A 230,686-nucleotide genomic window follows, 5' to 3' on the forward strand; every position below is an offset into this window, starting at 1 on the left:
ATCTTTATAAGGTTTCAACACTTCCAAAGGGTTCGCCGGAGCTTTTAATTTCCCCTCTTTTACCATGATATGAGCAGCCTGCTGGCGTGTCATCTCATTCCAAACACCAAACTTGCCATTTTCATAGCCACGTATGATACCTTGATCCGAGAGACTTGTTACTGCCTTGTAATGCGGATTGGTTGCTTTGACATCAGAAAAAGTTGCTGCTGATACAGTAGGCAGTCCGGCGGCAAGTAAAAGTACACAAGTAATACTTGCAATCAACCAATTTCTTAATTTGTTCATATAATATCTCCTTTCTTTAACAGATCAGAAAATGAGAATACAGTTCATAAATGATTATATCGTACTTTTCTACCTTTCCGGTAAGTACTATGCTAAAATCTTTTAGCAGTTTTATAGTTTAATCATTTTGTTCATACTCAAAATTGCCGTATCTCAGCTTTTGAGAATCTATGACAGAAGCAGCTCTTCCCCCAGGAATCTTAAATTCTCTTTGCATATTTTCCTGTTCATTTTGTTCAGCATCCATTCTACTCACTTGCTGATGAATAATTCTATCGAGCATTGCAAGTCCATTCCAACTCTGTTCCTCTTCAATTAAATTTATTGCAATTCGCAACTTCCATTTTGCACTAAGCTCTTTCCAGGAAGACAGTGGCAAAGTATCCAGCATTACAATCATCTGTTTAACAGATTCACAAGTTTGTAATTGCACAGCTTTACTCTCTAATTCTCTCGTCTGTTGCCTTACTTTCTCCATGTCTAAAAAACCTTCATTAACAGCAGAATCAATGACTGCCTCTCTTCCAGCTGTCCCCAAATTAATAAAATCACTGCCGATTTCTTCGATTGCTCGGTCCATAAATAATCCCTCAGAAGTTTTTTCAACTTGTAACGGCAATATATCTATCAGTTCAAGTCGGCGTTGTAATTTGATTTTTAATGGGCAAGTTTGTACATCAGAGATTATTTGTTGCAGCATTTCGACTTCCCCTTTTGTCTGAACATTTTCTATCTCTTCTTCTACTTTGTACAATCGCTCCAACCAGTTAATACGAAGGTATAATTCTTCTTTTTCATTCACAAGTACTTGTAGCTTTCTCGTGTTTTCACGTATTTTAGCAATTGCTAATTTATCTGTTTCAGTACTTTTTTCATATTTAGCAAGAAATATATTCAATTGTTGATAGAGTGCCTCTTCATCTGATTTTTCCGTCGTTGAAAACGTAATGGACTGTACGGAGTCCAAGTCTGAAGGGTTATCGGCATTTGTAGCAGGAAAAGATGTAAAATCTACCACTTTCATTACCTCCTGTTTGCTTATTTGATCTTCAAGGAAAGAGAACTCATAAATTAAAGGAGAGTGTGAAAACAACAAAGATGAAAAAGAAGCTCTGGCAAAACGCCTTCAGAGCTTCAATATTGCATAGCAACATATCACAAAATATTATCCTCTTCATCTTCATTCTTACATGATGGTATGCCTTTCAGTATATCCGCCTTCACATTCAGTTCATAAATCCATGTAATTGGTTTTAGCCTATTTATGTAACTTTCCCACAGAGTTGAATAGCCAAACTTTTCATTTTCTCTATCCATACCCGCCCGACTCATTCTTGAGCACTCCTATTCACAAAATAGTATTAAATAATTCAAATTACCTATGCATTCTCATCATACATGTTTCGCCAGCTTTTTACAAATAGCTCTTTATAATCTAAAAATCCCATTCCTTAATCATCTACTTCTCCTGTCATAACAGCTTAGGACAGGCCATATAATTTTCTGCAAACGTCATTTATATTCAGGAGGCTGCTATGGAGATTAATGAAAAGGAATTAAAAAATGAAAGCACTTGTAATGATTTGTCTACAAAACATGCTCCACCAAAAATGAAATCATTAGGAAACTCCCCGACTTCACGAACACGTCGTTCAAGTTCTTCTTCAAAGAAGAGGTTGAACATGCATATACCAATACTCTTAGCAAGTCTTGCAATCGGCCTTATTTTTGGTGTTCTTCTTGCCAAACTGGGAAGTGGACAAATTTCTATAAATGAAAAACTATACCGCGGTGCGATCTATGCTGCTGCTCAAGATCATAAAAGCGCAGCTGTCCATTTCAATAAACTTACCGAAAAAGAAATCTCAAAACTGAAAGATGATGAGCGTAAAGCAGTCTTCCAATCCCACATGCTGAATAACCGCTACGACCAAGCACTTGAAGCCAATCCTGACGGAGCAGAAGAGCTCATCGTTCATTTGGCTGGAAAAGGGAACATTCAAATGGTAAAAAATATAAACTCCACGCTTGTTCCTATTAAATACGAAAAAGCGTTCTTGCAGAAGAGATACAAAGCTGTGCTTAGTCTAAAGAATGATGTGGAAATGACTGAACGACGACAACAGCAGATTGTTGAAGCACTTATAATGACCGGGGATGTAAAAGGAGCTGTTAAATTCGCAAAAGCATACAAGTTAGGGCATATGCGTTTTGAAATGGAGCGGCATTTCGAAAAATACGTACAAGAAGGCCGGACTACCGAGGCGCAGCAAGCAGATGGATATGCACAAATTAGCAAGATGGAGGAATAGGATTTTAAAACTGCAATACAATTCATCAATATGTGCGAACTCGATTAAAGCTTAGAAAAGTGAAGCTTTTTGGCTAAAAGGTAAATCCCTTCTCTCGTTATCCCGCTTTCCTTTCCATAATGCACCAGCTCTCCTATAATGAAAGAAAAGCGATAACGGAGGAATGGACATGTCCATCAATAAAGGATTGCGGCATACGAAACGGCTGCAGGAGATTCTAAACGCTTTTTTGCGAAATGGTCTGAGCCACTTCCTGCATCGGATCGGATTGACAAACCGGGTAAAAGACGAAGAAGCAGATCCGGAAATAAATATGAACACAAAGGATATCGGCGTTAAATTGAGACGTTCTCTCCAAGAACTCGGGCCTGCTTTCATTAAGCTTGGTCAGATGGCAAGCACACGGAGAGACTTTGTCCCTGAAGAGATTGCACATGAGCTCGAAAAACTGCAGGATGAAGTTGAATCCATCTCTTTTGAAAAGATTCGCTCAATTGTGGAACAGGAACTTGGCAATAGCCTTGAGAATCTATTTAAAAGCTTTAGTGAAATTCCGCTTGCCACAGCATCCATAGGCCAAGTGCATCTTGCAGAACTTCATACAGGTGAACATGTTGCGATTAAAGTCCAGCGTCCGGATATTAAGCCAATTGTCGAGAACGACCTGGAAATTCTTCACGGCATCACTGGTTTAATGGAATCACGCCTTAAATGGGCGAAAAATTATCACCTCCAGAAGCGGCTTGATGAGTTCGCCGACTCTCTCCGTGAAGAGTTGGATTATCGGATAGAAGGTCGTAATTGCGACCGAATCAGCAAACAATTCGAGAAAGATAAAACCGTCCACATTCCGAAGATCTACTGGGAATTCACGACTAAAAACGTCCTCACGATGGAAAGAATTCAGGGAATTAAAGTGACCAATGTTGCGAAACTCGAAGCAGCCGGACTAAACCGAAAATTGATCGCCAAAAGGCTCGCTGACTCCATCTTCCAGCAAGTCCTCATGGCTGGCACCTTCCACGGCGATCCCCATGCGGGCAATATTTTTGTCATGCCGGGAAATGTAATATCCTATATCGACTTTGGGATGGTCGGCAAAATGAGTGAAGACTTGCGCTATCATTTCGTCTCGCTTCTGCTTGACCTGAAAAAAGGGGACTCACGAGGAATCATCAATACGTTTCAGAAGATGGATATCCTTGAAGACGAAGAGAATACATACTCGCTTCAGAAAGACTTGGATATGCTTATTGCGAAGTACTATGACGTTTCCCTGAGTAATATCAGTCTCGGCAATGTGATGGGGGAAATCTTCGTAATTGCTTACCGCAATAAAGTCCAGTTGCCTGAAGGAATTACCCTTCTTGGAAAAGCCATTTTGACGATGGAAGATATTATGGACAAGCTCGATCCTTCCTTCAGCATTATGAAAGCTGTCGAACCGTTCGCTGAGAAGTTAGTGAAAGAACGCTACCGTCCAGACAATATTGCCCGTCATGCATGGGACCGCATGCTCGAAGATACAGAAATTCTCTTCAGCCTGCCAAGAAACCTAAGGGACATCATGGGGCTTGTAAAGAAGGGCAAAATCCGATTAGACATCAATGTGACCGAATTGCAAACCTTGCTGCTAAGAATGGATAAAATCAGCAATAGAGTATCTTTCAGTATTATTCTGCTCGCCTTCAGCATCCTCATGGCAGGACTCATTATTGGGGCTTCCATTTCCGGACAGACGACAATGCTCTGGCGCCTGCCTGTCATTGAAATCGGCTCGATTATAGCAAGCCTCATGTTCCTTTTCATGGTCTTCTCGATATTCAGATCGGGGAGAATGTGAAATAGGTAGAACTTCCAATAACCGCAACCTCCTTAATTAAGAGGCTGCGGTTATATTTTCTGCTGATTAAGCATATATTTTGAAATCAATATGCTGCAGAAGGACAAAATGAGATCAAATCGAGGAAAAGCTATTCTGGCACTTTTATTTGTATTCATTCTATCCCTTTTCAATAATACTACTGAAGCTGAAGCTACAAAGACTAAAACAGGACATGTTGATATCAAGTCCGGTGTTCTTAATGTACGGAGCGGACCAGGTACGAACTATAAAGTAATCGGAACGGTCAACAAAAATGCTAAGCTAACCATTTATTCGGAGACAAAAAACGGATGGGCCGAGACAAGACTGAACAATAAAAAAGGCTATGCCTCAAAAGAATTCTTAAGATTTTATAAGAAAATATCTAATGCAGAGGCCAAGAAAATTACCGATAAAGTGATTAAAACACAAAGAAAAGTGAACATTACCAGCAAAGCTTTGACAAAGAAACAGATCCATAAAACGATGTCACCGAGCTTCACGAAAAATTATATTAACAAGTACATCAAATATGACCAAATCGCTGTAGGGAAAAACAAAAACGGAGAAACCCTTTACCAAGCACCCGGAACCGACAATCCTTACTACTATATTTGGGATTTTTACTGGAAGACGAATGCCCCCTACATCCCTACCCTCCCAACCGTTAAATATTATGAAAAAACAACAAAGAATACATATATGTAAATCAAAAAACATATGGAGATCTGCATAATACGAATCAGAAACTGTATTTAAGCAAAAGCTCTTCTAAAGCAAATTGGAAGGTGTACAACTATACTTGGTAATTCTCCTTTTACTAACCATAAAAAAAGCGGTGCAGGCTTAATGCCTGCACCGCTTTTAATGGATATTAATCTCAGTCATGTTTGCGAGCGCGCGCCTTGCCGCCTTTACGGCCAGCTTCTTCCTTGCTCATCTTGCCATTGCTTGTGTTGTCATCGCTCTGTCTTGCGCGTGACTCTCCGCCTTTTTGACCAATCTCCTGATAGAACTCTTTGTCATGGTTCTTGGCAGTTGTCTCGCCACCCTTTTGACCAATTTCCTCATAAAACTCTTTGTCATGGTTCTTGGATGTTGCTTCGCCGCCTTTTTGGCCGATTTCCTCATAGAATTCTTTATCATGTGTCTTGGCAGTTTTTTCGCCGCCCAAACGTCCTGCTTCTTCAACCGTCATTTTATGATTCTTGTTGTTTTCTTTAGCCATTTCCTATTACCTCCTGTAAGTTTTTTTTCGTTATTTTGTTGTGCTATTTGTTTTCCCGCTTTTCTTTTTCTAAAACAATATTTAATTCATTTTATGTCGAAATACATCAATCCAATTTTATCTAATCCTTATTTCACCACATGTTCCAACAGTGTCTGAAGTTCGTCTCGCATATATAAATAGTCAAATGCAAAGGCTATTTTTGCGGGAGGTGTGCATAGTGGGAAAAGATCGTCAAGAGAAAAAAATGCGTGAAAGCGGACGGGTCAAGCCGGATCGTGATGTCAACATGCGTTACCCAGGCCGTTCAAGCATGTCCAGCCCAGAGGAAGCGCGCAGACTGAACGACGGCCGTAAATAAGAGGAGGAGATTTTATGTCTAATCCAAAAGGACCGAAACAGCAAAAACAGCCGAACTTGCCATTAGGGCCGGATATGCCATACGGTGAACCGACGAGCGGCAATAAAAAAGTAAAAACAGGCAATCACTCGCGACAGAAACAGAAAAGCCACCATGATATGTAATGCCATGCAGGCCCATCTCATAAGAGGTGGCCTGCTTTCTCTTACAGTAGTTCTGAGCCCTTATATACGCTACAATGGCAAAAAGAGCTCATACATAAAGAGGTGGACCTGATGATAAAACGCGCCTTAACCATTGCCGGATCTGCTGCACGTGGCGGAGCAGGAATACAAGCAGATTTGAAAACATTTCAGGAGTTCGATGTATTTGGCACATCTGCCGTAACAGCGATTGTGGCGAAGAACCCGCACACTGGCAAAGGAATTCATCCACAAACATGGGAAGCAATTGAGGCTCAGCTCGTTACCATTGCGGAGGATATCGGAATGGATGCGGTGAAGACCGGCATGCTGTTCACAAAAGAGATTATCGAGAATGTCACTGAATTCATTCAGAAGGAAAAACTCCATAATCTCGTTGTGGATCCGGTTATGATTGGCAAAATGGGCTCCGCCCTGCTTCAGGAAGAAGCTATGGAAGCAATGCGGCACCGGCTTGTACCGCTCGCAACAATCATTACGCCGAACATGCCGGAAGCTTCTTATCTACTTGGCGGGAAAGAAATCCAAACACTTGAGGATTTGAAAGACTCGGCAAGATTGTTGCATAAACTCGGACCAGCTCACGTTCTTGTCAAAGGCGGACGCCTTGAAGGTCCGGCTGTAGATGTTCTATACGACGGTGAACAGTTCTATCTATTCGAAGCTCCTCGTATTCATACAATCCATACAAACGGCGCTGGTTGCAGCTATTCGGCTGCCATCACGGCTTGTCTCGCAAAAGGAATGAGCGTACCTGATGCGGTGTTTGAAGCGAAGAAATTTATCACTGCTGGTATCCGCCACTCCCTTGAATTCAAACAAGGCGTCGGTCCGACATACCATGCCGCATATCGTCAATACGGTGAAACAGGATGTACGATGAGAATAGAAAAGTGAAAATCAACCCTGAATGATAAAAAGAGTGCACCAAGCCGGCGCACTCCTTTTTAGTCCTTTTTCACAGAAATATGATTCATTCCGTTCTCTGCAAATTCTTTCAGGTACTTCTCTTCAACTGCAAACAGCTCATCAATTACCTCATCATTCGGCGCTTGATCGCCCAGTTTTTCAAGCACATCTCGCTTAGCCAGTCGCTCCGCAAGCTCTGTCCAGAATACATCCCCGTCGTATTTGGCAATATGTTTTTGCATCGCATTTTCATATTCCATCGTTTCAATATGAGCATCGAATGATTCATCATATGTAATGATGTCATCACAGTTGAACTCCTTCGCAAAGGAAATAACATGCTGATACAGTTCATCGTATTCGACAATTCGATCTTCTTCATCCTTCGCGGAATTTGCGACCCATTCTCCAAGATAAAGGAGTTCCAACAGCTGTCTATATTGATCTTTTGTGAAATTTATTTTCATCGGATGGCTCCTTTAATAATGATCCTGATTGATTCACGCGTTCAGTATCTAAACGCACACCCTAATAAGAATATGCACCCAAAACTCAAACCTATAGCCTCCAGAAACGGTATCCTTTCGCTTCCAGTTCCTTTTTCGGCAAAATGCTTTTCACATCAATAATGACTCTTTCATCATTTGGAAAATCACCGAACATGCTTTCAATGCGCTCAAGCGGCCAATCCTTGTATTCATCATGTGCCACAGCGAAAACTAAGCAGTCGACATTACTTATCTCCGAAAGCTCGCTCAACTCAATGCCGTATTCCGCACGTGTGGCGATCGGCTCTGCATGTGGATCCACGATAAGCGGCTCAATGCCGTACTCACTAAGCTCACGGACAATGTCCACCACTTTGGAGTTGCGTATATCGGGGCAATTTTCTTTGAATGTCAGGCCGAGAATAGCAATTTTCGCTTTTTTCACGACTTTGTTGGCGTGAATAAGTTTTTTAATAATCGCATCTGTGATGAATTCACCCATTCCGTCATTGATCTTCCGTCCAGAAAGAATAATCTGGCTATGATATCCCAGCTTCTCCGCTTCATAGACGAAATAATATGGATCTACACCGATACAATGACCACCAACAAGACCAGGACGGAAACTGAGCGCGTTCCACTTCGTCGCCATCGCATCAATGACTTCCTTCGTATCAATCTCCATTCGATCAAAAACCATGGCGAGCTCATTCATGAATGCAATGTTGATGTCACGCTGGCTATTTTCCACGACCTTCGCTGCTTCTGCAACCTTGATTGAACCTGCACGGTGAACTCCCGCCTCAATGACAAGCTCGTATACTTGCGCAATCTCTTCCAGGCTTTCTTCATCCATTCCGGAGACAATCTTGATTATTTTCTCCAACACATTCACTTTATCCCCTGGATTAATACGTTCAGGAGAATATCCGACCTTGAAGTCAGTACCGCAGACTAGACCGGATTCCGCTTCCAAAATCGGAATGCATACATCTTCCGTTACCCCAGGATAAACAGTAGATTCATAAACGACAATCGAGCCTTTCGTCAAATTCTGACCAATTGTTCGGCTCGCGCTTTCCACTGGATAAAGATTCGGTGTCTTATCAGTATTAATCGGTGTCGGGACAGCTACGATATGGAATTTTGCATTGCACAGTTCAGACTGGTCGCTCGTAAAATGAACCGTCGTCTCCTTAATCGCCTCATCTCCGACTTCCTCTGTTGGATCCACACCTGATTTGTAGAGTTCGATTTTCTCTTTACTCAAATCAAAGCCGATGACATCCGCTTTTTTCGCAAAAGCAATTGCGAGGGGCATGCCGACATAACCGAGACCGACAACGGCAATCTTTTCTTCTCTATTTAAAATCTTTTCATATAGGCTCATCGTTTCTTTCCTCGCCTTCAATATCAGAGACCTTCAGCAATATCAATCAGTTTATCGGTCAGCTTGGCAAAATCAAAATCATCAGCACCATTGCGTGCGTTTTCTCCCATTTCAATCTTGCGTTCTTCATTGCTGCATGCTTCTATTACCGCCTTCGCAATTTCTTCTGCAGTCTGAACAGGAGCGCTGATGCCACAATCATATTTTTCGCAAATGCTGTAACCAGTCGTATATGTCTGAACGATCGGCTTTCCCGCAGCCATATATTCAAAAAGCTTATTCTGGCTCTGTCCATATTTGTCCAATGATGTACTGGAATTATGCAGTATATTGATATCGGCACGCTTAACAATGCCAGGAATGTATTTTTTATCGACACGGCCCTTGAAAATGACATTATCAATATGTTCATCACAACAGCGTTGTTGCAGCATGTCCAATTCATCACCCGCTCCGTAAATAAGGAAACGGATATCTGAACCGGCTTCATCTTTCTGGACGACCTTCGCTGCATCCAGCAGCAAACCAAGATTATTCACTTTACGAATCGAGCCGGCATAGACAACATTTTGGTAATCAGGGTTATCAAGATCAGCATCCGGTTCACAGAACTCTTCACTGTTCTTGTCAAAAGAATCGATGATGACACCATTGTTAATATGATGAACCTTTTCAATATCGATATCTTCAGCCCAGCCTTGCTCGATAATATAGTCCTTGCCGCCTTCCCATGTCATGACGATGGCGTCGGCTTTTTTGTACATCCACTTTTCACCTTTATAGAGAATCTTCGCAAGCGGATGATTGCGCTCAAGCATGCCATAGGCGACAATGCTCTCAGGCCACAAATCACGCACCTCACAAATACACGGAACTCCGAATTTCTTCGCAAGTTTAATTCCAGCAATTACTGTAAAAGGATGCGCACTTGAGGCAAGAATTACATCCGGCTTGCCATGATATTTAGCATAATCTTTGGCAGCCGGAAGCACATTTTTATAAAAAGCGAGCATGTTTTTAATGCGGCTTGCTCCATTCCCTTCATACTGTGGTGCTTTAACGAAAACAAACGGAATCTCCTCAGTTCGCTCCACTGTATATTTTTTACCGACCGGTATGTCAATCTCATCTGTAGCGTTATGTCGCGTACTCGCACAGAAAACACTCGTCTTATAGCCTTTTTTCAATAATTGCTCAGCGAACCAATACGGTCGACCGCCTTTATTGTAGAAGCAATCTGTTGCATAATGATGCATTATCCAAAAATTTTTCTTCATTTTTTGCTCCCTCTCAATTAGTCATTTGTTCATATATATCAGCCATTACAGCAACATTTCTATCCCATTCATAACAGCTTTGGACAAATTCACGCCCATTTCGTCCAAATTCTTTTCTCTTTCCTTCATCCAGAACAAGTTCCTTAATTCGCTCTGCCATTTCTTCAAGATCGCCTAATTGTGTTATATATCCCGATTCTCCATCACGTACTACTTCAGGCAACCCACCAACATTGCTTACAACAACAGGTACCTCACAGGCAGAAGCCTCTAGAATCGCAACGCCGAAACTCTCACTTCTGCTGAAAGCACAATAAATATCGAGCTGATTTATATACTCAGGAACCTTAACGTTAGGTACTGCACCAACAAACTCAGTCTGCTTCTCAAGCCTCAACTGGACTGCTATTTCTTTTAATTCGCTAATTTGTGGACCCTCTCCGACAATAAGTAACTTAATCTGGCCAGCGATATCATCAAGTCCTTCTTTATGCAATTGATCTATCATTCGTGCTACCGACTTAAGAAGCAAATCAATACCATAGACTTCTTTTAGCCTTTTTACGGTGCCGATAACAATATCTCCAGATTCCTTTTTAATAGGAATTTTTCTAAAAAGCTCTGTGTCAATTCCAAATGGCACGACGTCAATTTGAATATCAGGAGGGGTAAAGAGCGCGGTTTGTCGCTTTAGCGCCAGCCCCGTAGCCGAAACCCGTGTAGCGGCCATGAAATTTTTACGCAATGTTTTCTCATTACGCTTGCTCTCATAGGGAAAAAGATAAACATCACTGCCCCAGGTTGATAACAGGGTTGGAGAAAATTTTGCTAGTCTCGCCAATGTTCCATATCCGCTAGCATAATGTACATGTAGCAACTCGGGGTTAATCTCACGCAGCAGCCGTTTCAGCTGAAATACATTCGCATAGTAACCGATTGGTGCCGGGACCTTCAATTTATGTACAGAAACAGCCGAATCAATTTGATCTAATTTGGCTGGATGCATTGTAATAAGATGGACTTCATAGCCTTTTGCTACCATTGCGTTCACCCAGCGTACTGTGTGGATCGTCGAGGCTCCGGCCAAATAACAGATTCTTTTCATATACTCGCTCCTGTGTAATCTATACTGCCTTCTATTATAACACCAAAATATGTCGAAAAAAGTGCCGTAAAAAACGGGTCTTCTCCTGAAAGTTGGAGAAGACCCGTTTCTATTATTATTTAATAAAATGCTTTTTAAGCAATTCCATTCCGTTTGGCTCTTTGGTTCGCATCTTGCTAGCAACTTTCTCAAAACGATGGCAGGAAGCCGTCCAGTCCGCAGCAAGGGATTGATACTTTTCGAAAAGAAGATCTCCCTGCTCACCAAAAGCATCAATTGGCACGACTGAGTCGCCGCACTCTGCCATTTCCATGAAGTCTTTCACCTTTTCATGATAGGAAACCCCGATGACAGGTGTTTGTGCAACAAGTGATAAAATCAATGAATGAAGCCTTGTACCAACTACAAGGTCCTGTCCACTTGCCAGCTCAAGGATTTCTCTATGGTTCAGACCTTTATCATAGACTTCGGCTCGCTCTTTATATTTCATGAGAGCATGAATATCCTTCGCTGACTCCGTATCATATGGATGTTTCATAGAGAAAAACTGCAATGTTGCGTTTGGAATCTCTTCAAGTAGACAATCGAGATTAGCCGCCATGCCAGTGATATAACGATCGTATCTTTCACTGTCTGCAGAAGGCCAGTACGGTTTTTTGTAATATGGTACTGCTGTCACACCTATCCGAAAACCATCACCCTGACGTTCAGATTTCTTAGGCGCCTCATTAAAAAGGGCCGGGTCACTGATAACGTGGACTTCCCCTCTTACACCAATATCCTCAAGAAGCTGTTTTGATTCCGCATCTCGTACCGCCACCGCTGCTGCATTGTTTGCAATTGAGCTGATGACCGCTCGTCCAAACTTTGTACGAAGGGGTCCGACACCTGGACCATAGAGCATGAGCGGCGTTTTTGCACGGCGAGCCATCAGGCTATACATTCCGTATACAATCGGATTGTTACGATATAAATCCTGTAAAATTCCGCCCCCGCCCATTAGCAGCAGATCAAGCTTACGGATGACCGGAGTATTGTGCAGAAGTGTTGCCAGGAACTTCATTGGATCCGTACGCCGATTTTGAAAAAGCGGTACCGTCTGAACGCCAAATTTCATGTTTGTCTGGAGAGGGTTATTTGTAAAAACGAGAATCTCCTGTCGCTTCAGTTGAAAAGCCTCTTCAACCTGAATCAGAATGCCCTCCAGAATTGCCTCATCCCCTTGATTATCATTTCCATAATTACCAACTATACCGATCTTCATCTATCTATTAAGCCTCCCGAAAACTTCACAATTCATTATGTTGATTGTAGCAAGGCTAGGTGCAGAGGTCTAGATTTAGAAATACCACTTAGCATGCATTTATATATTGATTATTGAAAAAATACATTCCATGAAAAAAATCATTTTTTTACCATAATTTAGTTGCACAAGTTACACCTAGTGCTTTATACTTATTCATTGTCTTATTCAGTAATTTTTCTTATTATTACCCGGGCAATCATTATAGTTACAGGCAGCAAAAATAAACATATAAGGAGAATACATCATGACAGTCGGAAAGAAATTATATACAGGTTTTTTTACAGTTATTATTTTAATTGCCTTATTAGGCTGGTCAGGAATCAGCAAACTTGGACAGCTGAATGACTCAACAGAATTTGTGGCTAATGATAAAATGCCTGCGCTATATACCGTGCAAGAGATAAAATATATTCTATCAGAAAACTTCAGTGTAATCAGTGAGCATATCATTTCACCAAATGATGTAATTATGAAACAAAAGGAAGAGAAGTATCAAAAGAATAAGCAAGAGCTTGACAAGCTCTTACGAGAATATGGGGATTTTATTACTAGCGATAAGGAAAGGAAGATTATCAGCAAACTAAACAATGACATTCAGTCCTATGATAACTTTGTTCATGCTGTATTCAATTTAAGCAGTGCTAACCAGGATGACAAGGCAGTAAAAGTCGTAACAGAATATCAGGATAAAATTACGGCAATGACAGAAGAAATGAACAACCTTGTCAAACTTAACTTGCAGTATGCTGATCAAGCAGAGGAATTGACAGATACCCATTACAAAAGAGGTATTATCCAGTCCATCATTTTCATTATTATCGCTGCGGTAGCCGGAATAGTGATTGCCTTCTTCATCACCCGTTCGATTACCAAACCGCTCACCTCTGCAACAAATGCCTTGGGTCGTGTTTCGGAAGGTGATTTAACAATAGAACCGCTTGAAACTCGCAATAATGATGAAACCGGACTTTTGATCAATTCCCTCAACACCATGGTGCGGGATTTGAATGGTATTATCTCTTCAACAAGCGCTTCGGCCTCACAAGTAGCTGCCTCCGCTGAACAGCTCAACGCAAGTTCCGAACAAAGTACTGAAGCAAATGATAAACTACTGAACCTTGTTAACCAGAATACAAATGGGGCAGAATCACAACTTAATAAAATACAAAATGTGTCTGCTGGTCTAGAAAATATGGTAGGACAAATCCAAAACATTAACTCAAGCAGCAATGAAATGAATCAATCCGTTAAAGTAACGACAGAATATATCCAGAGCGGTATCAGTTCGATTGATAACGTTGTCGACCGGATTGACGAAATTAAAGATTCATTTGAGCATATGAATATGATTATTCAGTCATTGAATCAGCACTCCAAGGAAATCGGGAATATACTTGGTCTGATTACAGATATATCAGATCAGACTAACTTGCTCGCCCTGAACGCAGCAATTGAAGCTTCCAGAGCTGGTGAACATGGTAAAGGTTTCGCCGTCGTTGCCAATGAGGTAAGAAAACTAGCAGAAGAATCCAAGAAGTCAGCCGACCAAATTGCTTTCATGATAGGAGACATTCAATCTGAGACGAAGAAAGCTGTCATCTCCATTGACGAAGGAAATGTTAGAGTGCAGGAAGGCATTTCATCAACAGTCGAAGCAAAGCAATCATTCGGACTTATCGAAACATCCATTTCGGATGTATCTGATAAGGTAAATGATGTGACTGTCTCTATAAAAGACATTGACAATATTGGTAACCAAATTGCAGAAGCAATAGAAAACGTACGAGAAATTGCCGAGAGCAGTGTAACATCAAATAGAGAGAGTTCAGAAGCTGCAGAAGAACAGCTCGCCACAACGGAAGAAATTTCATCATCCGCTCAGTCACTTTCTCGACTTTCAGAAGAGATGCAACATGTCATCGCCCAGTTTAAAGTAAAAAGCGAATAATTGCGAAGAGCTTCACATGGAATTGGACAGCCCTTGTGAAGCTCTTCTATCATTTATATGGAGGTTATTTCGAATGCCTATCCATTATTAAGAAGCAGCACTTCCTCTGTCAGAACTGGAATGATTTGAGTTGTGCTTTTATCAAATTTATCATATTCCGTATTGATTCGAATGAAGTTTTCCTTGAAATCCACAATCCGGTTTGTCTTCAAATCTTCTATATTTTGTTCAGTCAATGAGTTATATATAATGCCATACTGTGAGCCTGGACCGGAATTTTTCCAAACCATGAACTGCATCGCACGGGGGACACTTATAAAAAGATTGTTGCGGAAAGTCGGATTGGAGGCGCCACTGGCTAGTATACCTCGATTATTCGCTTTTCCAGTATTCACATTCTTAATAGTATTATCTTCAATGACCGCATTACTCCAGTTCATCACACGGATTGCATCACTTCGCATCCTGTCAATTGTATTGCCGCGGATTACCACGTTGTCATGCAGCTTGCCTTCAGAATATTTATGGGTTCCAACCGCCCGATCCAGATCTTCGAAGCGATTGCCTTCAATAAGAATATCTCGATTCGGCATCTTGTCTTGCTTGCTCCATACTACATTGAAACCTTGTGTCGACTTGTCCGGTGTATCAATATTGATCGCCTCTTTATTTAAACCGGTTGTAGGTTTGGAACCTATGAAAATATTATTCCGGATGACACTGTTCTTCGTCGCATCAATCTCAATGAAATGCCCACCATTAATATTTTCAAAACGAATTCCTTCAATCTTCAAATTCTGGTTGTGGCCCGCAAGCAACACATTGCCATTCTTCGCGAAATTCATATTAATCGTGGCATTCCCCTTACCGATAAAGGCAATATTTTTCTCACCTGAATAACCACCATAAGCTGACCTTTTATGGCTTCGGGACGGACGGACGAAATGAAACAAAGAAGCGGCGGGACCAAACACTCTAGTTCCCGTTTTCATTGTTTTTAAGATTTTCGCTCCATTCTCCAACTGAATGGTCACATTCGAAGGCACATAGAGTGCATTTGATATCGAGTAAGTTCCTCTCTTTAAAACGAGCGTACCCCCACCCGTCTGTTCAAGTCGCTCCAAATAAGTGCGGAGCAAATAGTAGTGCTTTGTATGTTTGTTGTATGTCGATACGTTCATCAATCTCTTTTTGTATGTAATACTGGCCGGACTGATTTTATACGTCGGCTTCCCCTTTGCCGAAACTGTGCCTCCATTAAGCTCTGGAATGAAACTGATCAGCATACATCCGAGCATAACGAGCACGAACAACTTTCTCATTTTACACTCCCCTTTTCTTAAACAAAAAAAGGACTGACAAACGCAGCCCTTTTATTATTATATACAGAATTGGTTTATATTGGAATATAGATTAATATTATTGCTTAGTATGATTGGTTTGTACAGAGGAAAAACTTTCTTTGCAAGACCCTACCTAACTAGTTTCTTGAGCTTACTTATGTCAACTTCGAATGTCTTCTCATACAAGCGTGCAATCTCTCGCACTCGTTCCTTCTCTCCATAGTAGATAATTTTGAAGTCATCATTTATGTACTGCAGAACATAGACATCATCAAAACGATTAAAAGTATTGCTATTAAATGGTATGAAGCCGTTCTTTTGAGTTGTCGTCTTCACACTAATACACCGACCATTTTCAGCTATGACATCAAACCCATGCTGGTTCGTTTCCTTTGCCAGGCTGCCCTTCGTATTCATGGCACAGTGAAGCTCCCCAATCCTACCGAGCAAATGTCTCAGTTCAGCAGGTGCACATTTTAATACAGCCAGCTCAAAACGGAAAATCCGGATATATTCTTCATACATGCGCTCGAGCTGTTCCTGGCTGACCGGGGTCTCAGAATGATACATGAACTTCACACCATTTCTCCATTCACCGACAACTTCTTCATCTACAGCACCTTTTTTCTTATGAAATATGAATCCTGAATATGGATAGTTTTCACCAAGATACTTATATGTACTTCTCGTTACGTATTCAAATAGATGGTTCTGGAATGCAATGCCACTGTTGAACCGGTTGTAGCAGAAATCGGACAAAATCAAACTTCCCAGGTTCGTTCCGTGACGTTTTTGAAGTGCTTGCCTAACATCAACTGTATGGACAAGCTTTCCCTCTTTTCCTTTAAGCAGCTCCAGTAGCTGATTGTAAATTGTTGGCTTTTCCAAATTACTGTTCATAATTTCATCCCCCCTGCTCCAGAATTAGTATTATTTTACCATTACTGCAACTTCTCTTAAAAAAGACTTCAGATGCAATACTGCAACCGAAGCCTGTTCTTCTATCTTTTAAGCCAATCTCTTGCTTCTTCCATCTCATCCATAGAGAAGTGAGCAACATCCACACCTGGGAATAGCTTGCCTATCATTAAGTCCCCATGTGTAAGCGTTCCGTCTTCAACAACGGCACCTTTTCCGACACTCTTCATTAAAGGCAGCGTCTTCATATCTTCCAGGAATCCTTGGAAAGTAACCCCCTCAATGTTTTTGAAAATAAACAGAATATGAATTGGTTCTTCTTGAAGAATCTTCGCTTTTAGGGCCTCCTTGTACTTCTCTAGATCTTCTTTTGTCGCTGTACCTTCTGTTACGATTTCCAACAACTCTCCCTGATTTTGTCCCTTAACTGTTAGCATTTCTCCAGTCCTCTCTGTGTTGATTTATAATTGCATTCCTCTCAGAAGGAACCTTGAAACAACAACGCCTATTCTATTAGCAATCTGTTTTCCACTGATTCATACAGGGAATTCGAAAGAAAAAGGACGTGAGCAGAAGTGACCTTCGACTACAACCTTGATTACAACAATATCAATATCCGGGAACACCCTGAGATGTACAGAGTCGGCAAAGGTGAGCAGGGTGTGCTGCTTGTGGAGCCGTACAAAAGCGAGATTCTCCCCCACTGGCGATTCAAGACTCCTCCCATTGCTGAGGAATCTGCCAAGAGAATCCATGAAATGTTTGAAGAGTACCGGAGGAATGATGATTTCGTTGGCATGGATATGGCCCGAAAATTCATCCAGATGGGCTATACGCGCGCACGCCGTTACGCCAACCACAAAAGCGGGAGGAAATATGATAAAGATGGCATGGTAAAAGAACAGGAACCAGACTCTGTTAAAGCTGAATCAGCCGCTATATTCAAGAGACATTGGGATGCGATTCGGGCAGATGAGGATTATTTGAAGCGGAAAAAGGCGCACCAGAAGGAGTATGGGTAAGGAATGGATACTCCACATAACTTCTTTATTAGATTTACCTTTTATCCTAACGACCATATAATCATAGTTCCAGGCACTGACGGGGCTAAATATCTCTTTTACGATTATTCGGCTTTTCCTTTGGATGAGATCATTCGCCATCTCTTCTCAGACGAGTAATCTAAATTAAATTGAGGAAAATAAAAGACACCTTTGATTTTTATATCAAAGGCGTCTTTGCTTTATATAAAGTATGAAGGTGACCTGTCTTTTAAATATCTTGGTACCCAATCTCAATCAATCCACAAGCGTCAAAAGCATTTCACGAACAGTTTTACATGCAGCAGCTGTAGATGCGCCTGTTGTATCATATGGCGGTGAAAACTCTACAACATCAGCAGCTACAACTTGATTCAGTTCCTGGAACTGCTGAATCGCTTCAAGCAGCTCTTTATAGGAAATGCCGCCCGGCTCCGGTGTTCCAGTTCCCGGAAATACGGAAGGATCAAGCACATCAAAGTCAATCGTAATGTAAACAGGTACATCCTTCAGTTCAGCAATCTTTTCTTTAAGCGTAGTCAGTGAAAAAGGCTCTAAATACGTATGTTCCTTCGCCCAATCAAACTCATGCTTCGTTCCGGAGCGAATACCGAACTGGAAGATTCTCCCGTCACCGAGGAAGTCATGGCAGCGACGGATTACAGTCGCATGTGACAGCTTCTCACCAATGTACTCATCGCGAAGATCTGTATGCGCATCAAGATGGATTACATGAAGGTTCGGATATTTTTCATATGCAGCCTCAATTGTTGGCAGGCTGACAAGATGCTCCCCGCCAATCATCAAGAATTTCTTGCCGTCTTGGAGAACTTCTTTGCTGTAATGGGACACTACTTCAAGCGCCTTCTCCGGATTGCCGAATGGCATGTCCAAGTCACCGCCATCATAAATGGCTGTGTCCTCAAGATCTTTCTGCAAATATGGTGAGTAAGTTTCCAAGCCATATGAATCTGGACGGATTGCCTGACCGGCAAATCTTGTACCCGGACGGAAACTCGTCGTGCCGTCGAAAGGAACACTGAACAGGACAATGTCCGCCTCGTCATATTCAGCCTCGCAGCCAATAAATGTGCTAACGTTCAATCGTTTATTCATCTGAGAGAAGCGCCTCCTTCACATAAGATGGCAGCGCAAAAGCTCCTTTATGAAGGTCTGTATTGTAATACTTTGTTTCCAGCCCAAACTTCTCCCATTCTGCTGCCTTCAGATCTTTCAGCGGGTCAAAAGCTTTTGAGGCAAATCCGAATAGCCAATGACCTGACGGATATGTCGGCATGTGATACTGGTATACATTTGTAATCGGGAAAATATCACGGATTTTCCGATGGGCTTTTTTCATATTCTCAGCATACTCAGCAAAGTATGGAGACTCGTGCTGGTTAATCAAGATTCCCTTATCGTTCAACACGCGGAAGCATTCTTTATAGAAGGCTGTTGTGAACAAGCCTTCACCAACAGAAATTGGGTCAGTTGAATCTACTAGAATCAAATCAAATGACGCATCTGGTGCATTCTTTACATAGGCAAGGCCGTCCTCGAATCGGAGTTCCATGCGCGGATCCTCTTCCACACCTTTTGCTGTAACAGGCAAATATTCCTGGCAAAGTCGGAATACACGTTCATCAATTTCTGCCATGACGACTTTTTCCACATTCGGGTAGCGGAGCACTTCACGAGCTGTTCCGCCGTCCCCGCCGCCAATGACAAGTACTTTCTTAATATCCGGATTTGTCGCAAATGCTGGGTGCGTGATCATGTCATGGTAAATGAATTCGTCTTTTTCATTAACCATCATCAATCCGTCCAGAGTAAAGAATGTACCGAATTCTTCTCCTTCATAGAAGTCAATCTTTTGGAACGGCGTTTGTTCGCTATGGAGTTCTTTGTTGTAACGGAGCGAGAACTTGCAGTCATCGCTCCACTGTTCTGTATACCAGTTCATCAGTTTACACCTTCCAGTTCCGGTTTGACTTTCACTTCCTGAATCTCGTTTTCTGCGAACTGACGAATCTTCTCAACCATTCCGCGAGGTGCTTCGAATGATTCTGTCTTCTTCGCCTGAAGTTTCTCAGACAAATAATCAGCCGCTTTCCATGGGCTGACCGAATCGCCGCAAGTATATACGTCAACAGAAGCGAAACCATATTCTGGCCATGTATGAATCGTCAAATGCGACTCGGCAATAATGACTGCGCCGGATACGCCATACGGGTTAAAGTGGTGGAAAACAGACTCAACAATCGTTGCTCCTGAGTACTCTGCTGCTTCTTTCATAAACTGTTCGATCAGGGCATTCTGCTCAATGATTTCGCTTGGGCAACCATAATATTCAATCAATACGTGTCTGCCAAGTGTCTTCAGTTCCAATCCCATTATTTACATTCTCCTTTAACGATCGTAATATGGTCCGCTTTCTTCGATTCTGTCAACACCTGGCCGAATGCCTGGCGATAATAATGGTATTGTTTCACCATATCGTCTGTAATCCGTTCACCCGGAATAACAAGCGGAATGCCGGGCGGGTAGATCATCAATGTATCTGCGCTGACTTCGCCAATGGCATCATCAATGAATGTCGTATCGTGTTCTGCATAAAAAGCGTCTCTTGGCGTCATTGCGAGTTCACTTTCCTGGTCTGCCGTCACATATGTGGAGAGGATTGTTGCCTGATCTCCTGCATGGCGCTCAATATCTTGCAGTGCCGCCACCAGTTTCTCAATCGACTGTTCTGTATCAGCTCCTGAAATGACTGCCATGACAACATAGCCTTCTGCAAGCTCCATTTGGATGCCATATTGTTCTTTTAATGCCGTATATACTTCAAAGCCGGTCATGCCAAGGCCGTTAACTCGGATAACGAGCTTCGTCCAGTCATGTTTTTGGCCATATTGTTCTTCCAAATAAGATGATTTCAACACTTCATAGCGGGAACTCGATTCAATAGAAGCAATAGCATCCGCTAAAATCGGCTGCAAAGTTTCATAACGTTCTGTTCCATGAAGTGCCAACTCCCTGCGCGCCACATCCAGCGAGCTCATAAGCAAATAATTGGCGCTCGTCGTCTGAAGCATGCTGAGCATCTTCTGAATCTGTTCAGCCTTTACCCGATCTCCTTGAACGAGGAGAAGCGAGCTCTGTGTTAATGAACCACCCGTTTTATGCATACTTAACGTAACAGCATCCGCCCCTGCGGCGATTGGATCTATGAAGTCTCCTGGCAAATAGCGAAGGTGTGCACCATGAGCGCTATCAACTAGGACAATGACACTTTTTTCATGCGCGATTGCGCATATTTGGTCCAGCTCGCTCATCGAACCGAAGTATGTCGGATACGTAATGAGCAAAGCCTTCGCTTCCGGATGGGCATCAAGTGCCGCTGCCACATTTTCTGCTGTAATGCCGTGAGCAATACCAAAGCGGTAGTCAACTTCCGGCTGAATAAACAATGGGATTGTGCCGCTCATAATAATTCCGTCCATAACGGATTTGTGTGCGTTACGCGGAACGAGCAATGTATCTCCCGGTTTGCAAGCAGCCATAATCATCGCTTGAATACCGACTGTTGTCCCGTTCACAAGAAAATAGGCATGCTCAGCACCGAATGCTTCGGCAGCAAGTTCCTGTGCCTCTTTAATTACGGACTGTGGATGACTTAGCAAATCAAGTTCTTTCATGGAGTTGACATCCATGCGAAGGGCCATCTCGCCCATTGTTTCTTTCAAAGGATTCATCTGTGCACCCATTTTGTGGCCGGGAACGTCAAACGGTGTGACATCTTGCTGTGCATATCTGACGAGTGCATTGAATAATGGCATGCGCTCCTGACGTGTGTTCGGTCTCGCTTGTGCAGCAAATACCTTTGTTGCTTTCATTAGCGGACGGCTCCTGCCAATTCAGAAACAGCCGCTTTCAAATCTTCAGCTTTGTCCGTTCTTTCCCATGGAACATCGAGATCCGTTCTGCCGAAATGCCCGTAAGCCGCTACATTGCGGTAACGCGGCGTGCGCAAATCAAGCATGTTGATGATTCCTGCAGGTGTAAGATCAAAAACTTTGCGAATTGCTTGAAGCAACTCCTCTACCCGTACATTACCAGTTCCGAATGTGTCGACAGAAATACTGATCGGCTCACTGACACCGATTGCGTACGAAAGCTGGATTTCACATTTCTTCGCCAGACCTGCTGCGACGATATTCTTCGCAACATAGCGAGCAGCGTAAGCAGCAGAGCGGTCTACTTTCGTACAGTCTTTTCCTGAGAAAGCACCACCGCCATGACGTGCCGCTCCACCATATGTGTCAACGATGATTTTGCGTCCAGTCAAGCCAGCATCACCATGCGGTCCACCGATAACGAAACGTCCTGTCGGGTTGATAAGAATCCGCTTTGGTGCTGCAATGTTAAAACTTTTAGCTGTTTCATTAATAATTGTCTCCGATACATACACCTCAAATGCTGAGCTGTCAAAGTCCTCATCATGCTGGATTGACATAAGAACCGTATCAATCTGCGGCTGTTCTGGATTTGTATAATCAATTGTTACCTGTGACTTCATATCAGGACGTGCCCATTTAAAATCTCCGCTTTTACGAAGCTGAGATGCTTTTTTCACAAGTGCATGAGCCAACTCAATAGCAAGCGGCATCAAGTTTTCTGTTTCATCTGTCGCAAAGCCAAACATGATGCCCTGGTCCCCTGCGCCAGTCTCTTTAGTATCGCTGGATGCATCTACACCCATTGCGATATCCGGTGACTGCGAATGAAGAAGCACCTGTACATCGCATGTTTGGCCATCAATTCCATAACGATCATCTGTATATCCGATCTCAAGAAGCGTCTTTCTCGCAATCGCTTCAATATCCAGATCAGCTGATGTTGCAATTTCACCGCCAACAATAACGGTATTGGTTGTAGTAAAGACCTCACAGGCCACCCGGGCAAAAGGATCTTGGGCAAGTGCTGCATCGAGCACCGCATCAGAAATCTGATCTGCAATTTTATCCGGATGTCCTTCAGACACCGATTCCGAAGTAAATAAAATCTTTTCAGCCAACAATACTCACTCCAAATTGTAAATTTTTGGTAATTAAGAGCACAAAAAAAGCTCCCCCTACAACCTAAGGAAAGCTTCGATTTATCATCAGCTGCTTCTCCTCTTATTGTTCACAAAGCCGTACAGGCTAAGCGCTCAGGTTGGGCCCCATATCCGTCCTGGTTGGACTGGATTGGTTTGCCACCGCATCGTCGACCCCTCGTCTCCGCGGCTATTAATAAGAAAGACTTTATTTTATGCAAGGACAATAGTAGAGCATTTTATTTTCATTGTCAATTGTTTTTTTATAGGTATATAAGTCCAGTTAAATGTGCTAATTTTTATCAATCAACTGTTGGTTCAGACTATAATTAGCATGCATTTTAGAGTCTATTCCACAAAGAAAATGAACAGAACGCAAAGAAATATTTTTTATATTTTCATATATTCATATTACTGGTTGATTTTAAACCATATCTTTAAATGGATCCTTTTATAAAAATACAAATATTTTAGTATGGGGCAAAAAAAGCTGGCATCAATTCATTATTGAACTGATGTCAGCTTGTTAATCTCTACATCCCCAATTCCTCATGCGGATGCAATGCATCTTCTGTACATCCATCACACACGTCAAGAATGTCATAAGGGTGATCGGCATGCTCATAGTTCTCAATGCGGCCGCAAACCTCACATTTTCTTGCCATCTGAACTAGCCTCCTTATTCTCTGCCGTCATGAGGGGCCTCATTTGCTGATTCATTCAAATGCTTGCCCATTCCTTCAAGGAAACGTATTAGCATTTGAATTGAGGCGTTTACGTTCGGATCCTTCATTGCCTTGTAAAATCCCCAAACGCCACCGGATTCTTTTTTACCCTGCTGCTCAGTTGCCCTCTCCAGGCCACCAGCTAACCCACCGAATATTGGCTGCAGCTGATTCGGCTCAATGGATGCAAGCAATGCGAGGATACTAAGTCCATTTTTAATAAAATGGTGTGCACCCGGCTGATTCACTTGCCCCATTGCAATAGAACCGATTTCATTTCTTTTGGATAGAATCGCCTTCAAGGCATCCAGAATACCCACTTCTTGCAACTCTGTTAAAATTGCCAAGCTTTCCTGAATCGCTTTGCGATTTTCTGCAACTTGTTGAATAAGCATTTCCAGGTCCTGAATCACTTCTTCTTGTTGAACATTTGGGTCTGCTTCAATATTAGTGATCGGCTTTGCCACGAATGATCTCCTCCCTCGCAACAGTATCCGGTACTGGCTCGAAGTCCGGTCGGTTCCACTTCTTGATGACTTCTACGCCGATATGCGGCTGTGGGTTGCCGAACCTGAAGTTATGTTTCGGCATCGGTGATTCACCCGTTCGCTCCAACACTTGCATCTTCACTTGAGCTTCCTTGTAGTTCGGTGTATGCGTATCTTTGTCGTAGTAGCTGCTTGTCAGCCTGTTCACAGCCTCTTCGTCGTCTCTAGTATTCATCGGCAAATACAATTCCTTGCCTTTGACCCTGTCGGTAACAAGTACACGGATTTTTACCTTCCCATATGGAGAAACAAGTCGGACGAGTGCTCCGGTCTCGATACCGCGCTCTTCGGCAAGTTCATGGGAAACTTCAAGCCATGGCCCCGGCAGCATATGGTGAATCCCTGCGGAACGGTCTGTCATATTCCCTTCATGGAATTGCTCGAGTGAACGTCCATTATTTAGATGTAAATCATACTCCGCACCAAAATGATGTGGCTCAGTCCAGTCGACAGGAAATAGTCGTGCCTTGCCATCGGGGAACTTGAACCTCTCCTTGTAAAGGATCGGTGTACCTTCACCATTTTCCTGCACGGGCCAAATCTGACTATTCCAGCCTTCCAACCGCTCGTAGCTAACACCAGCAAATGCAGGTGCAAGACTTGCGACTTCATCCATAATTTCAGATGGATGTTCATACTTCCAATCCGCTCCGAGTTCATTCGCCAAGTCCCGAATGATTTCCCAATCCGATTTCGAGTCTCCCAGCGGTTCGAATACCTTATGGAAACGTTGGATGCGCCGTTCTGTATTTGTAAACGTACCATCCTTCTCAAGACTTGGCGCTGCCGGCAGAACAACATCTGCAAACTGGGCTGTTCTTGAGAAGAAAATATCTTGTACAACGAAGAAATCAAGTTTCTCAAAAGACTCTTGAACGAAATTGATATTGGAATCTACGAGTGCCATTTCCTCGCCAAATAAATACATCCCTTTTACATTTCCGTCTTGAATGGCATCGACAATCTGGTGATTGTTTAAGCCAGGTACTTTCGGCAGATCCGTCTGCCAAGCCTTTTCATATCGGGCACGCACCGCATCATCTTCTACAGGTTCATAGCCCGGAAGCCAGTTCGGCATTGTGCCCATGTCACTTGCACCCTGAACATTGTTATGACCACGGAGCGGATAGGCACCTGCTCCCGTCTTACCGTAATTGCCTGTAACAAGCAGCAAATTACTAATAGCTGTACTCGTATCTGTACCGCCCATATGCTGGGTGACACCCATCGCCCAAAGGATGCATGTCCCTTTTGATTCGTGGATCATTTCAGCAATGCGGATGAGCGTTTCTTTGGAAAGTCCCGTTTTCTCTTCAGCGTATTCAAGCGTAAACTTTTCAAGAGAAGCTTTGTATTTCTCAACAAAATTAACTCGATTCTCTAGGAAGTTTTTGTCCTCCCAGCCTTGGTCGAAGATATACTTCGTCACTGCCGAGAGCCAGACAAGGTCAGAGCCCGGCTTCGGATGCAGATGCAAGTCCGCACGATCAGCGAGATCGTTTTTGCGCAAATCAGCAACGATCAATTTCTGGCCATGAAGCTTATGTGCACGTCTTACTCTCGTTGAAAGCACTGGGTGCGATTCTGCAGGATTGGCACCTACCACGATGACGAGATCCGCACTTGCGATATCCTGAATTGTTCCCGAGTCACCACCGATTCCGACTGTCCGCATCAGGCCGGATGAAGCTGGTGTCTGACAGTAGCGCGAGCAGTTGTCGACGTTGTTCGTCTTGAAGATCGAACGGGCGAGCTTCTGGAACAGATAGTTGTCTTCATTAGAACATTTCGATGATGCGATGAAACCGAGCGCATTCGGTCCATGCTCCTCTTGGATACCTTTGAATTTGCTAGCAATGAGTGACAACGCCTCTTCCCATGTGCTTTCTTGGAAGCTATCCCCTTTGCGAATGAGCGGCTTCGTCAGGCGTTCTTCACTGTTCACAAAATCCCAGCCGAACTTCCCCTTCACACAAGTGGAAATACCATTAACCGGTGCATCCGGATCAGGCTGGACCTTGAGGATTTCTCGGTCCCTCGTCCAAACTTCAAAGCTACAGCCGACACCACAGTATGTGCAAACTGTCTTTGTCTTTTCAATCCGGTCTTTACGCATTGTAGACTCAATATTTGAGATGGCAAAAATCTCTTTATAGCCTGGTTCTACAGCTTTTGTCACATCGATCATCGGCAAGAGAATGTTATCCGGAATTCCAGTCAAGTAGCCGGCACGGCCAAGCATTGATTTCTCCATCAGAGCGTTACATGGACAAACAGATACACAGTGACCACAAGAAACACAAGATGATTCACCGATTGGCACATCATTATCCCAAATAACACGTGGAATTTTACGCTCCCAATCAATGGAGAGAACTTCACTTACTTGGAGATCTTGACATGCCTCCACACAAAGCCCACAAAGGATACATTGATCCGGTTCATAGCGGTAAAAAGGATGCGAGTTGTCCTGATCATATGGCTTCGGTCTGAACTCATATTTTTGATGTTCAACTTGCAAATATTCCGCTGTGTTATGCACTTCGCAGTTGCCATTGTTGTTGTCACAAACCGTACAGTAAAGTTCGTGGTTTTCCAGTATACGCGACATGCCTTCGAGCTGAGCCGCCTTTGCGCTGTCAGAAACAGACCGGACGACCATACCTGGTTTCGCTTTCGTCGAGCAGGAACGCTCCAGCTTGCCATTCACCTCAACATAGCAAGTGTCACAAGTCTGGATGACACCAACCCCTAGATTCGGCTGTGACGAGCAGATGCCGGGAATATACATATCATGTTCAAGCGCAGATTCAAGAATTGACTGGCCGGGTCTAGCTTGGATTTCTTTTTCGTTCAAAGTAAAAGTGAAAGGACTATCCGCCATGAGACATGAGGCCTCCTTGTTTATTCATACTAAGGTTCAGTATGGACAAGTTGGCGGGAGATATTACTTTTGAATACTAGCCAAGATTCAATAGAAGGAAAGTACTTAAAATGAATTATTTTTTAAGGCTAGGCTTCCCATCAAAACTCTAAATAAAATAACGAAGCTTCACAAAATCAATCTTTGCGAAGCTTCGTTAAAACATAATAAATATAACCAACGTTAGTTAGCTATTCCCCTAATATTCGTTGCCCCCATTTTGTCCATCTTGCGGAAGAAGATGGAGATGTGGGAGCGATTCAACAAATCATTTCCTCCAAAGTCTTTATATTTGTCATTATATTTTCCTCTGCCGACCGTAAGCCCAGTTCGATACATCCAATCAATGATCTGTTTGTCACTGCCTTCTACACCTTGACTTGCAGCTAGCGCTTTGGCCAAGGTAATTCTTTTTACTGGCTTTTCAATCACTTTTTTGTTTGTATGACCCGGCAACATGACTTGGTTGTTCTTCAGATACGTATAGAATTTGCCGTACCAATCCTTTTCATCTGGAACGCTATCAATATTACGGTTAAAATACTGACTCATTACAGCAGCCAACTGAGCCTCCGTCAGACTCTTCTCAGGTCTAAATGTTTTATCCGGGTACCCTTTTATCAATCCTCTTCCTACAGCCCATTCTATATCTCCATAAGACCAGAATGTGCTTGGTACATCTATGAATGTTTGTTTCGAGGCGTTTATTTCTACAACCTTCTTTTCTTCTGGTAAAGGCTGAACTTGAACAATCTTTATTGACGATTGCTTTTTTTCACCTATCGCCTGGAGATTTAAGGATTTCTCTTTAGAAATATCGCCCAATTGAATCTTGAAATAACCTTTAGCATCTGTTTTTCCCATAACGCTCATTCCATGCTCAGATGTTACTTTAATCGTTGATTCTCTCCACGCTTCGCCCTCAACGTAATCGTCATCAGCGTGTAATTCTTCAACTCTCACAATATCAATAGGAGTATAGGCATCCAGAGCCGCAGCAGCATCAATCATGTTCCCGCTGGCTATCATTTCTTTATTATAAAGAAGAGGTCTTCCGTTCTTCTCAATTGTATCTATTAAATCTCCTAGATTGCCTTCTGGGTAAGCCCCCATCAGAAGTGCTGCCACCCCTGTTACATGCGGTGTAGCCATCGAAGTACCACTCATATATCCATATTCAGAATTGCCAGTATGAGGTATCGTACTAAGTATTGAGTAACCTGGAGCTGCCACATCAACTGTCTTTCCATAATTAGAGAACGTTGCAATTTTTCCCTGATTGTCAATAGCTGCCACAGAAATCATATTTGGAACGTTGTAACTTGCTGGATAAGCCGGCCATGTGTCGTTATTGGAACTTTCATTCCCAGCTGCGGCGATAAAGAGCATCCCCGAATCACGAATTGCCTGTTCCAATGCATCATCTTCAAAACCACCACGACTGACCCAACTATTATTTACAATTTGGACACCCATTTTCTTCGCATACTGAATTGCTTTAATTGCTCCAAATGTTGTCCCTCCATCAGTGCCTATGAATTTCAGAGGAACAATTTTGACGTTAGGGGCGATTCCTGAGACGCCAATTCCATTGCTAATACCAGCTGCGATTGTTCCCGCTACATGAGTTCCATGACCTATCTCATCATCTACGGTGCTTGCGTTATCAAAGAAATCCCAGCCGTGTACATCATCAACGAAACCATTGGCATCATCATCAATCCCAGGCCTTCCATTAGCTTCTTGCATGTTTGTGTAAATGCTGTTCTTCAAATCCGGATGGTCAATGTCTATTCCACTGTCCAAGACTGCAACTTTCACTTCCTTCAATGACATCTTACTTGTCATATCCCATGCTTTGGAAATATTTATATCTACAGAAGCTGTTCCGCTTTTCCCTGTCATATACTGCCCAATATTACGTAATCCCCATAGCTGATTGAAGTATGGATCATTCGGCAGATTGGCTGGCGTATATCTGTAGTTAGGCTGTACGGATACAACAGCTTTGTCTTGATCGAGCTTTTTTATTGCTGTTTCCAGCTTCTCGTCTTTTCTATCAAAAGAAACAAGCGCCACATCATCCTCGGCTTTTTCTGCTTCCATATCGTATCTCTCGACAGTTTTATCTACTTGATTTCCATCTTTAAATTGGACAATCACTTCTCCTTGTACAGCTTCCTGCCCTATGTCTGTTTGATTAACCGGGGGAACTGTAACTGTCTCTGCGCTCACGCCTGTATACATAAATGGCCATGCGACCATAACAATTAATATTGAAGATGCGAGTTTCTTCATAATATGTTTCCCTTCCTTTCAGAGCTATACTTTTTTTATCGGCCAACAAAGGGATTTTTTAAGATTAATAGAGTTATTTCTTAATAGTATATTAGACATCCACTTTTAAGTTCATCCTCCATAAAACGACAAAAATTATGATATAATTGACTCAAATTGTTTCAAAAAGAGGAGATTCATCTTGCGGCGAAATTCTGTCATTATCCAACTGATCCGGCAACTGCGGCCAAAGCAATGGTCAAAGAACTTCCTTGTATTCGCCGCCTTGCTGTTTTCCTTTCAACTTACGAATATTCAGGCTGTTCTCCTGTCTCTGTTCGGCTTTGTTGCCTTCAGTTTAACGGCAAGCAGCATATACATATTAAACGATTTTAAAGATATTGAGGCAGATCGGAATCACCCGAAAAAACGTTTTCGTCCCATGGCCTCGGGTTTACTAAACCCTACCTTGGCACTAGCTAGCGGGGTTGTTTTACTTGTTTTGGCACTGGGTGCATCTTTTATAGTAAATAAGTTGTTTCTATTAGTTCTTCTTATCTATTTTACAACCAATGTTCTTTACAGTCTTTACTTGAAACATGTTGTAATCATTGACATTATGCTTATAGCTTTTGGTTTTGTACTTAGAGCTATCGGCGGGGCAATCATCATCAACGTACCTTTCACACCTTGGTTCCTGCTCTGCGCGCTGCTTCTCTCGCTATTTCTGGCGATTGGAAAACGTCGCCATGAGCTGACGATACAGCTGGAGGGCAAATCACATCGCAAAGTGTTGGATGAGTATTCCTTGCCATTTTTAGATCAGCTGACGGGCATTGTCACGGCTGCTACGATTGTTTGTTATGCAGTTTTCACCTTTACAGCAGGAAGTACGGTTCACTTGATGTGGACAATTCCATTTGTTATCTATGGCATGTTCCGCTACCTTTACTTGATTCATATTCGAAATGAAGGTGGAGCTCCTGAGAAACTACTATTCTCAGACCGTCATATCTTTGTAACGGTCATTCTCTATGTACTTAGTGTAACGCTGATACTCTACTTCTTATAAATTGGATAGGACGTGAGAATTATGGTCAAACCTGTGAAGAAAAAAATGGCCGGCTGGGGGAAGTACCCTATTGAGAGCTGCTTAGTCTATCGTCCTGAATCCACCCAGGATCTGAAGAAGATTCTAAGTAGCCAGAAGGAAAAGCAGATTGCATATGGCTTGGGACGAAGCTATGGAGATACAGCCCTAAATGAAGATGAGGGAATCTCGTTGTTCAATAAGTTTGATCATATGCTATCTTTTGATGAAGAATCTGGCATTCTTACATGTGAGGCAGGCGTATCTCTTGAGGAAATCATCAATATTTTTCTGCCAAGAGGTTATTTCCTTCCAGTAACTCCTGGAACAAAATATGTTACAGTCGGCGGCGCGATCGCCAATGATGTTCATGGTAAGAACCATCATTTAGATGGCTGCTTCTCAGAGTATGTGCTTGAATTCGATCTGCTGCTCGCATCTGGAGAGACAATTAGTTGCAGCCGTGTAGAGAATACGGATGCCTTCTGGGCTACGATCGGCGGGATTGGCCTTACTGGGTTCATTACACGTGCTGCAATCCAGCTCATCCGTGTAGAAACGTCCTATATTAAAGCTACATATGAAAAAGCTGAGAATCTAGATGTCGCCTTTGAGAAGTTCGTTGAGAATGATGCCAACTTCAAATATTCCGTAGCTTGGATCGATTGCTTGAGTACAGGCAACTCACTCGGCCGCTCCGTCCTCATGCGCGGAGAACATGCTCTGAAAGAAGAGCTTCCTGCAAAAGTTAAGGAACCTTTCAAACCGTCAAAAGGTTCCGTGTTGAAAATGCCAATCAATGCACCGTCGTTTGCATTGAATCCATTCAGCATTTCAGCATTCAACGCGCTCTATTACGCTTCATTTAAGAATGAAACGAAAATCGTCGATTCATCATCTTTCTTCCATCCGCTCGATGCGATTGACGATTGGAATAAACTATACGGTAAAAAAGGCTTTATCCAATACCAGGCCGTTTTCCCAAAATCGAATGATCCAAAATCCGGAATTCGCAAGCTTCTTGAGAGACTTACTGAGGAGAAGTGTTCTTCATTCCTTGCGGTACTTAAAAGTTCCGGCCCTGCCAATGAAGGGTTGCTCTCATTCCCAATGGAAGGCTACACCCTTGCTCTTGATATCCCAATTAAGGATGGCAGCCTATTCCCATTCCTGAGAGAGCTTGATGAAATCGTCCTTTCATATGGCGGTCGCGTTTACTTAGCCAAAGATGCAACAATTGATCCTGAAACATTTAAGAAGATGTATCCGAAATGGGAAGAGTTTAAGAAGGTCAAAAAGGAACTGGATCCAGATGGACTGTTCTCTTCATCCATGTCACGAAGAATCGGCTTAACATAATTTAAAGACAAGAGGTGTTTGTTTTGGGAAAAATATTAATCCTCGGTGCCAGCTCCGATATCGCACAAGAAACAGCGCGTGAGCTTGCTGCCAAGAAAAATAATCTTATTCTGACTGCCCGAAACATAGAAGACCTTCAGATGCTTAAGAGTGACCTGGAGATCCGCTATGGCATCGAGGTGACAACGAAGCAGTTTGATGGACTTGACTTTGATAATCATGAACAGTTCTTCAATGGAATCGTTGCTGAAGCTGGCAACCTTAACGGCATTCTCCTCATGTATGGAGCGATGGACGATCAGAAGGAAGCGGAACAGTCCTTCTCTATTTCGAGGAATATGATCGACGTGAACTACACTTCTGCAGTATCGATTCTGAATATCGCTGCTAACTATTTTGAAAAGAAAAAGAGTGGCTTTATCTGTGCTGTCTCATCAGTAGCAGGAGATCGCGGCAGACAGAGCAACTACATATACGGCTCAACGAAGGCAGGGCTCTCTGTTTATATGGAAGGGTTGCGCAATCGCCTTCACAAGTCAGGTGTTCAGGTGTTGACAATCAAGCCAGGCATGGTTGATACGAAGATGACGTATGGGGTAGTTGACGAAGGTCCTCTTCTCGCAAGCCCATCGACTGTAGCAAAGGATATCGTAAAAGGGATTGTGAAGCGCCGTGACGTCTTGTACACACCTTGGTTCTGGTTTGTCATCATGCTCATCATTAAGTTGATTCCTGAGAAGATTTTCAAACGGACGGATATCTAAATGAATGCAACTCCAAAGAACACGCCTGAACGAATCATACCGAAGCTCGTCATCGGACTCATGCTCGGCATCATCGTCATGGCGTGTTTCCTTCTGTTCACAGACCTTAAACAAATTACACATTCAATTGCAAAGATGCCGAAACTCTGGCTGATCCTTGCCTTCGTTCTTACGTTCGGCAGCTACTGCTTCCGCTTGTGGAAGTGGCATGCATTTTCACGCTGGTCAAATTTCAAAATTGGCTTCAGAGACAATACAGCAATCTTCTTCATCGGACTCATGATGTCCATTACACCGGGAAAAGCCGGCGAGCTGATCAAGTCCTATCTGTTACAGAAGAAAGGTAATGTACCCTACTCTGCTTCATTGCCTATCGTCATCTATGACCGACTGACAGATTTGCTCGCAATGATGGCGCTAGTCGGCATTGGTCTGCTCGTCTACCCATTCGGCCTTACATCATTGATTGGTCTGTTGCTGCTCATTCTTCTGTTCGCAATTGTAATCCAGAAGAAATCATGGATGGCTGCACTGATCGACAAATTGACACACCACCCGAAGCTGCAGCGATTCAATGAACCGCTCCACAGCTTTTACAGCCAGACGCTCTCTTTGATGCGCTTCCGGATTTTAAGCTTTTCATTCATCATCAGTTTCATCGCCTGGTTCCTGGAATGCGGGAGTCTTTATGTACTTATACATGCTTTCGGAGCAGATCTTTCGCTCCCGGCAAGCATCCTGACATTCAGTCTTGGTACAATTGCCGGCGCCCTTTCGATGATACCTGGAGGCCTTGGAGCTGCAGAAGGAAGCATTACCGGCCTGCTCGTCTACTTTGGCCTGAGTGGCAGCCTTGCAGTTACTGTTTCACTCGTAGTCCGCTTCGTAACGCTCTGGTTCGGGGTTATTCTTGGCATAATCGTCTTTCTCATAAAACGGAAAAGCTTCTTCTCCGGCAGCAATTGATTCTTTGTCTAAATTCCTAAAAGCAAGGAGTGACATGCTTTGCCTTATTTTCTGGCACCTTTCATAGCATGGGCAGCGTCCGGCTGTCTTAAATACATAATCAATACAATCAGATTTGGAGAGGATGCTCGCCAGCATATGGGAAATGGCGGCTTTCCGAGCACGCATACGGCAACCGTATCCAGTATCACCTTTCTCATAGGTCTCGGAGAAGGATGGCTCTCACCAATCTTCGGCCTCGCTGTAGCATTCCTTTTCATCGTAATTATCGATGCGACAGGCTTGCGCATTGCAGTCGGCAAACAGGCAGCCGCAGTTAATAGAATGAACGAAGGTGTGGACAGCTATAAGATCCTCCGTGAGAAAATGGGCCATACACGAATTGAGATCCTTGGAGGCTTGTTCGTTGGATTTGTTGTTAGTCTGATTCTTTATTGGCTGTTCTCCCTTTGGGGGTGGTCTTGATGGCAAAACGAATCTTCAGTCCGACCAATCTCCTGCTCGCAATCTTATATGCGATTTTTTGCAGCTTTATCATCTATCTTTCCATTCATGATGAGAATGGATATGTCACATCGGATTCAGCCCATTATTTGCAGCTTGCGCAAAATATTCTTGATGGGCACGGCTTGTCGACAGCCAATTATGTTGATGGCATGAGTACCTATTTCGCAACATGGCCTGTCGGTTATCCAGTACTCATCGCCCTCATCTCAATTATTACAGGTAGCGGGGTCTTCTGGGCGTCCAAGATATGCAACATGCTTTGCCTGCTCTTCTGTTTCATCTTATTAAAGCGCCTGTTTGGAGAGAGAGCAGTATTCGCCTCTTTAATTTTCTCGATAAGCACTCTCGTAAGCATGTTCGTCTATACGTGGTCAGAGGTTCCATTTCTTCTGGGCATGCTTTGGCTCGCCTTCGGAATGACACGTTATATGGAAACAAATAAGAAACGCTATGCAGTACATATGGCGCTCGCTGCCCTTTTCATGTTCCTGATGCGGTATATTGGACTCATTGGCGGAGGAATTATCGGTCTCATTGGCTTCCTTTATCTATTCAGGAAAAAATGGAAACAGATGTGGACATGCTGGATTGCTGGGGGCTCTGTCATTGTAATTGCAGGCCTTTACTTGCTTAATAATCAGCTGCGTAATGGACTAGCGACAGGTATGGAGCGCATCCCTCGTGCTGAGACTGCGAGTGAATTTGCAACAATGCTGAAAGACAGCATCCTTACTGAGATCAACATCTTTTCTAATGATTTGAATAGCAGTTTGATCGGCTTTATTGTCATAACGATCATTGCAATTGCAATATTCATCCGTCCAAAGCAATTACAAGCAATATTTCAGTTGAAAGGTGAACAGTTTAGGCTGCCGGCCATTTTCCTGTTGATTGGTTGCATCTATCTGATCGCCATCATTTACATGCGCTGGACAGCCTACTTTGACGCGTTCAACTTCCGTTTATTAGGCCCTGCGACTTTCATGTTCAGCCTGTTTCTCATCAGTTGGATCGCACAGTTTGAGAGACCAAATTGGAGTCGCTGGCGAAGCACAATAGGACTCGTTTTGATTATTGCATTGCTCATAAATGTCGGATATGAAGTCCTCTCGCTTGGGAAAAGCAACAGTCCGACCTATTCGGAAAATGTTCAGCAAGTTGAGAAAACATATGAACAGATTCCCCCGAAGAGCATTGTCGCATTCGAAAACTTCCATGCTCGCTATTTGCGACCAGATATTCAGTTCATTAAAGTACACTTCCAGCCATACTTTGCTGATGCGGAAACAGTGAATCAATTTAAAGCACGCGTTACTCCAAATAATGCTGCAGGTGTATATTTACAGAAGAAATCACTATCCGGCTATACGTACGGGAACGGTTTTGCAGAATTAATGAAGCAAGCAGATAGTGAGAATAAGGACTTTATAGAGATTAAATGAGATACGGAAAGACGGCACTCCGCAGATGGAGTGCCGTCTTTTTCTAGCTTTTATTTCAAATCACCAATATTCCATAAGACAACATTTGGCTCCCGATACCAACTGCCAGAGTCATAGAATGCGAGCAGTTTGCCCCCATCATGACTGAATGCCAGATTGCTAACATCGATTGCATTTCCAGCGTTCTGCTGAATCATACGCTTGTTGTATGGCGTAATCAATGTTTTATAATGAGCATAGTCCGAAGTTCTGTAAATATTGATAACGCCATCCTTGCCGCTTGTCGCTAAATATTTTCCATTTGGACTATAAACAAGGTCTACAGGTTTTCTATCGCTACTTTCAAGATCAAGTGAATAGTCCACAAGCATCTTATTGAAATCAATTACATCCATTGTCGGTGCACTTCCATAGTTGCCATACAAGACTGTTAATTGGCTGCCATCATGACTCATCGCAAACCTGGAAACTTCCCCGTCAAATGTCAGTTTCTCTTTCAACTTGCCCGTATTCACATCAAAGAAGAAGAGATTCTTTTCATAAGATACCATTAGAGTCTGCTCATCCGGGGACAGCTCAATCTTATCCTTAGTTGAATAGTAATATGCTTTATCGTAGTCATAATGATTCTCAATCGCTTCAGAAGCCAAGTTCACCATGATTAAGCCTTGCCTGTCGTCAAAGAAAATAACCCTTCCATCGCTCGTATATATTGTTTTGCCCTTACCTTCGAGACTAGCATAGGAATCCGGGTTGTAGGTAAAGTACTTCTCTTGTTGCAGGCGGTTGTCATACAGTTCCAGCTTTCCATTATTACCAATAGCCCCAAGACCATCTGTATAGAAGCGGATAAAGCGATCATCGTAAATCTTTATTAGTTTTCCATTGCGAGCATCCCAGACTTCATTGTCCACAGATAACATCTTATCGTTGGAAGACCATGATGCATCTGGAACGTAGCTGTATGGCATACCAATAGACTTAGTCCAGAAGATTTCACCATACTTCACGGTAATCGGGAAATTCTTCTTTTTCAGTCCAGCCTTCAGCGTCAAAGTCGTCTTACCTTCCTTAAGTGCGGTAATCTTGCCATTCTGATCGACTTTTGCAATAGATGTATCTGCAATCGAGTAAGAAATGACAGGTTTCGCAGCACGGATTGGCTCGTATTGAACGACTGCATTTGTAGGATTTGAGTAGTTGATATAAGCAATATTGCCCTTCAACGCAATCTTAAGGTCCGTAACTTTCTGGATCACTTTAACTGAAACAGTAGAGCGGCTCTTACCAGCAGTCGCAGTAATCTTGGCCGTACCTGGGTACTGCGCTTTGATCGTACCCTTTTTGTCAACAGTTGCTACCTTTGTATTGCTTGATTTGTATGTAACTTTATTCTTTCCTGCATTTGCAACCTTCACCTTTTGGGTTGTTCCGTATTCCATCGTACTTTTGGATACCGAGATTTTGAATGCACCTGCTGCGAAACTGGAGACAGGTTGGATGAAAATGAATAGAAAGGTAATTAGACTGACTAGTAATAGTTTTTTCTTCATAGGAAACCTCCTTGTTTCAATATCTTTTATCACAAATACATACAATAGTCCTTACACGAAACGATTATATAGTTAAAATTATTTATGTGTCCAGTCTTTTAAATTAAAAAAGTAGCTGAGCGACATTTAAATTCGGCAGCTTTTTCTAGTACAAAAAGAGACTATATAAACGGTCATATAGGACTAATATCATCGTTATAAACTTCTCACTTCTTGCCACTAATTTATAAAGAAACTTACTAACTTCAGTATGTTTTATAACAAAATATAAATCTATTTAACAGTATAAACATTAGGCAAAATGTTTTGCACAAAAAGACCAATCGACCTAGAAATCCAGTTACCTAAATGATGTTACAGAGGCGAATATATTTAAAGGTAATAATCAATCATTCCGCCCTTCCCAGACAATTACACGGGAGCAAATGGCTACAGTACTCGTCAAAGCCTTTGAATTGAGCGGCGATAATACTAATATCGAATTAACAGACCTCTTGAAGATTGATGCCTCTCACCGCGATAATGTAAAAGTATTGGCTCAGAATAACATTACAATCGGAAAGATAAATAAAGAAGGAAAGCGGTATTTCGATGGAACTGGCAAACTGACTCGTGTCCAGTTTGCAATTTTCCTTGATAAGGCACTTGGTTCATTTGGAGTCGTGGAAATCAATTAAATTCAAATTTATATGGTAAAAGACCAGTCTCGTGAATTAGTAAAATCACGAGACTGTCTTAGTAAAAAATATAAATTGTTTGACAAATCAAAACAATACAACTCCTCTTTAACACTGCTTATTTTGCTCTCTTGCTTAATAAGTAAAAGCTCTGTGTAAGATTCCTCTAACACAGAGCTACTAATGAAAATAATGTTCTAATTGAATTAACTATTAGCCTGCTATTGGAATGTTATCACCAGCTTCTCCATTAGAGTCGGAAGACCCATTACTAATACCATCTGATATTGGTGCATCTTGGATTCTTACTGTCCCAATATTAAGCTCATTACCGTTGGTCCCTTTTAGTTCTAAAATATTTGTAATCTCTGTTGCAGTATTCAATGCAGAACTAGCATCCTCAGCTTTAATTTTAATAGCTACTGTTTTACCATCGTCTAAGAATTTCAAATCAGCAACTGCTGCTTGGGCTTCACCCTTGTCGGTACTAAATACTAGATTGGCTGTCTCGTTTTGCAATTCAACTACGTTGGAGAATGTTAAAGTAAGCTGACCATCCTTAGCATCCACTGCATCAACTGCATCAACTGCCGCCTTGCCACCAGTAAAGTTCACCGCTGCTTCGTCATTAATTGCGTAAGTCAGGTTGTTGCCCTCAATACCCGTTGTCTCCGCTGTAAGTGTGATGACACCATCTACTTCGTTTGCTGTCACGCCAAGATCAGGTTCTGTAGTATTGATTGCCGTGACAAGGTCAGATGCGCTGTTATAGTCTGTTCCGTATACAAACTCTTTTCCTGCAACGGTTACTTTACCTGCCGCCACTGCATCAACTGCCTCTACTGCCGCCTTGCCACCAGTAAAGTTCACCGCTGCTTCGTCATTAATTGCGTAAGTCAGCTTGTTGCCCTCAATACCCGCTGTCTTCGCTGTAAGTGTGATGACACCATCTACTTCGTTTGCTGTCAGGCCAAGATCAGGTTCTGTAGTGCTGATTGCCGTGACAAGGTCAGATGCACTGTTATAGTCTGTTCCGTATACAAATTCTTTCCCTGCAATCGTTACACTACTTCCTTCATTTCCAATATTTGAATATGTTATTGCACCTGTTGCAGCTTCAGCTTCAGATCCTTCTACCGCTTCAACGCCCTCTGTATCAATGTCTGTAAATATTACTTTGCCCGTTGCTGCTTTAGCTGTAGATCCTTCTACCGCTTCAACACCCTCTGTATCAATATCTGTATATGTTATCTTGCCTGTTGCTGCTTTAGCTGTAGATCCTTCTACTGCATCTACACCTTTCACAGCCTTAATACGTTCTGCTTTTGTAAGCGTAATGTCAGTAGCTTCGTTTTTATACTTATCAATTTGACCAAGTTCAATATCACCATTATCTTTCACTATAACAGGAATTGTCGCCGAATTCCCATCCTGGTCTTTCACGGTAATTGTAGTACTGCCTGCCTTAACAGATTTGATAGCAATATTACCGTCCGGATCTATCTCTGCGGTTGCTATGTTCTCATCAGCGCTAGAAACTTCAGTTCCAACGAGCCCAAGTACATCGGTTGTATTGGCTGTTGAATTGTTTGTAGAAGGTGTGAATGTTACCGTTGAACCACCATCTCCGCCTGTGCCTCCGCTACCTGTATCGCCACCACCATTATTTCCGCCTGTGTCTCCGCTGCCTGTATCACCTCCACCGCCGTTATTGTTACCGTCTCCCTCACCCGGTGTAGGTGCATCAGGGTTGGCTGTCCCATCAATCTGAACAATTTGGCCTTTAACAGCATCATAGTTTTTGATGACATCGTTGATTTTTGTACCTTCTGGAAGTGTGATGTTCTCAATTTTTGTATCTTCACCAAGAGTAAGCTTCACATCTTTATCTGTTATATTTACTGTTGGAACGGAAGAATTAGCTGATGCTTTGATTGTAGCATCAGAAGATACGTTAATTTCTTTAACAGATGAATTTCCAGTTAACTCTAGTATTGCGCCGTCTTTATTTATTTCTACTGTCCCCAAGTTAGAATCTTCAAAGACAGCTGCTCTTGGATCAATTGATGCAGCCTTCACATTTGTAGAGCGTGCGACATTGGCCATATCACTAATTATAGTTTTTCCTGTTATATCAAGACCTTTGCCTTGGAAACCTTCACCATTCAGTATGAGATCCCCGGCAACTTTGAGATTTTGAAGAGATACATTATTTCCATGGACTGTTACATTGCCGTCAATTTGACTATTGCCTCCGTTAATTAAAATCGGTTTCTCTGCAGATCCACTCTTAATAATTTTGAGACCCTTTACATTGACAATCTGCCCATCAGCTACAGTGAAGTCGATTTGTGCTCCCTTTAATGCATCATTGTTTGCTGTACTCAAAATGCCCTTTAAAGCATCAGATACCCGATACGTCCTCCCAGCTATCTTAGCACCGCTATCTGTTACAGCCGAAATGTGAGCTGGAGACTTCATCGCCTTCTCAAGGAAAACTGCAAAATGTACCCGTTTTAGCGGAGCCGACGCATCGAAATAGCGCTCACCTTTTTTGTTCAGCTTCCCTATTGAAACTCCGTTTTGTGCAAGGATTTTTACATTATCACGATGGGATGAATCGACTTTATCAAAATCAATTAAGTTAATTGTGCTGTCATTTCCCCGCAGATCGAATGCCTGTACAATAACCGTTGCCATCTGGTCTCGGCTAATTGGCTTAGTCGGCTCGAACTTTCCATTTCTACCTTTAAAAATTCCAGCCTCTGTTACAGCTGCAATCTCTCTTGCATAATCACTATTTGTCTTAACATCCTTATACATGGATAATGTTTTTTTATAGTCTGGGGAAGGTTCTAATTTCAATGCAGAAACAAGCAAACGTGCTACATGCTGACGAGAAATATTTTGGTAGGGTTTGAAAGTCCCATCCTCGTAACCGCTTACAATCCCCTGATCAGCAAGAGCTTCAACAGATAGTACGTTGTACTCTAACCTTAATTTGGTGTTGTTTCCTCCTCTCTACCAATGTTATGATAAAAACGTTTAAGCGTTTTGTTTAATAGATTAAGATTATTTTAATCATCGTAAAACAATATATTGAGAAAAGAGGAAACATACATGAGGCATTTCACAATAAAAAAACGAAAAACCATTACTGCTGTATTTCTTTCAGCTGTTTTGCTAGGTACAGGCTTAGCAACACCGATACAAATAAAGGCAGAATCAAAAGTAAAAACACAGTCAAAGCTTTCCTATGGCGTAGATTATAAAAATATAGACTATACAGCAGGGAGTACTAAAGCCGGTGTTGATGTAATGGAAGTTAATATTTCCGATCCCTACACCGCTGTCCAACTTGGCAGAGCTAACCCACTTGATAAATTGGCAACTGTTCGAGCACGTGCAACCTCATATAACCAGAAGTATAACCAGATCATTGGTGCCATCAATGCCAATTTCTTTCTGGCTACGCAAGGGAAAGTGACCAGACCAGTTCATTTGATTTCTGAAGATAATCGACTCGTATACGCTGGCTATGTGAACACTGACAAAAATCAATACGTAAATGAGCCTATTGCTTTTGGCATCAATCAAGCCGGAAAAGGTCTGATCGACCATTACAATTTGAACTTAACATACACCTTTAACGGCAAGACTCGAAAAATTTCACACACGAATAGAGAGCGTGCGGAAAATAATACAATTCTCTATACAAGTGACTTCTATAAAACAAATACCGATACAAACCAGTATGGAACAGAAGTAGTACTAAAAGGTCCAGAGAACATGGAACTGACTCTCGGAACCACACTGGAGTTGAAAGTAGATTCAATCCGTAAAGAAGGCGACACGAAGACAATTCCGATTAGCGATAATTACTTTGTGCTTTCTGGTCACGGAACTGCTTCCACGAATCTTCAAGGAATGAAAATTGGAGATACTGTTAAAATCAATGTCGGGATGGACCAGCAATGGCAAGGTTCCGAATTCATGATTGCAGGCGGTCCGCAGCTAGTGAAAAACGGAAATGTAGATATATCTATGAATACCACAAGCTGGCTCGCGAACGCCCCAACTTCCCGTACAGCTGTTGGAATTGACAGTACGAATGGGAAAGTTTTCTTCGTTACAGCAGATACAACCTATAATAAAGGACTATCAATCCCTGAACTCGCACAACTTATGAAAGATCTCGGTGCCGATACCGCTCTTAACCTCGATGGCGGCGGTTCGACAACAATGGCAATTCGTCCGAAGAATTCCGACGCCTTAAAAGTAGTAAACAAGCTACAAGACGGATTTGAACGAGGTGTCTCAGGTGTCCTAATGGCTGCTGATACAGAACCTGAACGAATCTTTAGCGATGTCAGCTATCGTGAAGACCTTTATCCAGGTATACAATGGGCAAAGGATAAAGGAGCAATCAAAGGCTACTCAGACAACACATTCCGACCATATCAGGGGCTAAGCCGTAAACACGGCGCTGTTATGTTTGCAAGCGCACTCTCCCTTCAGCCAGCCGACCCAACTACTACGAGCAAATTGTTCACAGACGTTCCGGCAACCCATGACTATGCACCTCAAATTGGTGCTGTTGCTCAGGCGGGTATTTTTAAAGGTTCTAATCACCAATTTAACCCCGAAAAAATACTGACAAGAGAACAAATGGCGACAACGCTTGTAAAAGCATTTGGATTAAATAACGATGGCTTACCGAAAGCAGAGGTCAATTTAAGCAATGTCGATCCATCTCACCGGGCAAATGTACAAATCCTGGCAGACAATGGCATAACTACACAGACCGACGACTTCAGACCGCTTGAGGCTGTAACGCGAGGACAGTTTGCTGTGTTTTTGCAGAAGGTTAGTGAAATTCGATAATTAATAGTTTTATAGGCACATTCAGATAAGATCGTGGTAAATCTATTATCTGAATGTGTTTTAATTTCAGACTTTATGTATTGACCCCAAAATTAAATATTGAGTTGGTAGCGAAATCGTCTGCCCTAAACTATCTACCAAGACCGTTAATAAACTATATTAATGATACAGTAGGAATCTCTGTCTGAAGTTGTTGAAGCATTAGCAATTGGAAACTTACACCTTACCATTATGAGATTTCTTGAATGTAGTCATGCTGTTCAGGGTTTACTACTGCCATGTCAGGAAATGACAAATATCTATTTAACACAACTCCTTGATATCACAGATTTCTCTAATTCTCCATAAAAGACGCAGACACACTTCCCCTCATCCAAGCGTCGAAATCCTTTTTCAGTTCATAAACTTTAGTGTGGAGGTAAATATTTTAAGAAGTCGTTCCAGTTTCTAGCCAACAGTATATGTACCGAAAAAAGTATCTTGGTGGGGAAATGTCAGAAAGCAATTGCATATAGCCTCTTTTTATTCTAAAAATAAAGTTCTGGGTGCCTTTTTCATATCAAAATCTCCTTATTACCCCAACGTATATTTTAGAGACAAATAAAAAGAGAGAGCCAACCAAATAGGTTAGGTCTCTCTTTTTTTATTCAAAAGATTTAACAAGTCATTATTTAGCAGTGATTGCCTGAGTGAATTCTTCAGACTTTTTAGTAACTGCCCCTTTGCTGTACTCTACCTTAAATTTGATAGAACCAGCATTCCCAGCTGTTGGTGCAGTGAAAGATACATCTTTAATCGATGCAGTTGCACCTGATGAAGCAATTGCTGAATCAACTAATGATTTTACAGCATCTTCAGCCGCAGTTTGTGTATCAACCGTATTTTCTAGTGCACTAGAAAATGTAGACTGAGTAACTGCTTGATCAGCAGAATCAACTGCCGTTGTTTCTGTAGCAAACTTAGCAGCATCTACTTCTTTTTCATTAGAAGTTATATTCGCTTTACCGCCTTCAACAAGCTTGTTGCTGTTGCCGTCTTTAACATTGATGTTACCCTCGCTATCTTTAACAACAGTCACTGTAGCAGCCTGGTTAATATTAATAGCTCTATCCAATGTAAGAACCAATTCGTTCTGCTCGTCGCCAGCATTCACTGCTGTAACAGCAATGTCCGTGCTGTTCAGAACAAACTTGAAGTTTTCTTTGACTTTTCCTGTTGCAGTGCCATTAACACTAACATTTTCAGAGAATGTAACTTTAACTTTATCGGATTGAGTTGCATCCTTGCTTGGTACTACATAAATAGCTTTGCCTTCAATTTGAGGAGAAACGTTATCCTTAAGACCGATAAGCTGTTCGTAAGACTTCTGTTCTACTGTGTTGTTCACAACATAGCGACCATCTTTAGTCTTCACAGAGTTGCTAATTGTCAATTTGTAACTAGAATCTTCTTTTACAGTTTCAGCAGGAAGTTTAATCTGAACCTTTGATTTATCCCCAATGAAGTCAACTGTTGCATTAGTTGGCAATGCCTTACCATCAAGCAAGTAGTTGCTCTTATCTGCTGCAGAGGCATCCATATCCTGCTGGTAATCAATAGTAATAGCATTATCAGCGCTTGCAGTAATGCTATCCGTAGTATCATCAGCTAGCTTACTCTTAAATTGTACATATTTAAAGTTATCAGCGTCAGTTGCTTTAACTGTTGCAGTCAACTTATCATTTTTAGCCCCAGCTACTTGGTAATCAACTACATTGCCAAGTTCAGGTGCATATTGAACTTTATCAGCCTTGACTTCAACAGTGAATGGAGCGCTATCTTTAGCATAGTTATTTGTCTTACCATCAAAGGTAATTGCCAAACGACCATTTGCTACAGTAGTAGCCCCAGAAGTATTTGTTCTATCCGCTCTTGAAACAGAATAATCACCTGAAGGAACAATTACACCATCTTTATCACGTACGACCACATCTGTTGATTGGAATGTCGTAGGCGCATTAGTAGCAGTAGACTGGATAGCTCTATCAAAGTCAAGATAAACAGCACCTTTACCTGACGATGCTGCTGCATCTAGTACGGTTGCAGCTACAGCTGGTTTGTCAGTTGACTTTTTCAAAGTAACTGCTCCATTATACGGGCTTCCGATTAGTCCGTCAGAATCTTTGTAATTCTTAACGTTCACGTTAAGTTGAACAGTATCTTCACCTTTAGCGTAAAGTGGATTATTAGAAGCATCGTTATAGTTATCTGTGATAACTACATAGTAACCAGGTTTCTTCTCATATTCGCCTTTTTTATAGTAGGCTTGGGCAGCGTCACTATTAACACTAGTTATCGTAGCGTTCTTCTCTGTAGCAGTAAATGTATGGTTACCTTTTTTCACTTCAAGTGATGCTGAATCAGCTAAAGTAGCAGGCTTGTTGAATTCAACAAAGAACTTGTTTCCATTCAAAGGAGTAACTGCTTTGACTTCAGGAGCAGAAACCGTCTTATCACTTACTGAGTAGTTTGCATTCAATACGCTTGCCACTGCAGGGTTTGTTGTTGATGTTTCAGAAACATCAAACAATGTTACTTCGTGATTACCTTGTTTAGCAACAGTTGCTTTCTCTGAAGCGCTTACTGATACTGTGTATGTGTAATTACCAGCTTCGTCAGTACCGAACTGTTCTAGTGACTTGTCAGTAAGAGACAATCCGTCAACCTTAACAAGTGTAACATCTGTTTTCACTGGTTTGTCGAAAGTAAACTGAAGTGTCTCACCATTGTCCCCTAGAGCTGCTTTTTGAAGCTTTGGTGCAGTAACATCGCCAAACACCATTGTTGGTGTAGAGTAAGCTTTCAGCTTCAAACCGTCAGTAGAACGAACTGCATCTTTAACACCTACTACAAACTTGTCAGAAGGATTAAGTGGTGTAGCAAGACGTAGAAGAGCTGTTTTCCCTGTAACTTTAACATCATCTACAGTTATTGCTGTTGTAGTTCCTGTGTTTTTTTCAACATTATAGTTAGCTGCATCACCCGCAGAGTCCTTATCAACATCAACGTTGTAAGTGACTTCAACTTCACTTGCGTTAATCGCTTTTACAGATTCAACAGTTACTTCAGTAGCACGTACTACTACTTTAGCGTCTACAGTCTTGTCAGTACCTTCTACAGTACCTGTTACTGTGTAAGTACCAACTTTGTTTGTATCGAGATTAGTAGTATCCCACTTAACTTTTACATCGCCAGTTGTATCATTGTCATACTTAGCTTTAACTGTTTCAGGAAGAGAAGCAGTTTTGCCTTGGTCAACAGTGATTTCAGCTGGTGCTTCAAGTTCAACGATCTTAGGAGCTACAGCATCGCGAGTGTTTACTACGAATGTAGTGAAGCTATCACGTCTAACTTGCTCGAACGGACGGTAGTCTTTCAACTGGTTTGTAAGACCAAGGTTAGCCAAGATTTGAACGTTGTCTCTGTGGCTTGGGCTTACGTTTGACAACTTAACGTCAACTTTTTCGCCTTTGTCAAACTGCTTCAATTGGAAGCCTTCTACAAGGACAGTCGCCATTTGCTCACGAGTGATTGGAGCATAAGGGTTGAATTTGCCTTGCTCGTTACCTTTGAAAATGCCAGCCTGTGTTACAGCAGCAATTTCTTTAGCGTATTCGCTTGTTGCATTAATATCTTTGTAATCTTTCAAAGCTGTTGCAAGATCTTCTGGAACTTTAAGATCCAAAGCCTTTGTGAAGATTGCAGCGATTTGTGCACGGCTGATAGAGTTGTAAGGCTTGAATGTACCGTCTGGGTAACCAGAGATTACGCCTTCACTAGTAAGCTTGTTGATATTGCCGTAGTGGTCGTTTGATGTTGATACATCAGAGAATGATTTATCTGCAGCTGATACAGCTGGTGCAACAGCTACTACTGCTGCTGATGCTGCCATTGTAGAAAGGGCAACTTTGCGAAGATTCTTCTTGCTAGACATGAATAAAATATCCTCCCTTAGATAAAGAAAAAGTTTTTATCTAAATTCCCGTAACAATTAGATGCATCTATTTTAATAGATACTCTACGGGAAGATAGTTTCAGTATTTGCCAAGGAATCCTGCCCATTTATAATTCGGATGAAATGTAATAGTTCAGGGAAAATGGAATCAGACAGGAGTACCTTGTGCTTGAAGCTAAGTATATAGACTGCCCTTTTCCCTGTCAACCAGATTGAGGTTGCGTTTCCACCCAATTACATATATTTACATCACTTACCTAATGGACATGTATTTACCTAAGACAATGTTAGCTTAATTATAATATTTTGCCAAAAAGATTACAAGTTTATGCAGAAACTAATTCAAATATTACAGTTTGATTATCGTTTATTTAATAGTAAGAAAAATAAAAAGTTATTAGTGGTAATGTTGGATAATATAGGTTTCATAGACATAAATACTACACGCCTGCTTAAAATGGGTATAAATAATCAGAGTTAGTCTCACTCAAAAATATGTGCCCCATATTTCCCTAAAGACTCAACTAACATGCTATGAAGATCTAATTAATCATATTCATAGCCACATCGTAATATAGTTCTGCTCTGTAGGTAACCTAATCATCTCTTTCATAAGGTCAATACATTACTTAATTCATTTTTGTACTTAAATTCATCTCCCCTTCATCTTTATATATACTTATCCCATACCATTTCCTTCAAAAGAGCATGGGAACAACAAAAAAAAGGACATCTCATCTGAGTGTCCATTTTTCATAATTAGATTATTGTAGAGGTATTTTCTTCTTGAACTTTGTTTCTTCTGTAAACAATATCCATAATATGTTTCTTCAGCTCGATATTATCGTAATTCGCAAAATCAATAATAAATGTTTCGAGTTCTTTTGGATTCACTTCTGTCGTGCGGCCTACGTAGATTTTCTCAAAGACCGCGTCCGGGTGGATTTCTTCTTTATTCAAAAGTTCTTCATACATTTTCTCTCCCGGACGGATGCCGGTGCACTTGATTGGAATCTGCTCTTCGGTATAACCGGAGAGCTCAATCAGATTGCGGGCGAGGTCAATGATTTTGACCGGTTCTCCCATATCTAGGACGAAAATTTCTCCGCCTCTGGCAAGCGTGCCTGCTTGGATGACGAGACGAGAAGCTTCAGGAATTGTCATGAAATAGCGGGTCATCTCCGGGTCTGTCACTGTCACCGGACCGCCTGCCTCAATCTGTTTTTTGAACAATGGAATGACACTACCACGACTTCCGAGCACATTGCCGAAACGGACAGCTGAAAATATCGTTTTGCTGTGGCGGTCCAGATCCTGGATCATCATCTCGGCGACCCGTTTCGTTGCGCCCATCACATTTGTCGGATTGACGGCCTTGTCAGTCGAGACGAGTACAAAGGAGCGGACTCCGAATGCATCTGCAGCTTCTGCGACATTTCTCGTGCCTATAATATTATTCTTCACCGCTTCATGTGGGTTGTATTCCATGAGTGGAACATGCTTATGAGCAGCTGCATGATAAATAACAGCCGGCTTATACTGCTCAACCACTTCAAATATACGGTCGCGGTCTCGTACATCACCTATTACTGCAGTAACCGTTATACCGAGCTGAGCTGCTTGTCCGCGCAACTCCATGTCAATTGTATAAATGCTGAATTCTCCATGCCCAAGCAGAACGAGCTGTTTTGGATTGAAGCGCATAAGCTGGCGACAAAGTTCGGAGCCGATTGAACCGCCTGCTCCTGTCACAAGGATCGTCTCACCAGTAATATGATCTGCAATGCGTTCCATATCGAGAACGACAGGATCACGACCGAGCAAATCCTCTACTTCAACATTACGGAAGCTGTTAACGGAAATTTTCCCCGTCATGAGATCCTCGATTTTCGGCATCATCTGTGTTTTTGCCGACGTCTTGTGACAGAGGGCAGCGAGTTTGTTCAGTTCCTGTTGTCCAAGAGACGGAATTGCGATGACGATATGATCGATATTGTGTTTGCGGACGATGCGTTCAATGTCCTTTGTCCCACCAAGCACCGGAATGTTGTATAGCTGCATCCGCTGCTTTTTTGGATCATCATCAATAAAACCGACAGGCTGGAGTGCTTGGAAATGCTGGTTGCGGAGCTGGCGGACGACGAGTGTTCCTGCCGCACCCGCTCCAATGATAAGCGCTCGCTTGCTACTTGTTACGCGAGAGTCTGCTTTTTCCCGAATAATGCGCCAGATGAAACGTGAGCCGCCGATCATGAGGATGTGGATCATCCATGTAACGAGCAAAGCCCTTTTGTACAGTGTGAAATCATTGACGAGAAACTGGACGATAGCAGTCGCAATGATTGACCATGTGACCGACTTGGCGATTGCCGACATCTCGCCGACACTCGCATACGACCAGACTCGGTTGTACAAATGATAGACAAACGCGAATATATGGTGAAACACGAGCAGCGCCACTGCGCTGATCAGCAGTGTCGACGTGTGAATAATCGGCTCCCATGGATATGCCAGCCACGTCGCGATGAAGATCGCTGTACTGACAATAACGGAATCCAGGATCACCAACCACGCCAGCCGCACCGGATAACTCATAAGCGACCGATCCCTTCTATTCATGAAAAATGCGCAACGGCTGCGAATTTTCTCCTTATCTTGGATTTTTAATTTGTTGTTTTTATTATAGCAATGTTGAATGGTGGCGTAAATGCAAGGTATGAGCGAGATGGCGTTTTGTGTGTTACTGGGATTCAATCGGTTGGAAATAAGATTCAGTTAGTTGTTCACGAATTCTAGTACATTTAAGGGCTATTGGACTCTGTTTATTAGCCGAATCCCGACTTTTATATATCATCTATTCACCCAAAACAAACCCTCCGCACCTTACCAGGGCGGAGGGTTTGTTACCTAGCGTATAAATTTTAATCCTCCACCGACAAATGCAGCGGTAGCAATTCCTCCAAGTACAAGTACGATGAAGCTGCCAACCTGGACTAGAGATAACGCCCAGAGTACAACCGCAGTTACTGCAGTGAATATAACTAATTTGCTGAAGAAACTCCAACTGCACGGGGCTAGCGAGAGTTTTGTTCTGGCAAATAGCAAGAGCAACAAAGTATTTACAATTGTGCTGATAATTGTTCCCCAAGCAATTGCTTCAGCTCCAAGTGAATCAAGGAAAACCTTAATCACAAAGATATTAATGCCGAAAATAGAAATTATACTTAGTATAATCGGCAAAACCGTATTTTCCAAAGCATAGAAAAAACGTGTTATATAAGTGTTCAGAGCAAGAGCAAGGACGGTAAGTGCGAACAGCTGCAACAATGGATATGTCGCATTCGTCGAATCAGAGCTGAAGCTACCATATTGGAAAATAAACGAGATAATCTCTTTTGCAAAGAACATTAAGAACAAGCTAGCAGGGAGCAGAATGAGTGACAACATTTTAAAACCTTTACGATAGGCAGATTCAAGTTTAACCGTATCCCCTTCACCAGCAGCCTTTGCAAGCATTGGATAAACAATTGTCGTTACGCTTGCCATAAGGACGGCTTGCGGGAACTGTGTCATTTTTGATGCATAGTTCAGTGATGCAATTGCCCCGCCATCGAGTCCAGCCGCATAGATTCGTTGAATGATTAAGTAAAACTGGATTGATGCCCCACCGAAAATAAGCGGTATTACCAGCTTTAAAAAACGGCCAGTCTCGGGCATTTTATGAAATGCAGGCCTGAGCGACATCAATTTTTGATGATACGTATAGTGCATAAGAAAAAGCACCATTACAATAGCACCGACTGAGGCACCAAGCGCATATGAATATGTCATAAGCCACGGTGTGAGTCCCGCTCCGATAACTAGATAGACAAGGTTGAATAGGAATGTTGAAAAGGTGCTCAACCGGTAATTTTCAAATACATTATGTAAGCCCGACAGAACGATTGAAAGCGCAAGGAAAAATGTCGCTGGGGCAGTCCATAGAAACATTTTACTCGTCAGGTCAAGAGCTTGGGGATCCATCCCTGAAAAGAACAGATTGACCCAGAATTTTGGAAAAATCATGAATGTGAGAGTAATCAGACCGATGATGAGCGCGAGCCTTGTGAAGAGTGCTTGGACAAAACGTTCCTTCGTCTCTCCTGAAAGCTTCGTGTATATAGAGATGAACGCCGTTGTCACAGCTCCACCGATTACAAGGTAGATAAAATTTGGAATTGTAAATGCTGTGATAATGCTATCGGCTTTATATGTCGTTCCATATTGGTAGCCGATAATGACTTCACGCGCGAAACCGAGCAGACGAGCAAGAATGTTGATGAGTGTTACGGCACCAACAAGTTTTAGAAATCTTGATTTGAACATGTCTTTCTTTACCCTTCCTTCTGTTGCAGCTTGCGGTTGAGTTCCGGCAGTGATTCTTTTAATAGATCAATTCCTGAGCCCTGAGTGGCTGCAATATTGCCGGGAACGTTGGCGAATACTGAGCATGTATTTTGCCAGTCTGACTGTATTCTTGTGAATATTTTGCTGAACGCTTCATCAGTCTTATGCAAGGCTTCGATTGAAATAAGATTTTCACTGCATCCTGCCTGCTCCATGAATGAGCCCACTTTGCGATGGTACCCGATTGCGATGGTAGGCTTTTTGGCGACAGCGGCGAGTATGATAGAATGCAGTCTTGTTCCAATAATGACGTCTTGCTCTGAAATGATTTCCAGAATGCGGCGGTAGTCATGCGGGCCGTTCTCGACTGTGCAGCGCTCCCCGTTACGCATATGCTCTCTCACCCGCTCCGCTACTTCCGCGTCATACGGTTGTTTTGTAGCGAAAAAGTGAACATGCGTCTCCGGGTTTTCGCTTAGCAAGCGGTCCAGATTTCGTGCCATTCCTTCTATGTAATTCGTGTAAAGCTCCTGGTTCTCATCTGGCCAATAGACTCCGTCATGATATGGCAAAACGGTTACGCCGATATGGAGCGGGCGCTCGTTCACCGTTATAGCGGGTGGTTCCAAAGCAAGCGCAGGATCTGGAATAACAGAGACAGGTTTGCCGATATGGAGCGATTCTATTAATTCGGCGGAGTCCTGGTCACGAACAGTGATGAGTGAAGCACCTTTGCCGAGTGTATGAAGGATTCTTTTACCGAAAGTAGTAGCAATTGGACCAGCTCCCGCTCCATAGACAATGTACGGAACGCTGGCTTTACGCGCCATCCACCCATACAGCGCAAACATAACGACGTTCGTTTTGTACAAATCCATAAGAATACCGCCGCCGCCGATGATGACGAAGTCGAGTTTTTTTATACTGTTGTAATTCCTTCGCCAAGCTCCCATGACTCTTCCGAGCAATGATTTTTCAGTGGAAAAGAGCGGGCGTGCCGTGACATTGTGAAGTGCTTCTGTATTTGCAGGATTTTTACTAAAAACGACCACTTCGTCCCGCTTAATGCCGAGTTCCTTATCCAGCTGATGCAATATCCCCGCCAGAATTGCCTCGTCTCCTTCGTTGTGATTGCCATAGTTGCCAACAATTCCGACCGTCAAGGCCCATCTTCCTTTCTACATTAACGTCCTATCCCCACCACATTGCTAGAACGAATAGCGACCAAGCGGAAGCTACGACACTGATTGTCATTGTGATCGGGAATATGACGAGAAATCCATTCTTGTCCAGTTGTCCTCTATTATGGGATGAATAAATGATATAGAGCGTCATAACGTATAGCGCTACGCTCACGATTGTGAAAATAGTCACATAGTAAACCGGTGCTACTACTGTAAGTATATGGTCATGTAAGAGATAGGCTAGGTTCTGATTGAAGAGCGCGAGCGCTGTTGCAGCCAGTACCATAAGTCCGATTAGAATTTTCCTGTTCATAGGCAACTCCCTTTTAATAAGTCCTCTCATTCTATCACGCAACAGCCTTTTCCAGAAACGATTATCCTATGAGTATCAGTTAATATGCTTCCAGAATCGTGATATAATGACAGAAACAAGCTTTTTTGAGGAGATTTGTGCATGAAAAGCATCAAATTTGGCAAAACACCAAAGAATCTGCGGGAATTGAAACCGTTTATAAAAATAGCTGAAAAAGTTAATGAGATTGAACCTCAATTTATGAGTCTATCAGATGAAGAGCTGAGAGCAAAAACAGATGAATTCAAAGAACGCCTTAAAAACGGCGAAACGATCCACGACCTGGCACCTGAAGCCTTTGCGACAGTACGCGAAGCTTCCCGACGAGTGCTTGGCCTGCGTCATTTTGACGTGCAGATCATTGGGGGTCTGGTACTCCTCAAAGGAAACATTGCGGAAATGCGTACAGGTGAAGGGAAAACGCTCGTCGCTACTCTTCCAGCCTACCTCGTTGCACTTGAAGGAAAAGGCTGTCACGTCATTACAGTTAACGACTATCTAGCGACCCGTGACCGTGAACTGATGGCTCCAGTGCATGAGTTCCTCGGGTTAACAGTTGGCTTGAACGTGCCGGAGATGGACACTGCCGCTAAGAAGGCAGCGTACAATTGCGACATTACATATGGTGTTGGTACAGAATTCGGCTTTGACCTATTGCGCGACAATATGGTGAACAGCTTTGAAGAGAAGGTTCAGCGTCCTTTCCACTTTGCGATGCTGGATGAGGCGGACAGTGTACTCATTGATGAAGCGAAAACACCACTCATCATCGCGTCTAAGGATGTCGGCAGCAATCGTCTTTACAAAGTCGCTTCAATGGTCGTGAAGAACCTTAAGAATGAAGTCGATTACACATTTGACCGCGAGATGAAGGTCGTGCATTTCAATGATTCCGGTATTGATAAATGTGAAAAGACATTCGGTGTCGATAATTTGTTTGATCTGGAGCATAGCCAGCTGCTGCACTGCCTATTGCAGGCACTGCGCGCGAAGGTACTCTTCCAGCGCGATATCGACTATATTGTCGATGAAGGTGAGATCAAGCTCGTCGACATTAATACGGGCCGGGTTATGGAAGGCCGTTCTTTGAGCGATGGTCTGCACCAGGCGATCGAGTCAAAAGAAGGCTTGAAAAATACGGACGAAAATAAGACGCACGCTTCGATTACAATCCAGAACTACTACCGACTGTACCCTCACCTTTCCGGTATGACCGGTACAGCGAAAACAGATGAGGAAGAGATACGTAAAGTGTACGGCATGGACGTTATTAACATTCCGACGAACAAGACGAACTTGCGTATAGACCATCCGGATAAAGTGTATATGACGAAGGAAGAGAAGTATGCGGCAATAACCAAAGAAGCACAGGCTCGTCGTGAAAAAGGCCAACCTGTCTTAATTGGTACGTCTTCCATTATCGAGTCTGAAGAAATTGCGAAGCGCATGGAAAATCAAGGCATCCAATTCCAGCTTTTGAATGCAAAAAACACAGAGCTTGAAGCGCGCCTTATTTCTGTCGCTGGTCAACATGGAATGATTACAATTGCGACGAATATGGCTGGCCGCGGTACGGATATTATTCTCGGTGAAGGTGTGGCAGAGCTTGGAGGTCTGCACGTAATCGGTACGGAACGGAATGAATCTAAACGAATTGATGACCAGCTAAAGGGTCGCTCTGCACGTCAAGGAGACCCGGGTTCGACTCAATTCATTATCTCGCTTGAGGACTATCTGTTTGAACGCTTCGCAACAGAGGAACTAGAGCGTTTGTTACCGAAACTGAAACCAGATGCAGATGGTTTGGTTCGCTCAAAGGCCGTATACAAGCTTGTCGATTCTGCTCAGACAATCTGTGAAGGTGTCAACTACCAGATGCGCGAGTACAATTTGAAGCTGGAAGATGTACTGAACAACCAGCGCGACGTTATGTACAAGCTTCGAGATAAAATTCTGCTTGAAGAAGACGTGATCGGATTCATTGGCAAGCAGACGGAGAAACTTCCAGAAGAGATTATCGAGGCATTTTGCCCTGATGAGGCTGATCCTCTTGATTGGGATATCGAGCAGCTGGAAGTTGAGCTGAACAGTGTCTTGCTTCCAGATGTAGAACTCGAAAAGGCAGTTGGAGAGATTCCTGATCGGGATCTGATTCTCCAGTACGTTGAACCAATTGCCGAGAAGCATCGCGAGGAGCTTGCTGGGTTCGCCGAAAATGAAGATTACCAGCATACAGCACGTGGTATTTCACTGTTTGTTATTGATAGTTTCTGGCAGGATCATCTTGATACGATGCAACAGTTGAAGGAAGGCATGGGTCTGCGCCAGTACCAGCAGGAAGATCCAGTCACCCTCTTCTCCAAGGAAGGGTACGAGCTTTTCCAACAGCTTTTCCAGGATATCCAGTATGAAATGGCAATACGCGTCAACAGCTATATGATCCGTACAACGAACGACTATAATGAAATGAATGATGAAGGGGCGGAAGAATAATGGGATTTAAACGACGATTAAAGAAAAATAAAGAGAAACAGCAAGGCAAAACTGTCGACGCGGCGGACGTACTCGCACAACAAGAAGCGGAGGCACGTGAAGCATCGGATGAATTCGAAACTGAAGTCTACATTCCGTCTGGGTGGGATGTGACGGAGGAAGAGCGTTATGTCTACGCATTCCATAATTCACAGGCACCGAAATTGAAGAAAAACCAAATTTCCATCTATAGCATGGAATTGCTTGAGCAAGGTGATGGTGGTGCGGTGATCACAGCGTTGGTGAGAAACTCCGTTTCACAGCCGATCAAGTTTGAAGATCCGACAATTTTATTGCTCGGTCCGGATAAAGAAGTTATTGCACGCAAGAAGTTCGATTTGAGCGTGCTTGGCGATATCTCTGCGTTCAAAGCAGTACCTTGGAAGTTCTCTTTCGATGCTGAAGATTTGGAGCCAGGTGCGAAGTTGCCAAGTGATGACTGGATGCTTGCTTTTGAGCTGAAGGCTGAGCACTCGCTCGATTTGGATAAGACTTGGGAAGAGTCAATCGCTGAGGATACGCGTGAAGCACTTGAGAAAATAGTTGCCGATGCGCCGAAACTGAAGCCAGGTGAACTGAACTTCATGGGGCTTGAAGCGCAAGTAAAGGATAGCGGCGACCTCGTTGTGACGTTCTTGATCCGTAATGGCACAGATAAAAATGTGAACATTGAACAGCTGCCGATGGGATTAAAGGATGCGACAGACGAAGAAGTTGCACGCGGTGTGTTCAAGCTGGAAGATTTCACAGTGAAAGCAAACACAAGCAAACCGTGGTCCTTCATCTTCCCAGAGAGCATGGTATCGAAGAAAGATCCAGATTTAAGCCGTTGGAATTTGTATGCATTGCAGTAATAGTGAGTTTAAGGCTTCTGCACACATATGGTGTGTGCGGAGGCTTTTTTTACTTTTCTACTATTTCATATTCGAATTCTTGAAGATATTCCAGCATAGAAACAAAAAATAACCGCCCTCTTAATAGCGGTTATTTTTTACGCGTATTACGTTGTTTTCGGGAAATACGTGTTTCTCTCATATCAAAGGCATTTTCCAGCTGAGCGCGGACGGCTTCCTCTTGTCCAACTTGAGTCATTTCAATTTTTTCTTTTTCGGTATCTGGTTGTTTACTGATGAATTGGATACCGAATGTAATGATGAGCCACTGGAACATCGCAATAGAAAAATTGTTTTGAGTCATTGTAAGTTCTAGATTTTCATAAACGAGCAAGCCAAGCATGAAGCATGCAGACCAGCGTGCAGCAAAACTCTCAAGATTGCGATTGAGCAATTTCCAAATGCCGAACAAAACTAGCAGCATGATAACGAGCCCAACAATGCCATTTTCCAGCAATACTTGCAAATAGAAGTTGTGCGCTGTAAGACGTTGCTCGGTGAACATGCGCGCATCTGCCCCAACACCATGGCCAAGTAGTGGTTTAGCCATGATTTCACGGAAGATCTGCTCCCAAATTTCTATACGTCCGGAAAATAAGTTTTTGTTAAAGATAGAGCGACTTAAATCGTTTAGAACATTGCCAATTGATGTTGTCTTGAGCCATATGTAAATACCTATAAACGCCATGTTCCCAAGAAGTATTAAGTAGAACAGATAACGAAACTTACTTCTGAACAACTTCAAGAACAAGGCCGCGCAAGCAGTTATAAAGATACCAATCATTACTGAACGAGCACTTGTGGCGTATATAAGAGCAAGATTTCCAAATGCCAGCAGAATGTATAGGATTCTTGCAAATTTTCGACTATAAACCAAGGCAAGTACCGAGAAGAAGAACATGCAGTACAGCAGAACTGCATAATAGTTCTCTAGCGCATAAAATCCTTTATAAGATACAAGATTGAAACCGTCATATGCCCATTTCACCAAAAACAGAACTAACACGACTCCATTTATCAATCCGGCAAATCTGACATGACGAACCCGGAATTTCCAACTTGCCCCTCCAAGAATGAAAAGCCATAGCAAAAGAACTTGAAGCAGGTAAAACCCGCCTTGATACTCATGACCATAGCGAAAATATCCAAAAATCTCTACTACTAACAATAGCACAATCGGTATATAGATTGGTTTCAGCGAGACTGTTTCCGAAGCGTCACTGATTAATGTTTTCACTAAATGGAGAAACATAAGCAAAAGAGTGACGGTGATAAAGCTATTCCCCAAGTCACGCGGCAAATCATTTGGCATACGGAAAAACGTATTCAAAAATAATAAAATTAAAATTATCGAGAAAAATATAAGAGATTTCACCGAAACAGAACGTTGCATTTAATCAGTCCAAACTTTGTTGATTGATTTTTTACACAGTTTAAATATTATCATGAAATTGGTAATTTGGACATGTCGATTGGAGTCCACCTGTCATTCTTCGATCTTATCCGCGCTATTCGCCCTTATGGAAAATGCAGCTAATTGTGAGCTGTTTCTTCACAAATTTTCAATTGGAGACAAAAAACTTCCGCACATCAGCTGTGCGGAAGTTTCACCAAGATCAATGCCCCAAATAAGCTTCCTGAATACTCGGGTCGTTCATAAGTTCCGAAGCCGGACCATGTTTTACAACACGGCCTGTTTCCAGTACATACGCGTAGTCAGCGATTTTCAGTGCTTGGCGTGCGTTCTGTTCAACGAGTAAAACAGTTGTGCCTTCTTCGTTGATTTCCTTAATGATGCGGAAGATGTCCTGGACGATAAGTGGTGCGAGGCCCATGGACGGTTCATCGAGTAAGAGCAGCTTCGGCTTTGACATGAGGGCGCGGGCAATCGCGAGCATTTGCTGCTGGCCACCGGACATAGTGCCGCCGAGTTGGTCCTTGCGCTCACGCAGGATTGGGAAGCGGTCCATGACACGCTCGATGTCTGCTTGGACTTCTTTATCCTTCCGGACGTAAGCGCCCATTTCAAGGTTTTCCTCAACCGTCATGCCGGACAAAATTGCACGGCCCTCTGGTACTAGGGAAAGGCCGCGGCGCAGCATCTGATCCGGCTTTTTGCCAGTGACATCTTCGCCGAGGAATTCGACACGACCGGAACGCGGACGCAACAGGCCGACAATGGATTTCATCGTAGTCGTTTTGCCTGCTCCGTTTGCTCCGAGGATTGTCACAATGCTTCCCTCTGGTACTTCGATGCTCACATCACGAAGAGCCTGTATATTGCCGTAGTAAGTGTTCAATTTATCCGCTTTGAAAATGGTCATTTTTCATCCTCCTCTTCCTTGCCGAGGTAGGCTTCGATAACTTCCGGGTTGGCGCGAATTTCTTCCGGTGTGCCGAGTGCAATCTCGCGTCCGAAGTTAAGGACAGCAAGACGGTCGCAAATACGCATGACGAGCGGCATATCGTGCTCGATCAGGACGACGGTAATCCCTCTCGCCTTGATTTTCTGAATGAGATCAAAAAGGTCATTCGTCTCCTTTTCGTTCATCCCGGCTGCGGGTTCGTCGAGCAGGAGCAGCTTCGGATCACTAGCAAGTGCGCGGGCAATTTCCAGGCGGCGCTGCTGTCCGTAAGACAAATTATCAGCGAATTCGTCTGCTTGCTCAGAAAGCCCCACAAGTTCCAACAAACTGCGTGCACGATCACGAGTAGCGGCTTCCTCCTGCTTCTGTTTCTTCGTACGGAAAAAGCTTGACCAGACACCGGAGCCAGTGCGCGAGTGACTTCCAACTGTGACGTTCTCCAGCACTGTCATATCCGGGAAAAGACGGATGTTCTGGAACGTCCGGCATATCCCCTTTTTCGTAATTTCAAAAGGCTTCAGCCCGTTCAGCTTTTCCCCAAGGAATGTGATTTCCCCAGCTGTCGGCGGGAACATCGATGTAATGATGTTGAACATCGTCGTCTTCCCAGCACCGTTCGGACCGATCAGTCCGAATACTTCACCCTCGGCGACTGAGAAATTAACATCCGTTAATGCTGTGATTCCGCCAAATTGCTTGGCTATATTTTTCACTTCAAGTACTGTCATGTTCAGCTCGCCTCCTTCTTGCTTTTGGCAGCTTTTTTGTCCTGTCGATTGCGCTTAAATCGATAAAGCACGCGATGGTCGATAATTCCCTGTGGACGGAATGCCATCATGACGACGAGCAGGATTCCGTAAATCATGTAACGGTATTCTGCAATGCCTCGCAGGAATTCTGGAACGGCTGTGAGGAATGTTGCACCGAATACTGGCCCCCATACAACTTCACTTCCACCGAATACGGCATAGATAAGAATGTCGATTGCACGATGATAATCAAAGTCAGACGGGCTGATATAACCTGTCACGTGCGCGTATATGGCACCCGCAAAGCCGGCAGCCATCGCCCCCTGTACAAAAGCGAGCACTTTGTAATACGTAATGTTGATCCCCATTGCTTCAGCAGCACGTTCATCCATCTTGATTGCCGCGAATGCACGGCCGACACGTGAATGGTTTTGTCTTCTGAAGAAGATGAAGATGACGATTGCGATAACGAGTAGAAGCAGGAAAACGAGCAAACTGCCGAGTGCGTTTGAGCGCAAGCCGAACTGCGAAGCTTCAATACCCATGTTACGCAATGAATCTGTCAATTCGCGACCCAAATTTGGGATGCCGGAAAGACCGACTGCCCCCATCGTCACACTATCCCAGTTGACGAAAATGACACGCATTACCTCACCGAATCCCAGTGTTGCGATTGCGAGGTAAACCCCTTGCAGACGCAAAGTTGGAATTCCGATAATGAGACCGAAGATCCCTGCAAGCAAAGTACCCGCAATAATACCGACGAGAAGCGGCATTTCATACGTATACGTTAGAATACCGGATGCATAGGCTCCGATTGCCATGAAACCAGCGTGACCGAGTGAGAGCTGGCCTGTTGACAGTGTCACGTACATGCCGAGACCGAGAATAATGTTGATCAGAATGAATGTCAGTACTTGTAAATAATATGGATTAACGAGTTCCTGTAACATTTTTCAATCACCGCCTTGCTTCCGTTGATGAGCCAAAGATGCCTTGCGGGCGGACGAGCAGGATAACGATAATTGCCATAAATGCAATCGCATCACGGTAGCCCGATTCGCCGAACATAACGACGAGTGTTTCTGAAAGGCCGAGAATGAGACCGCCGGCCATAGCGCCGCGGACATTGCCCATACCGCCAAGGATAATGATTGCGAGTCCTTTTAGCCCCATGGAGAGTCCCATCTGCGGTGTAACCGAGTTGAATGCCATACCGACTAGAATACCGGCGATTCCACCCATTACAGAAGCAATGATAACTGTCATTGTAATCATTTTCTTCGTGTTAACTCCAAGCAGGCTGGCAGCATCCAAATCTTCTGCACTGGCACGTAGAGCACGTCCTGCCTTTGTTTTTGAAAGCCAGAAAGAAAGTCCAATCATAAGTAGTACTGCAATTATAAAAATGACGATTTGCACTGCATATATTGTAATGCTCCCAACCTGGAAGCTTACTTCTGAGAAAGATGTGCGGAAAGGCTTATTGCCTGCTCCGAACAATTGATGTGCCAAATTTTCAAGGAAAATGGAAACCCCGATTGTACTGATTAGTGGTGCAAGATGCGATACACCTTTTTTGCCGCGGAGCGGGCGCAATGCGAGCAGTTCGAGCAGGAAACCAAGGGCTCCTGATACAACGACTGCGACAAGAAATGCGACGGGCAGTGGTAGACCGAATGTGCTCGTTGCAACGACACCCATGAAAGCACCGAACATGAAAATGGATCCGTGCGCCATATTAATGATGCCGAGGACCCCGAAGACGAGCGTGTAGCCGAGCGCGACGACAGCGTAAATACTGCCGAGCGTGATGCCGTTGATTAGCTGTTCCCAGACCATGGGTTTCACCTCTATTGTTTTTTCTAATAAAAAAGCCTAGAGAGAGCGGTATCCGCTCCCTCTATCTTCATAAAGTCAATCTTATTTGAATTCCTGGAATTTGCCGTCCTTGATGATGAGGACAGTTGGCTTCATTACGATGTCGCCCTCTTTGTCGAATGACATCGTGCCAAGAATACCTTTGAAGTCTTTTGTTTTGGCCAATTCATCGCGGATTGCGTCCGGATCATCACTGCCTGCGCGCTCAATTGCTGCAGCAAGTACATACAATGCGTCATACGCTTGAGCTGCGAACTGGTCCGGATCTTTGCCGTATTTATCTTTATATTTTTTAACGAAATCTTTTACTTTTTGGTCGTCTTTACCTGCGAACCATGGTGTTGCTACGATCAAGCCGTTAGCCGCATCGCCTGCGATATCGATAACTTGTGGTGAGTTAAAGCCGTTACCGCCTACGAATGGAACGTCAATGCCCATCTTGCGCGCCTGATCCATGATTACTGCACCTTCATTGTATAGCGCAGAGCAAAGGATCATGTCAGGCTTCGTGCTCTTGATTTTTGTAAGCTGTGCTTTGTAATCAGCTTGTCCTTGCTGGAACTTCTCAGTAGTTGTAACTTGAAGACCTTGCTTCTTAGCTTCGTCTTTCATAACATCATAGCCGGACTTTGTGAAAACATCGTCGTTTCCGTAAAGGATTGCGACTTTTTTCGCTTTATATTTTTCTTTTGCTGCTTTAATTGAGGCTGGGATTGCCTGCTCCTCAGGAATTGAGTTACGGAAAACATAATCCCCGATTTGTGGAATTCCTTTTGCAGTTGTAGATGTACCGATAATCGGAATACCACTGCTGTCTGCAGTCGGACCGACAACTTGCATTTCAGTACTTAGTGTTGGACCAATGATTGCTGAAACATTTTCAGAGTTGATTAGCTTTTCAGCAGCAGATTTAGCCTGGTCTTTTTTACCTGCTGAATCTTCTGTAATTAGCTTGATTTTTACGTCGCCTTTATCGTTGATCTCTTTGTTAGCGAGTTTCAAACCATTTGTAATTGCTTCCCCATAGCTGGCGCCTGAGCCGTTCAGCCAAGAAATAACGCCGACCTTTACTTCTTTGCCCTTGCCGCCGGACTTGGAGTCCGAAGAACCGCCGCCACAAGCTGCGGTGAACACAAGAGCTGTAATGGCGATAAGCATAAATAGTGCTTTTGAGAATTTACCCATGTGGCTCCCCCTGTTTCTTTGGTCATACGATTATGACTAAATTTTTAGATGATTTATTCATTTTACCGGACTTCTGTTCTATTGGCAATACTAGTTTACTAATTTGTCAGAATTCTTTATTGCGGAGAGGAATTGTATTTGCGGAGCTTGGGGTGATCGGATTGGACAAGTATTCTACTAATGTCGGCGAGCTTTCTATTGGCTGGAGCGCCGAATAGGCCTCCTTTCTCCTTTACACTAATCTGGCGCCCCCTAGCTCGCCTCACTTCCAAACACCAAAAACCCCAGACGCAGGCAGGCGTCCGGGGTCTCGAAAAACTGCTATTCTATCGCTTCTCTAATCTGCTTCACATAGAAGTATCGCACGAACAAGTAGTATACGACTTGGATTACGAGGAAGCTCGCAAGTACGGCGACGGATTCCTTTACTAGATTGTAGTCGAACATATGCGAGAGTGCAGTGAGTGCGACGGCTCCGTGTATAAGAGCGACAACCATCGGTGCAAAGAAGAGCAAGGCTGTTTGGCGATTGGCGACACGCTTCATTTCGGAAGTGGTCAAGCCAATCTTCGAAATTGCGCTGAACTTCGCTTTGTCTTCGCTCAGATCTGTGAACAGTCGGAAATAAAGGAAGCTTCCTGCTGATACAAAGAAGACAATTCCGATGAACAAGCCGATGAAAAGTGCCGGCCCATAGGCGACTTCAATCATATAGATGATCGCGTCGATTGATTGGAATGATCCAGGCTGGAAGTGCTCGGACAGTTTTTGTCCTGTTTTGCGCACTTGTTCGGGATCGCTCCCTTTTTTCGCCTGCCAGATGAAGAACTTACTTTCATTTACTGGCTTCGGAAGTTTGCTGTAAACCTCATTGCCAGCGATAAAGAAGGAGTCAAAATGCTGCAAAGCTTCTGGTCTGATGCTGTAGGTCGGCTTCAGCACTTTTCCACCTTGAAGTTTTAAACCTTTTTCCATCAGCTCGGAGGTGCGTGTGTCTTTCATCATGTTGGCAGCACTCTGCTTACCGACAATGACTTCATTCTTACCAATCTCAAGCGGTTTCTCACCGATGAGACGGGCAGCTTTGTTGTAGTCCGATGCCTTTACGACGAGTACACCTTCGTCATCCCCTTTTAGAGGATACGTGTTGTCCCGTAACATTGTTCCATCAGCCTCTATACCGTCCTTTTGCATCACCCGGCTCGCATATCGAATATCCTGTTCAAAATCAGACTTCTCATCAAAGTTGAAAAACTGATACGTGAACGGATTCGCCTCACGTACACCCTTAGTCAAATAGGAATAGGTGCCGAACAGCGCGCCAATTGCACTGAAGGCTACAGTCGAAATGATAGCGACCATGAAGAAGGAACGGGCGTTATCTTTCATCCGGAATGACAAATCGGAGAACAGGATCATATTTGTCTTGTTCCAGAAAATACTTTCCTTTCGCTTCATACGACGGATGATGAAAACGCTAAGTTGCGTGAACAGCAAGTACGTGCCGAGTGTAACAAGAATGACGACTGGCAGAAGTGCCATGACGACTTGCACGCCTCGGACATAAAGCGCAATTCCGTATCCTGCAATGAGCAGGATTGCCGCTAAAATAGCGAGAAATGCACTTGCCTTCGGTTCACCTTTTGATTTGCGGTCACTCTTGATTAGGTCAATCAACTTGCGAGTTCGCAAAATGAAAGAAACGAAGAATGAAATGAACAGGAACAGAACAATAAATGAAGCGAATGTGACAATTGCTGCCATCCAAGGCCAGTAGAAGTTGAGCGTGGCGTCAATAATTAGCACATTCTCTGCTATCATGAGAATCAATTTGGCAAAAATAAGTCCGAGTAAAATCCCACTTATCGTCGCCAGAAGACCGATCAGCATATTTTCCATAAATATCATGAGACGGATCTGTCCTGTGCTCGTTCCCTGCATCATGAGTAGGCCGAATTCCTTTTTGCGCGACTGCAGGAAGGCGCTCATGGAGTAGAGTACGAAGAAGAACGAGAATACGTAGATGATGCCGCCGGCAATGCCCAGACCGACCAAAGCATCCTTGTTAAAGTCAGCGCTCTGGAACGACGGATGAAAGGCGAATATAGCAAATGTGAAAAACACCATAACCGTAAACAGACTGCTTAGAAAATAGGCGGCGTAGAGACGTTTGTTACGGAGGACGTTGTTAATCGCGAACTGACGAAAAGTCATTGTCGTTCCCTCCCAACAAGGAAAGCGTATCGATGATCTGCTGGAAGAACGCTTTCTGACTCTCTCCGTTGTAAATCTCGGAATACAGCTTACCGTCACGGATAAATACAACGCGATCCGCATAGCTTGCAGCTTGAGCCTCATGTGTAACGAGTAGCATCGTCGTCTTGTCTTCTCGATTAATCGTCGTCAGCAGTTCCATGACATCCTTTGAAGCTTTGGAGTCAAGGTTCCCTGTTGGCTCATCTGCAAGCAGCAATTTCGGCTCATGGATTATTGCCCGGGCAATCGCTGCTCGCTGTGCCTGACCTCCCGAAATTTCATACGTTCTCTTGTCAAGAATCGCTGTAATACCTAGTTTTTCTGCAATGGCTCGTGACTTTTCCTTCATCTCTCTAACACTTCTGCCATCCAAAGTGAGTGGCAGCACCATGTTTTCCTCAACTGTCAAAGTATGAAGCAGGTTAAAATCCTGGAAAACAAATCCGAGTTCCCTGCGACGGAATTTTGCGAGATCATTTTTCTTCAGGCGATGCGGATCCTGGCCTGCGATTTTGATTTCTCCAGTTGTCGGCTCATCGATTGTTGCAATCATGTTGAGCAATGTCGTCTTCCCGCTCCCGGATGGCCCCATGATGGCGACAAATTCCCCTTCCTCAACTTGCAAATCAATATCCGTCAGCGCGCGGTAGGCAACTTTCCCTTCATATACTTTGCCTGCTTTTCGAACATCAAGCATTTTTAAAACTCCCCTTTCAATCAATCTTTCTGTTTACAGTCTAACGCGCGCTGACCAGTATCTGCCATCGAACTATCTTTCACTTACCTTACATTGGTGTAAGGTTTGCGTCGGACTAAACACGATGCGGAATGACGATCCTTCTCCGACTTCAGAATCCATTTCGACCTTATGCCCGAGTCGCTTGCACACTTCCTTCACAAGATAAAGGCCCATGCCGGTTGACTCACGGTATTTGCGTCCATTTGTACCCGTATGGAATTTGTGAAAGATGCGCCGTCTATCCTCTGCGGGTATCCCGATGCCTTCATCAAGAACTTCCAGAACCGCAGAACTGCCACGTTTATAAATACGGATATCGATATGACTGCTTTTGCCGGCAGAGTATTTAACCGCATTCTGAATAAGCTGCTCCAAGATGAAAAATATCCACTTTTCATCAGATTCAACTGTAATGTCTGCCTGCTTTTCGTCGAGTCTTGGATAGACAGAATTACGAATATAGAAACGTTTATTTTCGGCATTTACTTCCTTCACGACCTTTGCGAGCTCGACTGGTCGAATACGAAAATCATGCTCAATATTGCGCAACCGCGCCATGTAAAGGACTGTGTTGAGGCCGCTCTTGATCCGCTCCGTTTCCTCGCGAATATTGGAAGAATCCGGTTCATCTACATTCTGCGCCGTCAACTCAATGACCGAGAGTGGCGTCTTCATCTGATGCACCCAGCGGTCGATAAATTCCAGATGCTCCTCTTGCCGTTCTTCCGCCTCGCGAATTTTCTTCGCATAGAGCTGATATTGCTGCTTCAGCATAGAGTCGAGATGCATTGCTGCCGGGGAGCGATCCGTCTTTTCCAGAGACTCTTCCAGCTTCGTGATCCCTTCCTCCAGTTTCGCATAATAATGGCGCCGGCCGAGATAATGATATGTAAGATAGGCGATTAGGAAGAAAATTTGCAAGAATATCGCATAGGCAAGGGCTGAAATGTTTCTGAAACCGCCCAACCATAGCACGAGAAAAATTACCCCAGCCTGAATGAACTGGACACAAATAAGCAGAAAATGTTCACGAAGAAACAACTTCATCAAGGAGCCTCCTCCCATGTCACATTAAGCCGGTATCCTGCCCCTCGGACAGTTTCAATCGCTTGCTCAATCCCGAGTTCCTGCATTTTTTTCCGCACGCGGGTGATGTTCACATTAAGTGTGTTTTCATCAACGAACGTTTGCTCATCCCAAAGTTTTTCAAGCAGGTCTTCTCTCCCCGCGATGCGCGGATACCGATCCATAAGCGTTTCGATAATATCAGATTCCTTCTTAGTCAGGCGCACTTGCTCATTTCCGAAACTAAGCTCGTAACGTTCCGGAAATAACTTGAGCCCATGCATCTCCAGAATCCGCTCCTCACGCTTGTTTGCATATTCTCCGTATGCACGGCGCAACTGGCTGCGTACTTTCGCCATGACGATGTCCGGATGAAACGGCTTCGTAATAAAATCATCACCACCATTTTCAAGTGCCATCACTTGATCCATCTCACCAGTTCGCGCCGAGATGAAAAGCACCGGACAAATCGAATTCCGGCGGATCTGTCGGCACCAGTAGTAGCCGTCGAACTTCGGCAAATTGATATCAAGAAGTACAAGATCAGGATTGAACGCACTGAACTCATCCATTACGTGGTCAAAATCTTCGATGATGTTTGCAATGTATCCGTATTTTTCAATGAAAGATTTGAGATGTGCAGCGATTTTCGGGTCATCTTCAATGATTAGGATTTTCTGCATATAGTGATTGCCTCCTTTGGAGTGGGAATTCTACTGCTTTTCTGTTTTATTCAGTCACTTTCGGTTCGAATTCTAACTTTTGATTCTATCAATTCTCCGGAGAATTCCGCATTCAGGCTAAGAAAAAAATCCGAATGCAGCGACATCCGGATCTTTGTTTTGTTGCTTATTATATCAGATTGTAACGTTTCCTTTTATGACGAGGATACGCTCTGAATAAAACGTCAGCTTGTATCCATCGCTATTCCGCTCTGCTTCCATATAGACTTCATCACCAACTAGGACAGGTGCGTGGAAGGTGAAATCGGTTTTAGACAAATCTGCTTCTTGCAGCAAACCAGCCTCTTGCAAAATCGCCAATCCTCTCGAAGCGACAAGCATGCCATGAGCACAAGGACGCTCGAAGCCAGCCTGCTTCGCTGCATCTGAATCAAAATGAATCGGATTCCAATCCCCGGAAAGTTCGGCATATGAATATGTATCTGTCTCACTTATAACAAAATTATATTTCACCGAACCACCCCGCCTGTTACGAGTTTGGCACAACTTCTGAAGCAAAGGTCTCCCGTTTCTACATTATAAATCTCCAAATGCTCCTCTAGAAACGTCTGACCTCGTCGTTCTTTCACATTGACAACTTCTAGTTTCGCCATATAGTCCAGCTCAGAGAAAACCGGCAAGATCCATTCATTCTCAAGCTTCCTCAACACGACTGGTGGCTCATAACGCCAGCTGAGCTTAATTTGTTTATATGAGAGATTTGCCATCATTCCAGGAACAACTTCAGAGCTGTCCAGCAGTCCGACAAGCTGTCTGTAAACGCTAGTTTCCTCTTTTGAAAAACGCACGATTTGCTCCACCCTCATCTTAGCACCTCGAACAGAACCGCCAGCCCGATTCCACCACCACTTCCAATCGCTGCGACGGCATATTTTGATCCGTGCTGATCAGCAGTGTGGAAAAGCCGAGTGACGAGCACCGCCCCTGATGCTCCATAAGGATGTCCGATTGCAAGCGCTCCGCCATACGGATTGATGCGTTCTGACGGGATGCCAAGCGTCCCTGCGATTGCACATATTTTTGATGCGAATGCTTCATTAATTTCAAATCGGCCTATATCAGCCACACTCAGTCCGTTCCGTTGAAGCAACTCCCGGATTGCTGGGATTGGAGCGGCTCCAGGTAAATTAGAGTCAGCACCAATTACGAAACTATCTGTAAAACGAAGCACAGGCTTCAAACCGTATTCACGGGCACTTTGGCCTTCCATGACAACGACAGCAGCGGCTCCATCATTGATCTGACAGCTGTTCGCCGCAGTCACAGTCGCTCCTTGCACATCAACAAGCGGACGAGCTCGAGAAATAATGCGAGCGATGTTGCGCTCTTTTGCCAATGCTTCATCGACCTGCCCATCGACGATTTCACGTGAGAAAGTTCCTTCAGCAAAAGCTGCTCTGCTCCGTTCATGGCTTTCTCGAGCAAATGCGTCCTGTTCCGCTCGCGCAATACCATATTCTTTCGCCACATTCTCTGCTGCCGGAACCATGTCCGGGTCGCCAAACCGGTCTGGTGCAAAGCGGGCTCGTTTCGGAAAAGGCGAAGTGCTTGCACTCTCGACACCACCAGCGATAAAGCAATTCCCAGCACCTGCTTGTACCATGAGAGAAGCGAGCCGGACAGCTTCCAACCCTGCACTGCATTGGCGGTCAAGTGTCAGGCCGGGTACATGGACTGGAAGACCCGCCTCCAGCGCCGCTACCCGCGCAACATTTCCACCCGGTCCGACAACATTGCCGAGCAGCACATCATCAATTTTTTCTTCTATTCCTGAAGCAAGTGGACCGATAACAGAAGCTGCAAGTTCATAAGCTTCCTTCTCACGATGAATGCCGTTCACTTTCCCAATTGCAGTCCGACCTGCTCGGACAATGACCGCCTCTCTCATTCACTTCTCTCCTTTCCAAATCGGTCACGAAGTTCCGCTCGCGCAACTTTCCCACTTGTTGTATAAGGCATTTCTTCTATGAAATAAAATTGGCGCGGCACTTTGTACGCTGCAAGTCCCTGGCTTTTGCACCAGCGTTGCAGTTCCAGCTTCGTCGTCTTGCCTCTAACTACAGCTACAGCAATTTCTCCCCAATAGGCATCCTTGCGACCGATGACTGCTACTTCATCCACATGTGGACAACTCCCCAGCACCCTCTCGATCTCTTCCGGGAATATATTGAGGCCTCCGTAGAGAATCATGTTTTTCTCTCTTCCGGCGACATGAAGATATCCACGGTCATCAAGCCAGCCCATATCATCTACAGTAATAAATCCACGCTCATCACGAATATCCTCTAAATTATGATTTTCACCCAAATAGCCGTCAAATAGTAAGCCGCTTCGAACAAAAATTTTCCCTGTTTCACCAGCTTGCACTTCGGTTCCATCATTATCTCGGATTTCAATTCCCACACCAATGCAAGCCTTGCCTACACATGCAGGATGGCCAGACGTTTCTCCCTCTGCCATTACCGTGACAAAACTAAGTTCACTCGCTCCATATAACTCAAATGGCTGGAATCCCAGTTGAACGAGTTTTGCTTTAACACTTTCCTGCCATTTCGCTCCTGAGGAAATCGCTTTAACAGCGCATGGCAAATCACTTATACCTTCACGGATCAATGCTTCCACCATCGTAGGCACAACATAGACCGTATGGATGGATCCTGATTCCAGCAGTTCTCTTACACTTAAAGCATTGAATTTCTCCAAAAGGATGACCGTTGCACCAGCGTGAAGTGCATGAATCGCTCCATATAGAAAATGGGATGAAATAAGAGATCCTGGAACAAGGATTGTTTCCGTTCCTAATACACCAAAGTCTTTTTCACTACACTGAAAACTATCTACCCACGACCTTTGAGATCGGACAAATGCTTTTGGCAATCCGGTTGTCCCTGACGTAAATCCCATATAAAATGGCCCAGACTGAGAATACAAATGAGCCATACACCCAGTGGGCATATGGCTAATTTTTTCAAGACATTCCGGCAAGGTAATAGGATTCAAACGCTCAGCGAACATTTCGTCGGGTCCAATGACGATCGACGGACGAGCTACTTCTAACCGCACTGCGATCTCCTGTTTTGTCCATTTACTGTCGAGCGGCAAGGCTGTCCAGCCAGCATGTGCCGCTCCTGCGAACAGCTGGAGAAAAGGGATGCCATTCGGTATGAGAAAGGCGATCACTTTTCGCGAAGCCTCTAATGAATGTAACCAGTTCGCCGTTCTTTCAATACGCTCATGCCAATCACCATAGTTCACTGCCTCTTCCCCGCAACGGATTGCCAGCTTGTCCGGCAGCGTATCGGCATGTGTTCGATATGAATCTGTAATCCCCACCATGCAAAATGCCTCCCTTTTTTATGAAGCTTGCGGGATATTTTTCTTTTCTTTCTTGTCCTCTGCAACCATTTTCGCAAAATAGCTGTGATTGCGCAATCGGTAGACGATAATTGAAGCTATAACTGCTTTGACAGCATCACCAGGGATGAATGCAAGACTTGCTACAGCCGCTTCTCCAACACCAATATTCATGATTGCCGCCTGAACAGGAACACCGATCAAATAAATTAGGAAGATACCTACTGTCAAATTAACTGCTAACACATTTGTAATCTTCAAGCTCTTAAACTTAGAGAAGATGTAACCGAGAACAAATGCGGTGATTGGCCATGAAATGAGGAACCCTGCGCTTGGTCCAACGAACACGCTGAACCCGCCTCTTCCTCCTGAAAGCAATGGCAGACCAGCGGCAACGAGTGCCAAAAAGAGCAATAGACTGAGTCCTCCGCGCTTCGCTCCAAGCAATCCCCCAGCAAGCAAAACACCAAGTGTCTGCAATGTAATTGGAACCGGTGTGAATCCGAGTGGTATCGGCGGCATGAGACCAAACGCTGCGACTACAGCCGCAAGCAACGCTATGTATGTCAAATCTTTAACTTTCATTGTACATCCCTCCATTGTTAAACAATATAATAACTGGTTGACGTTATTTATCATAAAATCACAATGACTGATTGTCAACCATTTTATTTATATGTACACAAAAAACTTCCGCCCGCAATTCAGGAGGAAGTTTTTCAGATTAAAAGTTATACAGTTGTGTGTGTATGGCGGTTTCTTCGGTGTCCTGAAGAGACGATAGCGAAGAAGCTGATTGCATAAAGGGCAGCAATACCGACAATTACATAAATGATATTCTCGAGAACAGGCACGCCCCCAAAGATTGCATGTACGAGATTCCAGTTAAATAGTCCGACGAGGAGCCAATTCAAGCCGCCAACGATAACGAGCAACAGTGCGATTCCATTCAAGGCTTTCATTACGATTCCTCCTTTTCTATCGACTTGGTTTTATATACCCGAAGCGTAACCCGCCTAAGCATTTGATTCTCGAAACTTTCAAATATCTGTGGAATAGGGTATAGTGATTTTGTAAAACCTATCAACTGATAAGCGAAAGGGTGAAAGGATGTTTCTTGCCTGGAACGAAATTAAACAGAATAAGCTGCGCTTCGCTCTTGTAATCGGCGTGCTCCTGCTCGTCGCCTATCTCGTATTCTTCCTATCCGGTCTCGCCAACGGCTTAAAAACAATGAACCGTGCCGCCGTTGACAAATGGGATGGTGATGGAATTATTCTGACGAAAGAATCGGATATGAACCTCCAGCAATCCAGCTTCAAGAATGATGAGGTGACCAAGAAAAACGGTGTGAAATATGCCCAGCTCGGTGCATTGAACACAATTGCCACATCTGGAGAAGATTCAAAAGGGGTTGCCCTATTCGGCATTGACCCGGATGAATTCATTATGCCGAAAGTAACCGAGGGGAAAGCTTTTGCGGCTGATGGGGAAGTAATTGCTGCCGACTCCTTGAGAGATGATGGCTTTAAACTCGGTGACACTCTAAAACTGTCATCTACAGATGAAACATTGAAGATTACTGGTTTCACCGACAATGCCAAATTCAATGCTGCTCCAGTCCTATATGGCAGTCTCACCACATATCAAAAAGTGAGATTTTCCGGAGGTTGGAAACAGAACAAGGATCGGATTAACGGGTATGTTGTAAGAACAAAAACACTCGATAAAGTGACTGCTCCGAAACAGCTTGAAGTGATTTCAAATCAGAGTTTCATTCAAAATCTGCCTGGTTACAAAGAGCAGAACCTGACACTTAATTTCATGATTTACTTCCTGTTTGCCATTTCGGCGTTCATCGTCGCTATTTTCCTGTATGTACTGACAATCCAGAAGGTGAGCATCTTCGGCGTACTCAAGGCAGAAGGGCTTTCCAGTAGTTTCCTTGCCCGCTCCGTCGTTGTCCAAACAGCAATTCTTGCACTTACCGGTATATTAATCGGATTCGGGCTCACTGTGCTGACTGGACTATTCCTGCCGCCAGCAGTGCCAGTAGCATTCAACTATCTTGATATGCTCCTATATGGAACTGTGCTGTTCGCTGTCAGTCTACTCGGCGCTGTCTTCTCTGTGCTGACGATTGTCCGAATCAATCCACTCAAGGCGATAGGAGGTTAATTCGTTATGGCTGTACTTGAAATGCATGAAGCAAATAAAGTATTCGGCACTGGCAATACAAAAGTTGAAGCATTGAAAAAAACGGATTTCCAGGCAGAGGCCGGTGACCTGATTGCGGTAATCGGGCCATCCGGTTCTGGAAAAAGTACATTCCTCACTGTTGCCGGCGGACTGCAGGAGCCTACATCAGGGGAAGTACTTATAAACGGAACAAAAATCCGCCAGCTCGGTGAGAAAAAGTTATCCAAAATCCGTCTTCAAGAAATCGGATTTGTCCTGCAGGCGAGCAATCTCGTCCCCTTCCTTACTGTCAAACAACAAATGCAGCTGCTCGACAAGGTAAAGAAGGACAATTTGCAAGGTGAAGAATTAGAGCGGCTTTATGAGGCTCTTGGGATTAACGACTTTCTTCATAAACTTCCGGGTGACTTGTCCGGCGGTCAGCGCCAACGTGTAGCTATTGCAAAAGCGTTTTACGCAAACCCGTCAATCCTGCTCGCAGATGAACCGACTGCCTCACTTGACTCCGACAGAGCCTTCGAAGTTATGGATCTGTTTAAACGCGTAACGAAGGAGAATAACAAAACAACGATTGTCGTTACTCATGACACGAGATTAATCGGCTATTGTGACAAAGTGTACAACATTACAGACGGTGTTTTGAAAGAAGTTGATAAGGAAAGTATACGTGGAGAAGGATAAACTTGAATCTATCATTCTTCATAAAAACAGCCCACGGCATTATGCCATGGGCTGTTTTCTTGATTAAGACGGATTTGTAGACCAAAGTCCGGCTGACTTGATGAAGACACGCGGATGCAACTTGAGCTGATCAACGATGAATTCTGCAAGATCTTCAGGCTGGAGAACTTTTTCTGGGTTGCCGTCTGTAAGGTTTTCCTTGAAAGCAAGGTCTGTTGCAACAGTGCTCGGTGTCAGAGCAGTAACTCGGATGTTATGTTTGCGCACTTCCATGGCGAGTGATTCTGTTAAACCGAGCAAACCAAATTTGGACGCACTATACGCACTCATGACAGGACCGCCTTTTTCCCCAGCTGTGGAGGAAATGTTAATAATGTCCCCGGCTTTCTTCTCAATGAGCTGTGGAAGAACGGCACGTGTCACATTATAAGCCCCGATTAAATTCACTTCGATGATTCGCTTCCACTCTTCTGGATCAAGATCCATAAAGCCGCCGAACTTCGCAATTCCTGCATTGTTGATAAGAATATCTGCTGTTCCTAATTTTTCTGTCAGCTCGGATACGGCTGCTTCCACTTCCTCCAGATTGGAAACATCTGCAGTCGCATAGGCTGCTGTGCCGCCCGCTTCCTCGATTTCACGAACATTTATTTCAAGATCTTCAGCTGTACGCGCAATCAAGCCAACTTTCACACCTTCACGTGCCAGATGGAGCGCAGTCTCGCGTCCGATCCCTTTTCCGGCTCCTGTAACAAAAGCGATTTTACCATTGATGGACTGTGCCAAATCAATCGACTCCTTTTCGTGAATTCCTGTCTATATCCCAAATCATACACTTCCAACAGACAGCAATCCAGGAAAAAGCCCGGAGCTTCTGCGCTCCGGGCTTTTCTAATATTACTTAATATTTTCTGGTACTTTGCGGCTCATTTCTTCGATTTCATCAGCAAGTTCCTTGCACATTGCCTTGTATCGTGAAGAAATGCTTGTCGCAGAAACTTCATACAGTCGAGCAAGTTCAGCCTGAGTCATTCGGCCACCGCGAATTGTCTCAACAAGATAGACAAGTGCAGCTACAGCGACTTCCGGCTTGCGAAGCGTCGGATTTGTACGTTCGCAATACGTTTTCCACAGCTCATTACCAAACTCCTGTGCATAGTCCGGCAAGTCATAGCCAAGTGCATAGGCATGGAATATCTGGGCTACTTTCTCATGATCAGGCGCAAGGCCACTCTCCTGCTGAACTTCTCCCAATTCTGCAAGGTCGCTCTTAACCGTCTCTTCTTCTTTCTTCTGCTCAACTGCTTTGTCAGCCTCATTTGCATTGAGAACCTCATCATTGCTCTCGAACATGAAGCGTTCAATCACATCAAGGAATGAACCGGCCATCCAATCACGTGTATTCTCCGCATTACTGTTGGTGAACAGATTCCGAACCTCATTTTCAATCGTTGCTGTTTCCCCAGAGGCTTCTGGAATATGGAAGAAAGTAGCAAGGAAAACATAACTGTTCCCTGCTGGCAAAATGGTACCGATTGCAATTCCCTTTTCGCGCTGAATCAATCCCTCAGCAGCAGCCTTGACACGTTTCACTTCATTTGTGAACAAGTCTTCAGCAAATACATAGACTCCATCCCAACCAGTAACTCGGAAAACAGATGGAACTGCCTGCTGCCATTTGTTCAAGTGATTCTTAACACGATCAGACAGGGCTTTTTTGCGTGTATCGATATATTTCTGAAGCAGCGTCGTGCCATCTTCGCGTAGAACCGCGTTAATATACCACGTAGCTGCAAAATATTGGTACATCTGTTTCGTCTGGTGATTGAGCGCGAGCCTGTCATAGTACGGCGCAAGATATGCATCGATTTCGCGCTTATGGCCAGACATTGTCCAGCGCATGAGGTCGCGTTGCACCTGTTCCAGTTCTGTCTCGAGAATCAGGTCAATGGATGCAATATTTTTGCCACAGCATTTCTTGTATTTTTTCCCACTGCCGCATGGGCACGGGTCATTCCGTCCAATTCTGGCTTTCTCCATCATTTGTCTCCTTCCGGCTGCCAAACATGCAAAGTGGCAGCTGACCGCTACTGCTCTATAATAGTTCGATAGAAAGAGCGGTTTTCCTAGCATCCAAAACAAACTTCTTCAGACAAAAACTGACATGATTCCGACTCCGGCGTTATAGCCGATAGCAGAACCATGCGCATTTTGTCCAAATTTCCAAAAAGACGGAGAATTACCGCCTCTTCTGCATTTCGTTAACTTATATTATATAACAATTCAAACGTGACGTATAGGGTTTGACAAAAACATCCAGAGGACGCAAACCGCCTATTTCAGTGTCAGCACAATTTAAAATGCGAACTCAACAAAAGAAAATTGGGGCTTAACACTCTAGAGATGCTGGAAGAACAATCGCACAACATCGAGGCCCCCGATGAATGTTCCAAGACTTGAGCCAATATTTGCAAGTACGATTACGAGCAGGACACGGGTCACTTTGTTGTTCCAAAATCCCTTGAACGTAGTGACATCACTCGCTAATGATTCGAAGTCCCCTACAGTCGGTTTCTTAACATATGCTTGGGCAAACCCGGCAAACCACCCAGCGGCAATCATTGGGTTCAGTGAAGTGAACGGGGCGAGCACAAAGGCGGTTAAAATAGCTAACGGATGACCAAAGGCCAGTGCCGCTCCGAGACCTGACAAACCTCCATGCCAAAGCGCCCAGCTCAACGCTTGCTGATATCCAATATCCGGATTGTAGATGAATGTGTAGATAATCATCGCAATGACAGCAATCGGAATCATCCACCCGACAACTTTCGGCCATTTGGACTTCTGTGGCTTCTCAACAAGGGCATCCAGGTCATGATCTTTCTGGATCTCCTGTCGAATGCCTGGTACGTGGGCTGCTCCGAGAACTGCGACGACCTTCTCACCAGGGGCATCTTTAATTTTCTGAGCGAGGTATTGGTCGCGCTCATCGATCAGATGTGTTTTCAATTCTGGAAATGCACCTGATATTTCTTGAAGGACCGAGTCGATCATATCCTGCTGCTTCATTTTCTCCAAGTCTTCTTCACTAATCTTCTCATTGGTGAAAACACCGCCAACAAGTTGTGTCATAAGCGCTGCTTTACCTTTAAGACCCATGCCATGCCAGATTCTCGTGAAAGTTGTCTGGATTTCACGGTCAGCCAGGACTAGCTCAGCACCGACTTCTTTCGCCGATTCAATACCTTGTATCATTTCTTGGCCCGGCTGGATGTTAAATTGATCGGCCATCCGCTTCTGGAATGCCGAGATGGCAAGATTCATCAGCAGCAAAGTCGCCTTTTTCTCCTTGATTACAGAGAAAATATCCATATTGCTCCACTTTTTGCCGTCTGTGATGGACTGGTAGCGTCCTTCATCAAGTTCGACACAGACAGAGTCCGGACGCTCACGCTCAATGACTGCCTTTACCTGTTCTGCGCTATGGCGAGATACATGCGCCGTACCAATCAGAATGCACTCTTTGCCATTCACATGGATACGTGTAATATTCTGCTCTTCCGGTATAGAGTTCTCTGCAGGAATCTCTTCCGGTTCAGCAGGTTCAATGGACAATTTGTTTTCATTCAATTCGTTTTCGCTCATAAGTACTCCGGTTTCCTTCCTAAAACAGTATCAAAACCTTCACTTCCATGCATTATAGCATACGAAAGCCCGACCTGCTTCAAGTCGGGCTTTCGATAAAATATTTTCGGTCAGTCCTTCTGGAACATCTCATCCAGCAAGACGCGATTGCGTACTTTGAATTCTTCGTTATGGGAGGAAACCATACCTGTGCGTGTCGCTTCCGGGTCGATGAAGAGTTTTGCCTGATTCACTGCATTGGCAGCATCCTGAAATGCACCAGCAATTAGATGCAGCTTACCCTCGTGGCGTAACACATCTCCTGCTGCATACAATCCTGGAACAGAAGAAACGCCTAGTGGTGTTGCTTTAATCCCTTTATCCTCCAGTTCAATAGGCAGCGGGCTGTCCTCAATCAATGAAACATCACGGTCAAAGCCATGGTTAACGAGGACTTCATCAACTGGAACACGGAAAACATCACCCGTACTCTTATTGATCAATTCAACTTCCTGGATGCAGTCACCATTATCTGTTGCAATGAAACGTTCAATGGAGGTATTGAAGAAGCATGTGGCCGAACTATGCAGCAGCTGATCGGCATTCGCCTCATGACAGGACAAGCAGTCTTTACGGCAGACGACATAGACATTGGCCGCAATCCGCTCGAGTTCATTAGCCCAGTCGATCGCTGAATTCCCCGCTCCGGAAATAAGGACCGTTTTTCCGGCATAATGAGCGAGGGAAGGCACATTATAATTAAGATTCGTCACTTCAAAGCTTTCTGCCCCTTCAATTTTCAACCGTTGCGGATTGAGGATGCCACCGCCAACAGCAACGATAATTGTTTTTGAGAAATGCATGCGTCCAGATTCCGTTTCGAGTACAAAACATTCATCTGTCACATTGCGCTTGATTTCTGTCACTTTCTCATTTAGGCAGATTGCCGGTGCAAAAGTCTTCGCCTGTTCAATCATCTGCTCGATCAGACCGCCAGCTGTGATAGGCGCATGACCGCCGACATCCCAGATCATCTTCTCTGCATAGACATGGAGTTTGCCGCCGAGCTTCGGCTGGTATTCGACTATTTTTGTCTTCATGCCCCGTAGACCGCTATAAAAAGCTGAATAGAGGCCAGCTGGGCCGCCGCCAATGATCGTTACGTCAAACATCTCTTCATCTCGCATCAGGCATCCACCTTTGTCAATATTTTTTCATTTATTTAAGATTGCATTATTGGTTTGCTCACTTTAGAATAGTAAATGTGATATTGATAATCATTATCAACGATTTCGAAATATTTTGCAAGTCCGGAGGTGAAAAAACATGTCACGCCTGTACGCTGAAGACATCCACATAAAATACGGCGACAAGCTGATCGTCCAAGACTTATCAGTCGAAATACCCGATGGTCAGATTACAGCCATCATCGGGGCAAACGGCTGTGGCAAATCAACTTTGCTTAAAGGTCTGACTCGCATGATTCCCCATACCAAAGGTGAAGTAATCCTGGATGGCGCTCATATTGCAAGACAGCATACGAAACAGATTGCGCAAAAAATGGCTATCCTTCCGCAACAGCAGGAAGCCGCCAGCGGTCTGACTGTCCAAGAGCTCGTTTCCTATGGAAGATTTCCCTATCAGAAAGGCTTTGGTCGCCTGACGAAAAAAGACCGCGAGATCATCGACTGGGCGCTTGAAGCGACAGGTACGCATGTATTCCGCGATCGGGCTGTAGATGCGCTCTCAGGTGGACAGCGGCAGCGAGTATGGATTGCGATGGCACTTGCTCAGGAGACAGAGATCATCTTCCTCGATGAGCCGACAACGTATCTCGATATGGCTCACCAACTGGAAGTACTCGAACTGCTTGAACAACTGAATAAGGAACAGAATCGCACGATCATCATGGTACTCCATGACCTGAATCAAGCAGCACGCTTCGCTGACTACATGGTCGCGATGAAAGAGGGGAAAATCGTGAAAGCCGGTACTCCTGCTGAAGTAATGAAGCATGAGGTCCTGCTTGATGTATTCGGCATAGATGCTGAAATTGCGAGTGACCCGCGCACGAACAAACCGACTTGCATCACATACAACTTGATAAAGAGAGGACATTTATAATGAAAAAAATTGCAGTTTTGCTTATGGCATTGCTCGTCCTAATACTCGGAGCTTGCTCCGGCGGCCAGGAAAGCGATAAAAAGGATTCAAAGGATAAGAAAGACAAATCAGCTCAAACTCGTACATACAAGTCTGAAAACGGATCTGTAAAAGTTCCTGTACATCCAAAACGTGTTGTCGTACTATCTTCTTTTGCCGGTAACTTGATGGCGCTTGATGTACCTGTTGTTGGTGCAGATGCCTGGTCCATGTCTAACCCGCGATTCAAGGAAGGCTTGAAGAATGCTAAAGAAGTTTCTGAAGAGAACCTTGAACAGATTACTGAATTGAATCCGGATCTAATCATTGCCTTATCTACAGTAAAGAACGTAGACAAGCTTAAGAAGATTGCACCGACTGTTACGTACACTTATGGAAAAGCCGACTATTTGCAGCAGCATATTGAAATCGGCAAGCTTGTGAACAAAGAAAAAGAAGCGAAAGACTGGGTAGCGGATTACAAGAAACGTGCTGCTGATTCAGAGAAGAAAATCAAAGACAAGATCGGTCAAGATGCAAGTGTATCCGTCATCGAGAACTTTGATAAGCAGCTTTACGTATTTGGCGACCATTGGGGCCGTGGAACAGAAGTTCTTTACCAGGCGCTTCATTTGAAAATGCCTGAAAAAGTTGAGAAGATGGTCAAGAAGGACGGCTATTATGCCCTTTCCAGCGAAGTGCTCCCTGAATATGCAGGCGACTACATCGTAGTAAGCAAAGACAAGCAGTCAGATAACTCATTCCAGAAGACAGACACTTACAAGAACATTCCGGCTGTGAAGGACAATCATGTGCTGGAAGTAAGTCAAAAAGAATTCTATTTCAATGACCCACTAACTGTTGATCACGCACTTGACGTGTTCACAGATTATTTCACGAAATAATAAGGAATTGATTCCATGAAAAAGAGAGAGAATCGACATTCTATTGAATCAAAACGGGGCCTGCCTTTTGTATTCAAACTAATTGCAGCCATGTGCATCTGCGTGGCTGCTTTTCTTTTTGCCATCGTTTTTGGTGCGGCTCATACAGGGGTCCGCGATGTATGGGACGCACTGTTTGCTGCTAACCCAGGCAAATCTGCGCTCATTATCAAGGAACTTCGTCTGCCACGAGAAACTGCAGCTGTTCTAGTCGGAGCGGCACTCGCAGTATCCGGTGCCATCATGCAAGGGATGACTAAAAATCCGCTTGCTGATCCTGGCCTGTTCGGTCTGACAGCAGGTGCCAATGCAGCGCTTGCGGTCATGGTGGCGTTCCTTCCAAAGGCGAATTACTTTTACATTATGATTGCATGCTTTATCGGAGCTGGGATTGGAGCCCTTCTCGTATTCGGCATTAGTGCATTGAAGCGAGGCGGGTTCACTCCATTCCGCATCGTACTGGCAGGTGCAGCAGTATCTGCCTTCCTTTTCGCGGTAGCTGAAGGAATCGGTCTCTATTTTAAAGTATCGAGGAATGTCTCGGCCTGGACCGCTGGAGGGCTGATTGGAACGACATGGCTGCAAATTCGTGTAATTGCGCCATTTATAATAGTTGGAATCTTGGTCGCTCTCATGATGTCGCGGCAACTGACAATTCTTAGCATGGATGAAGGAATTGCAACTGGGCTCGGGCAGCGTACAGGATTTGTTAAAGTGATCCTATTCATCATCATTGTGCTGCTATCTGGAACAGCTGTCTCTCTGGCCGGAAATCTCGCTTTCGTCGGCTTGATGATCCCCCATCTTGTACGGCCTTTTACCGGCAGTGACTATCGTCAGATCATACCGTTCTGCATTTTCGCCGGAGGTGCGTTCATGCTGGTAGCCGATACAATCGGGCGAACAATTCAGGCGCCGTTTGAAACACCGGTCGCTTCGATTGTAGCAGTTATTGGGCTGCCGTTCTTCCTCTTCATCGTGCGTAAAGGAGGGAGAGCATTCCAATGATAAAACAAAAAGTGAGAAAACTGCCATTCACTATTATCATTCTGCTCATCATGATTGCTTTAACTGCTGGTATAGCCTTGTCCACTGGTGCCGCGGCCATTCCGCTCGACCGGATTTTACCGACACTATCAGGGTATGGAACCTTCAAAGAGCAGTTCATCCTGATTGACCTGCGCATGCCCCGACTCATTATTACATTCCTTGCCGGGATGGCGCTTGCCATGTCTGGAGCAGTACTGCAAGGTATCACACGCAATGATCTTGCAGACCCTGGCATTATCGGCATTAATGCGGGAGCAGGAGCAGCTGTTGCTGTCTTCTTTCTGTTCTTCCCTTTGGAAGCAGGTTCATTTGTCTACACATTGCCTGTCGTTGCCTGCCTTGGCGGGTTACTTACGGCAGGGCTTATTTTCCTATTTGCTTATCAACGTGGACAAGGGTTTCAACCGGTCAAAATTGTGCTGAGTGGTGTTGGATTTGCTGCTGCCCTCTCCGGGTTAATGGTCATTCTTCTATCTGGTTCTGACAGTCGCAAAGTCGACTTCATATCAAAATGGATTGCAGGTAGCATATGGGGGACCGACTGGCCGTTCATTTGGGCGCTCTTGCCTTGGATTCTCATTCTCTTTCCGTTTATTTGGCTAAAAGCCCACCGCTTAGACCTCCTTGCTCTTGGAGAACCAACAGCAATTGGAATTGGTGTCTCTGTCAATCGAGAACGCGCCGGCCTGCTCATAGCTGCCGTCGCTCTCGCCTCAGCCGCTGTTTCCGTTACAGGAGGGATTGCCTTCGTTGGGCTCATTGCACCGCATATTGCAAAGTCGATTGTCGGCCCGCGTGCCCATGCTTATCTGCCCGTCACCATCTTGTTCGGCGGCTGGATGCTACTCGTGGCGGATACAATTGGACGTGTCGTGCTGGAGCCAGATGGCATTCCTGCAGGTACTGTCGCCGCCCTGATTGGCGCCCCCTATTTCGTTTATTTGCTTATGAGAAAATAAAAAAGGCCCTTGTTCATACAGTGGATAACTGTGTGAACAAGGTTTTTTTACGTTTATGACGGTTGTCCTCTGCAGGTGAAACCTTTTTTTCATAAAATATATTAAAAATCAAAGACAAGGAGTGAAGACAATGAGCAGGAACAGAAAGAGAATGAGCGGTTCCTGTATCTTCCCAGGGTACAAGTGGTGTGGCCCTAACTGTAGCGGACCAGGGGCTCCCATCAATGATGTCGATAATTGCTGCATGAAGCACGACCTCTGTCTCCTGGAAGGCAAGCATAGTCGATATGAATGTGACCTGATGTTCATGGAATGTCTGGAACCTAAAGTGAATTATCACACCTTGAAAGGAAGACAAGCAGGACTGATGTACCGTTTCTTCAAGTTGAAAACATCTTTTAATCAGCGTCCTCCAAGGAGATGAATACCTGATAATATATAAAGCTTATACAAGAGTGCACCCATTGGAAATGATGGGAGCACTCTCTTTTATCTATGTGGTATGATATTGGCAAAACTATCTATTAACAGATATATACAAAATTAGCCATAAGAGTTTGTTTCAGAATAGGAAGTGAATACATGGGTAAAGAACATTACAAGTGGATTGATATAGCAAGAGCGATAGGGATTGTTGCAGTAGTAATGGGCCATGGCTATCATGAATTAGCTCATCATTATACTTATTGGTTCCACATGCCGCTCTTCTTCATATTGAGTGGGTTCTTATATAAGCCACTGAATAATATGGGGGAGTTTGCAAGTTGGGTAGGAAAAAGAGCTGTACGATTGCTCCTTCCTTATTTAACTTTCGGAATTATTATCTATTTATACATTGAATTAAAAGAAGGCTTCACAGTTGTTTCTTTTATGGAAGATATGTATAACCTTATGTATGGCGGCATGATGATGAAAGGTTTAGTTACTGTTTTTTGGTTTATGACTTGCCTCTTAATCACACAAATTGTTTTTGCTCTAATTGATTTGATTTTCAGGAGTCACGCTATAAAAATTGGTATCATCATACTCTCCTATCTTTTCGCTCATTTGTATGCATACTACCAGCCAATTGAGACACCTGTACCATGGAGTGCTGACGTAACTTTTATTGCATTATCGTATTATGCATTCGGCTATTATATAAAAAAATACATCCACAAAGTTTTGAATCTCAAAACATTTATAGTTACTGCATTGTTAACCATAATGTTTGTTATATATGATTATAAGAACAATTACTTTTATAATATTGATCTAAAGCCAAATGTTTATAATCACTTGCTGCTAGATTTCCTAGTTCCAGTAATCATTTGCTTTACGATATTTTATATTAGTGCTCAAATTGCAAAATTCAAAAGTAGCGTTGTAATTAGTTACATTGGAACTTCGGCCATTACAATCATGTTTTTACATCGTGTAGTAAACGACTTCTTTAGCCACTTCTTCAGTTACGGGATTATTGGATTCACATTAATTGGAGTACTAACCCCATTTATCTTTTATATTTTAATCAAGCAGGTACCCTTTGCCCGATTCTTATTTTTGGGTACACGCCCCAGAAAAAAGTATGAATATGTTAAAAAAGCGTCTGCCTAATAAACTCAATCCATCGTTTAAGAGATACTAGGAATGACACCATATTATGGTGTCATTCCTTTATTTTTTAGTAATTAAATATTTTTAACCAGATATATGGTGGCCCTTCAATTTGCACTTTTTATTAAAAACCATTACGCCCTTCGGTACTCTACTTCACCAAGTGAAGCTCCTAAAAAAGTTCACATAAGCGGCAAAAAAACTATTACATTTTCCGATAGGATCGTATATGATTCATTGTATAAGATTGGAAAAAGGGGATATTACAATGAAAATCACGAAAAAGACAATCATTGCAGCCGTTGCCGCAACTTCACTCACAATCGGAGCCATCCCGGCATACGCAGCAACTCCCGCGAAGACTGTGAAGGCACCGACTGCTCAGCAGCAGAAAGATTCAAAGGTTGTCACTTATGCAAAAAGCCTGATTGGCACGCCATATAAAAAGGACGGCACGACGAAAAAAGGTTTCGATGCATCAGGCTACGTACAACATGTCTATGCTAAATTCAACGTTCAAGTTCCACGCACGATAAAGGATATCTATAAACCTGGCAAAAATGTGAAGAAGCCACAGCAAGGCGATCTCGTCTTCTTTGATACAAAGAACAAAAAGCCAAGAGAAGCTAACTTTGTCGGAATCTATATTGGTAACGATGAGTTCATCGCTGTTACTGTAAACAAAGGCGTCTCCACTCAAAGCTTGAAAGCAGACTACTGGAAGAAAGCCTTCCTAGGCGCACAGAAAGCACCAACAACACCAATTAAAAAAGCACCAGTAAAGAAAAAGTAATGCATGCAAAAGCGATCTGCCAAGTTAGGCAGATCGCTTTTTTTAATTATTCCACTATATAGTTTGGATTTTCACTCCACTTCGTGACATCAACTTTGCCGGGAGCTGGAATGATTTTCTTTTCGAGAGTCAACTGCCATTTTTCACGATCAAGTATCCAATTGTAAAATACCCAGTCTGTTTCTCCAGCATTGCTGAACACTGCGGACTGGTATGTATTTTTTCCAATGGCTTTAATTCTTATCGGGGTAACGTTCAGGGAGAGCTTCTTGCCGTCTCCATCTTTTATTTCAATAGGTTTTCCATTCTTCCTAAGAGTATAAAGCTGGGCGCTGTATAGGTCTGATGCTTCACAGTGGGACACAACGAGCAGTGATGGATCGCCCTCGATGACACCCACTCCGTCATTTGGCACTTGGAATGTATGATGTCCGATAGGAATGACAGATGGCTTGCTTCCGCCTTTCTTTACGACCGCAAGTTTATAGTCACCGGTGTAAACATCATCCCCTTTATTCGCACAAGCCCAGTCTTCATCTGCAGTGGATTTCCTTTCTTTCTCTGCGAAAATATGAAATCCATATTGTGTATGGTTTTGTTTGATTAAGAAAGTATAGCGTGCTTGTTCAGCTATTTCTTCAGCTGAAAGTGGACTCTCAGTCGCTTGTTTAATTTTTCCCTCATTCGCTACCGTCTCTGCATTGCTCTGCTTTTTCTCGGCCTTTCCAGACTGCTCTTCTGAGGTACCGCAGCCAGCGCAAAGAGCTGCAATTAATCCAAACAGTAATATTATTCGCTTCAACAGCCACTCTCCCCCTTCACAACGTTTGCCCCATTATGGAGCAACCCAATTTCTTCTTTATCAGAACATAAAGCTTCGTATGTATCGAACAGTTTCTCCAACGAACTCATGAGAGCCCCCTTTTAAATGACTATTCGGCAATATCTTCACTGTACGTTATCGGGTGAGCTGACACTTTGGAAGAACTGAATCTTGCATAAAGCGCAAGAACAAGCACGCTTGCAGTAATCGAACCGGCAAGAATCGCATACATTTGCAAGTTTATTGCGATAAAAGGATCGCGCCACATCATGTACTTCACAATGGCAAGACTGATAACCGCTGTCATACAACTTACAGCACTCGGGATAAACACTTTATTTCTTTTACCGAGCAGGAGAATTGTCCAACAGATGAAGAAGACTGCGTACAAGCTTGCCAAAAGTGGTAACCCGATAACACGCTCCATCAAAGCATCTGCATGGAATGCCTTTTTAACAGGGGGTATCTTAAGATCGACAGTTTCGTTCTTCTCATTACCCTGATTATTAAGCGACACTGTCTTCAGCTCATAGTTGGCCGGCTCCTCAGGCCAATTTTTCTGCAGCAAGTAGGCGACCTCACCTTTATTACCCATAAAAACAGGCACTCCCGCATGTTTTCCTTTATAAGTAAGCTGTTTTTCGCCGCTCCCATCGAGATTCCGGGTGAAAACCTCATACTCAAACAGCCCTTCATCTTGCTTTGTTTTGGCAACGGCCGTATAAGCGATTAGCTGGCCATCCGGTGAGATTACAGGATCATATAGCACCTCGCCATTTAAATGCTTTGCCGGAGAATTTATACCGGTTTCAAAATCATATATGTATAAATTCTCTTCCTCTTCAAATCCGACGAAGTAAATTTTCTTTCCATCAGGAGTAACTGCAAGCCGGCTCATCGGTATAATAGCATCTTTCGTCAATCTTTCCAGTCCGTTGCCGTCTGTTCCGATTGCATATAAATCCGTACCCTCTGTAATGTCTACGGGCAATGAACCATCATCGACTGGACTTGCAGTGAAGTAGATTGTTTTCCCATCGGGATTAAATGCAGCTGTGAATACTTTCAGAAAGTGCTTCGTCAGTCTTCTCGATTCACCTTTTTGCCAATCGGCCATATATTGCAGCGTTTGGTTCTTTGTCTCGTCCAGTTTGAGATAAAGCATGCCTTTTCCGTCTGGCGAGAATTTCGGCTCGGAATGCTCTGAACCTGTTTCGCCCTTTCCGATTTCTCTTGCATTTTTCCCATTTCGATCAGCTATGAAAATAGATTTCCGCCCATCCTGGTAATATGAAAAGGCAAATTGGCCGCCACTTTCAGACGAGTATGAAACTGTATCACCAAGCCCTGTATGATATCTATAAGGATTGTCTTCATATAATGCCGTAAATAAAATACAACCGATTAAAAGTAATGCAGAAACTGTCATCAGCCACGCCATCATCCGCTTTTTCATTCTTCCGCCCCCTCCCCGCTTCCAGTCTCCTTCCATTATAATCAATAATTCGAAAAGTTTGTACTAGGCTCAGCATGCAAAAAAGACGGAACCACTTTTGAAAAGCAGATCCGTCCTTTTATTTAGAAAAAGAGACTCAATATATAATAAACAATTGCCGCGAGTAAAGCCGAAATCGGCAGCGTAATGACCCATGTAACGAGCATTCTCTTAGCAACACCCCAGTTAACACCTTTCACACGATGAGAGGAGCCGACACCAAGGATTGCAGATGAAATGACATGAGTCGTACTTACTGGCAGGTGAATAAGCGTCGCACCGAAGATGACAGCAGCACCCGTAAGGTCAGCCGCTACCCCATTGACAGGGCGAATTTTCATGATTTTGCCGCCGACTGTCTTGATGATGCGCCAGCCGCCAATTGACGTACCGAGTGCCATCGCAGTCGCACAGGCAAGCTGAACCCAAAACGGTACTTCAGTAGATGTATGGACACCACCAGCAATGAGTGCCATCGTAATAATACCCATTGACTTCTGGGCATCGTTCGTACCGTGTGAGTATGACTGAACAGCTGCAGTCAGTACTTGCATCATACGGAAGCGCTTATTCGTCTTGGCAAGGTTCTGATTCTTGAAAATCACTTTAATGATCGCATACACAATGAAACCAACCGCAAACGCGATGATTGGAGACAAAATGAGTGCTTCCAGGATTTTAAGAAAACCGCTATAATGCACAGCGCTAAATCCTGCAGATGCAATGACTGCACCTGTAATCGCACCGATGATCGCATGCGAAGAACTGCTCGGAATACCGTAGTACCATGTAATCAGGTTCCAGGTAATTCCGGCAATTAGAGCAGCCATGATAACGAGCAAGCCATGATCAAGTTTAAAAGGATCGGCAATTCCGCTCGTAATCGTTTTGGCAACTCCCGTAAACGTAAGCGCACCGATAAAGTTCATGACAGCAGCAAGTGTAATCGCCCTGCGCGGTGTGAGCGCCTTTGTCGATACAGAAGTTGCAATTGCATTCGCCGTATCGTGGAAACCGTTAATAAAATCAAAAACAAGGGCAAACAGTACGATGAGTATGACCGTTAAGAATAATCCATCCATTCTTCTACCCTCTTACGCGTTCTTCATGATGATGCTCTGCAACGTGCTCGCCACATCTTGGCAGCAATCCGCAATTTCCTCGAGCGTCTCATAAATTTCCTTGAATTGTATTACTTTAATTGGATCCGTCTGATTCTGGAACAAATTCTTCAGTGATGCGCGATAAAGTTCATCACATTTGCTCTCATGATCCTTAATACGAATCGCATGCGGCTCGACTTGATTCAGTTTGCTGTTAGACATCAATTCCATGCATGTAAGAATTTCTTTCGAGCATTTAAGGATGTAGTCTGCAAACGAATCGATATAACCGTCTGATGAAAGAATCTGATAGATGTCCATAAGGGCTGTGAATTCTTCCATTCCATCGATAATATCATCAAGCAACATTGTCAGCTGAAGGATATCCTCACGCTCAATCGGCGTAATGAACGCCTGGTTGAGGTCCTTGATGATAATATGTACCTTCTCATCCGCTTCTGTTTCAAATCGCTTAATTGTATTGGCAAACTCGTCCAGCGAGGCAATGTCTTTCACTTTGTAATTCACAAAATATTCTGCTGTTTGATCCAGATGCTTTGCAAAGTCAACCAGGTAATTCGAAAATTTATCAGGCTTTTTCTTGAACATTCATGAACCCTCCGTCTATTAATCGGAAAACTTGTTTTGTCAATATCATCCTTTAGAAGTATATAACTTTCGCAAGAATTTTGCACGGATTTGTCGAATTTTCTTATCTTTTATTTAGTTTAACCATGTTCAACCTAATTATGAAAGCGAAAACATTTGGAAACAATATGGATAACGAGATGCTTCTTGAATAAAACTCAATCCCCGTTATAAAAAAATAGAAACAGGCTGTCCGGGACCCCTGACCCTTTCAGCCTGTTTCTATATGATGGATTGCTCCCTATATCGGCATCTAATCATAGGAGAAGCCTCCTTGACAAACGTCCGACACGTGCCAGCACTTCCTGGACATTGAACGGTTTGAGCATATAGTCATCTGCGCCTTTCTCGAGCGCATGAACAATATTCGCTTCTCCTGCCCGAGCAGAAAGCATCGAAATGATAATATTCTTGTCATCATAATCAGCACGGATGCGCTCAAGCACTTCTATTCCATTCATGCGTGGCATAATGCCATCAAGCAAAATAATATAGCGTTCATTTGGTCTATACCAATTAGAATCAAGAAGCTCTTGGCCATCTTTGAAGGCATGAACTTCTACATCAACTTCATCATCCGGCTGCCATTCAGCAAAGCTCCTTGAAAGGATGGTCCGTACGAGCCGGTCATCATCTACGACAAGCACTTGCAGCTTTTTGACGGCTGTACTTTCAAGATCGCCGCTATAGACCGTAAGACGGTTGCGGCCATCCGCTTTGCTCTGATACAGCGCTTTATCCGCTTCATCAAGAAGGCGTTCACGTGTGTGATTATGCTCATTGACAGAGACGACTCCGCCAGAGAATGTAACATTGAAATCACCGACTGATGATGTGAACTGTTCCTTGGAAAATTGCTCCCTGATACGATCAAGCAGAATTACAGCACCCTCTTCTGTCGTCTTTGGGAGACAAAGTACAAACTCTTCCCCTCCGAAACGGCACAACATGTCAGTTTTGCGCTTATGTTCATCTATTAGCTGGACGAGCCGGCGCAATACTTCATCACCGACTATATGACCATGCGTATCATTGACAGTTTTGAAATGGTCAAGGTCGATGATAGCGATTGCAAATCCCTCGTTATAGCGTTCGTAGTTCGCTAGAAGATCTGAAAGTGCTCGCTCCATGAATTTGCGGTTGCAGGCTCCGGTCAGCTCATCAATAAGAATCTTCTGGGAAAGGGCTAGACGGTTCCGCAAATATGGGATAAACCACTCTGGTTCAAGAACTTCCTTATCAATGAAGTCCGTAGCACCAAACTCGTACGCCTGGGCTCGACTGCGCTCATGGACCGTACTGCTGATCAATGCAAGTGGTGTCAGATTTGCCCTGACTGCTGCCCCAAACTCCTCAAGTCTCTCATTGCCTTCTGCAAGCTCTATATTCATCAGTACGAATGACGGACTCATCGTATAGAAATTCTTAAACCCATTTGCGACTGTCAAAGAAATGATGACATGATAGCCCTCTTCCTCGAGCTTATTTTTCAAGCCTGTGACAAACTCGACATCATGATCAATGAGCAGGATAATTTCACTGTCCTGCCCGAATCTTCCTTCCTTGCGCCCAATTGTTTCATTGCGGATTATTTCTTCTTTACGTCCCGGTAATTGTTCTGGTTCGGTTTCAGTTTCATTCTCAGCGATTTCAACGAAAGGTTTCAGAAAGCGTTTCCAATCTCCATGTGCCCAAATGGCCTGCTCATCATCTGTGATTTCAGCAATCCTCTCAGCTGCTAAGAATTCAACACGCTTCATACCTAATCCGCGCGCTATTCCTCTTATTTTGTAAAGGAAATTATATACTTCTCTGCCACTGATTTGATCCTTTTCTTTCCATTGATCAAATGTATTGGCGATTCGCCTTCTCATAAGTAATTCGTATCTGCTTTTTCTCTTCAATGTAGCATGCGCCTCCTTCTGCTCCAGCACAAAGCTAAGAAGCCTAATGGAAATAACCGGACGTGCTCACGAACTAAAAAATTCAGTTACTGGTATGTTTGTATTGCCTTACCAATAGAATGAGTGGTACTATTATACTATCATTATACCCATAAAGCATCAGGAGTTGCAAAGTATAAAAACCTAATCAAATAAGTAGGAGTCGATGACTTTGGGCAAAAAAGAATTTCCTAGTCTAGATGAAGTGCTGGAAAAACGCCTTTACCATCATCATTTCCAGCCAATCATCTGTATGGATTCAAATGCGCCACATGGGTATGAATGCCTGCTTCGAACGCCATTTGCAGGAAACCCACAAAAGCTCTTCCGTAAAGCAATTCTAGAAAGAAGACTTTTTGAACTCGACATCTCATCCATCATACATGCAATTGACCATATTAATCGTCATGCAGACTTGTTTGAATCCGGTACAAAATTCTATCTGAATGTGTACCCGTCAACTCTTGTATCACCGGCATTCATTATTTTGTTGAAAGATATGATTACAGCCTCACCGTTTGATGCTTCTAGCTTCGTACTTGAAATTAATGAGGATGAATTAATCAGTCACGCGATTTCCCTTAAACCTGCAGTAAAGCGGCTGCGTTCCATCGGCGTGCAAGTTGCACTTGATGATATCGGTGCAAGTATCGAACATTTTGATACTATGGTTACAGTACGGCCCGATATAATCAAATTGGATAAATACTTTGCAAATGACCTTGCCGCTTCAGAACATAAGAAGAAGCACATCACAATGCTCAGCCACTATTCAAGAAAAAACAATATGCAGATTGTGCTTGAAGGAATTGAGACACATGCCGACCTTGAAGCTGCTGTCGAATGTGGTATTCCATTAATCCAAGGTTATCTGCTGGGACGACCAGATGATTTGCTGAAAATATTCAGTAACAAAATTTCACAACAATGACACATATTTCCGAAAACAACTATTACATCATACAGCAAAAAGACAATCGTTGCATCTCAATTCTTGCAACGATTGTCTTTTAATATTTATACCTTTTACTCAAATATATGTTGAGTCAGAACGGTGAAAAAGTGTTTTACACGCTTCGACAACAGGATGTTTTGCCGAATACATAAAAAATCCCAAACAGAATTGTCGGTTCTGTTTGGGTAATGCCATCATCAGGGGCAGATGAGGCAAATCTGCAAGGGGTAAAATTTGGTTTCAGTCTGTCGGCACGGCCAGGGGAAGCCGTGCCGACAGTACGCAGGGCTTTTTTTATTACTGGTTCTTCCCCGTATGTGAAAGGGTTACGGTTGCTGTTTTTCCTTTTCCATTATGCTCATAGCGAATTTTTACTTTATCTCCGCTGCTATGTTCATATAAAACTTTTCTCAATTCAGCCTCACTGCTGATTTTTTTGTTGCCAATTGACTGGATCAGGTCACCTTGTTCAATTCCAGCCTTGCCTGCTGGAGAACTTGGTTCAACATTTACTGCGACTACGCCTTTAGCATTTTCATCGATACCAGCTTGTTCAAGGTACGTTCCAGGAATATCATCGAGGCTTGCAACTGCAATTCCTAGATATGGTCTTGTAATCTGACCATCTTTCATCAATTGATCGACAATCGTTTTCACTTGATTACTTGGGATTGCAAAGCCGAGGCCTTCCGATCCGCTATCGGAAATCTTCATGCTGTTGATGCCAATCACCTGACCACTTGTGCCAATTAGGGCACCACCACTATTCCCCGGGCTGATCGCCGCATCAGTTTGAATAACATCCATCGTCCATTTGCCAGCTGATGTGCTGACTGGAATCGAGCGGTCCGCAGCGCTGATGATGCCTTCTGTTACTGTGCGCGATAGCTCGAGGCCGAGCGGGTTCCCAATTGCCCACACTTGGTCTCCTGCACGTACCTTGTCAGAGTCGCCAAAAGCAATCGTCTTCAGGTCAGTTCCTTTTGACTTTACTTTAATCATAGCGATGTCTGTAAGCGGATCCCGGCCAACGAGATTGGCTTTGACTGTCTTGCCGTCTTGGAGAGAAACTTCCAATTTATCCGCATCTTCCACGACGTGATTGTTCGTCACGATGTACGTATAGCCGCCTTTGATTTTGTAAACAACACCGGATCCTGTTCCGGACTTCTCAAGAGAGGACTGGCCAAATTCCTGCTTTTGCTGATAGTTGACAACACCAACGATTGCCTTGGAGGCTTGCTCGACCATATCGGAAACAGATTGCCCATCTGCCGAGAGGGGTTTCGTATCTACATTTGATGTCTCCACTTGATTCTGCTCTGTACTATTGTGCAGATTCCCCTCATAAGCATCGCTTACATATGGTGCTGCCGTCAGGGTAATGACTGAACCGATTACACTAGCCGCAAGAGGAGTCAGCCATTGCTTTAAGCGGCCTTTCCCTTTTCTTTTACCAGGGTGCGGTTGCACAATCAGTTCATCCTGTTCATGAGTCCCTTTGTCTTCTCTGGCCTTCTCATTGGAAACTGCTGTGCTGTCAAAATGCTTATTTTCATCTATATCAGATCGCCCGCCGACCGTTTCTCCCTCCTGCCCGCCCGGCTGCGATTTGTTTTCATAGAAATCATTTTCACTGCCCATCTGTTTCACCCTCGTCTTGTTTGATAAGTTTATCTTACAAAGCGAATGTGTCAGGAGTATGTCAGGCAAAAAGAGTTTTGAAAAAAGGATATTGTTTTCGTTTTCTCATGATGTCCAAAAAGAAAAAGGCACCTTCTTCAGATGCCTTCCCTTCACCCAATATTGCGCACTGTCGGCAAATCAAGGCGGAAAATTGTCCCTTCCTCACTGCTTCCAACGAGCTGGAGGTCTCCCCCCATCGCCTGTGCCATCATCTTGCTGTATGGAAGTCCGAGTCCGAGGCCGCCAATTTTGTATTTCTTGTTCTCCCCGCGGTAGAACCGTTCGAAAATCAGTTCCTGCTCTTCATCTGGAATCCCCGTTCCTGTGTCGCGTACTGTAACAGAAATTGTTCCAGACTCCCGGCGGATGGTCGCAGTCACTTTCCCTTCACCGTCCATTGCATGCACTGCATTGTTAGCGAGGTTCGTCATAATCTGATGGAAACGCATCGCATCGGCATCTACTAACAAATCATCGTCGCTGCTTCTTCCGTGGATCTCTAATTCCATTTTCACCCCGGTTCCTTCATGTGTAATGTTCCATTCACGAACAAAGTCTCCGGCCAGCTGCTTCATGGAGTAGATCGCTTTATTCACTGCAACTGCATTGGAAGCAAAAGCGTTGAAGTCGAGAAGATCGCCAACCATATGCTTCATCTTCTCTGTTTCTTTCAAGCAGATCTCCAGGAACTGATCGGCTTCTTCACCACTAACGACCTTGTCATTGAGTGCTTGCAAAAGCCCACTAATTGATGTAATCGGTGTCTTCAACTCATGGGTAACCCCAGCAAGCAACTCTGTCCGCAATGCTTCTAGGCGTTGCAGCTGCTGAGACATTTCTTTGAACGAAATGACCAGATCGTACACTTCCTCTTCACGCATGTCTTCTGGCAAAATAATTTTATAATCGCCTGCCTGTATTTGCCTAGCCGCCTTTGAAACACGCTTAATCGGTCGCGAAAGACGTTTCGATAAAATATAAATTGCTGCCCAACCAAGCAATGCGAGACTGACAATCATCAGTCCGAGCTGGCGATACTCATGGTGGACTTTTACAAGCTCATTTTTCGTCTCTGCTACAACGACCCAGCCGACAACATTCTCTTCAATCTCAATTGGCGCCTTGGCAACATATAAAGAACGTCGCGGCTTACCTACCCTGACCTTATGGACCGATTCCTTGTCTTGAAGTATGGATATAGGAAGGTCCTTCTCATAGTTGTGAGGAGCACGGTTTGCAGATAGGACATTGCCATTCATGTCGGAAATATAAATAAGCGGATCACCTGACATATCCAGGAGTTGGTCTCGTGTCGGAAGGCTTTGTGTCTTGCCCTTCTCTGTTGTAAGACTACTGTCCTCACCAGTGAAACGGCCGGCAATTTCATGAGACATGAAAACCATCATATCGAGTCGATGCTGCAATGTATTATGGCGTACCCAGATTGCCGAGATGATCGCTATACAGGAAAGCCCAAAAACAAGCGTAATCAAATAGCGGGATGTCCAGTATCGCTGAATCGGGATGCGTTTCTTACTTCTCTTCAAGAACATGAAAGCTGATACCCCAATCCGCGCATTGTTTTGATTTCCCCTTCTTCTTGCGGCCAGTCTTCAAGAGCCTGGCGAATTCGTTTTACAGAGAGGTCGACTGCACGGTCGCTTCCGTCATAGTCCCAGCCCCATACATGTTCAATGAGCTCGTCCCTAGTGAAGGCGCGGTTAGGATTCTCGGCGAGGAAAAGGAGCAATGACATATCCCGTGGTGTCAGCTCAATTTCACGCCCTCCCAGTGAAATCCGCCGTGCGGCAAAATCTACTTGCAAACTGCCGAATGTCTTTAGATCTTTATCTTCAATGGCACTACGTCTGAGTACGGCTTGTACACGTGCCACGACTTCCACCGCTTCAAAAGGCTTCGCTATATAATCATCTGCCCCCTGTGAAAGACCGTCCACTCTGTATTCCACATCGCCAAGTGCCGTCAGCATAATGACAGGGCACTGTCCTTCCGCCCGAATATCCTCAAGAATTGCCCAACCATCACGATGCGGCAACATGACGTCCAGCAGTACAAGGTCCGGATTCTCTTCATAAAAAGTCGGTAGTGCTCTTGCTCCATCTGCCACAAGAACCGTTTCATAACCCGCCTTTTCCAAATACACACGCAGTACTTGGCTAATCGCCATCTCATCTTCCACAATCATGACTTTCCCACTCATCCGGACACCTCCCACAGACTCTTTTTCTGCCATTGTAGCATAGCTTCGTGTCAGGCTCGTGTCAGCATAAGGCTCTTAAAAAGGAAAGCGAGGTTGAGATAGAAGTGTTTTAGCCTCTAGAAAACCCGAACTGGGGCAAAGATAAAATTGCCCCAGTTCGGGTTTTTCGTTTTCGACTATAAATTCTCAAAAGTATTTTAGGGTAAGCCGCCGCTGCGAAAAGAATGCTCGCTTTCACCCAAGGGCATAATTGCGACATCTGTTCAAGCTACCTTTTCAGTCGCTTTCTCAGTGTCTTTCTATACCTGTGGGCAAGCACTGAGCCACTGTGGCGCAAGCGCCTCACTGTCTCAGCCTGCTTTACTAATCACTTATTTGTATGAATGACACGTGTGTCCGCAATCATATCGTGTATGCCTTTTTTCCGTTCAGCGAATCCAACAACAATATAAAGCAGATTCGTAACAACAAGTACTCTATGAAGGAAACGGCCAACAATTTCACGAAAAACAAGGTCGCTCCAACTAGGCAAATTACCGTCTTTACGGATTACTTTTATACCAAAAATCATCTTCCCAAGCGTCTGACTGCTAAACTTCGTCATTAGCAGAAAATACAAGTAAAGTACGATGGTCGAAATGACACCTGTCAATGTCCAAAAGCCAATCGTAAATTCTCTGCCTCCATTCGGAATGAATGGCAGCAGGATAATCCCGTTGATCGCGCCTACAATGATCAGATCGGTCACATACGCCCAGAACCGTATCCAAAAACCAGCATACCGCACTGGAACACGCGGGGGTTCCGGGGGAGCCGGCGCAACCGTATATTGAATCACTTCTTCTGACATGCCAGCACCTCCCTTATTCCGTATACAGATACATCGCACGCGGTGTTTTGGATTTATTCAAAATTTCCCGGATGCCGAAGAAATCACGCTCGGCACCGAATGCTTTCTGCATCGTCACGCCCGCCCATGAACCAAGGAATCCGCTGCCATCGTACTGGAAGACTTCAGCGCCCTTCATCTTGTGATCCTTTTTCATAAGCGCGATTGTGTCGTCCAATGAACCGAGCTCATCAACGAGACCATTTTTCTTAGCTTGGAGACCCGTGTAAACCCTTCCATCACCAAGCTTGCGCACCTTGCTCTCGGACATGCCGCGGCCATCGACTATGACCTTGACGAACTCTCCGTACATCTGGTCAATTATTGTCTGCAAAAGATCCCGCTCATCATTTGTCATCTTGCGTGTTGGAGACAGAATATCTTTATACTTGCCGCTCTTAATTGTATTGAAGTCAATTCCTAGATCATCTGCCAGTTTCGAGTAGTCCATAGTTTGCATAATGACACCGATTGATCCTGTAAGCGTGGAAGGGTGGGCGACGATTTTCTCAGCTGGAGCTGATACGTAGTAACCGCCTGATGCTGCTGTATTTCCCATCGAAACATAGACTGGCTTCTTATGCTTCTTCTGGATATCGACAACCTTGTCATGCACTTCCGCGCTCTCCATTACTCCGCCCCCTGGTGTATTGACCCGCATGATGATACCTCCGACTGTGTCATCCTCTGCTGCTGCATCCAGATACTTCAGCAGGCGCTTATGATTGTAGCCACTGGAGGAAAGGATACTTCCTTCTCCATCATCCTGAATGACTCCTTCGAGCGGAACGACAGCAATCCTCTTGTTCAGAGAGCCTTCCTTAATGACTTCTTCAGTGTATTCACTGTTCCAGCCTGCCACCATTTCATCCCAGTTCGTAGCCATTGATACAGTAGCCTGAGATATAAGGGAAACAATTAGAAGCAGGAAAGCAATTCCCAATGCAGCCCAACGTTTTTTGCTCATATGTATGAATACTCCCCTCTCTAAAAAACCTGCCACTCTTGAATTCAAGAATGACAGGCATTCCATAACTTATTCGTATAGAACCGGTTCTTCTTCCTTCTTTTCATCTCTGTAAACGACTCGTGTGCCGCAAATCATATCATGCAAAGCTTTCTTCTCTCGATTCCAGCCTGCGATCATATAACCGATCATAAGTGGAATGGCCGACAAAATCTGTGCGAAATATCGACCAATTGACTTGCCGATGCCAATCTGAGTCATATCCTTATTCAGTACTTGAATACGGCAAATGAGTTTACCAGGTGACCCTCTGAAATGAGTAGCTGTGAAGATAATGATGAAGATAATAGCATATAGCAAAGATACAGAAAAGCTAGTTAACGGTAACCCTATCGGTTCACCGGTAGGATCAACAAGTTCACCTATCAACATCTGTTTTTCGCCAATAATAGCTGTAACAATTGCAGCGAGTACATTACTGAAGATCCCATCCAGAAATGCAGCTAGAAGGCGTATCCAAAATCCTGCTGGTTTGTAAGTTACCATATGTTTCTCCTCCTTTTAGCAGAATACTAACACACACATCCCATTACCTCCGTTATAACAGAATATTCCTGTTAATTCAATTCATTCTAGAATTTTCATTATCTCGTTTACCTATAAATAAAACAAAGGGACGTCTTCTCTTTATTGAGAAGACGTCCCTTTGTTCCCGGTTAAGTTGGGATTCTGCTGTTTTCTTCGTTTATTCTACTGTTCTATAAGTTTTTTGTAACACTTTTCCGTTGGATTCTAACACTATTGCCAAGAATTCAGCCTTTTCCAGTAATAAGACTGAATCAGACTAATACTAGACCGCATCTTCAGCCGAAACTCGTTCAGCAGTATGCTCTTCCATTTCTCGAGGAATCATCAGACCGAAAATAGCACCTGCCGCAAGTCCGATTAGTCCAGGAAGCACCCATTCCAAACCATAGGAGGAGAGGGGCATCGCTTCACGAATCGTATCAAAGATTCCAAGATTAAGACCTGCAGCATGCAAACCGCCAAGCAGTGCAAATACGCCAGTGAATAGAATTGTCGTCGCATAAGCAATACGCATATTACGGAACAAGCCGCTGCAGAATGTTAGGACGACAAGCATGATTGTAATTGGATATGCCGTTACAAGGAATGGCACAGATACTTTCAAAATTTGTGCAAGTCCCATATTGGCAAGCAGGAAACCGATCAAGGAAACACCAAAAGCGACCTGTTTATGACTCGCCCAAGAGATTAATTTCGAGAAATATTGGCCGCATGCCGAGACAAGCCCGGCTACCGATGTGAGGCAAGCCATAAGGAACATGAGCCCGAGAATGATCTTCCCAGCAGGACCGAACAACGTCTGTGCCATTGCCGAGAGTAGTGAAGTCCCTGCTGCGAATTCACCCGCCGCTCCCATTCGCGCACCGCTCATGCCAAGGAAAATATAAACGAATGAAAGAAGCACACCAGCAACGAGGCTGGCCAGAATCATATTGATGCGCAACTGCTTTTTGGACTCTACACCTTTATCCTGGATTGCTGTTAAGATAACAATGCCGAACGCAAGGGCAGCAAGGGCATCCATCGTATTATAGCCATCAAGGAAACCGGCAAAATAAGCACCTGAACTGTAAGCTTGATCAGGAGCCTGTGTTGGCGCACCAAGATGCGTAAGGGCCACCACACAAAGAATAATCATGACGCCAAGCAATGCCGGGGCCATCCAGCGCCCCATATACTTGTCCATCTTCTCCGGCTTAAGCGCAATAAGAAATACGAGAGTAAAGAACACAAAGGTGAAAATCCCGAGTCCAAGCGTCATATGAGCCGGATTTTTGATAAAGGGTGCCGCCGCCATCTCAAAAGCGACCGTTGCATTACGCGGGATTGCAAGGAGCGGCCCAATGCAAAGATAAACGAGTACAATGAATATCGTGGCAAACTTAGGATGTACACGGCTGCCTATTGTCCGAATGCCACCCTCAACGAGTGAAATTGCGAATAAGACAGCAAAAGGAAGGCCAACTCCGGTTGTAATAAAACCTATAATCGCCGGCCAGAACGAAGTCCCTGCCTGTGCACCAAGCATCGGCGGGAATATTAGGTTACCTGCTCCGAAGAACATGGAAAACAGCATGAAACCGATGAAAAGGGTATCCCTTTTTTTCATGATGTATATTCTCTCCTTCTCTAAATAAAAAAGTCCGTTTTTGACATGGAAAAACGGACTTGTAGAATACTTGATTTGTGATTGAATTTTTTCTTAATTCATATAGTACACAACGTCTTGGAGAGGGTCAATGCAGTTACAAATAGTAAGTAAATTTTAAATAATCATTTTAATCAATCATAGAAAAACTTGTAATCTAATAGTGTGGAAAACGGCGATCATGGAGATAATAGGAAGGTCATTAAAAGGGGGATATGATGTTGGAATATGCTTTTATTACAATTAAACTCCTTACCGGATTCATTCTATTATTCTTCCTTGTTCATATAGTTGGCAAGAAAATGATCAAACAGATTACGCCTTTCCATTTCATCTCGGCTATCGTATTGAGCGAACTTATCGGTGATGCCACTTACAATAAAGGAGTATCGGTATTCCAGATTGCATTTGCAATCCTTTTCTGGGGTGTGATCCTATTTGTCATCGAGTGGGTGGCAATGCATTTAACAAAGTTCAGACGGTTCGCAGAAGGGGAACCTTCGATGCTCATTGAGGATGGTGTGGTCAATTTCTCCACACTCAAAAGTTGCCGCATGAACTTGAGTCAGCTGCAAAGCATGCTTCGTCAGAGCGAAACATTCTCCATTAGAGAAGTCGCCTATTGCTTCCTGGAACCGAATGGATCTCTCAGCATCATGAAGAAGCCGACATATCAAAAAACGGTACAGCAAGACTTCTCCATGCCATTTAAAAAAGCCGAGCTGCCTCTCGCTTTAATTCGGGATGGAATCCTCATTCCGAAGAATCTTGAAGAGCTTGGCAAAGATGAAGCATGGCTTCATCAGCAGCTTTACAAACAGAATATCCAAAGCATCGGAGAAGTCATTTTTGCGGACTGGGCAGAGAATAGTCTCTACGCAATTCGATATACTTCCAGTTGAACAGCTCCACCTGTTAACAGGAAACGTGCTATAATCAGCAAAAAGGAGGCTGCTCCGATGAACGGTTTTGCTCATAGTGCTATTGGTTTCGGTGTCGGGTTTGCGATTGCTGAGACTTCCGCCGCCAGTCCATTCGAAACAGTTCTGCTCATCAGCGCAGGCAGCCTGTCCGCGCTCGTTCCGGATCTTGACATCAATGGCAAACTGACAAATAGAATGACTTTGCCCCACCAGTTTTTAAAAACTATTACGACAGTTGCCGGCTGTCTTATCATCTACTTGACGCTTACCCATGTACTGCAAATCGAAATGTGGCAAGGAATTGGCCTTGGTGTAGCTCTAATCGGTACAGCTCAGTGGATCTCGAAACGCTTCATGCTATCTATCACCGGTATGCTCATCATCGCTGCCGGACTATTTATAAGTAAAATCTGGCTAACGCTATTTGGAGCCTATGTACTTATCGCCAGTTTTCTATCTCATCGCACCTATACCCACAGCTTGCTCGGACTTGGTACATTTGCCTGCATTGCCTGGCTCTTTTCCCGTGATATGAACATGAATGACCTCTTTTTCGCTTGTTCATTCGGTTATGCCAGCCATCTGCTCGCTGATATGAGATGGGTACCTGGGAATAAAAAGGGGATTAAGCTCTTTCTCCCGCTGAGCAAAAAGAGCTTCTGACTGGACATTGTTCAAAAAAACCGCCAAAAATAGGCATATATCCCCTATCTTTGCCAATTTCCCTATGAGATAATGGGTTACAGCTCCACAAGAAGAGCTGAATGCAAAGCGGGGAGTGAGGATTTATGTTCGTACTCACACGCACCAGAGGCAAGATGACAGAAATGCTTAAAGACTCAAGCAGTCCGTTCAAAAAGGTGTTTGCCTCGTATTCAGACGCACAGTTACTCGCCAATCAATTAAACAGCCACTTGACAAGCACTACGCTATGGGAAGTGGAACAATTATCATATAGCCAAAAATCAAGCCTCGATTGACGTGTGGCTTGATTTTTTATGTATATGCAAAGAAAATCAGATATCCGAGAAGGACGAGCAATCCATAGAAAATCCCACTGTCCGATGTCCCTCCGACTTCACAGATTTCTTCAGTGCGGGCACGTTCATCATATGTCTTGTTCAAAATGCAGGAAATCTGACGCTCCGCATGATGTTTGTATAGTGTATTCCCCCTCCATCCGAAGAAAATTGCTGTCGCTAAGCCGGCGAGAATGTCTGGAATGCCAGGTAGATGTCCGAACACCATCATAAGAATGGCATCAGCAACGATCAGGACCCCAAAGACAAGCAACAGATTGCGATACATTTTCCGGTAGCCAAGCCAAAATGGTGCCACAAAAAACGCCGCCCAGTTCCAGCTATTTCTCTTCTGCCAATTCTTGAGATAGTAATTCTCATTCTTCTCTAGAAAGAGCAGAAGATGAGCCTGCTCAGGAGCCTGCTTCGGGACTTGTTTACCTGCCTGCATATCTTCGAGTTGTCCCGCATATTCACTGAGATTCTCACCACAGAAAGGGCAGAAATTTGCCCCCTCAATCGTCATTCGTCCGCAATTCGGACAGTAATTCATGCTGCATCCGCTCCTCAATGCCCTTCCTTCTTTCCAGCCTTTGGCCAGATGAAATACGAAACGGAAATGGCATTGTCAATTATTACTATGATTCCCCAAACTTTAAGCGTCGCAAACAGATCTGCGCTTTTCTCTGAATTCCCGACAATCCAGACCATAATAAACAGGAGCAGAGCCCCGATGCAATATGCCAGCACATGCTTCAGCGAACTTTTCATGGAATGACGTGCATACGTATATCCTGTACGCTTAATCGGCCGCTCTCCTTCCCTCTTAATATAGTATCGGAAACGCTCATCAGCCCAACGAATCATGTCCTTCCCGTACACAACGGAAATAGCAATGTACAATGGAGCAATCGAATGCGCAATCGTTGGAGTCGCCCCCTGATAGATATCGATCCCTGTCACAATTAATAGAATGAGATCAAGAACCGGAGTCATCGCCAACAAAACGAGCCCCGCACGCTTCATCCCAAAAATATACCGGGCGACGAGTCCTCCAAGAATGAATACCCAGAAGCCGATTTCACAAGCAACAATTGCCCAAGCTATGAAATTCAACGGACAGCCGCCTCCTTAAATAGATACTTCAAAAAGTAAATCCCGTCATCACTTCAACTATTGCAAAATAAGCAATTAATATTAAAAATGCATAAAGAATTCCAAAAGCATTCGTTCCACCTGCAGCTTCAATTTTTCTCAGTTGATTGCTTCCAGGTTCTGTCACAGCTTCTATTTCAGATATTTTTCGTTTCATATGCTTTCGATACAAATCATTCCCTCGTAACCCGAAGAAAATCGCTGCACCCATGCCAAGTGCGTTGTTTAAAGAATCCTCATTAAAACCGGATATCCGAAGCATCATAATATCGAATAAAATATAGATTCCAAATAATATGAATATCAGCTTATACATTTTCCTGTATCCAAGCCAAAAAGGAGCGAAGAAAAAGGCAACCCAGTTCCAGCTGTTTTCCTTCTTCCACTTATTGAAATAATACTCCTGATTGGAGCGTACAAAATAAAACTGCTTTCCATGCTCAGACGTATGTACACTTTCAGCACTTGCTGAAATCTCCTCAATCGGCGCTTGCTCGTTTACTCCGACCGCCTCTCCACATTTCGGACAGAATTTCGCTTGCTCCAATAGCTCAACTCCACATTCTTCACAGTACATCCTTACTCCGCTCCTCTCTAAAGATTTAGATTAAGGGGATATCTGTTTAATTATACTAATGTTATGATGGAAAGGAACCTTTTCCAAAAAAATTCAATTAAGGGAGTGTATAGCATGAAGGCAATCTTGAGAAATAAAGATAATTTTGTCAAAGAAGTGAAAGTCGGCTTTAGTTGGACGACATTCTTCTTTGGCTTTTTCCCGGCATTAATCCGTGGCGATCTGAAATGGGCGGCAATCATTTTCATTGTTACTTTAAGTGTTGGCTTTTTCACTGTAGGGATTGGCGGTTGGGTGACCAGTCTTGTTTTTGCCATTTCTTATAATAAAATTTATACAAAGAATTTGCTTAAAAAAGGTTATGAACCAGCAGATGAAAAATCACGAAAGCTACTAGAAGATCGTGAAATCATCTCACGTATCGCCAGCTAAATAAAAAAGGAACCTGCCCATTGGAATTGGACTGGTTCCTTTTTTATTTTCGTTCATTACTTTTTAACAGGCTTACCTTGTTGCTTTCCTTTTACAGCTTCAGAAATCACTTCAGCAATCTTCGTATTATCAATTGTTCCTGTCAATTTATCCGCTTGTGGTCCAAAAGCGTATACCGGTACATCGACACCTGTATGTCCTGTCGTTGTCCAGCCGATAAGCGCACGGTTGCTAATTACTTTAGCGATACCATCTGCTGCGGATTTCTCATCAGCAATTCTCTTAATCTCTTCCTCTTTCAAATCTTTAATGCCAGCGAATTTCTCCATCACTTCAGGAATATTTGTCTTCTCCTTGTTCACCTGTTTGCCCATGTATTCAGCGGAACGTGTGACATTGCGAATTATATCTTTGTTGAATCCGTATGTACCGCCAGCACCGATCGACATGCCGCCGGTCTCATGGTCGGCCGATACGATCACTAGCGTATCTTTGTTGCGTTCGGCGAACTCTTTCGCCACTTTGACAGCATCATCAAAAGCGAGTGTCTCTCTCATAGTCGAAGCAGGATAATTCACATGGGCCGCGTGGTCGATTCGTCCACCTTCCACCATTAGGAAGAATCCTTCCTTTTCCTTAGATACGACATCAATTGCTTTTTCTGTCATTTCAGCAAGGCTTGGCTCTTTTGTAAGATCGCGGTCCAACTCATAATTCATATGACTTGTATTGAAGAGTCCGAGCAGCTTGCCTTCCTTCGCTTTTTCAAGTCCCTTCGCATCTTCAGCAATTGTGTAGCCTCTCTTTTCCGCATCCTTTAGCAGGTTCAATCCATCTTCCCGCTTGCCGCCTTCACTCTTAGGCAGGAATTGTCCTTTCCCACCTCCGAGCAAGACGTCGACTTCATGTTCCTTCAGCATTTGCACGGCAATTTCATTTTCTTTGTCGCGATGATCAATATGTGAAGCGAATGCGGCTGGTGTCGCATGTGTAATCCGCGTCGTTGTAACGAGCCCTGTTGCCTTACCTCTGTCCTCTGCTTCCTCCAGAACCGTCGCCACTTCGAAATGATCCTCGTCCTCCTCATGTTTTTCTTTTTCAGGTGCCAGGCCGATCACATTGTTATCTGTTTTGTGGCTGGATGAGAAGGCTGTAGCTGCTGCTGCAGAGTCTGTCACTGTATTATCATGTGAAAACGTGCGTGCGAATCCGATATTTTTAAAAGTGTTCATCGTTAAATCTTCTGTGCCGAATCCGTCACCTTTCAAATAAGAAGCTGCCGAGACTTGTGTTGGACCCATGCCATCGCCAATCAACAGGATAACGTTTTTAGGCTGCTTGCCATTTCCTTTACTCCGATTGTCATCCAGTTGTTTCGCCTCTGCTACCCCATTTGACCAGCTCTCTGATGGAGGTGCTGCATAAGTTACTGCTGCTGCTGTTCCGACAAGTGCAAGAACCCCTGCTTTTTTGAAAGATTTACGCATGAACATTCCCCTTTCATAATTTGTTACAAGTCAAGATTAGCAACTGATTGTTAACAGAGTGACAACCGAGTTCAAAGTCTTATTTACAATTTTGGAAGAAATCATTAGAATCTCCCGGAATCCCTTGTAACTGCCCGTTTTCTTTGCTATAGTGGACACAAATTGAATTATCTATTGAAATGATTTAGAAGTATGGATAGAGGCGCAGCTGCCATCAGTATCCGGCATAAGGAGAATGGGCTCCGATGATTGGCGGGGAAAGGGACAGTTGCCGAAGCGAGAAATGATCCTGTGTGCTTTTTTCGCTGGGGCTGCATTGAACAAGTGCAGAACTGTCATGTAGGCGACTATATGGAGGGCTACCTTACGCACGGAAACGTCTTGAATTTACAATGTTTCTATGCAGCAGCCGCCCGCTGCTGCATTTTGCGTTATATAAGTGAGCGTGTGTTTCAGCACCAGCACTAAGGTATCTGATCACCTTCCGAATAATAAGAAACAGAGGTGTGAAGTGATGAGTTTTGGACAAATTTTAACAGCGATGGTTACGCCATTCGATCAGAATGAGGAAATTGATTACACTGCAACACGCAATTTGGTTAACCACCTAATTGCAAATGGTACAGACGGTCTTGTCGTAGCCGGTACAACTGGTGAAAGTGCGACACTTGAAACAGATGAGAAAATCGAGCTATTTAAATTCGTTGTTGAAGCTGCGGCTGGACGCGTTCCAGTCATTGCCGGCACAGGAACGAACAGCACAAAGGGATCCATCCATCTGACACAGGCGGCAGAAGCTGCTGGTGTTGACGGCATCATGCTCGTAAACCCTTACTACAACAAGCCTTCCCAGGAAGGACTGTACCAGCATTACAAGACAGTTGCTGAATCTACGAAACTGCCAGTCATGCTCTATAACATTCCAGGACGAACAGCAGTCAATATGCTGCCTGAGACGATTATCCGTCTAGCAGAAGTAGAGAACATCGTATGCGTCAAAGAAGCAAGCGGAGACCTTGATGCAATGACTCAGATCATCAGTGGCACACCAGATGATTTCAAATTGTACAGTGGTGATGACGGGCTTACATTGCCTGTTCTTGCGCTTGGCGGTGTCGGCGTTGTATCCGTGTCTGCTCATATTTTGGGCAATGAAATGCAACAGATGATCCGTGCTTTCCATGAAGGTCGTCATGAAGAAGCAGCTGCCATGCACGGCAACTTGCGTCCGCTAATGAAAGCTATGTTCGCACAGCCCAGCCCTTCACCTGTAAAGGCAGCATTGAATATGAAAGGCATTACTGTTGGCGGTGTCCGCCTGCCAATGCTTCCACTTACTGAAGAAGAAGAAATGGAACTTCGCCATATCCTCGGCATTCGCTTTGAAGAAGCAGGCTAATCAAGAAAACAAAACAACCAGGTACCTTATAAGGTACCTGGTTGTTTTTATTTTTAATGGAAAATGTAACTATTTCCATACAAAATTTATAATTATTTTACAAAATTCAGCAAAATTCCAATAATACCCTTGACAATTATTGGTTAAAGGAACTATCTTTTTATTAGACTACTTTTTTGTGTGAGTGCAATTTAATTAATTTTTGAGGGAAACTTTTATTCTTTTTTAAGATTTCTTTAAGAAATTATTAATATTTTGTTAATATACCCTCAAAAATTAAAAACCAAACATGAAATGTATAAAGTCTTTGCATGGCAACACAAAAAAGACAGTCCGGAAAACTGTCAGCAATCATCCGTATTTATTTCAAAGTAAAAATCAAGGAGGTGGGCTCAGGTGGCACTCGAGATCTTTCAACGCAAAGAACAGAAGTATTTGATCACCATTGAGCAGTATGAAGGGTTATTGAAACGCTTTGGAGACAGAATGCGCTCCGACAAGAATGGCGTCAACGGTAGATATACCGTGACAAGCTTGTATTTCGACAATAATGAGAAGACAATCTATTTCGAAACGAAGAACAAGCTCCAATATCGCCAGAAGCTCCGTCTGCGTGTCTATGATGATGCCACAGAGGAAAGCACAGCATTTTTTGAAGTGAAACAGAAGCATAAGAAAATTGTAAATAAGCGCAGGCTGCTTGCCCCGCTAAAGGAAGTTTACCGCTATCTCGAAGATCCCAACCCGGATCTATCTAATTATGAGACTTCCAACAATCAAGTACTTAAAGAGATTCACTACTTCAGAAAACTCTATGACTTGGAACCTGAAATGGTCGTCAGTTACAAACGTCATGCCCTGCATGGTGCAGACAATGCCGATCTGAGGCTGACATTCGACTTCGATCTGCGTTGTCGCAAACATGACCTATTACTTGAACATGGTCCTTATGGCGACAATTTCATCGATCCGAATCTCGTCGTACTCGAAGTAAAAGTGGAGCACAGTGTGCCGCTATGGCTTACACGTATCCTTCAGGAACTCGATTGTGAACAACGCAGCGCGTCTAAATTCTGCACGAGCACAGAGCTTCTATCGGGTGAAATTGCTTCACAACCAGTAATCAAGAACAACGTCGTAAAAGAATCTACAACTATTGGAGGAAAAGAAAATGGAGCAGATCAGCAACTTGTTTACATCTAATGGAACAGTAGTCTCAACTGTATGGATGAGCCTTGCCGCTATGGCGCTCGCCACAGTACTCAGCATTATCATTACGAAAGTATATCAAATCACATTTACAGGTGAACGTTACTCCCAATCATTCGTACATACAATCATCATGATGAGTGTCATTGTATCTGTAGTCATGAACGTCGTCAGTGATAATGCAGGCGTAGCATTCGGTCTCTTCGCGGTCTTTAGCCTAATACGTTTCCGCAGTGCTGTAACAGATGCCAAGGACATTGCCTATATCTTCTTCGGCCTATGTGTCGGTATGACAGCAGGCCTTTACCAGTTCGAACTTGCAATCGTACTTACTCTATTCGCTAGCTTGATCTTCTATATTCTTTATAAATTCAATTATGGTAAAGGTAAAGATACACAAATCCTTAAAGTACAAGTCCCAGAGAACTTGAACCATGAAAACTTGTTCGATGACATTCTTGATGCCCATACACTTTCGTATGCCATCCGTCAGGTTGAAACGACGAATCTTGGAACAATGATTATGTATACATTCGCTATCCGAGCAAAAGCCGATACGAAAGATCGTGAACTGCTTGATGCCATTCGTGAACGCAATGCGAACCTAAAAGTCTCATTATCTTATCTAGGAGATAAGAAAGACTAATCGCAGAACCAGATGAGAGCCTGTGTGCAAGCTGATGCCCAAATCGCTGAACACGGGCTCCTTCATCCAGAGAAATGTAAGCGCTTGCTTACTTTGGCTAATTACTAAAATTCATTACCAACACTATACCATGTTCAAACAAATATGCAAAGCGAAATAATCGTTTTCAAACAAATAAGAGGAGATGCCCTGTTAACATCCCCTCTTATATTATTTAACGAGATGCTCCAGTAGTTCGAGCTCTCTTCTATAGTGTTCACAAGCAGTATCAATTTCAAGCCTGTTACCGAATTTATGTAAAATATTATGTACTGTTACACCAAGCATGATGTCCATAATGTAGTAAAATTCCTCACTTGAAAGCTTGGCATATTTGCCCCCAACACAAGACCGGACGTCTTCAAACCTCAACTCTTCCACTTCATCTTTGAAGATCTTCTGAATCACTTCTTCAGTCTGCAGATTCATGTTGTGAAACGTGTTTCGAATAAAGTCGATGCCATCAATATCTTCCAGGAAACGACGGAAGAAAGCATTAAGCCCCGCAATCAGATTGCCATCCGCTTCTTTTGTCAGCTCAAGAAACACATCCTTCGAATCCATGGCGAACTGCTCTAGCATATAAAGAAAAGCATCTTCTTTTCCAGAAAAGTACTGATAGAAGCTTCCCCTTGCAATGTCAGCCTCCTTGACAATATTCGAGATGGAAGCCTCATTAAGCGGCACACGCGAAAATTCCGTATGTATGGCTTCCATGAGTTTGTCCCTTTTGCTTTCGGCAAGGTTGAAAAATGTCGGTTTTGGCATTAACTGATTTCTCCTATCGGCTCACCCCATGCATTAAAACGAAGATGGCAGCTGGAACTTATCGTTGCTGATCCAAAGTTCGAGAAGGTCTGCTTCTGTTCCGCTTATTTCATCGGATTCTTCCATTTCAAGTCGCAAACGCTCCATTTTCTCATCAAGCACTGCTGCTGAATGAGCTGCTTCACGCAATTCCAATGCAATATGGAATGGGATTTCTTTGTTGTATTTGTTGTAGAGTTTATGCTCCAAGCTTGCCCAATAGTCCATGGCGACAGTACGGATCTGCACCTCGACATTCACATATTCAATCCCATCAGACATGAGGACTGGTACCTGGATGATCAGATGCAGACTGCGGTATCCATTTTGCTTCGGATATTTAATATAATTCTTGTAATCCACTACCTTAATGTCTTTCTGCATAAGCAGCTTACGGCTAATTTCATAAATATCATCCGTAAATAGACATGTAATTCTCACACCGGCAATATCATGGATTTCTTCACGAATCACATCCAACGAGAATGGAATTCCCTTGCTGTTCACCTTGCGCAGAATACTCTGCGGAGACTTTACCCGTGTAACAACCTGCTTTACAGGATTGTATTCGTTTACATATTCGAGCTCTTGTTCAAGCTGATTGATCTTTGTTTCAATCTCTTTCAGTGCAAATTTATAGCACATCATGAATTTTGATAGTTCTGTTTTTAATGGTTTGATTTCTTTTAATTGTGTTGGAATATCTTGTGTCATTTGAGAAATCTCCTTCCTCATCAGAATGTGACACCCCGTCACTTCAAATTTATTATATATGACACTGTGTCATATATCAAGGAGGATTTACCAAATATTTTCTCTAATTTAATATTGGTTCCATTTTTTACATGGTTATCGCTTCCAATATGACATCTCGTCACACTTTCATCATTATATGTGACACTATGTCACGAAATCAAGCATAATTTCTCGATAATTGTGATTTCTTTATAACATTACTCGTTAAGCAAAGTTTTTATATGAAAATTAGTGTCTTTCTGCTAGCCTCTTACAAATAAAGACATCTGAATTCTCTTTTACATGAGCAACTCAGATGTTTTTCTTTTTCAATTATTTTCTTTCCGTTTTGCATTTATAATATTTGCCGAATTACAGATGATAAGTATGAGGAGGCTGAATCGTGGAGTTTCCAATCATTCATACGAATATTTGGGATGGGATGATTGCCGTTCCTGTAATCGTCATATTGACGCAATGTTTCAAGATTTTCCCTATCCCTAGCAAGTATTATCCAACTATTGCTTCTGTGCTTGGCTTTGCTATATCGATCTTCATTAGTCACCGTGGGCATATTTGGGCAGGCATTTTCATGGGTGGGTTTTATAGTACGGCGGCTGTCGGCACCTATGCTTCCTTAAAAACAACAATTATCGCTATTAAAAAGAAACAAGCGAAAAAGCGTCGTACCGCAACATAAGAAAAGGCTGTCTCCCGAGAAGGAAACAGCCTTTTCTTATAAACTTATATGGTCGGTCGGACTGCTTGCTGTTGCACCATGCTGCTTCTGTATTCTGCCTGCTTCATAACCTAGACGGCCAGCTTCAATGGCGAGCTGCATGGCCTTTGCCATTTTCACCGGATTTCCCGCTGCGGAAACAGCCGTGTTCAGAAGCACTGCGTCAGCACCGAGTTCCATAGCATAGGCTGCATCTGCTGGAGAACCAATACCTGCATCAACAATAATCGGCACATTCGCCTGATTGATAATATGCTCAAGGTTGACCGGATTCACAATGCCAAGACCTGAACCAATCGGTGCTGCTCCAGGCATGACGGCATGGGCTCCGGCTTCTTCAAGTAAGCGGGCAAGGACAACATCATCAGAAGTGTACGGCAAAACGGTGAAACCTTCTTTCACCAGTTCTTCCGTTGCTTTTAGTGTCTCGACAGGATTGGGCAACAGTGTATGCGGGCAGCCGATGATTTCGACCTTGATCATATCGCAAATTCCTGAAGCACGTGCAAGCTTGGCAATTCTAATTGCTTCCTCAGCAGTCTTTGCACCTGAAGTGTTCGGCAGCAAGCTCACTTTTTCCAAATCAAGTCCTTCAAGAAAGTTCTGTTCATCCGGATTGTTAATATCAAGTCTCCGAACTGCAAATGTAAGGATTTCTGATTCAGATACTTCGACTGCTTCCCGCTGAATCTCCGAGGTTGCATATTTCCCCGTTCCAAGCAACAGCCTGGAGTTGAATTCTTTTCCGTTAATCTGAAGCATCTCAACCGCCTCCTACAAATTGCACCATCTCTATTTTATCCCCATCTGCCAGTCTCGCTGAGGCATGGGCAGACTTTACAAGGATATTCCCATTGTGCTCTACGATCATATGAGGATTGGATATGTCCAAGTGAACTGCCAGCTGTTCTATTGTCGCTATATGTTTCGGTACTTCGACTTGATTTCCGTTAATAATCAATGTCAAATCAGTTGCCCCCTCTTTTCCAAATGATTTCGATATGAAATCGCAGCCTGAACTGGTTTTTCTGCTCCCATGATGCCTGAAAGTACGGCTATCCCTGATGCACCACATTCGATTACTCGTTGAACATTTTCCAGCTTAATTCCACCAATCGCAATGACCGGTACTGTAACAGCTTGGCAGACACTTTCCAACTGCTCCAGTCCCCGCGGTTTAAGCCCCGGCTTGGATTCTGTCTCAAAAACATGTCCAAAAATCAGCCGGTCCGCTCCGAGTGCTTCCGCCTCTCTAGCTGCTTTAACAGAATGGACAGAGCAGCCGATTACAAGCTGTTTGCAGCGGGCTTGGATGTCAGGGAGCAACGTCATCTTATGCTCAGGAAGATGGATACCTCCAGCGTATTCACATATTTCATCAGATGGCGTACCATTGTACACGAGTTTACTCTGTGATATGCCGGATTCGCGAAGTCGCAAAATTATCTCCGCTGCCATATAGGAGGACCAATTCCTTTCCCTTATATGAATCCAATCAACTTGGGGAGCTACTGCTATAGCTATGCTTTCCAGTTTTTCTGGACATTGTTTTCCCGTTGAGATCGTATGCAGTTCGAGCATAATCTGACCTCCCATCCACAAATATTAAAAAGCCACTACCCGGGGCTAACCTCGGATAGTGGCTCAAAGAAGTGCAGAAGGCAGAGTTGCCCAGCACATAGTTCTCATCATTGCACCACTTTCCTCCGCTGGCATCATCCAGTTCAGGTTCAAAGAGTTCCAGAACAATTCGTCCCGGTCTCAGCCTTTTCAGGCACCCCTAGTGATTTCATTCAATTTATTATGTAGTTCTCAGCTTCATTATATCATACTTTTCTGAAAACAACATTTTAAACAGCGTGTTCTTGCTCGATCATTCTCACAATTTCTTCTGGAGGAACCGGACGGCTATACAAATATCCTTGGCCATAACGGCATCCGTATGCTGTAAGCTCTTCAGCAATATGCTGTTCCTCAATCCCCTCGGCAATGAGTTCTACACCTAGATTCTCACCAAGCTGGATGATTGTCTTTACAATCGGGCGAAGCTTGGGATTAGTATCCATGAAACGGACAAAAGCCTGATCAATCTTCAAGTGGTCAATCGGCATTGCGCCAAGAACGCTAAGTGATGAATAGCCTGTACCAAAATCATCAATGGATATCTTGACTCCGAGCTCTTTCAAGTCATTGAATATTCTTTTAGACTCATCCAAGTTCTGCATAAGTGACTCAGTCACTTCAATTTCCAAGGCTTCAGGACTGAGTCCATTCTTCTTTAATTCTGAAGCGACAAACCCGGGAAACTTCAGCCTTTTCATCTGGATTGGTGAAACATTGATTGCCATGACTAAATGGTGTCCTTGATCCTGCCATTCACGAAGCTGTTTACATGCTGTTTTGACAACCCATCTGCCAAGCGAGATGATTTCCCCAGTTTCCTCAGCAATCGGGATAAATTCATAAGGTGAGATCAGCCCCAATTCTGGATGCACCCATCTCGCAAGCGCTTCCACCCCAATAATTCTTCCACTCTCCAGTTCAACCTGTGGCTGGTAATGAAGGACAAACTCATTTCTTTCCGCCGCTCTTCTTAATCCGTTCTCTAGCTTCAATTTGCGTGCAGAAGCTGCAGCAAGTTCAGGATCAAATAGCTGATATTGGTCCCCTCCATTTGCCTTCGCAGCCGAAAGAGCCTGGTCTGCCTGTCTGAGCAGAGTTTCAGAATCATCGCTTTGATCCGGGAACAAGGACACCCCAGCGCTTACAGTAACAAAAATTTCTTCTTCATCAATGTTGTAGGATTCCTTAAAAATATCCATGAATGGTTTCTTATGCATCGTTGCATCTGGTATGTCGTCTATTTCCGCCAAAACAACAAATTCATCTGTCATATGTCTGTACACTTGATAATTATCAGGAAGTCTTTCCTTCAGTCGTTCAGCTGCACAGCATAGCACTTTATCTCCAATTGCATGCCCCATTATGTCATTAATCTGTTGAAATCGATCAAGATCAAACAATATGACAGCTAGCTTCTTCGGAGAGCCGAGACGCGTCATTTTTGTAATGCGTTCTTGTATATCTATATGCATTTTTCGTCGGTTAGGCAAGCCCGTCAGCTGGTCGTAATATGCTAAATGGGTCAGCTCATTATTTTTTTCCATGAGCTCATCGTTAATTTCACGCCTTTGGATGACGAGTCGCTCCATTTCTTCCACATACGTATCCATCTTTTTCAGTAGCCACCACATGAAAGGAATGCCCACGATGAGCATGATTGAAGTGTCCAATATTTCATACCAAATATCACTATCAAAATTGAATTGGAAAACTGCCATTACAATCTCTTCCAGAATATTCGGCACAACAATGACCCCTATGATGAAGGAAGTCAATTGGCCTAGTATGTTGTTATAAAACCATTTCATCCCCTTGTCCTCCGCTATGCTGTATTTTTTTATTCTCTAACCTATATATCGGTAAGACTGTTGTTCGATATTATGGCAAAAAAAGAGTTTGTACGACATTATTCTTCATATCGTACAAACTCATCATATTATTATTTCCCAATATTGGCAATCGGAAATTCCATTTGGCTCTTGGCTTTTTTACCAGCAAACACTTCTTTTTTTGTAAGTCTTTTTACATGTATACGGAACGCCGCCATGACGAGAAGGTGGATTTTCGCCTGGGTATAATGATAGAAGAACCACGGTAAAGAGGGAAGATAGTCATGTATAGCGACAATTGCCTCTTCTTTACCCGGAATACGCCGGAATTCCAAACGGCCTTTCTTGTTCTCGCTTTCTTTGGCCAGCAGTCCACCGGTAATATAATAAAGCGCGCGATCCTCTGTACTATCCACTTTCGAATAGGTCATTTCTAAGAGAGGTTTTTTGAATAAAGCAAAGGAAACAGTACAGCGTCCTTCATCATCAATATGAGTACTGAGCAGCGGGGCTCCTACACGGCCAATCCACTGGACATAGTAACGGGAAATCCAGAGCGCATCACACCCATGTGGCATGACAATACGCTGAACTGAACGAACATCATCAGGAGAATTTGGCAATTCAAGACGTGGTTTCTTACCGTTCTTACCACCTTTCTCAGCATCGAGTGCTTTCTTTGCCGCCTCACGGAAAGTTTGCTTGCCGATACTGATTCCTTCTATATTATATTTTCCCCCAACTATCATATTGTGTGGCAGACTCTCGATAAGCGGGTAAACCATAATCTTCGGCGCACCTGTAATGAGTGTAACCCACAAGCGCGAGAGCTTAGGCGTCATGACAGGAAGGTCGAACATCTTCGGATTCCGGCCCAGCAGCTCAGCAGTCTGTTTCATCATGTCACGATAAGCCATGACCTCAGGCCCGCCTACTTCAATGATTCTTCCCGTCAAATCCTCCTGTCTGATCGCCTCATCAAGTGCTTGAATAACATCCGGCAGCGCAGTCGGCTGGGCGGGTGTCTGTGCCCATTTTGGCAGAAGCATGACCGGGAGACGTTTTACAAGCTTGGACAAAATCGGGAAGGAAGATCCTTTTGGACCAACAATTAGGCCTGAGCGAATTGCAGTCACCGGCGTCCCATATGAACCAAGTATCTCTTCCACTTCCAGCCTGCTCTCTAAATGGCGCGACAGCTTTTCATGTTCAGGTATGATTCCTGTCAAATAGATGATTTTCTTCACACCATTTTCCTTCGCCGCTCTCGCAAAGTTATCAGCGAGAATTACATCCATGTCCTGAAAAGAACCTTGAGTAAGCTTCGCCGACGGCATCATCTAATGAACTAGATAAACGGCGATATCCGCTCCTCTCAGTCCAGCCTTTGTCTCGGGAAGGGAGAACAAATCACAGGCACGCCATTGCACATGCTCCTTATTCTTGAAGCGCCCGCCGCTCCTCGAGAGCGCAATAACATCAGCATACTCTTGTATTTTCTCGAGAAGATTGCTCCCAATGTATCCGCTCGCTCCAGACAGTGCGACAACAGGTCTACGATTTTCTTCCATATAAGCGCCTCTTTTCTTTTTATTTTGAGGTTCCCTAACCGAGATGTTCTTTAACCTTCATCGTTAATGCTAGAGGAATCCGAGTGCAGTGAACTTGTCTTTTGCGAGTTCGGGCTGCCTATGTGCAAGTGACAATCGTTTTTTTGTGAGTAATTGCCTTTCTTGTGCAGGCACGCAGTTTTGACTTAAAAAAGCGCAGGCAATCAGAGCCTGCGCTTTTCTTGGAACTACTCTTTTTTAAAGTTTTTGCGGTTCTTCAGCTTTTTGAACTGTTCAATAATATAATCGAAGCTAATTGGAATGTTGTTTTCAAAAGCGTGCTTCACACCATAACCGAGTGCAAGAGTGAGTGAAGACGCCACTATACCTCCTGCAATTGACCCTGCTCCAGGAACAAGCTTTATTATTTGTCGGTAAACGGTCTGTCCGATTGTCCGAGTTGTCGTAACGATGATGAGCTCTTTCGCAGTATCCTTGGACATTGGCTTATCATATAAAGCAGCCAGCTTTAGAATGAGTCCAACTTGCAGCGCCGTGAGTGGAATCATATCCGAACCTGGAATTGGCAATGCACCAATACCTCCGGCTGACACGCCCGCTCCCGCTATCCAGCGATTCGCAGTCTGCGATTTATCTTTCATGCTTTTCGCGAAAAGGAGGTCCTTGCCTCTTTTTTTTAAAATGGAAAGAATACTCGCTTTGAGTTTGTCCATGTTTTCCCCTGTGCGTGAGGAAATCGGCAATACTTCATATTTGCTGCCAGTCTGTTCCTTAATAAACTGGACAAGACTATCAATCCCTTCTGCAGCATCAATCTTGTTCAGGACAAGAAGGATATTCTTGTTATGCTTTTCAATTGCTTGGAACTTCTCACGCTCACTATCAGAGAAGACGGTTCCCGCTGCATTTGTGAAAAACAGAACGATATCAGCCTTATCAATAAAATCAATTGTCTTGCGCGGGTTCTCATCATTTGGATCGTTGAGGCCTGGTGTATCCATGAACTTGATCTTCTCAAGACCTTCTATATTGTAAGGATCCACACTTACCGTCTCTCCAGGCTGCGGATTCGTACTAGCAACTTCTTTGCCAATAATCCGGTTGATTGTCGATGATTTGCCAGCGTTCACTTCACCAACAAGCGCTATAAGCAGCTCCTTCTCAAGTTGGTCGTTGATCTTCTTCATCTCTTTTTCATAAACCTCATCCACTGCCTCATCCAACTGTTGACGGAATTCCTGCTCTTCCGGCGTTACAGCCTCTTCTATTGTAGGATCATTGCTATTATCGTCTTTTCTTCCACGAAACCATTTCATATATAAAGTCCTCCTGATGATTAGATCTCTTATCTCATATCTTACAACGTACCCGATAATTCCCCAAATAATAGATGAAAGAGAGTAAAAAAATCTTCAGTACCATTCTGTAATGTTCAATTTTATATATTTTCAAGCGAAAGGTTAGCAAAATATAATTTATATTTGTATACGCTTACACAATAGATAGATAGGGTTTACTTTGGATAATCAATTTTTAAAATTGGAAACTTTTTTCTGTAATTAGAGATTTTTTTCAAAAAACACCCCATAAATTGGATGCTCGCTTAGTACTCTATGAACATCCGGACAAGAACGAAAGATTTTAGCGCTAAAATCTCAGAATCAGAATACATCCATAAAACGAAAGCGGATCACACATGCAGAAGCGGCCCAAACGCTTCAACGGTGTATCAATCCGCACAAAGGGGACGGAATATTATGAATAAAAAGACAAAGGCAATCGCAGCAGCAGGACTTAGCATGGCATTCGTAGCACCACTTACTGTAAGTGCACAAGTAGCTCCAGCAAAAGCGGAGATCTTCGAACAGAAAGCTGGCCTATTTGAGAAGAAGGCAGAAATTGCTGGCCAGTATGGTAATACAGAAAAAGAAGCAGCATTCCAGGCAAAAGCTGAGATTTTCAACAAAAAAGCGGATTACATTAATTCAAATGCTGACACTAATTTCAACTTCGGCGGCTATGGCTACCAAAGCAAAGCGGAGATCTTCATCAACAAAGCTGAGCTCCTCAAACAAAAAGCTGATTTGGCTGAAGCAGCCGGTAACACTGAGAAAGCAGACGCTCTGAATGATAAAGCAGATATGTTCGAAAAGAAAGCTGAAGCTGTAACTGGCGCGACAACTGCACAGCCTCTATCCGAATCAGCTCCAGAACAACTTTCATTCAGCACAACAAGTTCAAAAACTGATCTATTCGAGAAAAAGGCTGAAATCGTAAAAGAAAAAGCTGACCAGGCTGAAGCCAACGGAAACACTGAAAAAGCCGATGCTTTGAACAAGAAAGCGGACATGTTTGAGAAGAAGGCAGAAAACGTCTCTTCCCAGCCATCATACAACTATGGACAGCAGTACAAGAGCAGCTCAAAAGCTGACATGTTCGAAAAGAAAGCTGAAATCGTGAAGGAAAAAGCGGAACAGGCTGCTGAGTACGGCAACACGAAGAAAGCTGACAACTTGAACAAGAAAGCTGAGCGTTTCGAACAAAAGGCCGAGCAAGCATCTAGCCAGCCGACTGCATACGGCTATGGCTACCAGGATAAAGCGGAAATGTTCAACAACAAGGCTGACATCATGCGTGCCAAAGCTGAGCGTGCAGAAAAAGAAGGCAACAGTGAAAAAGCTGATTCCTTCAACAAGAAAGCAGATCGCTTCGAACAAAAAGCAGACCGCTTTACTGTCTGATTTCCTTATAAATAATTAAAAGCTCCCGTTTTGTGCGGGAGCTTTTTTAATTTTGATAACAAAAATATTATAACTCTACAAGGAATGTGAAACTCAATTTAGAAACCAAAAGATACGAAAGATGCAATATTCCCTGGCATCTGTCGGATCTTTAACTTAGACTCTATTTGCTTATCCTTTTTTAATCCAGAATTTTAATACACCGTTCTCTTCTTCATCTTTCAACAGTTCGTGACCGCCTGACTTCGCCCAGGCAGTAAGGTCATTTTTAGATCCTTTATCTGTCGCATGGACTTCCAATACTTGACCAGATTCAAGTTCATCCATAGCCTTCTTTGTTCTCACGATTGGCATTGGGCATGCTATTCCTTTTGCGTCCAACACTTTATTTGCTTCCATTTCCATAACCTCCTGATTGTCTAAATTCATTTTAATTAGCGTACTGCACAGCGGTTTGGCCCGATTTCCATTTCACGCTGTTGCTCTTCATCAGGGCTGATTTTCCCCATATTTGTTTTGCGGATTTCTTGATATGCGTTTGGCTGTGGCGGAAGGTTTTCCGTCACTAGCTTCCTGAATTCATTTTCATCTTCAATTTTCAAGCCGTGATTTTCCTTAAACAATGTTCCTAATTTCTCTGCTACAGTACCATCCTCATTCAATTCATCTATAATCATGAAGTGAGCTGGAAGGACAATTAGTTCATCGGAAAGCTCTTTGTAACGTTTATAAAGGCTTTCTCTCAAATCACCAACCCAGTCTTCTGCCAACCCGGCCAAATCGGGTCTTCCAATTGAATCGATGAACAGGATATCACCTGAAAGCAGATACTTTTCATCTACAATAAAGGATGTGGAACCAATCGTATGCCCTGGTGAATACAAGGAGTGGATGTTAATTTTAGTTTCCCCAATTGTTACATCAGTACCACCTTCAAGCGGTGCATAATCAAAGGTCACTTCTGTCGCATCTTTTGGTGGAAGCCAGTAAGTCGCATTTGTCTTTTGAGCGATTGCCCGTCCGCCTGATATATGGTCAGCGTGAAGATGTGTATCAAATACATGAGTAATCTTGGCATGCATTTCTTGGGCAAAATCCAGATAGACATCTGTCATGCGAGTCGCATCAATAAGGGCAGCTTCCCCGTTTGAAATGACCATGTAAGAAAGACAGCCCTTTCCAATACGGACAAACTGGTAAAGCTCTCCCCCGCCATTAAGGTCTCCAACCTTTACAGGCTCCAAATGTTCACTCCAAGCCTTCATGCCACCTTCAAGATAGGAAACATCGAGTCCCGCATCCGATAGCATTTCCGCCACCATTACGGAAGAACCTTCTTTTGCACAAGCTACTAATATTTCTTGATCAGCAGGAATCTTATCAAGGATTTCATCCACTCCATCAAGAAGTTCGAAGTAAGGTATATTCAAATATTGGAAGTTGGCTCCTTCAATTTTCCAGTCCTTATAGTCGCTTTCATTCCGGACATCCAACAAGAACAATTTTTCTTTATTGAAGATTTTTTGTGTCACTTCTTTTGAAGACATTGCTTTAAAAGCCATCCATTTTACCTCCCTAGGTATATAACTGTTTAAAAAATTTTAGAATGTTAATGTCACATCAGCATCTTTAGCGAACTCCAGGAACGTCACCGCTCCGCCTACTTCAATTCCATCCACAAATGCTTCTTTTTCCAATCCCATCACATCCATCGTCATTTGGCAACCGATCAATTTAACGCCCATTTCTTGTGCCATTGCCAACAATTCCGGGATGGCAGGAACATTCGCTTTCGCAAAGCCTTCCGCGAAATGTTCTTTTCCTTCGGGCATTGGGAGCTGCTTATTCGCTTCTTTATGAATAAGATTCAAGCCTTCAAATGTGAAGAAAATAGCTACTTCCTGATCTGTTGCTGCTGCGGCTGTTGCAATATTGAACACTTTATAAGCATCAAACAGTCCACCATTACTAGCGATAATCGCTACTTTTTTTCCCATGTTCGTCTTCCTCTCAATAAACTTTTTTAGTTAGAATCAGTTAAGGCATACTTAACGAATTTGGCTGGACATTTCTCCTGACCAGTTGCTCATACCCGGCAGTACATTGATCACCTTTGTAAAACCATTCGCCGTTAACTTTTGTGCTGCGAAGTCACTACGGCTGCCTGTGCGGCAAACTACATAGATTTCATCCTCTTTTTTCAACTCATTCATACGGTCTTCCAATTCACCTAATGGAATTGAAATAGCGTTTGGAATATGATCAAATGCATATTCTGCTTCTTCCCTGACGTCAAGGATGATCATATCCTCGTTTGATGTCATTTTTAACTGAAGCTCATCATTATCAATTACGTTTGGATGCTTTTTTTCTGCTTTTTCCTCATCTGAAGACTTTCTAAGATAATGTTTCAGAATATCTCCCTCTTCCACAGTGCCCAAATACTGATGGCCTGTACTCTCAGCCCAAGCCTTGAGGTCAGCCTTTGAACCTTTATCAGTAGCCTGTACTTCCAGCACTTGGCCACCTTCCAATTGAGTCATCGCCTTTTTTGTTTTGACAATAGGCATCGGGCAAGCAAGACCTTGAGCATTTAAAGTTACATTTGATTTTATATTATCCATTAGTATTTCCCCTTTACTTATACCTGTATTAGTATGCATATAATTATTTTTTTTATTACTCTATTTCCAGGCACTCATTCCGCCTTTAACATTCGTCACTTGCCTGAAGCCTTTTTTCTTGAGAATTCTACTCGCTTTACTGCTTCTCATGCCACTTTGGCAAATAACAATTACTTCTTTTTCTTTGGAAAGCTGATCAGCTCGATTGGCTAATTGGTTAAGAGGGATATTTTTGAATCCCCTAATATTTCTCGTTCGATACTCTCCAGGTGTGCGGACATCTATATACTGTTTGTTTTTATCATTCAATTCTTTTTTCAATTCATCAGTTGTCATTTGTCTGACACCCTTTGTCGGAGCTAGACGCTGGATGAGAAAGAAAACCGCGAGTGCTAGAAGAATGTAGTTTAAATACTCCACTCTATCCCTCCTGTAAAATGTTTAGATGAACAAATTCACGTTGCCTTCTTCAGCATCTGCTAAATAAGCTGCGACACCGGCATACTCGATATTATCCAACAGCTCTTCTTGCTGAAGCCCTAATAAATCCATAGTCATTGTGCATGCAACGAGCTTAACATCTTGTTCCTGTGCCATTTCAATCAGCTGAGGTAGAGTCATAGCATTGTGCTTTTTCATTACATCCTTAATCATCTTGGGCCCAAAGCCGGCAAAATTCATTTTGGAAAGCCCCATTTTATTTGCGCCTCTTGGCATCATCTTGCCGAACATTTTCTCCATGAATCCTTTTTTTACAGAGATATGTTCATCTTTACGCAAGGCATTCAGCCCCCAAAATGTGTGGAAGATCGGTACTTCATGGTCATAAGCCGCCGCCCCATTCGCAATGATATACGCAGCCATTGCTTTATCATAATCCCCACTAAAGAGGATAATCGTTGTTCTCTTCTTTTCTGTCATTGTATTCCCCTCCAAGTAAGTAACCTATACGTGTACAGGTATAATTATTGTCAAAAAAAAATATATTTGAAACAGCAAAAACAAATTTCAATTACCCATATGGGTATATTATTAAAAATAAAAATGAATGTCAACCTAAGCGTTTTTCACCGCTTCAAACTTGATTAATAAATAAGCAATACTATTTGTTACAAGACTCATGTTATACCCTTATAGGTATAATGTCAACCCATATAATAATATATATAGGGGCTTATGAAATGCAGGTTTTTTCTCGAAAGCTAGTTTCCTCGAAATTCCATCCATGTTATCATACCTAGGTTAATGCACTCATCACAGCAATCCAACCAAAAATTTTACACAATATTTACCAGTTGAAGTGCACAGCTTGCTTACCATTAGGATACATATATGGTGAGGACATTTTTGAGGAGGATTCATGTGAACGAGAAAGAATCTGCCTGCTTGCTTAAGCCCGAAATGCTTATGAACAGGACGGATCGCAAATTAACCCAAACGATGAACATTCAATTTCTCAGCTATAACATTCAGCATGGTGTCGGCATAGATGGACGGCTTGATCTGGGACGTATTGGAGACATAATCAGGCAGTCAGACGCAGATATCGTGGCACTTCAGGAAGTAGATAATCACTTCGGAGCCCGCAGCAACTACGAGAATCAGGCGAAACTACTGTCAGAAAATCTTGGCTTTCATTATGTATATGGGCCAAGTATCGATCTGGCGCCCGCTCCCGGACAATTGGAAAATCAGCAATACGGCACAGCAATTTTAAGCAGGCAGCCTATAGTCAGTTCCCATCTCCTCTCTCTCAGTTCGGATCCTGAGGAACAGCGCACGATGCTTCACGCCGTAATCAATATAAATGGAGCACAATTAAACGTATACAATATCCACCTTGGTCTGGATTCGATAAGCCGTATGGTCCAAGTTGCAGAAGTTATGGATTATATGGAGCAGCAAGAAGGTCTGCATGTCCTGCTTGGTGATTCAAATGCTCCTCCGGAAGAAAAGGAAATGCGTGAGCTGATGCTTCAAGCCAACCTTACAGATGCTTTTAAAGATGACCAAGCATCCGCAACCTATCCTGCCTGGGAACCGGAGAAGAGAATTGATTATATCCTTTTTTCCTCAATGTTCAATTTGATTGACCAAACTGTTATTCATACGGATGCTTCTGATCATTTCCCAATTAAAGCTGGCGTTTCGATAAATTTGCATGACTTATATAAACAAACTGAACAATCATATAAAGAAATCCTGCCTACCTAATTCCGAGTTGAGCAGGGTTTCTTACGTAGAAAAACCAGCAAATCCACTGCGTCCAGTGAATATGCTGGTCTTCATTTTGTCATTTCACCCGTTCCGCTTGAACAATGAGACGGTATTTGGAAGAGTTCTCCGGGTGGCAAGTAACGAGTGAGAGCTTGGCTCTTCCTTGTTCCGGCTGCAGGACTTCGACTTCTTCCGGGTTGACGATCCTTTTATCATATACCTTGAATTCCAGCTGTTGATCTGTCGTCTGCAGTTTAACAAGATCTCCTTGATTCAGTTCATCAAGCCGATTGAAGTACTGGCCGAAAACACTTGAGCGATGGCCGGCAATCGCAAAGCTTCCATCCATTTGGCCGGGCTTATCCAGTCCGGGAATTGCCCCCAAGGCTTTAGCCAGCTGTTCCGAACCCGCTCCCTCCACAACGGGAAGCTCCATTTCCAGTTTCGGCACTGTCAAAATACCGACAGCATCGTTCTTAAACTTCACAGGTTCTGATTCAGATTTCGCTTCAGTTACACGTTCTATAGCCATCTGCTTAAAACTTCTTACGAGCTCACGCTGATTTTGCTCCTGTTTCGAGCTGCCGAGATATAGAAATGCAATCAATACAGCTCCTGTAAACATGAGTGAAAGGCCTATCCATTTCATTTCACTTCAGTTCGTGTTCTTCTAAAGATCATGAAACCGCCTCCAATAAGAAGCATTCCAAGTGCTTGAAGTATACTGCCATCAAGGAAACCACCTGTCTTTGGAAGTGTTTGACCCGGCATTTGTCCTGTTGAACCAGCAACTACAGATTGGTCAGCTAGCGCATTTGGTGTTACCATATCTCCTTCTTTTGATAAAAGATCAGTATTTTGTGCTGGGGTTGCTCGAGAGACTGTTCGCATATCCATAGCGCCTTTTACCTGAGCTTCCAACATGCTCGGGCTATCAAGATCCGTATTTCCTTCTAATAGTCCTACAGTATAACCTTCCATATTGTTTGAAGCTGTCTGATCAAAGTCGGACTCTACACCTTTCATGTTTTCATCTTCTGAATTTACATTACCATTCTCGGTTTCATCTGTTGCATCGACACCATTGGTGCTCTCTGGAGTAACAGGGAAACCATCAGGATTAATTGGTGTATTACCGTCATTTCCTTCATTAGGGATGTTCGGCGTGCTCACGTCTGGATTTTCACCATCGCTCCCTGGAGCAGATGGGGTTGACGGTTCCTGATTCTCAGGTGTTGGTTTAATTGGAGTCGTGTTCTCTGGACCAGTTACAACTGGTGTTTCAGGAACTACTGAAGCTGGAACAACCCACTCGTTTTCCAAGATGCCGACATTCACACCATCCAGAATTCCATCTCCCAAAGAAAGATTTAACAGACTATCGTTTCCCTTTTCTCCATTAGCCGTCTCTTCAATAGCGTTCTCCAAAAGTCCAAGGTGAACATCACCTAGGATTGGAAGTTTTTCAAGTCCTGTAACTAGAACACCTTGGTTCGCTTGAACATCCTCGCCATCTTTTTTCAAATGGTTATCAAGAATACCAAGGTGCAAATCTTCCAACAAACCGGGGACCCCAGAATTTACTTCTACTACACCTTCATCAAGTGTTCCATTGCCTTCTGCGTCTGTTGCCTCATGGCGATCCAGTACACCGACATGCGTGTTATCCAGAATATCAGAGTTCGGTAAGTCGACGTTTACTACACCTTCGTCAAGATTAGTGTTGCCTTCTCCATCTGTCGCTGTGTGATGATCCAATACTCCAGCATGAACGTCTCCTAGAATCGGAGCATTTTCGATAACTGATTCTACTACACCTTCATCCAATGTTCCATTTCCTTCTGCATCTGTTGCTTCATGACGATCCAGTACACCCACATGGGTGTTATCCAGAATATCAGAGTTCGGTAGGTCTGCGTTCACTACACCCTCGTCAAGCGTCGCATTGCCTTCTCCATCTATCGCTGTGTGCTGATCCAATACTCCAGCATGAACATCACCAAGAACATCAGTATTTTCTGTATTCACTTCAACGACACCTGAATCTACTTGCCCATTACCATCTTGGTCGATTTGTTCATGACGGTCAATTACGCCTGCATGAGCGTCGCCGACAACTGCTGTATCTTCTGTTGTCACTTCTGCAACAGCATTGTTCACCTTCTTATTGCCTTCACTGTCGCTCTCTGTTTTTTGCTGGATGACTCCTACATGAGCATCACCGACTACTGCTGTATCTTCTGTTATCACTTCTGCAACAGCATTGTTCACCTTCTTATTGCCTTCACTATCAGTCTCTGTTTTTTGTTGGACGACTTCTACATTTGCATCGCCAACTACGGCTGTATCATCTGTCTTGACTTCAGCCAAATGACCGTTGCCTTCTGCGTCGCTTGTTACAGCATTAACGTTCAAGTCCCCGACAATTGGGACATCTTTCACATCAATATTAATAAGAGACATAGATTCTGACTCTGTATCCGGTTCCTCGGCCGCCGCTGGCTGAGCATCCGATTCCGATTTCATCTCGCGAGCTGGTTCACTTTCTGCCTGTGGCTGTTGTATAGGTTGTGGTTGCTGTGTTTCTGGTACATTCACTTCCAAATTTACTGTATCTGTTATTGCCATTTCCTCATTATGCTCTTCTGCCAATACTGGCGTTCCAATCAACATAACGGCTGACAGTCCGATTGCCATACTTGCAAGATGAATTCCTTTTCTTCTCATTTTAACTCTCTCCTTTTTTGTTTTTTAAATGCGGCTTAACAAAAAAGGAGAAAACTTCGGTGGTTGGCCTGGTGGGGCAATCGCCCACTGGTTAATTAAATGATCAGTAGAGTTCATCCACCGATCTTGGTCTAGCAGATTGCGCCTAACCGGAATTTCTCCAAGTACGGCTGCCAATCCAGCTCCAAAACCGCTATAGATTACAGTTGCTGACTGTTGCGGCTGTACCGGAGGTTGTGCAATATAGAGGCGTTCCAACTCTTTCAACTGCGAATCTTGTTGTTGCGGAGTTTCCATTTTGGCATTAAAGATTGATATCCCTTCATCTTTGAACAACTTCTGAACAAAATTTGCTTGCAGTCCAGTCAGTTCTTTAATGAAATCTGTGAATGCCTGCTTCTCCGGCTGCTTTTGTTTCGCTATAGAAATTAGTGGGAAGGTTTTTTCAATATCTGAAGGATTATGATTTATTTGATGTACTGTGACTAGTTCCGGCTGCAGGCTTTCTTGTCTTGATTGCTCTCGTAGTTCTAATCCATTTGCTTGGTCTTCTTCCGGCTTCAAAACTGGCTTCAGTACCGTCGCAGGCTGTTTATTATCGGAAACCTGTTCAGAGTTCATATCTACTAAAGGCTGCTCCATATCCTGAGTCTCTCCACTAGGCAACTCTGGCTTCTGTGGATTTTCCCCTACACTGGAATGTGGCTGAGAAATGACCGACTCTTCTGCTGATGCTTCAGGTTGTTTTCCCGGTATCAAAGGTTTCCCAATTTCCGGCTTGAGGGCTTCTTTTATCGGAGCCGATACCTGATCAGCTGTTTCTGCTGTCTGGGCTACTGCTGTTCCAACTGTATTTCCCGCTTCTGACCCTACATGATCGATGAGAGTTCCAGTTGTACCAACCGTCTTATCCACTGTATTTGTCACTTCTCCGACTGTATCATTGAGCGTATCTGCAGTAATAGAAACTGTTTCATCCACTGTTCCCAGCACTGGTTCGACGACTTTATTGACATTCTTCGTAACTGGTTTTGCAACGGGAACCTTTTCAAGTTGTTCTGTCGTCTTGCGAACAGTATCCGTAGCTGCAACTCCTGTTCCTTTAACGACATTGGTTGTAGTCGCAACTGTTTCATCGACTCCGACTGTCACTCCAGATGTCGTTTCTTGCACTGCGTTTGTCGCCGCGCTGACAACTTCCTTCGTTGCTTCAGTGGTATCCCCGACAGTATCCACGGTTGCCGATACAGTTTGATCGACTGTATCCAATACTGGAGAAGTCACTTTATTCACAGTGTCCGTAACCGGTTTCACAGCAGAGCTTTTACTCGTTTGCTCAGTCGTCTCTCGAACGGCATTTGTCACAGCTGTCCCTGTTTCTTTGACGACATGCGTTACACCGCCAACCGTTTGATCTACCGTTTCGGTGACATCGGATGTCGTCTCCTTAACAACGTTTGATGTTGTCTCCACAGTATGGTCAACTGTTTTTGTTGCCGTCCCTGTAATACCTTTAATAAGACCGCCAACAGGTTTCGCCCTTTCAGGAGCTGGTTCTTCCTTCTCGGCAGCTTCAGCTTGACCATTGAAGCTCATCGCAAATGCGAAAAAGAACACGAGGAAGACCAATCTTCCCTTCATCATTTCACCTCCTTCCATTTTCGTCTTATTCCTCTTTTTCCTAGCATGCAATAAAGTAAACTTAAAAACTCATAGTCCTACCCTTATAAGAAAAGCTATGATAGCGCTTTCATATTTTGATAGGATTCAATAGACCATGTTCTTTCAAAATCCTTTTTTGTTTGGATTCCAACGCTTTCAGATTATGCATGATTTCGCTTTTTCTCTCTTTACTCAAAGAGCAGCAATCTACTTGAGGCTGTTCTTCAATTTCTTCATTTATTTTATTCATTTCTACAACCAACTTCTGATATTCCATACAAACCGCCCCCAAACTTTTCTTAGGTTCAAAAGGCCTATTAATTAGAGACTCCTCATGTCGTATGGGCTTCTATACCCCTATAAACGCTGTAGAAAACCAGAACCTCCCTAAATATCTCCTCCTTTAAACTGATGAATAAATTGAATCAGTCTCCCAGACACATAACCGAATATGAAATGACCGACTGTCCAACACAACCAAGCAAAGAAATCATCAGGGGCCGGCTTTGCTTCTGTAAGGGCGGAAAGAAAATATAATGCACCTCCACCTGCTCCAAACAAAGCTATATAAGGCCAGATTTTATATTGCCAACTGAATTGCCTTAATAGGTAAAAGAGGAAAATAACACTCGCAATGCATGTAACATAGTGGAAGATGTACCCTGCGCCCGTTACATCATTCCATTGCTTCAATAGAGGGATATAATCCATATTGAATAGCAAAGGGTATGCTTCATTTCCGCTCAGAACTTGTACGATTTTCAACAATCCGGCGAGAATAGAACCGGCTATTAAACCGATGACGATCAAAGTTACCATTGTCATGAGAGAATTCTTTTCTTTCCGTACCTTAGACACGTTCAATCCAACTCCAGTTGATCGTGTAAATCATCCGCCCCCGTAATAATTCTTCCATTCTTGATGGCAAGTGCATCACTTGTATCTTCCGGCAACTGTAGCAGCTTGGTATGCAATGCCTCAATTTGTTTAATTAATTTCAGTTGCTCCACTCTTTGCTCTATGGGCAATTCCTCAGTATCTACTCCCCAAAATGGCTCGAGCTTCACTTCCAATTTAGCAATCTTTCTTCTTAGCAACTCTACCTGTTCGTTTGATTGCTCCATAGTTCGCTCCCTTTCTTTAATTCGGAATTTTCCTAACATGTACCCCATTTTAGGAAGGTAAATCTTCCATCTGAAAAAACCTAATTTTTTCTTGACTCCCCAATTTAAAAATGCAATTATATTTAAGCAGATTTTATTTCGTATACGAACTATAAGGTTGTAAACTAAAGGAGGTGCCCCTATGAAGAATGCTTTCAACAATGAAATCCTCAATTCTTTCTCTTCTGTGAACAAGTTGCTATACAACTTGGCAAAAGCAGACGCAGAGAAGAACGGTCTGACAGTCGTTCAGCTGAAAGCCTTGTACAAACTGTCATCACATCCGAATATCGGACTCGTCGAGCTCGCTGAACATCTGAAGCTGACAAATAGTACGGTGAGCGGCGTTGTCGAACGCCTTGTGAAGCATGGCCTTGTGGAACGCAAGCACGATCCGCATGATAGACGCGCAATTACGCTCAATCTTACTCCTCAGTGTGAAGAAAAACTGGAGAGGGTTATCGAGACGGAGTCTGTCTTTGTAAAGAAACTTAACTTGATTGAGGAGCGGCTGACTGAAGAGCAATTGAATCAGTTGTTTGCCCTGCACAGTCAGATTTCAGATATTTTGAGTGAATAACAATTCCCACTAGAGAAGATTCGAACAACATAAATTCAGGAGGCACAACATGAACGCAAAAAGAATGTTTCTCATCAATATTATCCTACTCGTCGTCCTCGTTGGCGGCGGGTTCGTTGGTTATTATTACTATAACAAGTCGGTGAACTATCTTTCTACCGATAATGCACAGATTGCTGGCCAGCAAGTGACAATCGCAGCACCTGCCAATGGCAAAATCACTGAATGGAACGGCACTACAGGTGACAAGTTCAAAAAAGGTGACACAATCGGCAAAATTCAGGCAATCAGTGATAAAGGCGCTTCTTCTGAAGTTGATGTAAAAGCACCGACAGACGGTACACTTGTCCAGTCAAAAGCAGTCAAGAACTCAATCACAGCAGCAGGCACACCGCTTGCAGTCAGCTACAACCTTGACGACCTCTGGGTCACAGCGAACATTGAAGAAACTTCTATTGATGATGTGAAAGTAGGTCAGGATGTTGACGTTACTGTTGACGCATATCCGAACATGAAATTGAGCGGAAAAGTTGAACAGATTGGCCTTGCTACAGCAGGCACATTCTCACTTCTTCCATCAAGCAATACAACAGGCAATTACACTAAAGAAACTCAAGTCATTCCAGTGAAGATTTCTCTTGAAAATGCTGGTGAAAAACTCGTTCCAGGCATGAACACAACTGTCCGAATCCATAAGTAGGTGATGAAATGACCATATTTATTACAGGATATATCGTTATTGCGATCATCCTGCTCGTGACGGTCAATTTCATGCTGCGCAGGCAGGAGAGCCGCAAGAAGACGATTCAGCATATAAAAGCAACACCACCAATACAAGAAACGCGTAAAAAGGAACAGGCAAAGACAGAGCCCATTGAGCCTGTTCATCAAAGTTCCACCAAAACCGAAACAGTAGAAGAGGAAGCTGCAGAGCGTGCTGGAATCACTCAGCCTTCTGACAGTCCTGAACAGGCTGTCGATCCAGCTGAAGCGACGAAGCCCGCTTCCACTCCACGCTCTTTCGAAGGAAAGCGTGGGAAACTCGTCTTCACAATGATGCTTGGCGCATTCGTTGCCATTTTGAACCAGACATTGCTGAACGTCGCCATTCCGCATATTATGAATGACTTTGGCGTATCGGCAAGCACCGTTCAATGGCTTTCAACAGGATATATGCTGACGAACGGTATTTTCATCCCGATCACAGCCTTCCTAATTGCCCGTCTCGGAACAAGAAAACTGTTCATCTCGGCGATTTTAGCCTTCACGCTCGGCTCCATCATCTGTTCCGTATCTCCAACGTTTGGCATGTTGATGGCTGGTCGTGTTGTTCAGGCTGCCGGGGCTGGTGTTATGATGCCGCTCCTGATGACTGTGTTCCTGACTATTTTCCCGCCTGAGAAACGTGGCGCTGCCATGGGACTCTTCGGTGTAGCCATCCTATTCGCTCCGGCAATCGGACCGACACTTTCTGGTTGGCTCATCGGTCATTACTCATGGCGCGTCCTTTTTGATATCGTCATCCCATTCGGAATCATTGCACTGATCATGGCACTGATCTGGATGATGGATGTTACGGATATTACAAAACCGAAGTTCGACGTATCCGGGTTCATTTTCTCAACAATCGGTCTCGGCTTCCTCCTATATGGATTCAGTGAAGCCGGTAACGATGGCTGGGACAGCACCATTGTCGTTGTCTCTCTAATCATCGGGGTCGTTGGCATCATCGCTTTCATCATTCGCGAATTGACCGCCAAGGAACCAATGCTCGACTTGCGTGTATTCAAATACGGGATATTCTCCCTGACAACAATCATCGCGTCAATTATCAACGTCATCATGTTCGCCGCCATGCTTCTGTTGCCAATATACTTACAGAACATCCGCGGTTTCACAGCACTCGATTCTGGTCTGCTTATGCTCCCAGGTTCGATTGCGATGGCGATCATGCTGCCGATTTCCGGTAAGCTATTCGATAAGATGGGGGCAAGATGGCTCGCCGTATTCGGCTTGTTCATCACTGTCCTAACGACATGGCAGTTCTCAACTTTGACGATGACGACATCTTACGGCTTCCTGTTGTTCTTGTACATCATGCGCATGTTCGGCATGAGCTTCCTATCCATGACCGTTACAACTGAAGGAATGAACCAGCTGCCAACCCGACTCGCTGGACACGGAACATCCGCTTCCAACACAGCACGTACAGTCGCCGGCAGTATCGGATCAGCCTTCCTGATCACCGTCATGACAACACGAGCATCATTCCATACACAAGGGTATGCAAATGATATTACAACGAGCAACGGCTATTTGACTGATCAGCTTCATGGCTTTGGCGAAAAACTAGCTGGCATGGCCGGACTTCCTGCTCAAGCCGGAGATACACTCGGCACTGCCCAACTGTACGGCCAAGTCGTCAAGAATGCGACTGTTCAAGGCATTAATGATGCCTTCATCGTCTTAACAGGAATTGCAATTGTCGCCTTTGTCCTCGCTTTCTTCATCAAGCGCGCAAAGCCGCCAGTTGAAGATGAAAACTGATTAAAAAGAAATACGAAAACCACCAGCTACCACATTGTGCAGGGGCTGGTGGTTTTTATATTGGTGAGAAATATACCTATTGTAGGGGATGCATAGTTTCTCTGACTAACGATACTGAGTCGCTTCCTGCAAGGACGATTCCATTCTGTTTCGCTTCCATTTTCATCCCAGTCAAAATGGGAATGGCAGTTGTCTACAAAAAAGAAACCTTGAAAGGCATCTTGCTTGCCAATAAGATTTATTATCTTTTGCCTTTTCCACCAATTAAACCTAATCCTAAATTAAGTCTATATAATATTCATTATCATCGAGAAACTTCTTAAAAAAGTCCTCTAACGACTCAGCTATTTGAACATCAAAATAAAATATTGGATTATTAACCAATTGTAAATCTAATGAAATATAAATGCCCTCGTTAACTTCAAAAAAAATAAGTTTATCTTCATCATCAAAAAGTTCATCTAAATCAGGGTCAAATTCAAAAATACCCTCTCTTAATCTGATGTCTGCTACAGTCCCCGGTCCCAATATCCTATTAATTGCATTAGCACTTTGATCTTTAATAAAGCCATAACCAACTTCTAAATATAACTTTTTTAAATCATTTGGAAAACTGATGTCCATTCTTTTTTCAGCTTTTAATATATCATCTTCAGGTACCTTATAAGTTTTATTTTCTAATTCATTAATAAATTCGAAATCAGCCATATGTTATTTCACCTCCTTGGAAATAGTTTACCTGATGGGGCTCCCTTTCCATGTATCCCTGCTTGGTGTTTGTTAGGTACCACTTATGAGAGTACTAGGGTAGTGTACATTCTATATATTTACTAAAAATATTAATTTAAAATTTCTACAAAAAGCAAAAACACCTGTTGCCTAATAAGACAAACAAGTGCTTAATTAACTAAATCTTATAACATTTTCAATCTCCGATCATCTATGCTATGGCCTCTTTCCAGATTAACATCAACTCTAAAAATTCATTAGTTTCTATAATACTTTCAAAAGGCTCATCAACCCGGTAATGATGCTCAGCAATTGTCGTGTTTTTCTTAATATTTATACTTGTAGCATTCATCGTGATTTCAAAGTCTTCATAATCTCCTGTTAGAACCTTCTTTACGTACCCAATATACTCATCTGCTTCTTCTTTTGTTGAAATATCCTCAAAAGCGTCCGAGAAAACAGTTAATTTTTCTGGTAGTATTATTCTTGTGATACCAAATGGGTCTTTTTTTAATTCATATGAATATCTCATCTTGTTTATCACCTTCTATGCTATTTATTATATAAAGGATAGGCAGTGGCTATTGAACCATCCTTATTTAGAAACATTTCTATTTTAACTCCAGCCGAATTTTCACCTATAAACTTATTAGCACCTATCTGTTTTTTATTTTGATATGCTTCATTAATAGCCTTTAACACATCTACACGATTCCATTCCTTCGGAAAAAACTAGATTTGGCTACTTTTCTCTTCCCACCTATTTCAACTTTGGCTTCATAAGACACCATTTTTATCAGGTATTTTCTCGGTACCAGGAATAATCTTTCCACCCATCATACTCTCATGATGATATCCAACCGCTTTTCCACGTTTATTAATTTCACCATGATAAATATGTTTCATTGTATCTGTATTATATTTACCCGTACCCTTACCCACAAGCTTCCTCGCCTTATCCAACTGCAATTTCGGCAAGACCTTCGCAGGTTTTACAAAGGTAAATATCGCAGCTGTCGACCTATCTTTCATTGTCGAATCAGGGTGAACCATTTTGACGATATCTCCAAAGAAGAATTCTCCTGTAGCCATTGCCGCCTTTGGCACACCATATGTAACGATGCCTCCAAGCATATTGAAGTATCCACCGTTTATTCCGACTCGGGTATCATTGGCTATCATTGCAGACTGACTGTCTGTCAATGAAGATTTGACAGTGAACCCATCAGCTTCGAACTCACTTGGATCCTTTTTGACTCCGCTTAACAGGTACTGGCGAATTGCTTCTTCAGATGCTGACATCTGGTTTTCCTCTGCAACCTTCTTCAATTCCTTACCTTCAAGCTTCCTCGTCGTATTCATTTGCGATTCGACAAGATCTTCGCAGGTTTTACAAAGGTAATTACTACAGTTATTGACCTTTCTTATATTACAGATGTTAATCATATCCTCTGGCTAAAATGTGAACTATTTGTCACTGGCTAGCCCCATAAAAAAAGAAACCTTGAAAAAAAGCGTTGTCTATATTCTAATAAAAATAGCCATTTAATTCGGCACTCCGTAACCTACCAAAAAGACGGCTATCATTCAATAGCCGTCACTAGTTTTAAATTGGTGCACAATAGCCATTGCCTAAATGAATATATAGATTATCTTTATTATCTTTTTTAAATACCTCCCACTCCTCATAAATTCCCTTATCAAGATAAACAATAAAACTTTCCCAATTGTCTTCACTTACTATTACTCTATTTTTCTTTAATGCCCACTGGCTTTCAATAAAATTATAAAAAATTTTATCCTGGTGCTCTAAATTTGTAGATAGGGCAAGGATATTGTTTTTAACTGATTTGACTAGATCTGATATATCATCAATTTGTTCCTTCTCTCTAGCCCAGATCATCCACATTAATTTTAATTCTTCGGCGCTTATATCCTTTATTATTTCTAAGTCATCTTCTACTTTATATTTCAGGAATGTCCATAATTCTGCAAACTGCTTCAAATTAAAAATTATTGTGATGTATTTATAATCTGAATCCAGGGGGACTTTTGGTATCCAAACTATATGGTCACCATACTTCCTAGCAACTACTGAAGAAGCAATATTCCTACCATAATTTAGTTTCAGCTCTAAATCACCTGTTACTGAGGTTATCAAGTCATCTGTATATCCCTCATATATTGTGTGCGAGTCATATTCGAGACTTAACAATTCATTTGTATAGTCTCCAAAAGTTCTATAATCAAGTTTTTTCAAGTACTTTCAACCTCCTATTTATGGAGTAACTCGTGGCGGTAAGTCCCAACGGTTAGAATACCGCTTCCAATCGCTCTGCGGAATAAACGAACGATGGGTTACTACATCATCTTTAAGTGTTATATGGTAGATACCTTTTTGATTGTTGATACTTCCTGTGTGTAAATATTCTGATCGTCCATCTGATCGAACAACTGATGGCTTATTAGATAAAATCTTTTTGTCAAAAGATGTTGGGAAATTATGATGAGTACCTGTATCTTCTTTCATCCTTTTTAAAACTCTGTCATCATATTTAAGACTATTCTTACCTTTCTTCCAAGCCCTAAACGCCTTATCCAACTGCAATTTCGACAAGACCTTCGCAGGTTTTACAAAGGTAAATACCACAGCTGTCGACCTATCTTTCATTGTTGATTCTGTTAGACTGCACAATTAAAAAACTCTGAAAGGTGTTTAACCAATCAGAGTTATCACTATATTGTTTTTAATACTTCATCTACAGAATTCATGAGTTTAAACATCTTCTTATTTTAATCAGTAGTTGTCCTTAAAAATTCTATATCTATTCTATCAACTTTCATTTCAATATATTTATTCACAAACTCAGGATAATCAGAGAAATACTCATCGTCGTCAGTAAAAACTAATCCTGCATCAATTGCATCCGCATGTAACAAACCTCTTATATAATAATCATAACCTAAACCAATACGTTCTATTTCTTTTCTCTCTCGCTGGATTTCATGAATGATTAACTCATTTAAGATAGTAAACCCTATGGATACAGGATAACTTTCTCCTACTTCAATTTTATAAGGACAAATAAATGCAAATCCTGTAAATTCAATACCCTCGATTTCAATTGTCACTTCTTCTTCTATTTGCGGGTCTAGCCTTTTCACAAGAGCCGTATATATCATATTTCTCACTCCCTACTCTGCTGGATTAATCACTGGAATATTCTCGCCATTAAGCGTCTTCCAAATCTTTTTGCCACTCTGTGTATGGTAGGTCGTAATATCCCCATTATTATTAGTACCTACAAATTCAAACTTTGCTTTACCATTTTTGTTATTCCCCATAAAATTGACATATCCTGTCCTTATTTCACCTTTATATTCATACTTCACTTGTATGCCATTTTTAATAACCTCTTTAGCACCTTCAAGATACTCGTCGGCATTTTTATATAGTCCGTCAAATTCCTTCCCATGTTTATCAAAATGTCCTTCTAGCTTAGCATGGTCTGCAAAATTCGAAGGACTTTTAACCGTACCCTTACCCACAAGCCTCCTCGCCTTATTCAATTGCAATTTCGACAAGACCTTCGCAGGTTTTACAAAGGTAAATACTGCAGCTGTTGACCTATCTTTCATTGTCGAGTCAGGATGAACCATTGTGACGACATCTCCAAAGAAGAAATCTCCTGTAGCCATTGCCGCCTTTGGCACACCATATGTAACGATGCCTCCAAGCATATTAAAGTATCCACCGTTTATCCCGACTCGGGTATCATTGGCTATCCTTGCAGACTGACTGTCTGTCAATGAAGATTTGACAGTGAACCCATCAGCTTCGAACTCACTTGGATCCTTTTTGACTCCGCTTAACAGGTACTGGCGGATTGCTTCTTCTTCAGATGCCGACATCTGATTTTCCTCTGCAACCTTCTTCAATTGCGTAGACTTATCCGCTTTTGGTTTGCCTGTGTCTTTAAATGTAATTGGGAACAAGAGCCTCGCCAATGCACTGAATATTCTCGGGTCTACCTTCTTGAGCAGCTGCTTTCCAAGGTAAATAGGATCTGTTGTAGATCGCAGTCTATCATACGCTTCTACATTTTGAATTTCCCCGATATCAAACTTTTCAACGGCGTTATTGCCACTTGCAATCACCTGGCCAATACTCTCGATATATTCACTTGCCAAAGTGAGTGCCTCTTCCAACGGCTTCAGAGATTGTAATAGCTGGCGATCCAAATCATGCAGTCTTTCCAGCACATCCCTCGTTTTCTTTTCTCCCTGGCGGATACTATCTACAAATCTGCTCTCATCAAGATAGGTTAAAGGAACAATATCCTGTACTGAACTGATCACCTGGTTTGCTCTATCTGTCATATCACAAGTTTTTCTTTCCATTTTCCTCAAACTTGTTTGTACTTCATTCTCGATAAATCCTTGATCAATTAGACCATTTACATCCGGTTCAAACGCGGACACTGCATCACGAAGATACTTTAGCTTATGTTCATAATCTAATGAAGTTTTATGTAAAAATCGAATGATTGGCAAGTGTCCGGCAGAATAGAAGTTTCGAATAGACTGACCCATTTCGCCTTTAAGTACTTCTTGAAGCTGAACAATCGACGTTACAGCCTTGTTGATTGCTTCGAGTCTGGTCTGTAATTGAGCCAATTCTGTTTTGCCTTTGCTAATTCCCATATCTATCGGTTGAACATCAAGTACTTTCACTCTCTGCCTCCCTTAATCCTCAGCGTGACCAATATTCATATTGGAGCTGATGTTATGGTATTCCTAGCCTCCTAGATGAATTTGACTTGCAATATTGCGGTCTGTCTCCTCAAAGTCATTTACCGCTTGTGTTGTCATCTGAGTACTTCTACCAAGTAAATCTTGATAACGGGTTAACACCTGTTTGAACTGAGCATCAATTTCATTCAGCTTATCGACAAACTGTAATTGATTCCTGCCTCTTATGACATTAGGACTTCCTACTCCAAGAGAATTGGTCGCTTGTTGCAGTTCATTAATAGCATTATTGACTTGTGCAGGGTCTATTTTGATTTGTCCACCCATGGTTTCACTCCTTATCTTCAAAGTTGCTATAAGAGCTTCAATTTATTATGACTTCAAACTCGAGAGCGCCTGTCTGGCTGATGAAAGACTGGCTTCCAGCATTGCAATCTCTGCTTTCAGTTTTTCTATTGCCGCTTCAATATCTCGAATTGTTTGATTCAATTGCTTATCCGACAAGTCATGATAGTCATTTTGTATACTCTGCTGTATTTGCTTAAACTGGTTAGCATGCTTTCCGTGCCAATTCGCAGCCGTGAGCTCAGGCTCTCTCGTCATATGTTCATACTCAATGAACTCAGATTTAATTTCTGTTAGTTCTGCAAGTGCTTTTTGCAGCCTGAGAAGTTCCTCTCGCTTTTTCTGCAAACTGAAGCTAATTGTGTCAATTGCTGAATTCAAGGTACTCATTTGCATATTCACTAACAAGTTAGCCACGGCACAACACCTCCATTTATCCCTTAAATTACCATTTTATATTAAAACTTAACTTCTGTGATGAGCTAATGGTTGGTATTTTAGATAAAAAATCTTTTACCGGGATACTACTTTGGACACTATTTCTCAAGCTATAAGAGAGCTAGTAATCTGGCACATTGTTCGCTGATTCAATTCCCCGGCAGCTCTCCAACTAGTTAAAAAAAGCGTCAGGCTCCTTATAAGAGCCTGACGCTTATCTATCAATCCACACCTTGCATAAGGCCGTGGATTTTCTTGCTGAACACCAACAAGATAAAACCAATCACGATGGAAACAATCCCAATTATCATGAAATATGTGACCTGCGAGTTAATGCTGTAGAACTTAACGAGCTGCGCGTTGATTGCCTGCGCAGATGCGTTGGAAAGGTACCAGATACTCATTGTCTGCGAAGCAAACGCTGCTGGTGCCAACTTAGTCGTTGCAGACGCTCCGACTGGCGATAGGAACAGCTCACCCATTGTTACGAAGAACAAGCTGAGTACGAGCCAAAGCGGGTTGATGTGCATGCTTCCACCGAAGAATGGCAGCATGAGCACTAGGAATGAAAGACCTGCCAAGATAACACCGATTGAGAATTTCACCGGAGTGGATGGCTGGCGTTTGCCAAGCTTTGTCCAAAGTATCGCGAAGAGCGGCCCGAAGATGATGATATAAACCGGGTTAACAGACTGGAACCAGCTGGACTGGATCGTCATTGAACCAAGATGCAGCTGTGTTTGTTCATCCGCAATGCGGGCGATGATAGTGGAACCCTGCTCCTGAATAGACCAGAAGGCGATCGCTGTAATGAACAAAGGAATGTAGGCAAGAATTCTTGATTTCTCAACTTTTGTCGTCTTATTGCTGCGATACATGACGATGAAGTAACATGTCGGAATCGCAACACCGAAGAAGCTGACAATGTAAGTGAATGTATTGATTGTCAAGAAGCCTGTTGGAATCGCAATAGCCAAGAAGATGACAACAATGACAGCACCAATGCTGAAACGTTTTACGATACGGGATTTTTCATCTCCCACAATCGGGTTCGGCACATAGCGGCCAGCTTGTCCAAGTGTTTTCTTGGAAGAGAAGATGTACCAGATAAGCCCGATGAACATACCGATTGCAGCCAATGCGAAGCCCATATGGAAGTTGTACTTCTGTCCAATTGTTCCGACAACTAGCGGCGCAAGGAACGCACCTGCATTCGCACCAGTGTAGAAGAGACTGAATCCGGCATCACGGCGATAATCTTCTTTCGTATACAAATCACCAACAATATTCGAAAGATTCGGCTTAAGAATACCCGATCCGAGAATGATTAGAGCCATGGATACGAACAATGCCGCCACACTACCAGGCAATGATAACGCGATGTGACCAAGCATAATCAGCACACCGCCGAAGATGATGGTCGATCGGCTGCCTAGAACTCTATCTGCAAGCCATCCTCCGATAATTGTCGACATGTATACAAGTGAACCGTAAATGGACATGATTGATGTCGCAGTTGCTTTATCTAGTCCAAGTCCGCCACGCGTTGTTTCGTAGTATATATAGTATAGAAGGATTGCACGCATACCGTAGTATGAGAACCGCTCCCAGAATTCAATAGAGAACAACGTCAGCAAACCCTTAGGATGCCCAAAGAAACCTGTCTGAGGAATCGTCTTGATGATCGCTTCCTTTTCGCTTTGCATGCGAATTCCTCCTTTTCTGTCAATTCACACAATGGATTTGACCTTTTGCTATGAATATTGAAATATTATGCACCTTACGCACCCACATTTTCAAGGCTTTAGGAAATAGTTTTTATTGCAAAAAAAGCGTAAAAAGTATGAATGCTGCGCTATTCAGCCAAGTTTGAAAACAAATGGAAACAGCACTGGAAAATGCTGCTCCAGCGCTTACCACTTCTCCACTTATTCAGCTTCCCTCAAAAGACCAGAATCTAGTCGTAATTGATAAAATACAACTTGCCTGAAAAGGTACCAATTTTCCACCCGGACGGCTAATAAATATGCCGCTTTCAATCAAAGATGGCAAATGAGCGAGCCAAAGAATTACAGCTTTTGACCAAAACCCATTCTCGCGACATAAACATTTACACGCTACTCCTCATCCTCCAACACCGGATAAACAATCTCCCCGTCATCTTCCAAAATCGGCATGGCACCCCACTTACCAAGCTCATGACTAACAACCTCCGTCTTTCCCTTGTTGCCGTCAATAATATGGCAAACCGTCCAACCCTTCGCCACGAGGAAATTACTAATCAACAGCCGGTGACAGCGTGCAGGATGCCGTTCCGAACAAAGATAAGCAATCCGCCTATCCCGAGCATACACCTTCAACTCATCAATCCCCGCTTTGAAATCATCAGTGAGCGTATAATCCGCATAACGATGAAACGACTCATTACGCCACCCATCATTGAGCGAATGGCCGACACACTCAGACTCCCCGCGCCTGCCGCCGAGGAGCGGGAAATGCTTATATTCTACACCCGCCGCCTCCAGCCACTCAGGGAACACATCCTTCCCGAACTGCGGATGCTTCCGTGACCCGGGGAAAGCCCGCACATCCGCAATTGCCTCAATTTCCACATCCCGCAACATCTGAAGAAAGTCTCCCTCCGAATGCGTAGAATGGCCGATTGTGTATATATTCATATCCGTACCGCCTCCTGGAAATAGGATTCCTTGGCAGAGCACGGACTAAACTCTAATAATTTTCGTAACAAAAAATAGGTACTTTTACCCAATAGTTATGGTATAATCAATTCAAAAAAGGGAGACAACTATGAAAAAATACTCAATTATACTACTTGCTGCAATTTTTGCTATGTTGCTGTTAAACCCTCTCAGCAAACCTGTGGAGGCGAAAGCAACGACGAAAGCACAATTCGCCAAAGATATTAAAAAGACAATACTCAACGCCGAGACGAAGACGCGAGATACGATTTACCGGAGTGAAATTACACCTGGCAAACATAAGCCATTCTCCAAAATCGAACCAACACTTAAGAAATACTACACGTCTAAATACATAAAGAAATGGAAAACAGTATACAACAAAGTCGGCAGCAACTTGTATGTCCTGAGTGAACCATCCTTCCCGTACTTTGACCACCATTATAGTTACGAATCTTTGCGCCTGGCAAAAGTGAACTATGATCGTGCATTCAGAGTAAAGTCGCTAACCGCAAGTAAGGCTACTGTCGAATTCGATATACCGCCAGCACTCACTGATATTGGCGATAGCATGAGTGGCTATATCGCACAATACAAACTGATTAAGAAAAGCGGCAAATGGCTGCTCGATGAAAAGACGTGGAAATACCAAAAAGACGCCAAGTTCAAGAAGTTTGTCACTGATAAGAACTTAAGCAAAATTGTCCTGAAACAGGTAAACATCAAAGGCACCGAAGTTAAACTCTACTCTTATAACAAAGGAATCTACCATGTGAAACTGGGACAAAAAGGGCAGCAATACGGTTACTTCTTTGAAGATGTTAACGCCTATACAGGATCCATTATAGAAAATATGGACTATTAAAAACAGAATAGTCCCCATTCTATATTACCCTATGCAACCCGGCGCGAATATGCTAGAATAGCAATATGATCAACCTGACAAATATCTCAAGGCATATTCTCCCTTTGTAACCAGTCTGAAGGGAAGAGTGTGCCTTGAATCGTTTTATTTACATATTCAAGGCCGTTGCGACAGCATTCGCAACGGCCTTTTTTGATAGTAGGCACTGTATCTTTCCTCTATTTCCGCAAAATTTTCTCCATTGCTTTTCCTCTTGCCAGTTCATCAATCAGCTTATCCAAATAGCGAATTTCGCGCATCGTCGGCTCCTCGATATCTTCCACCCTCACTCCGCAGACAACACCTTTAATTAAAGCTCGTGAAAGATTCATTTGGGGAGCTTCCGCGAAGAATGTCTCAAAGTCTGTCTGCTCTTCAAGCTGGAAACTCAGTTCGTCCTGGCTATATCCTGTCAACCAGCAGATAATTTCATCAACCTCCGATTTTGTACGTCCTTTTCTCTCAGCCTTCGCAATATAATGAGGATAGACACTTGCCACGCTCATCGTATAAATCTTATGTTTGGTCATGATATTCCTCCCTTTCCCACACAACAGAATATATGTTCCCATCATATCAACATTAAAACTTTTTGGCTAATACCGTTTCAATTATCATCTCTATTAAAGCTTTTGGCAAAGCTCTTCACGCCTCATAAAAAGCGAGAACTAATACAGTTTTCCCCCTCTCTTAAAGGGAACATACTGATGACTAATGGAAAGAAGCATTTGCCATGAAATTAACAGATACCGATTTTGGTGGATTGTTTTAAATGATTTATATCAAAAATTTTAAAAAATGCGTTCAGGACGCCCCCCAAGAAATTTTTACATTAATTATAGAAATGAAAGAGTGGATTTCTTTGAGCAGATGGCATGGGGAAATTTTAAGAGTTGGCACCAGCTTGTCACCTTGATCAAGCAAGTATTGAAGATTTGACCATTTTGTACGACATGGGACTTGTCTCTATAGTTACTACAATAAAGAATCACCTATTATTTAAATCAAAACAAAAAAACAGAGGCCCTCAGCCCCTGCTCTTAGCTCTCCAAATGTGTACGTACATCTTCTTCTGTGATCTTCTCATGCACACCGTCACCCCAGCCGCCAGTTGTCTTTCCGATAAAGACGTCATCGCGGTTGTAGCTTGTGGCGGATTCGTGTGTGATTTCACGATCCTGTTGCTTCTTCTCCATATTTAAACACCTCCCACCTTATTGGTCGCATTGTGCCCTTTCTGGTGGGGGTTCATTCATATGCTCGTCTGCCAAATATGAAAAAATATTTGGCTGCTAGGAATAATCTTCTGCGAGACTGGTAATAATACTCTTACAATCCCCTTTAAGATAGTTAGACATGAACAGCCGATGCGCTTTTGCGACGCATCGGCTCTTTTTTTGTTCTGCAGTTGTTCTTCGGACTGAATTGCATAGTTGCGCACCACATTGGTCTTTCTTCGCGCATGACTGATGACCGCTCGCACATAATTACCGCTCTCTAGCTCCAATTACGACTCATAGCTCGTAATCTAGTGACCCGCCTGCCACGGTCTTGAAGCTTTCGGTCGGCTTGGGGCTTTCTTTGGCATGTCTTCCTTCTTAACGAGTCGTGGTTCCATGCCGCGTTCGATTCTGCCTTTCACTTTGCTGTCCATGCGGAAGGTGATCGGCGGGAGGAAGACGCGTTTGGCTGCCATATTGCAGTCCGGGCATGGGGCTTGTGCCCGGTCGCCGCTCATCCCCGTATACCAGACAGTGAATTCACCGCATTCCTGGCATTTAAATGTATAGTTAGGCATCGGCTACCCTCTCTCTACCTTATTTCTATGTCTTTCATGAAGATGTCTTTCGGCAAGGCGATTGTACAGCAAGAGTTCGGAATGTCTACGACGCCCGCGAGCCTTCCTTCTACCGGTGCGGAGCCGAGGAGCATATATGCCTGTTCTCCTGTGTACCCTTGTGTCTTCAGGAATTCAATTGCGTTCAGACAAGCATTGCGATATGCCGTATTGGCATCGAGATACGTCTGCTCACCAGTGAATTCATTGACCGAGACACCTTCAAACACAATGTATTCATTGTAATGCGGATCCATCGGGCCTGGCTTAAATGCCGGGTTCTTCTTGATTGCGTATTTTTCTACACCATTCTTAATCACATCGACATGCAGATCGATCCAGCCTGGCATTTCGATACCACCGCAGAAAGTGATTTCCCCGTCACCTTGTGAGAAGTGCAAATCCCCAACGGACAGTTTGGCTCCATCAACGAAAACCGGGAAGTAGATACGAGAGCCACGCGACAAGTTCTTAATATCACAGTTGCCGCCGTTTTCTCGTGGCGGAACTGTTCTGGCGCCTTCTTTGGCCACTCTGTCGTATTCCGCTCCCTTTAGGCTGCCTAGCACTGCTCTTTCCGGTGTCGGCAAGTTCGCAAGCGGCGGTACGCGGTTCGGATCCTTGTCAACGAGTTCCTTCTCACGACGGTTCCACTCATCCAGCATTTCTTGTGAAGGCGCTACACCAATCAGGCCAGGGTGAATGATCCCTGCGAATTTGACATCAGGCACATGACGCGATGTTGCATAGATCCCATGGAAGTCCCAGATCGACTTAGCCGCTTCGGGATAATGATCGGTGAGGAAGCTTCCGCCATTTTCTTTGGCAAAAATACCGTTGAAGCCCCACTCATGTTCATTGAAAACGCCAATGTCCAAAATATCGACGACGAGCAGGTCACCAGGTTCCACTCCATTAACATGCACCGGGCCACTCAGAACATGAACGCGCTCCAAGTTGACGTCCCGAATATCTGACGGGTCGTCGTTGTTCTTAATTTGGCCGTCTGTCCAGTCCAGACACTCCATTCGGAACGTTTCTCCCGGGTCTACTGAGAATGCAGCCGGTATGTCCGGGTGCCATCTGTTGTGTCCTGGTACGTCCTGCTGGTCCATCGTCTTGCTCAAATCCACCTTGAATAGCTTCTTTGGCATAGTTCATTCATCCTCTCGTGATCGGTGTAGTATCCATTCATATGAACGAAGCCGGATTGTCATTCATCCAACTTCCTACCTGTGCCCCTCGTGTTTTGTATGTAAACGCTTTTATGAAATCATTTCTGGCACTTTTGTTGGAGTTCAGCGACGGGTTTAAGAAACTTCTGTCCAGACTGAAGATGTGTCCGTTCCTTTCATTCGCAGTTTTGCGGTTCTGCTGTAGGGAATAATTTTTTTAAATTGCTTTGTTCACGGGAGGTTTAATAATGGAAAGGAACCAGAATGGAAGTATGTATTTGAAGACACTTGGGCTGGATCCAGAAAATCAGGAGGCTCCGATTGCATTTGTTGAGAGTGAGAAGCGGATGGACGGTCTATTTTACCGAAGGAATCACTTCCCCTATCCAGAGGTGGACAGTGACTTATTGGATATCGGCGGACTGACGGAGAGGAACTTAAGATTAACGGTTGCGGAATTGAAGGAACTGCCGGCTAGGACTGTAACTGTAGTGCTCAAATGTGCTGGCAACAAGCGTTCACTATTCAGTAAGAAGACATTTGGTGAACAGTGGGGCAAGGGAGCTCTCAGTCTCGGAACGTGGACAGGTGTACCGCTCCGCTCTCTATTGGAAAAGGCAGGACTAAAAGATGGCGTACAAGAGATTGTCTTCAATGGGCATGATGAAGGAATGCAGCCAGGATTCGATAAGACGGAATGTTATGGTCGCAGTCTGCCTCTTGAGAAGGCTATACATCCGGATACGATTGTCGCATACGCATACAATGGCGAACGTATTCCCGAATGCCACGGCGCACCACTTCGCCTTATTGTGCCTGGCTGGTATGCGATGGCTTCTGTCAAATGGCTGAGAACGATTCAAGCTTCAGCTGATCACTTTGAAGGACCTTTCCAGACGGATGATTATGTCTATTACCCTCATGAGGACAGTGATGAAGATGCTGAGCCGGTTCGTCAGCTTCGGGTCAACTCCACGATCCAGCAACCGCTTGATATGGCTAAAGCCGAGAAAGGTGAACAGATTGTAAAAGGAATCGCCTGGACAGGGATAGGTCATATCGAAAAAGTTGAAGTGAGCGTAGACAGCGGCTGTACATGGGAGGCTGCCGAATTGGAGGATGGAGAAACTGAAGGTGTAGACTATGGCTGGGTACCTTGGTCGTTTAAATGGCATGCTGAGAAAGCGGGAATTTACAAAATTTTCTCGCGTGCAAAAGACTCGGAAGGTCGCGTCCAGCCTGGAGAAGCTTGCTGGAACCGAAAAGGGTATGGCTATAATGCAATTGACAGAGTAAAGTTAAAAGTTTTAAAATAGAGAATTATAGTTCTTTCCGCCTAACTGTTTAAATGTGAAAGTTTTTTCGGTATAATTTCTTTATTCCCCCTTGAATTACTTGCTGGATATGTGACCAAGCAAATCAAGAGCCGGGCACTGGCATGATACAGTGCACCGGCTCTTTTTCTATTTTTATAATTCTTTAAGGTCCAATCAGCCATTCGATATCTTCATCTGTTAGCCTCTGGTTCGTTCCCTCTTCTTCCTTGTCCAAGATCTCACCAATCAATTCTCGTTTCCTATCTTGGAGCTCATTCATTTTCTCTTCAATCGTCCCTTTAGCAATAAGCTTGATTACATGAACCTTTTTCTGTTGACCCATACGGTGCGCACGGTCAGTAGCCTGAGCTTCGACTGCTGGATTCCACCATGTGTCATACAGAATGACTGTATCTGCTCCGGTCAGGTTCAGCCCTGTGCCCCCTGCCTTGAGCGATATGAGGAAAAATCCACGCTCTCCTTCGTTGAAACGCCTGCATAGCTCCAATCGTTCTGAAGCCGGTGTCGTTCCGTCAAGATAGAAGAATTCCATCCCACGCAGTGCGAGTTCCTGGCTAATCATGCTGAGCATAGAGGTGAATTGAGAGAAGATGAGCACACGGCGGCCAGCCTGTTGTGCTTCCTCCAAAATTTCAAACAGTTGTTCAAATTTTGCCGAGCTTCCGTTGTAACCATCGACAAAAAGAGCTGGGTGGCAGCAAATTTGCCTTAACCTAGTAATCCCTGAGAGGATGCGTATTCGGTTTTTACGGAATGTTTCCTTGTCGAGATGCTTGAACTCATCATGTCGCAGTTTGGCCAGATAAGCTCCGTACAATTTCTTCTGTTCAGGAAGCAGTTCGGCGCGCTCGATTGTTTCTGTTTTAGCAGGCAGCTCTTGCAGGACATCAGCCTTTGTCCGGCGTAGCAGGAAAGGTTTGACACGGCGGGCGATCTGTTTGCGCGACAATTTGCTGAAGTCTTTCACACTGCCGAATAGCTCAGGGAAAACAATATGAAAGATCGACCATAGCTCTTCCAATGCGTTCTCGATTGGCGTACCAGTAAGGCCAAAACGATGCGCCGCCTTAAGCTTCGCGGCAATACGCGCTGTACGGGTTGCAGGATTTTTGCAAACTTGGGCCTCATCGAAGAAAATCGTGTGGAACTGCTGGCCCCGATACCATTTTTCATCTTGAAGAAGGATCGGATAGGATGTGATCAGCACATCTGCCTGAAGGGATTCTTTCTGCTTGCGGACTCGCTCCGCCGGCTTACCATCCATAATGATTGCTTGTACACTTTTTGCAAACTTCGACAATTCGCTGTGCCAATTGTATATAAGTGATGAAGGACAAACGATAAGAACGGGTTCCTTCCTTTCACGGATTGCAGGTAGGTCCGAAATAATGAATGCAATGGACTGAATCGTCTTCCCGAGTCCCATGTCATCAGCGAGCACTCCGCCAAACCCTTTCTCAGCAAGTGTCTTCATCCACTTGTATCCTGTGATCTGATAGCTTCGCAGAGTGGCATCAAGTTCATTTGGAATTGGGATGTCCAATTCGTCCGGGGAACGCAGTTGTTCAAGGAACTGTCTGAATGACTCTTGAAGCTCGAACAAATCTGAGCCATCAATTAGGCCAAGTCCGCGCCCGATTGGCACTTTGTACCCTTCCTCGAATTCTGCCGGCTGAACGGTGAGTCCGTTCAAAAAGTCTGTGAGCCGGTTGAATTCATCCGTTTCCAAGGAGAGCAGAGCCCCGCTCCTCAAGCGATAGTACTTGCGTTTCTCTTCAAGTGCTTGCAGCAAGTTTTTAATTTCGCTTTGGGGAACTGCATCCATATCGAAAGTGAACTCAAGCCAGTCTGTCCGTTCCTTCTTAATATGAACTTCCAGCCTTGGTTTGAACGGGCCGGAAAGGACACGTTCACGCACAGCAGTTGTCGCATGGACACGTACATATTTTTCAATCAGCGGAAGCCGATTGTACAGGAAGTCATACTCCAAGTCCTCATTATGTATGTAGAAACCGCTCTCCGTTTCAGTGAATTTGCTTTCCTTCAACAATTGGAGGATTTCGTTCTCCATTTCGATATCTTGAAAAATCTCCTGCCTCTCCTGTTGTAGCGGATTGATGACAATCGGACCGTAATGGAATTCAAGGCTTGCAAGCAGGCGGCCGTTAACCCTGTCGAGGAACAGCTTTGCGATCAACTTGGCTTCACGCAGTTTCGCTGAGATTGCAGGAGACACATTAACATTACCGAGTAGTCGAAGCTGGGGAACAATCTCTTTTGTAAACGATTTGAGCTCGGCCTCTGGAATGATAGTTCGCACATGTCTTCTTAAGCTTTTCAACTGCTCAGACTGCAGCGTGCTTAGCTGGTAGACTGTATCCTCTTGCAGTAATGCAGCATATGGCACTAGGTGGATTAAGTCTTCCATTCCAGTGACGACGAGTGCATTTTCTCCTGCTTCCTCTTTGAATTGGAATTGGATTGGGGGTGTTCCTTTTCCCAATTTAAAAGATGCACCCGGCGCTTCTGCAAGTAAAGGTGCGATGCTCTGCCAGTATGCAGGCTGAATTGTGATAATTTGCTGCTTCTCCTCCAGTTCAGTTCTCACCATTTCCGTTAGCTGTTCCAGAACTCGATATGTTTTAGAATCAAAGCAATGTTCGGAAGGATTGTACACCGAATAACCACTTGCTTCTTGGACAGACCTGAGGAATTCTGGAATATTTGCAATAAGAACTTTCTCCTCACCAAGCCAAAGCCGAACGCCCAACAGGTTTCCCGGTTGCACATGAACTGTGAAAGCTAGATCAAGTACTGCCCTGTCTTCAAAGCGTGTTTGCTGGCGTGCGGATTGATAGGAGGTTTCCTTTTGAGAGAAAACCGAGCGAATGTCCGCACTCGTAGAATTCGAACGTGCCTTGCAGGCAATGAGGGCTGCAGCAATATGCTGACAGTCGGTTGTAACAGATGCGAGCTTGGGACAGTCGCATTCAACTTCGATTTGCCCACCAGGCCCCTGTTCAAGCTTTACATGGAAAGTGGCATGATTGGTACGGACTGTCACCTCGCATGAATCCGCTGAGCTATCAGGCTCCACGTCTACCTTGCCACGTTGGACGAGTGCCGCTCCTGCTTTATAAGATACTTCCCCGCAACGCTCGATGATTTCTTTTTGACTGACTCGTTTGTTCACATGCTTCTCCTCCTTTCATGATTACTTAGATGTACTACCGTCGCATTCAGTCGCTAGTCTCCTTTTCCCATCAGTCCGACGAAACGGGTTGCTGCTGGTGAGAGCGGCACGTTCTTCAAATGGCAGACACCGATACTTCTTTTTGGAATTGGTTGTTCTAGCTTAATTTCGTGCACGATGCCACGATCCAGATAGTCCGCTGAGAATTCTCGGATGACACATGCAATCCCTAAGTTGATTCGAGCAAATTCAAGTAGTAAGTCGTATGAGCCGAGTTCAAATTCCGGCGTAATCTGTATACCTTGAGACAATATGTATTCTTCAACATAGACGCGAGAATTCGCAGTCTCTTCCAGAAAAATAAGCGGCAGTTTTTTCAACTGTTCAAAAGTGAGCGGCCGCTTCAACAATGTTTTATATTTCTCCCCACAAACGAAAATATCCTCAATTTCGATACAAGGACGCAGTGTAAGGGCTGAGTCTTCAATCGGAAAATTACATATGGCGATATCGACCTGACCTGTTTTCAAAATCGCACACAATTCTTTTGTCGTTCCATTAATAATTCGGAAACGGATATTTGGATATTTGCCATGAAAACTTTCTAAAAAGGGTAGAAGATAATATCGCGAAATGGTATCGCCGACCCCGATTTTCAATTCACCGGCTGTTAGATTTTTGAACTCAAGAAGTTTCTCCTCTGCCCCATCAATGAGGCTGATGGCAGAGTTAACGTATTCAAACAGGATCCGGCCTGCATCTGTAAGTGTTACGCCACGAGGGGTGCGGTTGAAAAGCCGCGTATCAAGTTCGCGCTCCAATTGCGATATTGCCTGGCTGACCGCTGGCTGTGTCATGTAGAGTTCCTTTGCTGCTTTTGAGAAGCTTTCATTCTTGCCGACAATGCTGAACACTTTGTACAAGTCCAACTTTACAGACATATAAGCACCGCCTATATCCAATATTAGAGAGATTAATTTTACTTATATCACTAGTTCGGGGTATAGTACAAGTAGAGACAAACCAAATTATTCATATGTCCGAATTGAAGGAGCGATTTTTGTGGAAAGATTAGTTGGTACGGTTGTTAGAGGTCTGCGTGCACCAATCATTAATAATGGTGATGACATTGAGCAGATCGTCGTTGATAGTGTACTAAACGCTTCGAAATCTGAAGGCTTCGAGATTGGCGATAAAGATATTGTTACTATTACTGAGTCCATCGTTGCCCGTGCACAGGGTAACTATGCGACAATTGATGATATTGCAACAGATGTACATGCGAAATATGGTGATGAGACTGTAGGCGTCATCTTCCCAATTCTTAGCCGCAACCGCTTTGCAATCTGCCTTCGCGGTATTGCAAAAGGTGTAGCAAAAGGATCAAAGAAAATCGTCCTTATGCTCAGCTTCCCATCCGATGAAGTGGGTAACCACCTCGTTGATATTGATGAGCTTGACGTCCGTGGCGTAAATCCTTGGACAGATGTTCTGACTGAAGCTCAGTTCCGCGAACATTTCGGTTACAAAAAGCATACTTTCACGGGCATTGACTATATTGATTATTATAAATCACTTTGCGAAGAATATGGTGTTGAGTGCGAAGTTATCTTCTCCAACAACGCGAAGACAATCCTTGACTACACGAAGAATGTCCTTGCTTGTGACATCCATACTCGCAAGCGCACGCAGCGTATCTTGAAAGAAAACGGCGGCGAGAAGATCTATGCGCTTGATAGCATCTTGAACGAATCCGTAAACGGCAGTGGTTACAATCCGGAATACGGCTTGCTTGGTTCCAACAAGTCAACTGAGGAAAGCATTAAGCTCTTCCCTCACAACTCCCAGCCAATCGTTGATAACATCCAGAAACAGCTTCGTGACAAAACTGGCAAAAATGTTGAAGTCATGATCTACGGTGATGGCGCGTTCAAAGATCCAGTGGGTAAAATTTGGGAGCTTGCGGATCCAGTCGTTTCTCCTGCATACACTGCAGGCCTTGACGGTACACCGAACGAAATCAAGCTGAAGTATCTAGCTGACAATAACTTCGCTGACTTGCGCGGTGAAGAATTGCAAAAAGCAATCTCTGAGTTCATTGAGAACAAAGAAGAAGACCTCGTTGGCGCGATGGAAGCTCAAGGTACTACACCGCGTAAACTGACAGACCTAATCGGTTCCCTTTCCGACCTAACATCCGGAAGTGGAGACAAAGGTACACCGATCATCTTCATCCAAGGTTACTTTGATAACTATACGAAGTAATTCGGATAGCGAAACCCCGGCAGCATATGCTGTCGGGGTTTTTTATGTGTTGTTCATCAGTAGCTTCTAGAAAAAGAAAAGCAGCTGACGATCAGCTGCTTTTCTCCTCTAATTTATTTCGTAATTGCAATGAAATCTGCAATATCTGGTGTTTATCTTTCTTTTTGACCCTCAACTCATAATCTCCACAGTCAATCGGCAATTGTTGATTTTCAAGCTCTAACAATTGAACTTGCATCCAGCCGCCAATTGTATCCATGCTATAGTCATTAGCGAAATGAATACCAAATTCATTCTCTATTTCGGCCAGTAGAACGCGTCCATTGATTAGATATTCGCCATTTTCCAAGGGCAAGATATCAGGGATTTCATCACTATCGAATTCGTCTCGTATTTCACCGACGATTTCTTCCAATATATCTTCCATCGTAATAATACCAGCTGTACCACCAAATTCATCTATCACCAATGCCATATGAATTTGTTCTTTTTTCATTTTCAATAAAACGTCTTGTAAAGATGTCGATTCGTGAATAAAAGGGATTTCATGAATATAATCTTTTAAATTCGGCGACTCACCCAGTGCATATTTTGTCGTCATTTCTTTTGTATTTACAACACCCAGTATATGATCCTTATTTCCATCTCCGGTTACAGGATATCTTGTATAGTGATGAGTATCAATCACTCTTAAAATTTCTTCCTTATTCATATCTTCATTCAGGATTACCATTTGAACACGCGGAACCATTATATCCCTGGCCACACGCTCATCAAACAGGAAAATATTTCTCATGTAATCCAGCTCTGTCTGATTAATCTCCCCACTCTGATAGCTTTGGGTCATAATAATCTTCAATTCTTCCTCGGAATGTGCCTGTTCATGGTTGGTTAATTTAACGCCGAAAACACGGAGAATTAAACGTGATGAGCCGTTCATTAACCAGATAAACGGTGATAATAGCTTACCGAACATATAGAGAGGCGGGCTCAACAATAAAGTTAGACGCTCTGCATACTGGATAGCCAATGTCTTCGGTGCCAACTCCCCTAATACTACATGAAGAAAAGTCATGAGTAAGAGCGATAACGCATAGGAAGCAACTACAGACATTGAACTTGGTATTCCAAAGTAATCAAAAAGCGGGTGAAACAGTTTCTCTACAGTCGGTTCACCTAGTGTACCTAATCCTAAAGCAGTTACGGTTATGCCAAGCTGGCAGGCAGACAAATAATAATCCAAGTTCGTCACAACTTTTTTAGCAGCAACAGCACTTTTATTTCCTTCATCAATCAACTGGTCTATCCGCGATACACGCACCTTTATAACAGCGAACTCTGAAGCAACAAAAAAGGCTGTCAGCACAATCAAAAGCGCGATTAACAACAAATTCACTAGAATTAATATGTCCAATTATTTCCCTTTAAAAAAGGGATCCACCTCCGTATAAATAACTTAATTACTTAGTATTTAAATTATAGTTTTTCACTGTACATGTAAAGTAAATTCCTTGTTAATTTTAAGATAACCTAATTGGCTACTCATCAGTTACTATTAAACATAAAATTAGTATCCAAAGTTTGTATATACACTCAGTCATTCGTTATGATTAAACCTCAGCGAAAAAATAACAACGAAGAAGGTGTTAAGCACCTCGGACTTAGAAAAAATCACATCAGCACTCTTGTATATCCAGCCGATGATTCTGTTGCTCCAGGTACGGAGATTGGAACGAAAGTTGATTTTAATTCACTAGCGAACACGGTCGGTTCTTCTTTTTTCATATAAAGAAAATAGATACTTTAGAAATAATGATGTGGAGAAATGGGTGAAAACAGATGAAAAAAATCCGCCTCGTGGTATACATACTATTATTGACCGCAATGCTTGCAAGCTGCAGTTCCGAGCCAGAAAAGGATGAAGGCGATGTTGTTCTTACAGATGCTCAGCTTAAAGGTTTCGATAATAAGATTTTGTCCACACTGGCTAATGACGGTTTTGTATTTAATGTTAAAAAACAATCAGAGAAACTCACTGAACTTCCTGTAACGATTGAACTCTACAAAAAGGGCAAACTTGCAGGCCCACTCCTTGAAGCTGACATTATCGGATCTGAGGGAGAAAAGAAAACAAAATTCATGATAGCCAAGCAGCTCTTCGATGATGATAAAGATGTGAAGCAGAAGTGGATCATTGCCAGTTTCTCACATGAAATCGAGTCTTCTTTTGAGGGTCTTGAAGACAAAATCACTGGCCCTTCACCTTTTTCAATGGCCTCAACCTATGCGAAACTGCCACTAAAGTTGAACAAAGGCGAGAAAAAGACAATCGCTGCCTTCGTATCCACCAATTTTAACGGAATAGCTGAAAGCGATTTAGAAGCTGTTCTAAAAAATCCGAAAGCCACTTCAAAATATGAACGAGTCTACCTCATTCGCATAGAAGCAAAATAACAAAAGGAGTGAACCTATGCCACCACAAGCTGCATCTCAGGAAAACACAAAAACGAAACGCAAATGGTGGGCGCTTATTGCTGTCTGCTTCGGACTATTCATGGCATTGCTTGACGTAACGATTGTCAATGTCGCACTCCCTGCCATCCAGTCCGATTTGAACACTGATTTCTCAAGTTTGGAATGGGTGATCAGTGCCTATACACTTATCTTTGCCGTTGCACTTGTGACCGCAAGCCGCCTTGGTGATATATACGGACGGAAAACGATATTCATAATTGGGCTCGGCATCTTCACAATCGGTTCATTGCTTTGTGCCCTTTCCGCCCACTTCACATATGGGTCACTCTCTCACATCCAAACATTGAATGTTTCGCGCGGTGTACAAGGTCTTGGCGCTTCTGCCATGATGCCACTTTCCCTCGCCATCATTTCTGACACATTTACTGGGAAACAGCGTGGACTTGCTTTTGGAATCTGGGGAGGCATCAGTGGGTTTGCCACAGCAATCGGCCCGCTCGTTGGCGGTTATCTTGTCGATTACGTCAACTGGCAGTCGATTTTCTTTCTCAATATACCAATTGGCATTATCGGTATTCTTCTCTCTATTTGGGCAATTAACCAATCAAGAGATGAGTCTGCTCACCGCCACATTGATATGACAGGACTTATTCTGTTCACTGGATTCATGTTCTGTCTAATCTTTGGACTAATTCGGGTAAACCAAGCGAACCTCAGCTGGACTTCAACGCAAATTCTCGGTTTGCTTGGTGGAGCAGTAGTCTTGCTTATCATTTTCATTCTTGTTGAATTACGCATGGAAAATCCGATGATAGATCCGCGCCTGTTCAAGATTCCTAGTTTTACAGGTGCTGCGATTGCGGGATTCACCCTTTCAGCCGGTATGTATGCTCTGCTTTTCTATTTGTCCTTATACTTGCAGAATTCACTTGGATTCGAAGCATCAGAAGCCGGGTTCAGACTTGTCATTTTCTCGGCAATTTCCTTCCTTCTAAGTCCTGTCGCGGGCATTCTTATGTCAAAAGGACAACCAAAATGGCTCGTATTCATATCCCTAGCTTTTCTCGCGGTCGGCGTCTGGACGATGTCCGGCATATCCCCAGGGGACAAGCCTGGTGACTGGCTCGTACTCGTACCCGGCTTTATCCTTGCAGGGATTGGGAATGGACTCATCAACCCGCCAATTTCCAATTTGGCAGTCGGCACCGTTGAACCACGCCGCTCCGGTATGGCATCCGGCGTGAACAGCGTATGTCGCCAAATCGGTATCGCGTTCGGTACCGCATTCTTTGGTGCCATTCTTGCAAATCGCTACACTGCCATTGTTAAAGAGAAAATCAATGGGCTGCATGTCCGCGGGCTTTCAGATACGATTAAGGAAAAAATGACGCACGGCATCAGTGAAGCTGGACCGATTGCAGGTAGTACCGGTCTAAAAGGAAACGGTGCTTCATCAGGTGCTGCAGACGGCTTTACACATAGTCCGCTCTTCCCGAAAATCCAGGAGATTTCCCACGGAGCTTTCATTAGCGGAACATCTGATATTATTAAGATTGCCGCAATTATTTTGGCAATTGGAGCAGTTGCTTCACTGTTCCTAATTCGAAAAAAAGATATGAAACATTAAAAAAGGCCGTATTCCTTGCTAAGGAATACGGCCTTTACTATATATAACTCTCTATAAACCGAACTCTTTTGCCAGCAGTTCCAGTGAACGATGTCGCGCCTGCTCGTCCGGAATCATGTTCAAAATCATGATTTCATCAAGAAAAGCTTTCTCTGCCAATTCCTGAAGGCGTGCTTTTACTGTTTCTGGTTTCCCGATGACAAAACGTTCTTTGCCATGTTCATCAGCAATACGTTCTTCTACGGAGAATACATGATTCGCAGCCTCTTCAAGGGTCGGTGGGGCATATTGAAATTGTCCGGAGTTCCAGCGGGCCCATTGTAATCTCGCTGGGCCGGCAAGATATTCTGCTTCCTCGTCTGTGTCGGCACAAATTACGATAATTGACATGATGCTGTAAGGTTCGGAGCGGAATCTTGAAGGACGGAAGTTATTCCGATATCCTCGCAAGATCTGAACCGCCCACTGCGGATTGATTTGGGCTGCGAATGCATAGCCCCACCCGAGTTGAGAGGCAATTTTCATCCCACCATCACTTGAGCCAAGCATGAACAGCTCCGGAACAAGAGAGGGATCCGGAGACGGGATAATATTGCGAAACGGATGTTTTTCCGGGAATTCACGTGTGAAATAGGAAATCAGATCATCCAATTGCCGCGATACCTCACTCGTACTCGCACCTTCCCGCGAACGCCTTAACGCAATTGCTGTACGTCCATCTGTACCCGGAGCACGGCCAATTCCGAGGTCAATGCGTCCAGGATGCAAGCCTTCGAGAAGAGAAAAATTCTCCGCAACCTTGAGTGCACTATGATTCGGTATCATGACCCCTCCAGACCCAACTCGAATTCGTTCCGTCAGTGCTGCCGTATGGGCGATGAGCACTTCGGGAGCCGAGCTTGCCTGGTGCTTTGAGTTATGATGTTCCGCGAACCAATAGCGTGTATAGCCAAGACGGTCAGCGAGCTGAGCAAGCTTCGTCGACATACGCAAGGTCTCGGTTACAGAGTTGCCATTATATATTGTTGCCAAGTCGAGAACCGAGAGTTTCAAATCGGACATGAATCATCCCTCCATAGCTCCATTTTAGCAAAGGAGAGAAAAAACACCCCGGTTCCGGCTCAACACTCGTTCACCTTTCGTCCCGCGAACACAACGCTGCGCTACTCTCCTCAAAAGTCCTTTCTACTGTACATTCTCGCGTAAAAACTTCTCCAACCGCTTTTGATACCGTGCCTTCTCCTTCACGTAACCTTCTCCGTGATTCGCGTCATCAATCAGCATCAACTCGGCTTTGCCTCCCGCGTGGTCTTGCAGTTCCTGCGCCATCCGTGTTGGCACGAAAGTATCCGCTTTCCCGTGGATGATCAGCATCGGCACATCGCTGCGCTCAACTTCCTTCAATGCGCTCGCCTCGCGCAGCCGATACCCTGCACGCATATTTGTCACCACACTCGTCGTGTCAAGTACCGGGAATGCTGGCAGATGATACATCCGTTTCATTTGGTAAGCAAATAAATTGTACACATCTGTATACGGACTATCGGCGATAATCGCTTTCACAGCCTTAGGCAAATCTTTCTCCCCACTTGCCATGAGCACAGTCGCCGCGCCCATTGAGAGCCCATGATATACGACTTTTGTATCCGCTCCATCCCGTTCCAGCAACTTCTTCGTCCAGTCAATCAAATCCAATCTGTCCGGCCATCCGAACCCGTAATAGTCGCCAGCACTGTCCCCATGACCACGTGCATCCGGCATGAAAATATTATAGCCAAGCACGTCATGATAATATTGGCCATAAAGCCCCATCTGCTTGGCATGGCCCAAATAGCCATGTGTAAGAATGACAAGTTTGTCCGTTGGCTTTTTGGCCGCAAGATAGTAGCCGCGAAGCTCAATTCCATCACGTGATTTCATCGACAATTCCTCGAAATCCTGCCCTCTTACCCACTGACGCCATTTACCTTCAAGCAGCTCATCCATCGTCTCCTGGGAAACTTCCAGATCACTGTTTCCCTCCAGGAAATCTTTTGGCCCGCGTTTAATAGCAAGATTATAGAAAAATATGCCGGCCCCGATATCTGCGACGACAAGTACACCTGCAACTGCTACAACAATTTTCTTCCAATGTTTGCGCAAACTTATCCACATCCTTCAAGCTCAGGTTCAATTATTTTACAACCATTTCGAACGGGCGTATTGTAATACGAGCAATACAAAAACTATTGTAACTGATTTATCCACAGTGTTGATATATATAAAGGAGTGTTCTTCATGAGTACAAAAACAGCAATCATTACCGGCGCGAGCAGCGGTATCGGACAGGCTGCCGCGAAGAAGCTCGCTGCAAAAGGGATGAACATCATGCTTGCCGCAAGACGTGAAGAACGTCTGATTGAGCTCAAAAAAGAAATTGAATCAGCCGGTGGGAAAGCAGAGTACCTCATCACTGATGTCACAAAAGTTGCCGATATGGAAAAGCTCGCCGAGAAAACAATCGAACTCTTCGGCCAGATTGATATTCTTATCAACAATGCCGGCCTTATGCCGCTTTCTTATTTAAGAAAGAAAAAAGTCGACGAATGGGATCGCATGATTGACGTCAATATTAAAGGGGTCCTCTATGGAATTGGTGCTGTTCTGCCACATATGGAGGCCCGTGAATCAGGTCATATCATCAATGTTGCGTCTGTCGCAGGCCATACTGTTCGCCCAAGCACAGCTGTGTACAGCGGTACAAAATTCGCTGTCCGTGCCATTACAGAAGGATTGCGTCAAGAATTGAATCCGGAACATGATATTAGAGTAACTATCATTTCTCCTGGTGTCGTCGCAACTGAGCTTACCGACTTCATTACCGACGATGATGCGATGGATCTGTTCAAAAAGCGCAATATCGATATCCCGCTTGAGTCAGAGGATATCGCAAATGCAATCGCCTATGCGGTTGAACAGCCGAATTCTGTTGATGTGAATGAAATCGTCATCCGTCCAACCCGCCAAAAACCATAAAAGGGGTCCAACAACATGAGCTATCAAAAAACAAATGACTTCAACCATATACTGAAAGGCCGTCGCTCTGTAAAAGACTATGATACATCAGTCAAAATCAGCCGCGAAGAAATGACAGAAATTCTGGAGACCGCTACACGTGCTCCATCATCTGTAAACATGCAGCCATGGCGCTTCGTCATTGTGGAAAGCGATGAAGCAAAAGCAAAGCTGAAGCCGCTCGTCCGCTTTAACCAGAATCAGCTCGCTACTTCAGCTGCAATGATCGCCATTTTCGGAGACTTAAAAAACTTCGAAAAGGGAGAAGAAATATATAGCAAGGCTGTTGAGCTCGGCTATATGCCACAAGAAGTGAAAGATGATATCTTCCAAGCTTACACACCATATTATGAAAGTATTCCACGCGATAAGATGAAAGATGTCGTTCTCATCGACGGTGGACTTGTTGCAATGCAAATTATGCTTACAGCTCGCGCACACGGTTATGATACGAACCCGATCGGCGGCTTTGAAAAAGATCAGGTCGCAGATGCACTTGGACTTGATGCAGAACGTTATGTTCCTGTCATGTTGCTCTCAATTGGCAAGTCCAATAAGGAAGGCCACCAATCCTACCGCCTGCCTGTTGAACAGATTACCGAATGGCAGTAACAAAAAAAGTCCGGCTCTTATAAGAACCGGACTTTTTTCTGTTAAATCAGCTTTAAGCCAATTGCAGCACCAAGAATCATCACGATGAACAGCATACGGCGCCAATCGCGTGATTCACTGAAGAATATCATGCCAAGAACTGCTCCTCCTGAAGCTCCAATTCCTGTCCACACAGCATACGCCGTACCCATCGAGAGCGACTCCATTGCTACCGAAAGAAGGAGGAAACTGAGGCCGAAGCTTGCAATGAGAAAAGCGAAAGTACGCCATCTCCTATCCCTGTGCCACTGCCCAATCATGAAGACTCCTGTCATCTCCAACAATCCAGCAAAAACAAGCGCCAGCCAAGCCATTAGCTCTCAGCTCCTTTCTGTTCAGAAGGCTTTCCGGTTAACGTCTTCAGCCCGATGACACCAATCAGCAACACACCGATAAGAATCAGCTTTTCCACTTTCACCGGCTCACCAAAGAACAGAATACCGCTCAAGACCGTACCTGCTGTGCCTAACCCAGTAAAAACAGCATAAACCGTCCCAACCGGCAGCTTGCTTCCAGCCTGTATTAGCAAATAAAAACTGACGATAATTGCAATGATGGTACCTGTCCACTCCAATACAGTCGACGCATGCTTCAAGCCGACAACCCAACCGATTTCAAAGAAAGCGGCGATAAATACACTGAGCCACTGTGCCCGCATTTCAATCTTCTCCTTCCATGGGAAAAAGCCCAAGAGACAGCTGTTAATCAACAGCAATCTCCCAGGCTTTTATCCTTCCGTGTCACAGCAATACGCTGTGCGTTTTCTCTCGGACCAGTCCAGCATCAGCTGCGGAACCCTAGAAAACTTCCTATGCAATTAAATTCATTATACAATAAACAATCCCGATTACAACTGCTTTCGTCGACGTCTTACTATTAGTAAAACAAACAGAATCACCGCTGAAATGATTACAATTATTTTTGGGATCCATCTGGAGATCATCATTTGACGCTCATATTTACTAGTGACGGAGTTTTTCTCCACATCCACTTTCCCCTCTGAGGTTTGGATTCGGATTTGTCCCACGTTAGTGCGATTATCCTCTGCCTTCAAATCAAACCATTCAGCATTGGGTACCCCTTCAAGAGCTGTGACCAATTCCTTCAATTTTTCAAAGCCAAGATACGGATGATAGAATCCAGCAATTGCTGAATCTGAGAAGTGGGTTGCGTTCATAGCTTTCTCTTTCATCTCGGCAATAGAATTTGGCTCATCACCGCTCACATAACCAATTGTCTCGGGATATAGTTTCATACCATTGAGAAAGCTCGGGGCAGAGGTGTAAATTGCAGAATACTCGCCTTCCCACGTATGATTCGTCAGCTGAACCTGGCCGACATATGTGCTGAAATGCTCGGAAAGTATCTGATAACCCGCCTCGGACATCGCATAATGCGGTGCTTCAAAAGCTAGCGGATACAGCTTATGGGCAGCAAGTTCCTCTACGCCGTTTTCGACTGCCGATTTAATATATTTCCTTTCAAACGCTTTGCCATTTTGAACAAAACTTTTATAGGCTTCTCCTGACTTGAAGTCCTTACGCGTCTTCGGTTTTTCATCATTGTCCTGATAAACCGGTCTGTCATAGTCCACATCCCAGAATTCGAATCCTTCTCCTGTTCCCTGATGGCGATACTGATGCCTGTAGCCGTGCAACACGATGCTCCCACCGTGCCCTTGCATATAACGCAGTGTCCGGACAAGTTTTGGAACATCTTTGAGATGCGTTTCCTTATGTGTCTGCGGATCAACATACACTGGAATGAGCGAAACAATATATGGGATTCTCCGTTTATCCAGGTACTTCGCCATCTTCATCAATTCACCGGCATCAGCTTTGGGATGTACATCTTCCAGGCGCAAATACATCGGGTGTTTCCCTGTCGGCTTCTGGCCAAAGAAGCTAAACAACGATTCACCGACAAAATAACCGCTCGGATTGAAAAGTGATTCCAATCCACAGTAAAAATCGTTACCATTTTGGATGACAAGCGGATATTCGGCTGTACTCCCATTCATTCCGCTAACAAGAACTTTCGATTTGGCAGATGGTGTAACAATGGAAGCAAGACGCTCCTCTGCGGTCTGCATTTCAAAGCCATTTGATGTCAGCTTCAGTTTATTGACGAGCACACCACCCGTCCTTTTGACAAAGCTGAATCGTTTTCCGAACTGCTCGCTATTCCTCCCGAATGCATAGACAGTGCCCTTAAATAATTTGATATCTGACACTAACTTGCCTGGGAGCTGCTTTTCTTCAAGTCCCATATAAATTATTTGGGTGAAATCTTTCGGATTAATCGAACGCCAATCTTGATCTTCTATAATTTTTATATCGTTTGAAAAATGTCCGGCAAGACTATCCATCATCCGAGCCTGTCCAAGATCTTCTTCCTGCTTTGGCGAATAGACGATAAGAACCCGGCTACCTTCTGTTCCAACTTTTGCTGCCTGAACCGGAATAGAACCCGCCACGATTACTATTAATAGCAGGAAAGTGACAATCCGTTTCACAGTGATCACCAACTCCAAATATGATTCAGCCATTATATCATTCTCTGTCGGCAAAAAAGGGAAACGTAAACAAAAAAATATCCACGAAGCACAATGGCGACGTGGATTTCTCTATTTAAGGGGTGTACATCCCTATATTAATTTGCCAAACGTTCCAATTGTTGCTTGGCAAGGAGAGGAAACAAATTATCAAAGATATGCGTGTCACTGCCATCCGGTGTCTCGACGACATAGCCTCCATAGTACGGGCTTTGCGGATCGCTGACTTCATATTCATGCATACGGTCATATACCCGTCTTGCAAAATCGGGATCATTCATTTCGAGCGCATACTGAATGAGCATGCCATAAACAGCATTAGACTCAAAATTGACTGCCGGCTGGCGTGAAGCACGATCATATTGACCGTACAATCGGCCGTTCCGGTTGAATTCCTGCTTCACAAAATCATAGAAACCAGGAGAATTCTTCCCATTTAGTTTTCGGAAGTGCGCAATATAGATTTGTTCAATCATATGAACTTGTGCATCGTTTTGATACGTTGCTGTATCTACATTGAAATTCTTCGCAAAGAAGACGCCATCACTTGGCACTGAATTCAATACACCAATTGTACGGTTTAATGTCTTCTTGCTGATTACATTGTACTTGAGCATATATTGCAAAGCCTCCGGATCAATATAGAAGAGGCTGAGTGTGTTATTGGAAATATTATATTGAGAATCATGGAAATCAGTGAAATAGCCGTTTCTCATGTTTTTCTCAGCGAGTGCCTTGGCCATCTGCTTAGCTGTCTCAGTATATGCAGCATTGCCGAAATATTCACCAGCTTTGAACAAGACAGTCATGATTCGCCAATCATCGATGAGCGCATTCGTCGTTACACTACTCGTTCCATCGGCGTTCAGTTTCCAGCGAACAAGTCCATTTGGTGCAAGATAATACTGCTTCAAAATGTCATACTGTTTCTGGAAAGCGATGGCATCTTTTTTCTCGAACAAGTAGACCATTTCCAAACCGAGTGATTCAGAAAGTGCTTCGTGTCCGGCAACATATGTCGGATCAGTCGAAGGTCGATCAATAAGATATGTAGCAAGTGTTCCATTTGGATTCTGCATATGGTTCGCAATGAAACGTTCCGTAGCAGATGTCATGTCCTTTTGAGCCATGACTGGTGCAGCTTGCAAAAGCAGGGTGGCAGCCAACAGGGAAGCGAATAACTTTCTCATTAGGGATTCCTCCTCATCAGTTGAACTCGTCACCAGATTCAGAGGATGTCCCTCAGAGAAAACGAAAATGCCCTTTTCCAGACGAACAGAAAAGGGCAATCGATCCAGAAGCACATTCCGGAATCCGCAACCTGGCAATCATAGCGGTATAAACCGCCTTAGACCCATGGCTTTGCGTCCTTGCCTTTCAGCAAGTTTGCCCTATATAGTAGTTGAACATATTATACTGCATTTGAAACGGACTGAATAGTACCAAATTCACAAATTTCGTGAGATTTTTTCGCCATTTTATATATCGTTTTTCAACGCCTAGCTGTTCAGCAATGTCAGCACTGCGAAGAAATGCATGACAGATCCAGCAAGCACGAACAGATGCCAGATTGCGTGGTGATAGCGGAAACCGCGCCATACGAAGAAAATGGCACCGACGGAATAGAGCACACCGCCAATCACAAGAAATGTAAGGCCATGTTCAGGCACATTGGCGACGAGTGGCCCCCATGCTAGTAAAATGAGCCAGCCCATTGCCAAGTAGAGCAATGTAGACAAATGCATGAAGCGCTTGACGAAATGTATTTTAAAAATGGTTCCTGCAATGGCTAAGCTCCAGATGACTCCGAATAACGACCAGCCGAATGCACCTTTAAGGGAGATGAGCAGAAACGGTGTATATGTTCCAGCAATGAAAATGTATATAGCGGAATGGTCGAGGATTTCGAATACATCCTTTGCTCGGCCAGCCGGTATACTGTGCACAATTGTCGAGCAAGCATAAAGCAAAATCATCGTTCCGCCAAAAATGGCAAAGCTCGTAATATGCCAGGCCGAACCATGTACAGAGGCAAAAGCGACAAGTACCGATAGTGCAGCAATGCTAAGCAATGTGCCGATCCCATGGATGACGGCGTTTGCGATTTCTTCCTGTTTGGAATACATAGGGGTGTTCTCCAAATTGGATTCCCTCCATTCATCTTTCTTATACAGTGTATCAAGGAAAAGCTTATAGTGGAAGTTTGTCCATTTTCACATAGGAAAATTCCGGTTCCGTTTTGCCCAATTGTGCATATGCTGTTCTGAGAAGAGGAGGAATCATATACATGTACAACAGGTATCCTGAGGATCAACAGCAATTCATTCCTGGGCCATATGGTCAGCCAGGAAATCCGAGATTCGACCAGCATCAGGGGCAGAGGAGCGTTGGATTCTCACAGCAGCAGAGCCTGCAATATACGGGCTTCCCGCAACAACAGCAGATTCAGCCGCGAGCTTTGTTCCAACAGTCGGCCCAATCCTATAATCCGGGTGGCTACCCAATCCCCGCTCCACAATCGGCTCCCGGTATCTATCCATATGCAGAGCCGGCGAGCAATCATCTGAACAGCCAAAATCGCTTCAACCCGATCAGTCCAAGTGCTTTGAACGGCTATCAGCAGAACGAGCAGTCCTACCCGTCGCAAGAGCCGCGTGAAGGTTTTGCGAATTGGTATGATGTGCCGGCATATCCTCACCAATCAGCTTATCCACCTGCAGAACCATCCTTAGACTCATTTAGAGGTGAGGATAGCAATAATGCAGGTGCAGAAGTTTCAGCATATCCAGAAAACAATAAGGAACGGGATCATTCTGAAAGCCAGCAGGATGCCGAAGACCAAGCCTTTATAGAAGAAGCTCTGCGCCAGAGACCGGACGCCCAGGCCATTTTGCGTAATATTAAGCAGAGCCATTCCGATTTGTATACGACACTCCGTCATTACGGTATGCATGATCAGCTTATTGACTACGTTTTCTTCTTCATGATCAACTATACGATTGATCAGCGTGAGAAAAGTCAAAATGCTGCCCAGATCTACCGTCGTTTCAAAAGGGAAATGCCTTGGTTCAATATGATGTTCCAACAGTATAAGGTACCCCAAGATGTAATTGACCGTACAATGACACGTGTCATTCAGATTACATTGGACTCCATTCATGGAGGTGGTGCTGGCGCTCCGGGTCGTCCTGAGCAGCCAGGCAGAGGGTGGTCACGTTGGGAAGATCTTGGCGGTGTCCTCTCGAGTGCACCAACGGTCTCCTCTTGGAGCGCGAATCGCCTTGATGTGTTTGGACGCGGAACCGATAATGCCCTTTATCACAAATGGTGGGATGGCTCACGATGGAGCGGATGGGAAAACCTTGGCGGTGTCCTCTCGAGCGCACCATCTGCAGTATCATGGGGGACTAACCGGATTGACGTCTTCGGGAGAGGTACAGACAACGCCCTTTATCACAAGTGGTGGGACGGCTCGCGATGGAGTGGATGGGAAAATCTCGGCGGTGTCCTGACAAGCGGGCCGACAGTATCTACAAGACGTGAAAATCAGCTCGATGTCTTCGTTCGTGGAAGCAATAATCGGTTGTACAAGAAAACTTGGAACGGTTCGCGATGGGAAGATTGGGAAGATCTCGGCGGCAATCTGAATTCCGAACCTGCAGCCATCTCATGGGGTCCAAACCGAATCGATGTATTCGCGCGGGCTCAGAATAATGGATTGCTTCACCGTCACTGGAACGGATCTCGTTGGAGCAACTGGACGAATCTTGGCGGGAATATTCACAGTGCACCGGCCGCTTCCTCAAGACGTCCTAATGAGATTGATGTATTTGCTCGTGGACGAAATAATGAATTGCTTCACCGCATGTGGAATGGTTCACGCTGGACCGGTTGGGAAACATTGCGCGGACCAATTACTTCAGCCCCTGCTGCGGTCTCATGGAGCGCCAACCGAATCGATGTCTTTGCACGCGGTCAGAATAACAGCCTTATTCATACGTACCAAGGCCGATGAATCAAAAGAACCCTGCGCGGTATGCCCAGGGTTCTTTTAGTTTGCATTTGGCCTAATATCAAAAAGAAGCAGTCTTTTCGGCAAAAAGACTGCTTCTGATCATATTCTGATGTAGTTTTAGTCTTCATTGTCATGAATTTTCCCAAGAAAGAAACCATCTACTTCACTTAACTTGCCGCGCCACAATATGTCTCCCTGTGACGGGGTCGGTCTTGCATCCCCACAATATACTTTTGCGCCTTCCAAATGTATAAAGCTGGGGGAGCCGCCATTTGTGGACTGAGCATTCTCTCCAGCATGTGCCAGTTGCTCGCTTAAAGCCTCGGCAACATCACCACTGCCTTCAAATGTTTCGCTCAGCGATTCAAAGTATTTCCCAGCTGACACCATCGTTCCTGTGATGACGGCTCCTTTTACATTGAGTGTAATATCAAGGGTAAAGTCATTCCGGTTTACCGCTTCCGCAAAAAATGCGAGCGTATTATCCTTCATCGTATCTGTTGCCATCGGAGCCTTTACGCCTCCTTCTTCAAGTTGTCCTGGCTCAAGTATGTGCCATCCTCTTTTGCCTGGTACTTGGAGTTTTTGCTTTTTTCATCTGATTTTGATTTGTTGCCGGATTTATCTTTATCCTTTTCTTCGTTAGAGCTATTGTTCTGCTCATCTTCTTTTTTGTTCTTCTCGTCGTTCTTCTGGTTGCTTTGATTGTTCTGGTTGTTTTGATTACTGTTCTTGTCGTTATTGTTCTTATCGTTTTCTTTCTCGTTCGATTCTTTCTCGTTGGAGTTGCTGTTATCTTTATTGGACTCTTCAGCTTTGTTCTCAGTTTTATCACTGTCGTCTTTTTCTTCGTCTTTTCTGCTCTGCTTGTCCTCTGTCATCTTGGAAAGCAGGCCTTCAATTTTACCAAGACGGTCTTGCAAATCTTTATTTTCCTTTTTCAAAGACTCATATTCTTTATCTGAAGAAGAATCTTGTTCCTTATCGTTATTCGATTCATTGTTCTGCTCGCTGTTTTCGTTTGCAGATTCATTCTTTTGCTCATCTTTATTCTTCTTATTATTGTTGCTATGAATTGGGCTTTCTACATAAGATCCGTCCTTGTCTGAGCTATCCTGATTGTTATCGTCATTGTTATTGCCTTCTTTGTTATTGTCTTCTTTGTTATTGTCTTCTTTATTTGACGGCTGGTTGCCACTCGCAAGTTGCGTAATCATCTGTTCCAGGCGATCAAGGCGGTCATTCACATCATTATTGCCACTCTGTGAATCATCTGATTCTTTGTTGCCTTTTCCAAATAACTTCGATGCGGCTTTTTTCGAGTTGTCTTTTACAGCTTGTCCAAGACTTGCTCCTTTGCTCCCAATTGCCGAGCCACCAACATTGCTGAACAACTTCTTCCCAGCTTCAGGTGTCATGAGATAACCAACTGTCGTTCCGATCAAACCACCTGCAATCGTACGACGCAAGCCTCCCATTTCACCGTTTGATTTACCATTGTTTGAACCTTCATTTCCATTCACTGCGTTGGCACTGTTTACTTGTGTTTCACTCATTTTAAAATCCTCCTGTTTTATCCATAATTATTTTTCAAGCCGAGGTACGGCCATATTCTGTTCCAGTTTTTCAAGTCTTTCATGTAACATTTTATTTTCTTCTTCGAGCGCTTTTGTTTTGCTGTCTTCTGCTTTGGATGAAAGGTATGGATCGTTTTCCCACCAGTCCATTCCAATCTCCTTCGCCTTGTCTACAGACGCGACGATAAGTCGGATTTTGATAGTAAGCAGTTCGACATCGGCAATTCCGACCGTGATGTCACCAGCGATGACAACGCCCTTATCAAGTATCTTCTCCAAAACATCAACAATCGTGCTCGACTGCATTGGGTGTTCCACTGCCATGTTGTATTCCTCCTTGGCAATTCCGTTAAAGCAAGCTTCCCAATGGACCGAGATCGATATTCAGGTCTTCTGCGTCCAAGCCGAAAACTTCTTTCAGCTCTTCCATCTTTTCTTCCAGATTCATCAGCGCTTCTCCGAGGTTCTCAATCTGTTCGTCTGTCAGAGTGCCGCCTTCAACACGGCGGATCGCATGGCGCTCGACAATCTGTCTGAGCAGTTCCACAACTGTCAGAACGAGCTGAGCAAGCCCGTGCTCTGCATTATCTGGATCTAAATTGATTTTACCGCTCGGATGATTGTCCAGTGGCATCACATAGCGCCTCCTTCTCCATGTCGAATTGCTCGGACGAAACGGTTTTACGTCCATTTTGCTGTGCTTGGACGAGTGACTCGACCGAGGAGATCAGCACACGCAAATCAAGGTAGACAAGATCAACGCCTGCTATCGAGATGACGAGATCCGCCTTGATTGCGACACCCTTGTCCAGAATGACATCCAGAATATCAATGAGCGCGATATCCTTGTTTTCTACTGTTTCTCTTAATGTCATTTTTCTCTTTCCTCATTTCACGAGATGCTGGAAAAATGGTACGCCGGCCAAGGGCCTGTCGCTTCAAGCTGCCACCCGGCCGCTTCCAGATCCTTCTGGCAATCTTCAATCTTTTGTAAGAAGCTTTCCACTTCACGTTTGCTTACAAGGTAGACGCTGTTCCATGTCATTGGATCAGGTCTTCCTGTCGCATCTTTGCTCCACGTTTTCTTCACATGACTGGTTAAAGCGAGATTGGAAAGCTGTTCATGGATTGTTTCGCCCATCTTGTCTTTCTCCTTCTCGATTTCTCCGTCCAGCCATTTATCAATTTTCTTATTCTCGAAAAACTGCCTTCCCTTTGGCAAAGTGCTAATGGCAGCCTTCTTTTCTTCCAATGCTGGATTGCTCGTACTGAATTGCTGCTTCAGTGCTGTATCATTGCAGTAGATTTTGAGGTTCCATTCCTCATTTCCTGCAATCTTTTCAAAAGCCGCCCGCAGTTTGTCTGAAGCCGGCTCAATAGAAGAAACTAAGCTGTCTTCACTTTTATAAAGGGTGCAGAACTTAAGCGGAATGACCGTAAAGCGCCTTGCAAGCTCAAGTACGGTTTCATGATGATGAAACGCCTTTTCCTGCAGCCATTCCATGTCATTGCTCGTTCTTTCCTTGATGACTTCTTCCGAGTATTCATTGCCATCGAGAGTGCAGACAATAGCAGCGGCATCTCCGATTGGGAAAGCGCGCAGATGTCCGTCACCGGAGAAATCCGCCATATCGCTGACAGAACCTGTCTCCATTTCACTCTTTGGCACAAGTCCGTATAGATAAATCAAGTCATTCATCGTATCAGATCCTTATCGTTTCTTCGTCAATTCTTCCCACTGATCAAGCTCCATCTGCTTGGCGATCTCATAGCGCACAATTAGTTCATTTTCTTTCGCTTCATATGCCTCTTCTGAAATATCACCGAGCTCATACATCATTTGCAGCTGAATCAGCTTTTGCTGAATTGTCGGCAGATCATATAGCTGTTTGTCCGCTTCTTCTTTTACCTTTTCACCAATTTTGATGACGAGGTTGATCGGTGCGGAAACGAGCTTGTGGATCATTGGGCTTCTTCAACTTTCAGCCTTATGTTGACAAAGTTGTAAGCTGCCCACGGACCGCTATAGTTGAATTCTGCCTTGTCCTTCCACTGTTCGTGAAGTTCATTCACTTTTTCATCAAAAGCAGCTTCCTTATCTCTATCCACGAGGAAAGCTGCGTTAAGGAGCATTTTCTCACCGATTGGATCATTCGCTCTCGAAGCTTCAGCAATTTCACCGAGTGGCTGGAAGATTTCCTGCTTTATATCCTTTTGCAAGGAGGACACAATTTTCTGAGCTGCTCCACCGAGCTGAATGCGTTCATAGTAGCTCGCAGCTTCGCTCTTCCCTTTTACAGCTTGAGCCATCTTCTCAATCTTCTCATTGCCTGAAACTTGCGATTCTAGCCAGTCTTTCTTGCCGACGACTTTCAGGCCGAGCTCCACTTTACCTTTGATTGCAGGGAAGAGTTCGCTGAATTGGGGATAGAGATTTTCCAAAAGAACTTCCGCATCCCCTTTTGAATGAAATACATTACCGAAGCTGACCGGAATCACGGTATCATTCTTCTTCATGACGAGTGATACGGCGTTCTGGTGCATCAGCAAGTTTTCTTTGCTTGGTCGATATATTTTCACGGGCGCATCTGCAGCAACGATTCCAGCGTCCCTATAATGGAGTGTATACAGCTTCCGCTCCTCTCCTTCGATCACAACGGAACCGAAATCCTGCTCTTCGTCATCTGTTTGGATGCCGCAGAATATATAGACTCCCATCTTCTCATCACTGCTCATCCTCATCACTCCTTTGTTCTTCCTTTTTCATATTCATACATGTATCTTCAATTAGCTGTCTTGCAGCTTGTAAAGGTTCATCCGCTTCAATGCACCGGCTCATCGGGTCTGTAAGAACATCGAGACAAAGTTGTTTAAAACGTTCATCCTCACCGTCGATTGCAATATCCTGTCTCGCTGCCAGCTTAGCAATCATCAGTCCTGAGCGGATGCTCGGTCCATTGCTTCCTTTGCACTGTTGACGCAAGGTCGCTGTAAGTTCTGCGATTGCGTTCGCATCCTCTTCAGCCAATGCCGGGACCTTCTCATTAATGATTGACGCCTCGCGCTCAACGTTACGATGACCGATGAAAATAGTCACAAGCCTATCAAGGAGAGCGTCCTGTGTTTTATATACACCGGCGTACTCTTCAGGATTGCTTGTAAAAATTACGGCAAACTCCGGATGGACTCGCACGAAAGGCTCTGTTTGCTTCGTTTCGTACAAAGGCAGGATTCCTTCTTCAAGTATTGAGAGAAAGATGTTATTCGTCTCTGCCCTTGACCGGGTAAACTCGTCATAAACGAGTGTATATCCGTGCTTAACAGCCTCTAGCAACCGACCATCACGCCAGTTTTGCGTCACATTCTCTTCGCGTTTGTAAACAGATCTGACATAGTTGTCTACGAGCTTCTTGCTCGTGTAGCCGGTGAAGTCACCAATCAGGTCCTTGTTGCCCATCTCATGATTACCATGGATCAGCATGACTGGTTTCTTTCTGCGCTTGGCAAGAGCAATCGCAAGAGATGTTTTTCCTACACCTGACGGGCCAGTGAAATGAATCGGATAGCCTGCTTTCATATATTCAAGGGATCGCTCCAGTAAATCTTCCATTTCCTCATCTTGTGAAACGCTGTCTGCGGCCTTCTTCAGTCCTTGTTTCAATATCGTCACGATTCCGCCTCCCGTGCCATTTCCTTATACTTCCTGACCGATGGCACTTCTGTAACGGATATCAGTTCTTCTATAAGATGCCACCTCTTTATTCTCATTGAGACGCACGGCATAAATGCCGAGCATCTCATCTTTGGCATACTTTTTCATATACTCTTTCTCTTCGATGACTTCGACCGTCAACACCCAGCCTCCGTTCTCCGCTTCTTCCACAGAAGTGATTTTGTGGACAGGTGCTACGAACTCATTGAAGAAATCTTTCGTATTACTTATGATTTCTCTGATTTCCATTGTTGCCTCCTGTCAACGAAAGACTGTCAGGTCTCCAATTTAGATACTGAAACCGGGCATTCTTTCATTCTGCTGTTGTGGTAGTCCGTCTTCTTCCACTTCATCACTCAACAAACCGACTGCCTCTGCATAGCGCAACCAAGTATCAACACTTGCAATAACTACACGAGCCTCAACGGTAAGAATTTCGATACCAACAACAGAAACCCTTACGAAGGCGTCGATGACAATCCCTTTATCAAGAATCCTATCGATTACCTCTGCCAAACTTGAACTGTCCGTACTCTTCTGAATAGCCATGTTTTGCATGCTCCTTTCAAATTTAATCAAGAACCCATCGTCTTAATGTCGTTTGAGGACTTGATGTCCTCGGCACCCTTGATCGATGAGGCACCTTTAATGTCTTTTGCTGATTTTATGTCCTGGACGCCTTTAATCCGGCGTTTCCTAGACTTTTTATCATCCTTTTGATTCGATGAAATCCGTTCCTGCAGGTCCTTCCCTGCTTCTTTTGCATTTCCGAGCTTTTCTTTAGCGGTCAGTAGGGCATCCTGTGCCTTTTCTTTTGCATCTTTTGCTTTATCGTGAAGTTTTTCTCCGGCTTCATCTGCTGCTTCGGTTGCCTTCTCGGCGAATTGCTCACCTTTGTTCCGAATGCCCTCGACCATTTTTTCCTTCGCTTTTTCTTTCACCTTGTCTTTTACAGGCTCTGGCGTATGTTCCCATACTTTCTTAGCTGCTTTACCAGCAGCTTTCTTTAGCTCTTTTTCCATCTGATCACCTCCTCAATTGAAGGCGGGATTCTACTTTGATGATGCAAGCTTATCTAGCATGGATTCAATGCGGTCGAGCCGATCATTCAAGGCTTCGTTCTCTTTCTTGATTTCTTCATACTTTCCAGAATCCACTTCATTCTGACCTTGGCCTGACTTGCCTTGGCCAAAATTGGCGAAACTGTTGCTCAGCTTATCGATATAGCCCGTAGCCATATGTTTGAAGCTCTCTTGAGCCTGTCCCGCTAGCAGTTCCTGTGCTGTCCTTCTGAATTCCTGCCCGGCAACACGAGCAAGTTCAGATTCACCAAGACTTGCAATGAACTTCTTGCCCAATTCCGGCTTTGCAAGCAGTCCCGCACCTGCACCGACAAGTCCTCCAACTAATGCCAGATTCATTGCGCTGCCATTGCCTTTGCTCTCATTATTGCTATTGTTTGCGCTTTGCTCACCGTTCTGCAGTCCGTCCGTGACGGAACTGTTTTGTGTTTGATCACTAGACTGTCCATCGTTCATGTTATTAGAATCATTTTGTTTGCTATTGTTCATAACGGTTCCATTCACCTCATTCTTTTTTTGACTACAGCGCTGATTTCGCATCCTTCGAAGATATTGTTGTAATACCGTCAAAACCGGTTTTAAAAACGAGGTTAATATTCCCAACCCCTCATAATCTGCAAATATTGCAGCTCTCGTAACAGTGAAACCCTTGCCAGTAGTGGAGTTAAAGGATGCACAAAAATTTGTATTAACGTTTCATTACATTTGTTTCAATTTAGTAACGGAGCAGGAGAACATAAAAAGACAGCCTCGCTCTAATGAGAAAGGCTGTCTGAGAGATATCAGTTCAACCCAGTTTTAACTATAAGAATGAAAAAGAGGCCGCCGTATTGGCGACCTCTATCCCTTATATAGCTAGATCCTTCTGAACTGCATCAGGATCCTGGTAAACTTTCTTATCCATTTTGCCCATGAATCGTGACGTCAACGTTCCAGAAAGGATGCTGTCGTTCACGTTAAGGGCTGTGCGCCCCATATCGATGAGCGGCTCGATTGAAATGAGCAATCCTGCAACAGCAATTGGAAGGCCCATGGATGAGAGAACGATGAGCGCTGCAAACGTTGCGCCCCCGCCTACTCCCGCAATACCGAATGAACTAATACCGATGATTACAACGAGCTTCGCAATGAAGCCGAATGTAAATGGATCGATTCCAACAGTCGGTGCAACCATGATGGCAAGCATCGCCGGATAAATTGCAGCACAGCCGTTTTGGCCGATTGTTGCACCGAACGATGCAGACATATTCGCAATTCCTTGGTCAACACCGAGTGAGTCTTTTTGCATTTTCGCATTTAGCGGAATTGTACCGGCACTGGACCTTGAAGTGAAGGCAAATGTAAGTACAGGAAGTACCTTCTTCAAGTAAATGCCGGGATTCAGTCCGAAAATCGTAAGCAGGACAAGGTGAATCACGAACATTGTGATCAATGCCGCGTATGAAGCGAGCACAAATTTACCTAATTCAAGAACACCATCGACATCTGTCGTTGCTACCATTGTTGCAATCAAGGCGAGGATGCCATACGGTGTTAGTCGCAAAATTAGCGTAACGATGCGCATAATGACCGCGTAGATCGCATTGATGATATCTGTGAAACGGGCTGCTTGTTCTGGATTTTTCCTACGCAGGCCTAGTACTGCAATACCAACGAACATGGAGAAGATAACGATCGCAATAACCGAAGTCGGGCGTTCACCAGTCATGTCCTGGAAGACATTCGACGGAATAAAGTCGACGATTTTCTGTGGTGTTGTCAAATCCTTAATTTCATTAAACTTGCCTTGAAGCTCCACTGCACGGGCGTTCTCTGCCTGACCAGCTTGAATTTGATCAGCATTCAGATGGAACAATCCAGCAGAAGTGATACCAATCAGTGCAGCAACCATTGCAGTCGCAACAAGAATACCGATAATCCATGCTGCCATCTTTCCAAGCTGATTAGACTTTTCAAGATTAATGATGGATTGGATAATAGAAACCATAACAAGTGGTACAACAATCATCATTAGTAGCTTTACATAGCCGCTACCGGCAATTCCATACCAGTCTGTCGTTGTCGCGACAACTTTTGAATTAGCGCCATATATAATTTGAAGAAACGCGCCGAGTACGATACCAAGCCCGAGCGCAGTGAAAACGCGCTTGCCGAACGAAACATGCTTGCGCTGCATTTGAACAATGATGGCAGTAAACAATAGAAAAACAATAATGTTAATCAATACAAACCAAACATTCATCTGCTTACCTCCTGGTGTTTGATTATTCTCAATAACTGAGTAAAATAATTGGATTAGTTAATATTAATGCTCAACTTACATTTCGTCAACTGTTCGGCTCGCCCAAAAAGACCACCGCACTAAGGACGGTGGTCTTCAACAATATATTATTACAAATGTGTTTAACACCAACAAATGGAATTATGCTGATTTTCTCCGTTATTCAGTTGCTAATAATTTTATTGTGCTGACTTTCTACATTATTCAGTATGGCAGGGCTAGAATTCAGCCAATTCCCTCTTGAATTCAGCATCTTAATAGAAGCACACTTCAGATTACGTGCCGCAATATGTCGTATATGGCGCTGCAGAAGCCGGGACTTTCTGATATTCAGCCTGATCTTCAGAGTATGCAAACGGCTTGGCGAGCACAACGAGCAACTCTTCCATGACACTCAAGTCACCCTTTTCCGCAGCGTCAAGAGCTGCTTCAACACGATGATTGCGCGGGATGACAGCTGGATTGCAAGATTTCATTCTCTCCAATGCAGCTTTGTCCGACTCGGGCTGTCGTCCAAGTCGCTCTTGCCAGCGCTTGTGCCATTCTTTGAATTCGGCTGTAGCAAAAAGAACCATTCCTTCAAGGCAGCCTGTAGTCAAAGCGACGAAGGTATTCGTATAGTCCGCACGGTATTTTTTCATGATTTCCAACAGGTCATCAATAAGTGTCTCATCTTCCTTTTCCTCATTGAAGAATCCAAGTTTCTTCCGCATGCCTTCTAGCCAGTATGTGTAGAACCGTTCAGGGTATGTGCCGATTGCTTCTTCAGCAAGCTTGACGCCTTGCTTCTCATCATCGGCAAGAAGCGGCACAAGCGTCTCAGCAAAGCGAGCGAGATTCCAATTGCCGATTGGCGGCTGATTGCCATATGCGTAACGACCAACTCGGTCAATCGAACTGAATACAGTCGCCGGATCGTATACATCCATAAAAGCACACGGGCCATAGTCAATTGTTTCGCCACTGACTGTCACATTGTCTGTATTCTGAACACCATGAATGAAGCCGATATGCTGCCAGCTTGCTATAAGTTTCGCCTGACGGTCAATCATTGCTTTAAGAAATGCAAAATAAGGATTCTCATCTTCTTTTGCATCTGGATAATGTCGCTCAATAGTATAATCGGCAAGTGCCCTCAGTTCGTCAACTTCACAGAAAGCTGCTGCATATTGGAACGTTCCGACCCGTAAATGGCTCGCAGCTACACGTGTAAGGATTGCACCAGGCAAGTCAACTCCACGGAAAGTTGGCTGCCCTGTCGAAACAACTGCAAGACTGCGAGTCGTTGGGATGCCGAGTGCGTACATCGCCTCGCTGATAATATACTCGCGTAACATCGGTCCTAGCGCTGCCCGGCCATCTCCACCTCGGGAGTACGGTGTTTTGCCCGGACCTTTCAGCTGGATATCGAAACGCTCGCCCTCGGGCGTAATTTGTTCTCCAAGCAAGATAGCCCGACCATCACCCAGTTTGTTAAATCCACCGAACTGGTGTCCCGCATAAGCTTGGGCAATCGGTTCAGCTCCTTCCGGAAGAGCATTTCCTGCTAATATGTCCGTTCCATTTTTTGTATTTAATAATGCCGCATCTAGACCAAGCTCCTGCGCCAGCTGTACATTCAGCTTGACCACTTCAGGTTTCTTTACCGGTGTCGGTTCACAAGGCTTAAAAAATGTTTCCGGCAGGCGTGCATAGCTGTTATCAAAATTCCATCCTGTCTCGTTGCCCATCATCCGTCCTCCTTGATTCATCATAGTTCCTTCTTCCAGTATAGCTTGTACGTCATGTATATTTCCAATTCGGGAACGCCCAATTCAAGACAAGCACATAAAGAATATATTGCATGAGAGAGATGAAGGAGGATAAACAATGGTTCAGCTAAAAGCAGTACAAGGCGTAATAGCAGAAATAGAGAAGTACCGCGAAGACGATAATTGCACCCTCGTTTTCAACATTGTCAGCCATTCAGGGTTCAATGAGATTACGCGTTTTGTCATTACACCAGACACATATGCAATTGATCAGGAGACACTTAAAGTCGGCGACTCTGTAACAGCGTGGTACGATGCGAACAGACCGGTCATTCTGATCTATCCGCCGCAATATGAAGCTGTGGCAATTGGAAGAAATCATCCCGGCCTTATGCTGAAGGGTGACTTTTTCAACAGCCAGCTCATCAGCTCTGACGGCATGCTGCAGCTCATTCCAGCACCTGAAACAGTAATCACCCAAACAAATGGACAAATTTACCCCGGGAATCCGGCGAATCATAATCTAATCGTTATATATGGCCCTTCAACTAAGAGCATTCCAGCACAGACAACGCCACAACGGATTATCGTCTTCTGCAAACAGATGTAATACTGTACCCTTTTGTCCCCCTGTATATTTCATACAGGGGATACAAACCGTCACATTCGAGAAAGTATCCACCAAACAGGCAATATTGGCAAAATTGGAACTTGAGCAGATTACTTGGTTTTGAATTGACGGTGTATTTTACCCCATGCTAAATTTGGTTATGATAACACATAATACTAGTAGTGAGGCAATGCGCACATACTTATCAAATAAAACTGCGCTTCCGCACTATCTTACATACGTACGTACAAAAAGCACACAATATCGTACACATTCGACAAACACTCGTACATCGCATCGCTCAAGACCTGACCGGCAGCTAGTTCAAATTTCGGCTAAGTAATAGGGCAATGCTTTATCAGGAGGTTCATGCAGCATGAAAAATATCATCGTTATTGCCGGCTCATTCATCATTGCCTTCAGTTTCAACTTCTTCCTTATACCTTATGGCATTTTGAGCAGCGGACTGAGCGGCATTGCCATTCTGATTGGGCTTGTTACACCGCTTTCTGTCGGTCTAATGAACTTCCTGCTCAACCTGCCGATCCTCATACTCGGCTTTTATAAACTGGGCAAAGTCATAACAACAAACACACTCATCTGTGTTATTTCCCTTTCCGCCTTCCTGTACATACTGCCCGTCGTTAAAATTACAGATAATATGCTGCTTTCCACTATATTTGGTGGCATTATCGGTGGTATTGGCATCGGCATGATCTTGAAATATTCAGGTACATCCGGAGGCCTTGATATTATAGCGATCATCCTGTCGCGAACGACGAACTTCAGCGTAGGTCTGCTCCTCACCGCCATGAACGGGATTATCGTTCTCATTTCTGGAGCGGCGTTTAATTGGAATATCGCTTTATATACTTTGCTCTCCATCTACTTGACCGGAAAAGTGGTGGATACGATTCACACAGATCATATCAAGCTGACAATGCAGATTGTAACAACGGAAGGAGACACGATTCGCGAGGAACTGCTTGATACGATTTATCGCGGCATTACAGTAATGGAAGGGTTCGGTGGTTATACAGGCGAACCGAAGCAGGTGCTCATGATGGTTGTAACTCGTTATGAGACGATGGAAATTCGGGAAATCGTCCGCAAGCACGACAAGAAAGCCTTCATTAATATTTACGAAACCGTCGAAGTTGATGGTGAATTTGCGAAAAACTAGAAAAAGACTGACAGGTGGAGAGTCTCTCCTTACATCCTGTCAGTCTTTTTCTGTATTGGATCCCTCTTTCTCCAATATCGGTGGATTCCAGACACGGTTTCTTCCTGCACGTTTCGCTTGATAGAGACATTCATCAGCTTGCCTAAGCAGAGATTCTGGATCCAAGACTGTTTCTGGATAGCTCGCAGTGCCCACAGATATGGTAATGCGAATTTCGCTGCCATTGTCGATCGGGAACAAATGACTCTCAACCACTTTGCGAATTTGCTCTCCTGTTCGGATTGCCTGCATATTGGTGCAATCAGGCATGATAATGGAAAATTCCTCTCCTCCATTTCGTGAAACAATGTCAAATGGTCGTGAGTGCTTCTTCAGCAATTTCCCGATCTCCGCAAGTACTAGATCTCCTGTGGCATGTCCGTATGTGTCATTTACCTCTTTAAAAAAATCAACATCTATTGCCAGCAGAGACAAACTCTCCTTGCGGCTTAAGGCCCTCTGCATTGTATGATTCCATATAATATCGAACTGGCGCACATTGTTTAGTCCTGTTAGAAAATCCGTCGTCGCCTCTGATTCATATTTTACAAGCAGATCATGTGAACGTCTTACATACAAAACAAACACAATCGAGATGAGAGCACAAAATGTAGAAAGCGTCCAATATACAGTAAGCATCTTTGTAAGCAATACTGGATCCTTCATTGCGATGCAAAGAACGATTGAAAAAGCAATGTTGGAATAGATGATCAGAAATAGCCCCTTCCAAACAATGCCAACTTTCTGTAACACCTTCATTTTGTTCATTAAAGCAAAACCGATCAGCATCGTTGCAACTATTGGGATACCTGCATAGGCGCTAAATCCGATTCCGAGTGTAAGCCTCGCTAAGATGATGATTGAGGAACTGATGGCAGCTGCCCGCATCCCGCCAAACAACATGACAAGAACAATAACTGCGTAGCGAAGGTCGAGGATAATATAGCTGTTTATTCGAATTGAATAGTACATGAGTATGATTCCTAGGATTCCGCCCGCAACTCCATCTATCATATAGCGATTCTTCCTCGCCCTCCTCTCCACCCATTTCCAGCGGGCCTGCAAATAGACGAACGACAGAAGAAGAATGATGCACATATTGCTGAACAAATTACGGAAGATTAATCCCCAGCTTGTATCAACTATTAATTCCCAAGAGAATAAAGGCATGGGCCGTACCCCCTTATGAAAAAGCACCTTCCTCTATATCTTATCCTCACCTTCAGGAAATAGTTCAAAAATACTACATATTAAAAGCAATAAAGCCCATTCTGGAAGTGAATGGGCATTTGATCAACTAAACTGTTTTGTATTGTTATTCCGATTGAATTTATAAGCGGCAATCATGAAGAATGTAAGTGCAAACGCAAACAGAATGAGGAAGTTCATGTACAAGTCGGCAGTATTGCTCCCATCATACATTGCCGTCAATGTTTTCAGAGCCCATCTCTGAGGCAGGAAATCAGCAAGGCGCTGGGCGATCTGCGGCATGATTTCCACGGGCCAGAAGCTCCCCGAAAGCAATGTAGTCGGAATGATAATCAAGTTGATCAACGCACCTGCTGAGCTCCGACTGCCAGCAAATGCAACGATAACGAGGGAAAGCCCAACAGAAACTAAGGAGAAGACAGCAAGTACTGCTGCAATGTCCAAAAAAGGAATCCCAATATCAATTTTAAACAATAACCACAGGACTGTAAGCGTAAGCAACCCTTGAATCAACATGACGACCAAGTTCATCAGCACATTGGACAGCATATAATCTTTTGCTGAAATCGGAGTGGAAAGCAGGCGATAATATGTCCAGTCTGCCTTTTCCTTCATTATGATTTCGGACAGATTGGCCGCAGAGAGCAGCATAACCATAAGCAGAAAACCGATTGCTGTATATGTTGTTGCAAAGCTTTTCCTCGAATTGTTCTCAATGTCTGCTTTCACGGGGAAATCTGTTTCCTCGTAATCTGCCAATAGCTTGCCAAACATAGCCTGATTACCTTTAGCGGCTTGCCCCAGTTTGGACATCTGATCAATATAGCTGTACAAATATTGCTTCATGAAAGCTGTAACACTTTCCCCTTTAATTGACTGTACGTTCACTTGAGCTGGTGCACCTGCCAATACACTCGCACTGAACCCTTCCCCCATAGTGACTGCCACGTCGATTTCCTCAGCGGCAAGCATCTGCTTTATTTCCTCACTTTTGACGTTTTTCACTTTAAAGGAATCGAGATGCTTTAAATACTGAATAGTACTTTTCGCCACTTGCTGGTGGTCTAGATCGACGACTCCAACATTGATTGTCTCTTCATTTGTCTGTCCATAAGCAATAAAAGCAATCAAAATACCTGTCAGCGGCAGCAGGAGATACGTAATGATATTTTTTGGCTTAGCGAAGACAGACTTGAAAGTTTTGAGCATGAGCCAGGCAACTTGTTTCATTTATAGCCCCTCCCTTCTGCGTAATGTGACGAGACTGACTAGCAGGAACAAGAGCGCGACACCTATATTCATCGCCATGACCTTTACTATGAAAATCTGGTCGCCTGTATAAATAAGACGCATGATGCCTTCGTTTTCCCAAGTTAGAGGAGACAGATTCACAAGTGTCTTCAGTAATCCTTCCGGGTGATCAATCTTGAAATAGGCACCGCCGAAAAACGAAGCGATCTGGACAATCACCATAATGATCATTCTGGAAGCTGCCGGTGTTCTCGCGATCAGGCTAAGTCCAAGTCCAAGACTGACTGCTGCGATAACTTCAGTAAGCAGCAGTGTACCCGATAAGAACCATTGTCCAGGAGTCGTCCCCCATTCAACTTTCAGAACAAAATAGCTGAACGCAACAACAGCTGCGATGAAGAAGGCATTGATACAAATGCTCCCTGCTACTTTTCCGACAAAAATCTCAAGCTTGCGAACAGGTGCAACAATCAAACGTTCAGCAGTGTGTGCTTCTCTCTCACTTGAGACTAAATGACTTGCGGCAATTGCACTGTACAATGTAATCATCGTTGTCATGACAATTGCATAATAGTCCATGGAGCTCGGCTGTTTATTCCGAGCAATGGAGCCTTCTTGAATGTAATCAGAGCGGCTTGGCTGAGCGAGTATTTCTGATGCTTTACTAGGATTGGATTGAATGATGACTCTTCCAGTCTTGTAATAGCCTGCGAACGTTTGCAGCATTCCTTCAATGACATTTGCTTCAATGCTATCTGGACGACTGGCATGATAGGAAATGCCGTTTTTGTTGAGTACAAGATAAGCATCTACTTTTCCAGCTTTAACTTTATTTCGTGCCTTTTCAATATTCTGAATCTCTTTGAAATGAATATCCGATTCCTCTGCCTTCACGGCAAAAGCTTTAAAAGCGACTCCAAGCTCATTACGTGTATTGTCCTTGTAGAGAACATTCATTTCGCCAAGCTCTATCTCATTGTTGAACACATTGCTCAGTGCACTCCCGAGTATGACCATAAGCACAATCGGGAAGGCAAGCATGAATAGAAAGCTGCGGATGTCACGGACATCATGCTTGATCTGCTTCCAGGCAATACTTAATATTTTCATTTGCCTAGCACTCCCCTTCCTTAATGTGCATCACGCAGACTCCGCCCTGTCAATGTAAGAAAAACCGTCTCAAGATTCGGTTCCTTTTCATCTAGTGAGCGTATTTCCAGACCATTGCTAATAAAATAAGCGATAATGCGATTCAAGTTATTGGCTCCCAGCTCAGTCTGCACTTGAACTTCATCCCCAACTACCTGAACAGAAAGTACTCCAGGAATCTCTTTGATGATCTCAACGTCCACTTCTACAGCGGACTTCGTATCAATGTTGACGACTTTATGATCGGTAATGAGCGACTTCAGTTCATCCTTCGTACCCTCTACGATAATCTGACCATGATCAATAATGGCGATTCGGGAGCAGATTTCCTCGACTTCCTCCATATAATGGCTTGTGTATATGATTGTACAACCCATCTCATTCAGCTTCCGTACAGACTCCAGAATATACTTCCGCGATTGGGGGTCAATACCGACAGTCGGTTCATCCATGATGATCAGCTTTGGTTTATGTGCAATTGCGCAGGCGATGTTCAGACGCCTCTTCATCCCTCCCGAAAATTTCTTCGGAAACACTTTCTGCTTCTCTGTTAAATCAACGAATTCCAGCGCCTCCATCGTCCGTTCATGAAGCTCTTTTCCACGAAATCCATAGAGTCCAGCGAAGAACTTAACATTTTCATAAGCTGTCAGATCTTCGTAAATAGCAATGTCCTGAGGGACGAAGCCGATGTTCCGCTTAATGAACATGCGGTTCTTGGAAATATCTTTGCCGAGCACTTTGATCGTCCCGCTATTTGGACGAAGCAAACCGGTCACCATTTCTATCGTCGTACTCTTGCCTGCTCCATTAGATCCGAGGAAACCAAAAATCTCTCCTTCTTCCACTTTGAGTGACATCTGATCTACGGCAACGACATCACCGAAACGCTTTGTCAGTTTTTCAATCTCAAGAATATGCATGCCAGCACTCCTTTGTTTGGTCTGCTTCAATTATATAAAAAAGGAATGCACTGATTTAAGTGCATTCCTTCATGATTTATGCATGAGATTTTTCATATTATTCATCAAGTGGCAGGAGGGTTGTCACACTGAAGCCGGATTGGGCATCAATAATGAGCTTGCCGGCAATTGAGGCAGCGCGTTCCTCCATTCCTGTGAGACCTAGCCCCTTTTTTATAACCTCTGTTCCTTTTCCGCTGTCTCTCACTGTTAGCCTAATGAGCTTGTTGAGTACAAAGAGTTCAACATGGATTGGTGCCCCGCCGGCATATTTCAAAGAATTGGTGAATGCCTCTGTGCAATTCTCCATGATGATTTTCCAGTGAATCGGCCTTACTGCATCGATTTTCCCCTTATGAACGAGCACCGTACGAATACCATGTCGGTCGGTGAACTCGTCCATGCATAGTTTCAGTCGACTCAGACCAACCTGCTCTACGGGCGGCTTCATACCTTTGAGGGTCATACGAATACTTTCAATGCCTTCCCTCGTGATGCCGATTGCATTCCCCAACAGTTCATCGGCCTTCTCAGGATTAGCGACAAGCAAAGTCCTTGCTGCCTCCATCTGGATTAGCGAGCCGGTTATCGAGTGTCCGATATCGTCATGAATCTGTTGAGAAAGGCGATTCCGTTCCTCCAGCCTTGAGGCATAGGCCGACTGCTTGAGAAACTCATTATTCTCATGGAGACGATCCAGCAGTCTGCGTCGTTCCAGCCGCAAACTGTCGGCAGACTCAACAAGCTTCTGAACCTTCCCTCGCGTAGAAAAATAAAATTCATGGATTAAAACGGAGAAAAGAGCGAGCGGTATATAGAAGAGTCTCATTTGCGAATCGATATAAAAGAGAGGAATGACAGAAACGAGTAGTGGCAAGATGACTGGAACGGAAATACTTTTTGCGAATTCTGAAAGGGCAAGCGGGAGCAACAGGATGAACAGCGAATGTCCTTCCCAATAGCCAGTCAACGAAAGCATAATAACAAAAAAGAGAAGCAATCGCATCCGGAAGGCACTTTTGACAAGGCTAATCGCTACGTTCAAAGAAATATAAAGCAATAACAGCAGTATGCTGAACGAGCTTCCCTCATCTGGCTCAGCAACAATCACCATTGCTAGCACGAGAACGAGTATCAGTTTGCTGGCAAGCATTACATTTGGCATTAATCACACATTCCCTGTCAAATAATATATGGCAATCTGCGTTCTATGCTTCAATGCCGTTTTGTTCAAAATCGAAGTGATATGATTTGCCACGGTCCCTCCGGAAATAAAGAGTCGCTCGGATATTTCCTTGTTTGAAAAACCCTTTGCAATCGATTCCATAATATTCAGCTCTCGCTCTGTGAAAGGCTCCGGATTGAACTTCAGCCTCGGGCGCTCATCCATCACTAGACTTTCTCTAATCTTCTCAAGAACAGAATCTTGGATGATGCTCGTTCCATTCACGACACTATTGATTGCTTCACGAATACGTTCAGGATGCGTATTTTTCAACAGATAGCCTTTTGCTCCATTGCGAATCGCACCGAGAATGTATTCATCGTCATCGAATGTCGTCAAAATAATCGGTAGAACTTCCGTCTTTTCCCGAATTAGCTTTGTCGCTTCGACCCCATTCATGACTGGCATCCGAACATCAAGCAAAGCAATATCGACTTGACCCTTAATGCAGCAATCAACTGCCTCCCTGCCATTCTCAACCATTTCCACGACAGTGAATTCATCATAGCTGGACAGGATAATTTTCATCCCTTCACGGATAAACGAATTATCATCTGCAATCAGGATTCGAATTGTCACAGGACATCACTCATTTCTGGGCAAATTGCTCCGCGCTTGCAGTACAGACACGATTGCGTCCCGTACGTTTAGCTTCATACAGGCATTGGTCAGCAACCTCCCGCATCTGATCGGGATTATAAACAGTTTCAGGATAAGTCGCCACACCGATTGATATCGTAATTTGTATTCTCTCGCCATTTGCTAGAGGGAAATGGTGGTCCTCTACTCCTTGGCGGATGCGCTCGGCAATTATTAGCGCTCGCTCCTTAGAGCAATCTTGAAGAATTACAGAGAATTCTTCTCCCCCATTTCGCGAAACAATATCGAAGGAACGGGCATTGTCACGAAGGACTTTTGCCAACTCTGCAAGTACGAGATCTCCCCCGGCATGTCCGTACGTATCATTGACCTTTTTGAAATGGTCAATATCAATGGCAAGCAAGGAGAGATTTTCTCCACGCTGGACTGCCCCGTGAATTAACTCATTCCACATAACATCGAACTGCCTTACATTGTTCAATCCGGTTAAGTAGTCCGTCGTAGATTCGAGTTCATATTTGTCGAGCAAGTACTGGGAATGGCGCACATGCTCAACGAAGAAGATCGATGCCATACCGCCAACTGTTGCAAAGAGCCAGTAATTGGGGAAAAGTACTTTTAATTTGTCCCAGTCCCCAATTAAGAGACTGATCACGATAGTGAATGCGATATTTGAGAAAAGAACCATGCTCGCCCCAGTTACGTAGAGAGGCTGACCTCTTTTAGCGTAGTGCCGGATTAACAAAAATCCTGTAAGCGAGATAATCATTAGTAAAAGTGCCATATACGCAGAGTAGGTGTGGTTAATATAGAAGCGACCTGCCATAATAATCGCTCCACTCAGAATGGCAGGTCGGAAACCGCCATGCAACGTTACAAGGATGATTGGCAAATAGCGCAAATCAATATATGTCGAGTCTCCTACTTGAATGGAAAAACGCAGAAGAATGAGGCCGAGCATCCCGCCAGCAATCCCATTTATTAAATGGGAAACCTTGTCATTGAGCTTTAGCCGCTTGAACAATTGCCATTTCAACTGTAGATAAGTAAATATAAGTGCAATAATAATGCTCAAATTGACGAAGAGGTCTACGAACAATGGAACTCCCGCCTTTCCAAATTTATCGGATGACTGCAGCAGCATCCCGTCGATCAGCTCAATCCACAAAGTCTCGGTCACTTAATATATAGCGAACTTTGATTCCGTCCGTTCTCCTTAGATTCATAAAGCGCCTGGTCAGCATGTTCAATAATAGATTCATCATTGTCTTCCTTTGTAAATTCCGCCACGCCGATACTAATTGTTAGTTTCCCTACAATACCCCATTTCGCTTCAAGTATGGCTTTATTTAGACTGCGAGCGAAATCCATAGCCATCAGTGCATTTGCACCGGGCAAAATCATAATAAATTCCTCACCACCATAGCGGGCAGTGAAATCTCCCCTTTTCATTTCCCGCTTCAAAATATGGGCCAATTTTGCAAGAACCTTATCACCAACCTGATGCCCATGTGTGTCGTTGACAACTTTAAAATGATCTATATCGATCATAAGCACTGAAAATGGAACTTTAGTTCGTTGGAATTTCTCAATTTCTTCGTAAAGCCTTTCCTCCAAGTATCTTCTGTTTGGAACTCCTGTCAGTTTATCCGTTTTGGAAAGCTCCACGAGTCCAGCATTGATGGCAATAAGTTCCTCTTGTTTCGCCTCTATTTCTTCATTCACGCGCTCAAGTTCAGCAAAAGCGGCTTCTTTTTCAATATAGGCGGCTTCCATCTCACGCTTCACTTCACGAAGCTCCATCTCATATTCGATTCGCTTTTTCATCTGGAGCATGATGCAGTCAATGACAGTTTCTCCGCCAATATCAAGCTTTCTGGCATTTAAAAGAAATGGGATCGCTTCTCCATTCTTGCTTTTCATATTGATAAACAATTCTTCAATCTGCCCGTAAAGATTGATTTCAGGGATGGCATACGAATGAAGCACAAGGCGATTCGCTGGAGAAAGCAACATTTCCAGATGTTTTCCTGCGACATCATCCAACTCATACCCCATCCATTTCAGTAATGTCTTGTTTATCTCCTTAATGTGACCATTACGATCCAGTGAGATATACCCACACGGTGCTGTGTCGATACGCTCTCCCATATCATTCACTCCAGTCATTCCTGAACAATCAGGACAAGTACTCTCTAATTAGGTTAATTGTCTCTGCCGGTTGGCTAATATGCGGATAATGGCCTTTAGCTTCCATGACACGTATTTTTCCATTCGCTAGATGTTCAGCTAAATCTTACCAGCCTCAACTGGTACTATACTGTCATCCGAGCATTGGATCACGAGTGTTGGCACCTTCATAAGCGAAAGTTTGTCCCGATTATCCGTAAAAAATGTCACCTCAGCGAACTGCCTTGCAATCCCTGGATCACCAGACATGAACGTTTTCTCCAGGTTCCTTACGGGTGTCATGCCCTTTGATTGATCCATGACGAGTGGAGCCATAAAGCTGGCCCAGCCTGCGAAGTTCATTTCCATCATATCAAGTAGTTCCACGATGTCACCTTTGTCAAAGCCGCCAACGTATCCTTTGGAGTCATTCAAATAACAAGCAGAAGGACCAATCATGATCATTTTATTGAATAGCTCTGGACGTTCAATTGCTGCGAGCAGTCCCGTCATTGAGCTCACTGAATGACCAACGTAGATAATGTTCTGCAGCTGAAGGGCATCAATGACATCGAGCACATCTTGGGCATAACCTTGCAAGTCTCCATATTTAACAGAATCATAGGCACTTAAATCAGACTGGCCCGAGCCGACATAATCAAATAAGACAATTCTGTAGTCATTCTCAAGCGCCGGTGTAATATATCTCCACATTTGCTGATCACAGCCAAACCCGTGGGCCATCACCATTGTCTCACTGCCGTTTCCAATCACTTTCACATGATTGCGCCTCAGCACATCAACCATTAGGCTTCCTCTCCGTTCTCCATAATCTATTTCCATCCATTATCGCAAAATTGTATAGAAAGGTACATACCATATTGCCTATTTTTGGATTCAGCCACTTTTCCTATTTTTTCAGACATAATGGTCGCGGATTCTCACAGTAACACTGTTATTTCTGTTGCTTCAGAAAAGAATTCATCCACTTTTGAACTTAATTCAGCATGTTACTCAAGTCGTACAAAAATAAGCGTACAACTATTCAGATTCTGTAATAAAATATTAAAGAATATTAAGGGGGCTATTATATGAATGGAAGATTTTTGACGGGGACGATCCTCGTTTTGCTTGGTGTCGGCTTTTTGCTGCAGCAGGCACATGTCTGGGACTTTTCTGATATATTGTCTAATTGCTGGCCGCTCATCCTTGTCATAGTCGGGATTGCTCAGCTCTTTAACCGCAACAGCACTTCACTTTTCTCAGGCTTTATATTTATCGTTGCCGGTATCCTGTTCTTCATCAATAATCTTATAGATATCAATCTTTATCTCTATTTTTGGCCGCTCATTCTCATTATTGCTGGGGTTTCCTTCTTTTTCTCTCGCGGAACACATCGGGCCAAACCTATTTCTGACGATGCGACAAACTCATTCTCCATTTTTGGCGGGCAGAATATCCAAGTTACTTCCAGCGATTACGAGGGCGGACAGGTTACTGCAATATTTGGTGGAGCGGAAATCGACCTCCGAGATGCTGTCATTTCCGAACAGGGGGCTGTCCTGGAGCTGAATGCAGTTTTTGGCGGCGTCAAAATATACGTTCCAGAGAATGCCAAAGTCCAAGTATCTGGTTTGCCGATTTTCGGAGGCTGTGAAAACAAAACACGTAAAAGAGCTATCACTGATGCTCCTTTGCTAAAAATCAATTATGCTGCTGTTTTTGGCGGTGTGGAAATTAGGGATTAATTGAAAAAGGGCCCGGCTGCAAAACACCTTTCAACAGATGTTTTTCAGCACGCGTCCTTTTTTATTAGTCAGATTCGAACTTTAGGATCTGCCCTGTATTGCTATCGATGTCCAATTCATATTTGACTCCTTGTGCCGTCAAAACTTCCACCTCATAAATCGTCTTACCATGCTCCTGTTCAAGTTCAATCTTCACGACTTGACCTGGTACACGGCTGAGTGCGATATTCATTGCTTCCTGCATCGAAATTGCCCGATAATACTGAAACGGATAATCTCCCCCTCCGAACTCCTGGTATTCCGGGAATCCCAAGTATTCCTCATAATGCCGTTCATCCCAGCCCTGAAAAGCCAGGTCATCATAATAGTTGTACAATAAATAACCCACCCTTGTGCATCATTTTTATCTATTTATCTTTACGCAAGCAGTTTATGGGAGACAGCCGAGATAGGTATGGGCAAGGGTCTAACCTGTTTTCGAGTTACATGTGCAAAGTCCATTTGGAATTAAATAAGTACGATACATAATACGAGTCATTAAGCGTATACATCTTTAGTGGCGTTTCACTATTTTCCTCTCAAGGAGATGTTCAAAGATGATTTATGCAAACCCAAACACTGAAGGTTCACTCGTACATTTCAAGGATAGATATGATAACTTCATTGGCGGCAAATGGGTTCCTCCCGTCAAAGGGTTTTATTTTGACAATAAGACACCGGTGACTGGAGAGGTGTTTACTCAAGCTGCCCGCTCCACAGAGGAAGATCTTGAACTAGCTCTCGATGCCGCGCACCAGGCAAAGGATGCTTGGGGCAAGACATCGGCGGCGGAACGTGCACTTATTCTGAATCGCATCGCTGACCGTATAGAAGAGAATCTTGAGGTGATTGCGGTAGCGGAGAGTTGGGAAAACGGAAAAGCAGTTCGTGAGACATTGAATGCCGATATTCCACTTGCAATAGATCATTTCCGCTATTTCGCTGGCGTGATCCGTGCCCAGGAAGGACGCACAACTCAGATTAACAATGACACCGTAGCATACCATTTCAATGAACCACTCGGTGTTGTCGGGCAGATCATTCCATGGAATTTCCCAATACTTATGGCTACTTGGAAACTCGCGCCAGCACTCGCGGCAGGCAACTGTGTCGTTTTGAAACCAGCTGAGCAGACACCTGCTTCAATCCTGCTCGTTATGGAGTTGATACAGGACCTGATTCCGGACGGTGTCGTCAATATTGTGAATGGCTTCGGTTCGGAGATTGGCAATGCCCTTGCTACAAGCGAGCGTATTTCCAAAATCGCATTCACTGGCTCAACAGCTGTAGGGCAGAAAATTATGGAGAATGCCTCCGAAAATATTATTCCAGTCACACTGGAACTTGGCGGCAAATCCCCGAACATCTATTTTGAAGATGTCATGGATCGGGACGATGCTTTCCTTGATAAAGCAGTTGAAGGGTTCGTCATGTTCGCCCTGAACTCAGGAGAAGTATGTACATGTCCATCACGAGCCCTTATCCAGGAATCCATTTATGAGCGATTCATTGAACGCGCCATCGAACGTGTAAAACAGATTAAGATCGGCAATCCGCTTGATACAGAAGTAATGATGGGCGCTCAAAACTCGACAGCACAACAGGAGAAAATCCTTTCCTATATGAAGATTGCTGTAGAGGAAGGAGCAGAGTGTCTCGTTGGCGGTGGTGCAAATAGACTGGACGGCGCACAGAGCAATGGCTATTATATCGAACCAACAATTTTCAAAGGCGACAATCAGATGCGTTTCTTCCAGGAAGAAATCTTTGGTCCGGTGCTTGCTGTGACGACGTTCAAGGACTTTGATGAAGCCATTGAGATTGCAAACGATACAGTATACGGACTTGGCGCAGGTGTATGGTCACGAAATGGCGACACTGCTTATCGTGCAGGTCGTGCTATTCAGGCTGGTCGTGTATGGACGAATACGTATCATCAGTATCCTGCAGGAGCCGCATTTGGCGGATACAAGAAATCCGGTATTGGTCGCGAGAACCACGCCATGATGCTTGATCATTACCAACAGACGAAGAATATCCTCGTCAGTTACAATCCCGAGCCACAAGGTTTCTTCTAAACTCTTGAGTACTGGATCGGCTCGTAAACATATAATTTTAAAGAAGGCTTCCGCAACGCCTGCGGAAGCCTTCTTTTTTAACCTCATATTTTAAAAGTCTTGATCAAATGTTGCAGCTCTTCAGATAGCTCTGCCAGTGATTTCGCTGCAGATGTCACTTCATTCATTGCAGCAAGCTGCTCAGATGTCGATGATGCAATTTCTTCAGCAGCTGCGGCATTTCCTCGGGATACATCCGTCAGTTCCGTTGCACTTGTTGTAACTTGCTGGACGCTTGCGGCAACATATTCACAGATCTCTGCTACTTCAACAATTCGCGGCTCAATCGCCTGAATGCTATCCACAATCTCAGCAAACTGTTCAGATGTCTCGCTGGAAAGCTTAAGCCCTTCCATTACATTAACAGACGCATCATGCATAGCTGCTGCAGAATTGGCAGTATCTGTTTGGATGCTGCCAATCAAAGAAGCAATTTGCTTGGCTGATTGCTGCGACTGTTCAGCGAGCTTACGTACCTCATCTGCAACTACAGAGAAACCTTTTCCAGACTCTCCAGCTCTTGCAGCTTCAATTGCCGCATTCAAAGAAAGCAGATTTGTCTGTTCACTAATCCCCACAATCGTCTCTACGATGTTCTCAATTTCTTTTGATCTGCCGCTCAATAATTGAATGCTCTCGTTAGAAGCGGTGACAGATTGGTGAATATTGTTCATCTGGCTCATTGAACGGCTGACAGCCACTCCTCCTTCTTCAGCACGCTTTGCGGCTTCTTTCGCCAATTGTGCTACAGCTGTCGCTCTGTCAGAAACCTTTGTCACTTCTGTACCTGCATCTTGAAGCAGAGCAACATTCTCCTTAAGTCCGCTCTCCTGATCCTCTGCTCCTTTAGCAACGAATTGAATACCAGAAGAAACCTCGTCTGCTGCGGCAGCGGTCTGTTCCGAACTAGCTGTCAGTTCCTCAGCGGATGCAGCGACTTGCTCCGCACTCTGGTCAACTTCCTGTATGAGCTCGCGTAAATTGTCCGACATCACATTGAAGGACTGAGCCACTTTGCCAATTTCATCATTGGAGTATACGGCAGCCTTTTCCGTCAAATCCCCTGAGCTGATTGCGATGGCTGACTCGTTCAATTCTTTAAGCGGACGGATAATGGAACGGATAAGGAAATATCCAATTACCCCCCATATGATGAATGCAGCCGCGAGTATTGATAAAATATAATTCAAAATTGGACGCGCTGTACTGCTTGCTTCACTGACATCCATAACACCAGCCACTTTCCATCCTGTCAGCTCATCTGTATTGAATATCATCTTCCGTTTCTTGCCGTTCTCACTGAAATTATAGGAACCGGATTTCTTCTGGAGCAGCTTTTTATAATAAGGCTGTTCAGCCGTTGTTCCTACCTCTTTATTAGGGTGGGTAATAAACGTACCTTCCTGGTCAAGCAGCATCATATAGCCATTCTTGCCAACAGATACTTTGCTTGCCATTTCGCTGACATGATTGATTGCGACATCAATGCCAATTACTCCCGATCCGTCGTCAGCCGCCTTGGCGATTGTCTCAACCATCTCACCTGACCTTGCATCTGCATAAGGTTTGGTCAAAATGACCTCTCCCTTATGCTCCATCGCATCTTTATACCAAGGACGTGTACGCGGATCAAGATCCAGCTCCTGCCACGGTGATAGAATAAGATCAGAATTAAATGCCCCGACATAGATTGAGTACACGTCCGGATGATAGTCTTTATATTGATCAAGCAATGTCCGCAGCTCCCGGCTGTCTTTCCCTTTATACATATCTGCATTGACAACACCCGCTAGTTTATCAAGATTGTCCATATGTGGTTTCAAAGAGTCATTAACGATCGTGCCGAGCAACTTCACATTTTCATGAGCCTTTCCGACAATTTGCTCTTCAGTCGTCTCTTTTGCACTCTTGTACGAGAGAAGCCCAACGGAAATACTAGGTATGAACAAAATAAGTGCAAACACGAGTGTAAGTCTGTTTCTCACACTGGATTTGAGAAATTTCAACTAAATCATGCTCCCTCCTGATGTAATTGCCTACTGTCAAAGCCTTCGCAAACAACAGATAAGCCTTTAGGTTCAATTAAACTAAACTAAATTAGGAATAAAAGCTCATTAACAGACTTATTCTACCATAAGGAAGAGCGTATTTGATTACCATTTATCAATTAATTACGAAAATATATTACATTGTGCAAATAAAAAAGAGCGAGCTCCAATGCTCACTCTTTTCCCCACGACTATTCAGCGAGCGACTTGCGAATCGACTCTTCTATCGCTGCCTGAACATCGTCTTTTTTATATTTTAATAGCTCCATCGTTTCTGCTGGGTCAATTATTGTATTGCGGCTTTGCAATTCTGCCGTTTTGATGCCCGGCATTGCACGCTCCTTACCTGCTTCTGCAGTTTGCTTATCAATCTGTTCGAATGTGGGAAGCAGTTGTTCAAGCGAGGCTGTCTGAATAACACTATCTTTCTGACCTGCCGTATCAGCAATAATTCGATAGAACTCTGCATAGCTCATATTCTCGCCTGAAATCGCATAGGTCCCTCCATGGCTGCCATGCTCCAAAGCTCCAACACCAGCTTCTGCGACTTGTCTTGTTGTCACCATTGCTGTAGCTCCCTCCGGAACGGTGATGATCTCTTTGCCAAGCACTGTCGGCAGGAACATTTTCCATAACGGCATACGACCGGGCATCGTTCCGAATATATAGGGAAGGCGTAGTGACATGACATCCATCTCACCTTCTCCTTCCAGCATTGCAACCTCTTCTTGCAGTTTTCTCGTCCTCACATATGGTGTACGTTTCAAGCCCAAATCTGGCCACTTTTCAGCGAATTCGACATGGTAGGAACCGTAGATGACGAACTTACGCACACCCGCCTCCCTGGCAATCCTTGAAAGACGCTGGGTCGGCAGAACATTTTCTCTATAATAGAAGGAAACAGCTGGCGCCTCTGGTGTCGTTCTTTCATCGACTCCTGCAGCATGAACAAACCAGTCTGTCGATTGCAGCATAGCTCCGATCTGTTCATCCGTCATTTCATTAATATCACCGATATGCTTCTCAACCTCTTCAGGAATCAGTTCATCCATCATCTCTTTGTTACGCGCAATAGTTGAAACCTTATAGCCTCGCTTCAGTAATTCCTTGATTGTCTCAAAGCCAAGCAGCCCTGTGCCTCCAAGAACAAAAGCTCTCGTCATCGTTTCGCCCTCCCGGATGTTCTCATTATAGGTTATAATTCCACCATCCTGGATGGGGCAAACAGTGTTTTGAACGTTTTCAATTCATGCAAAATTTCTCGACTGCGGTGTTCCAAAATTGGATTCATTTCCATAAGCTCTTGCTTTATTTATATGTATCATCATAAATGCATTTGAAACTATAACACCTGCCCATTTCATGCTACAATCTAGGTTGTGAGTAATATTATGCGAAGCACTTTTGCCCAATTGTTTCTCTTATTTAATTAGTGGGCACTATTACATATTGAGGAGTGATCTAATGAACCAGACTCAGCTTGAAAAGATCAAAAACGGAAAAGGTTTCATCGCGGCACTTGACCAGAGCGGTGGAAGCACACCTAAAGCTTTAGGCCTTTATGGCGTAAAGGAAGATTCTTATTCCAATGAAGACGAGATGTTCGATCTTGTACACGAAATGCGTACACGTATCATCACATCCCCTTCTTTCGATTCCCAGTATATCCTCGGTGCCATCTTGTTCGAACAGACAATGGATCGCAAAATCGATGGCATGTATACAGCAGACTACCTAGCTGAGAAAAAAGGTGTCGTTCCATTCCTTAAAGTGGATAAAGGACTTGCTGATGAGAAAAACGGCGTTCAACTAATGAAGCCAATCCATGACCTTGACGAAACACTTCGCCGTGCCAATGAACGCAATATCTTCGGTACAAAGATGCGTTCTGTCATCAAGGAAGCAAACGCTGACAGCATTAAAGAAGTCGTTGATCAGCAGTTCGAGTACGGCAAGCAGATTATCGCAGCTGGCCTCGTTCCAATCATCGAGCCTGAAGTTGATATTCACAGCAAGGACAAAGAGCAGTCTGAAGAAATCCTAAAGGCTGAAATCAAGAAGCAGCTTGATAGCTTGAGCGAAGACCAGAATGTTATGTTGAAGCTTACAATTCCTACAGTTGCGAATACTTACAAGGAATTGATCGAGCACCCACGCGTAATTCGTGCTGTAGCACTTTCTGGCGGCTATTCAACAGAGGACGCCAACGAAAAGCTAAAAGCAAATGACGGTCTAATCGCGAGCTTCTCCCGAGCTTTGACACAGGATCTCTTCGCTAACCAGACAGACGAAGAGTTTAACGAAGCACTTGCTAAAGCTGTAAAAGATATTTACGAAGCATCTATTTAATTTAAAAAACCAGCCGCACTCTATTGTGCCGCTGGTTTTTTTGTGTTGTTGTGACGGATTCAGCGGGTTCTGCATGGATATCTGTTCTCTTCGCCCATTTATGAGCATCTTCCACTCATAATTCAGCATGTATGGATTTAATCTGCTGCTTTTCTGCTTTTACTCAGCAGTCTTGGTTTAACATACCAAAAAATCGGACACCTGCACATGGTGTCCGATTCATTATTAGACTTTAAATTGTGTCGATGCATCTTGAAGCCGCTCTGACAGTTCAACGAGATCATTAGAACGACTGAGGACTTGCTTCATAGACTGTGCAGATTCTTCCGTTACTGCAGCAGTTTCCTCAATTCCAGCTGATGACTGCTCAGAGATCGCCGCAATATGCTCAATGGATTGCTGTACTTCTACGGCACCTTCAGAAATGGCACCAATTTCACTTGAGAGATTCGATATTTTAGCCTGTACATCTTCAATGACGCTGCTGATGTGCTTAAATGTTTCACTCGTATCTTTGATCTGTGTGCTTCCTTCTTCCACTTTTTTGTAGCTGTTTTCAAGTGAATCAGAAACACCTTTTGATTCTTCCTGTACGAGCGTTGTAATCTGATTGATTTCCACAACCGACTCAGCTACCTGCTCAGAAAGCTTCCGTACTTCATCAGCCACAACGGCAAAGCCTTTTCCATGCTCACCAGCTCTTGCCGCTTCAATTGCTGCGTTAAGTGCCAACAAATTCGTCTGCTCAGAAATAGATTGAATCGTTGAGACAAGTTTGGCCACTTCCTGATAGTTACGGTCTAGCTCAGCCATTTTCTGAACGGACTCATGAACCATTTGGTAGATTTCCTGCATTTGCCCTTCCGTTCCTTGCATTTGCAAGTAGCCTTTTTCGGCCATGTCACCCATGTCAGATGCTTCTTCACTTAAGGTGCTGCTATTGTGGCTTGCTTCCTCTGCAGCATTGGAGAATAATTTGATGCGCTCGAGAAGCTCAGACGAATGTGTTGCCTGCTGTTCCGCACCAACTGCAAGTTCCCCTACAGTTGTGGAAATCTGTTCACTGCTCTCCGCCGTTCTCTGTGAATTGTCGGAGAATTCTCTTGCAACATTAAGTATTTCTCTCGATTCATCGTTCAGGTTCAGGATTAATGAACGTAAATGACTGCTCATTTTTTGCAAAGAGCGAGCGAGGTCGCCAATTTCATCACTTGAATCCGTATTTATTTCCTGCACAAGATTTCCTGCCGCTACATCCTCGGCAACTTCATTTAGATTTCTGATTGGATCGACAATCCACTTTTTCAAATAAATCATACCGGCTATACCAATTAGAATAGCGATACCTGTAAACACAAGCATTGTAAACCGTCCACTTACATAGGCATGTCCACTCTGCTTATTCGAGTCTTTTGTCTTGTCCTGATTAAAGTTCACTAGTTCATATAGATTCTTATCCAAAACTTTATAAATATCACGGCTATCCCTTAAAGTATTTTTTGCATCTTTAAGCTTACCAGCATCAGCTTCATTCAGTGCCTTGGATTGGTTGGCCAAGTACTTGTCTGATTCTTCCTTAACCTTATCAAGCCTTTCACGAGATTCACCAGATGTTACGAGTTTCTCCAATTCAGCAAGCTCATTCTTCAGGCCATCATGTGTCCATTGAAGTTCTCCTTGCAAGCCTTCCTTTTCTTCTTTTGAGTCGGCCAGCAAGTACATATTTTCAAGTGAAATTGTACGCTGGACGTAGAAATTGACAGCGTCTATATGCCCTCTTTGCGGAATCCAGTAATTTCCCATCGTATCATTTTCTTTATTCGTCAAATACATCCCTCGTATACCGAATATACTGACGAGCAGTGTTAGTGCAAACATAAGGAGCAGAAGCACATATAGTTTCTTAGTAATAGAGAACTTCAAGTTATTGACCTCCAAGGTTGTTTTTATTTATGACTTATTAACCAATAAATGAGACTTTAGTTTCTGTTTTGAATTTATAAATAGTATAAATTGCTCATTTTAATTTGTAAACAAAAAAATGTTAATCCTTATCATTTAATTCAAAACAAAAACAGACACCGTCAATGCGTAACGGTGTCTGTACCTGATCAAGTTCCTGTTTTCTTTGTTTTTGCAGAGGCTGTCTTTCTTTTCGGCTGGCGTGGTTTTGGCTTGTCCTTTTTTGCCTGCTCAATAGAAGCTTCCAATGCCTCCATGAGGTTCGCCACTTGTGCCGGTGCCTTTTCTGCTTTTTTCTTTGTGCCAGTTGGTGCTTTGTTCTGTTTCTGTTCAATCAAATCCATTAAAGCGACACGGTAATCATCTTCATATTTTGAAGGGTCAAATTCAGTTGTCAGCTGTTCAATGAGCAGTTTCGCTGTTTCAAGCTCCTTGCCTGTCACCGCCGATGCATCTGGAATATTGGGCACATCGGCGACTGGCCGGACTTCATCAGGATAATGAATCGTTTCAACGAGCAGTGTATTCTCGTATACACGTATGACTGCCAGCTGTTCAAGTGACCGGATCATCAGTTTCGCTACACCAATTTTGCCCGATTCCTGCAAAGCTGTCCGAAGTAGACCATAAGCCTTTGCACCGCCTGAATTCGGTGAGAGATAGTAGCTTTTTTCAAAATAGATCGGATCAATTTGGTCCAATTTAACAAAATCGACGATCTCAACCGCCTTTTCCGTTTTCTCTTTGCGGAGTGCCTCGAGTTCATCCTCTGTAATCGGGACGAACTTGTTCTTCGTATACTCATACGCTTTTATGATTTCTTCATTCTCCACATCTTTTTCACAGTGCGGACAATGCTTTTCATACTTGATTGGTGTCTCACATTCCTTATGAAGCTGCCTGAGCTTGATATCATGATTCTCCGTTGCGGCATGCAGGTTCACAGGAATATTGACAAGTCCGAAGCTGATCGTTCCTTTCCACATCGTATGCATACAGTTCTCCTCCCTTCACCTTATTGTGGATGCCATATGCCTTGGATATGCTGATTAAAATCTTCCTAGAAGGTGCAAAGTAAAAGCAGAACTGTTACATGAACGGAGGCAGAAAAATGGAATTCATGAAACCTATAGCGAGCGCTTCACTGCCCATTGGTAGTGACTGGCTGTACGAAATCAAATATGACGGCTTCCGCTGCATGATCTTAATCGATGAAGATTCATGCCGGTTAATAAGCAAGAACGGCAAAGATCTCACCGCCAATTTTCCAGAAATCGCCGCAGCGTGCAAATCGCTAAAGGTGAAGGGTTCTACAGTGCTTGATGGGGAGCTCGTCGTCCTCAACCATAAATATGGCGCCAACTTCAGTCTAATCCAAAAGCGCGGCCGGTTGCGCAATGCAGAGAAAATTGAAATCACTCAGCAGGAAAGACCCGCTTCATTCATCGCTTTCGACATATTAAAAGCAGACGGCAAAACGTGTGAAAAGGAACCCTGTGCACAGCGCCGCAAGAAGCTTGTTGCTTGGTTCAATAAAACGAAACCTTCGGAGCATATCCAATTAATCGAACAGACCAATAATGCCGAGGAAATCCAGCAGATTGCCTTCGATAATAAAGCAGAGGGGATTATCGCCAAGAAGGCTCGGAGTAATTATATTGGCGGCAAAGGACATCGTGACTGGCTCAAAGTGAAGAACTGGCGCACTGTTCATTGCTTTCTTACAAAGTGGAATCGAGACAATGATTATTTTTCAGCAGCTGTCCATGGTGGCAGTACTGGAATTAGGGAAATCGGCAAGGTGAAGCACGGGCTTGATGACGATTCTTTTCGAGCTTTAAAACAGGCATTCACGACACACGGTAAAGAAATCGGAAACGAGATGATGCTTCCTCCTGCAATCTGTGCTGCTGTCAATACACTTGATCTGTATGAAGGTGAAATACGAGAGGCGAATTTTGCCCAAATTATTCAAGGCGGCACCCCTTCTGAAATGACAGAAAAGATGATGAAGCGAGATTTAGCGATGCTTCCGGAACAATTGGATTTATCAAATCCTGAAAAAATATTTTGGCCACAACAAGGATATACGAAAGAAGACCTTGTCACGTACATTCGTAATATTTCTCCGTATATGTTGCCTTTTCTCAAAAGGAAGGCCCTTACTTTAATTCGCTATCCGGATGGTGTTGAGGGCGAGTTCTTTTTCCAGAAGCATCTCCCGCCTTATGTACCTGAGTCTTTTTCCTATATGCTAAACGAGGAGGGCGAGAAGCGCATTCTTTTTGATGAGCTTTTCCCACTTGTCTGGTTCGCGAATCATGGGGCAATCGAGTACCATATGCCATTCGAAAAAGCAGGCAAGAGCACTCCTATAGAAATCGTCTTCGACCTTGACCCTCCGAACCGGGAACATTTTCATCTCGCTGTGAAGGCCGCTCTTCTAATTAAAGAGTTGACGGATGGACTTGGGCTTACAGCTTTTGTAAAGACATCTGGCAGTAAAGGTTTGCAAATCCATATTCCTATTCGGGAAGGCAGTCTCACTTACGATGAGACAGCAATTTGTACTCAGGCGATTGCCCTTACTGTCGAGCGTGCTCAGCCTGATCTGTTTACTACGGAACGCCTCAAGAAAAAACGCAGTGGTAGGCTCTATCTGGATTATGTCCAGCACGCATCCGGGAAGACAATTATTGCACCTTACTCGCCGCGTCACGTACCGGAAGCTGCCGTTGCTACTCCGCTGTTCTGGGATGAAGTGGATGAATCATTGCGAATAGAACAGTTCACATTGGATAATGTGCTAGCACGTGTGGAACAGTATGGCTGTCCGTTTGCAAATTATGAAAAGGCAGGAGCAGAGCAGGATTTGGAGAAGCTGCGACGGCTTATTGGTGCTGAGTGAACGAGATGCTGAGAGCTATAGATTAGGTTCTCTTTCTGCGGAATTGTAACCTTATCCTATTTTATTCAGCATCTCTCCTACCAAACGAGCAAAAAAATGAGGTACCGATTACTCAGTCGGTACCTCGTCTATTATTTCAACCTAAGGGTTCTTGCCGTATCTTCATGTACTTTGCGGAAAAGCTCCGGCTTCTCAGCAAGGGATACTCCGTAAGACGGTATCATTTCCTTCACTTTCGGTTCCCATTCTTTCATCCGTTCAGGGAAACATTTCTCCAGCACTTCAAGCATGACATGAACAGCAGTGGACGCTCCAGGCGAAGCACCGAGCAGAGCCGCAATTGATCCGTCCTTGCTTGTGATGACCTCGGTTCCGAATTGGAGCGTGCCTTTTCCTCCATGCTTTGTATCTTTGATGACCTGAACCCGCTGTCCAGCTGTAACGATATGCCAATCCTCACTTCTCGCTTCCGGGACAAATTCCCGCAATGCTTCCATACGCTTCTCATTGGAAAGCAGCACTTGCTGGATCAAATATTTTGTCAAAGACATTTCCTTGACGCCAGCTGCAAGCATTGTAAGAAGATTGTTCGGCTTCACAGATTTGAACAAATCCAGATTTGAACCAGTCTTCAAAAACTTTGGAGAAAAGCCGGCAAACGGTCCGAACAGTAAGGCTTTCTTACCGTCAATGTACCTCGTGTCGAGGTGAGGTACGGACATAGGAGGAGCACCAACCTTCGCCTTACCATAGACTTTGGCATGATGCTTCTCGACGACTTCCGGCTTCTTACATACCATGAACAGACCGCTTACTGGGAATCCGCCAATACGCTTTGACTCAGGAATCCGCGTCTTCTGCAACAAAGGCAGACTTCCACCGCCGCCACCAATAAATACAAAGTCAGCGGAGTGGCAAGCAATTTTTCCATTTTGATCGTCTGTCACTTTCACTTCCCATTTGCCTTCTGCCGTGCGCCGAATGTCTTTTACTTCTTGATTGTAGGCAACCTTAACCCCATTTTCCTCCAACTCATCAAATAAAAGACGTGTCAATCTTCCGAAGTTCACGTCTGTCCCCGAGTCCACTTTCGTCGCGGCAATCGGCTCAGCTGTATCCCGACCTTCCATAATAAGTGGAAACCATTTCTTTAGCTTCTCCGGCTCATTTGAGTATTCCATTCCCTTGAACAGCGCATTCTCAGTAAGCGCTGCGAATCTTTTTTTTAGGAATTCAATATTGTCCTCTCCCTGAACGAGACTCATATGTGGAATTGCCCGGATAAATTCTTGCGGTTTCTCGATCTTACCTGTACTTACAAGATGGGACCAGAACTGTCTTGAAACTTGGAACTGTTCATTAACTTTGATTGCCTTCTCAATGTCAACCGAACCATCTGCATTCTCAGTCGTATAATTCATCTCACAGAGAGCTGAGTGCCCAGTACCTGCATTATTCCACTCATTGGAGCTCTCGTCCCCAGACTTTGACAGCTTCTCGAACACTTTGATTTCCATTCCTGGCGCCAATTCCTTAAGCAAGGCACCTAATGTCGCACTCATGATTCCCGCACCAATCAGAATTACATCTGTCTTCCCCAGCATGTTATCCATTCAAATCTTCCTTATCCCTTATTTGAAATTCGCCTATTCGCCACATCACATTTATATATCCATATTAAAAATTACAATCTGTCATTCCTTTTCGATAAAAAACACCATTATCTGATAATTATATACGATTCCTTTACACTAAGTCGATACCCCGAACGTTTCCTATTTACTACCGTTTGACCTACAATATAAGGAAAAGAACTTCAGGAAGTGAGGCGAGCAGATGCGATGCGGAGCAAAGTGCTTTCTCGTGGAGTTTGAGAAAGACGGAGTAAAGCAAGTCATGCCGGTAAATGCCAGAACTGCTGCCGGTGCGAGGAAGATCATTAGGGAGGAATTCGGCGCCAATTTGGCTATTTCAAAAGTGTATGAAGAGAAGCGAAAATCTTGATAGTTCCATATAAAATAACTGGGCATCCTAAGATTGCAGGATGTCCTGTTTTGCATCTGCCTTTTCCATATATTCTGTCAACAAGCCAGACCATTTACTTTAGCGACATTTCAGACTAAAATTTAAACTTGTATACAAGTGTACTTGTTTATCTGGAGGTATATTCATGACCGATTCTATTCATTTTCTATATCCGGAAAAGTGGCTTGCTCGAGCTTCTGCAGGCTCCAGAATTGCCGCGGAGCTTCGCATGCGCATCATTTCCGGGGTTATTGAGCATGGTGCAGTCCTATCCGAGAATCAACTTGCTGGTGACTTTGCGGTTAGCCGCTCTCCAATCAGGGAAGCCTTAAAACAACTCGCTTCCGAGAAACTGATTCGTCTCGAGCGTATGGGTGCTATTGTCCTTGGTTTATCCGAGAAGGAAATCAAGGAAATGTACGATATCCGCCTATTAATCGAAACATTTGTCTTCGAGCGACTTGTAAAAACAAACGTCACTCCTCTCGTCCAATCGCTTAACAAGACATTGGAAATGATGAAAGTCGCAATTAAGTATCATGATGCGGATGAATTCTCCCATCAAGATGTTCAGTTTCATGAAACAATTATTCAGGCAATTGACCATTCCTATATCAATATTATCTGGAACAATCTGAAGCCAGTAATGGAAAGCTTGATTCTCTTATCCATGCGTTCACGCTTTGAAGAGAAATATGAGGACTTCGAACGCATCGTTGATAATCATGCTCTCTATATAGAAGCAATTGATAGGAAAGACCGCGATCTCATGATCCAGTCCCTCCATAAGAACTTTGACGATGTACAAGGCAAGGTGGATGACTTATGGAGATCGCAACAAATGCTAATTAAAGGAGCCGAACAGGAAAATGACTAACTTCATGCTGGGAGTCGATATTGGTACGACGAGCACGAAAGCGGTCCTCTTTAATGAGAAGGGCGATGTCATCCAGAAGGAAAATGTCGGCTATCCGCACTACACACCAGATGCTTCGACTGCTGTACAGAACCCGGACGAAATCTTTCAGGCTGTCCTTCAGTCAATCACCAATATTATGAAAAACCACTTGGACAAGAAACTGCTATTCATCTCATTCAGCAGTGCCATGCACAGCATCATGGCGATGGATGAGCATGACCGGCCGCTCACCCCATGCATTACTTGGGCGGACAACCGTAGTGCAGATTGGACGCGCAAAATCAAAGAAGAATTGAATGGCCATGAAGTTTACAAAAGAACGGGGACTCCGAACCACCCAATGTCCCCGTTATGCAAGATTGCCTGGATTTCCAATGACCTTCCAGAGATTGCGACCAACACCAAGAAGTACATAGGTATCAAAGAATATATCTTCAAGCAATTCTTTGACCGGTATGTCATTGACCAATCTATTGCCTCGGCTACAGGCTTGATGAATTTGCATACACTCGACTGGGACGAAGAAGCTCTGCAAATTGCTGGGATCAGTCCGGACCAACTTTCGGAACTTGTGCCAACTACTGCCGCTTTTACAAATTGCAATGAAACACTCGCAAGACAAATCGGCATCGATCCTGCCACCCCGTTTGTCATTGGGGCAAGTGATGGCGTTCTATCCAATCTTGGCGTCAATGCAATCCGAGAAGGGGAGATTGCTGTCACGATCGGTACAAGCGGAGCAATTCGTACGATCATCGATAAGCCTCAGACAGACGAGAAAGGGCGGATTTTCTGCTATTGCTTAACAGAGAACCATTGGGTCATCGGCGGACCAGTGAACAGCGGGGGAATGGTGTTCCGCTGGATTCGTGACGAACTGGCAGCTTCAGAAGTAGAAACAGCGAAGCGCCTTGGACTCGATCCATATGACGTCCTTACTAAAATCGCTGAACGTGTACGCCCCGGCTCTGACGGCTTGCTATTCCACCCTTATATGGCTGGAGAACGTGCGCCTTTATGGAACCCGGATGTACGCGGCTCATTCTTTGGTCTGACTTTCTCTCATAAGAAAGAACATATGGTACGCGCTGCTCTTGAAGGTGTTATTTACAACTTGTACACAGTCTATGTGGCATTGATGGAGTGCATGGCTGGGCCGGTGAAACGCATTCAGGCGACTGGTGGATTTGCCAGATCTTCTGTATGGCGTCAGATGTTATCTGATGTATTTGAATCTGAAGTTTCCATTCCGGAAAGCTACGAAAGTTCCTGCCTCGGTGCCTGCATCCTTGGCTTGTATGCCCTTGGCCATATCGATTCATTTGAAGTTGCCGCTGACATGATTGGCGAGACACATACGCATGAACCGAACGAAATCGCTGTTCAAGAATATAACAAACTGCTGCCGATTTTCGTTCATCTGACTGAGGCACTTGGGGATGATTATGCCCGTATCGCCCAGTATCAAAGACAATTGAAAAACATACCCGAGGGGGAAAGATAATGCCTTTACTTATCGTTGTGGTCGGAATCATACTTTTGCTCATTCTGATCATGGCACTCAAATTGAATACATTCATATCTTTGCTTATTGTTTCATTCGTTGTGGCACTCATGCTTGGCATGCCACTGGAGAACATTGTAAAAACTGTTGAAACCGGACTCGGTGGAACACTCGGTCACTTGGCACTCATCTTTGGGCTTGGCGCCATGCTTGGTAAATTGATTGCTGACTCAGGCGGTGCCCAGCGCATTGCCATGACTCTTGTTAATAAATTCGGCGAGAAGCGCATCCAGTGGGCTGTTGTTGTAGCATCCTTCATAATCGGCATCGCGCTGTTCTTTGAAGTTGGTCTCGTCCTGCTCATCCCGATTGTTTTCGCAATCGCACGTGAGCTGAAAGTATCCGTTCTATTCCTTGGGATTCCGATGGCGACAGCACTCTCCGTAACGCATGGCTTCCTGCCGCCACATCCAGGACCTACAGTTATCGCTGGAGAATACGGCGCAAATATTGGAGAAGTGTTGCTATATGGCTTTATTATTGCCATTCCAACTGTAATCATTGCTGGTCCGTTATTTACAAAGCTTGCGAGAAAGCTCGTTCCGGACTCGTTTACAAGAGTTGGCAATATCGCTTCACTTGGTGAACAAAAAACGTTCAAAATTGAGGATACTCCTGGATTTGGAATCAGTGTCTTCACTGCAATGTTGCCAGTCATCCTTATGGCAATCGCAACAATTATCTCATTGATGCAGAAAACTATGAATTTCCACGAAGGGCATTTTATCAAAATAGTAGAATTCATCGGTGATGCTTCAACAGCAATGATCATATCCCTGCTCGTCGCGGTGTATACAATGGGTATCAGAAGAAACATCCCAATGCAAAATATTATGGATTCATGCTCGACAGCAATTGCCAACATCGGCATGATGCTTCTAATCATCGGTGGAGGCGGCGCGTTCAAGCAAGTATTGATTGATGGCGGTGTCGGCGATTATGTCGCCAAACTGTTTGAAGGAAGCTCGATGTCACCAATACTGCTTGCCTGGCTCATCGCAGCGATCCTGCGTATCTCACTCGGTTCTGCGACGGTAGCAGCTCTCACGACAGCTGGCCTTGTCATCCCGCTTCTCGGGCAAACGGATGTGAATCTCGCTCTCGTCGTTCTGGCAACAGGAGCCGGCAGCTTGATCGCATCACACGTAAACGATGCTGGTTTCTGGATGTTCAAAGAATACTTCAATCTCAGTATGAAAGAGACGTTCGCTACATGGACATTGCTGGAGACGATCATTTCCGTCTGCGGGCTCGTATTCGTCCTGTTCATCAGCCTGTTCGTCTAAGTTTTTTATAAGAAGGAGATGAAAACATGCCGAATACAATCGGTGTAATTGGACTCGGTGTCATGGGAAGCAATATTGCACTTAACATGGCTTCTAAAGGCGAGAAAGTCGCGGTTTACAACTATACGCGAGACCTGACAGACAAGCTTATGAACCAAGCCGGTGAAGCTGCACTCGAACCTTATTATGATGTGGAAAGGTTCGTCCAGTCTCTTGAAAAGCCGCGTAAAGTCTTCCTCATGGTAACAGCTGGTGCTCCGATTGATTCTGTAATCGAGTCGCTCACACCATATCTGGAATCTGGTGATATTATCATGGATGGCGGCAACTCTCATTATGAAGATACAGAGCGTCGGTACAATGACCTTCAGACAAAAGGAATCGGCTATCTAGGCATTGGTGTTTCCGGCGGTGCTGAAGGTGCCTTGCACGGGCCCGCCATCATGCCGGGTGGAGACAAGGAAGATTATGAAAAAGCCGCTCCTATTCTAACGAAAATTGCAGCCCAAGTCGACGGCATACCTTGCTGTACGTACATCGGTCCTGAAGGCTCCGGCCACTTTGTCAAAATGGTTCATAACGGAATTGAATACGCTGATATGCAGCTTATCGCTGAAGCCTATACGTTCCTTCGTCAAAGACTTTCACTTCCGGTTGAGGAGATTGCTAATATCTTTGGAACTTGGAACGAAGGCGAGCTGCAGAGCTATCTAATTGAGATCACAGAGAACATTCTGCGCAAGAAAGATGAAGAAACCGGCAAACCGCTAATCGACTTCATTCTGGACAAAGCTGGACAGAAAGGTACCGGCAAATGGACAAGCCTCCAGGCAATCGATAATGGCATTGCCAACTCGATCATTACTGAGGCCCTATTCGCCCGCTACATTTCTGCTTTAAAAGATCAACGGGTAAAAGCCTCTTCCATCTTGAACGGACCTGATAGCGCTGTAGAGCCACTCGATAAGAAGGCGTGGATTGAATACGTACGCCAGGCACTCTACATGGGTAAAATCTGCGCCTATGCACAAGGATTCACTCAGTACAAAGCGACATCGGAGCTTCATAACTGGAATCTTCCACTCAAGGAAATTGCTCTTATTTTCCGTGGCGGCTGCATTATCCGTGCTCAGTTCCTGAATACGATCAGTGCGATTTACGAAGAGAATCCTAACCTTGATAATCTACTGATTGCCCCGTACTTTGCGGAGAAAACACGAGAATATCAAAAAGGTTTGCGCGAAGTAGTCTGTGAAGCAGTCCAGACGGGAATCCCATTCCCATCATTAAGCACAGCGCTCACTTATTACGACAGTTATCGTACAGCCAATTCAAGTGCAAGCTTACTGCAAGCACAGCGCGATTACTTTGGTGCTCACACATACGAACGGAATGACCGTGAAGGCGTGTTCCATACAGACTGGTAAAATGAAAAAGGCCCGGGAGGCAGAGTAATCACTGCATCCTGGGCCTTTTCATATTATAATCCTAGTATGTTCTGAATTCGCTTTCATCGAAAGAGGTGAAAATCATGCATACAAAGAAGTACCTGATTCTTCTCGTTCCTACAGTGCTGATTGGCTTGGTATTGCTATTCTTTCTTCCAGAGAGTCAACGTTCATATGTCCTGTTTGTCCCTTTAATATTCTGGATTGTGTATTATGCCTGGATTTATGTCGAGAAAAGGAAACATTGAAATAGATAACATTGTATCGTTTGAGTGGTTATACGAGAAATGCAATCTCTAGCAGAATTTATAAATGATGATGTGATGGATGGTAATTAAAAAACACTTACATCACATCTATTTTTTCTGCTATAGTTATACAGACCAGTCGGTATGGAAAGGAGAATACAGTATTGGATACGAAAGCGCTACTCATTGAAGAGGCAAAAAATCTCTTTCAGCAAAAGGGTTATAAAGGTGTCGGACTCAATGAGATATTAAAAGAATGCGAAATTACGAAAGGGGCACTTTACCATCACTTTCCTAATGGTAAAGAGGAACTGCTAATCTCTTGTTTGCAATCCATGCAAGAGGAGATCACGACAGATATTGATATGATTTTTCAACAGCACTCTTCTACGCTCACCGCAACAAAGACCTTAGTGGATAAGCTAACAGCCGAACTCGATTCAGGGAACAAAATTGCAGGCTATACTTTTAGCAGTATTGTCAGTGAGATCAGCTCTTTAAGCGAGCCTGTACGTAATGCATGCACTGCACTTTATGAAGAGATTCAAAAAATCTATTTTAAAAAACTGCTGAATGACGGTTATCCGGAAGAAGAAGCAGCATCTTTGTCACTTTTCATGACAGTTTCTATCGAAGGTGCAATGACATTATGTCTCGCTAAAGATTCAACATTACCACTCAGCAATATCAACGCTATTTTACCCAGACTATTAAAGGACTGATACAAAACGTGACTAGACAATTCAAAACTGGCCCGATTATGACCGCGCTTCTCATAGCTGGGTTTGTCGGACTTTTCAGTGAAACAGCTCTTAACATTGCCCTTGGTAAACTAGGGAATATTTTTAATGTCAGCCCAACAACAATACAATGGCTCGCTACTGGCTACTTTCTTACGCTTGGAATACTTGTGCCCGTAACTGGTATACTCATGAAGAAATTTACAACCCGTCAGATGTTCCTGACTTCCCTTATCCTATCTATTATTGGTACAACACTTGCAGCGCTCGCTCCAGCATTCGGTATTTTGCTTGCTGCCCGAGTCATCCAGGCAGCTGGACTCGCAATCGTTCTACCTCTCACACAAAATGTTATCTTCACCATCTTCCCGCCAGAGAAGCGAGGTGGCGCAATGGGAATTATGGGACTCGTCATCCTGGCAGGTCCTGCATTCGGCCCTACTCTGGCAGGCCTTATACTCGACACCATGTCTTGGCACTGGATTTTCTGGACCACAATGCCTTTCCTGCTTTTCTCGCTAGTATTCGGTTCTTTCTTCATTCCGAATGTCAATGAAACGAGAGATATCTCCATTGATTTCCTTTCCGTTGCATTGTCAACAATCGGTTTCGGCAGTGTTGTTTTCGGATTCAGTAGTGGCGGTGAAAGAGGCTGGACTGATCCCTTTGTTATCACCTCCATTATCGTAGGTATCCTCGGGCTCGTTCTATTCGCAATCCGCCAAAAAATGATGGAGTCTCCTATACTGAACTTGCATGCTTTCCGGTTCAAGCAATTTTCCCTTGGGCTAACCATGAATATCATTACATTCCTGAGCATGCTCTCGATGCTAGTCCTTTTGCCAATGTTCATGCAGCTGTCACTCAAAGTATCGCCATTCGTAACGGGCCTAACTCTGCTCCCCGGCAGTATATTGTCCTGCTTGCTTGCACCTGTTATTGGGAAAATGTTTGATAAATATGGACCCCGTGTCCTTATTACACCAGGTACAATTCTAGTCGTCGTCGGGTATGTCCTCTATTCTCAATATGGCACTGGCACCGCAATCTGGATGATAGTCATGACTCATATCATTATGAATATTGGCATTGGTATGGTCCTGCCATCAGTGCAAACGAACACTTTGAATGCCTTGCCAAAACAGTACTATCCGGACGGTATTGCCATCACACAAACTTCTCAGCAAGTCTCTGGTGCAGTCGGTATTGCCGTCATGGTCTCCATCTTTGCTTCCCAGCAAGCCTCCTCTCTTTCTAATGGGGCATCGCTTTCGGTAGCAACAGCTGATGGCGTTGCATTCGCATTTGCACTCAGTCTCGGTTTGTCCATTTTGAATATCGTGCTTTCACTATTTTTGAGAGATACACAGCAAACTGTCCAAACGGAAAAACGAGCAGGATGAAAAAACCCTGTACCAGATCGACTCAGAATCGCTCAGGTACAGGGGTTTTTTCTATATTCTTATTCATCTCTTCAGCAGGGTCATAATGCCAAATGGTATTATCGACAGCTAGAAAAACAGCATTTCTTCCGCCAGCCTTTACAGCATACAATGCCTGGTCTGCCTTTCGTAGAAGCTCCTTCATTGTAGAAGTTTGCCCATCCAACGCAGCGACTCCAAAGCTTGCTGTAAGTCTGATGATTAAGTCATCCATCTCGAGTGGACTGCTTTCGATTGCTTTACGAAGCAATTCCGCATACTTGGAGGCCTCTTCCAAATCCGTTCCCGGCAGGCTGACAACAAACTCTTCTCCTCCATATCGCCCGAAAATCATATCCGGCGTAAGCTCAGAACGTATCGTTTCTACAATATGGATCAGTGCTTCGTCTCCCTTTTCATGTCCATACGTGTCATTAATATCCTTGAAATGATCGATATCGAACAGAATGCAAGAAAAATTCCCGCCATTTTCCTTAATAAGGTTAAGCTGTGTCTCACTCTTCTTCAACAGATATGCACGATTGGAGATGTTCGTGAGCACATCCGTATAGGCTAGTCTCTTTAACTCCTCTTCCATCAGCTTCTGTGTTGTGATATCACGCATTGTAATTGTCTTGCCGACATAGTGCTTATTTTGAAAAAGCGGCACGATGAGTACCTGGAAGTATTTACTAACAATCTGCTCATGCCACTCAAAATTTTGGTGGACAGGTTCTGAATCCATCAGTTTATAAGAGCACCAATAGGAACGGAAATCATGCCCAATCGCCCCTTCTTCAAGATGCGTCAATATATCGCAGGCAGACGTGTTAAAATCGACAATTCGGTTATTGGCATCTATTACAACGACACCATCAGGCATACTCTGGAATACACGTTCCTTCGCCAAAGGAACCAACTCAAACAGGCGAGACGAGAACATTCCCCAGAATACAAGCAGAGTGGAAACGCCAAGAGTTATTGGTATCGGTTCAATTGGATACCTTAATTGACCTGTCAAATACATAGTATAGACTGCCATTGGAAGGACAATAGCAATTACGAATAGAAAAATCTGTTTCCGATAAGTTTTTCTTATAGTAAGACCTCGCCAAACAAGAAGGCATAAAGCCACAATCATACAAGTTACTGAGTAAGCTGCATGCATCGCATACCAAGGCCCTGGTGTAAAGAGGAACAGAGATAAGATGTATGTCTTATCCATAGCAACAGTTCTATGCAATAAGTGATGATAGTTATTCGTCCAGCAAGCCAAGGTCGTCAAAAGCGGAACGACAAACAACAGCTGATAAGAATTGCGGGATATTGACTGAAAAAGACCAAAATGACGAATGACCTGAATGAGTATAAGTGGTGGAATGAAAGGTAATGCGGCATATTGTACCTTGATCCAAAACAGCATCTCCGGCATCTGATTACTAAGCAGTTCAAAAACATGGCCAACAGAATAAACCGCTATACAGCTGGATAGTATGATGAAAAACGTTGCCCCGTTAAATTTCTTTCGCATCAAGAAAACATATACTGCAAGAATAAAAGAAATGATACCCGACAAATCAATCATGATGAGATGGGGATACAATGGTGAGTTCATAGTAACACTCCCGCAGTTCATATAGGTCTATTATAACACTTATTTAACAGTGTCATGACACTTATATGTGTCAAAAATTCATCAGAAGGTCATGTAATTTCATCGAAAATATTATAGAAAAACGGACACATGGCATTCCCAGCCAAGTGTCCTATCCCTCTTAAATTCGCAACGTCTCTTCTTCTATCAGTTTAAACCCTTCAATCATCGTATCTTCCTCTACCTCAATAAGCAGGCATCTCCTGCCATTGAAATTGATTTGACGGACGTATCTCAAATCCTGTGGGCTGATTGCAATATCCGCTACCTTTGTTTTGATTTTAATCGACTTCGTATTGTAATTCGGTACAACGTTGCTCGCTTTCAGCTCATATTTCTCATCGTCAATAACAGTCTGAAATGCTGCTTGGACCTTCTCCGTATCAACATCGGCAATTCCGCTTGCTCTGAGCACCTTCTCCACTGTTCTCGAATCAAGTGTCTGTATTTGTTCCTCATCGTCTTCTTCATCTTCCATCAGGCGATTGATTTCCTCATAGACATTTGAGATGGTCGGTGTATCCAGTTCATCTCCTGCCACTTGCTTTACAATCTCCTCAAACACAGCCTTGTCTTCCTGTGCTGTAATGATATCTGAGCCGTTCAGTACCTCTTCAATAAAATGGACATCTGGCTGATTAGGCTTGCCAGCGGCATAGAGAACGTGATTCACGTCTGATGCACTATCCGTGAAAGAAGGATACAGGAAACCGCCAATTGGAGATGCCAGATTAATGATTGGATCCACAATGACATTTGACTTGAATGCCTTCTCTATATAATCAAAAGCAATCGCCTTCTTCGGCTCTTCAGTTACATTAAGACTGCAGAGGACGAATTTGTGGGTGAACACTTCATCACGTTCCTCGATTTCTGCGTCGCCCCCGTGCTTCTTCGTCGGCTTGAAAAATTCTCCCCGGATGAACGTAACAACGAGGTCTTTGTCATACTGCCTGTCCTTGACCATCTTCTCTGCAAGGTCTAACATTGCTTCCTTCCAATCTTCCGCCTCATCCGCCTGCAGTCCTTCGAAAAGGAGATCCTGCGCGTGATTCTCAGTATAAGTATCCGGCTCACGCTCAAACTTCACATCGAACAGCTTCACATCCGGTTTTCCTGTCAGCACTTTTTTGAAGTTTGTCAAAAACAGTTCCTGCTGCTCCCGCTCCAGTACTTGAAAAGGTCGGATCTCCTCATGATAAATCTCACTGCTTTCTTTCCTAATGTATACATTGAATATATGTGAAATCGTTAGCAGATCATTATCCACCTTAAACTGCCTGCGAATTGCTGCAATATCCTTCTTGTTCATATGTAAATCCTCTCCTTGGCCATTAACTCAGTTCTTTCTGTACTACTAATTATACCAGCACTTGACGGAGAAACTTGTCGGAAACCGCTTATTCATTAATGAGGCATTTGCCGGTGCGAAAATAAAGAAAATGGAATAGATATGCATTTTAGCATCAAAATATATAGGAGGTGATCAAATGAAGCAAAAATTCTCCATAGTTTTTTGTCTAGCCTACTCGTTGTTCATGGCCTACCTCGCACTTCAATTCTCTCAGGCTGAAGATCAGGTAAAAAGTATGCTCGTCGCAGGCTCTGGAGTTGTACTCGGACTTATTCCCGCCATCCTGGTGAAGTGGACGAGAACCCCGTTTAGCAGCCTCATGAACATCTCATATATCGCCTTTCTATTCAGTTCACAGTATCTTGGCACAATCAGGCACTGGTATGGGCTTGGTTGGTGGGATACTTTTATTCATTTCATAAGCGGTCTCATGCTTGCCTTCATTGCTAAAGCAACTTTCGAACATTTTTTCCGCTCATTAGAGAAAATGACCGTGCCTATCGCGAAGTTCCTGTTCATTCTAAGCTTTTCCGCCTTAGGAGCTGTGCTCTGGGAGATTTATGAGTTCAGCGGTGACCAATTTTTTGCTACAACCATGCAAGGCGGAGGTAACTTTGACACGATGACGGATATGATTGCCGGAGTTATCGGCGGCCTGATTGTTGCCTCTTACGCTGGAATTCGAGCGCGGGTTAGCTCTGATAATTCACATCGGAACTGATCACCTTTTTTGAAGAGCTCAGCTTATGCTATTTGGAGTAGAAAAAAAGTAATTAATCATATTTTTGATGAAAAGCCTATGCTTGATACCTTTAAATTACTGCTTATTGACTAGCAAACATCCGTGTCCTTCGGTGCATGGGTTTTTTAATTCCTCCATGTTAAAATAATGTAAGAATCTGGGTTGTCCAACTTCAAGTTGGACCAAACAGTTAACATGGAGGGGTCTACATAGTGAAGAAGTTATTTGGGGCACTTATATTTGTAACAACCATTCTATTAGTAACAGGATGCAGCAACGGAAAAACAGAAGAAAACAAACGTGACGACTCAGAGGTAAAGCAAGAAGCAAAAGCAGAGGAAAGCGGCAAAACTAGAGGAACATTAAAAGAAGAAGACTACAAGAAACTACCAGAGAACTTCAAAAAGTATGCAAACTACACCGCAGAATTAAGCGGTAAAATAACAGATATAAACGTAGGTAAAGGTCAAGCCCTTATCATGCTTAATTACGACTACACAGATCCAAGTAGTGAGGCTATGGTTGAAGTAAAAACGGACAAACTGAAAGAAGGCGATTACGTACAGATTAAAGGAACAATCGTCGACGAATACACCGATGAAGACGGTGAGAAGCAATCTGTAGATGAGCTGGCTATCAAGGCCTCTTCAACAAAAAAGGTTGATTTCAAAGAAGCGTTCGCCCCAACTAAAAGGGAAATAAAGTTGGATCAAAAGGAAGACCATAAAGGCTTGAAAGTGAGTTTGCAGAAATTAGAGATCGCAGATGAACAGACACGCCTATATTTGACAGTTAATAACGAATCCAAAGTTGAAGTTGACAGTAAGTTGGATTTCTCCAAAATGACAGTTGGAGGAAAAGAACTAGAGCTCTCAAAACATAGAGATCATATGGAGTTACCGGAATTCCAGGCAGAATTGAAACCCGGTGAAAAATCGGAAGGTGTGCTCGTTTTCCCTGCAATCGAACAAAGTGTGACAACAGCCAAGTTCGAAGTAAATCCTGGCAGATACAACTTTGATATCCAATTTGATCCTTTTGAATTCACCGTGAATCTGAAATAAATTTCATCCAATTAGACCAGGCATGCCTGGTCTTTTCTTCATTTGCAAAGACAAATAATAAAAGAACAGCCGCTTTTAAAAAGCAGCTGTTCCACCAATCACTCTATTGTAGAAAATGCGCCATTCCCCGGCTAATGAGCGGGTGCAGCATAGTAATGTGTCCTTCTTCCAGGAAAATTCGCAAATCCACTTCAAAATTCGACAATTGCCAGTCAAAAAGGCGAATATGCATTTGTCTCACTTCTTCAATTACATCAGCATCTTCTGCAGCGCCAACCCCAAGCAGCAAAGACTTGAATTGCAAGTTGCCTACTTCCTCCCATTCCCGAAGTTGATTATAGAGGTCTTCTTCCAATGAAACCAAGTGACGGTTATCTCGTCCGATTTCCGGGCTCCCCGCAATATATGTATCAAATAGTTCAGGCTTATGTAGTAGCGCATACAAAGTGAATAATCCGCCTAAGCCGTGTCCAAACAGTCCTGCTTTTCCGATGTTGATCGAAGTTTTACTTTCAACTGAAGGCTTCAAATCCCGCTCAAGGAAATAAAGAAATGCGTCCGCACCACCAGCACCTTTTTTCGAATCTGCTGATGTGTAGTCCCAGGACCTTGCTGCGTAATCGTAAGGCTCATCTGTTGGATAACCAATACCTACAATCACTGCCGGTTCAGCCGCCTCAGAAGCATAAGACTGCAGTCTTGCAGCTTCAACGACAGAAGAAAAAATGGCATTGCCATCCAATACATACATGACCGGAAATCCTTCTTCTGGAATCGGAGCATTAGGGACAAACATCGAAATCCGATACAAACGCCCTGTTTCCGATTCCATTTCCCACTGTTCAGTATATGGAATTGTATATGCTGAAATTGTCTTTTCCATGGTTTCTCCTTTAAACACTTTTGACATATATAATTGTAAACCATTTTAAATATAGGTTTTCAATAAGTTTATAAGGATTCCATGAAATTTTCAAACAAAAAATAAAAAGCACTGCACATTCTTTACATGTACAGCGCCTTATAGATTCTTAGACCAAGTTGCCAGCACTTCTATTGCTTATTTGTCGAACGTCAATTTGACCCGCAGATGAAGAAATTTGGTTCCTTCCGTTTCTCTTCGCCTCGTACAGGGCGGCATCCGCTTTATTCAACAGTTGCGACAAATCCTTTATGTCCACTTCACCAGCCAATTCAATTGTTGTCACTCCTCCACTCAACGTAACCGGTATTTCATTATCGTTAACTGTAAATGGCTGTGATTCAACAGCTAAACGCAATTTATCCGCTACTGCACCAGCCTCCAGCTCAGTCTTTCCTACCATCGCACACACAAATTCCTCACCGCCATATCGTGCAAATAACATATCCTCGTCCAGAACCGACTTGCAGATTTGTGCCACATGAACAAGCGCCTCATCACCTGCATGATGACCGTGCATGTCATTAACACTTTTGAAATGATCGATATCAAAGAGTACTACACTGAAGTTATGGCGCTTCGGATTCATATTGGCCAATAACTCTTCACACTTTTCAAAGAAAGCACGGCGGTTATACACTTGGGTCAATTCATCATAATAAGCCTGATGCTCCAGCTTCTCATGTAGTCTATTCATTTCTGTTATATCTCTAATAATGATGAGTGTACCTTTCATACCTTCTTCTTTTTGACGCAATGATGAAACGCGGACTTGAAACGTGCGCTCAGTTAAGTCAAAATCGGCCCTTCCACTCCACGTAAACAGCTGGGTCCCCGACTTTAAAGGAAACCTCTCTTTACAAAGCTCCAACCATACTTCATCAATTGTTTTCCCATAAACAGGTCCACTAAAAGATAGAAACATATGACTAAAGGCTTCATTAAATTCGACTACACGTGAAGTCTGATCGAGCACTACAACTCCGTCATCAATACTATGAAAGATCGTATCCTTGGCGACTGGAATGATCTTGAATAATTCAGACGTATTAATGGCCCATAGAAACAGCAAAGTCACAACCCACAACACCATTGGTACCAGGTCAATTCCTGGCGGCGTTAGACCAATCAAATACAAAAAGGCCGTCAACATAGGGACAAGCTGACTCCACATCAAGGAAAACAGCTGCATCCGATAAACTCCCGATGTTTCTCTCCATTGTGAGACAACAAGGAAAAAGGCGACAAACATGCAGGAAAAGATGAAAACTCCATGCACCATATACCAAATCCCTATCTCTTGGTGAACATAAGGCATTCCAAGAAGCGGATCGATTTCAAAAACACGATAATATAAGTGGTGGAGCGGATTCGTTATCACCATGATCAATGTAATAGAAGGAATGGCGAGAAATGCGACTACCTTTGCTTTTGTAATACGCTGCCCAAGATACTTCATAATGAATAGCAGACCAAGCGGCGGTGCAAACGGCATCCCAACATATTGTATGACTGTCCAGAATTTAACAGCCTCAAGTGAAGTAGCCATCAAACCAAAGGCCGAACCGAAACAATAGATTGTTGTCGCAATGGAATATGCGATAAAAAACCGTGCAATGTCTTCATACAGATATCGTCTTTTCAACACTCTAAAAAGCAGGTAAGCATTCAATACCCCGGAAGTACAAACAAGTGCTATATAGGCAGTCAGATGTGAAGTCACAGCTGTACCTTCCTTCGAATTATTTTTTCAACTTAATTTAGCATACTATTTATGAATTAGGTAAGAAAAGACGGGACTTATGTATTAATTTTATGTTGTTTTAACCAAATTTGGTGCAGAAGTGTTTGAATGACATACAAAAAAGACTGTTGAGACTTTCTCAACAGTCTTTTCTTCTAAGCGGCAATGTCATACAGCGAATGCCTCCTCCTGTTTTCTCCAGTTCGGATACGTCTACTTCAACAATACGCTTATTCTTCATTTTAGGATGGGACTTGAGCATCTTATGATTTGCGTGCTTGCTCATAAGTAATGTTTCTGGATCAAGGTGGATGAAATTAATATCAGGTACAGTATCGTATTTTTCCAACCAATGTGCTTCAAAACCATGACGCTTGAAGAACTCTCCTGACATCTCATAACGTGATTCCTTCTCTGTCAGCACTTGAACCGGCAGATGCTGAATGAAATGTTTGGCCACAATTAGATCTGGATTGGCAACATTGAGTGCCATATCAAGATGGAGTGTATCCATTCTGCGTGGGAGACTAATTAGAGCAATTTCTGAAAAACCAGCTTCGTATATACGTTCTTTTATTTTAATAACACTTTCTAAGCTCGTGCGCAAACCAATATTAATTAGAACAATATTCCGATTTAACGGCATGATATCTCCACATTCAAGCGCTTTGAGATCATCATTTTCATGAATGAGGAACTTCTCTTCCGGGAACCAATCTTTCATCAGCAGATGTGCATGCAAGTACTCTGGACGTCGTGCAAATGTGCCTGCTTCTCCTGGCAAAATGGTATTTCCCATCACACAAGCAAGATCTCTGACAAAATGGCGGTTGATCAGCTGATCACTGAGTTTAAGATCTTCAGGAGAAAGATGCTCGGCATAATCAATTATTTGTACCCCCGCATCCCGGAACACTTCCTTAAATGCCTCGAAATTCTCATATGCTTTCTCATGGCTGACTTTCGAATCCCATCTGACATCTTCAAGTGTCTGGGAATGTGAAATATTAATAATCGGCGGCGCGCAAAGGAACACAATCTCCAGCTCTCCGTGTTCAGACCAGACTTCTGGTTGGATATTGTATGGCATGCAAATCGTCCTTCCTATTGAATATAAGTATTATCCCTTTTTGAAGAGAAGTTATGTAAAAGAGCTGCTTTCAGAAAGGTATTTTCATCTCTATGCATAGAAAAGGGCCAATGAGGTTATCTAAAAGGGTAGACCGCTCATGAATGGAGGTCCAATAATGGACAAGATGAATAGAGGCGTCATAACAGCATTGTCTTCAATTGGTATTGCTCAAGCACTTAAAATTCTATCTCATAAACGGATGACGGGTGAATGGGACATCGGACAGTTGGCAACAACCGGCGGTATGCCGAGCTCACATTCAGCAGGCGTTGCTGCACTTGCAACGTACATCGCAGCAAATAAAGGATCAAGGCATACAGAAACAGCTTTAGCAACCATATTCGGTGTAATTGTCATGTATGATGCACAGGGAATCCGTCGCCATACGGGGGAAATCGCCCAGCTCGTCAACGAATTGGAGGACAAGTTTGCTATCTTATCAGGGGAGTTCCCGAGTCTTGATTATGTAGCTAAGGAAAAGGACTTGAAGGAAATACTGGGACATCAACCACTGGAAGTTCTCGGGGGCGCTCTGCTCGGGTCAGCACTCGGATTCTTATCAGCGAAGTTTGAAAATAGAGGTATGTAGCTAAAAACGCACTAGGTCACACTGACCTAGTGCGTTTTTTTGTTTCTGTTTTTCAGAAAACTAATTGCTCTTGCATGTTACTCGTACTAAACTAAAAGTATATTAAATAAGGGAGCAATCATATGAAAGCAGTCATACACAACATTTTTCAACGTTACTGGAACCCTTATATCGTCTTGCTCGCAGCCGGTGTTTTCAGTGCGATTTACTTTGGTTTGACAACTACTGTTTGGGCAGTGACGGGTGAATTCACTCGGCTTGGTGGACATATCCTACAATTATTCGGTGTTGATATTTCCAAATGGCAGTACTTCAACATGGTTCACATGCAAGGCACAACCTTAACACGTTCCGATGGCTGGATTGTCTGGGGCATGTTCATCGGCGCTCTTGTCATGGTTCTTTTCAGCAACAGCTTCAAAATCCGCCTGCCACAGCAGAAACGTCGCTATATCCAAGGCCTCGTTGGCGGAATTATTGCCGGATTCGGCGCACGTCTTGCACTTGGCTGTAATCTTGCAGCGTTCTTTACTGGCGTACCGCAATTTTCCTTCCATTCATGGATTTTTATTATCGCAACAGGAATCGGCACCTATTTCGGTGCTAAATTGACGAAGTTGCGCTGGTGGAAAGGACGACCAGCTCTTACTAGAGGTGCAGCCAAGCCTTCCGCTGTAAAGCAGCGTGCCATCCAGCCGTATGTCGGCGGAACCATTGCTATACTGTATGCCGGCCTCATCATCTACTTCTTTGCAACCGGGAAAAATATGCTCGGATGGGGTGCGCTTTTCGGCATGATTTTCGGTATTCTTGTAGAACGCGGACAGATTTGCTTTACCTCTGCATTTCGCGATCTTTGGCTCGTCGGACGCAGTCTCATGGCTAAAGCAATCATTGCCGGTATGGCAATCAGCTCAGTTCTTACATTCATCGTCATCATTGCTTACGGTATGCCACCAATTACAAAGATTGCCGCACTCAGCACGCTTGTCGGCGGTATTCTGTTTGGGCTTGGCATTGTTATGGCATCCAGCTGTGAAACTGGGATGATGTATCGACTGATGGAAGGACAGGTTCTCTATCTCGTCGTATTTGCCGGCAACATTATTGGTGCAACCTTCCTCGCTTATGCGTGGGATCACCTCGGCATTTACAACGTGCTTGTAAAAGATGGAGCACCTATTAATCTTCTGGATACGCTTGGAACAGCAGGCGCCCTCGCGGCAACTCTCGCCATGCTTGGTCTTCTGTATGTACTAACCGTATTCTGGGAGAAGCGCTATCATCGTAACTTGGCGTTGAAGAAGGAGGCAAAACGACATGCAAGTTAAAAAGGAAGCAGATTTTTCACTCGATTTGCGCGGGGAATCTTGCCCATACCCGGTCATCTATACATTGGAAGCACTCGAAGGAATGAATGAAGGAGAGCTTCTTCAAGTCATCACTGATTGTCCCGGCTCCTTCCGAAACGTCCCGGAAGAAGTCGTAGCTCACGGTTATAAGTTGGCAAAAGAACCTGTGAAAAACGGACAAGAGTATTTATTTTATATATTTGCCTAATGAAAAGCAGGTGCCTGGAGGCACCTGCTTTTAGTTTTCTCTCTTACTTTTCCACTTCCCGATTTAAGAAGTTTATCCTCGTTCTGCAAACACAGATCATTCACCACATTAAATCAAATTGAAGCCTTTTCGTTTTACTTGAAAGTTTAAGTTTTCTTTCCGATTAAATAAGTGAAGTTTCAATATTCGACACTCTTCAACAAGGCGCATATCCAACTACATTCCAACATTAATTCATTCCCAATCTGCACTAACGCCCTTATTATTATTATGCGAATTTCCTATCTGGTTCTCGTTTCTTATATAGTAGTTAGCCAAAATATGGAATATAATTATGAAGAGACACATAATTGCTCAGCAAATTTCTGAATGGAGTTGTACAAATGAAAAAGCGGCAATTTCTCATTTATATGCTATTAGGTTTTGTGCTAGTAGGCATTTTCTGTTTTGCTTATTACAACTATGTTAGTACGAAAAATTTTGTCCTCGATTCAGTAGAACGCGAAACGAACGAAATATTGGATAATTTCTCAACAGAAGTGAACCGTTTTTCTATGGAACGTGTCGCTGAGATTGAATTGATTGCAGAGCACGTCCCACATTTAATGGAAAAAAATAATGACATCATAAGCTTCCTGTCACAGCAAAATAAAAACATGCCGTTTTTTACGGCCCTTGGGTTTATTACGCCAGAAGGAAAAATACAAGCAGCAGACGGGACAAGCTTCCCCGTTCAACAGAAAGAGTCTTTCAAACTCGCACTCGCTGGAAAAACAGTATTCAGTGACGTATTCACTTTGAAACAGGACCCTTCTCAACGTGTGGCTGCGATTTCCACCCCAATTTTCAACTCAAAAGGGGAAGTCATCGGTGTCCTCTCCGGTGTTGTGAATATGAGCAATCTCATTGGTGAGCTTGTCGAGGATTCCAATCTTGCTGGAACAGTTTATTTGTTGAAAAATGGTGAAGTTCTGTTCACCTCTAACAAGAAGGAGCATTTCACCAAATCAATTCCCGATAGCAAGCAACTACTGAGCACTATGGTAAAAATACAAAAAGGAAGTTGGACGGACCACCAGAATCCTTGGAGGTTCATCACTTATCAGCATGCAATGAACAATTGGGTTGTCCTTGTAGATTCCGAGACAAATCCTGCAACAGACGAAATCAGTGAAACACTGAAGTTCAGCATATGGTTAGTAGCCGGTACAGTCATCGCCATTGCACTCATTTCAATCTATCTCATTCGGCTTCGGCGAAAAGAACATATGCAGACAAAACTTGATCTGTTGACCGGTTTAGGTAATCGTGTATTACTGGAGTCAAACCTTTCTTCAAAACTAGCTCACTCTCCCGAAAGAAGAATCACATTGTTCTTTATTAAACTTAATCGCTTTACAGATTTGACAGAGCGACTTGGTTACCAAATGAGTGATAGGATTTTGTATGCGGTCGGCAAAAGATTGATGAGCCAGGATGGAAGAATAAACGTTTATCGTGTTGGCAATGAGGATTTCGTCCTGACATCCTACCAATCCACCATTCAAGAACAGCAGCGTTATGCAGACGAGTTGCTCAGAAGTCTTGAACAGCCTCTTCAGGTAGATAAAAATGGACCTATCTGGATTACAGTAAGTATCGGTATCAGATCCATGTCAGAGTATGACTGTGTGAATCTCGTTATGCAAGATGCCATGTTCGCCTGCCATGAGGCAATCAAAAAAGGCGGCAATCAGATTGTCCGTTTTACGGAACAGCTCGCAAAAGACAGTGAGCATCAGAGGCTAATAGCAAATAACCTTGCTGACGCACTAAAAAACAATGAGTTTTATCTCCTTTATCAACCGATTTACAGCATTAAAGAAGATCGGATCGTCAGTTTTGAAACACTGATGCGCTGGAAATCTCCTGTACTCGGAGAAGTTGGTCCTTTTCATTTCATCCCGTTACTGGAGAAAAGCGAAGCCATCATAGATGTCGGACGCTGGCTTATCAGAGAAGTCGCAGAGCAAGTGTTACGATGGGAGAAAGAAGGATATGACAATTTTGCAGTGACATTGAATGTTTCCATCAAGCAATTGCAATATGAAGGTTTCCTTTCAGATGTACATGCAATCTTGGGGGAAACAGGCGTTCGTCCGGAGCGGCTCATTTTTGAGGTAACAGAGTCAATTGTTGCCCAAAACGTAAAAGCTGCTGCCCAAATTCTACAAAGCTTGAATGAGATTGGCATCAAGACCGCAATCGACGACTTTGGAACCGGATATTCCTCTTTATCAATGCTCAAGTCATTACCGTTCCAATACATGAAAGTTGATCGTACCTTCATTATTGAAGTGCTAAACGACAATGGAGAATCAGAGGCAATCTTGCTTGGACTTATAGAAATTGCGAACAGTCTCGGTCTTACAACAATTATGGAAGGTGTAGAAACGCCGGAACAACTGAAAATATTGAAACAGATAGGCGCCAAGCGCATCCAGGGCTATCTCTTCAGTAAACCGATTCCACCCGAGGAAGCGATCAAGTTCCTCAAGAAAAGGAACTTGCTTCAGTCCATTATTAACTAAAAAACTTTAGATTCTCAGATAGCAAGAACGTATTCGACGTTTATGCTATTGCTTAAAAACCCGAAATTATTCTGAGGCAACTGTCATATAAATATGGGACAGTAGAAAGATTAGCTGCTGGACTTCAAGATAATGTTGCCGCTATTCACACAATTGGTTATGATTAACGAAAAGGAGGGATGTTCTTTGAGTCAAGAGAATGTGGATTTCCTCGACAACGTTAAACACGAGGGAGAAAATCAGAAGGCAAAGAGAAGAGAAGGCGAGCCTACTGCTGCTTTTAAAGGAGCTGCCTGGGTAGCCTTGCTGATCGGAACAGTCGCTTATCTTATAGGATTATTCAATGCAGGAATGGAACTGAACGAAAAAGGCTATTACCTTGCCGTTTTGATTTTTGGACTTTATTCATCTGTTTCTTTGCAAAAGGCTGTACGCGATAAAGAAGAAGGAATCCCTGTTACGAACATTTATTACGGAATTAGCTGGTTTGCCCTTGTTGCAGCTATCTTGCTAATGGCAATCGGCCTTTACAATGCCGGCAGTATCATTCTCAGTGAAAAAGGATTTTACGGCATGGCTTTTGTTCTAAGTATCTTCGCATCCATTACGGTACAGAAAAACATTCGGGATACACAGAAAGCTAGAGAAAGAAAATAAAGATGCATCCCCCGCTTCGACTGTAGTCGGAGCGGGGGTGTTTTTGCCTTGGCCAACCCGTAAGATGTTGAATTAAACATAAAGATGTTAGAATCCTCACGTGAAGTTAACGAAAAAAATAAAATTAAACACAATCCCACTTGAAATCTATTGAATTCCGGTAATTAACAAACAAGCTCAGTAAGAACCTGCTTACAAATAAACTAAAAATTGGACTGGTCAGAAACCACCAGATAAATAATGAGCGCCACTTCCACAAAAGCAAGAAAAGGGAACCCCAACTTGAATGAAATGTGCTTTGTCTTATGTCGGAATCGGTTCATGCCCAAAGTTGTACCTACTGCTCCTCCGATAAGCGCCACAATCCATAGATTCTTTTCCGGGATTCTATATTTATGGTTTATTGCACGTTGCTTATCTAAGTACATAATGAAGTATCCGAATAGATTAATGATTAAGAGGTATAGAAAAACAATAAGAAAACCTATTCCAATCCTCTCCCTTCTTAGTTCTGTTAGTATGACAGTTTGGAAGGCCCATTACTAGAACTAACTCTCTGCAACTTATCAATTCGAATCCACTTCAAATAGAAAGGCAGATCTCCCTCAAAGGAAGATCTGCTCTCTCCATCAAAGCAAATTACTTTTTAGTAAACCGTACAGTATCCATGCCTGCGATGGCGATTTTATCACCTGTTTTCAGCGTAGTTGTGATACTGCTGACACCAAATCCATCTGAGTTGTTACCTAGAATTTCATTGATAATCAGATAATCGCCTCTGGAAACAAACAGATTCCCTGAATCATCTGTTGTGCTAACACGGTAGCGTCCAGGCGAGATGTCCTTGCCGACTGTCCAGTACCCTGAATGCAGCGTGTTCGATTTCTTATGGGCTACCTTCTGGAATTGAACACTCTCCAAATCTAAAATTTCAATTATGTCACCATTCTTAATATCAGTTGTTACAACAGAAACACCAAAATCTTGTTCCCCATCTGTAAGAACTTCATTTACATCACGGTCATATGATTTCGTCGTAATGAACAAGTTCCCCATCTCATCATTTGTTGTAATGCGGTAGCGTCCTGCAGGAATATCTCTGCCTACTTTCCACTTACCAGTCGTAAGGCTTTTAATATAAGGTACAGTAATAGTTGCTGATACAGACTTTCCATTAGACGTAGTCGCAGTTATCTTGGCAGTACCTGCTCCTTTTGCAGTTACGACACCTTTACTGCTTACTGTTGCCACTTTTGTATTAGAGGACTTCCACTTGACCGTTTTGTTTGTCGTATTGCTTGGGCCAATCGTTGCCTTTAATGTGAGTGTCTTGCCCTTTTTCAGAGTAGCTGATGTCTTATTTAGCTTTATCGTTTTCGCTACAATTGGGGATGTGACTGTTACCTTAACAGATGCAGACTTTGCCCCTTTAGCTGAAGCAGTAATTGTTACTTTCCCTTTCGCTTTCGCAACTACCTTCCCTTTGCTGTCAACAGTGGCAAGCTTCGTATTAGATGATTTCCACTTAACCGCTTTATCTGTACTGTCCTTTGGAAGAACTGTTGCAGATAGTTTTGCTGTTTTACCCGTCATTAGAGACAGGCTTGTTTTATTCACTTTTACCGTCTTTGGTGAAACCTTTACAGTTAATTCTTTATAAACCTTCGGATTATCCTTAGTAGTTGCGGTAATTATTGCAGAACCTTTTGCAATGCCTTTAATATTTCCTTTGGCATCTACTGTTGCTATCTTGCGGTCTGAACTTTCCCAAAGAACTGTTTTGTTGCCTGCATTTGTAGGGCCAACAACAGGAGTAACCCTCACAGTCTGATTAATAGCGATATCCAGTGCCGTTTTACTTAGTTTCAAGCTTGTCGGCAAAATATTTGTTACAGTTACAGTCGCACTTTCCTTAACCGTTGACTCACCTTTAGAAATGACGGTAATAACCGACTTACCAGGCTTAATAGCTGTTATCTTGCCATTCGCATCTACTGTTGCTACTTCCTGATTACTGCTATGCCAGCTGACATCTCTATTAACGGCTGTTGCTGGGAAAACAGTTGCTGTCAATTTGGCCGTCTTTCCTTTTTCAATAGATAGAGTTGTCCGGCTAAGTTGGATTCTATCCGGGACAAGTTCCTTTTGTATAATACTTAGACTGCCTCCCGAAATGTACAGGAAACTGCCTTCAGTAAATGTATAATCACGCAGTCCATTCTCCTTGTCTATTGAAAAGGAATCACTCTCAGCGAAATTGCTATCCAGAATTGTAATATGGGCTGATCCGTCCGCATGACGAAGAACAAAAGTCCCCTCTGCCAAGTCTTTACCAATCTCATAGAATCCTTGAGATACGTTGGCTGAATCAATTTCTCCAGCTGAAACTTTTACATTAGATGCTCCTGCATCAAGCGCAACTTGAACTGTGTCCCCAGTTCTAAGTCCCGCTGTAAACTTATTGGGAGCAGCCTGTCCGGAACTATCGATTGCCTCGCCAGCAAGATCTGCTCCATCTCTCTTAACATATATTTTTGCTATCCCATTCTCGATTTTAAACGTATTAAGCCCTGCCGGAATCTCATTTCCCGCCGTATACGTACCTTCAGCAAGCGAATCTAAACTCTCTGCTTGCACCGGGCTTACAAATATTGCAGCTAGTAAAACTATAAACGTAATGACTGCCCATTTGGCCTTCCTCATATCCATCCCTGCTTTCTCGTATTTAATCCCTAAATAGACCAAATTCATATTACCATAATAATGGATTATAGAATGACACTCTCTCGCCTGGTAATTTTTACATCAACCCATTCAGATACAATTTGGCACTTTAAACAATCTATGAGATAATAAACATAAGAACAAACGTACGATTAATGACAATAGAGGTGTTATCATGAAACCCGTCATCCTAGCCGAGAAGCCGAGCCAAGCAAAGGCTTACGCGGATGCATTCACTGCTCGCAAATATGAAGGCTATATGGATATCTCACCTTGTCCGACATTTCCGGAAGGGGCTTATTTGACATGGGGAGTCGGCCATCTCGTTGAATTGAAAGAACCACATACATACAATCCTGCCTGGAAGCGTTGGACACTCGGGAGCTTGCCGATTTTGCCGGATCGGTATGAATTTCAAGTAGCGAAGGGGAAGTTCAAGCAATTCTCCGTTGTCAAAAAGCTCATTCGCAATACCGATACTGTTATCAATGCTTGTGACGTTGACCGGGAAGGTTCGAACATTTTCTATAGTATCTACGATCAGACAGGCGCTCGCGGCCAAACGATTAAACGTCTATGGATCAATTCACTGGAAGTAGATGAAGTACGTAAAGGGTTCGAGAACTTACGTAATAATGCTAAAGATCTGCAGCTCTATGAGGAGGCGAAGTCCCGACAGATTAGCGATTGGCTTGTAGGCATGAATGGCTCGCGACTATATACGCTCCTTCTGAAAGCAAAAGGGCTCCAGCACGTATTTCCAATTGGACGTGTACAATCGCCGACCGTCTTCTTAATTTACCAGCGACAAAGAGAGATTGAGACATTTGTTTCGGAGCCTTTTTTCGAAGTGGAGGCCCAATTTAAAGCTGCTCAGGGTGTATACAAGGGCAAGGCAAAAATAAAGGAACCAAAGCGTGAACTGGTTGTGGAGTTGCTGAACAAGCACGAGATCCAACCAGATTCTCCAGGGACAATTATAGAAGTCACTCATAAAGACAAGCGGATGCCACCGCCTCAGCTGCACTCCCTTTCAACACTGCAGGCAACGGCCAACCGCAGATGGAAGGCAAGTCCTGCAACAGTCCTGAAGACGATGCAGTCACTCTACGAGAAGAAGCTCGTATCCTATCCGCGTACAGACACGCGGCATATTACACAAGCTGAATTTGGTTATCTAGCTACTTCAGTCAAGGCTCTTCAAGACCTGATTGGCTGTCAATTTGAGGTTGCATCACGGACGCCGAAGAGGCGTTTTGTCGACAGCTCCAAGGTTCAAGAGTTATCTAGTTTATAATAACAGTATGTATTTAAAGTATCTCAAGAAAGTAGATGCTTATTTTAATATCTTAAAATAAAAAATATCTAGATAAGAAATTTATAGACGTTATAGTTTTTAAAGTTAGGAGGAGTTTTTGTGGCAAAGGTGGTTAGTTTTAAGGACGAGAACTTAAATACGATTTATCTTATATCATCTAATAACGGCTTTCCTTATTTATATCCAAATAAATATTTGAAGTTTTTAAAAACCGTAAATAAATCAACAAACACAATAAAGTCTTATGCCTATAGATTAAAACTGTTCTGGGATTTTATAGAGGTAAATCAAATTGATTTCAAGAAGATAACAATGGAACATTTCATTAAATTCATAGGCTGGTTACAAGGACAATTTAATATAAGCTCCCACCAGAGACAGCCCAGCACTATCAACTATAATATTATGGCTGCCTTTAACTTTTATAATTACTTAGAGAGATTCCACCCCGACATACTTGACAGCGATTTAGATTTTTATTATGAAAGCTCACGCAAATCTTATGCTTATAAATCATTCTTAGAGCATACAAAGTCGGGTATTAAATACAAACTAAACGCAATTAAAGTAAAAGAATCTAAGAGACCATATAAAACTTTATCGACTACACAGCTAAAGGGAATATTTCAAACTGAGATGAATATTAGAAATAAATTATTACTGGTGTTACTTTATGAAACAGGCGTAAGGATATCAGAAGCATTGAATATTAAATTAGAGGACATAGATTTATCAGATAAAAAAATTAAGGTTACCCAATCTAAGACACCGTCTGGAGAAAACAGGTGGGTTTACGTATCTTCTGAAACAACTAATCTATTACAAGATTATATATATGAGGTGCATGAGAAAAATAACTTTGATAGTGACTTTTTGTTCTTAAAATTAAGTGGATCCTTCAAAGGAGAGCCATGTGATTACATCACCATAAACTCCCTTTTAGGAGTTTATCCCACAAGTTAGGTTTTAACATTACTCCTCATATGTTTCGACACACATTAGCAACAGAACTCCACGAAAATGGTATTGAGATATCTATAATAAGAGCTTTACTAGGCCATAAAGATATTCAAACAACAATGAATATGTATATTCACCCTTCTGATAAATCAATTAGGGAGGAATATAACAAGGTAGTAAGCAAAAGGAAGAAGGAGAATAAATGATAAATCCTGAAATTATAGATAAGCGTGAAGCTATTAATGATTTTTTAGAAAAACATCCTTATTACCAAGCAGATATATGGTTAGCTAATAGTTTGAGTATTGCAAAAGAAGCTTCACGCCCTGTCATTCGTTATAGAGAGAGGATAGACTTCTCATCATGTAGTAACAGCCATCTAAAAAACGAAATCAAATACTACTTTTCTAAGAATATGGAAGATAGCTTATATTCGGTCATAACTGTATTTGAAGGTAAAGCCCATCACTTAAGGCGAATGCTTCAATTTCTTGATAAATCTTATCCAAATATACGTTCAGTTTTAGAGATTCCTAAGGAAGAAATTATGTTTAAGTATACAAATCACTTAATTGATGCTGGTATTAAAGTGAAAAGGGAAAATCTCAAAACTGGTGGCTTTATTGTTACACCACCAGTTTCATTAATGAGTACCTTTTATGATTACATATTTGCCACATTCGACTCAACACCAGAATACGATAAAGATATCTGGGATGGCAGAAAATTACCTATAGAACTTAACTACACTAATACAAATACAAAAAGGATGAAGTTTTTAAAAGTTAACCCTAGAGACAGAAATTTTCTAAAACAGTATATCTATACTAGAGTAGTCATGTTAAAAAACCTAACATTTTCAATTGGTATACGATATGTACATGAAATTTCATTATTTTTAAATTTCCTTAATGATAGTTATCAGGAACTAGAACTAAAAAATATAAAGCGTGAGCACATTGAAAAGTATATTATATATATATCAAACAAGGAGATTCATCATAAATATACTCGTAAAAAAATAAAAGCAACCAATGTTTATGTCAGTAGCAACCTCACCATAATAAAAAAGCTACTGACAGACTTAAAGATATTTGAATGGGAAGAAGCTCCTAAGCTGCATATTGAATCGTTATTCCTACCAAATGATAATCCACGTCGCACTAAAAAAGAGAGCTTCAATAACCCAAAGTATATACCCGATTATATATGGGATCAGGTAGTAGAAAATATACATTTGATCGGAGATAGATATGTACCAATTATTCTAATAATGGAAGGTTCAGGGTTTCGAGGCACTGATGTATTAGGCTTAAAATTAAACTGTCTAGAAAAGGACAACCAGGGAGACTATTGGTTAGTTGGTGATCAAAGAAAAGTTAATTATAAAGATCATAAAGTACCTATATCCGAAGAATTAGCAAAAGTTATTATGTCACAACAGGAAATATGCAAGAATAAATCCACTCCTGATAATAATCCTGAAGATTTTCTATTCGTTTCTTTTCGAGGTCCAAGAAAAGGTAAGCCTCAAACAACAGCAACATTATCTAGAGTTCTTAATGACTTTGCTAAGAAGGCGGAAATAAGAGATGCTAACGGGGAGATCTATAGATTCAGAAATCATGGCTTCAGACATCGCTATGGTGTAAATCTCATTAATAACGGAATGAATATTGTCCATGTTCAAAGATTAATGGCACATGCATCACCAGAGATGACATTAGCTTACGCTAAGATACACGATCAAACTCTAAAGGATGCCTATTTTAAGGCAAAAGACAATAGAGGCATTGCTTTTGACATTGAAGGAACTTTAGTTAAGTCAGATTTAAAACAACAGGCAATGGCAAATGATCTTGAACTCGAATGGATTAGGCATAATTATGATTCGATTAGAATGGATCACGGAATGTGTATCAAAAGCACAAAGATGAAATGCGAGTTTGCTGAAAAAGTTATAGAGCCTCCTTGTATTGCAAACAATTGTAGAAGTTTTCACGTTGATAGTACTTTTAGTGACTACTATAAGTCTCAAATAGCACTCCTCGAAAAGGACATAAAAATTTACGAAAATAATGGCCATGCTAGATCATTAGAGTTTGCACATAAAAAGATAGCTAATTACAGAAAAATTTTAAACGAGATTA

Annotated in this window: 221 protein-coding genes, 1 pseudogene and 4 riboswitches (2 of these 226 running past the window's edge); of the genes and pseudogenes, 74 read left to right on the forward strand and 148 right to left on the reverse strand. The window is 43.5% G+C overall.

Annotation, left to right across the window (positions count from 1 at the left end; all coding sequences use genetic code 11):
- The 3 genes from QR721_RS12200 to QR721_RS12210 form a co-directional block, all read right to left on the reverse strand.
- Nucleotides 1–288: the beginning of an S-layer homology domain-containing protein gene (locus QR721_RS12200; protein WP_348027356.1), read on the reverse strand. 735 nt of this gene lie to the left of the window's left edge; 288 of the gene's 1,023 nt are visible here — the first part of the coding sequence; its start codon is at nucleotides 286–288; its stop codon lies beyond the left edge, outside the window.
- A 118-nt stretch (nucleotides 289–406) separates the two neighbouring features.
- Nucleotides 407–1,306, reverse strand: coding sequence for a hypothetical protein (locus tag QR721_RS12205; protein WP_348027358.1), 900 nt, complete (start codon nucleotides 1,304–1,306; stop codon nucleotides 407–409).
- Nucleotides 1,307–1,443: 137 nt separating this feature from the next.
- Nucleotides 1,444–1,620: a hypothetical protein gene (locus tag QR721_RS12210; protein WP_348027360.1), complete on the reverse strand. Its 177-nt coding sequence runs from the start codon at nucleotides 1,618–1,620 to the stop codon at nucleotides 1,444–1,446.
- Nucleotides 1,621–1,970: 350 nt separating this feature from the next.
- Between QR721_RS12210 and QR721_RS12215 the strand changes: the two genes are divergently transcribed.
- From QR721_RS12215 to QR721_RS12225, 3 genes are all read left to right on the forward strand, one after another.
- On the forward strand, nucleotides 1,971–2,600 hold the full coding sequence (locus QR721_RS12215; protein ID WP_348027362.1) for a hypothetical protein: 630 nt from the start codon (nucleotides 1,971–1,973) through the stop codon (nucleotides 2,598–2,600).
- Between the two features lie 169 nt (nucleotides 2,601–2,769).
- Nucleotides 2,770–4,443 (forward strand): ABC1 kinase family protein, encoded by a 1,674-nt coding sequence (locus tag QR721_RS12220; protein ID WP_348027364.1) that lies wholly within the window; start codon nucleotides 2,770–2,772, stop codon nucleotides 4,441–4,443.
- Nucleotides 4,444–4,551: 108 nt separating this feature from the next.
- On the forward strand, nucleotides 4,552–5,172 hold the full coding sequence (locus QR721_RS12225) for an SH3 domain-containing protein (RefSeq protein ID WP_348027366.1): 621 nt from the start codon (nucleotides 4,552–4,554) through the stop codon (nucleotides 5,170–5,172).
- A gap of 172 nt (nucleotides 5,173–5,344) precedes the next feature.
- On the opposite strand, the gene QR721_RS12230 is transcribed toward QR721_RS12225, so the two are convergent.
- On the reverse strand, nucleotides 5,345–5,692 hold the full coding sequence (locus QR721_RS12230) for a KGG domain-containing protein (RefSeq protein WP_348027368.1): 348 nt from the start codon (nucleotides 5,690–5,692) through the stop codon (nucleotides 5,345–5,347).
- A 220-nt stretch (nucleotides 5,693–5,912) separates the two neighbouring features.
- Between QR721_RS12230 and QR721_RS12235 the strand changes: the two genes are divergently transcribed.
- From QR721_RS12235 to thiD, 3 genes are all read left to right on the forward strand, one after another.
- Nucleotides 5,913–6,053, forward strand: coding sequence for a YpzI family protein (locus QR721_RS12235; protein ID WP_348027370.1), 141 nt, complete (start codon nucleotides 5,913–5,915; stop codon nucleotides 6,051–6,053).
- A gap of 14 nt (nucleotides 6,054–6,067) precedes the next feature.
- Nucleotides 6,068–6,217 carry a small acid-soluble spore protein P gene (locus tag QR721_RS12240; protein ID WP_348027372.1) on the forward strand — a complete coding sequence of 50 codons (150 nt, stop codon included), beginning with the start codon at nucleotides 6,068–6,070 and terminating at the stop codon, nucleotides 6,215–6,217.
- Between the two features lie 108 nt (nucleotides 6,218–6,325).
- Nucleotides 6,326–7,153, forward strand: a complete 828-nt coding sequence (thiD, locus tag QR721_RS12245) for a bifunctional hydroxymethylpyrimidine kinase/phosphomethylpyrimidine kinase (RefSeq protein WP_348029843.1) — start codon at nucleotides 6,326–6,328, stop codon at nucleotides 7,151–7,153.
- 50 nt (nucleotides 7,154–7,203) lie between these two features.
- Here the strand turns inward: thiD and QR721_RS12250 are convergent, their stop codons facing one another.
- The 5 genes from QR721_RS12250 to QR721_RS12270 all read right to left on the reverse strand — a co-directional run bounded on the left by QR721_RS12250 (nucleotide 7,204) and on the right by QR721_RS12270 (nucleotide 12,689).
- Nucleotides 7,204–7,632 carry a hypothetical protein gene (locus tag QR721_RS12250; protein ID WP_348027374.1) on the reverse strand — a complete coding sequence of 143 codons (429 nt, stop codon included), beginning with the start codon at nucleotides 7,630–7,632 and terminating at the stop codon, nucleotides 7,204–7,206.
- A gap of 91 nt (nucleotides 7,633–7,723) precedes the next feature.
- A complete protein-coding gene (locus QR721_RS12255) occupies nucleotides 7,724–9,043 on the reverse strand; it encodes a nucleotide sugar dehydrogenase (RefSeq protein ID WP_348029844.1) in 1,320 nt (439 codons plus the stop codon).
- Between the two features lie 23 nt (nucleotides 9,044–9,066).
- Complete coding sequence (locus tag QR721_RS12260) at nucleotides 9,067–10,320, reverse strand: glycosyltransferase family 4 protein (RefSeq protein ID WP_348027376.1); 1,254 nt, start codon at nucleotides 10,318–10,320, stop codon at nucleotides 9,067–9,069.
- 13 nt (nucleotides 10,321–10,333) lie between these two features.
- A complete protein-coding gene (locus QR721_RS12265; RefSeq protein ID WP_348027378.1) occupies nucleotides 10,334–11,425 on the reverse strand; it encodes a glycosyltransferase in 1,092 nt (363 codons plus the stop codon).
- A gap of 115 nt (nucleotides 11,426–11,540) precedes the next feature.
- On the reverse strand, nucleotides 11,541–12,689 hold the full coding sequence (locus QR721_RS12270; protein WP_348027380.1) for a polysaccharide pyruvyl transferase family protein: 1,149 nt from the start codon (nucleotides 12,687–12,689) through the stop codon (nucleotides 11,541–11,543).
- A gap of 286 nt (nucleotides 12,690–12,975) precedes the next feature.
- Here QR721_RS12270 and QR721_RS12275 point away from each other — a divergent pair, with 286 nt between their 5' ends.
- The gene (locus QR721_RS12275) at nucleotides 12,976–14,679 is read left to right on the forward strand and encodes a methyl-accepting chemotaxis protein (protein ID WP_348027382.1); all 1,704 of its coding nucleotides are present in this window, start codon (nucleotides 12,976–12,978) and stop codon (nucleotides 14,677–14,679) included.
- A gap of 77 nt (nucleotides 14,680–14,756) precedes the next feature.
- Here the strand turns inward: QR721_RS12275 and QR721_RS12280 are convergent, their stop codons facing one another.
- The 3 genes from QR721_RS12280 to QR721_RS12290 form a co-directional block, all read right to left on the reverse strand.
- On the reverse strand, nucleotides 14,757–16,001 hold the full coding sequence (locus tag QR721_RS12280; protein ID WP_348027384.1) for a right-handed parallel beta-helix repeat-containing protein: 1,245 nt from the start codon (nucleotides 15,999–16,001) through the stop codon (nucleotides 14,757–14,759).
- A 150-nt stretch (nucleotides 16,002–16,151) separates the two neighbouring features.
- Nucleotides 16,152–16,922, reverse strand: a complete 771-nt coding sequence (locus tag QR721_RS12285; RefSeq protein ID WP_348027386.1) for a DUF7225 domain-containing protein — start codon at nucleotides 16,920–16,922, stop codon at nucleotides 16,152–16,154.
- 101 nt (nucleotides 16,923–17,023) lie between these two features.
- A complete protein-coding gene (locus QR721_RS12290) occupies nucleotides 17,024–17,377 on the reverse strand; it encodes a SpoIIAA family protein (protein WP_348027387.1) in 354 nt (117 codons plus the stop codon).
- Nucleotides 17,378–17,515: 138 nt separating this feature from the next.
- Here QR721_RS12290 and QR721_RS12295 point away from each other — a divergent pair, with 138 nt between their 5' ends.
- Nucleotides 17,516–17,962, forward strand: coding sequence for a DUF4385 domain-containing protein (locus tag QR721_RS12295; RefSeq protein WP_348027389.1), 447 nt, complete (start codon nucleotides 17,516–17,518; stop codon nucleotides 17,960–17,962).
- Between the two features lie 276 nt (nucleotides 17,963–18,238).
- On the opposite strand, the gene speB is transcribed toward QR721_RS12295, so the two are convergent.
- The 9 genes from speB to QR721_RS12340 all read right to left on the reverse strand — a co-directional run bounded on the left by speB (nucleotide 18,239) and on the right by QR721_RS12340 (nucleotide 29,569).
- Nucleotides 18,239–19,096 carry an agmatinase gene (speB, locus tag QR721_RS12300; RefSeq protein WP_348027391.1) on the reverse strand — a complete coding sequence of 286 codons (858 nt, stop codon included), beginning with the start codon at nucleotides 19,094–19,096 and terminating at the stop codon, nucleotides 18,239–18,241.
- A complete protein-coding gene (speE, locus tag QR721_RS12305; RefSeq protein ID WP_348027393.1) occupies nucleotides 19,089–19,943 on the reverse strand; it encodes a polyamine aminopropyltransferase in 855 nt (284 codons plus the stop codon). Before speE ends, speB begins: the two co-directional genes overlap by 8 nt.
- The gene (speD, locus tag QR721_RS12310) at nucleotides 19,943–20,374 is read right to left on the reverse strand and encodes an adenosylmethionine decarboxylase (RefSeq protein WP_348027395.1); all 432 of its coding nucleotides are present in this window, start codon (nucleotides 20,372–20,374) and stop codon (nucleotides 19,943–19,945) included. Before speD ends, speE begins: the two co-directional genes overlap by 1 nt.
- Nucleotides 20,374–21,873 carry an aminotransferase class I/II-fold pyridoxal phosphate-dependent enzyme gene (locus tag QR721_RS12315; protein ID WP_348027397.1) on the reverse strand — a complete coding sequence of 500 codons (1,500 nt, stop codon included), beginning with the start codon at nucleotides 21,871–21,873 and terminating at the stop codon, nucleotides 20,374–20,376. Before QR721_RS12315 ends, speD begins: the two co-directional genes overlap by 1 nt.
- Nucleotides 21,873–23,054 carry a methionine adenosyltransferase gene (gene metK, locus QR721_RS12320; protein ID WP_348027399.1) on the reverse strand — a complete coding sequence of 394 codons (1,182 nt, stop codon included), beginning with the start codon at nucleotides 23,052–23,054 and terminating at the stop codon, nucleotides 21,873–21,875. Before metK ends, QR721_RS12315 begins: the two co-directional genes overlap by 1 nt.
- Nucleotides 23,055–23,608: 554 nt before the next feature.
- A complete protein-coding gene (locus QR721_RS12325; protein WP_348027401.1) occupies nucleotides 23,609–23,740 on the reverse strand; it encodes a hypothetical protein in 132 nt (43 codons plus the stop codon).
- A gap of 14 nt (nucleotides 23,741–23,754) precedes the next feature.
- Complete coding sequence (locus QR721_RS12330) at nucleotides 23,755–24,267, reverse strand: helical membrane plugin domain-containing protein (RefSeq protein WP_348027403.1); 513 nt, start codon at nucleotides 24,265–24,267, stop codon at nucleotides 23,755–23,757.
- Complete coding sequence (gene fdhF, locus QR721_RS12335) at nucleotides 24,248–27,232, reverse strand: formate dehydrogenase subunit alpha (protein ID WP_348027405.1); 2,985 nt, start codon at nucleotides 27,230–27,232, stop codon at nucleotides 24,248–24,250. The genes QR721_RS12330 and fdhF overlap by 20 nt, the downstream gene beginning before the upstream one ends.
- Nucleotides 27,233–27,454: 222 nt before the next feature.
- Nucleotides 27,455–29,569, reverse strand: coding sequence for a S8 family serine peptidase (locus QR721_RS12340; protein WP_348027407.1), 2,115 nt, complete (start codon nucleotides 29,567–29,569; stop codon nucleotides 27,455–27,457).
- A 181-nt stretch (nucleotides 29,570–29,750) separates the two neighbouring features.
- On the opposite strand from QR721_RS12340, the gene QR721_RS12345 reads away from it, so the two are divergent.
- Genes QR721_RS12345 through QR721_RS12370 form a run of 6 tightly spaced genes read left to right on the forward strand, consistent with a single transcriptional unit; the run spans nucleotide 29,751 to nucleotide 35,676 of the window.
- Nucleotides 29,751–30,620, forward strand: a complete 870-nt coding sequence (locus QR721_RS12345) for a decaprenyl-phosphate phosphoribosyltransferase (protein WP_348027409.1) — start codon at nucleotides 29,751–29,753, stop codon at nucleotides 30,618–30,620.
- 21 nt (nucleotides 30,621–30,641) lie between these two features.
- Nucleotides 30,642–31,997 (forward strand): FAD-binding oxidoreductase, encoded by a 1,356-nt coding sequence (locus QR721_RS12350; protein ID WP_348027414.1) that lies wholly within the window; start codon nucleotides 30,642–30,644, stop codon nucleotides 31,995–31,997.
- A 23-nt stretch (nucleotides 31,998–32,020) separates the two neighbouring features.
- Nucleotides 32,021–32,761 carry an SDR family oxidoreductase gene (locus tag QR721_RS12355; RefSeq protein ID WP_348027416.1) on the forward strand — a complete coding sequence of 247 codons (741 nt, stop codon included), beginning with the start codon at nucleotides 32,021–32,023 and terminating at the stop codon, nucleotides 32,759–32,761.
- The gene (locus QR721_RS12360) at nucleotides 32,762–33,727 is read left to right on the forward strand and encodes a lysylphosphatidylglycerol synthase transmembrane domain-containing protein (protein WP_348027418.1); all 966 of its coding nucleotides are present in this window, start codon (nucleotides 32,762–32,764) and stop codon (nucleotides 33,725–33,727) included. It begins immediately after the preceding gene.
- A gap of 39 nt (nucleotides 33,728–33,766) precedes the next feature.
- Entirely contained in the window at nucleotides 33,767–34,192 is a 426-nt protein-coding gene (locus QR721_RS12365; RefSeq protein ID WP_348027420.1) for a divergent PAP2 family protein, read from the forward strand.
- The gene (locus QR721_RS12370) at nucleotides 34,192–35,676 is read left to right on the forward strand and encodes an ArnT family glycosyltransferase (protein WP_348027422.1); all 1,485 of its coding nucleotides are present in this window, start codon (nucleotides 34,192–34,194) and stop codon (nucleotides 35,674–35,676) included. Before QR721_RS12365 ends, QR721_RS12370 begins: the two co-directional genes overlap by 1 nt.
- Before the next feature lie 50 nt (nucleotides 35,677–35,726).
- Here the strand turns inward: QR721_RS12370 and QR721_RS12375 are convergent, their stop codons facing one another.
- Entirely contained in the window at nucleotides 35,727–37,229 is a 1,503-nt protein-coding gene (locus tag QR721_RS12375) for an Ig-like domain-containing protein (protein WP_348027424.1), read from the reverse strand.
- Nucleotides 37,230–37,654: 425 nt separating this feature from the next.
- On the opposite strand from QR721_RS12375, the gene QR721_RS12380 reads away from it, so the two are divergent.
- Nucleotides 37,655–37,906: a hypothetical protein gene (locus QR721_RS12380; RefSeq protein WP_348027425.1), complete on the forward strand. Its 252-nt coding sequence runs from the start codon at nucleotides 37,655–37,657 to the stop codon at nucleotides 37,904–37,906.
- A 213-nt stretch (nucleotides 37,907–38,119) separates the two neighbouring features.
- Here QR721_RS12380 and QR721_RS12385 read toward each other — a convergent pair whose 3' ends face one another.
- Nucleotides 38,120–40,729, reverse strand: coding sequence for an S-layer homology domain-containing protein (locus QR721_RS12385; protein ID WP_348027427.1), 2,610 nt, complete (start codon nucleotides 40,727–40,729; stop codon nucleotides 38,120–38,122).
- A 297-nt stretch (nucleotides 40,730–41,026) separates the two neighbouring features.
- On the opposite strand from QR721_RS12385, the gene QR721_RS12390 reads away from it, so the two are divergent.
- Complete coding sequence (locus QR721_RS12390) at nucleotides 41,027–42,790, forward strand: phosphodiester glycosidase family protein (protein WP_348027429.1); 1,764 nt, start codon at nucleotides 41,027–41,029, stop codon at nucleotides 42,788–42,790.
- Nucleotides 42,791–43,457: 667 nt separating this feature from the next.
- On the opposite strand, the gene QR721_RS12395 is transcribed toward QR721_RS12390, so the two are convergent.
- From QR721_RS12395 to QR721_RS12415, 5 genes are all read right to left on the reverse strand, one after another.
- The gene (locus QR721_RS12395) at nucleotides 43,458–46,763 is read right to left on the reverse strand and encodes an S-layer homology domain-containing protein (protein WP_348027431.1); all 3,306 of its coding nucleotides are present in this window, start codon (nucleotides 46,761–46,763) and stop codon (nucleotides 43,458–43,460) included.
- 780 nt (nucleotides 46,764–47,543) lie between these two features.
- Nucleotides 47,544–49,379, reverse strand: coding sequence for a polysaccharide biosynthesis protein (locus tag QR721_RS12400; protein ID WP_348027433.1), 1,836 nt, complete (start codon nucleotides 49,377–49,379; stop codon nucleotides 47,544–47,546).
- A gap of 312 nt (nucleotides 49,380–49,691) precedes the next feature.
- On the reverse strand, nucleotides 49,692–51,149 hold the full coding sequence (gene murJ / locus QR721_RS12405; RefSeq protein WP_348027435.1) for a murein biosynthesis integral membrane protein MurJ: 1,458 nt from the start codon (nucleotides 51,147–51,149) through the stop codon (nucleotides 49,692–49,694).
- Between the two features lie 8 nt (nucleotides 51,150–51,157).
- On the reverse strand, nucleotides 51,158–52,333 hold the full coding sequence (locus QR721_RS12410) for a polysaccharide pyruvyl transferase family protein (RefSeq protein ID WP_348027437.1): 1,176 nt from the start codon (nucleotides 52,331–52,333) through the stop codon (nucleotides 51,158–51,160).
- 28 nt (nucleotides 52,334–52,361) lie between these two features.
- Entirely contained in the window at nucleotides 52,362–52,667 is a 306-nt protein-coding gene (locus QR721_RS12415; RefSeq protein ID WP_348027439.1) for a hypothetical protein, read from the reverse strand.
- A gap of 141 nt (nucleotides 52,668–52,808) precedes the next feature.
- Here QR721_RS12415 and secA2 point away from each other — a divergent pair, with 141 nt between their 5' ends.
- Both secA2 and QR721_RS12425 read left to right on the forward strand, forming a co-directional pair.
- A complete protein-coding gene (gene secA2, locus QR721_RS12420; RefSeq protein ID WP_348027441.1) occupies nucleotides 52,809–55,199 on the forward strand; it encodes an accessory Sec system translocase SecA2 in 2,391 nt (796 codons plus the stop codon).
- Entirely contained in the window at nucleotides 55,199–56,092 is an 894-nt protein-coding gene (locus QR721_RS12425) for an accessory Sec system S-layer assembly protein (RefSeq protein WP_348027443.1), read from the forward strand. The genes secA2 and QR721_RS12425 overlap by 1 nt, the downstream gene beginning before the upstream one ends.
- 130 nt (nucleotides 56,093–56,222) lie before the next feature.
- Here the strand turns inward: QR721_RS12425 and QR721_RS12430 are convergent, their stop codons facing one another.
- The 16 genes from QR721_RS12430 to QR721_RS12505 form a co-directional block, all read right to left on the reverse strand.
- On the reverse strand, nucleotides 56,223–57,368 hold the full coding sequence (locus QR721_RS12430; RefSeq protein WP_348027445.1) for an O-antigen ligase family protein: 1,146 nt from the start codon (nucleotides 57,366–57,368) through the stop codon (nucleotides 56,223–56,225).
- Nucleotides 57,369–57,747: 379 nt separating this feature from the next.
- Entirely contained in the window at nucleotides 57,748–58,455 is a 708-nt protein-coding gene (locus QR721_RS12435; protein ID WP_348027447.1) for an ABC transporter ATP-binding protein, read from the reverse strand.
- Complete coding sequence (locus QR721_RS12440; RefSeq protein WP_348027449.1) at nucleotides 58,452–59,225, reverse strand: ABC transporter ATP-binding protein; 774 nt, start codon at nucleotides 59,223–59,225, stop codon at nucleotides 58,452–58,454. The genes QR721_RS12435 and QR721_RS12440 overlap by 4 nt, the downstream gene beginning before the upstream one ends.
- A gap of 2 nt (nucleotides 59,226–59,227) precedes the next feature.
- Entirely contained in the window at nucleotides 59,228–60,199 is a 972-nt protein-coding gene (locus QR721_RS12445) for a branched-chain amino acid ABC transporter permease (protein ID WP_348027451.1), read from the reverse strand.
- A 7-nt stretch (nucleotides 60,200–60,206) separates the two neighbouring features.
- Nucleotides 60,207–61,088 (reverse strand): branched-chain amino acid ABC transporter permease, encoded by an 882-nt coding sequence (locus QR721_RS12450; protein WP_348027453.1) that lies wholly within the window; start codon nucleotides 61,086–61,088, stop codon nucleotides 60,207–60,209.
- 81 nt (nucleotides 61,089–61,169) lie between these two features.
- Nucleotides 61,170–62,312 carry an ABC transporter substrate-binding protein gene (locus tag QR721_RS12455; RefSeq protein WP_348027455.1) on the reverse strand — a complete coding sequence of 381 codons (1,143 nt, stop codon included), beginning with the start codon at nucleotides 62,310–62,312 and terminating at the stop codon, nucleotides 61,170–61,172.
- A 321-nt stretch (nucleotides 62,313–62,633) separates the two neighbouring features.
- On the reverse strand, nucleotides 62,634–64,526 hold the full coding sequence (locus tag QR721_RS12460) for an ABC transporter permease (RefSeq protein WP_348027457.1): 1,893 nt from the start codon (nucleotides 64,524–64,526) through the stop codon (nucleotides 62,634–62,636).
- The gene (locus tag QR721_RS12465; protein ID WP_348027459.1) at nucleotides 64,501–65,265 is read right to left on the reverse strand and encodes an ABC transporter ATP-binding protein; all 765 of its coding nucleotides are present in this window, start codon (nucleotides 65,263–65,265) and stop codon (nucleotides 64,501–64,503) included. The genes QR721_RS12460 and QR721_RS12465 overlap by 26 nt, the downstream gene beginning before the upstream one ends.
- Before the next feature lie 72 nt (nucleotides 65,266–65,337).
- On the reverse strand, nucleotides 65,338–66,354 hold the full coding sequence (locus tag QR721_RS12470) for a sensor histidine kinase (RefSeq protein WP_348027461.1): 1,017 nt from the start codon (nucleotides 66,352–66,354) through the stop codon (nucleotides 65,338–65,340).
- Nucleotides 66,354–67,055: a response regulator transcription factor gene (locus tag QR721_RS12475; protein ID WP_348027463.1), complete on the reverse strand. Its 702-nt coding sequence runs from the start codon at nucleotides 67,053–67,055 to the stop codon at nucleotides 66,354–66,356. Before QR721_RS12475 ends, QR721_RS12470 begins: the two co-directional genes overlap by 1 nt.
- A 174-nt stretch (nucleotides 67,056–67,229) precedes the next feature.
- On the reverse strand, nucleotides 67,230–67,568 hold the full coding sequence (locus QR721_RS12480; RefSeq protein WP_348027464.1) for a MaoC family dehydratase: 339 nt from the start codon (nucleotides 67,566–67,568) through the stop codon (nucleotides 67,230–67,232).
- Nucleotides 67,565–67,903, reverse strand: a complete 339-nt coding sequence (locus QR721_RS12485) for a hypothetical protein (protein WP_348027466.1) — start codon at nucleotides 67,901–67,903, stop codon at nucleotides 67,565–67,567. The genes QR721_RS12480 and QR721_RS12485 overlap by 4 nt, the downstream gene beginning before the upstream one ends.
- Before the next feature lie 14 nt (nucleotides 67,904–67,917).
- Nucleotides 67,918–69,003, reverse strand: a complete 1,086-nt coding sequence (locus tag QR721_RS12490; protein WP_348027468.1) for an acetyl-CoA C-acyltransferase — start codon at nucleotides 69,001–69,003, stop codon at nucleotides 67,918–67,920.
- Nucleotides 69,000–70,451: an AMP-binding protein gene (locus QR721_RS12495; protein WP_348027470.1), complete on the reverse strand. Its 1,452-nt coding sequence runs from the start codon at nucleotides 70,449–70,451 to the stop codon at nucleotides 69,000–69,002. The genes QR721_RS12490 and QR721_RS12495 overlap by 4 nt, the downstream gene beginning before the upstream one ends.
- Nucleotides 70,452–70,469: 18 nt before the next feature.
- Nucleotides 70,470–71,054: a biotin transporter BioY gene (locus QR721_RS12500; protein WP_348027472.1), complete on the reverse strand. Its 585-nt coding sequence runs from the start codon at nucleotides 71,052–71,054 to the stop codon at nucleotides 70,470–70,472.
- A 146-nt stretch (nucleotides 71,055–71,200) separates the two neighbouring features.
- Nucleotides 71,201–71,431, reverse strand: coding sequence for a DUF378 domain-containing protein (locus tag QR721_RS12505; protein ID WP_348027474.1), 231 nt, complete (start codon nucleotides 71,429–71,431; stop codon nucleotides 71,201–71,203).
- Between the two features lie 148 nt (nucleotides 71,432–71,579).
- Here QR721_RS12505 and QR721_RS12510 point away from each other — a divergent pair, with 148 nt between their 5' ends.
- Nucleotides 71,580–72,647, forward strand: coding sequence for an ABC transporter permease (locus QR721_RS12510; RefSeq protein WP_348027476.1), 1,068 nt, complete (start codon nucleotides 71,580–71,582; stop codon nucleotides 72,645–72,647).
- A gap of 6 nt (nucleotides 72,648–72,653) precedes the next feature.
- Nucleotides 72,654–73,349, forward strand: a complete 696-nt coding sequence (locus QR721_RS12515) for an ABC transporter ATP-binding protein (protein WP_348027478.1) — start codon at nucleotides 72,654–72,656, stop codon at nucleotides 73,347–73,349.
- A 63-nt stretch (nucleotides 73,350–73,412) separates the two neighbouring features.
- On the opposite strand, the gene QR721_RS12520 is transcribed toward QR721_RS12515, so the two are convergent.
- From QR721_RS12520 to QR721_RS12535, 4 genes are all read right to left on the reverse strand, one after another.
- A complete protein-coding gene (locus QR721_RS12520; RefSeq protein ID WP_348027480.1) occupies nucleotides 73,413–74,135 on the reverse strand; it encodes a 3-ketoacyl-ACP reductase in 723 nt (240 codons plus the stop codon).
- A gap of 111 nt (nucleotides 74,136–74,246) precedes the next feature.
- On the reverse strand, nucleotides 74,247–75,389 hold the full coding sequence (locus QR721_RS12525; protein ID WP_348027482.1) for a YecA family protein: 1,143 nt from the start codon (nucleotides 75,387–75,389) through the stop codon (nucleotides 74,247–74,249).
- A gap of 357 nt (nucleotides 75,390–75,746) precedes the next feature.
- Entirely contained in the window at nucleotides 75,747–76,994 is a 1,248-nt protein-coding gene (locus QR721_RS12530; protein WP_348027484.1) for a TraB/GumN family protein, read from the reverse strand.
- A 110-nt stretch (nucleotides 76,995–77,104) separates the two neighbouring features.
- A complete protein-coding gene (locus QR721_RS12535; protein WP_348027486.1) occupies nucleotides 77,105–78,160 on the reverse strand; it encodes an NAD(P)/FAD-dependent oxidoreductase in 1,056 nt (351 codons plus the stop codon).
- Nucleotides 78,161–78,299: 139 nt separating this feature from the next.
- Between QR721_RS12535 and QR721_RS12540 the strand changes: the two genes are divergently transcribed.
- The 7 genes from QR721_RS12540 (at nucleotide 78,300) to QR721_RS12570 (ending at nucleotide 84,457) form a co-directional block, all read left to right on the forward strand.
- A complete protein-coding gene (locus tag QR721_RS12540) occupies nucleotides 78,300–79,097 on the forward strand; it encodes an ABC transporter ATP-binding protein (RefSeq protein ID WP_348027488.1) in 798 nt (265 codons plus the stop codon).
- Complete coding sequence (locus QR721_RS12545) at nucleotides 79,097–80,020, forward strand: iron-hydroxamate ABC transporter substrate-binding protein (protein ID WP_348027490.1); 924 nt, start codon at nucleotides 79,097–79,099, stop codon at nucleotides 80,018–80,020. The genes QR721_RS12540 and QR721_RS12545 overlap by 1 nt, the downstream gene beginning before the upstream one ends.
- Before the next feature lie 15 nt (nucleotides 80,021–80,035).
- Nucleotides 80,036–81,067, forward strand: coding sequence for a FecCD family ABC transporter permease (locus QR721_RS12550; protein WP_348027492.1), 1,032 nt, complete (start codon nucleotides 80,036–80,038; stop codon nucleotides 81,065–81,067).
- Nucleotides 81,064–82,068, forward strand: a complete 1,005-nt coding sequence (locus QR721_RS12555) for a FecCD family ABC transporter permease (protein WP_348027494.1) — start codon at nucleotides 81,064–81,066, stop codon at nucleotides 82,066–82,068. Before QR721_RS12550 ends, QR721_RS12555 begins: the two co-directional genes overlap by 4 nt.
- Before the next feature lie 151 nt (nucleotides 82,069–82,219).
- Complete coding sequence (locus QR721_RS12560; protein WP_348029845.1) at nucleotides 82,220–82,492, forward strand: phospholipase A2 family protein; 273 nt, start codon at nucleotides 82,220–82,222, stop codon at nucleotides 82,490–82,492.
- Between the two features lie 158 nt (nucleotides 82,493–82,650).
- Entirely contained in the window at nucleotides 82,651–83,664 is a 1,014-nt protein-coding gene (locus tag QR721_RS12565; RefSeq protein ID WP_348027496.1) for an acyltransferase family protein, read from the forward strand.
- 268 nt (nucleotides 83,665–83,932) lie between these two features.
- On the forward strand, nucleotides 83,933–84,457 hold the full coding sequence (locus QR721_RS12570) for a C40 family peptidase (protein ID WP_348027498.1): 525 nt from the start codon (nucleotides 83,933–83,935) through the stop codon (nucleotides 84,455–84,457).
- A gap of 46 nt (nucleotides 84,458–84,503) precedes the next feature.
- Here QR721_RS12570 and QR721_RS12575 read toward each other — a convergent pair whose 3' ends face one another.
- The 5 genes from QR721_RS12575 to QR721_RS12595 form a co-directional block, all read right to left on the reverse strand.
- Nucleotides 84,504–85,259 (reverse strand): hypothetical protein, encoded by a 756-nt coding sequence (locus QR721_RS12575; protein WP_348027500.1) that lies wholly within the window; start codon nucleotides 85,257–85,259, stop codon nucleotides 84,504–84,506.
- Between the two features lie 130 nt (nucleotides 85,260–85,389).
- Nucleotides 85,390–86,736, reverse strand: coding sequence for a TolB family protein (locus QR721_RS12580; protein WP_348027502.1), 1,347 nt, complete (start codon nucleotides 86,734–86,736; stop codon nucleotides 85,390–85,392).
- Between the two features lie 122 nt (nucleotides 86,737–86,858).
- Entirely contained in the window at nucleotides 86,859–87,857 is a 999-nt protein-coding gene (locus QR721_RS12585) for an inorganic phosphate transporter (RefSeq protein WP_348027504.1), read from the reverse strand.
- A gap of 12 nt (nucleotides 87,858–87,869) precedes the next feature.
- Nucleotides 87,870–88,487 carry a DUF47 domain-containing protein gene (locus tag QR721_RS12590; RefSeq protein WP_348027506.1) on the reverse strand — a complete coding sequence of 206 codons (618 nt, stop codon included), beginning with the start codon at nucleotides 88,485–88,487 and terminating at the stop codon, nucleotides 87,870–87,872.
- Nucleotides 88,488–88,783: 296 nt separating this feature from the next.
- Nucleotides 88,784–90,430: a GGDEF domain-containing response regulator gene (locus QR721_RS12595; protein WP_348027508.1), complete on the reverse strand. Its 1,647-nt coding sequence runs from the start codon at nucleotides 90,428–90,430 to the stop codon at nucleotides 88,784–88,786.
- Nucleotides 90,431–90,641: 211 nt separating this feature from the next.
- Here QR721_RS12595 and QR721_RS12600 point away from each other — a divergent pair, with 211 nt between their 5' ends.
- Complete coding sequence (locus QR721_RS12600) at nucleotides 90,642–91,400, forward strand: EAL domain-containing protein (RefSeq protein ID WP_348027510.1); 759 nt, start codon at nucleotides 90,642–90,644, stop codon at nucleotides 91,398–91,400.
- Between the two features lie 321 nt (nucleotides 91,401–91,721).
- On the opposite strand, the gene QR721_RS12605 is transcribed toward QR721_RS12600, so the two are convergent.
- From QR721_RS12605 to brnQ, 7 genes are all read right to left on the reverse strand, one after another.
- Nucleotides 91,722–93,068 (reverse strand): S1C family serine protease, encoded by a 1,347-nt coding sequence (locus QR721_RS12605; RefSeq protein ID WP_348027512.1) that lies wholly within the window; start codon nucleotides 93,066–93,068, stop codon nucleotides 91,722–91,724.
- 152 nt (nucleotides 93,069–93,220) lie between these two features.
- Nucleotides 93,221–94,663: an ATP-binding protein gene (locus tag QR721_RS12610; protein WP_348027514.1), complete on the reverse strand. Its 1,443-nt coding sequence runs from the start codon at nucleotides 94,661–94,663 to the stop codon at nucleotides 93,221–93,223.
- Nucleotides 94,654–95,331 carry a response regulator transcription factor gene (locus tag QR721_RS12615; protein WP_348027516.1) on the reverse strand — a complete coding sequence of 226 codons (678 nt, stop codon included), beginning with the start codon at nucleotides 95,329–95,331 and terminating at the stop codon, nucleotides 94,654–94,656. Before QR721_RS12615 ends, QR721_RS12610 begins: the two co-directional genes overlap by 10 nt.
- A gap of 367 nt (nucleotides 95,332–95,698) precedes the next feature.
- A complete protein-coding gene (locus tag QR721_RS12620; RefSeq protein WP_348027518.1) occupies nucleotides 95,699–96,181 on the reverse strand; it encodes an RDD family protein in 483 nt (160 codons plus the stop codon).
- A gap of 13 nt (nucleotides 96,182–96,194) precedes the next feature.
- The gene (gene sppA, locus QR721_RS12625) at nucleotides 96,195–97,187 is read right to left on the reverse strand and encodes a signal peptide peptidase SppA (protein ID WP_348027520.1); all 993 of its coding nucleotides are present in this window, start codon (nucleotides 97,185–97,187) and stop codon (nucleotides 96,195–96,197) included.
- Between the two features lie 69 nt (nucleotides 97,188–97,256).
- Nucleotides 97,257–97,733: an RDD family protein gene (locus QR721_RS12630; RefSeq protein ID WP_348027522.1), complete on the reverse strand. Its 477-nt coding sequence runs from the start codon at nucleotides 97,731–97,733 to the stop codon at nucleotides 97,257–97,259.
- Between the two features lie 304 nt (nucleotides 97,734–98,037).
- Nucleotides 98,038–99,384 (reverse strand): branched-chain amino acid transport system II carrier protein, encoded by a 1,347-nt coding sequence (gene brnQ / locus QR721_RS12635; RefSeq protein WP_348027524.1) that lies wholly within the window; start codon nucleotides 99,382–99,384, stop codon nucleotides 98,038–98,040.
- Nucleotides 99,385–99,644: 260 nt separating this feature from the next.
- Between brnQ and QR721_RS12640 the strand changes: the two genes are divergently transcribed.
- The 3 genes from QR721_RS12640 to QR721_RS12650 all read left to right on the forward strand — a co-directional run bounded on the left by QR721_RS12640 (nucleotide 99,645) and on the right by QR721_RS12650 (nucleotide 101,326).
- Complete coding sequence (locus tag QR721_RS12640) at nucleotides 99,645–100,325, forward strand: DUF421 domain-containing protein (protein WP_348027526.1); 681 nt, start codon at nucleotides 99,645–99,647, stop codon at nucleotides 100,323–100,325.
- 57 nt (nucleotides 100,326–100,382) lie between these two features.
- On the forward strand, nucleotides 100,383–101,009 hold the full coding sequence (locus QR721_RS12645) for a metal-dependent hydrolase (RefSeq protein WP_348027528.1): 627 nt from the start codon (nucleotides 100,383–100,385) through the stop codon (nucleotides 101,007–101,009).
- 125 nt (nucleotides 101,010–101,134) lie between these two features.
- Complete coding sequence (locus QR721_RS12650) at nucleotides 101,135–101,326, forward strand: hypothetical protein (protein ID WP_348027530.1); 192 nt, start codon at nucleotides 101,135–101,137, stop codon at nucleotides 101,324–101,326.
- 16 nt (nucleotides 101,327–101,342) lie between these two features.
- On the opposite strand, the gene QR721_RS12655 is transcribed toward QR721_RS12650, so the two are convergent.
- Genes QR721_RS12655 through QR721_RS12665 form a run of 3 tightly spaced genes read right to left on the reverse strand, consistent with a single transcriptional unit; the run spans nucleotide 101,343 to nucleotide 103,097 of the window.
- On the reverse strand, nucleotides 101,343–101,918 hold the full coding sequence (locus tag QR721_RS12655; protein WP_348027532.1) for a DUF2628 domain-containing protein: 576 nt from the start codon (nucleotides 101,916–101,918) through the stop codon (nucleotides 101,343–101,345).
- 14 nt (nucleotides 101,919–101,932) lie between these two features.
- Complete coding sequence (locus QR721_RS12660) at nucleotides 101,933–102,481, reverse strand: hypothetical protein (RefSeq protein WP_348027534.1); 549 nt, start codon at nucleotides 102,479–102,481, stop codon at nucleotides 101,933–101,935.
- 28 nt (nucleotides 102,482–102,509) lie between these two features.
- The gene (locus QR721_RS12665; protein ID WP_348027536.1) at nucleotides 102,510–103,097 is read right to left on the reverse strand and encodes a DUF2628 domain-containing protein; all 588 of its coding nucleotides are present in this window, start codon (nucleotides 103,095–103,097) and stop codon (nucleotides 102,510–102,512) included.
- Nucleotides 103,098–103,211: 114 nt separating this feature from the next.
- Here QR721_RS12665 and QR721_RS12670 point away from each other — a divergent pair, with 114 nt between their 5' ends.
- Entirely contained in the window at nucleotides 103,212–103,529 is a 318-nt protein-coding gene (locus tag QR721_RS12670) for a DUF2628 domain-containing protein (RefSeq protein WP_348027537.1), read from the forward strand.
- A 56-nt stretch (nucleotides 103,530–103,585) separates the two neighbouring features.
- On the opposite strand, the gene QR721_RS12675 is transcribed toward QR721_RS12670, so the two are convergent.
- Nucleotides 103,586–105,016: an alkaline phosphatase gene (locus QR721_RS12675; protein WP_348027539.1), complete on the reverse strand. Its 1,431-nt coding sequence runs from the start codon at nucleotides 105,014–105,016 to the stop codon at nucleotides 103,586–103,588.
- A 189-nt stretch (nucleotides 105,017–105,205) separates the two neighbouring features.
- A riboswitch (Lysine riboswitch) is annotated at nucleotides 105,206–105,386 on the forward strand.
- A gap of 144 nt (nucleotides 105,387–105,530) precedes the next feature.
- On the opposite strand from QR721_RS12675, the gene dapA reads away from it, so the two are divergent.
- The 3 genes from dapA (at nucleotide 105,531) to QR721_RS12690 (ending at nucleotide 108,270) form a co-directional block, all read left to right on the forward strand.
- A complete protein-coding gene (gene dapA, locus QR721_RS12680; RefSeq protein WP_348027541.1) occupies nucleotides 105,531–106,415 on the forward strand; it encodes a 4-hydroxy-tetrahydrodipicolinate synthase in 885 nt (294 codons plus the stop codon).
- A 396-nt stretch (nucleotides 106,416–106,811) separates the two neighbouring features.
- Complete coding sequence (locus tag QR721_RS12685; protein ID WP_348027543.1) at nucleotides 106,812–107,618, forward strand: polyphosphate polymerase domain-containing protein; 807 nt, start codon at nucleotides 106,812–106,814, stop codon at nucleotides 107,616–107,618.
- Nucleotides 107,587–108,270 (forward strand): DUF4956 domain-containing protein, encoded by a 684-nt coding sequence (locus QR721_RS12690; protein WP_348027545.1) that lies wholly within the window; start codon nucleotides 107,587–107,589, stop codon nucleotides 108,268–108,270. Before QR721_RS12685 ends, QR721_RS12690 begins: the two co-directional genes overlap by 32 nt.
- Nucleotides 108,271–108,480: 210 nt before the next feature.
- Here QR721_RS12690 and QR721_RS12695 read toward each other — a convergent pair whose 3' ends face one another.
- Together QR721_RS12695 and QR721_RS12700 are read right to left on the reverse strand one after the other, a co-directional pair.
- Entirely contained in the window at nucleotides 108,481–109,077 is a 597-nt protein-coding gene (locus tag QR721_RS12695; RefSeq protein ID WP_348027547.1) for a TetR/AcrR family transcriptional regulator, read from the reverse strand.
- Between the two features lie 33 nt (nucleotides 109,078–109,110).
- On the reverse strand, nucleotides 109,111–109,830 hold the full coding sequence (locus tag QR721_RS12700; RefSeq protein WP_348027549.1) for a GTP pyrophosphokinase: 720 nt from the start codon (nucleotides 109,828–109,830) through the stop codon (nucleotides 109,111–109,113).
- A 424-nt stretch (nucleotides 109,831–110,254) separates the two neighbouring features.
- Between QR721_RS12700 and QR721_RS12705 the strand changes: the two genes are divergently transcribed.
- On the forward strand, nucleotides 110,255–110,551 hold the full coding sequence (locus tag QR721_RS12705) for a hypothetical protein (protein ID WP_348027550.1): 297 nt from the start codon (nucleotides 110,255–110,257) through the stop codon (nucleotides 110,549–110,551).
- Between the two features lie 36 nt (nucleotides 110,552–110,587).
- Here QR721_RS12705 and QR721_RS12710 read toward each other — a convergent pair whose 3' ends face one another.
- The 7 genes from QR721_RS12710 to QR721_RS12740 all read right to left on the reverse strand — a co-directional run bounded on the left by QR721_RS12710 (nucleotide 110,588) and on the right by QR721_RS12740 (nucleotide 116,800).
- Nucleotides 110,588–111,352, reverse strand: coding sequence for a thiazole synthase (locus QR721_RS12710; protein ID WP_348027552.1), 765 nt, complete (start codon nucleotides 111,350–111,352; stop codon nucleotides 110,588–110,590).
- A 1-nt stretch (nucleotide 111,353) separates the two neighbouring features.
- Entirely contained in the window at nucleotides 111,354–111,557 is a 204-nt protein-coding gene (gene thiS / locus QR721_RS12715; protein ID WP_348027554.1) for a sulfur carrier protein ThiS, read from the reverse strand.
- Nucleotides 111,554–112,171, reverse strand: a complete 618-nt coding sequence (locus QR721_RS12720) for a thiamine phosphate synthase (protein WP_348027556.1) — start codon at nucleotides 112,169–112,171, stop codon at nucleotides 111,554–111,556. The genes thiS and QR721_RS12720 overlap by 4 nt, the downstream gene beginning before the upstream one ends.
- 103 nt (nucleotides 112,172–112,274) lie before the next feature.
- Nucleotides 112,275–112,382: riboswitch (TPP riboswitch) on the reverse strand.
- Between the two features lie 58 nt (nucleotides 112,383–112,440).
- Nucleotides 112,441–114,021, reverse strand: coding sequence for a putative bifunctional diguanylate cyclase/phosphodiesterase (locus tag QR721_RS12725; RefSeq protein ID WP_348027558.1), 1,581 nt, complete (start codon nucleotides 114,019–114,021; stop codon nucleotides 112,441–112,443).
- A gap of 131 nt (nucleotides 114,022–114,152) precedes the next feature.
- Nucleotides 114,153–115,340, reverse strand: coding sequence for a Rossmann-fold NAD(P)-binding domain-containing protein (locus tag QR721_RS12730; protein ID WP_348027560.1), 1,188 nt, complete (start codon nucleotides 115,338–115,340; stop codon nucleotides 114,153–114,155).
- Nucleotides 115,341–115,382: 42 nt separating this feature from the next.
- Nucleotides 115,383–115,613: an NAD-dependent epimerase/dehydratase family protein gene (locus QR721_RS12735; protein ID WP_348027562.1), complete on the reverse strand. Its 231-nt coding sequence runs from the start codon at nucleotides 115,611–115,613 to the stop codon at nucleotides 115,383–115,385.
- Between the two features lie 227 nt (nucleotides 115,614–115,840).
- Nucleotides 115,841–116,800, reverse strand: coding sequence for a GTPase (locus QR721_RS12740; RefSeq protein ID WP_348029846.1), 960 nt, complete (start codon nucleotides 116,798–116,800; stop codon nucleotides 115,841–115,843).
- A 570-nt stretch (nucleotides 116,801–117,370) separates the two neighbouring features.
- On the opposite strand from QR721_RS12740, the gene QR721_RS12745 reads away from it, so the two are divergent.
- Nucleotides 117,371–118,354 carry a hypothetical protein gene (locus tag QR721_RS12745; RefSeq protein WP_348027567.1) on the forward strand — a complete coding sequence of 328 codons (984 nt, stop codon included), beginning with the start codon at nucleotides 117,371–117,373 and terminating at the stop codon, nucleotides 118,352–118,354.
- A gap of 171 nt (nucleotides 118,355–118,525) precedes the next feature.
- Here the strand turns inward: QR721_RS12745 and QR721_RS12750 are convergent, their stop codons facing one another.
- Genes QR721_RS12750 through QR721_RS12775 form a run of 6 tightly spaced genes read right to left on the reverse strand, consistent with a single transcriptional unit; the run spans nucleotide 118,526 to nucleotide 121,899 of the window.
- On the reverse strand, nucleotides 118,526–118,753 hold the full coding sequence (locus QR721_RS12750; protein WP_348027569.1) for a sulfurtransferase TusA family protein: 228 nt from the start codon (nucleotides 118,751–118,753) through the stop codon (nucleotides 118,526–118,528).
- Between the two features lie 35 nt (nucleotides 118,754–118,788).
- Nucleotides 118,789–119,916 (reverse strand): MBL fold metallo-hydrolase, encoded by a 1,128-nt coding sequence (locus QR721_RS12755; protein WP_348027571.1) that lies wholly within the window; start codon nucleotides 119,914–119,916, stop codon nucleotides 118,789–118,791.
- 39 nt (nucleotides 119,917–119,955) lie between these two features.
- Nucleotides 119,956–120,351: a DsrE/DsrF/DrsH-like family protein gene (locus QR721_RS12760; RefSeq protein WP_348027576.1), complete on the reverse strand. Its 396-nt coding sequence runs from the start codon at nucleotides 120,349–120,351 to the stop codon at nucleotides 119,956–119,958.
- Between the two features lie 51 nt (nucleotides 120,352–120,402).
- Nucleotides 120,403–120,978 (reverse strand): sulfurtransferase TusA family protein, encoded by a 576-nt coding sequence (locus tag QR721_RS12765; RefSeq protein ID WP_348027578.1) that lies wholly within the window; start codon nucleotides 120,976–120,978, stop codon nucleotides 120,403–120,405.
- A gap of 60 nt (nucleotides 120,979–121,038) precedes the next feature.
- Nucleotides 121,039–121,398, reverse strand: coding sequence for a rhodanese-like domain-containing protein (locus QR721_RS12770; protein WP_348027580.1), 360 nt, complete (start codon nucleotides 121,396–121,398; stop codon nucleotides 121,039–121,041).
- Nucleotides 121,399–121,419: 21 nt separating this feature from the next.
- Nucleotides 121,420–121,899: a DsrE/DsrF/DrsH-like family protein gene (locus QR721_RS12775; RefSeq protein ID WP_348027582.1), complete on the reverse strand. Its 480-nt coding sequence runs from the start codon at nucleotides 121,897–121,899 to the stop codon at nucleotides 121,420–121,422.
- 441 nt (nucleotides 121,900–122,340) lie between these two features.
- Here QR721_RS12775 and QR721_RS12780 point away from each other — a divergent pair, with 441 nt between their 5' ends.
- A complete protein-coding gene (locus QR721_RS12780) occupies nucleotides 122,341–123,192 on the forward strand; it encodes an endonuclease/exonuclease/phosphatase family protein (RefSeq protein ID WP_348027584.1) in 852 nt (283 codons plus the stop codon).
- Nucleotides 123,193–123,271: 79 nt separating this feature from the next.
- Here the strand turns inward: QR721_RS12780 and QR721_RS12785 are convergent, their stop codons facing one another.
- From QR721_RS12785 to QR721_RS12810, 6 genes are all read right to left on the reverse strand, one after another.
- Nucleotides 123,272–123,844, reverse strand: a complete 573-nt coding sequence (locus QR721_RS12785; protein ID WP_348027586.1) for a class D sortase — start codon at nucleotides 123,842–123,844, stop codon at nucleotides 123,272–123,274.
- Complete coding sequence (locus tag QR721_RS12790) at nucleotides 123,841–125,922, reverse strand: LPXTG cell wall anchor domain-containing protein (protein ID WP_348027588.1); 2,082 nt, start codon at nucleotides 125,920–125,922, stop codon at nucleotides 123,841–123,843. Before QR721_RS12790 ends, QR721_RS12785 begins: the two co-directional genes overlap by 4 nt.
- A 24-nt stretch (nucleotides 125,923–125,946) precedes the next feature.
- On the reverse strand, nucleotides 125,947–127,563 hold the full coding sequence (locus QR721_RS12795) for a hypothetical protein (protein WP_348027590.1): 1,617 nt from the start codon (nucleotides 127,561–127,563) through the stop codon (nucleotides 125,947–125,949).
- Between the two features lie 109 nt (nucleotides 127,564–127,672).
- Entirely contained in the window at nucleotides 127,673–127,861 is a 189-nt protein-coding gene (locus tag QR721_RS12800) for a hypothetical protein (RefSeq protein ID WP_348027592.1), read from the reverse strand.
- A gap of 110 nt (nucleotides 127,862–127,971) precedes the next feature.
- Nucleotides 127,972–128,442: a hypothetical protein gene (locus QR721_RS12805; RefSeq protein ID WP_348027594.1), complete on the reverse strand. Its 471-nt coding sequence runs from the start codon at nucleotides 128,440–128,442 to the stop codon at nucleotides 127,972–127,974.
- 2 nt (nucleotides 128,443–128,444) lie between these two features.
- Nucleotides 128,445–128,708, reverse strand: coding sequence for a hypothetical protein (locus tag QR721_RS12810; RefSeq protein ID WP_348027596.1), 264 nt, complete (start codon nucleotides 128,706–128,708; stop codon nucleotides 128,445–128,447).
- Between the two features lie 181 nt (nucleotides 128,709–128,889).
- On the opposite strand from QR721_RS12810, the gene QR721_RS12815 reads away from it, so the two are divergent.
- The 3 genes from QR721_RS12815 to QR721_RS12825 are packed head-to-tail and all read left to right on the forward strand — an operon-like array spanning nucleotide 128,890 to nucleotide 131,874.
- Nucleotides 128,890–129,327, forward strand: coding sequence for a MarR family winged helix-turn-helix transcriptional regulator (locus QR721_RS12815; protein ID WP_348027598.1), 438 nt, complete (start codon nucleotides 128,890–128,892; stop codon nucleotides 129,325–129,327).
- A 49-nt stretch (nucleotides 129,328–129,376) separates the two neighbouring features.
- Nucleotides 129,377–130,027 (forward strand): efflux RND transporter periplasmic adaptor subunit, encoded by a 651-nt coding sequence (locus QR721_RS12820; RefSeq protein ID WP_348027600.1) that lies wholly within the window; start codon nucleotides 129,377–129,379, stop codon nucleotides 130,025–130,027.
- Between the two features lie 8 nt (nucleotides 130,028–130,035).
- Entirely contained in the window at nucleotides 130,036–131,874 is a 1,839-nt protein-coding gene (locus tag QR721_RS12825) for a DHA2 family efflux MFS transporter permease subunit (RefSeq protein WP_348027602.1), read from the forward strand.
- Between the two features lie 276 nt (nucleotides 131,875–132,150).
- On the opposite strand, the gene QR721_RS12830 is transcribed toward QR721_RS12825, so the two are convergent.
- The 12 genes from QR721_RS12830 to QR721_RS12885 form a co-directional block, all read right to left on the reverse strand.
- Nucleotides 132,151–132,582, reverse strand: a complete 432-nt coding sequence (locus QR721_RS12830; protein ID WP_348027604.1) for an SMI1/KNR4 family protein — start codon at nucleotides 132,580–132,582, stop codon at nucleotides 132,151–132,153.
- A gap of 232 nt (nucleotides 132,583–132,814) precedes the next feature.
- Complete coding sequence (locus QR721_RS12835) at nucleotides 132,815–133,135, reverse strand: tRNA-Val4 (RefSeq protein WP_348027606.1); 321 nt, start codon at nucleotides 133,133–133,135, stop codon at nucleotides 132,815–132,817.
- A gap of 20 nt (nucleotides 133,136–133,155) precedes the next feature.
- Nucleotides 133,156–133,305, reverse strand: a complete 150-nt coding sequence (locus tag QR721_RS12840) for an EndoU domain-containing protein (RefSeq protein WP_348027608.1) — start codon at nucleotides 133,303–133,305, stop codon at nucleotides 133,156–133,158.
- 75 nt (nucleotides 133,306–133,380) lie between these two features.
- A complete protein-coding gene (locus tag QR721_RS12845) occupies nucleotides 133,381–133,932 on the reverse strand; it encodes a hypothetical protein (protein ID WP_348027610.1) in 552 nt (183 codons plus the stop codon).
- A 277-nt stretch (nucleotides 133,933–134,209) separates the two neighbouring features.
- Nucleotides 134,210–134,863: a hypothetical protein gene (locus tag QR721_RS12850; protein WP_348027612.1), complete on the reverse strand. Its 654-nt coding sequence runs from the start codon at nucleotides 134,861–134,863 to the stop codon at nucleotides 134,210–134,212.
- A gap of 18 nt (nucleotides 134,864–134,881) precedes the next feature.
- On the reverse strand, nucleotides 134,882–135,274 hold the full coding sequence (locus QR721_RS12855; RefSeq protein WP_348027614.1) for a hypothetical protein: 393 nt from the start codon (nucleotides 135,272–135,274) through the stop codon (nucleotides 134,882–134,884).
- A gap of 122 nt (nucleotides 135,275–135,396) precedes the next feature.
- Nucleotides 135,397–135,786: a hypothetical protein gene (locus QR721_RS12860; protein WP_348027616.1), complete on the reverse strand. Its 390-nt coding sequence runs from the start codon at nucleotides 135,784–135,786 to the stop codon at nucleotides 135,397–135,399.
- 12 nt (nucleotides 135,787–135,798) lie between these two features.
- Nucleotides 135,799–137,337, reverse strand: a complete 1,539-nt coding sequence (locus tag QR721_RS12865; RefSeq protein ID WP_348027618.1) for an LXG domain-containing protein — start codon at nucleotides 137,335–137,337, stop codon at nucleotides 135,799–135,801.
- 63 nt (nucleotides 137,338–137,400) lie between these two features.
- Nucleotides 137,401–137,682: a YwqI/YxiC family protein gene (locus QR721_RS12870; RefSeq protein WP_348027620.1), complete on the reverse strand. Its 282-nt coding sequence runs from the start codon at nucleotides 137,680–137,682 to the stop codon at nucleotides 137,401–137,403.
- Between the two features lie 45 nt (nucleotides 137,683–137,727).
- Nucleotides 137,728–138,117: a YwqH-like family protein gene (locus QR721_RS12875; RefSeq protein ID WP_348027623.1), complete on the reverse strand. Its 390-nt coding sequence runs from the start codon at nucleotides 138,115–138,117 to the stop codon at nucleotides 137,728–137,730.
- A 242-nt stretch (nucleotides 138,118–138,359) separates the two neighbouring features.
- Nucleotides 138,360–139,844: a peptide MFS transporter gene (locus QR721_RS12880; RefSeq protein WP_348027625.1), complete on the reverse strand. Its 1,485-nt coding sequence runs from the start codon at nucleotides 139,842–139,844 to the stop codon at nucleotides 138,360–138,362.
- Between the two features lie 411 nt (nucleotides 139,845–140,255).
- Nucleotides 140,256–140,858, reverse strand: a complete 603-nt coding sequence (locus tag QR721_RS12885; protein WP_348027627.1) for a DUF488 domain-containing protein — start codon at nucleotides 140,856–140,858, stop codon at nucleotides 140,256–140,258.
- An 88-nt stretch (nucleotides 140,859–140,946) separates the two neighbouring features.
- Here QR721_RS12885 and QR721_RS12890 point away from each other — a divergent pair, with 88 nt between their 5' ends.
- A complete protein-coding gene (locus QR721_RS12890) occupies nucleotides 140,947–141,702 on the forward strand; it encodes a hypothetical protein (RefSeq protein WP_348027629.1) in 756 nt (251 codons plus the stop codon).
- A 218-nt stretch (nucleotides 141,703–141,920) separates the two neighbouring features.
- Here the strand turns inward: QR721_RS12890 and QR721_RS12895 are convergent, their stop codons facing one another.
- From QR721_RS12895 to fmdA, 4 genes are all read right to left on the reverse strand, one after another.
- A complete protein-coding gene (locus tag QR721_RS12895) occupies nucleotides 141,921–142,271 on the reverse strand; it encodes a DUF2200 domain-containing protein (protein ID WP_348027631.1) in 351 nt (116 codons plus the stop codon).
- Nucleotides 142,272–142,781: 510 nt separating this feature from the next.
- On the reverse strand, nucleotides 142,782–142,937 hold the full coding sequence (locus tag QR721_RS12900; RefSeq protein ID WP_348027633.1) for a hypothetical protein: 156 nt from the start codon (nucleotides 142,935–142,937) through the stop codon (nucleotides 142,782–142,784).
- 332 nt (nucleotides 142,938–143,269) lie between these two features.
- Nucleotides 143,270–143,539 carry an FmdB family zinc ribbon protein gene (locus QR721_RS12905; RefSeq protein ID WP_348027635.1) on the reverse strand — a complete coding sequence of 90 codons (270 nt, stop codon included), beginning with the start codon at nucleotides 143,537–143,539 and terminating at the stop codon, nucleotides 143,270–143,272.
- Nucleotides 143,540–143,553: 14 nt separating this feature from the next.
- Nucleotides 143,554–144,732 carry a formamidase gene (gene fmdA, locus QR721_RS12910; RefSeq protein WP_348027637.1) on the reverse strand — a complete coding sequence of 393 codons (1,179 nt, stop codon included), beginning with the start codon at nucleotides 144,730–144,732 and terminating at the stop codon, nucleotides 143,554–143,556.
- Nucleotides 144,733–145,001: 269 nt separating this feature from the next.
- Between fmdA and QR721_RS12915 the strand changes: the two genes are divergently transcribed.
- The gene (locus QR721_RS12915; RefSeq protein WP_348027639.1) at nucleotides 145,002–146,069 is read left to right on the forward strand and encodes a sulfite oxidase; all 1,068 of its coding nucleotides are present in this window, start codon (nucleotides 145,002–145,004) and stop codon (nucleotides 146,067–146,069) included.
- Nucleotides 146,070–146,232: 163 nt separating this feature from the next.
- Here QR721_RS12915 and QR721_RS12920 read toward each other — a convergent pair whose 3' ends face one another.
- Both QR721_RS12920 and QR721_RS12925 read right to left on the reverse strand, forming a co-directional pair.
- Nucleotides 146,233–149,283 carry a DEAD/DEAH box helicase gene (locus QR721_RS12920; RefSeq protein ID WP_348027640.1) on the reverse strand — a complete coding sequence of 1,017 codons (3,051 nt, stop codon included), beginning with the start codon at nucleotides 149,281–149,283 and terminating at the stop codon, nucleotides 146,233–146,235.
- Nucleotides 149,284–149,336: 53 nt separating this feature from the next.
- Nucleotides 149,337–150,224 (reverse strand): LysR family transcriptional regulator, encoded by an 888-nt coding sequence (locus QR721_RS12925; RefSeq protein WP_348027642.1) that lies wholly within the window; start codon nucleotides 150,222–150,224, stop codon nucleotides 149,337–149,339.
- Nucleotides 150,225–150,345: 121 nt separating this feature from the next.
- Between QR721_RS12925 and QR721_RS12930 the strand changes: the two genes are divergently transcribed.
- A complete protein-coding gene (locus tag QR721_RS12930) occupies nucleotides 150,346–151,548 on the forward strand; it encodes a coenzyme F420-0:L-glutamate ligase (protein WP_348027644.1) in 1,203 nt (400 codons plus the stop codon).
- 91 nt (nucleotides 151,549–151,639) lie between these two features.
- Here the strand turns inward: QR721_RS12930 and QR721_RS12935 are convergent, their stop codons facing one another.
- A complete protein-coding gene (locus tag QR721_RS12935) occupies nucleotides 151,640–152,962 on the reverse strand; it encodes a hemolysin family protein (protein WP_348027646.1) in 1,323 nt (440 codons plus the stop codon).
- A gap of 425 nt (nucleotides 152,963–153,387) precedes the next feature.
- Here QR721_RS12935 and QR721_RS12940 point away from each other — a divergent pair, with 425 nt between their 5' ends.
- Nucleotides 153,388–154,002, forward strand: coding sequence for a hypothetical protein (locus tag QR721_RS12940; protein ID WP_348027648.1), 615 nt, complete (start codon nucleotides 153,388–153,390; stop codon nucleotides 154,000–154,002).
- Between the two features lie 16 nt (nucleotides 154,003–154,018).
- Nucleotides 154,019–155,650 carry an MFS transporter gene (locus QR721_RS12945; RefSeq protein ID WP_348027650.1) on the forward strand — a complete coding sequence of 544 codons (1,632 nt, stop codon included), beginning with the start codon at nucleotides 154,019–154,021 and terminating at the stop codon, nucleotides 155,648–155,650.
- Between the two features lie 51 nt (nucleotides 155,651–155,701).
- Here the strand turns inward: QR721_RS12945 and QR721_RS12950 are convergent, their stop codons facing one another.
- The gene (locus QR721_RS12950; RefSeq protein ID WP_348027652.1) at nucleotides 155,702–156,712 is read right to left on the reverse strand and encodes an LLM class flavin-dependent oxidoreductase; all 1,011 of its coding nucleotides are present in this window, start codon (nucleotides 156,710–156,712) and stop codon (nucleotides 155,702–155,704) included.
- Nucleotides 156,713–156,835: 123 nt separating this feature from the next.
- Nucleotides 156,836–157,792 carry an alpha/beta hydrolase gene (locus tag QR721_RS12955; protein WP_348027654.1) on the reverse strand — a complete coding sequence of 319 codons (957 nt, stop codon included), beginning with the start codon at nucleotides 157,790–157,792 and terminating at the stop codon, nucleotides 156,836–156,838.
- Nucleotides 157,793–157,927: 135 nt separating this feature from the next.
- On the opposite strand from QR721_RS12955, the gene QR721_RS12960 reads away from it, so the two are divergent.
- Together QR721_RS12960 and QR721_RS12965 are read left to right on the forward strand one after the other, a co-directional pair.
- Nucleotides 157,928–158,665 (forward strand): SDR family oxidoreductase, encoded by a 738-nt coding sequence (locus QR721_RS12960; protein WP_348027656.1) that lies wholly within the window; start codon nucleotides 157,928–157,930, stop codon nucleotides 158,663–158,665.
- A gap of 15 nt (nucleotides 158,666–158,680) precedes the next feature.
- Nucleotides 158,681–159,316, forward strand: coding sequence for a nitroreductase family protein (locus QR721_RS12965; protein ID WP_348027658.1), 636 nt, complete (start codon nucleotides 158,681–158,683; stop codon nucleotides 159,314–159,316).
- Nucleotides 159,317–159,357: 41 nt separating this feature from the next.
- Here QR721_RS12965 and QR721_RS12970 read toward each other — a convergent pair whose 3' ends face one another.
- The 5 genes from QR721_RS12970 to trhA form a co-directional block, all read right to left on the reverse strand.
- The gene (locus QR721_RS12970) at nucleotides 159,358–159,669 is read right to left on the reverse strand and encodes a DMT family transporter (protein ID WP_348027660.1); all 312 of its coding nucleotides are present in this window, start codon (nucleotides 159,667–159,669) and stop codon (nucleotides 159,358–159,360) included.
- Nucleotides 159,669–160,013 carry a DMT family transporter gene (locus QR721_RS12975; RefSeq protein WP_348027662.1) on the reverse strand — a complete coding sequence of 115 codons (345 nt, stop codon included), beginning with the start codon at nucleotides 160,011–160,013 and terminating at the stop codon, nucleotides 159,669–159,671. The genes QR721_RS12970 and QR721_RS12975 overlap by 1 nt, the downstream gene beginning before the upstream one ends.
- 56 nt (nucleotides 160,014–160,069) lie before the next feature.
- Nucleotides 160,070–160,167, reverse strand: a riboswitch (guanidine-I (ykkC/yxkD leader).
- Nucleotides 160,168–160,202: 35 nt separating this feature from the next.
- Complete coding sequence (locus QR721_RS12980; protein WP_348027664.1) at nucleotides 160,203–161,903, reverse strand: DUF2334 domain-containing protein; 1,701 nt, start codon at nucleotides 161,901–161,903, stop codon at nucleotides 160,203–160,205.
- Between the two features lie 104 nt (nucleotides 161,904–162,007).
- On the reverse strand, nucleotides 162,008–163,099 hold the full coding sequence (locus QR721_RS12985) for a glycosyl hydrolase (RefSeq protein ID WP_348027666.1): 1,092 nt from the start codon (nucleotides 163,097–163,099) through the stop codon (nucleotides 162,008–162,010).
- Between the two features lie 122 nt (nucleotides 163,100–163,221).
- A riboswitch (cyclic di-GMP riboswitch) is annotated at nucleotides 163,222–163,310 on the reverse strand.
- A 98-nt stretch (nucleotides 163,311–163,408) separates the two neighbouring features.
- Nucleotides 163,409–164,035, reverse strand: coding sequence for a PAQR family membrane homeostasis protein TrhA (trhA, locus tag QR721_RS12990; RefSeq protein WP_431189504.1), 627 nt, complete (start codon nucleotides 164,033–164,035; stop codon nucleotides 163,409–163,411).
- A 161-nt stretch (nucleotides 164,036–164,196) separates the two neighbouring features.
- Between trhA and QR721_RS12995 the strand changes: the two genes are divergently transcribed.
- The gene (locus QR721_RS12995) at nucleotides 164,197–165,924 is read left to right on the forward strand and encodes a PLL family lectin (RefSeq protein WP_348027669.1); all 1,728 of its coding nucleotides are present in this window, start codon (nucleotides 164,197–164,199) and stop codon (nucleotides 165,922–165,924) included.
- Between the two features lie 117 nt (nucleotides 165,925–166,041).
- Here QR721_RS12995 and gvpU read toward each other — a convergent pair whose 3' ends face one another.
- The 15 genes from gvpU to QR721_RS13070 form a co-directional block, all read right to left on the reverse strand.
- Nucleotides 166,042–166,431: a gas vesicle accessory protein GvpU gene (gene gvpU, locus QR721_RS13000; protein ID WP_348027671.1), complete on the reverse strand. Its 390-nt coding sequence runs from the start codon at nucleotides 166,429–166,431 to the stop codon at nucleotides 166,042–166,044.
- Nucleotides 166,432–166,439: 8 nt separating this feature from the next.
- A complete protein-coding gene (locus QR721_RS13005) occupies nucleotides 166,440–167,480 on the reverse strand; it encodes a midas domain-containing protein (RefSeq protein WP_348027673.1) in 1,041 nt (346 codons plus the stop codon).
- Between the two features lie 27 nt (nucleotides 167,481–167,507).
- Entirely contained in the window at nucleotides 167,508–167,825 is a 318-nt protein-coding gene (locus QR721_RS13010) for a gas vesicle protein (protein ID WP_348027675.1), read from the reverse strand.
- A 25-nt stretch (nucleotides 167,826–167,850) separates the two neighbouring features.
- Nucleotides 167,851–168,135 carry a gas vesicle protein K gene (locus tag QR721_RS13015; RefSeq protein WP_348027677.1) on the reverse strand — a complete coding sequence of 95 codons (285 nt, stop codon included), beginning with the start codon at nucleotides 168,133–168,135 and terminating at the stop codon, nucleotides 167,851–167,853.
- On the reverse strand, nucleotides 168,107–168,376 hold the full coding sequence (locus QR721_RS13020; protein WP_348027678.1) for a gas vesicle protein: 270 nt from the start codon (nucleotides 168,374–168,376) through the stop codon (nucleotides 168,107–168,109). The genes QR721_RS13015 and QR721_RS13020 overlap by 29 nt, the downstream gene beginning before the upstream one ends.
- A gap of 17 nt (nucleotides 168,377–168,393) precedes the next feature.
- Nucleotides 168,394–169,200, reverse strand: a complete 807-nt coding sequence (locus tag QR721_RS13025) for a GvpL/GvpF family gas vesicle protein (protein WP_348027680.1) — start codon at nucleotides 169,198–169,200, stop codon at nucleotides 168,394–168,396.
- Between the two features lie 12 nt (nucleotides 169,201–169,212).
- Nucleotides 169,213–169,467: a gas vesicle protein GvpG gene (locus QR721_RS13030; protein WP_348027682.1), complete on the reverse strand. Its 255-nt coding sequence runs from the start codon at nucleotides 169,465–169,467 to the stop codon at nucleotides 169,213–169,215.
- A complete protein-coding gene (locus QR721_RS13035; RefSeq protein WP_348027684.1) occupies nucleotides 169,464–170,237 on the reverse strand; it encodes a GvpL/GvpF family gas vesicle protein in 774 nt (257 codons plus the stop codon). Before QR721_RS13035 ends, QR721_RS13030 begins: the two co-directional genes overlap by 4 nt.
- Nucleotides 170,227–171,171 carry a gas vesicle protein GvpN gene (gene gvpN / locus QR721_RS13040; RefSeq protein WP_348027686.1) on the reverse strand — a complete coding sequence of 315 codons (945 nt, stop codon included), beginning with the start codon at nucleotides 171,169–171,171 and terminating at the stop codon, nucleotides 170,227–170,229. Before gvpN ends, QR721_RS13035 begins: the two co-directional genes overlap by 11 nt.
- A 24-nt stretch (nucleotides 171,172–171,195) precedes the next feature.
- On the reverse strand, nucleotides 171,196–171,462 hold the full coding sequence (gene gvpO / locus QR721_RS13045; protein WP_348027688.1) for a gas vesicle protein GvpO: 267 nt from the start codon (nucleotides 171,460–171,462) through the stop codon (nucleotides 171,196–171,198).
- 39 nt (nucleotides 171,463–171,501) lie between these two features.
- On the reverse strand, nucleotides 171,502–171,762 hold the full coding sequence (gvpJ, locus tag QR721_RS13050; RefSeq protein ID WP_348027690.1) for a gas vesicle protein GvpJ: 261 nt from the start codon (nucleotides 171,760–171,762) through the stop codon (nucleotides 171,502–171,504).
- 26 nt (nucleotides 171,763–171,788) lie between these two features.
- Nucleotides 171,789–172,235: a gas vesicle protein GvpQ gene (gene gvpQ / locus QR721_RS13055; protein WP_348027692.1), complete on the reverse strand. Its 447-nt coding sequence runs from the start codon at nucleotides 172,233–172,235 to the stop codon at nucleotides 171,789–171,791.
- A gap of 30 nt (nucleotides 172,236–172,265) precedes the next feature.
- Complete coding sequence (gene gvpT / locus QR721_RS13060; RefSeq protein ID WP_348027694.1) at nucleotides 172,266–172,784, reverse strand: GvpT/GvpP family gas vesicle accessory protein; 519 nt, start codon at nucleotides 172,782–172,784, stop codon at nucleotides 172,266–172,268.
- 358 nt (nucleotides 172,785–173,142) lie between these two features.
- A complete protein-coding gene (locus QR721_RS13065) occupies nucleotides 173,143–174,537 on the reverse strand; it encodes an L-cystine transporter (protein ID WP_348027696.1) in 1,395 nt (464 codons plus the stop codon).
- Between the two features lie 314 nt (nucleotides 174,538–174,851).
- Nucleotides 174,852–176,306 (reverse strand): protein adenylyltransferase SelO, encoded by a 1,455-nt coding sequence (locus QR721_RS13070; protein ID WP_348027698.1) that lies wholly within the window; start codon nucleotides 176,304–176,306, stop codon nucleotides 174,852–174,854.
- 139 nt (nucleotides 176,307–176,445) lie between these two features.
- Here QR721_RS13070 and QR721_RS13075 point away from each other — a divergent pair, with 139 nt between their 5' ends.
- Nucleotides 176,446–176,937 (forward strand): hypothetical protein, encoded by a 492-nt coding sequence (locus QR721_RS13075; RefSeq protein ID WP_348027700.1) that lies wholly within the window; start codon nucleotides 176,446–176,448, stop codon nucleotides 176,935–176,937.
- Between the two features lie 376 nt (nucleotides 176,938–177,313).
- Nucleotides 177,314–178,120 carry a YitT family protein gene (locus tag QR721_RS13080; protein ID WP_348027702.1) on the forward strand — a complete coding sequence of 269 codons (807 nt, stop codon included), beginning with the start codon at nucleotides 177,314–177,316 and terminating at the stop codon, nucleotides 178,118–178,120.
- Between the two features lie 39 nt (nucleotides 178,121–178,159).
- On the opposite strand, the gene QR721_RS13085 is transcribed toward QR721_RS13080, so the two are convergent.
- The 9 genes and pseudogenes from QR721_RS13085 to QR721_RS13125 all read right to left on the reverse strand — a co-directional run bounded on the left by QR721_RS13085 (nucleotide 178,160) and on the right by QR721_RS13125 (nucleotide 187,531).
- Nucleotides 178,160–179,329, reverse strand: a complete 1,170-nt coding sequence (locus tag QR721_RS13085) for a diguanylate cyclase (RefSeq protein WP_348027704.1) — start codon at nucleotides 179,327–179,329, stop codon at nucleotides 178,160–178,162.
- A gap of 123 nt (nucleotides 179,330–179,452) precedes the next feature.
- A complete protein-coding gene (locus QR721_RS13090; protein ID WP_348027706.1) occupies nucleotides 179,453–180,598 on the reverse strand; it encodes an ABC transporter permease in 1,146 nt (381 codons plus the stop codon).
- Nucleotides 180,599–181,729 (reverse strand): ABC transporter permease, encoded by a 1,131-nt coding sequence (locus QR721_RS13095; RefSeq protein ID WP_348027708.1) that lies wholly within the window; start codon nucleotides 181,727–181,729, stop codon nucleotides 180,599–180,601. It lies immediately after the preceding gene.
- 20 nt (nucleotides 181,730–181,749) lie between these two features.
- Nucleotides 181,750–182,691 (reverse strand): ABC transporter ATP-binding protein, encoded by a 942-nt coding sequence (locus tag QR721_RS13100; protein ID WP_348027710.1) that lies wholly within the window; start codon nucleotides 182,689–182,691, stop codon nucleotides 181,750–181,752.
- Between the two features lie 97 nt (nucleotides 182,692–182,788).
- Nucleotides 182,789–183,895: a sensor histidine kinase gene (locus QR721_RS13105; protein ID WP_348027712.1), complete on the reverse strand. Its 1,107-nt coding sequence runs from the start codon at nucleotides 183,893–183,895 to the stop codon at nucleotides 182,789–182,791.
- Between the two features lie 3 nt (nucleotides 183,896–183,898).
- The gene (locus tag QR721_RS13110) at nucleotides 183,899–184,534 is read right to left on the reverse strand and encodes a response regulator transcription factor (RefSeq protein WP_348027713.1); all 636 of its coding nucleotides are present in this window, start codon (nucleotides 184,532–184,534) and stop codon (nucleotides 183,899–183,901) included.
- Nucleotides 184,535–184,544: 10 nt separating this feature from the next.
- Nucleotides 184,545–185,723, reverse strand: a complete 1,179-nt coding sequence (locus QR721_RS13115; protein ID WP_348027715.1) for a GGDEF domain-containing protein — start codon at nucleotides 185,721–185,723, stop codon at nucleotides 184,545–184,547.
- Between the two features lie 8 nt (nucleotides 185,724–185,731).
- Complete coding sequence (locus tag QR721_RS13120; RefSeq protein ID WP_348027717.1) at nucleotides 185,732–186,706, reverse strand: sensor domain-containing diguanylate cyclase; 975 nt, start codon at nucleotides 186,704–186,706, stop codon at nucleotides 185,732–185,734.
- A gap of 28 nt (nucleotides 186,707–186,734) precedes the next feature.
- Nucleotides 186,735–187,531 (reverse strand): annotated as a pseudogene (locus QR721_RS13125) (alpha/beta fold hydrolase).
- 284 nt (nucleotides 187,532–187,815) lie between these two features.
- Between QR721_RS13125 and QR721_RS13130 the strand changes: the two are divergent.
- Nucleotides 187,816–188,472: a LiaF transmembrane domain-containing protein gene (locus QR721_RS13130; protein ID WP_348027719.1), complete on the forward strand. Its 657-nt coding sequence runs from the start codon at nucleotides 187,816–187,818 to the stop codon at nucleotides 188,470–188,472.
- A 64-nt stretch (nucleotides 188,473–188,536) separates the two neighbouring features.
- Here QR721_RS13130 and QR721_RS13135 read toward each other — a convergent pair whose 3' ends face one another.
- A complete protein-coding gene (locus tag QR721_RS13135; RefSeq protein ID WP_348027721.1) occupies nucleotides 188,537–188,848 on the reverse strand; it encodes a PepSY domain-containing protein in 312 nt (103 codons plus the stop codon).
- A 220-nt stretch (nucleotides 188,849–189,068) separates the two neighbouring features.
- Between QR721_RS13135 and exaC the strand changes: the two genes are divergently transcribed.
- Nucleotides 189,069–190,589 carry an acetaldehyde dehydrogenase ExaC gene (gene exaC / locus QR721_RS13140; protein WP_348027723.1) on the forward strand — a complete coding sequence of 507 codons (1,521 nt, stop codon included), beginning with the start codon at nucleotides 189,069–189,071 and terminating at the stop codon, nucleotides 190,587–190,589.
- Between the two features lie 83 nt (nucleotides 190,590–190,672).
- Here the strand turns inward: exaC and QR721_RS13145 are convergent, their stop codons facing one another.
- Nucleotides 190,673–192,634, reverse strand: coding sequence for a methyl-accepting chemotaxis protein (locus QR721_RS13145; protein WP_348027725.1), 1,962 nt, complete (start codon nucleotides 192,632–192,634; stop codon nucleotides 190,673–190,675).
- Nucleotides 192,635–192,867: 233 nt separating this feature from the next.
- Nucleotides 192,868–193,839, reverse strand: coding sequence for an NAD-dependent epimerase/dehydratase family protein (locus QR721_RS13150; protein WP_348027727.1), 972 nt, complete (start codon nucleotides 193,837–193,839; stop codon nucleotides 192,868–192,870).
- Nucleotides 193,840–194,140: 301 nt separating this feature from the next.
- On the opposite strand from QR721_RS13150, the gene QR721_RS13155 reads away from it, so the two are divergent.
- Nucleotides 194,141–195,025 carry a fructose bisphosphate aldolase gene (locus QR721_RS13155; protein WP_348027729.1) on the forward strand — a complete coding sequence of 295 codons (885 nt, stop codon included), beginning with the start codon at nucleotides 194,141–194,143 and terminating at the stop codon, nucleotides 195,023–195,025.
- A 225-nt stretch (nucleotides 195,026–195,250) separates the two neighbouring features.
- Here the strand turns inward: QR721_RS13155 and QR721_RS13160 are convergent, their stop codons facing one another.
- Together QR721_RS13160 and ku are read right to left on the reverse strand one after the other, a co-directional pair.
- Nucleotides 195,251–196,948 carry a methyl-accepting chemotaxis protein gene (locus QR721_RS13160; RefSeq protein ID WP_348027731.1) on the reverse strand — a complete coding sequence of 566 codons (1,698 nt, stop codon included), beginning with the start codon at nucleotides 196,946–196,948 and terminating at the stop codon, nucleotides 195,251–195,253.
- 188 nt (nucleotides 196,949–197,136) lie between these two features.
- Entirely contained in the window at nucleotides 197,137–197,982 is an 846-nt protein-coding gene (gene ku, locus QR721_RS13165) for a non-homologous end joining protein Ku (RefSeq protein WP_348027733.1), read from the reverse strand.
- A gap of 116 nt (nucleotides 197,983–198,098) precedes the next feature.
- Between ku and ligD the strand changes: the two genes are divergently transcribed.
- Entirely contained in the window at nucleotides 198,099–199,895 is a 1,797-nt protein-coding gene (ligD, locus tag QR721_RS13170) for a DNA ligase D (protein WP_348027735.1), read from the forward strand.
- Between the two features lie 131 nt (nucleotides 199,896–200,026).
- Here the strand turns inward: ligD and QR721_RS13175 are convergent, their stop codons facing one another.
- Nucleotides 200,027–201,508, reverse strand: a complete 1,482-nt coding sequence (locus tag QR721_RS13175) for a malate:quinone oxidoreductase (RefSeq protein WP_348027738.1) — start codon at nucleotides 201,506–201,508, stop codon at nucleotides 200,027–200,029.
- 223 nt (nucleotides 201,509–201,731) lie between these two features.
- On the opposite strand from QR721_RS13175, the gene QR721_RS13180 reads away from it, so the two are divergent.
- From QR721_RS13180 to QR721_RS13215, 8 genes are all read left to right on the forward strand, one after another.
- A complete protein-coding gene (locus QR721_RS13180) occupies nucleotides 201,732–201,899 on the forward strand; it encodes a hypothetical protein (protein WP_348027741.1) in 168 nt (55 codons plus the stop codon).
- Between the two features lie 166 nt (nucleotides 201,900–202,065).
- Nucleotides 202,066–202,797, forward strand: coding sequence for a GntR family transcriptional regulator (locus tag QR721_RS13185; protein WP_348027743.1), 732 nt, complete (start codon nucleotides 202,066–202,068; stop codon nucleotides 202,795–202,797).
- The gene (gene gntK, locus QR721_RS13190; protein ID WP_348027745.1) at nucleotides 202,790–204,343 is read left to right on the forward strand and encodes a gluconokinase; all 1,554 of its coding nucleotides are present in this window, start codon (nucleotides 202,790–202,792) and stop codon (nucleotides 204,341–204,343) included. Before QR721_RS13185 ends, gntK begins: the two co-directional genes overlap by 8 nt.
- A complete protein-coding gene (locus QR721_RS13195) occupies nucleotides 204,343–205,689 on the forward strand; it encodes a GntP family permease (RefSeq protein WP_348027747.1) in 1,347 nt (448 codons plus the stop codon). The genes gntK and QR721_RS13195 overlap by 1 nt, the downstream gene beginning before the upstream one ends.
- A 26-nt stretch (nucleotides 205,690–205,715) precedes the next feature.
- Nucleotides 205,716–207,116, forward strand: a complete 1,401-nt coding sequence (gnd, locus tag QR721_RS13200) for a decarboxylating NADP(+)-dependent phosphogluconate dehydrogenase (protein WP_348027749.1) — start codon at nucleotides 205,716–205,718, stop codon at nucleotides 207,114–207,116.
- A 104-nt stretch (nucleotides 207,117–207,220) separates the two neighbouring features.
- A complete protein-coding gene (locus tag QR721_RS13205; RefSeq protein ID WP_348027750.1) occupies nucleotides 207,221–207,385 on the forward strand; it encodes a hypothetical protein in 165 nt (54 codons plus the stop codon).
- Between the two features lie 164 nt (nucleotides 207,386–207,549).
- Nucleotides 207,550–208,107, forward strand: a complete 558-nt coding sequence (locus QR721_RS13210; RefSeq protein ID WP_348027752.1) for a TetR/AcrR family transcriptional regulator — start codon at nucleotides 207,550–207,552, stop codon at nucleotides 208,105–208,107.
- Between the two features lie 38 nt (nucleotides 208,108–208,145).
- Entirely contained in the window at nucleotides 208,146–209,528 is a 1,383-nt protein-coding gene (locus QR721_RS13215; protein WP_348029847.1) for a DHA2 family efflux MFS transporter permease subunit, read from the forward strand.
- A 22-nt stretch (nucleotides 209,529–209,550) separates the two neighbouring features.
- On the opposite strand, the gene QR721_RS13220 is transcribed toward QR721_RS13215, so the two are convergent.
- Both QR721_RS13220 and QR721_RS13225 read right to left on the reverse strand, forming a co-directional pair.
- Nucleotides 209,551–211,161 carry a histidine kinase N-terminal 7TM domain-containing diguanylate cyclase gene (locus tag QR721_RS13220; RefSeq protein ID WP_348027754.1) on the reverse strand — a complete coding sequence of 537 codons (1,611 nt, stop codon included), beginning with the start codon at nucleotides 211,159–211,161 and terminating at the stop codon, nucleotides 209,551–209,553.
- A 160-nt stretch (nucleotides 211,162–211,321) separates the two neighbouring features.
- Complete coding sequence (locus QR721_RS13225) at nucleotides 211,322–212,512, reverse strand: DUF4317 domain-containing protein (protein ID WP_348027756.1); 1,191 nt, start codon at nucleotides 212,510–212,512, stop codon at nucleotides 211,322–211,324.
- Between the two features lie 178 nt (nucleotides 212,513–212,690).
- Between QR721_RS13225 and QR721_RS13230 the strand changes: the two genes are divergently transcribed.
- Together QR721_RS13230 and QR721_RS13235 are read left to right on the forward strand one after the other, a co-directional pair.
- Nucleotides 212,691–213,275, forward strand: a complete 585-nt coding sequence (locus tag QR721_RS13230) for a DUF2238 domain-containing protein (protein ID WP_348027758.1) — start codon at nucleotides 212,691–212,693, stop codon at nucleotides 213,273–213,275.
- A 233-nt stretch (nucleotides 213,276–213,508) separates the two neighbouring features.
- On the forward strand, nucleotides 213,509–214,360 hold the full coding sequence (locus QR721_RS13235) for a hypothetical protein (RefSeq protein ID WP_348027760.1): 852 nt from the start codon (nucleotides 213,509–213,511) through the stop codon (nucleotides 214,358–214,360).
- 103 nt (nucleotides 214,361–214,463) lie between these two features.
- On the opposite strand, the gene QR721_RS13240 is transcribed toward QR721_RS13235, so the two are convergent.
- The 3 genes from QR721_RS13240 to QR721_RS13250 form a co-directional block, all read right to left on the reverse strand.
- A complete protein-coding gene (locus QR721_RS13240) occupies nucleotides 214,464–215,243 on the reverse strand; it encodes an alpha/beta hydrolase (protein ID WP_348027762.1) in 780 nt (259 codons plus the stop codon).
- Nucleotides 215,244–215,391: 148 nt separating this feature from the next.
- Entirely contained in the window at nucleotides 215,392–217,005 is a 1,614-nt protein-coding gene (locus tag QR721_RS13245; RefSeq protein ID WP_348027764.1) for a histidine kinase N-terminal 7TM domain-containing diguanylate cyclase, read from the reverse strand.
- A gap of 160 nt (nucleotides 217,006–217,165) precedes the next feature.
- Nucleotides 217,166–218,116 carry an arginine deiminase family protein gene (locus tag QR721_RS13250; RefSeq protein WP_348027766.1) on the reverse strand — a complete coding sequence of 317 codons (951 nt, stop codon included), beginning with the start codon at nucleotides 218,114–218,116 and terminating at the stop codon, nucleotides 217,166–217,168.
- A 157-nt stretch (nucleotides 218,117–218,273) separates the two neighbouring features.
- Between QR721_RS13250 and QR721_RS13255 the strand changes: the two genes are divergently transcribed.
- The 5 genes from QR721_RS13255 (at nucleotide 218,274) to yiaA (ending at nucleotide 223,534) form a co-directional block, all read left to right on the forward strand.
- Nucleotides 218,274–218,747 carry a divergent PAP2 family protein gene (locus tag QR721_RS13255; protein ID WP_348027768.1) on the forward strand — a complete coding sequence of 158 codons (474 nt, stop codon included), beginning with the start codon at nucleotides 218,274–218,276 and terminating at the stop codon, nucleotides 218,745–218,747.
- Between the two features lie 122 nt (nucleotides 218,748–218,869).
- Nucleotides 218,870–220,078 (forward strand): selenium metabolism membrane protein YedE/FdhT, encoded by a 1,209-nt coding sequence (gene yedE, locus QR721_RS13260; protein ID WP_348027770.1) that lies wholly within the window; start codon nucleotides 218,870–218,872, stop codon nucleotides 220,076–220,078.
- Complete coding sequence (yedF, locus tag QR721_RS13265; protein ID WP_348027772.1) at nucleotides 220,068–220,307, forward strand: sulfurtransferase-like selenium metabolism protein YedF; 240 nt, start codon at nucleotides 220,068–220,070, stop codon at nucleotides 220,305–220,307. The genes yedE and yedF overlap by 11 nt, the downstream gene beginning before the upstream one ends.
- Before the next feature lie 383 nt (nucleotides 220,308–220,690).
- Entirely contained in the window at nucleotides 220,691–222,877 is a 2,187-nt protein-coding gene (locus QR721_RS13270; RefSeq protein WP_348027774.1) for a bifunctional diguanylate cyclase/phosphodiesterase, read from the forward strand.
- Nucleotides 222,878–223,078: 201 nt separating this feature from the next.
- Nucleotides 223,079–223,534, forward strand: a complete 456-nt coding sequence (gene yiaA / locus QR721_RS13275) for an inner membrane protein YiaA (protein ID WP_348029848.1) — start codon at nucleotides 223,079–223,081, stop codon at nucleotides 223,532–223,534.
- 203 nt (nucleotides 223,535–223,737) lie between these two features.
- On the opposite strand, the gene QR721_RS13280 is transcribed toward yiaA, so the two are convergent.
- Nucleotides 223,738–223,962 carry a DUF1294 domain-containing protein gene (locus QR721_RS13280; protein ID WP_348027775.1) on the reverse strand — a complete coding sequence of 75 codons (225 nt, stop codon included), beginning with the start codon at nucleotides 223,960–223,962 and terminating at the stop codon, nucleotides 223,738–223,740.
- A gap of 211 nt (nucleotides 223,963–224,173) precedes the next feature.
- Nucleotides 224,174–226,237, reverse strand: coding sequence for an Ig-like domain-containing protein (locus tag QR721_RS13285; protein ID WP_348027777.1), 2,064 nt, complete (start codon nucleotides 226,235–226,237; stop codon nucleotides 224,174–224,176).
- 196 nt (nucleotides 226,238–226,433) lie between these two features.
- Between QR721_RS13285 and QR721_RS13290 the strand changes: the two genes are divergently transcribed.
- From QR721_RS13290 to QR721_RS13300, 4 genes are all read left to right on the forward strand, one after another.
- Entirely contained in the window at nucleotides 226,434–227,555 is a 1,122-nt protein-coding gene (locus QR721_RS13290) for a DNA topoisomerase (RefSeq protein ID WP_348027779.1), read from the forward strand.
- Nucleotides 227,556–227,675: 120 nt separating this feature from the next.
- Nucleotides 227,676–228,539, forward strand: coding sequence for a tyrosine-type recombinase/integrase (locus QR721_RS13295; RefSeq protein WP_348027781.1), 864 nt, complete (start codon nucleotides 227,676–227,678; stop codon nucleotides 228,537–228,539).
- Between the two features lie 20 nt (nucleotides 228,540–228,559).
- Nucleotides 228,560–228,742 carry a tyrosine-type recombinase/integrase gene (locus QR721_RS13925; RefSeq protein ID WP_431189505.1) on the forward strand — a complete coding sequence of 61 codons (183 nt, stop codon included), beginning with the start codon at nucleotides 228,560–228,562 and terminating at the stop codon, nucleotides 228,740–228,742.
- Nucleotides 228,739–230,686, forward strand: partial view of a tyrosine-type recombinase/integrase gene (locus QR721_RS13300; protein WP_348027783.1) — the 5' portion only. It continues 80 nt past the right edge of the window; 1,948 of the gene's 2,028 nt are visible here — the first part of the coding sequence; it begins with the start codon at nucleotides 228,739–228,741; the stop codon falls past the right edge of the window. The genes QR721_RS13925 and QR721_RS13300 overlap by 4 nt, the downstream gene beginning before the upstream one ends.

The organism is Aciduricibacillus chroicocephali (genome assembly GCF_030762805.1).
Lineage (GTDB): Bacteria > Bacillota > Bacilli > Bacillales > Amphibacillaceae > Aciduricibacillus > Aciduricibacillus chroicocephali.

Bases quoted from the DNA above. Each gene is read 5' to 3' on its own strand.
- QR721_RS12690 (WP_348027545.1), top strand. From the start codon at position 107,587: ATGGAGCAGATCAGCAACTTGTTTACATCTAATGGAACAGTAGTCTCA.
- QR721_RS12810 (WP_348027596.1), bottom strand. From the start codon at position 128,708: ATGGAGCAATCAAACGAACAGGTAGAGTTGCTAAGAAGAAAGATTGCT.
- QR721_RS12860 (WP_348027616.1), bottom strand. From the start codon at position 135,786: ATGATATATACGGCTCTTGTGAAAAGGCTAGACCCGCAAATAGAAGAA.
- QR721_RS13195 (WP_348027747.1), top strand. From the start codon at position 204,343: ATGCCTTTACTTATCGTTGTGGTCGGAATCATACTTTTGCTCATTCTG.
- QR721_RS12605 (WP_348027512.1), bottom strand. From the start codon at position 93,068: ATGGGCAGTGAAAATGATTTCTATGAAAACAAATCGCAGCCGGGCGGG.
- QR721_RS13270 (WP_348027774.1), top strand. From the start codon at position 220,691: ATGAAAAAGCGGCAATTTCTCATTTATATGCTATTAGGTTTTGTGCTA.
- QR721_RS13025 (WP_348027680.1), bottom strand. From the start codon at position 169,200: ATGAATGACTTGATTTATCTATACGGACTTGTGCCAAAGAGTGAAATG.
- exaC (WP_348027723.1), top strand. From the start codon at position 189,069: ATGATTTATGCAAACCCAAACACTGAAGGTTCACTCGTACATTTCAAG.
- QR721_RS12525 (WP_348027482.1), bottom strand. From the start codon at position 75,389: ATGGAGAAAGCCAGAATTGGACGGAATGACCCGTGCCCATGCGGCAGT.
- QR721_RS13230 (WP_348027758.1), top strand. From the start codon at position 212,691: ATGAAGCAAAAATTCTCCATAGTTTTTTGTCTAGCCTACTCGTTGTTC.
- QR721_RS12340 (WP_348027407.1), bottom strand. From the start codon at position 29,569: ATGAAGAAACTCGCATCTTCAATATTAATTGTTATGGTCGCATGGCCA.
- QR721_RS12965 (WP_348027658.1), top strand. From the start codon at position 158,681: ATGAGCTATCAAAAAACAAATGACTTCAACCATATACTGAAAGGCCGT.
- QR721_RS12890 (WP_348027629.1), top strand. From the start codon at position 140,947: ATGAAAAAATACTCAATTATACTACTTGCTGCAATTTTTGCTATGTTG.
- QR721_RS12220 (WP_348027364.1), top strand. From the start codon at position 2,770: ATGTCCATCAATAAAGGATTGCGGCATACGAAACGGCTGCAGGAGATT.
- QR721_RS13080 (WP_348027702.1), top strand. From the start codon at position 177,314: ATGAAAAATATCATCGTTATTGCCGGCTCATTCATCATTGCCTTCAGT.
- QR721_RS12895 (WP_348027631.1), bottom strand. From the start codon at position 142,271: ATGACCAAACATAAGATTTATACGATGAGCGTGGCAAGTGTCTATCCT.
- QR721_RS12655 (WP_348027532.1), bottom strand. From the start codon at position 101,918: ATGAATTACTGTCCGAATTGCGGACGAATGACGATTGAGGGGGCAAAT.
- secA2 (WP_348027441.1), top strand. From the start codon at position 52,809: ATGAAAAGCATCAAATTTGGCAAAACACCAAAGAATCTGCGGGAATTG.
- QR721_RS12745 (WP_348027567.1), top strand. From the start codon at position 117,371: ATGAATAAAAAGACAAAGGCAATCGCAGCAGCAGGACTTAGCATGGCA.
- QR721_RS12800 (WP_348027592.1), bottom strand. From the start codon at position 127,861: ATGGAATATCAGAAGTTGGTTGTAGAAATGAATAAAATAAATGAAGAA.
- QR721_RS12545 (WP_348027490.1), top strand. From the start codon at position 79,097: ATGAAAAAAATTGCAGTTTTGCTTATGGCATTGCTCGTCCTAATACTC.
- QR721_RS12500 (WP_348027472.1), bottom strand. From the start codon at position 71,054: ATGAAAGTTAAAGATTTGACATACATAGCGTTGCTTGCGGCTGTAGTC.
- QR721_RS13175 (WP_348027738.1), bottom strand. From the start codon at position 201,508: ATGGATAACATGCTGGGGAAGACAGATGTAATTCTGATTGGTGCGGGA.
- QR721_RS12900 (WP_348027633.1), bottom strand. From the start codon at position 142,937: ATGGAGAAGAAGCAACAGGATCGTGAAATCACACACGAATCCGCCACA.
- QR721_RS12735 (WP_348027562.1), bottom strand. From the start codon at position 115,613: ATGGAAGAAAATCGTAGACCTGTTGTCGCACTGTCTGGAGCGAGCGGA.
- QR721_RS12505 (WP_348027474.1), bottom strand. From the start codon at position 71,431: ATGAAAGCCTTGAATGGAATCGCACTGTTGCTCGTTATCGTTGGCGGC.
- QR721_RS12265 (WP_348027378.1), bottom strand. From the start codon at position 11,425: ATGAAAAGAATCTGTTATTTGGCCGGAGCCTCGACGATCCACACAGTA.
- gnd (WP_348027749.1), top strand. From the start codon at position 205,716: ATGCCGAATACAATCGGTGTAATTGGACTCGGTGTCATGGGAAGCAAT.
- QR721_RS12675 (WP_348027539.1), bottom strand. From the start codon at position 105,016: ATGCGTAAATCTTTCAAAAAAGCAGGGGTTCTTGCACTTGTCGGAACA.
- QR721_RS12375 (WP_348027424.1), bottom strand. From the start codon at position 37,229: ATGAAGAAAAAACTATTACTAGTCAGTCTAATTACCTTTCTATTCATT.
- QR721_RS12665 (WP_348027536.1), bottom strand. From the start codon at position 103,097: ATGTACTGTGAAGAATGTGGAGTTGAGCTATTGGAGCAAGCGAAATTC.
- QR721_RS12415 (WP_348027439.1), bottom strand. From the start codon at position 52,667: ATGAACAGGAAAATTCTAATCGGACTTATGGTACTGGCTGCAACAGCG.
- QR721_RS13020 (WP_348027678.1), bottom strand. From the start codon at position 168,376: ATGACATTAAGAGAAACAGTAGAAAACAAGGATATCGCGCTCATTGAT.
- QR721_RS13150 (WP_348027727.1), bottom strand. From the start codon at position 193,839: ATGACGAGAGCTTTTGTTCTTGGAGGCACAGGGCTGCTTGGCTTTGAG.
- QR721_RS13075 (WP_348027700.1), top strand. From the start codon at position 176,446: ATGGTTCAGCTAAAAGCAGTACAAGGCGTAATAGCAGAAATAGAGAAG.
- yedF (WP_348027772.1), top strand. From the start codon at position 220,068: ATGCAAGTTAAAAAGGAAGCAGATTTTTCACTCGATTTGCGCGGGGAA.
- QR721_RS12945 (WP_348027650.1), top strand. From the start codon at position 154,019: ATGCCACCACAAGCTGCATCTCAGGAAAACACAAAAACGAAACGCAAA.
- QR721_RS13220 (WP_348027754.1), bottom strand. From the start codon at position 211,161: ATGAACTCACCATTGTATCCCCATCTCATCATGATTGATTTGTCGGGT.
- QR721_RS12285 (WP_348027386.1), bottom strand. From the start codon at position 16,922: ATGAACAGTAATTTGGAAAAGCCAACAATTTACAATCAGCTACTGGAG.
- QR721_RS13035 (WP_348027684.1), bottom strand. From the start codon at position 170,237: ATGAGCAGTGATGAGAAGATGGGAGTCTATATATTCTGCGGCATCCAA.
- QR721_RS12445 (WP_348027451.1), bottom strand. From the start codon at position 60,199: ATGTTACAGGAACTCGTTAATCCATATTATTTACAAGTACTGACATTC.
- QR721_RS12670 (WP_348027537.1), top strand. From the start codon at position 103,212: ATGAAGGCAATCTTGAGAAATAAAGATAATTTTGTCAAAGAAGTGAAA.
- QR721_RS13225 (WP_348027756.1), bottom strand. From the start codon at position 212,512: ATGAACAAGAAGGATATTGCAGCAATTCGCAGGCAGTTTAAGGTGGAT.
- QR721_RS12970 (WP_348027660.1), bottom strand. From the start codon at position 159,669: ATGGCTTGGCTGGCGCTTGTTTTTGCTGGATTGTTGGAGATGACAGGA.
- QR721_RS12260 (WP_348027376.1), bottom strand. From the start codon at position 10,320: ATGAAGAAAAATTTTTGGATAATGCATCATTATGCAACAGATTGCTTC.
- QR721_RS12290 (WP_348027387.1), bottom strand. From the start codon at position 17,377: ATGCTAACAGTTAAGGGACAAAATCAGGGAGAGTTGTTGGAAATCGTA.
- QR721_RS12995 (WP_348027669.1), top strand. From the start codon at position 164,197: ATGTACAACAGGTATCCTGAGGATCAACAGCAATTCATTCCTGGGCCA.
- QR721_RS12830 (WP_348027604.1), bottom strand. From the start codon at position 132,582: ATGGCTGATTTCGAATTTATTAATGAATTAGAAAATAAAACTTATAAG.
- QR721_RS12280 (WP_348027384.1), bottom strand. From the start codon at position 16,001: ATGAGAAAGTTGTTCGTGCTCGTTATGCTCGGATGTATGCTGATCAGT.
- QR721_RS13285 (WP_348027777.1), bottom strand. From the start codon at position 226,237: ATGAGGAAGGCCAAATGGGCAGTCATTACGTTTATAGTTTTACTAGCT.
- gntK (WP_348027745.1), top strand. From the start codon at position 202,790: ATGACTAACTTCATGCTGGGAGTCGATATTGGTACGACGAGCACGAAA.
- QR721_RS12550 (WP_348027492.1), top strand. From the start codon at position 80,036: ATGAAAAAGAGAGAGAATCGACATTCTATTGAATCAAAACGGGGCCTG.
- fmdA (WP_348027637.1), bottom strand. From the start codon at position 144,732: ATGCCAAAGAAGCTATTCAAGGTGGATTTGAGCAAGACGATGGACCAG.
- QR721_RS12470 (WP_348027461.1), bottom strand. From the start codon at position 66,354: ATGAAGTTGTTTCTTCGTGAACATTTTCTGCTTATTTGTGTCCAGTTC.
- QR721_RS12450 (WP_348027453.1), bottom strand. From the start codon at position 61,088: ATGGTCTGGGAACAGCTAATCAACGGCATCACGCTCGGCAGTATTTAC.
- QR721_RS12370 (WP_348027422.1), top strand. From the start codon at position 34,192: ATGGCAAAACGAATCTTCAGTCCGACCAATCTCCTGCTCGCAATCTTA.
- QR721_RS12720 (WP_348027556.1), bottom strand. From the start codon at position 112,171: ATGCTCGAACTGCATACGATCTCAACGGGAAAACAATGTCCAGAAAAA.
- QR721_RS12975 (WP_348027662.1), bottom strand. From the start codon at position 160,013: ATGCGGGCACAGTGGCTCAGTGTATTTATCGCCGCTTTCTTTGAAATC.
- QR721_RS12950 (WP_348027652.1), bottom strand. From the start codon at position 156,712: ATGTCCGATTTGAAACTCTCGGTTCTCGACTTGGCAACAATATATAAT.
- QR721_RS12435 (WP_348027447.1), bottom strand. From the start codon at position 58,455: ATGACCATTTTCAAAGCGGATAAATTGAACACTTACTACGGCAATATA.
- QR721_RS12540 (WP_348027488.1), top strand. From the start codon at position 78,300: ATGTCACGCCTGTACGCTGAAGACATCCACATAAAATACGGCGACAAG.
- QR721_RS12360 (WP_348027418.1), top strand. From the start codon at position 32,762: ATGAATGCAACTCCAAAGAACACGCCTGAACGAATCATACCGAAGCTC.
- QR721_RS12225 (WP_348027366.1), top strand. From the start codon at position 4,552: ATGAGATCAAATCGAGGAAAAGCTATTCTGGCACTTTTATTTGTATTC.
- ku (WP_348027733.1), bottom strand. From the start codon at position 197,982: ATGCATACGATGTGGAAAGGAACGATCAGCTTCGGACTTGTCAATATT.
- gvpJ (WP_348027690.1), bottom strand. From the start codon at position 171,762: ATGGCTATTCAGAAGAGTACGGACAGTTCAAGTTTGGCAGAGGTAATC.
- QR721_RS12255 (WP_348029844.1), bottom strand. From the start codon at position 9,043: ATGAGCCTATATGAAAAGATTTTAAATAGAGAAGAAAAGATTGCCGTT.
- QR721_RS12915 (WP_348027639.1), top strand. From the start codon at position 145,002: ATGGAAAGGAACCAGAATGGAAGTATGTATTTGAAGACACTTGGGCTG.
- fdhF (WP_348027405.1), bottom strand. From the start codon at position 27,232: ATGGCGGATAGTCCTTTCACTTTTACTTTGAACGAAAAAGAAATCCAA.
- QR721_RS12215 (WP_348027362.1), top strand. From the start codon at position 1,971: ATGCATATACCAATACTCTTAGCAAGTCTTGCAATCGGCCTTATTTTT.
- QR721_RS12650 (WP_348027530.1), top strand. From the start codon at position 101,135: ATGTTCGTACTCACACGCACCAGAGGCAAGATGACAGAAATGCTTAAA.
- QR721_RS12390 (WP_348027429.1), top strand. From the start codon at position 41,027: ATGAGGCATTTCACAATAAAAAAACGAAAAACCATTACTGCTGTATTT.
- QR721_RS12620 (WP_348027518.1), bottom strand. From the start codon at position 96,181: ATGTCAGAAGAAGTGATTCAATATACGGTTGCGCCGGCTCCCCCGGAA.
- QR721_RS12590 (WP_348027506.1), bottom strand. From the start codon at position 88,487: ATGTTCAAGAAAAAGCCTGATAAATTTTCGAATTACCTGGTTGACTTT.
- QR721_RS12270 (WP_348027380.1), bottom strand. From the start codon at position 12,689: ATGAAGATCGGTATAGTTGGTAATTATGGAAATGATAATCAAGGGGAT.
- QR721_RS12790 (WP_348027588.1), bottom strand. From the start codon at position 125,922: ATGAGAAGAAAAGGAATTCATCTTGCAAGTATGGCAATCGGACTGTCA.
- QR721_RS13240 (WP_348027762.1), bottom strand. From the start codon at position 215,243: ATGGAAAAGACAATTTCAGCATATACAATTCCATATACTGAACAGTGG.
- speE (WP_348027393.1), bottom strand. From the start codon at position 19,943: ATGAACTGGTATACAGAACAGTGGAGCGATGACTGCAAGTTCTCGCTC.
- sppA (WP_348027520.1), bottom strand. From the start codon at position 97,187: ATGAGCAAAAAACGTTGGGCTGCATTGGGAATTGCTTTCCTGCTTCTA.
- QR721_RS13070 (WP_348027698.1), bottom strand. From the start codon at position 176,306: ATGGGCAACGAGACAGGATGGAATTTTGATAACAGCTATGCACGCCTG.
- QR721_RS12210 (WP_348027360.1), bottom strand. From the start codon at position 1,620: ATGAGTCGGGCGGGTATGGATAGAGAAAATGAAAAGTTTGGCTATTCA.
- QR721_RS12490 (WP_348027468.1), bottom strand. From the start codon at position 69,003: ATGAGAGAGGCGGTCATTGTCCGAGCAGGTCGGACTGCAATTGGGAAA.
- QR721_RS12495 (WP_348027470.1), bottom strand. From the start codon at position 70,451: ATGGTGGGGATTACAGATTCATATCGAACACATGCCGATACGCTGCCG.
- QR721_RS13280 (WP_348027775.1), bottom strand. From the start codon at position 223,962: ATGTACTTAGATAAGCAACGTGCAATAAACCATAAATATAGAATCCCG.
- ligD (WP_348027735.1), top strand. From the start codon at position 198,099: ATGGAATTCATGAAACCTATAGCGAGCGCTTCACTGCCCATTGGTAGT.
- QR721_RS12325 (WP_348027401.1), bottom strand. From the start codon at position 23,740: ATGGCAAGAAAATGTGAGGTTTGCGGCCGCATTGAGAACTATGAGCAT.
- QR721_RS12725 (WP_348027558.1), bottom strand. From the start codon at position 114,021: ATGAAATGGTTTTATAACAACATACTAGGCCAATTGACTTCCTTCATC.
- QR721_RS12230 (WP_348027368.1), bottom strand. From the start codon at position 5,692: ATGGCTAAAGAAAACAACAAGAATCATAAAATGACGGTTGAAGAAGCA.
- QR721_RS13250 (WP_348027766.1), bottom strand. From the start codon at position 218,116: ATGCCATACAATATCCAACCAGAAGTCTGGTCTGAACACGGAGAGCTG.
- QR721_RS12795 (WP_348027590.1), bottom strand. From the start codon at position 127,563: ATGAAGGGAAGATTGGTCTTCCTCGTGTTCTTTTTCGCATTTGCGATG.
- QR721_RS12905 (WP_348027635.1), bottom strand. From the start codon at position 143,539: ATGCCTAACTATACATTTAAATGCCAGGAATGCGGTGAATTCACTGTC.
- QR721_RS12425 (WP_348027443.1), top strand. From the start codon at position 55,199: ATGGGATTTAAACGACGATTAAAGAAAAATAAAGAGAAACAGCAAGGC.
- QR721_RS13925 (WP_431189505.1), top strand. From the start codon at position 228,560: ATGTTTCGACACACATTAGCAACAGAACTCCACGAAAATGGTATTGAG.
- QR721_RS12985 (WP_348027666.1), bottom strand. From the start codon at position 163,099: ATGAGAAAGTTATTCGCTTCCCTGTTGGCTGCCACCCTGCTTTTGCAA.
- QR721_RS12510 (WP_348027476.1), top strand. From the start codon at position 71,580: ATGTTTCTTGCCTGGAACGAAATTAAACAGAATAAGCTGCGCTTCGCT.
- QR721_RS12755 (WP_348027571.1), bottom strand. From the start codon at position 119,916: ATGGCTTTTAAAGCAATGTCTTCAAAAGAAGTGACACAAAAAATCTTC.
- QR721_RS13180 (WP_348027741.1), top strand. From the start codon at position 201,732: ATGCGATGCGGAGCAAAGTGCTTTCTCGTGGAGTTTGAGAAAGACGGA.
- QR721_RS13010 (WP_348027675.1), bottom strand. From the start codon at position 167,825: ATGGCAGTGGAACACCCAATGCAGTCGAGCACGATTGTTGATGTTTTG.
- QR721_RS12460 (WP_348027457.1), bottom strand. From the start codon at position 64,526: ATGACTTTTCGTCAGTTCGCGATTAACAACGTCCTCCGTAACAAACGT.
- QR721_RS12760 (WP_348027576.1), bottom strand. From the start codon at position 120,351: ATGGGAAAAAAAGTAGCGATTATCGCTAGTAATGGTGGACTGTTTGAT.
- gvpQ (WP_348027692.1), bottom strand. From the start codon at position 172,235: ATGGAAAAAGAGCTAAAGAAAGCTGCTGGTAAAGCAGCTAAGAAAGTA.
- QR721_RS13185 (WP_348027743.1), top strand. From the start codon at position 202,066: ATGACCGATTCTATTCATTTTCTATATCCGGAAAAGTGGCTTGCTCGA.
- QR721_RS12740 (WP_348029846.1), bottom strand. From the start codon at position 116,800: ATGAAGAAGATCAACGACCAACTTGAGAAGGAGCTGCTTATAGCGCTT.
- QR721_RS12585 (WP_348027504.1), bottom strand. From the start codon at position 87,857: ATGGATGGATTATTCTTAACGGTCATACTCATCGTACTGTTTGCCCTT.
- QR721_RS12560 (WP_348029845.1), top strand. From the start codon at position 82,220: ATGAGCGGTTCCTGTATCTTCCCAGGGTACAAGTGGTGTGGCCCTAAC.
- QR721_RS12455 (WP_348027455.1), bottom strand. From the start codon at position 62,312: ATGGGTAAATTCTCAAAAGCACTATTTATGCTTATCGCCATTACAGCT.
- QR721_RS12700 (WP_348027549.1), bottom strand. From the start codon at position 109,830: ATGACACAAGATATTCCAACACAATTAAAAGAAATCAAACCATTAAAA.
- speB (WP_348027391.1), bottom strand. From the start codon at position 19,096: ATGAATAAACGATTGAACGTTAGCACATTTATTGGCTGCGAGGCTGAA.
- QR721_RS12530 (WP_348027484.1), bottom strand. From the start codon at position 76,994: ATGAGCGAAAACGAATTGAATGAAAACAAATTGTCCATTGAACCTGCT.
- murJ (WP_348027435.1), bottom strand. From the start codon at position 51,149: ATGTTCAAATCAAGATTTCTAAAACTTGTTGGTGCCGTAACACTCATC.
- QR721_RS12980 (WP_348027664.1), bottom strand. From the start codon at position 161,903: ATGGCTGAATCATATTTGGAGTTGGTGATCACTGTGAAACGGATTGTC.
- QR721_RS12580 (WP_348027502.1), bottom strand. From the start codon at position 86,736: ATGAAAAAGCGGATGATGGCGTGGCTGATGACAGTTTCTGCATTACTT.
- gvpU (WP_348027671.1), bottom strand. From the start codon at position 166,431: ATGGCAACAGATACGATGAAGGATAATACGCTCGCATTTTTTGCGGAA.
- QR721_RS13085 (WP_348027704.1), bottom strand. From the start codon at position 179,329: ATGCCTTTATTCTCTTGGGAATTAATAGTTGATACAAGCTGGGGATTA.
- QR721_RS13205 (WP_348027750.1), top strand. From the start codon at position 207,221: ATGCATACAAAGAAGTACCTGATTCTTCTCGTTCCTACAGTGCTGATT.
- QR721_RS12785 (WP_348027586.1), bottom strand. From the start codon at position 123,844: ATGAAATGGATAGGCCTTTCACTCATGTTTACAGGAGCTGTATTGATT.
- yedE (WP_348027770.1), top strand. From the start codon at position 218,870: ATGAAAGCAGTCATACACAACATTTTTCAACGTTACTGGAACCCTTAT.
- QR721_RS12465 (WP_348027459.1), bottom strand. From the start codon at position 65,265: ATGCTTGATGTTCGAAAAGCAGGCAAAGTATATGAAGGGAAAGTTGCC.
- QR721_RS13100 (WP_348027710.1), bottom strand. From the start codon at position 182,691: ATGCATATTCTTGAGATTGAAAAACTGACAAAGCGTTTCGGTGATGTC.
- QR721_RS13065 (WP_348027696.1), bottom strand. From the start codon at position 174,537: ATGAATGTTTGGTTTGTATTGATTAACATTATTGTTTTTCTATTGTTT.
- QR721_RS13290 (WP_348027779.1), top strand. From the start codon at position 226,434: ATGAAACCCGTCATCCTAGCCGAGAAGCCGAGCCAAGCAAAGGCTTAC.
- QR721_RS13095 (WP_348027708.1), bottom strand. From the start codon at position 181,729: ATGAAAATATTAAGTATTGCCTGGAAGCAGATCAAGCATGATGTCCGT.
- QR721_RS12820 (WP_348027600.1), top strand. From the start codon at position 129,377: ATGAACGCAAAAAGAATGTTTCTCATCAATATTATCCTACTCGTCGTC.
- brnQ (WP_348027524.1), bottom strand. From the start codon at position 99,384: ATGAAAAAAAGGGATACCCTTTTCATCGGTTTCATGCTGTTTTCCATG.
- QR721_RS13030 (WP_348027682.1), bottom strand. From the start codon at position 169,467: ATGATCCACAAGCTCGTTTCCGCACCGATCAACCTCGTCATCAAAATT.
- QR721_RS12695 (WP_348027547.1), bottom strand. From the start codon at position 109,077: ATGCCAAAACCGACATTTTTCAACCTTGCCGAAAGCAAAAGGGACAAA.
- trhA (WP_431189504.1), bottom strand. From the start codon at position 164,035: ATGTATTCCAAACAGGAAGAAATCGCAAACGCCGTCATCCATGGGATC.
- QR721_RS12630 (WP_348027522.1), bottom strand. From the start codon at position 97,733: ATGGTAACTTACAAACCAGCAGGATTTTGGATACGCCTTCTAGCTGCA.
- QR721_RS12475 (WP_348027463.1), bottom strand. From the start codon at position 67,055: ATGCAGAAAATCCTAATCATTGAAGATGACCCGAAAATCGCTGCACAT.
- gvpT (WP_348027694.1), bottom strand. From the start codon at position 172,784: ATGAACAATAGCAAACAAAATGATTCTAATAACATGAACGATGGACAG.
- QR721_RS12385 (WP_348027427.1), bottom strand. From the start codon at position 40,729: ATGTATAAGGATGTTAAGACAAATAGTGATTATGCAAGAGAGATTGCA.
- QR721_RS13015 (WP_348027677.1), bottom strand. From the start codon at position 168,135: ATGCCACTGGACAATCATCCGAGCGGTAAAATCAATTTAGATCCAGAT.
- gvpO (WP_348027688.1), bottom strand. From the start codon at position 171,462: ATGGAAATCAGAGAAATCATAAGTAATACGAAAGATTTCTTCAATGAG.
- QR721_RS12960 (WP_348027656.1), top strand. From the start codon at position 157,928: ATGAGTACAAAAACAGCAATCATTACCGGCGCGAGCAGCGGTATCGGA.
- QR721_RS12440 (WP_348027449.1), bottom strand. From the start codon at position 59,225: ATGACAGTACTTGAAGTGAAAAATATAGCCAAGCAATTTGGCGGAATC.
- QR721_RS13005 (WP_348027673.1), bottom strand. From the start codon at position 167,480: ATGAGTGAAACACAAGTAAACAGTGCCAACGCAGTGAATGGAAATGAA.
- QR721_RS12250 (WP_348027374.1), bottom strand. From the start codon at position 7,632: ATGAAAATAAATTTCACAAAAGATCAATATAGACAGCTGTTGGAACTC.
- QR721_RS12535 (WP_348027486.1), bottom strand. From the start codon at position 78,160: ATGCGAGATGAAGAGATGTTTGACGTAACGATCATTGGCGGCGGCCCA.
- QR721_RS13215 (WP_348029847.1), top strand. From the start codon at position 208,146: ATGACCGCGCTTCTCATAGCTGGGTTTGTCGGACTTTTCAGTGAAACA.
- QR721_RS12315 (WP_348027397.1), bottom strand. From the start codon at position 21,873: ATGAAAGCAACAAAGGTATTTGCTGCACAAGCGAGACCGAACACACGT.
- dapA (WP_348027541.1), top strand. From the start codon at position 105,531: ATGAGTTTTGGACAAATTTTAACAGCGATGGTTACGCCATTCGATCAG.
- QR721_RS12275 (WP_348027382.1), top strand. From the start codon at position 12,976: ATGACAGTCGGAAAGAAATTATATACAGGTTTTTTTACAGTTATTATT.
- speD (WP_348027395.1), bottom strand. From the start codon at position 20,374: ATGGGATTGGAACTGAAGACACTTGGCAGACACGTATTGATTGAATAT.
- QR721_RS13090 (WP_348027706.1), bottom strand. From the start codon at position 180,598: ATGAAACAAGTTGCCTGGCTCATGCTCAAAACTTTCAAGTCTGTCTTC.
- QR721_RS12400 (WP_348027433.1), bottom strand. From the start codon at position 49,379: ATGAGTTATCCGGTGCGGCTGGCGTGGTTGGTGATCCTGGATTCCGTT.
- QR721_RS12825 (WP_348027602.1), top strand. From the start codon at position 130,036: ATGACCATATTTATTACAGGATATATCGTTATTGCGATCATCCTGCTC.
- QR721_RS12615 (WP_348027516.1), bottom strand. From the start codon at position 95,331: ATGAGTGGGAAAGTCATGATTGTGGAAGATGAGATGGCGATTAGCCAA.
- QR721_RS12710 (WP_348027552.1), bottom strand. From the start codon at position 111,352: ATGCTTCAGATTAACGGAAAAGAATTCAACTCCAGGCTGTTGCTTGGA.
- QR721_RS12835 (WP_348027606.1), bottom strand. From the start codon at position 133,135: ATGAGATATTCATATGAATTAAAAAAAGACCCATTTGGTATCACAAGA.
- QR721_RS13255 (WP_348027768.1), top strand. From the start codon at position 218,274: ATGGACAAGATGAATAGAGGCGTCATAACAGCATTGTCTTCAATTGGT.
- QR721_RS13105 (WP_348027712.1), bottom strand. From the start codon at position 183,895: ATGCCAAATGTAATGCTTGCCAGCAAACTGATACTCGTTCTCGTGCTA.
- QR721_RS12870 (WP_348027620.1), bottom strand. From the start codon at position 137,682: ATGGGTGGACAAATCAAAATAGACCCTGCACAAGTCAATAATGCTATT.
- QR721_RS12555 (WP_348027494.1), top strand. From the start codon at position 81,064: ATGATAAAACAAAAAGTGAGAAAACTGCCATTCACTATTATCATTCTG.
- QR721_RS12515 (WP_348027478.1), top strand. From the start codon at position 72,654: ATGGCTGTACTTGAAATGCATGAAGCAAATAAAGTATTCGGCACTGGC.
- QR721_RS12380 (WP_348027425.1), top strand. From the start codon at position 37,655: ATGGCTACAGTACTCGTCAAAGCCTTTGAATTGAGCGGCGATAATACT.
- QR721_RS12565 (WP_348027496.1), top strand. From the start codon at position 82,651: ATGGGTAAAGAACATTACAAGTGGATTGATATAGCAAGAGCGATAGGG.
- QR721_RS13130 (WP_348027719.1), top strand. From the start codon at position 187,816: ATGAATGGAAGATTTTTGACGGGGACGATCCTCGTTTTGCTTGGTGTC.
- QR721_RS12570 (WP_348027498.1), top strand. From the start codon at position 83,933: ATGAAAATCACGAAAAAGACAATCATTGCAGCCGTTGCCGCAACTTCA.
- QR721_RS12925 (WP_348027642.1), bottom strand. From the start codon at position 150,224: ATGTCTGTAAAGTTGGACTTGTACAAAGTGTTCAGCATTGTCGGCAAG.
- QR721_RS12645 (WP_348027528.1), top strand. From the start codon at position 100,383: ATGAACGGTTTTGCTCATAGTGCTATTGGTTTCGGTGTCGGGTTTGCG.
- QR721_RS12815 (WP_348027598.1), top strand. From the start codon at position 128,890: ATGAAGAATGCTTTCAACAATGAAATCCTCAATTCTTTCTCTTCTGTG.
- QR721_RS13120 (WP_348027717.1), bottom strand. From the start codon at position 186,706: ATGGGAGAGCGTATCGACACAGCACCGTGTGGGTATATCTCACTGGAT.
- QR721_RS12750 (WP_348027569.1), bottom strand. From the start codon at position 118,753: ATGGAAGCAAATAAAGTGTTGGACGCAAAAGGAATAGCATGCCCAATG.
- QR721_RS12880 (WP_348027625.1), bottom strand. From the start codon at position 139,844: ATGCAAAGCGAAAAGGAAGCGATCATCAAGACGATTCCTCAGACAGGT.
- QR721_RS12350 (WP_348027414.1), top strand. From the start codon at position 30,642: ATGGTCAAACCTGTGAAGAAAAAAATGGCCGGCTGGGGGAAGTACCCT.
- QR721_RS13155 (WP_348027729.1), top strand. From the start codon at position 194,141: ATGAACCAGACTCAGCTTGAAAAGATCAAAAACGGAAAAGGTTTCATC.
- QR721_RS12395 (WP_348027431.1), bottom strand. From the start codon at position 46,763: ATGTCTAGCAAGAAGAATCTTCGCAAAGTTGCCCTTTCTACAATGGCA.
- QR721_RS12730 (WP_348027560.1), bottom strand. From the start codon at position 115,340: ATGGATGTAATTCTCGCTGATAACTTTGCGAGAGCGGCGAAGGAAAAT.
- QR721_RS12610 (WP_348027514.1), bottom strand. From the start codon at position 94,663: ATGTTCTTGAAGAGAAGTAAGAAACGCATCCCGATTCAGCGATACTGG.
- QR721_RS12940 (WP_348027648.1), top strand. From the start codon at position 153,388: ATGAAAAAAATCCGCCTCGTGGTATACATACTATTATTGACCGCAATG.
- QR721_RS12775 (WP_348027582.1), bottom strand. From the start codon at position 121,899: ATGACAGAAAAGAAGAGAACAACGATTATCCTCTTTAGTGGGGATTAT.
- QR721_RS12765 (WP_348027578.1), bottom strand. From the start codon at position 120,978: ATGGATAATATAAAATCAAATGTAACTTTAAATGCTCAAGGTCTTGCT.
- QR721_RS12240 (WP_348027372.1), top strand. From the start codon at position 6,068: ATGTCTAATCCAAAAGGACCGAAACAGCAAAAACAGCCGAACTTGCCA.
- QR721_RS12855 (WP_348027614.1), bottom strand. From the start codon at position 135,274: ATGAAAGATAGGTCGACAGCTGTGGTATTTACCTTTGTAAAACCTGCG.